The organism is Pectobacterium atrosepticum, from assembly GCA_019056595.1.
Lineage (GTDB): Bacteria > Pseudomonadota > Gammaproteobacteria > Enterobacterales > Enterobacteriaceae > Pectobacterium > Pectobacterium atrosepticum.
On the sequence record CP036163.1, the window covers coordinates 1,326,447 to 1,557,132 of the forward strand.

Here is a 230,686-nt window from a genome sequence, read left to right on the forward strand (position 1 = left end):
CTCATTGATAACGATTTCCTGAACTTCCGTTCAGAGCGTGCCGATGGTTGGGGCTACTGCGTATTCGCCGAAGTGACTGAAGGTATGGACGTTGTTGATAAAATCAAAGGCGTTGCAACCGGCCGCAGCGGCATGCACCAAGACGTACCGAAAGAAGACGTGGTGATCACCCACGTAACGGTCAGCGAATAATCCGGCCTGCATGGCAACGCTGTTTATTGCCGATCTGCATTTAAGTCTTCATGAACCGGCGATTACCGCCGGTTTTCTGCGTTTTTTACGCCATGAGGCGATTCATGCCGATGCGCTTTACATTCTTGGTGACCTCTTCGACGCCTGGATTGGTGATGACGATCCGCAACCACTGCATGCGACCATCGCTGCTGAATTGTATGCATTACATCAGCTCGGCATTCCCTGTTACTTCGTGCACGGTAACCGTGATTTTCTGATCGGCAAGCGTTTCGCCAGACAAAGTGGAATGACGCTGCTACCGACAGAAAATATCGTTGACCTCTACGGTCAAAAAATCCTCATTCTGCATGGTGATACCCTGTGTACTGACGATCCGGCCTATCAAAAATTTCGCCGCCGCGTACACAACCCGTTCATTCAGCAACTGTTCCTGCTGTTACCTTTATCGCTGCGTCTGAAGATAGCCGCTAAAATGCGTGCCAGCAGCCAACAGGCCAATCAGCAAAAGTCTCAGCAGATTATGGATGTGAATCCTGAGCAAGTGCTTGAACGCTTGCGGCACTATCAGGTGAAGACGATGATCCACGGCCACACACACCGTCCAGCCATCCATCAGGTTGATCTCGGCAAATCTTATGGCCGACGTGCCGTTCTCGGTGCCTGGCATGAGGAAGGTTCGATGATTAAGGTCACGCCACAAAATATCGAACTGATTTCCTTCCCATTTTAATGCGTTTTCTGCCATTGACTTAACAATCTCTCACCTAATCTCCCCAGTATTTCCGCATACGCAACCGTTTTCCTCGCCATAATGGCGTGATATGCTCTACGCCCTCAACGCCAGACCCTCTCGTCTGGCCGACGCAATATTGGTATACCCGCGTCACGAACACGTACAATCACAGGAGCGTCACAGGCATGTCATCCAACGTTGCCCCGGCTAAAATTGCCATCGTCATGGGTTCAAAGAGTGACTGGGCCACTATGCAGTTTGCTGCGGAAATCCTCACCACGCTGAACATTCCTTTTCATACCGAAGTCGTTTCCGCACACCGGACGCCGGATAAACTGTTCAGCTTCGCTGAGCAGGCGGCACAAAATGGTTTTGATGTGATTATCGCTGGCGCAGGCGGCGCAGCACACCTACCGGGTATGCTGGCAGCGAAAACGCTGGTTCCTGTGCTAGGCGTGCCAGTACAAAGCTCAACGCTGAGCGGTGTAGACAGCCTGTATTCCATCGTTCAAATGCCGCGTGGTATCCCGGTCGGCACGTTGGCAATCGGCAAGGCAGGCGCAGCGAATGCGGCTCTGCTGGCCGCACAAATTCTCGCCCTACATGATAATGGTATCGCCGCTCGTCTGGCAGACTGGCGTCAGGCGCAAACGGATGATGTGCTGTCTCATCCCGATCCGCGGGAGGAGGCATGAAACCGGTCTGCGTATTAGGCAATGGTCAGTTGGGCAGAATGCTCCGTCAAGCAGGCGAACCGTTAGGGATTGCCGTCTATCCCGTTGGGCTGGATGCGGAGCCGGAATCGGTTCCGTTTCATAACAGTGTGATTACCGCTGAGATCGAACGCTGGCCAGAAACCGCCCTCACCCGCGAACTGGCTGAACACACGGCGTTTGCGAACCGTGATATTTTCCCACGTCTGGCCGATCGCCTGACGCAAAAACAGCTGCTGGACTCGCTGAATCTGGCAACCGCGCCCTGGCAATTGCTGGCCAGCGCCGATGAATGGCAACACGTCTTTGCTTCATTAGGTGAGCTCGCTATCGTTAAACGCCGCGTCGGCGGTTATGACGGCCGTGGGCAGTGGCGCTTGCGTAACGGCGAGCAGCAGACGTTGCCCGCAGACTGCTACGGTGAATGTATTGTTGAGCAAGGGATTAATTTTTCTGGTGAAGTCTCACTGGTTGGCGCCCGCAATACGCACGGTAAATGCGTGTTCTACCCGCTAACCCATAACCTGCATCAGGATGGCATTCTGCGTACCAGCGTGGCTTTCCCTCAGCCTGATCCGCAATTGCAACAGCAGGCTGAGCAGATGCTGTCCGCGATTATGAATGCGCTAGGCTATGTTGGCGTGATGGCGATGGAATGCTTTATTGTCGGCGACCATCTGCTCATTAATGAGTTGGCTCCACGGGTACATAATAGTGGACACTGGACGCAAAATGGCGCGTCGATCAGCCAGTTTGAACTCCATCTGCGCGCCATTCTGGATCTGCCGCTGCCGGTACCGGTCGTCGAAACGCCGTCGGTGATGGTCAACCTGATCGGCACTGACGTGAATATCGACTGGCTGGCGCTGCCGCTGGTACATCTGCACTGGTATGAGAAAGAGGTTCGTCCTGGCCGCAAAGTTGGACACCTCAATCTACCGTCGTCGGACACCGCACAATTGCAACACACCCTGCAATCGCTGGCACCTCTATTACCAGAGGAATACCACAGCGGTCTGGCGTGGGCAGAAGAAAAACTCACCGCCTGACAGATCGGTGGCAGTTACCCGGCAGGTTATGATCTGCCGGGTAACTATCATTACCGATACGTCCCCTAACAGAGAAAAACCATCATTACGCGTGACATCAGCAAAATTGCGTTTATTATTTCAGCTACCTTTTATTTTATTTACTGTTCATTATTTATCACTCGGAAATTAAATAAAGTATCAATAACGAGCCGTTAGAAATACTTAAAATAAAGTATCAATATTGATATTTTAATTTGCACGAAAATTTATTAAAATATTCCCCGTCAATTCATTTCTGTGATCGCCTCAATATTATTCGCTGACCACCACGATATAGAATGCCGCCACAAAACAGTATTGACCTGTTGACATAATTAGCAGTATGTCTTTTTCGTTTTTTAAACTCTGTAACGGCAAGTTGCCGATACTGTAATTTTTATACCCCAGTATGATGGGTATTAATGTGTTCACCGAGGAGAAACCAGTAAATGAGCACAATTCAAGATAGCAGCCACGTGTTAGAACAGGCTTCAGGATGGCGTAAAAGCGACACCGTCTGGATGCTCGGCCTCTATGGCACGGCCATCGGTGCGGGCGTGTTATTCTTACCCATCAATGCTGGCATTGGTGGTTTAATTCCGTTAATTATCATGGCACTGATTGCCTTTCCGATGACGTATTATTCTCACCGTGCATTATGCCGCTTTGTATTATCCGGCAAGAAAGGTGGCGAAGATATTACCGAAGTCGTTGAAGAACATTTCGGCGTTGGTGCGGGTAAATTAATCACTTTGCTTTATTTTTTCGCTATTTATCCGATCCTATTAGTTTATAGCGTCGCTATCACCAATACGGTAGATAGCTTTATTACTCACCAATTGCATTTACCTTCTCCGCCGCGTGCTGCGCTGTCATTAATATTGATCCTCGGGTTGATGTTTATTGTCCGCTTCGGTGAAGCGATGATCGTTAAAGCAATGAGTGTTCTGGTTTACCCTTTTGTTGCCGTACTGATGTTGCTGGCGCTTTATTTAATTCCGAACTGGAATACCTCTGTTTTTGAAAACATTTCTCTGAGTTCCAGCGTAACGGGTAACGGTCTGTTGGCGACATTATGGCTGGCTATTCCGGTGATGGTTTTCTCCTTCAACCACTCGCCAATCATCTCCTCTTTCGCCGTTGCCAAACGCAAAGAATATGGTGATGATGCAGAGAAGAAATGCTCACGCATTCTGTCTTACAGCCACATTATGATGGTGTTGACGGTGATGTTCTTCGTTTTCAGCTGCGTACTGAGCCTTTCTCCAACCGAGCTGATGGAAGCAAAAACACAAAACATTTCTATTCTGTCCTATCTGGCGAACCATTTTAATAGCCCGGTAATCGGCTATCTGGCCCCAGTAATTGCGACCATCGCGATCTCTAAATCCTTTCTGGGCCACTATCTGGGTGCGGGTGAAGGCTTTAACGGCATGATCGTGAAATCCCTGCGCAGCAGAGGAAAAACCATCTCCAGCACCAAACTGAACCGTATCACTTCACTGTTCATGCTGATCACCACCTGGATTGTCGCGACGCTGAACCCAAGCATTCTGGGTATGATCGAAACTTTGGGCGGCCCAATTATCGCGTGCCTGCTGTTCCTGATGCCGATGTACGCCATCCAGAAAGTCCCAGCGATGAAAAAATACAGCGGCCACATTAGCAACGTCTTTGTCACCCTCATGGGACTGATCGCTATTTCCGCCATTGTTTACAGCCTGCGCGATCTGCTGTAACCCCCCCACCCTAATTTAACGCCGGAACGTTGTTCTCTAGCTATACCCTAGATAATTCGAGTTGCAGGCAGGCGGCAACGACACGAATCCCCAGGAGCTTACTCAAGTAAGTGACTGGGGTGAGTGAAGGAAGCCAACGCACATGCGGCTTGAAGTATGACGGGTATCCGGCGTTTTTTTTCAAGGAAATCGCTATGGTCAGCGTATTTGATATCTTCAAAATCGGTATCGGCCCGTCCAGTTCCCATACCGTCGGCCCGATGAAAGCGGGTAAAATGTTCACTGACGATCTGGTGAACCTCTCCTTTATCTCATCGGTGACGCGTATCGTCGTTGATATTTACGGTTCGCTCTCTCTAACGGGAAAAGGGCACCACACCGATATCGCCATCATTATGGGGCTCGCGGGTAACCTGCCAGATAGCGTAAACATCGATAGTATTCCGGCCTTTATTCAACAGGTGAAAGACACCCAACGGTTACCGATACTCAACGGCCAGTATGAGGTCAGCTTCCCGCTGGAATCTTCCCTGCGTTTCCAACCGGAAAACCTGCCGCTGCATGAAAACGGCATGACTATTCGCGCCTACAACCAACAAGAGCTGGTCTATAGCAAAACGTATTACTCCATCGGGGGCGGATTCGTCGTCGATCAGGAAAATTTCGGCAAACCCAATTTGGCAGACGAAAGCGCGCCCTACCCATTCTTTTCTGCCCAGAAGTTGCTGCAACATTGTCACGATCACTGCTTGTCTTTATCCGCCATCGTCCTGAAAAACGAGATCGCGATGCATGGACGAGAAGCGCTTGAGCTCTATTTTGCCGACGTGTGGAAGACCATGCAGGACTGCATGCATCGCGGCATGAATACTGAAGGGGTGTTGCCCGGCCCATTACGTGTTCCGCGCCGTGCGTCAGCGCTGCATCGCTTGCTGTTCATCAACGATCGTTTTTCTAATGACCCGATGGATGCCATGGACTGGATTAACATGTTCGCGATGGCCGTATCGGAAGAAAATGCAGCGGGCGGGCGTGTCGTCACAGCGCCGACTAACGGCGCGTGCGGCATTATTCCCGCCGTATTGGCCTATTACGATCGCTACGTTCAACCCGTTACCCCAGAAGCGTATCTGCGCTACTTTCTGGCATCCGGTGCTGTCGGCATACTTTACAAAATGAACGCCTCTATTTCCGGTGCCGAAGTTGGCTGCCAGGGGGAAGTCGGCGTTGCCTGTTCGATGGCCGCTGCTGGTCTAGCTGAGTTACTGGGTGCCAACCCTGAACAAGTGTGCATCGCCGCAGAAATTGGCATGGAGCATAATCTCGGGCTGACGTGCGATCCGGTAGCGGGTCAGGTTCAGGTGCCGTGTATTGAACGTAACGCTATCGCCTCCGTGAAGGCGATCAACGCAGCAAGAATGGCAATGCGCCGTACCAGCGAGCCACGCGTATCGCTGGATAAGGTCATTGAAACCATGTATGAAACCGGCAAAGACATGAATGCCAAGTACCGAGAAACGTCTCGCGGGGGGTTGGCCATCAAAGTGGTTCTGTGCGAATAATATCCCCGTCATACTTCAAGCTGCTTGTGCGTTGGCTGCCGTTACTCACCCCAGTCACTTACTTGTGTAAGCTCCTGGGGATTCGCGCGGTTGCCGCCTTCACGCAACTCGAATTATTTAGGGGATCAATGGCGGATGAAAAACTGATTCTGTCGCGTTAAATGTCTGGCTGATTAACGCGACAATCGGGGGTTAATGCGAGTGATTTAGCATTAGCCCTTTATTTTTTATCGCTTTCAGGCAGCGACCAGACAATATTGTTTTCAGCCGCCGCGATGTACCAGTCAACGGTACTGTTAGCCGGCTTCTTGATATTTTCATGTTTGGTGAGCGCTTGGGCAGGAAACGTTGCGGCTTTCTTTCTGATACGCAGCGGCGTCTGTTTTTTCTCACCGCTGATCTGCGCATGGAAGGACTCTACTTCAGCGTCGAAGAGCACACCCTCAATCTGATGCAGACGGTTCAACCCACGCAAAATAGAGAGCAGGCTACTGAGCGTAATGGATTCGCCCATTTCAGCACGCTTGATCGTCGCAATCCCCAGTCCCGCCAGTTCGGCAAGATCGACCTGCGATAAACGTTGCTGAATTCTGGAGTCTTTTATTCTCCGGCACAGCTCGGTAATAATGTCGCCTTCGTTCATGGTACTGAATTTCATCTTACCCGCCACTTGCCAGAGTCAAAAACTTGCGCGCATTTTATCATCAATTTTTCAAATGGTACGGATAATTGATGAACGGTATCCATAATTTTTTTAGGTCATTTAATACGATGGATTGATGAAAACTCACCCAAATCGCCCAGTGATATAGTCCTCTGTACGCCGCTGAGTCGGAGAGGTAAACAGATCGTCCGTGCGGTTGTACTCAATTAATTTACCTTGATTGATAAACGCGGTGTAATCCGACACACGAGCCGCCTGCTGCATATTGTGCGTCACCAACACCAGCGTAAAGTGCTGCTTTAGCGTTCCCATCAGTTCCTCAACAATCAGCGTCGAAATCGGATCGAGCGCAGAGGTCGGTTCGTCCAACAGTAGCACTTCTGGCTCAATGGCGATCGCCCGAGCGATCACCAAACGCTGCTGCTGTCCGCTAGATAGCGTGAGCGCATTGTCACTCAGCCGATCTTTTACCTCATGCCACAGCGCCGCCGCCCGCAGCGCACGCTCAACGGCATCATCCAGTAAGCGACGATCGCGCAGCCCCTGCAATCTCAGGCCATAAATCACATTTTCATAAATCGACTTGGGAAATGGATTCGGGCGTTGAAAAACCATACCAATCCGACGACGTAACACAGCAACATCCAACTGCGGGTCGTTAATGGGCATACCGTTCAGTCTGATATCGCCTTCAGTACGGCAGTCATCCACCAGATCGTTCATGCGGTTAAAGCAGCGTAACAGGGTGGATTTTCCACAGCCCGATGGGCCGATCAGCGCCGTGACCTGATTCTTCGGAATACGAATCGAAATATCGTTCAATGCCTGTTTATTACCATAGTACAGATTCAGATGTTCCACGGTTAACGTCGTCTGTTCATCACTCAGTTGATGAACATCAGGCAGCGGTGCCATCTCCTTTTGTGTCATAAATCCCATAACTTCATCCTACTTTCAGAGTGATAACGAACGATATTTCTCACGCAGAACATGGCGGATCCCAATCGCCGCAAGGTTTAACCCGACCACAATCAACACCAGTAGCAGCGCGGTGATGTACACCAACGGCCTTGCGGCTTCCACATCCGGGCTTTGGAACGCCAGATCGTAGATTTGGAATCCCAGATGCATAAATTTTCGCTCAAGATGCAGATAAGGAAAAATGTCATCAACCGGTAAGACTGGCACCGACTTCACCACACCGACCAACATTAGCGGCGCAGTTTCCCCTGCGGCACGCGCAACGGCGAGGATCAGGCCCGTCATCATCGCGGGAATTGCCATTGGTAACACGACATGCCACAGCGTTTCGGCTTTGGTGGCTCCCAGCGCCAGTGAACCCTGACGAACGGACATCGGGATGCGTGACAACCCTTCTTCCGTCGCCACAATCACCACCGGCAGCGTCAGCAATGCCAGCGTCAGTGACGCCCACAGCAGCCCCGGCGTACCAAACGTCGGGTTCGGCAACGCTTCAGAATAGAACAACTGATCCAGCGTGCCACCGATGAGATAAACAAAAAAGCCTAACCCAAACACGCCGTAAACAATCGATGGTACCCCAGCCAGGTTGACTACAGCAATTCGCACCCAACGCGTTAAACTGTTTTTCCCCGCGTATTCATGCAGATAAACCGCAGCGATCACTCCCAGCGGCATCACTACGATGGACATCAGCACCACCATCAGTACTGTGCCAAAAATGGCAGGAAAAAGATGACCCGCACTGTTGCTGTCCGGCGAATAGTGCACCAGCATGTATTTCGCCTGCTCGCCCCAGTGGCTGACTTTATCCCACAGGTTCATCGCATTCGGATACCAGGCCTGTTCAATGTCCCTGAGCGGGATAAGATGGACACTGCCGTTCGCATCCCGTAGCTGCACGGTATCGCGATTAATGTCCAGATTGAGTGCAGTTAACTGACGTAACAGCTCATCGAAACGGCGTTGCAGTTCAGTACGCTCAGCCTGAAGACGCGCCAGCGCCTGATTATCAAGCGTTTTGGTTTGCTGCCGCTTTTTTTCTTCCAACCGCAGCGTCTCAAACTGCTGGTTGATCTTCGCCATCTCACCCATGCGGATGGCCTGCGTCTTCGCCAGCAATCCCTGCACCTGCTCGACGCGGTGCTGTAAGGTTGCAGGTAGATCCGTCGCTACCAGCGGCTGCTCACCTTCCAGCATTCCAGCCAAATAGCCATAGGCCGTACCATTGTTCGTCCGCTTCAACACCAGAATGTCGGCGGGCTGATCAAAACGGGCTATATCGCGCGACAGCAGGGAGCGAAAGCTCTGCCCGTAGATTTCACGTTGGCCAATTTTGATCAAATAGCGTGTTTCAGACTCCCTAGACGGCGAGGTTAAACCGGCCTGTTCCAGTTGCTGAGGCGAAAGCGTCTGCTCTGCATAAATTTCTCCCACCAGTGCACGTTGCATACCCGGTTCAGTCTGTAGCGTCAGCAGCCAGACGGGCTGCGGCCAGAGATAGCGCATTCCCTGCCCAGCCAGCAGCACGATAATTGTCAGCATTGCCAGCAGGCTAATAGAAATTGACGATGCCGTCAGCCACACCCAGGGCCTTCCCGAACGGAACCAGCGCTTCACGCATTTTCTCCTTCATCACGGTAGCGTTGGCGTAAGCGCTGCCGGATAGTTTCAGCCAGCGTATTCACGATGAATGTGAAAACAAACAGCGTTAACGCCGTTAAAAACAGCACCCGATAGTGGCCGCTGTTCGTTACCGCTTCCGGCATTTCAATGGCGATATTCGCCGCCAGCGAACGCAAGCCCTGAAGCAGACCCTCATCCATAATCGGCGTATTACCCGTCGCCATGAGCACAATCATGGTTTCCCCCACGGCGCGGCCGAAACTCAGCATCAGCGCGGCGAAAATCCCGGCGCTAGCAGACGGCAGTACGACACGCCACAAGGTTTGCCACGCCGTCGCCCCCAGCGCCAGCGATCCCTGACTTAAGCGAGTTGGCACACTGAACAGAGCATCTTCCGCCAGCGAAAAAATCAGCGGAATCAGCGCAAAACCGAGAGCGACACCCGCCACCAGCGTATTGCGTTGCACGAAATCATCGCCCAACCACTGGTACAGCGGCTGGCCCAACACCGCTATTTCGATAAGCGGGGCAATCCAACAACCCGCCACGAATGTCAGCAAAATAGCAGGAATAAGGAATAGCGCATCCCAACCGACAGGGAAACTGACGCGCCAGCGCGTCGGCAGGCATTCAATCAGCCAGCCGCAGCCGATCACAGCCAGCATCCATAAAATCGGCATGACCAGAATAGCGGATAGATACGTCGCAAAATGCGGTGCCAGCCAGATGGCCGCAATCAGGCCGACAACGACAGTCGGCAGCGCGCCCATGATCTCCAACGTAGGTTTAATCCAGCGTCGCAGCGTCGGCGACATAAAGCAGGCGGTATAAATCGCGGCAGACAGCGCCAGCGGCGTGGCAAACAACATGGCGTAAATCGCGGCTTTCATCGTGCCCAGCATCAGCGGCATCATGCTGAATTTGGCCTGATAGCTGTCATCCGCCGACGTAGATTGCCAGATATAAGCAGGCTCTGGGTAGTTCTCATACCACAGCTTTTGCCACAACCCGCGCCAACCAATGTCGGGATAGGGGTTATCAACCTGATAACGATGCAAACCTTGCGCGGTTTCAACCAGCATGGCAGAACCACGCGGTGAAAATGCCAGCCCCAGCGCATGAGCGGGTAATGTTTGCGTCAGCAGCGCATGCGACTGCTTGCTAGCAAACAGCGACAGTTCACCCTGTGCGTTCAACGTGGCGAACACCCGCCGCTGCGCCTCCGTTGCCAGCAATACAGATTCCCCCGCGACGTGCGGAAACTGACGCGTTTCCGTCAGCCTGGCACCCTTTTCGCTCGGGACCTCAAACCATTGGCTAATACGCCCGTCAGCGGCCTGCACCAACAACGATCGCCCACCGGACAACAACGCCAGATGCAGAGGTTCTGCCAGTTGCAATTGCCGCTCTTCCCGCAGCGTCAAGGCGCTTGCGCCCACCTGCCACAACATTAAGGTATTGCCGCTGAGCAAATACACTTGCTGCCCGTCTGGGGTCAGCAGCAGTTGGTTAATCGTACCCGTCGGAAGCGTAATCACAGCCCGTTGCCGCACGCCGCTTTCATCAACATCGGCAACAATCAAAGCATTTTCTTGCCCAATCGCAGCCACAACGATACGTTTTTCGCTCACGGATGCTATCGCTAAATGGCGCAACGGCTGCGCAGGTAGCCCAAGCGAATACGCCTGCTCACCCAGCGGATAATCCCAGACAGGAGGACGGTTTTCCGTACGCGACAGCTTAGGCTGAACGAAAAGCAGGCGGCCGTCAGGCTGGCTCAAGGCATAAACCTGCCGCTCACCCTGACTTTGTGCCAGTAAACTCAGCGCGGGAACCAGTTGAATACGCGACATGGGCTGATTTTCCACAAACGGAATAAACTCACCATAGCCTTGGGCATCGATGCGAAACCCGATTTGCCCATTGTCGCTGAGGCCCAGCGCCAGCGACGGTTCTGCACTGTGGCGCTGAACCGTTTTTTGCCCGTTAACGGTAGGAGAAAGGAACAGTGGCGTCACGACATACAGCAGATAAAAGAAAATTAACAACAGCATAGCGAGTACCAGCAGCCCGCTGCCCGCAACAATGCGGTGAGTCAATCGATCGACCCACGCTCGTCGACGATCTCGATACTGTGATGTGTTGACTGTTTTTACCATTGTTCTCGCCGTTAAAGTGAAGCCGCCAGAGTCGTGTTGTTAACGTATTGCGGGTAGCATATGTTGCCTTTACGCCCATAATATGACAATGGTAAGTCTGTCTATGAATTAGATTTTATCGTCATCAACACGCCATAATGTTGTTGTACCCTATCTCAACAACGGAAGGGTATGAATATTGGATGAACCTTCAGTACATGAGTTGAGCGGAGTGACAATGGGTCAGGACAAACTCTACATAGAGAAAGAATTAAGTTGGTTATCCTTTAATGAACGAGTACTTCAGGAAGCAGCAGATAAAAGCAATCCGTTAATCGAACGCATGCGCTTTCTTGGGATTTACTCCAGCAACCTTGATGAATTTTATAAAGTCCGTTTTGCCGATTTGAAGAGACGCATTCTGATTAACGAAGAACAAGGTCTCGACGGCAATCTGCGACATCTTTTAGGCAGAATTCAGGCTCGCGTACTAAAAACCGATCAACTCTTTGACAGCTTGTACAACGAACTGCTGCTGGAGATGGCGCGTAACCAGATTTTTTTGGTCAATGAGCGTCAGGTTTCCCCTAATCAGCAAGAGTGGCTGAGGGAATACTTCCGGCAATATCTGCGCCCGCACATTACGCCAATACTCATCTTTAACGAGACCAATTTGGTGGAGTTCCTTAAGGATAACTACACCTATCTTGCCGTCGAAATTATTCGTGGCAATGAGATCAGTTACGCCTTGTTGGAAATTCCTTCGGATAAAATACCACGCTTCGTCAACTTGCCGGCAGAAGCGCCACGCCGTCGTAAGACCATGATCCTCATCGATAACATCCTGCGTTACTGTCTGGATGATATCTTCAAGGGCTTCTTTGATTATGATGCACTGAACGCGTATTCCATGAAGATGACACGCGATGCGGAATACGATCTGGTCACGGAAATGGAATCTAGCCTGTTGGAGCTGATGTCCTCTAGCCTTAAGCAGCGCCTAACCGCCGAGCCGGTAAGGTTCGTGTATCAGCGCGATATGCCAGACGCCATGGTCAAGATGCTACAAGAAAAACTGGGGATCTCTTCCTTTGACTCCGTCATCCCCGGCGGGCGTTACCATAATTTCAAAGACTTTATTTCTTTCCCGAACGTCGGACGCGCCAATCTGGTCAACAAATCCTTGCCCCGTCTGCGGCACACTGGGTTCAACCGGTTTCGCAATGGGTTTGATGCGATTCGTGAGCGCGACGTTCTACTCTATTACCCGTATCACACCTTCGAGCATGTATTGGAGTTGCTGCGACAAGCGTCTTTTGACCCCAATGTACTGTCCATCAAAATCAATATTTACCGCGTCGCCAAGGATTCCCGCATCATTACCTCAATGATTCATGCGGCGCACAATGGCAAGAAAGTCACGGTAGTCGTAGAGTTACAGGCGCGCTTTGACGAAGAAGCGAATATTCACTGGGCCAAGCGTCTAACCGAGGCTGGCGTGCACGTAATTTTCTCGGTGCCCGGATTGAAAATTCACGCCAAGCTGTTCCTAATCTCCCGCCGTGAGGGAGAAAACATCGTGCGTTACGCGCACATCGGCACCGGTAACTTCAACGAAAAAACGGCCCGTCTGTATACCGACTATTCGCTGCTGACCGCCGACGAACGCATTACCAACGAAGTCCGTCGCGTCTTCAACTTCATTGAAAACCCCTACCGTCCGGTCAGTTTCGAGCACCTGCTGGTGTCTCCGCAAAACTCCCGCGACAAGCTTTACCAACTGATCGATACCGAGATCGAAAACGCGCTGGCTAATCGTGATGCAGGCATTACGCTTAAGGTAAATAATCTGGTGGATAAAGGGCTGGCGGAAAAGCTGTATCAGGCTTCCTCGGCAGGCGTGAAAATTAATCTGCTGGTACGCGGTATGTGTTCACTGATCCCCAATCTGCCGGGGATCAGTGAAAATATTCAGGTCATCAGTATTCTTGACCGCTATCTGGAACACGATCGGGTGTATGTCTTCAACAACGGCGGGGACAAAAAAGTCTACCTCTCCTCCGCAGACTGGATGACACGTAACATTGATTATCGCATTGAAGTCGCAGTGGAAATCCTTGATCCCATTTTGAAAAACCGCGTACTGGAAACGCTGGATATTCTGTTCAGCGATACGGTGAAAGCCCGTGTCATTGATAAAGAGTCGAGCAACCGCTATGTATCACGCGGTAACAAGCGTAAAGTACGCGCGCAAAATGCCATTTACGACTACATCAAGGCGTTGGAGCAACCTGGAGATAAGCCTGAATAATGCCGTTAACGAACAATGAAGAAATCGAGATGAAACCGCAAGAATTCGCGGCTATCGACCTGGGCTCCAATAGTTTTCACATGGTGATCGCACGCGTGGTAAACGGTGCGCTTCAAGTGTTGGGGCGTTTAAAACAGCGAGTACATCTGGCCGACGGACTAGACAACAAAAGTATGCTTAGTGAAGAAGCCATTCAACGTGGCCTAAGCTGTCTGGCACTGTTTGCTGAACGTCTGCAGGGTTTCCCGGCAATGAACGTCTCCATCGTCGGAACACACGCGTTGCGTCAGGCTGCGAACGCGCAGGAATTTTTGCGTCGCGCGGCGGACATCATTCCCTATCCGATAGAGATCATTTCCGGCCATGAAGAAGCCCGCCTGATTTTTATGGGTGTGGAGCATACGCAGCCGGAAAAAGGCCGCAAGCTGGTCATCGATATCGGCGGTGGTTCTACGGAGCTGGTTATCGGTGAAGATTTCGAGCCGATGCTGGTAGAAAGCCGTCGTATGGGGTGCGTCAGCTTCGCACAACAGTTTTTCCCAAATGGTGAAATTAGCGAAGCCAACTTCAAGCGCGCCCGACTGGCTGCGGCACAAAAACTGGAGACGCTGTCCTGGGAATACCGTATCTATGGCTGGAAATTCGCCCTTGGTGCGTCAGGAACGATCAAAGCCACGCATGAAATTCTGGTAGAAATGGGGGAAAAAGACGGCCTGATTACCCCCGAGCGGCTGGAAATGTTACGCACGCAAATCTTGCAATTTAAGCACTTCAAGGCGCTGAGCCTGCCGGGGCTGTCCGAAGACCGTCAGTCGGTGTTAGTGCCAGGTCTGGCTATCCTTTGTGGCATTTTCGATGCGCTGGCGATCAAAGAGTTACGCCTGTCTGATGGTGCATTGCGCGAAGGCGTGCTGTACGAAATGGAAGGTCGTTTCCGCCATCAGGATATTCGTATCCGTACTGCGCAGAGCCTGGCGACCCATTATAATATCGACCGTGAGCAAGCGCGACGCGTACGAGAAACCACGCAACAGCTTTATGCTCAATGGGCAGAGCAAAATCCTAGTCTGGTACACCCACAGCTTGAGGCCATCTTAAACTGGGCTTCCATGCTGCATGAGGTCGGATTGGGCATTAATCATAGTGGCATGCATCGCCATTCCGCCTACATTCTGCAAAATACCAACCTGCCCGGCTTCAATCAGGAACAGCAGCTTGTGCTGTCGATGATCGTGCGGCTACACCGTAAAGCTATCAAGCTGGAAGAACTACCACGGCTAAATCTGTTCAAAAAGAAACAATATTTGCCACTAGTGCAACTCCTGCGCCTTGCCACGCTGTTGAACAACCAGCGTCAGGCAACAACAACGCCGGAATCGCTACAGCTACATACCGATGACAATTATTGGACGCTGACGTTCTCACACGACTTCTTTACCAACAACACGCTCGTACAGTTAGATTTGGAACGCGAACAGGAATATTGGCAGGACGTCACCGGCTGGAAGCTGGTGATTGAAGAAGAAAAAGCCTGATTGCTGAAAACGTTGCGTGGATAATCCGAGCCTACGCAGGACGGTCCAGCGGCGGAAAAACGTGCAATTGGGCCTGCCAGTTAGGGGCGATTAGCGTAAAGTTTACAGGGATGGTGCCGATACCAAAATGATGGTTGGCAAGAGTTTTTGCTAATATCATCATGCAACTTCGGCGGAAAGGTACGCTTCCTTTCCATGCCGGATATGGATCCAACTCAGTATTAAGGAGAGTAAAATGGATGTATCACAGATTGCATCATTCGCTGCCGACCTCAGTACGATGCGTACCAGCAGCGAGGCGAGTGCAATGATGGTGAAAAAATCAATCGATAATCAAGAAGCTGTCGTTTCCGGTATTTTGAAGGCATTACCACCTCTGCCAGCAAATCCGGCGATTGGGCGTAACGTCAATACCACGGCGTAATTCCCTTGCACCACACAACCCGCTTATTGGTTTTTGAGCGGGTTTTTGGTGCACCCTTGCCACCACCTCATACCCTTTCCTCTTCGCGCGAGTCCCTAATCCCACTCCCCTTGCACCGAACGTGCGAAAACCGGATCAACCATCATCTTTTTCACTTCGGCAGATTGACCTCGCCTACTGCTTGTGCCTAAATAAACAACAGCGAATGTTCGCTTTCACAGAGGATTAACTGGTAATGTCCACGCTTACCCACAAACGGCGATTATCGATACGCCCACGACGAAGTGGCTCTCGGATAGCTAGTGCCGTTTTGCTCATCAGCTTCATCATTCTTTTAGGCCGTTTTGCTTACTCCACCATCACCGCGTTTGGTCATCACCAAGACAAACAGCAGCAGCGTGCTGAACAATTACTGCTTCCTACCAGCGTACTCATCAAACAGAAAGAGTAGCACTTAACTAATCCGCCCTTGATATGCGTTTTTTCCTCATAAGGTTTATTACCTTCGTATTTTCGTGCCCGTTATTCACGCCTGCACCAACTGCCCATTCAGGATATATCGTACAAATAAAAAAACGGCAGTGCGAATCTTCGCAGCCACCGTTTTCATCGATCGGTAATACGCTTACTTCACGCCGGACTTAGACGACAGTCAGGGTCACGTCGATGTTGCCACGCGTTGCATTAGAATATGGGCAAACGATATGGGCTTTCTGCACCAGATCTTCAGCCACTGCGCGATCCAAGCCTGGCAGGGAAATTTTCAATTCAACTTCAATACCAAATCCTGTTGGGATGGCACCGATGCCTACGCTACCGTTTACCGTGGTATCAGCAGGTACAGCGATTTTGTCACGGGCACCGACAAACTTCATCGCACCGAGGAAACAGGCAGAATAGCCAGCGGCAAACAGCTGCTCTGGGTTAGTTCCCTCACCGCCTGCGCCGCCCAATTCACGTGGGGTTGTCAATTTAATATCAACCGCGTTATCGGAAGACACCGCACGACCATCACGACCACCGGTAGCCTGGGCATGAGCAACGTATAATACTTTTTCAATAGACATAATGTGACTCCAGATTGTTAGGAAATGGCCTAAGGCAATAGCGATACTGCTCAGGTTTTATTTACATAGCGAAAAATCAAATCGCACACTACTTAATTGATTGAAAATGAATCGATTAATCAAAAATAAACTGCTTAAAAGCAAGATGCTAACTAACATTCTTCTCGGTGCACAAGGCAACCACTAAAATCGTCAAAGATTCCCGATAAGGCTCTTACGCAGCGTCTCTAAATCTTTTTTGATCGTCTGTAACTGTTCAAGATGACATTCCGTCGCACAAAACACGCTTTCAGGAATCGCTCGCGCCTGTTGCTGAAGTGCCCGTCCAGCTTCGGTTAACCCGATCAGCACCTGACGTTCATCTTCTGTTCCCCGATTACGCACCACTAACCCTGCGCTTTGCAACCGCTTGAGCAATGGTGTTAGCGTGGCGGAATCCAGATACAGCCGCTCACCCAGTTCAGATACCGTCAACCCATCACGTTCCCACAGTATCAGCATGACCAAATATTGGGGATAAGTCAGATTCAACTCAGACAGCAAACGGCGATACAGCTTATTCATTGCCAGATTGGCTGAATACAGTGCAAAGCACAGCTGTCCATCCAGTTTGTAAGCGTTGTCGTTCATCGTCTCTGCCATGGGTGTCTGTTACGTTTCTGAGATTGACTCTATATCGCCAAATATTAAATAGCAAACGATTTAGTTTTGCGTTAGGTAAAAATCGCCATAAAAAACACGCAAGAACGACATCAATACTTTTTTCAGACTGCAATTCGCCGGTAATCCTATTCTTAATCTACTGATTTTGCGCTACGTTTAATCAAACACGGATAAAAAACAGATCGAGCACAAAACGTTATGTCGAGTGTAAAAAAACTTACCAACCTCCGGCGCCGTATCTCCCTTCTGCTGTTGGAAAACAAAGAACTGGTTGAAGACATTATCAACCGGCAACCGCGTATAACAGAACGCGACGACGCGAGGCTAAACGACGAGACAGCGTCTAGCAAAAAAACGACGCTACGCGACAAGAGTATTTTTCTCGACCAAACTGCAGAAATAAGTCAACTTATCATTGATTTACATGCTGCCGACCTGGCCGATTTGCTGGAATCGTTACCACAGGATGAGCGTCTGGCGCTCTGGCGGCTGATTCCGATAGCGAAACGTGGCCGCGTGTTGATTGAGGCCTCCGACAGCATTTCCGACGATCTGATCGGTGATATGCAGGATAAGGAAATTCTGAGGGCAGTTCGGGTACTGGATGTGGATGAACAGGCTCAACTTTCTCGCCTCGTCCCTCGTCATCTGCTAGGCCGAATACTGACCTCACTTGAGCCGAAGCAACGTGCGCAGCTACGTGCCGCCATTAATTATGATGAAGACTGCCTCGGCCACATGATGGATTTCAAACTCATCACCGTGCGCGCCGACGTCACGCTCGCGACAGTACAGCGCTATCTGCGCTACCGCAAAAAGATTCCCAACTCCACCGACAAACTGTTCGTAACCGATCGTAAAAACACGCTGATCGGTGAGCTGTCGCTGGCCAATATCTTGCTCCACTCGCCTCAGGCTTTAGTGACTGACGTTATGGATGCTCAGCCGTTGAGATTTCAGCCTGAAGATAAAGTCGAAGAAGCCGCCGGGGCTTTTGAACGTTACGATTTAATCTCCAGCGCCGTGGTAGACAGCAAAGGGAAACTCATGGGGCGTCTGACGATTGAAGATATCGTCGACGTTGTGAATCGGGCAAGCGACAGTAACCTGCGACGCTCAGGGGGATTAACGCCTTCTGAAGATGTCTACGCGCCCGTGTATAAATCGTTCCGCAATCGCTGGGCGTGGCTAGCCGTCAACCTTTGTACCGCGCTCATTGCCTCGCGGGTTATCGGCCTGTTTGAGCACACGTTATCCCATTTAGTAGCACTGGCGACGCTTATGCCAATTGTCGCGGGTATCGGTGGGAATACCGGCAACCAAACAATCACCATGATTGTACGCGCACTGGCACTGCATCAGCTTGAACACGGCAAAAAATCGTATCTGCTGCTCAAAGAATTAGGCGTTGCGCTGGTAAACGGGGTGATATGGGGCACGATTATGGGCGTGGTGACCTTCCTGCTCTATGGCAACCCCGCTATGGGTGGCGTGATGATGTTGGCTATTCTGCTGAATTTACTGCTCGCTGCGCTGATGGGGGTCGCCATCCCACTGGTCATGATGAAACTCGGCCGCGACCCAGCCATCGGTTCCAGCGTGATGATTACGGCAATCACCGACACTGGCGGCTTCTTTATCTTCCTTGGGCTGGCAACGGTGTTCCTGTTGCCTTAAGCCGGATCAATGTAAAAAGGGCTTTACGCATAAAGCCCTTTTCGCTTGCTATTATCGGCCGAGACTTAATTCAAGCGACCAGCACCGTCTGATGCGTGGCACAGGTAGATTGACGGCTGAAGCCCGGTACGCGCCGGATATTCACGCTCGATCACCTGTTTGACTTCGTCGGTTAACGCCGAAGGAATCAGGGCAACAATACAACCACCGAAACCACCGCCGGTCATGCGCACGCCGCCCCGTTCTCCAACATAATCCTGAATCAGATCCACTAACGTATCGATCGGCGGCACGGTAATTTCAAAATCATCACGCATGGAGACATGCGATTCCGCCATCAGCGTAAATAAGCGGTGAGCATCCTGACGAGCCAGCGCATCGGCTGCTTCCAGCGTGCGGCGATTCTCGGTAATAACATGTCGCGCACGGCGAACGGCTACCGGATCCAGCCCCTCGATTCCCGCCTCAAACTGCGACAGTGATACATCACGCAGCGCCTTGACGTTAAAGTGACGCGCAGCCGCTTCACACTGCTGGCGGCGCGTGTTGTATTCGCTATCCACCAATCCACGGCGCACATTGGAATTCACGATGAGGACGTCGACACCGTCAAGCATACGCACAGCACGTCCCTCCAGAGAGCGACAGTCGATCAACATCGCCTGACCCGCGCGTCCCTGAGCGGAAATAAACTGATCCATAATGCCGCAGCTACAGCCGACAAAATGGTTTTCCGCCTGCTGGCCGTTTAACGCCACGTCCAACTGGCTAATGTCCAAGTTATTCAGTTCTTTAAACGTTTGCCCGATCGACACTTCCAGCGAAGCCGATGAACTCAGTCCAGCGCCGGAAGGCACGTTACCGGAGACAACCATATCCATGCCGCTAAGGGGTAGACCGCGCGCCAGCAAAAACTTCACGGTTCCACGGATATAGTTTGCCCAGACGTATTCAGAATGAGGCACGATCGCTTTGGCAAGATCAAACTCATCCTGCTGGTTGTCATAATCCACTGCCACTACCCGCACGATGCCATCCTGACGCACCGCCGCACTGACGACCGTCTGGTAATCGATAGCACACGGCAACACAAAACCATCGTTATAATCGGTGTGCTCACCAATCAGATTGACCCGGCCGGGTGCCTGAATCGCAGCGTGCGGCGCATAGCCAAATAATCGGACAAAAACAGACTCGGTTAACTGACGTAGAGAATCAATACGGCTCATAAAATGACCTCAAATTTGCTCACGGAAATGGATATCACTCACGCTGCGTAAGCGTTCAGCGGCTTGCTCTGCCGTCAGGTCACGCTGTGCTTCGGCCAACATTTCATAGCCGACCATAAATTTGCGCACGCTGGCGGAACGTAATAACGGGGGATAAAAATGGGCATGCAACTGCCAGTGCGCGATGTCCCCGTCCTTAAACGGTGCACCATGCCATCCCATCGAATAAGGGAATGAACACTGGAACAGGTTGTCGTAACGGCTGGTCAGCTTTTTCAGAATCAGAGCCAGATCGTCACGCTGAACGTCATTTAGCTGTGGTAATCGCTGCACCGCGAATTTGGGCAGTACCAGCGTTTCAAACGGCCACGAGGCCCAGTAAGGAACAACCGCTAACCAGTGCTCGGTTTCCACTACGATGCGCGCACCGTCAGCCTGCTCTCGCTGCACGTAGTCCAGCAATAACGGCGAGCCATGGCGAGTAAAATAGTCCCGCTGCTGTTCATCTTCACGCAGCACTTCGTTCGGCAGAAAATCATTTGCCCAAACTTGCCCGTGTGGATGGGGATTAGAACACCCCATCATCGTCCCTTTATTCTCAAATACCTGCACCCATGGATAGCGCTTGCCCAGCTCCGCGGTTTGCTCGCTCCATGTATCGATCACAGCTTTCAGCGCTGACAGCGAAAGCTGTGGCAGGCTTTTACTGTGATCGGGAGAAAAACAGATCACACGACTGACACCACGGGCTTGCTGCACGCGGAACAGTTCATCATCACCCGACGGGGCATCCGGCGTGTCTTCCATCAGTGCCGAAAAATCATTCGTAAAAACAAACGTACTCTGATACTGCGGGTTGATATCGCCAGTAATACGTTTGTTGCCCGCGCATAGATAACAAGTCGGATCGTAAGGCGGTGGTGTGGCACGATCGGGTTCATCCTGCTGGCCTTGCCAGGGGCGCTTGGCCCGATGTGGAGAAACCAGAATCCACTCGCCTTTCAGCGGGTTAAAACGGCGATGCGGATGTTCAGTTGGCTCAAACTGCATAAGCTATTCCTCAATACAAAACACGAATTCGGTACAGCGATGGCGACAACCCCAATGGTGTGGCGCTAACAACCCGTCGGCGGGATGGAAGAGACGTTGGGTACACCTGTACATCTAGCCAGAAAAACCCATCAATGTAATCAGTTTCACTATATGCCATGGATAAAACAGCTGTAATAATGCTGAATAAAGATAGGAAGCTATCGTTTAGCTATCATATAAGTGTAATCGGTTACCCTAAATTTAAACCTCAGATTGATATTTTGGAAGAGAGAAATGGCCGATGATTGTTGATAGCGATCACATAAGTACGGTCTGGATCAAAAAGGAAAGGAGGTCGGATAGGTAACATCCGCAAAAAACCTGTACATTTATAAATATAAGTAATCGATTTTTTCTTTTAACTTGCGCGTTAGGCTGCGGTCCGCCTCACCACGCATTTGACCGTTCAGGAATGCCAATGGCCACAATAAAGGATGTTGCTCGTCTATCAGGGGTATCAGTCGCTACGGTTTCGCGAGTAATCAATAACTCACCCAAAGCCAGTACAGCCTCAAGGGAAGCCGTACACAAAGCCATGGAGGAGCTGCGATATCATCCAAACGCCAATGCCAGAGCGCTCGCACACCAAAGTGCAGAGACAATGGGGCTGGTCGTTGCGGATGTATCCGATCCATTTTTTGGGACGATGGTCAAATCTGTCGAACAAATTGCACAGGCAACCGGCAATTTCTTGCTGATTGGTAACGGCTACCACAATGCTGAGCAGGAAAAGAAAGCTATTGAGCAGTTGATTCGCCACCGCTGCGCGGGACTGATCGTTCACGCCAAAATGCTTTCAGATGAGGAATTGGCAGCGCTGATGAGCCATATTCCGGATATGGTGCTCATCAACCGCACCTTGCCCGGTTATGAAAACCGCTGCGTTGCGCTTGATGACCGCTATGGTTCCTGGCTGGCGACACGTCATTTAATTCAGGAAGGCCATCAGAAGATCGGTTTTCTCTGTTCTAATCACCAAATTTCCGACTCCGTCGACCGCCTGCAAGGCTATATGGATGCGCTGCAAGAGCACGGCATCGCACGAGATGAACGCCTCATTGCACGCGCATCACCAGATGAACTAGGCGGTGAAGCCGCCATGATGGAGCTCCTCAGTCGGGGCGGCAACATGACGGCAGTGGTGTGCTACAACGACTCTATGGCGGCGGGTGCACTTTCCGTCCTGAGTGATAACAGCATCAACGTACCGCAAGATATGTCGGTGATAGGATTTGATGACGTATTGATCGCTCGCTACCTCCGCCCTCGCCTGACCACCGTACACTACCCGGTGTCCGCCATGGCCATTCAGGCAGCAGAATTAGCTATCGCGTTATCCCACGGTAAACAACTCAACGAAACCACGAATATGTTTAGCCCGACGCTGGTACGCCGTCATTCGGTAAGCCCCCCTATCAGCAAGAAATAACGGCCTTTCATCAATGCTGCTTGCCTGATGCGATATTCCGCGTCAGAACAGGCAGCGGCGCCATTGCGTTCCTGAATTCACACACCTTGTTTCCTCTCTTCCTTCAGCAGACACGCTTTCCTTCTATTCCAGAAATATTTCCTATTCAGCATCGCATTACACCTTTTATGTAACGTTTCCGATTCTGGTATAAAAAAATTTTATGCTGCATTTGAGGCACACAAGCAAAATGTGTAACCAGTTACACACCATTAGATAGCGAATAACATCAGGTTAACGTTAATAAATAAACCGAAAGTGGCCTATAGCACCGTTAACTTAGTGTAATTTTTGGTGTAACTCTTTTGCATTTTGTGAGAGCAATCATGTCACGCCGCATTTTATTCCCCCATAATCCTTCGCCATGAGTGGAAACGTTTTACCTCCGTTCACGTCATGTTATTTGGAACATCCACATTCTTACCCGAATAAGCGAAAGGTATATTATGAAAAGAAAACTGCTGACGACATCCATTGCCCTGAGTTTGGCAATGCTGGCAACCCCTTCTTATTCTGTCGATTTTTCAGGATACTTCCGTTCTGGCGTGGGTGTTTCAAACCACGGAAAACAACAGACAGCCGATAAGAGTTATGTGGGAAGATTAGGTAACGAGGATGACACCTACGGCGAAATCCAGTTAGGGCAGCAGTTGTATAACGAAAATGGGAAAACGTTTTACTTCGACAGCATGATTTCCATGTTCTCTAACAGCTCGAACGATAATGAAACCACAAAAAATGACGATGCCGAGTTTGGGCTGCGCCAGTTAAATCTTCAGGCGAAGGGCTTTGTACCTGGCCTACCGGATGCCACCGTCTGGGCAGGGAAACGCTATTATCAGCGTCATGACTTGCACATCATCGATACCAAATACTGGAATATCTCCGGTGCGGGCGCTGGGATCGAAAACGTCAAAGCGGGCGAAGGTGCGTTCTCTTTTGCCTGGATCCGTGCCGATGCCGAAAACATGGACGTCGACTGTGGCAATAGCCTGAACAGTCAGGAGTGTTCTTCCAGAGAAGATACCTACAATGATCTGAATATCAACTATCTGGACGCACGCTATGCAGGCTGGAAACCGTGGGACGGCGCGTGGACAGAGTTCGGTATCTCCTACGCGATGCCAAATGAAGCAGATACGCAGAAGAACATTTTCCTCGCGGAAGGGCAAAAATTCGATCCTAAGAACTCGATGATGATCACCGGCGAACTCAGCCACTACTTTTCCGGCCTAAAGTCCAACCAAAAACTGGTGCTGCAATACGCCGACAAAGGTCTGGCGCACAACATGGTCGATCAGGGCGGTGGCTGGTATGACGTCTGGAGCATTAATGACAGCGCCAAAGGCTATCGCGTCATTCAGGCTGGTGACCTGCCAATCACCGATCATATCTCTCTCAGCCATGTTCTGACTTATGGTAAAGCAGATGAAATCAGCCGCTGGCGCGACAGCACCGAATTATTGTCTGCGGTAGGTCGCGGCCAATATGCCTGGACCAAGAACCAGAAAACCTATTTGGAAGCGGGCACATACCAGAAAAAAGACAGCTGGAAAGCCGGAACAGAAACCAAATACAGCGGCCAGAAATACACGCTGGCACACGCTTTCAGCGCCGATATTCCTATGCTGACACGCCCAGAACTGCGCTTCTTCGTTTCTTACCTCGACGGTGGGAATGAAAATAGAAACCGCTTCAACGACGACCGCAGCAATACTGTCAATTTCGGTATCCAAGCGGAAGCCTGGTGGTAATACAGCACTAACCCTCAGCTCGACGGGCTCATCATTCCCGTCGGGTATTTCCCAAAAGGCTTTCTGCGGAGAGCCTTTTTCCGTTATAGATTATTATACGAATGCTTACTTCTATGCTGGTGCTGCGTATCGGTTTCGTGCGTGTTAAACACCGTATTTCTCTGTGATATCGTCACACGCCCGACAAGGCGCGCTCAGTCGCCGCAGCGCCTTGACCACTGGCTTTTCGGCGTGATTCGCGCCGCTATGCGGTTCCTTCGGTGTCCATGTCCGCTGCTCGGACCGCCTGCGACGTGCTCCCAGCACGGCGCAGGCTTTCGCGGCGTCCATGCCGCTCATCCAACGGCCATGTACACCTCAGCGCGAATTTTTACGCTTGGAACACACAGAACAGCGGCATATGTCGCAATAGATGATTTTATCAGTGCGGGATCAGCGCCCGCTAAGGGCGCTGTTTAGTAGGGGGATTTTGCTATTTAAATTTAGCGATTCAGTCGCTTAACTAAGCGCTGATACGCAAACCATCGGCGTTGAATACCAGACAGTTAGTGGGGGAGAAGAAAACCTCGATGTGTTCATAGGGTTTGAAGGCGCTGTCGCCCGCCAGCAGAAGTTTGAAATTATCAATGCCGCAGCATTGGCCGAACAGGTAGGTGCTATTGCCTAAACGCTCGACGACTTCACAACCAAATGACAAACGAATCCCCTCACCTTCCGGTGAAACGTGTTCCGGTCGCAGCCCCAGCGTTATCGTACTGCCAACACTCAGTTCACTGGTACGAACCGGCAGCTCAAGCTGTAGCTGTTCGGCGACATTGACCGTCAGGCTATCCGGTGTCCAATTGATGACCTGCGCAGGCAGGAAGTTCATTTTTGGCGAGCCGATAAACCCCGCAACAAACTGGTTAACCGGATGATAGTAAAGCTCCATCGGTGATCCAACCTGCTCGACTTTACCGTAATTCATCACCACGATTTTATCGGCCAGCGTCATGGCCTCGACCTGATCGTGCGTTACATAAACCATGGTCGTTTTCAATTCCTGATGCAGCTTGGCAATGTGCAACCGCATATCCACACGCAGCTCCGCATCAAGGTTCGACAGCGGTTCATCAAACAGGAAAACTTTCGGGTTACGCACGATAGCGCGCCCTATCGCCACGCGCTGCCGCTGACCACCTGACAGCTCTTTAGGCTTGCGTTCCAACAGTTGAGAGAGTTGCAGCGTCTTCGCCACCATCTCGATTTGGTGCTTAATCTGGTCTTTCGGGACGCCGTTAACGCGCAGGCCGTAGCCCATATTCTCGGCGACGGTCATGTGCGGATACAACGCATAAGATTGGAACACCATGGCAACACCACGATGCGCAGGGGCAACATCATTCACTACCGCATCATCAATCATGATGTCACCGCCCGTGACATCTTCCAGTCCGGCAATCATTCTCAACAGCGTCGACTTACCACAGCCAGACGGCCCAACAAAAACAGCGAACTCTCCATCTGCAATTGTTAGATTCACATCGTGAAGCGTAATCGTTTTGCCAAAATGCTTACTCACTTTATCCAACTGGATCGACGCCATAACGGTAACCTCTTGATAATTTTGCTTTTAAGAATATAAGCGCTGAGTCACAACGGCCTGATGGTCATCGACTCAAAATGGCTCGGCAGCCCCTACAGACGTATCAGTATCCGGCCAGGCTTACCTGCACGCTGGTGCATAATCGCAATATAACAGCATGGTGTAACCGTTTGCACAAACAGGGGGTTACTTTTGTGCATAAGATCACAGCCTTTACATGTTTCGCTGGCAGACGTGGCGCACTCTGCTTAATGTAATCGCCACTGGTGTAACCGTTACCCTAGATTATGGGAAACGCGCAATAAAGCGTCACGTGCCACACAGCGACGATCACCAAACAACGCGTACGCTTAGATGCCTCATTCCCTGCTGTGTACTGCCGTGCGATGTAACGTTACACCAACATCGCACAAGGATGACAAAAACGGTGAGAGCGGCAAGTACGCAACGATTTCCTACCATGATGGGCCCACCAGGGCTTTGAGGACTAATGATGAAAATGAAAACACTGACCACCGTCATTATGATTTCACTGGGTATCACCGGCGTGCTCAGCAAATCAGCGCTGGCAGCCGACAAAGAACTTCTGGTATGGGAAGATATCAAGAAATCCGACGGTATCGCCGATGCGATCAAAGCCTTTGAAAAACAGAATAATGTCAAAATCAAAGTACTGGAAACGCCTTACGCTCAGCAGATTGAGAAACTCCGTCTGGATGGCCCAGCCGGTATCGGTCCGGATGTAATAGTGATGCCACACGATCAGGTTGGCACCGCCGTGGTTCAGGGGCTGATTAGCGAACTGAAGCTGGATCAGACTTTCCTGTCGAGTTTCACCAAACCCGCACTGGAAGCGCAAACCTATAACGGTAAGCTGTACGGCGTACCGAAAGCAGTTGAAACCACCGTACTGGTGTACAACAAAGACCTGATGCCACAACCGCCGGAAAAATTCGACGACCTGTTCGCCTTTTCCAAACAGCAGCGTGCCGAAGGTCGCTATGGTCTGCTGGCGAAATTTGACGAGATTTATTACGCCTATGGCGTCATCGCTGGGATGGGCGGCTACATTTTCGGCCAGAACAGCAACGGATCACCGAATGTAAAAGACATCGGTCTGGATAAACAAGCCACCATCGACGCCGTCAACTACATCAAGAAATTCTACGCCGATGGCCTGTTCCCGCCCGGCATCGTTGGTGAAACCGGTGCTAACGCCATCGACTCCCTGTTTACCGAGAAAAAAGCTGCTGCCGTGATTACCGGTCCGTGGGCATTCCAACCGTACAAAAACGCGGGCGTAAACTATGGCGTTGCCCCCCTGCCGCTGCTGCCAAACGGCGAACACCCGCGTTCACTGCTGGGCGTGAAAGGCTACAGCATCTCCACTTACTCCAAAAACAAAGAGCTGGCACAGAAATTCATTGAGTTCATCAATCAGCCGGAATACGCCAAAGTTCGCTTCCAGTTGACCGGTGAAATCCCGCCGATCGCCGCACTGGTTGACGATCCGCTGATTAAGAATGACGAAAAATCCCGTGCTGTCGCGATCCAATCTGGTTATGCCGTCCCGATGCCGAGCGTACCGGAAATGCAGGAAGTCTGGACGCCAGCCAACAGCGCGCTGCAACTGAGCGTGACGGGCAAGCAGGACACTAAAGCGGCGTTGGAATCTGCCGTGAAGGTAATAAAAATGCAGATCGAAGCTAACCACAGTAACCAGTAAACCACTGCACCACCGTGGGTCAACATGGGATCCCCTTGTTTATCCCCACTCGGTTTCGGGATGTGGGGATACCATGTTTTTAAGAAAATGGAGGTAGATGTGACCATCAACGCCAGCGGCCTTGTGCCACAAGAAAGAGGACATCGTCACGCCAGAACGGCTGTATTGCTGGCGCTCGTCCCCGGACTCGGACAGATTTATAATCGCCAGTTCGTCAAAGGCGCGCTTTTCTTTATCGTCATGATCTGCTTCATCGGCATATTCCATGATTTCCTGCGGAACGGTGCCTGGGGGCTTATCACGCTAGGCACCGAACTGCCGCGCGATCACTCTATTTTTCTGCTGGCAAAAGGCATTATCAGTGTGATCGTCGCCGCCTTTGGTGTCGGCGTCTACTATTACAGCCTGCGCGATGCCTACGTCTGCGGCACCAGACGTGATAAAGGCCTGCCGTTGAACAGCGTGAAGAAGCAATATCAGATGCTGTTGAGCGAAGGTTTCCCTTATCTGATGATCACGCCCGGCTTTATCCTGCTGGTGTTTGTCGTGGTTTTCCCGATTATTTTCGGCTTCTCCATTGCCTTTACCAATTACAACCTCTACCACACGCCGCCAGCCAAGCTGGTCGACTGGGTGGGGATGACGAATTTCATCAACATCTTCCGACTCGACCTTTGGCGATCCACGTTCTTTGACGTGCTGCAATGGACGGTAATTTGGACGCTGATTGCGACCACACTCCAGTGCGCCGTGGGTATCCTGCTGGCGATTTTGGTGAACCAGAAAGGCCTACGTTTCAAACCGCTGATCCGCACCATTCTAATCTTGCCGTGGGCGGTACCGGGCTTCGTCACCATTCTGGTATTCGCGGGCATGTTTAATGAAACGTTTGGCGTGATTAATAACGGTATTCTGGCCGCACTGGGGATTGAGCCTAAGGCGTGGATGACCGATCCGTTCTGGACCAAAACCGCGCTGATCCTAATGCAAACCTGGTTAGGCTTCCCGTTTGTGTTCGCCATGACCACCGGCGTATTGCAGGCTATTCCTGACGATTTGTACGAAGCGGCGACCATTGACGGTGCCAGCAGTTGGTACAAGCTGACCACCATCACGCTGCCGCTGGTGCTCTATTCCATTGCCCCCATCATCATCACGCAGTACACGTTCAACTTTAATAATTTCAACATCATTTATCTGTTCAACAACGGTGGTCCGGCGGTGATCGGCTCTAACGCGGGTGGGACGGATATTCTGGTGTCGTGGATTTATAAGCTGACGATGTCTTCATCCCAATATGCGATCGCGGCCAGCATCACGATTCTGCTGTCGATTTTTGTCGTGGGAATCGCGCTGTGGCAGTTCCGCGCAACCAACTCCTTCAAACAAGACAACATGGCATAGGAAAGCGCGCAGATGAAAAAACACAGCGTAAAACGCCAGAATTTTATCAAACTCGGTCTGACCTACCTGCTGTTGACGATAGTGGCCGTCATCATTATTTATCCGCTGATCTGGACGGTAGGCGCGTCGCTTAATCCGGGCAGCAGCCTGCTCAACACGTCGATCATTCCGGATAACTTCTCCTTTATTCACTATGAGGAGCTGTTTAACGGCCAGATCGACTATGCTGCCTGGTACTGGAATTCGATGAAAATCAGTTTCCTGACCATGATTTTGACGCTAGTCAGCGTCAGTTTCACCGCGTATTCATTCTCACGCTTCCGCTTTCGCGGCCGCCAGAACGGGCTAATGCTGTTTCTGCTGTTGCAGATGATTCCGCAGTTCTCCGCGCTAATCGCCATCTTCGTACTGGCACAGATGTTGGGGCTGGTGAACAGCCATATTGCGCTGGTGCTGGTTTACGTCGGCGGCATGATCCCGATGAACACCTATCTGATGAAAGGCTATCTGGATGCCATTCCGAAAGATCTGGATGAGTCTGCACGTATGGACGGTGCAGGCAACTTCCGCATCTTTATCGAGATCATTATGCCGCTGTCTAAACCAATCATCGCGGTGATTGCCCTGTTCTCGTTCACCGGTCCGCTGGGTGATTTTATTCTTTCCAGCACCATCCTGCGCACGCCAGATCAATACACGCTACCCATCGGGCTTTATAACCTGGTTGCACAGAAAATGGGCGCTAGCTACACCACCTACGCCGCCGGAGCCGTGCTGATCGCGGTGCCGGTCGCCATTCTTTATCTTTCATTGCAAAAGTACTTTGTCTCCGGCCTGACGTCAGGCGGAACCAAAGGGTAATTACTCAACATCTGTACCTATTCCAGGAACGTAAAATGAAAATGAAAAAACGCGTACTGATGGCCGCCATGTTGGCAACTGGCCTGTTGACCGTCTCCCTGCCGCAAACCCTGTATGCCGCAGAGAATGTGACGATCAACACGTTGACGAACGTCCCTGCCGACTTCATTAAAGGCGCGGATATCTCCATGCTAAATGAAGTAGAAAAGCACGGCGGAAAATTTTATGACGAGCATGGCAAACAGAAAGACGCCATGCTGATTCTGAAAGAGAACGGGATTAACTACATCCGTCTGCGCATCTGGAACGATCCGAAAGATACAGCAGGCAACGGCTATGGCGGCGGTAATAACGATTTAGCCACCACGTTAGCGCTAGCTAAACGTGCCAAAGCGAACGGCATGAAAGTGCTGCTGGATTTCCACTACAGCGATTTCTGGACCGATCCAGCCCACCAAAACAAACCCAAAGCGTGGTCTGGCCTAAATGTGGCACAGCTCACCACTGCCGTACATGACTACACCAAAGCCACCATTAGCGAATTCCAGAAAGCAGGCGTCATGCCGGATATGGTGCAGATTGGTAACGAACTGAACGGCGGGATGCTGTGGCCGGAAGGAAAAAGCTGGGGTCAGGGTGGCGGTGAGTTTGATCGCCTCGCCGGGTTACTGAAAGCCGGTATTCAGGGCGTGAAGGACGTACAAGGCGCGAATAACGTCAAAATCATGCTGCATCTGGCAGAAGGCACCAAAAACGACACCTTCATCTGGTGGTTTGATGAAATCGTCAAACGCAATGTCCCATTCGATGTGATCGGAGCCTCGTTTTACACCTACTGGAATGGCCCTATCAGCGCGTTGCAGTACAACATGAACGACGTCACCAAGCGCTACAATAAAGACATCATCGTGGTTGAAGCCGCCTATGCTTATACGCTGGAAAACTGCGATAACGCCGAAAACAGCTTCCAGCAAAAAGAGCTGGATGCAGGCGGCTATCCGGCTTCCGTACAGGGTCAAGCCAATTACCTGCACGATCTGATGCAAAGCGTCATCAACGTGCCCAATCAGCGCGGCAAAGGCATCTTCTATTGGGAGCCAATCTGGCTACCTACCCCCGGCGCAACCTGGGCGACGAAAGCAGGCATGAAATATAACAACGATGAGTGGAAGGAAGGCAACGCACGCGAAAACCAGGCGCTGTTCGACTGCAAAGGCAACGTACTGCCTTCCATCAAAGTGTTTAAGTAAGCCGCAAACCGTATTCAACACGTCGACAACCCGTTTAACTGAACAAGAGCGGCGATAATGGGATAGAAGAGTAAAGCGTTTGCGCCAGGGATGGCGCAACTCGAGCGTACAGGGATGTATTCACAGCGTCTTTACGATCTACCCATCATCGCCGTGTAAAGCACATTGTCGCTATCTCGAATACGCAAACCGAATTCAACACGTTGACAACCCGTTTAGGAGAGAACGATGTTCAAATTCCCCCCACTAAGCAGCAAGGTGCCCGTTCTGCTGCACGGTGCTGACTATAATCCTGACCAATGGCTAGACAACCCAGAGGTACTGGAAAAAGACATTGAGATGATGAAGCAGACCCAGTGCAACGTCATGTCCGTGGGCATTTTCAGTTGGTCTGGGATTGAACCGGAAGAAGGTCGCTACGAATTTGGCTGGTTGGACAGCATCCTCAACACGCTGTATGCCAATGGGATCTTCGTTTTTCTGGCAACACCCAGCGGTGCTCGTCCAGCCTGGCTATCGCAAAAATACTCGGACGTGCTGCGCGTGGGTAGCAACCGTGTACAGGCGCTGCACGGCGGTCGCCACAACCACTGCCTGAGTTCGCCGAATTATCGCGAAAAAGTAAAACAAATGAACACCCAGTTGGCAAAACGCTACTCGCATCATCCTGCGGTGATCGGCTGGCACATTTCCAACGAATACAGCGGCGAGTGCCACTGCGATACCTGTCGCAGCACCTTCCAAAGCTGGCTAAAAGCGCGCTACGGCACGATAGACGCGTTGAATAAAGCGTGGTGGAGCACCTTCTGGAGCCACACCTACACCGACTGGTCACAGTTAGAACCGCCGTCACCGATTGGTGAAGTCTCTATTCACGGCCTGAATCTGGACTGGAAACGTTTTAACACCTCACAGGTTAGTGATTTCTGTGCCGCAGAAATTGCACCACTAAAAGCCGAAAACCCATCTCTGCCAACGACGACGAACTTCATGGAATACTTCTATGATTACGACTACTGGCAGTTGGCGAAGGTGATCGACTTTATCTCCTGGGACAGCTACCCGCTGTGGCATAACGCGGAAGATGACTGCACGCTGGGTGCCTATACCGCGATGTATCACGATCTGATGCGCACGCTGAAAGGTGGAAAACCCTTCTACCTGATGGAATCAACGCCGAGCCTGACCAACTGGCAGCAGATCAGCAAGCTGAAAAAGCCAGGCATGCACATTCTGTCTTCGCTTCAGGCGGTCGCACACGGTTCAGACTCCGTGCAGTATTTCCAGTGGCGTAAGAGCCGCGGTTCCGTCGAGAAATTCCACGGTGCCGTCGTCGATCATGTCGGGCATATCAACACCCGCGTTGGGCGCGAAGTACAGGAGTTGGGTGACATACTCAATAAACTCGCCCCTGTTGCAGGCAGCCGGGTCGACGCGAAAGTCGCTATCATTTTCGACTGGGAAAGCCGCTGGGCGATGGATAATGCTCAAGGGCCGCGTAACGCGGGGCTGTTCTATGAAAAAACTGTCACCGACCATTATCGGACGTTCTGGGAACAGGGCGTGGCGGTGGATATCATCAACGCCGATGTCGACCTCAGCGGTTATCAGGTCGTGATTGCACCGATGCTCTACATGGTGCGCGATGGCTTTGCTGAACGCGTCGATGCTTTCGTCAAACAAGGTGGCCGCTTCGTCACTACATACTGGTCGGGTGTCGTTAACGAAACCGATCTGTGCTACCAAAACGGTTTCCCTGGTCCACTTCGTCCTATCATGGGGATCTGGGCGGAAGAAATCGACGGGCTGTACGATCATGAAAGCAACAGCATCAGCGGTCTGGATGGTAATGAGCAACGTCTGGTTGGCCCGTATCAGGTCACCCATCTGTGCGAGCTGATTCATCTGGAAGGCGCGCGGGCACTGGCGACCTATGACAGCGATTTCTATGCAGGACGTCCAGCCGTTACGGTCAATGATTATGGCAAGGGTCAGGCCTATTACATCGCGTCGCGCAACGATCTCGCCTTCCAACGTGATTTCTTCACCACGCTGATAAAGACGCAGGATCTACCGCGTGCGCTGCCGACCGATCTGCCTTACGGCATTGTCGCTCATCGTCGCGATGACGGGGAAAGTGAGTTTATCTTCGTACAGAATTACACGGCAACACCGCAGTACATTACGCTGCCTGCCGCCTACGAGGAAATGACCACGGGCAGCACGCTTTCAGGGGCGCTCGACCTGTCAGGCTACGGCTGTCGGATTCTCCGCCGCGCACTACAGTAAAGCTCATGCTTGTCAGTTAAGCATCGCAATATTAGGCGGCCACCGTGATGGATGTTTCGACGAAACCTCATCACCGTGTGTCGCCTAACAGTAATGTTAGGTGAGCGGCATTATCATACGCACGCTGATAAACAAACGAAGAGGTGACTACGATGGGCAAGATTCACAATTTTCGGAAATTGTTCGCATCAATGTTGGGTAAGCAAATTACCGAGATTGAAATCGCTTCACCGCTAGACAAAGAGAATTTGCAGCAGTTGGTGAACGCCTTTGGCGGCAAAGAAAATATCGTCAGTCTGGATGCCTGCATTACCCGACTGCGGGTCGAGGTTCACAGCCTGCGTCTAGTCAACAGCGACAGTCTGCAAAAGCTCGGTGCTATCGGCGTGATTATTGTCGGTCATCAGGTGCAGGCTATTTTCGGCACCCAGTCAGATAACCTGCGGCGCGAACTGGCTGCCTGGTTTGAAGACGACGGCGCAGAGGCACACTAACGACACGTTTTCGTCCCGATCGGTGACCCATTCTGACCTGTCACGCAGGACAGCCGACGGGCTAAAAACGGTGAAACGCATTAAGCCATCCCGCTAACGGACACAACACGCCCGTTAGCGGCATCAGCTATTTAATGGTTGGTATGGTGCTCTTCACAGCCGGTACAGCCCCAGTTTTTCAGCTTAGTGGTTTTGCCTATTCCTGGGTTCAGGCTATTGGTAGGATCGCTTTTCTGATAAAACGCTTTCAACTGTGGTTTGGCCTGATAGAGATGACCAACATTGTGCTCTGCCGGATATTCCGCCCCGCGCTGATCGAGTAAGGCCAGCATTCTCTCTTTCAGTTCATGAACATCCACGCCTTTCTTCACAATATAATCCTGATGAAAAACATGGCACATGAAGTGACCGTAATACAACCGATGTACCAGCATATCGCTAATATCCGCCGGTAAATGCTCGAACCATTCACGGTCGTTACGCCGCAGAGCGATGTCCAGAGCCAAGATATTTTCCACGTCATTGCTGTGTACTGCATGGTAACGGATCGCGGCTCCCGCTGCTGCGAAGCGATGCAGAAAGGCCTTCGCACCTTCTTCCGGCGTACAGACAAAAAACTCGCCGTCGGCATCATGAAAATATTCTTCCAGCCAACGATGTGCTTCATCAATGCCGTCGCCCGCCATTTTCACCATCAAATGGTGTTCGAAACGGTCACGATACGTTTTCATCCGCGCCGGTAGATGAGAAGGCAGCAGGCGGCCGAGAAACTGCATGGTACGATCAACAAGATGCGACGGAAGGAAAGGCACTTTGCTAAAGATCGTGTCCACCTGCCCTTTCAGGTTAAAAAATAAGGGCAATTTATCCGTACCCAGTTTATCGATCATCATAAACGTATCTTTGCCGTATGTTTCGGCGATATCGAATATATCGCGGTGCATATACTCACCCGCCACCGGCAGATTTTTAAAATCTGCGAGCATATGACGGCGTAATTCCGTCAATACCTGCGGCTGATTAGTCCCAATATAAAAAACCTGTTGGGATTTTTCCGCCGGAAACGTATCCAGACGCACGGCAAAAATCGACAGTTTTCCTGCACAGCCAGCGGCCTCAAACAAGCGGCGTTCATCGGCGTTAAAGCGCGACGGCGTGTCTGCATCCACATCCCGCACACGTTCAATATAGTCGTGGTCAGATGCCTGACGCTCGTCATAAATCACGTCCTTCACGTCATACTGTTGCGATTCCAAACGGGTCAGAATCGCTTCCGGCGTATCACCCAAATTGATCCCCAGATGGTTGATCAGCTCCACCTGACCTTGCTCGTTAACCCGGCCGTAAAGTGCCATTTCGGTATAGGCTGGGCCACGATGAACCAAAGAACCACCGGAGTTATTACAAATTCCCCCAATCACCGATGCGCCAATACACGAAGAGCCGATCACAGAATGCGGTTCACGCCCAAGCGGTTTCAATACGCGCTCAAGATGCCACAGAGTACTTCCCGGCAGCGCTACAACCTGTCGTCCTTCATCCAGCAGTTGAACGCTATCCAAGCGCAGGGTATTGATGATCACGATTTCCCGATCGTAATCATTACCGCTCGGGGTAGAACCCTCAGTTAATCCCGTATTAGCGGCCTGCATCAGCACAATACAACCCGCTTCAATACTGGCTTTAAATACCCGCCACTGCTCAAGTAGCGAAGCGGGAAAAACCACCGCCAGTGCCTCCCCGCTACCCGAGCGAAAGCCTTTGCGATAACGCTCTGTTTTATTTTTATCGGTTAAGATATGGGGCTTACCGACAATGCGGGTTAGCGTTCTGATAAGATCGTGAGAATCAATGGAAATGCGACTTTCTGAGGTTACATCGTCCTTCATAGCGGTCTGTCCTGTTAATTAATTTAACAAGTACGATAAAAAGACTCGTATTCAAAAAACGTTCTATTTATTAGTAACGACTCGCGCGGTTCAGTAGCTCAATATCTTCTACTGGCAACACCAGCCGCGTCGCGCTTGCCAGCTCAGCGACCTGCTCCAGCGACGTCGCACTGGCGATCGGGGCCGTAATGCCTGGACGTGCAATCAACCATGCCAGCGCGACCTGCGATGGCGTCGTCTGATGCGCATTCGCCACGCTATCCAGCGCTTCCAAAATAGTGCGACCGCGCTCGTTCAGGTATTTTTCCACTACCCCCTGCCCGCGTGCGCTTTTCGACGCATCCTTCGGCTGACGATACTTTCCTGACAGAAATCCGCTAGCCAGCGAATAATAGCTAATGACCCCGACGCCTTGCTCACGCACCAGCGGCTCTAACGCAGCCTCGTAGCCTTGCCGATCGTACAAGTTGTATTCCGGTTGCAGGGTTTCATAACGCGCCAGATGATTGGCTTTACTGACTTTGAGCGCTTCGTCCAGACGCGCCGCACTGTAGTTGGACGCCCCTATCGCGCGTACCTTACCCTCTTTAATTAACGCATCAAACGCAGCCAGCGTTTCTTCCAGCGGCGTATCTTTGTCGTCAGTATGTGCCTGATAGAGATCAATATAGTCAGTTTGCAAGCGTTGTAATGAGGCCTCGACCGCCTGCCGAATATAGCGAGGAGATAGCCCCTTCTTCCCATCGCCCAAATCTATGCCGACTTTGGTAGCGAGAATGACCTTGTCGCGCTGTCCGCTTTTTTTCAGCCAGTTGCCGATGATCGTTTCAGATTCACCGCCTTGATTGCCGGGTGCCCAGCGCGAATAAACATCAGCGGTATCAATGAAATTTAGCCGATGCGCTACCAGTGCATCCAGCAGGCTGAACGACGTCGCCTCATCGACCGTCCAGCCAAAAACATTACCGCCGAAAGAAAAGGGCGGAACCACAATTCCTGAACGTCCAAGCTCGCGTGTGGTATTTGATACTGACATAATCACTCTCCTTTTGAATCATGCAGAAAACATCATGAAAAAACCGCCAGTCTGCAATCCAAAGTATGGCGGCGTAACTTTCTGTGTGGAATAAGAATAATGAATGAACAGAAATGCGCAAATAACGAGACGTAGCATTTAGTTTAGATAAAATCCCAAGCTATAATTGTTTTTTTGCGTCCTTCCTCTCATTTTTAGTGCACGCGTTACATAAAATGACGTGGAAAATTTGGCCTGCCTCATATTTGGAGCACACATGTCCTTGTCCCATATTGCGCAATTTATTCTGGCGCTGGTTGTTGTTACGGCGCTGGCGCTGCTTGTCTGCCGCGATCGTAAAAGCATTCGTATTCGTTTCATTATTCAGCTACTCGTCATCGAAATTCTGCTCGCTTACTTCTTCCTGTACTCAAACGTTGGGTTAGGTGTCGTCAAAGGGTTCGCAGCAGTCTTCGACAAATTACTCGGATTTGCAGGCCAAGGGACAGACTTCGTATTCGGTGACATGGTGAATAGTGAGAAGAACCTGATTTCCTTCTTCTTCAAAGTGCTCTGCCCTATCGTCTTCATTTCCGCGCTAATCGGTATTCTGCAACACATCAAAGTGTTGCCGATCATCATCCGCGCGATTGGTACCGTCCTGTCCAAAGTGAACGGCATGGGCAAACTGGAATCATTTAACGCGGTCAGCTCATTGATTCTCGGCCAGTCCGAAAACTTCATTGCCTATAAAGATATTCTGGGCAAAATGTCCGAAAAACGCATGTACACCATGGCCGCTACCGCCATGTCCACCGTTTCGATGTCCATCGTCGGTGCGTATATGTCTATGCTGGATGCCAAATTCGTCGTTGCCGCGCTGATTCTAAACATGTTCAGTACCTTCATCGTGCTGTCGCTGATTAACCCCTACAAAGTCGGTGAAGAGCCGGAATTGCAGTTGGGTACTCTGCATGAAAACCAGAGCTTCTTTGAAATGCTGGGCGAATACATTCTGGCGGGCTTCAAAGTGGCCGTTATCGTCGCCGCCATGCTGATCGGCTTCATTGCCCTGATTGCCGCGGTCAACGCGATTTTCAGCGCCATTTTCGGCGTCAGCTTCCAGGAAATCCTTGGCTACGTGTTCTACCCGTTCGCTTGGATCATGGGTATCCCGTCTCACGAAGCCCTTCAGGTTGGTAGCATCATGGCGACCAAACTGGTTTCTAATGAATTTGTCGCGATGCTGGAACTGCAAAAAGTGGCAGGCGAACTGTCTCCGCGCAGCGTGGGCATTCTGTCTGTGTTCCTGGTGTCCTTCGCCAACTTCTCGTCTATCGGTATTATTGCCGGTGCGATTAAAGGCCTGAACGAGCAACAGGGCAACGTGGTTTCCCGTTTTGGCCTGAAGCTGGTTTACGGTTCCACGCTGGTGAGCATCCTTTCCGCGTCTATCGCCGGTCTGGTGCTGTAACCCTTCATCGCGTTATAAAATTCTTATCTCGGTCCGGCAGTCTTACACTGCCGGATTTTTTTTCCTACAAACCCTGACACATCTTCCATATTTCCTTCATTTTTGTCCGGCATCCACTGTTTAAACTAGTAAAATGCGACCACTGGTCTAATAACGTGCTGGGTATGACAGCCAACGCACATGCAGCGTGAAGTATGACGGGTAGATCGTACTTCCCGCGCAACCTGGAGAGAGTAATCCATCACTATGAATGCCAAACGTATCCGAGGCCTGCTGATACTTGCCGCCGTTATCGCTATTGCCGTCCTGATCTGGCGCCATTTTACCCAGACGACGCCTGCCGCCCCCGGCACGAGCGAACAGCACGCCGCCCGTACGTCACATTCGGAAAATAGTGGCAGTGGCGGCGGACGCCGTGCTGCCATGCGCACGCTGGCTCCGGTGCAGGCTGCACTGACGCAATCCGCTTCCGTACCTCATTACCTGTCCGGTTTAGGCACCGTGACGGCGGCCAATACCGTGACGCTACGCAGCCGGGTGAACGGGCAACTGATGGCGCTACACTTTCAGGAAGGGCAACAGGTTAAGGTTGGCGACCTGCTGGCGGAAATCGACCCGCGTCCTTTTCAGGTTGAGCTGACGCAGGCACAAGGGCAGTTGGCAAAAGATCAGGCCGCACTGCTTAACACCCGACAGGATTTAGCACGCTATCAACAACTGGTGAAAACCAATCTGATCTCCCGTCAGGAGTTGGATACGCAGACCGCCGCCGTTCGTCAGGCGGAAGGCGCGTTAAAAGCCGATGAAGGTGCCGTAGCCAGCGCACAGCTTCAGTTGGATTACAGCAAGATCACTGCCCCAATCAGCGGTCGGATAGGTTTAAAACAGGTCGATGTGGGCAATTACATCACTAGCGGCGATACCAATGGTATTGTCGTAATTACGCAGACGTATCCGATCGATGTGGTCTTTACCGTACCGGAAGCGGAAATCTCCACGATTCTGAATGCGCAAAAATCAGGTCAGCCGCCGGTGGTGGAAGCTTGGGATCGCGCCAATCAAAAGAAACTCTCGCAGGGCATCCTGCTGAGCATGGATAACCAGATCGATACCACCACCGGCACGATCAAGCTCAAGGCACGTTTTGATAATCTGGATGATGCCCTATTCCCGAACCAGTTCGTGAATATCCGCATGAAGGTCGATACGCTGAAAAATGCCGTCGTCGCGCCTTCTGCCGCCGTACAAATGGGGAATGACGGCCGCTTCGTCTGGATTCTGAATAATAAGAACGAAGTCAGTAAGCGTCAGGTGACCACCAGTATTCAGTACGGTCAGTTAGTTGTGGTTACCGCTGGGCTAGACGCCGATGTTCAGGTCGTGACTGACGGCATCGACCGCCTGACAGAAGGCGCGAAAGTGGAAATCGTGCCCTCAGCGTTGACGGAGAAAACGCCCGCAATCGCTGGGGAGAAATCCTGATGCAGGATAACGTTCCAGCCAGCGGCGGCGGACCGTCTCGCCTGTTTATTCTGCGACCGGTCGCCACCACGCTGCTGATGATCGCCATTCTATTGGCCGGTATTATCGGCTATCGGGCACTGCCGGTTTCAGCACTGCCCGAGGTTGATTATCCGACGATTCAGGTCATTACTCTGTATCCGGGGGCTAGCCCCGACGTGGTGACCTCAGCGATTACCGCACCGCTGGAGCGGCAATTCGGCCAGATGTCCGGGCTAAAACAGATGTCGACGCAGAGCGCAGGCGGCGCATCAGTCATCACGCTTCAGTTCCAACTTGAGCTATCGCTGGACGTCGCCGAACAGGATGTGCAGGCCGCTATCAACGCGGCAAGCAACCTGCTGCCGAACGATCTGCCCTACCCACCGACCTACAGCAAAGTGAATCCGGCGGATCCGCCGATTATGACGCTGGCCGTCACCTCCAGCGCCATGTCGATGACGCAGGTGCAGGACATGGTAGACAATCGCATCGCGCAGAAAATCTCGCAGGTGGCGGGTGTCGGGTTGGTGTCATTAGCCGGTGGACAACGCCCCGCCGTGCGGGTAAGGCTAAACGCGCCAGCGCTGGCGGCTTACGGCCTGACCAGCGAAACAATCCGCACTGCGATTACCGCTGCCAACGTGAATTCCGCCAAGGGTAGTCTGGATGGTCCGACACGTTCGGTAACGCTCTCCGCCAACGATCAGATGAAGTCCGTTGATGATTATCGCAAGCTGATTGTCGCGTGGAAGAATGGCGCACCGGTAAGGCTTCAGGATGTCGCCACTATTGAGCAGGCCGCCGAGAATATTTATCTTGGTGCCTGGGCGAACCGGCAGCAGGCGATCATTATCAACGTTCAGCGCCAGCCGGGTGCCAACGTCATTACGACCACGGACAGCATTAACAAGATGCTGCCTGCGTTAAAAGCCAGCCTGCCGAATTCCGTTGAGGTCGCCACGCTGACCGACCGCACCACCAGCATTCGCGCCTCGGTCAAAGACGTCCAGTTCGAGCTGCTGCTGGCTATTGCCCTCGTCGTAATGGTGATTTATCTGTTCTTGCGTAACGCCGTCGCCACGCTAATCCCAAGCATTGCCGTACCGCTGTCGCTGGTTGGCACCTTTGCCGCTATGTATTTTCTCGGTTTTTCCATCAATAACCTGACGCTGATGGCGCTCACCATCGCCACCGGTTTCGTGGTGGATGATGCCATCGTGGTGATTGAAAACATCGCCCGCTATATCGAAAAAGGGGAAAAACCGCTTAACGCGGCGCTAAAAGGCGCGGGAGAAATTGGCTTTACCATTATTTCCCTGACGTTCTCCCTCATTGCCGTCTTGATCCCACTGCTGTTTATGGGCGATATCGTCGGACGCCTGTTCCGCGAGTTTGCCGTCACGCTGGCGGTATCTATCCTGATTTCCGCCGTCGTGTCGCTCACGCTCACTCCGATGATGTGCGCCCGGATGCTAAGTCATCAGTCGCTGCGTAAACAGAACCGCTTTACCCGCGCCAGCGAGCGTTTCTTCACGCGCCTGATTGATACCTACGGCACGTGGCTGCGTAAAGTACTGAACCATCCGTGGCTAACGCTCAGCGTTGCACTCGGTACGCTGCTGCTGACCATCCTGCTCTATATCTGGATCCCGAAAGGCTTCTTCCCGATACAGGATAACGGCATTATACAGGGCACCGTGCAGGCACCGCAGACGGTCTCGTTCAGCAATATGGCCGACCGCCAACAGCGCGTTGCGTCCATTATCATGAAGGATCCGACGGTGGAGAGCGTGTCCTCGTTCATCGGCGTTGACGGCACCAACGCGGCGCTGAACAGTGGTCGATTGCAAATCAACCTGAAACCGCTCAGTGAACGTAGCGAACGCATTCCAGAGATTATCAGTCGCCTGCAACAGCAAACCGCACAGATTCCCGGTATTCAGCTGTATCTGCAACCGGTGCAGGATCTCACCATCGACACCCAGATTAGCCGCACGCAATACCAGTTTACGTTGCAGGCGATGTCGCTGGACGAACTCAGCGTCTGGGTGCCGAAGCTGATGACCGAATTGAAAAAGCTGCCGCAGCTAGAGGATGTCAGCAGCGACTGGCAAGACGGTGCCGCAGTCGCCTATGTCAACGTCGATCGTGACAGCGCCAGCCGTCTGGGTATCACGATGTCGCAGGTTGACAGCGCGCTGTACAACGCCTTTGGTCAGCGGTTGGTTTCCACCATCTATACGCAGGCAAGCCAGTACCGCGTGGTACTGGAACATGATACGACCAACAACACGGGGCTGGACGCGCTAAACGATGTGCGCCTCATCAGCAGCGACGGTGGTACGATTCCGCTCAGCAGCATTGCCACCATTGAAGAGCGTCAGGGGCCACTGGCGATCAACCATATCGACCAGTTCCCGTCGACGACGATCTCTTTCAACGTCGCCAGCGGCTATGCACTGGGCGAAGCGGTTGATGCCATCACTCAGGCCGAGCAGCAGATGAATCTACCTGCGGATATCACCACCCGTTTTCAGGGCAGCACGCTGGCGTTCCAGTCGGCGCTGAGCAGCACCGTGTGGCTCATCGTCGCGGCGATTGTCGCCATGTATATCGTGCTCGGCGTGCTGTACGAAAGCTTTATCCATCCGATCACGATCTTGTCTACGCTGCCAACGGCGGGGGTCGGCGCGCTACTGGCACTGATGATGGCGGGGAAAGATCTGGATGTGATCGCCATTATCGGGATCATCTTGCTCATCGGGATCGTGAAGAAGAACGCCATCATGATGATCGACTTCGCGCTGGCGGCAGAGCGAGAACAGGGTATGAAACCCTATGACGCCATTTATCAGGCTTGTCTGCTGCGTTTCCGGCCGATTTTGATGACCACGATGGCCGCACTGCTAAGTGCACTGCCGCTGATGCTCAGTACCGGCGTTGGCGCTGAGCTACGCCAGCCGCTAGGGGTCTGTATGGTCGGTGGCCTGATCATGAGCCAGATTCTGACGCTGTTTACCACACCGGTGATTTACCTGCTGTTTGACCGCTTAGCGACACGCTTCCGTCGTGTACCGCGTCAGGAGGAAGAAACCGAGTGAAGTTCTTCGCCCTGTTCATTCACCGCCCCGTCGCCACCCTGCTGCTGACGCTGGCCATCGCGCTCTGCGGGGTCTTGGGTTTCCGTCTTCTGCCAGTGTCTCCGCTGCCGCAGGTGGATTTCCCGGTGATTTCAGTCAGCGCCTCGCTGGCCGGTGCCTCGCCGGAAACCATGGCCTCTGCCGTCGCGACACCGCTGGAACGTGCGCTCGGCAGGATCGCAGGCGTTAGCGAAATGACGTCCACCAGCTCACTCGGCAGCACGCGCGTCATTCTGGTGTTTAACCTCGACAGGGATATCAACGGTGCGGCGCGCGATGTACAAGCGGCAATCAACGCAGCACAGAATCTGCTGCCATCCGGCATGTCGAGTCGCCCTACCTATCGCAAAGTCAATCCGTCCGATGCGCCCGTCATGATCCTGACGCTAACCTCGGACACCTACAGTCAGGGGCAGTTGTACGACTTTGCCTCGACCCAACTGTCGCAGAAAATTTCTCAGATGGAAGGCGTCGGCGATGTCTCTATCGGCGGGAGTTCGCTCCCCGCCGTGCGCGTTGCGCTAAATCCGGTGGCGCTGTTTAATCAGGGCATTTCTCTCGATGAGGTACGGCAGGCTATCGCACAGGCGAACGTGCGCCAGCCGCTGGGAAATGTGGAAAACAGTCAGAAACGCTGGCAGATACAAACCAACGATGAGCTCAAAACCGCCGATGCGTACGCGCCACTGATTATCCACTATAGCAATGGAGCCGCCGTCCGCCTGAGCGATGTGGCGACGGTGGAAGATTCGGTGCAAAACTCCCGCAACGCCGGGATGGCGAATTCGAAGCCCGCGATTCTGGTCATGATTCGCCGCGCGCCGGATGCCAACATTATTACCACAGTAGACAATATCCGTGCTGCCATGCCGGAGCTACGTGCCAGCCTGCCTGCCGAAATTCAGTTGGATGTCGCACAGGATCGTTCGCCCACTATTCGCGCCTCACTGGCGGAAGTGGAACAATCACTGATCATCGCCGTCGCGCTGGTGATTCTAGTCGTCTTCCTGTTCCTGCGTTCGTGGCGGGCAACGGCTATTCCGGCACTGGCCGTCCCCGTATCGCTTATTGGCACCTTCGCCGCGATGTATCTGTGTGGCTTCAGCCTGAACAACCTATCGCTAATGGCACTCACCATTGCCACCGGTTTCGTGGTGGATGACGCTATCGTGGTGCTGGAGAATATTTCCCGCCATATCGAGGCCGGAATGAAGCCGCTACAGGCGTCGCTGCAAGGTGTGCGAGAAGTCGGGTTCACCGTTTTATCCATGAGTCTATCGCTGGTTGCGGTATTCCTCCCGCTCCTGTTGATGGACGGCTTGCCGGGGCGGCTATTCCGCGAATTCGCCGTGACGCTGTCGGTAGCGATCATGATTTCCCTGCTGATCTCGCTCACGCTGACGCCAATGCTGTGCGCACGACTGCTGCGTGCCGTTCCCAAACGCAGCCAGCCGCGCACTCAAGGGTTTAATCGTGTATTGCTCGCCATGCAGCAAGGCTACGGGCGATCGCTGAAGTGGGTACTCAACCATGCGCGCTGGGTTTTACTGCTATTGCTGGGGACCATCGCGCTCAACGTTTGGCTGTATATCAGCATTCCGAAAACCTTCTTCCCTGAGCAGGACACGGGCAGGATGATGGGTTTCATTCAGGCAGATCAGAGTATTTCTTTTCAGGCCATGACGGTGAAACTCCAGAATTTCATGACCATTGTCAGCAGCGATCCGGCGGTGGATAACGTTAACGGTTTTACCGGCGGATCGCGCACCAACAGCGGTTCGATGTTTATCTCACTGAAGCCGCTTTCCGAGCGCGATGTTTCAGCCCAGCAGGTGATCAGCCGCCTGCGCATCAAGCTGGCAAAAGAGCCGGGTGCCAACCTGTTTTTAATGCCGGTGCAGGATATCCGAATCGGCGGGCGGGAAGCGAACGCGGGCTATCAGTACACACTGCTGTCTGACGATTTGAACGAGTTGCGTACCTGGGAACCCAAGATCCGTGCAGCTTTCAGCAAACTGCCTGAGCTGGCCGATGTGAACTCCGATCAACAGGATAAAGGCGCGGAAATGGCGTTAACCTACGATCGTGATGCGATGGCACAGCTAGGCATCAGCGTCTCTGCCGCCAATGCGCTACTTAACAACGCCTTCGGACAACGTCAGATTTCGACCATTTACCAACCGTTAAACCAGTACAAAGTGGTGATGGAAGTGGATGACGCCTATACGCAGGATGTCAGCTCGCTGGACAAGATGTTCGTGATAAATAGTGACAACAAACCGATCCCGCTGTCTTATTTCGCCAGTTGGAAGCCGATCAACGCACCGCTGTCAGTGAACCATCAGGGGCTGTCCGCTGCCTCAACCATCTCTTTTAACCTGCCGGAAGGCACCGATCTTTCCAGCGCGACGGCGGCGATAGAGAGAACCATGACGTCGCTGGGCGTGCCGTCATCGGTTCGCGGCCAGTTCTCCGGCACGGCACAGGCGTTCCAGCAATCGCAGTCTTCCCAGCTGTTGCTGATTCTGGCGGCGATTATCACCGTGTATATCGTGCTGGGCATACTGTATGAGAGCTATGTACATCCGTTGACCATTCTGTCCACCCTGCCCTCGGCGGGCGTGGGGGCACTGCTGGCGTTGGAGTGGTTCGGCGCGCCGTTTAGTCTGGTGGCACTGATTGGTATCATGCTGTTGATTGGGATCGTGAAGAAGAACGCGATCATGATGGTGGATTTCGCGCTGGTGGCACAGCGTAGCGGTAAACTGAGCGCGCAGGATGCTATTTTTCAGGCCTGCCTGTTGCGTTTCCGCCCGATTATGATGACCACCTTAGCCGCGCTGTTTGGCGCACTGCCGCTAGTACTGACCAGCGGCGACGGCGCAGAGCTGCGTCAACCGCTCGGCATCACGATTGTCGGCGGGCTATTGATGAGCCAAGTCCTCACGCTGTATACCACTCCGGTGGTGTATCTGTTTTTCGACAAACTGAGGACGATTCGGCGCAAAGCACCGGAGAAGGATTTGTCACTGTCGTGATAACAATCAATATGTCATTTCTGGAGAGGTTTCGTGCGCTTAACGTTCGCTGTTTTTCTAGTAGCGCCCCGAACGCGCCCGACCAAGGGCGGCTCAATCGCCGTCGCCCTTGGAACCCTGGCTTTTTGGCGGGAAATTATGCCGCTATGCGGTGCCTTCGGGAAAAGCATCCTCTTTACGGACCGCCGTTGACGCGTTCCCGACGCGACATCGGCTTGCGCGGCATCCATGCCGCTTATCCGAGAGTCTGCCTTTCCCTCAGCATAATTTACGCCAAGGGAAATGCTCAGCGCACGAAACCTCCCCTAAATAGCAGTATTCGTGATTTAAAAACACCATGCGCAATGTGAGGACACCACCGACTATGCCCAATGTATTCAACAATCCAGAGGGTCATGGAATATGACCCAACCGGCCTCTGTCCGCTGGCAGCTCTGGATTGTTGCCTTTGGCTTTTTTATGCAGACGCTGGATACCACCATCGTGAATACCGCGCTGCCTTCTATGGCCGCGAGTCTGAATGAAAGCCCGCTGCATATGCATTCGGTGATCGTTTCCTATGTGTTGACCGTGGCGGTGATGCTGCCCGCCAGCGGCTGGCTAGCCGATCGCATCGGCGTGAAGAACATCTTTTTCGCCGCGATTCTGCTGTTTACGCTAGGGTCGCTGCTGTGTGCCCGTTCGGAAACGCTGGATGAACTGCTGATTTCACGCGTGATTCAAGGCATTGGCGGCGCGATGATGGTGCCGGTAGGACGTCTGACGGTGATGAAGATCGTCCCACGCGATCAGTATATGGCGGCGATGACGTTCGTGACGCTGCCCGGCCAGATTGGCCCATTACTGGGGCCCGCGCTCGGCGGCTTTCTTGTGGAATATGCCAGTTGGCACTGGATTTTCCTTATCAATCTACCGGTTGGTATTATCGGCGCGCTGGCAACCTGGTTCCTGATGCCCAATTACACCATGCAAACTCAGCGCTTCGATATCAGCGGTTTCGTTTGGCTGGCTGTCGGCATGGCGACGCTGACGCTTGCGCTCGACGGTAACCGTAGTCTCGGCATTCCGCCGATTGCCATTTTCGCGCTGATTGCCATCGGGCTCATCGCGCTGTTGAGCTACTGGCTACACGCCCGTCGTAACGAACGAGCGCTGTTCAATCTACGTCTGTTCGACACCCATACCTTTTCTATCGGCCTGACCGGCGGGCTTTTGGCGCGTATCGGCAGCGGTATGCTACCGTTTATGACACCGCTGTTTTTGCAGTTAGGAATGGGGTTTTCCCCGTTCCATGCTGGGCTAATGATGGTGCCAATGGTACTTGGCAGCATGGGAATAAAACGCGTCGTGGTGCAGATCGTCAATCGGTTCGGCTACCGCCGTGTGCTGGTCGCGTCTACATTATTGCTGGCACTGGTCACCGCGCTATTCGCACTGGTCGCACTTATGCAATGGATTTGGATGATCCCAGTGGTTCTGTTCTTCCTCGGCACAGTGAACGCCATTCGCTTCTCCACCATGAACACGCTGACGCTGAAAGATCTGCCGGATCCCCTCGCCAGCGGCGGCAATAGTCTGCTGTCGATGACCATGCAGCTCTCCACCAGCCTGGGGGTTAGCATCGCGGGTATTCTGCTGGGCATATTTTCTCAACCGCATATCGCGGCAGAAAGTGGAGCAACCCATACGGTATTTCTCTACACCTATCTCAGTATGGTCGTCATCATCGCTCTGCCTGCGTTGATTTTTAATCGTGTTCCGCCGGACACCCTAAAACAGTCAACGCTAGCGCGTAAATCGTGAGGTCGTTATGAAATTCGGAATCACCGCCAAGCTGTTTCTCGCCATTTTCGCGACCTGCATGTTGGTACTGGTCACCATGCACTGGGGCGTACGCGTCAGCTTCGAGCGCGGCTTTATCGACTACATTAAGCGCGGTAACGAACAGCGGGTTACGCAACTGCGTGATGCACTGGCGGAGCAATATCAGCTGCACGGCGATTGGTCATTTCTGCGTAACAATGAGCGTCTGGTATTCAAAATGCTGCACTCCATGGATCAGAACAACGACACCGATAACAGCATGCAAGGGTGGCGAGTGCGTCTCTGGGTGCTAGATGCAAACAAACGCAAATTGTTCGGATCGCCGGCACCGATACCCAATGAAGGCACCTCGCAGCCCATTCAGGTACAGAATCAGACCGTCGGCTGGATTGTCGCTTCGCCCGTTGAACGCCTGACCCGCAATGCCGACATCAGTTTCGATCAACAGCAACAGCGCACCAGTTGGCTGATTGTCGCCCTCTCAATGCTGCTCGCTATCATTGCCACCTGGCTGACCGCTCGCGGCCTGCTCGCGCCCGTCAAACGGCTGGTCAGCGGCATGCACAGCTTGGCGTCGGGAGATTTCAGCACGCGGGTGACGGCAAGCTCGCACGACGAACTGGGCAGGCTGGCACAGGATTTCAACCAGCTTGCCAAGACGTTGGAAAAAAACGAGCAGTCCCGCCGCGCGTTTATGGCCGATGTATCCCACGAGCTTCGCACGCCGCTGGCGGTGCTGCGCGGCGAACTGGAAGCCTTGCAGGATGGCGTGCGCAAGCCCGACGCACATTCTCTGCACTCGCTCCAGTCGGAGGTCGCCACGCTCACCAAGCTGGTGGACGATCTGCATCAGCTCACGCTGTCCGATCGCGGCGCGCTGGCCTACCGCAAAACGTCTGTAGACGTCGTGCAAATCCTACACATTGCTATCGCCGCGTTTCATGAACGCTTCCAGAAAAAACAGATTATGCTCACCACCGATTTTCCGGCTCAGGCTGGCGTTTTTGGCGATCCAGACAGGCTAAGTCAGTTATTTAATAATTTGCTGGAAAATAGCCTGCGTTACACCGATGAACAGGGCCAGTTGGCTATTACCGTGGTTCAGCAGCATAAACGCTGGGCCATTATCTGGCAGGATAGCGCCCCCGGCGTCACCGACGAGCAGCTTACGCTGATTTTCGAGCGCTTTTACCGTGCAGAAAGTTCGCGCAACCGCGCCAGCGGCGGTTCCGGTCTGGGGCTGGCTATCTGCAATAATATCGTTGAGGCGCATAGCGGACGTCTGTATGCTGAACATTCGCCATTAGGGGGAGTGATGATTACCATTGAGCTTCCGTCGCACGTACCTGATTAAGCGCCACTCCTGAAACCGAAACTAAGCAGAGCTATGACAACCGCATCCGATTTCGCTATGGCGTCACCTATTCTGATCGTCGAAGATGAGCCCAAATTGGGGCAACTGCTGGTGGATTATCTTCAGGCCGCAGACTACGCCACACAATGGCTGCCTAACGGCAACGATGTCGTCGAGTGGGTACGGCAGCACTCCCCTTCACTCATTTTGCTGGATTTGATGTTGCCGGGCTGCGACGGTCTGACGCTCTGCCGCACCATCCGCCAGTTCTCCAACGTGCCCATTATCATGGTCACCGCCCGCATCGAAGAGATCGATCGCCTGCTGGGGCTGGAAATTGGTGCTGACGATTATATTTGTAAACCCTTCAGCCCGCGCGAAGTCGTCGTGCGTGTCAGAACGCTGCTACGCCGCTGTGGCTGGCAGAACGACGGCGTGAAAGCCGCAGAGAAAAGCGAAACGGCCCTGTTGATTGATAAAAGCGGCTTTCAGGCCAGCTATCTGGGGCAGAACCTCGACCTGACGCCAGCGGAGTTTCGTCTGCTCAAGACGCTCTCCACCGAACCGGGTAAGGTATTTTCCCGCGAAGCGCTGCTGGATAAGCTCTACGACGATTATCGCGTCGTGACCGATCGCACCATCGACAGCCACATCAAAAACCTGCGCCGCAAGCTGGAGCAGTTAGATGAAGAAACCTCATTTATCCGCACGGTGTATGGCATCGGCTATCGCTGGGAAGCCGCGCCCTGCAATGAGGTATAAAGCCCACCGTCTTATGATGTTATGGAGCCCATTTTGAACGGACCCGATCCTGATAACCGCTACCCCATGGCCGGTTTCCCCCAAGTGTGTTTTATCAAGAATATTGTCACCAACCCGAATATTGAGATTGGCGACTACACCTATTATGACGATCCCGATGGCGCGGAAAATTTCGAGCAAAATGTGCTCTATCACTATCCGTTTATCGGCGATAAATTAATCATCGGTAAGTTTTGTGCTATCGCTCGTGGCGCAAAATTTATCATGAACGGCGCTAATCATCGGCTTTCCGGCCTGTCGACTTACCCCTTTCAGATTTTTGGCAACGGCTGGGAGAAAGTGACACCTAAGCCAGAAGATTTACCTTATAAAGGCGACACCGTGATCGGCAATGATGTCTGGATTGGCTATGACGCGCTGATCATGCCCGGTGTCCACATCGGAAATGGTGCCATTATTGCTTCACGCGCCGTGGTCACTGCCGATGTGCCCGCGTATACGGTCGTCGGTGGCAATCCGGCAAAAATCCTGAAGCCGCGTTTTGCACCGGACGTCATCGAGGCTCTGGAAACACTGTGCTGGTGGAACTGGCCGATAGAAAAAATCACACGTCATCTGGAAACCATCGCTGCGGGTGATATTGCCGCACTGCAAGCCAGTCATCTGTCAAAGTAACCGTCTTTCATTGCACACCAATCCATTTCCCACGAAGAAGAGGCTTTCACGATAATGACTGCGCTATTTTCCGAAACCACCAAAATCCAGACGCCTCGCCTGCTGCTACGCCCGCTCTATCGTGATGATGCACCTGCGCTGTTCGTTTTTATGTCCGATCCGGTTGTCATGCGTTTCTGGAATCACCCACCTTGGCAACAGATCGAACAGGCCAATGACGCGATTGACGAATACTGGAGCGCGCTGTGTGCCGGGCTGTATATGAAACTGGGTCTGGAAGTCAAAGAGAGCGGCGAATTGATCGGCACCTGCGTGCTGTTCAACCTTGAGATTGAGTCTAAACGCGCAGAGATCGGCTACTGTCTGGCGGAGAGTGCGCAAGGGAAAGGCTATATGGCGGAGGCACTCTCTGCGCTGCGGGATTTTGCCTTTGAAACGGCGGGCCTCAGCCGGTTGGAAGCCGAAATCGATCCCCGCAACGTGGCCTCAGCCAAATCGCTGGAACGACTGGGGTTCACGCAGGAAGGGTTGTTAAAGCAGCGTTGGATCGTAGACGGCGAAGTGTCTGATTCTGCGCTCTACGGCCTGCTGGCGGCAGATCGCTAACCGCTACCTTCCCGTGCCAGTCAAAAATACTGTCCGACTTAATGAAAATTTTGTCATGTTCTCTTTTCCCACGGCTGTTACCATTTTAGACCTACAATAATGACAGGTATCCATCCGCACTCGATGCGGATCATAGGTCACCTGCAAAAAACAGGTAAGGGAAAAGCATATGTCAGGCTTAGTGAATGGCAAGTGGGTTAACGGCGATGTCGCGGCGGAAGAGATCAAAAACGGCGCGTTCCACCGCGAAGAAACCAAATTTCGGCAAACCGAGCTGGTACCAGAGGCCGGTCGTTACCAGCTTTTTGTTTCCTATCTCTGCCCGTGGGCATCACGCACGCTGATATTTCGCAAGCTGAAAGGACTGGAGAACATTATTTCGCTCTCGATTGCTAATCCGCGTATCGCAGATAACGGCTGGGAATTTGCAACGCCGCAGGATGCCGGTGAACATGCAGGCGAGATTCACTATCTGCACCAGTTGTACACCGCCAGCGTACCCGACTATACCGGAAAGGTGTCCGTGCCCGTGCTGTGGGACCGGGTGGAAGGCCGTATCGTGAACAACGAATCGGCGGATATCATCCGCATGCTGAACAGTGAATTTAACGACCTGACTGGCAACCACCTCGATTTCTACCCGTCGGAACTGCACAGCGAGATCGACCGCTGGAACGAAACCGTCTATCACAACGTCAATAACGGCGTGTATAAGACCGGGTTCGCCAAAACGCAGGAACACTATAACGATGCGGTCACCACACTCTTCACCACACTGGACGAACTAGACGATCATTTGGGCAGCCATCGTTACATACTGGGCGACACGCTGACCGAAGCCGACTGGCGCTTGTTTGTCACGCTGATACGTTTTGACGTGGCCTACCACGGCGCGTTCAAATGTAATCTTAAACGTATTGCCGACTACCCCAATCTGTCGAATTACCTGCGCGAACTGTATCAGTGGCCAGGCATTGCAGAGACGGTCAATATCGACCATATCAAAGCCGGTTATTACAGCATTGCGTGGCTGAATCCGACACAGATTGTGCCGGTTGGCCCACAGGTTGATTTATACCAGCCACACAACCGAGAAATCCTCGGTACATCGCGTATCGCCACGCGTTAATACGATGAGATCTGGCCTGATCCGTTTATGGCAGGCCATTCTTTATTTAGGTCAAAAAAATTGATTTACGTCAAACAATAGGCCCACTTTTCGTGTGTCGTCTACTGCAATTCCCCCCTATTAGCGCTAGAATCCTCCGCCTTTACTGTTCCCACCGTGGAGCAGCCTGACTTGTGATCAGAATCGAGAGATACCATGTTTAAACCGGAACTGCTTTCTCCGGCCGGTACGCTGAAAAATATGCGCTACGCCTTTGCCTATGGCGCGGACGCTATTTATGCCGGTCAACCTCGCTACAGCCTGCGCGTGCGCAATAACGAATTCAACCATCAGACGCTGGCGCAAGCCATTAACGAAGCGCACGAACTGGGCAAGAAATTCTATGTGGTCGTTAACATCGCACCACACAACGCCAAGCTAAAAACCTTCCTGCGTGACCTGCAACCCGTCATCGAAATGGGGCCGGATGCGCTGATCATGTCCGATCCGGGTTTGATCATGCTGGTGCGGGAAAACTTCCCACAGATAGATGTTCACCTTTCCGTTCAGGCCAACGCGGTCAACTGGGCGACAGTGAAATTCTGGCAGCAGATGGGGCTAACGCGTGTGATTCTGTCGCGCGAACTGTCGCTGGAAGAAATTGCGGAAATCCGCCAGAACGTCCCAGAGATGGAACTGGAGATTTTCGTTCACGGTGCGCTGTGCATGGCCTATTCTGGCCGCTGCCTGCTGTCCGGCTACATCAACAAACGCGATCCAAACCAAGGCACCTGCACCAATGCCTGCCGCTGGGAATATAAGGTTCAGGAAGGTAAAGTGGATGAGGTCGGGAACATCGTCCATCAGCACGAACCTATCGCGGTAAAAAATGTTGAACCTGCGTTGGGCATCGGCCAACCGACCGACAAAGTCTTTATGCTGGAAGAAAGTATGCGCCCCGGCGAGTACATGAGCGCATTTGAAGACGAACACGGCACCTACATCATGAACTCCCGCGATCTGCGTGCGATCCAACACGTTGAGCGCCTGACGCAAATGCAGGTCCATTCGCTGAAAATCGAAGGCCGCACCAAGTCATTCTATTATTGCGCTCGTACTGCACAGGTGTATCGCCGCGCCATCGACGATGCTGTCGCGGGTAAACCATTCGACCCGACATTGCTGGAAACGCTGGAAGGTCTGGCGCACCGTGGTTATACCGAAGGCTTCCTGCGTCGCCATGTGCATGAAGATTACCAGAACTACGACTACGGCTATTCCGTTTCCGATCGTCAGCAGTTTGTCGGTGAATTCACCGGCGTTCGTCGCGACGGGCTGGCAGAAGTCGAGGTGAAGAACAAGTTTTCCTGCGGCGACAGCGTGGAAATGATGACGCCAAACGGCAATATTCAATTCACCATCGAATCGATGCAGAATGTCAAAGGACAGCCGACCGAGGTTGCCCCAGGTAACGGCCATATCGTTTATCTGCCGGTGCCGGACGATGTCTCGCTGGACTATGCACTATTGCTGCGCAATCTACCGGGCGCCACCACCACGCGCAATCCTAACGCGGAATAAATTAGTCATACTGCCGGATGCACAACCATCCGGCGGTACACTTAGCAAAACGCCGCTTCCTTACGGTATGCCCCCCCACCATCGCCTTTTCTCTGTCACATATAAGCGCGCTAACAGCCAGCGGGTATCGTTACAAAGCTCAGGGTTTTTTAACGAATATTAGAAACAGATCACATCAATTCGCTAGCCTTGTGGTTAATATTGCGTCGCTGAGAAAACATAGAACAAAAAATAAGCGTAGTGATACTACTAGGAACCACCTCCTTGGCCAGCTCAATCTCCCTTGAGCTGGCTTTTCTTTTTCTGTCGATCACGTATTTCCCCACCGCAAACATACCCTAAATAATTCGAGCTTCAGGAAGGCGGCAAAAGAGGGAATCCCGATGAGCTTACTCAGGTAAGTGATTCGGGTGACGGAGCGCAGCCAACGCACATGCAACTTGAAGTATGACGGGTATATTCACCGATTCTTCTGATGTCTACATGCCGATTTAATGACTATGATTAACTGCAACGTTTCCGTATTAACAACATCGTAGCCAGAGAAAGACGACATGGAAAAAAATCCAATCACACTGCTGATTTTGAATGGGAAAAGTGCGGGTAATGACGAACTTCGCGAAGCCATCGGCGAGCTACGCAAGGATGGCTATACGCTACATGTCCGCGTAACCTGGGAATACGGCGATGCCAAACGCTATGTGGAAGAGGCTATCCAGCTCAAAGCCGATAACGTGATCGCGGCGGGTGGCGACGGCACCGTCAATGAAGTTGCCGCAGCGTTAGCCGTGCAGCCGGAAGCGGTTCGCCCATGTCTGGGAATTGTGCCGCTGGGCACAGCCAACGATTTCGCCACCAGCTGTCAGATTCCGATGGAGATGCACAATGCGTTGACGCTGGCGATCAAAGGCCGCGCCACGGCGATTGATATCGCTAAAGTGAACGACAGCCACTATTTCATCAATATGGCGACGGGCGGATTTGCCACGCGCATTACCACTGAAACACCCGCCAAGATGAAAGCCGCGCTGGGGAGTGCCTCTTACGTGCTACACGCGCTCTTTCGCATGGATATGCTGCAAGCCGAGCGCTGTGAGATTCACGGGCCGGATTTTCACTGGTCGGGCGATACACTGGTTATCGCGGTAGGGAATGGCCGTCAGGCAGGCGGCGGACAGCAGCTTTGCCCTGAGGCGCTGATCAACGATGGGCTGCTGGAACTGAGCGTGCTGTCGGCAACGGAGTTGCTGCCTAATATGCTTCAGGCCTGGTTTACCGGCAGCGAAAACCAGAACATGATTTCCGCGACCCTGCCTTGGCTGGAGATCACCGCCCCGGACGATATGACATTTAATTTGGACGGCGAGCCGCTCACCGCCAAACGCTTCCGCATTGAGGTGCTTCCCGCAGCGATTCACTGTCGGTTACCGCCCCAGTGTTCGCTGCTGGAATAGCGGCGCGTTTAGATTACTCTCGCTTCAGGCGATTACTGTTTGCCAGATACAGCGTCACTACCAGCAACAGGATCGCCGCGGAATACACCAGCGTATCCGACGGGCTTTTGTGATCGACAATAATCAGGCGAATGATGGCCGTAATGCCGATGTAGATAAAATAGCGCAGCGGGAAATGATAGCCAGACTGGAAATACTTCACGATCAGCGCAATAAACTCAAAATAAAGGAAATAGATCACGATGCCTTCTATCAGCTGATAGGAGGAATCTTTCTCGCTGGAGATCAACAACACCTTCGCCAGATGAAACGTTTCCTTAACTAAAAAAATCACCAGAATGGTTGCCAGCGCCAACAGGCCGATATTGAGTATCGTCTGAAGCGCCTTGGCAGCCATCGCACTGCGAGCAGAACCTGCCATATGTTATCCCCACACCCTATTTCATATTAACGCCAAGATTTCAGAGCAAAATAACCGGACACACTCGCACTGTCACGCCGAAATACGCTTAATTTAGTTTGAAATTACTGACAAAGATGTCGCGCAAAGTACAAGTCGATTTACTTATACCCGTCATACGTCAAACGATAGGAAAGCCGCAGCTCGAATTATTTAGGGCTCACCACCAGTGATGGAAGTGATGAACAGGGCCGATTCCGTGCCCGACCTCCAGCGTGTCGGCCTGCTGTAACGCCTGCTGTAAATACGCCTTCGCCACCTTAACCGTCTCGCCCCAGCTATCGTGACGTGGCCGCAGTGCCGCCAGCGCGGCAGAAAGCGTGCAGCCAGTGCCGTGCGTATGACGCGTATTCACGCGCGGGGAGCTAAAGCGCTGCGGTTCATCCTGTCGACTGAACAGCCAGTCCGGACTTTCCGCTTCACTAAGGTGACCGCCTTTCATCAACACCGCCTGACAACCCATCGCCAGCAGCGCTTCCCCCTGCTCACGCATTTCCCGCTCGTTAGCGGCGGGTGACGTATTCAGCAGCGCTGCGGCTTCCGGCAGGTTGGGCGTAATCAGAGAAACCAGCGGCAGCAGCTCACGACGGATCGATTCTACCGCCTCCGGCGCGAGTAGCGGATCGCCACTTTTCGCCAACATAACGGTGTCCAGCACCACGAAAGGCACGGCGTAATGGCGCAGGCGTTCAGCAACAGTTTCGACAATATCAGTCTGCGCCAGCATCCCAATCTTGGCGCTATCGATACGCACATCACTCAGCACGGAATCTAACTGCGCTGCGACAAAATCCGGTTCAATCCGGTAGACGGACTGCACGCCACGCGTATTTTGTGCCACCAGTGCGGTAATGACCGACGTGCCATAAGCGCCCAACGCGGAAAACGCTTTTAAATCCGCCTGAATACCCGCCCCACCGCTCGGATCGGTACCCGCAATCGTCAACGCATTGATACGCTTCATGCCAGCTCCTCCGCGCGTAGGGTATAGAGTCGATCGAGGAAATTAGGGATAAAACTTCCTGTGCCTTGTGACACTGAAGCCGCCTGCTGCCCCGCTAATGCCATGACATAGCATGCTGCCGCCACGTGGGATAAGCGGTCACCTTCCAGAGAAGAAAACCCCGCGACCACCGCCGACAGTGCGCAGCCCGTACCGACCACGCGCGTCATCATGCTATCGCCGCCGGTTACCGCGATATCACGCTCACCGTCCGTGACATAATCCACCGCGCCGGTCACCGCAACAATCGTCCCCACCTGCCGAGCTAACTCTCGCGCTGCAGGGAGTGCTACCAGTGAATCATCAGCACTATCCACGCCCCGTCCTTGTGCAGCTAACCCAGCAAGCACCATGATTTCAGACGCATTACCGCGAATCGCCGCTGGTTTCCATGTCAGCAATTCTCGGCAAAATTCAGTACGAAAGGTTAAACCGCCTACGGCAACCGGATCGAGCACCCACGGCGTACCCGCCTGATGTGCGCTGTTTACGGCCGCACGCATCGCTTCAGCGCGCGTACGCTCTAGCGTCCCGACATTAATCAGCAGCGCATCCGCCACCGCGCTGAACTGCGCAGCTTCTTCAGGATCGACTACCATTGCAGGCGACGCATTCAGTGCCAACAGCACATTAGCAGTAAAAGATTGCACCACATCGTTGGTCAAGCAGTGCACCAGCGGAGCAGCAGAACGAAATTGGGTAAGTGATGTTGCTGCCTGAGCGGCAGAAAAGTCGGCGGGTTGCGTGTTCATAGGTCTCCCAACCGGCGTGGAAGAAGGCGGCAACCGGTGGGATACCGTGACTTCCCTACGCTGGCATTATCCAGATCAGGTGGTACGGGTATTTCTCAGCCTTCACAAAGAAGGGCACCCCGAGTCATGTACTTAGAGCCATCCCAGTAGGCGTTATTGGTGCAGCCAGTTTGGACGCGGACAGCGCGCAGAAACCGGAGCGTACACGTAGTACGTGAGGATTATTCGCTACACTCACCCTTCGGGCCGCCCCAAGGGGCGTTCAAACGCAATTGCGTTTGTGCGAGCACTGCCCAGGTTCAAAATGGCAAACGAAATAGCCCTAATGGGATAGGATCTTACGCTTTGCAGCATAAGTAAGTGCCCCCCGTAAAGCAAGCGCTAGCCCGCTCTACTCCGGCGTTGACACAAAATGAAAAACCACAGGCACGTTGTGACATAGAGAAAAACGTCATAACCCTTTAGACTGGTTAATCAAACCCATACTGAGGAAATTGTGATGACGATAATCAAGAGTTATGCCGCACCGGAAGCAGGCGCAGCGCTGGAGTTGTATGAGTTTGATGCGGGTGAACTGCAGGCGGAAGATGTCGAAGTCGTGGTTGATTACTGCGGCGTGTGCCATTCCGATCTCTCGATGATCGATAACGAATGGGGAATGTCGAGCTATCCGCTGGTTGCCGGGCATGAAGTAATTGGTCGTGTGCACGCGTTGGGTGACGCGGCGAAGAACAAAGGATTAAAGATTGGTCAGCGCGTCGGCATTGGCTGGACGGCACGCAGCTGTGGGCACTGCGATGCCTGTATCAGCGGCAGCCAAACCAACTGTCAGCAAGGCAGCGTGCCAACGATTCTGAACAAAGGCGGTTTTGCCGATAAGATCCGAGCGAACTGGCAATGGGCTATCCCGCTTCCTGATTCCATTGATATCGAATCGGCGGGTCCGCTACTGTGCGGCGGCATCACCGTCTTCAAACCGCTGTTAATGCACCATGTCACTGCGACCAGCCGCGTCGGCGTGATCGGTATCGGCGGTCTGGGGCATATTGCGATTAAGCTCCTGCATGCGATGGGCTGTGAGGTCACGGCGTTCAGCTCAAACCCGTCCAAAGAGCAGGAAGTGTTGGCGATGGGTGCCGATAAAGTCGTCAACAGTCGCGATCCGCAGGCGCTGACCGCACTGGCAGGCCAGTTCGATCTGATCATCAACACCGTGAGCGTCGATCTGGAATGGCAACCCTACTTCAACGCGCTCGCCTACAACGGGAAGTTCCATACCGTCGGCGCAGTAATGAAGCCATTTAGCGTTCCAGCCTTTACGCTCATCGCGGGCGACCGCAGCGTTTCTGGTTCTTCTACTGGCTCACCGCATGAGCTGCGTTCTCTGATGAAGCTCTCCGCACGTGCCAACGTGAAGCCACAGACGGAACTGTTCCCAATGTCGAAAATCAACGATGCTATCCAGCACGTACGTGACGGCAAAGCCCGTTATCGCGTTGTACTGAAAGCTGATTTTTAATCGGTAAAGACGCCTGAGCGATCGGGCGTCTGCTTTTTGCACATGAGTCAGATTAACGTCATTCTCTTGGCAACACCGCTCGGCACCACGCTACTGAATGTATTCAACAGGTTTCATGATAGGATTGAAAGGTGATACAAGAGGAGATCCGCAATGCCTTTTAAAGAGTATGACCATGATTTTATCGATAAAAATAAGAAGGCGTCCTCGTCAGTAAGGCTTGCCCTTTTATTGTCTGTGTTAATCATTATATTTAATCTCCTGTTCTTCAAGCACCGCGACTTTCAGGAGCAGTTGCACAATAATCCAGGGTCTTATACCGATTTGATTGCACTGGTTTTTCTTTTTTTTATTTTGTCGTGTACCAGTAAAATATCACTTAACCATACCTCAGCTTTATCTATTCGACTCGGACTACATGTCTGGATATGCTCAGCCACGTTTGACTTCATGGATGAGTTTATCTATCAGCCCAAACTAGTTGGGTATTATGTTGAGGATATGCTGAGAATTATTGGTATGTTTGGCGTCGGATTCGGTGTCTATACCCTGATACAGCAAATCAATAATAAGTATGTTGAAGCCAGAATACAGTCATTCAGCGATGAACTCACGCAGCTCCCTAACCGCCGGTTTTTTATTAATGAATTAAAAAAACCCGAAGCGAAAACGCCCTATTTATTTATTATCGACATCGATAATTTCAAAGTCATCAATGACAAATATGGGCATACGAAAGGTGATGAAATATTAAGTAAGTTCGGCCATATCCTTTCCCGTTTTGATAACAGTGAAGTGGTCGCAACCCGAATAGGTGGCGAAGAATTCGCGATTATTTTGTATGCCGGGACACAGGATCGGGCAGAGAAGCTGGCAAGAGAAGTATTAAAAAATGCGAACAAAATCATTATTAAAAATATGCATCATCTTTCTGTCAGCATTGGGGCGGGTAAAAAGCAACCTCAGGAACCCACAGAACACTTTATGAAACGCGTGGATGTTGCACTTTACCAAGCCAAAAATACCGGTAAAGGCAAAGTGGAATGGGCTCTGGAGCCGAAAGAAAAAACGCAGTAACTCAACGCAACCTCATCCGATAACACGGCCGCACGGACGCGCCCCCTCCCTTAATCATCATAAAAACTACTGAAATCGGCATTCCCGCCACAGAAAACCATCTTTCTAGCCACCTATCATTCTGTAACAAAATTAAACACTTCCTGATCAACCAACTCACTGACCAGCGTGTACTCTTTTATAAAGCGGTGAAAGTCTCGCAAATCAAGCTGGGGCAGTGGATCGCCATTTATGGCCTGGGCGGATTGGGCTTCAGAGAGGACGTCGACCCTGATTCGTTCGGGCCGTTCCAACAACGGTCAGGAATCTGAGAAAAACCATCAGTCTGGCCGCATGACTTCCTACCTATCAACGGAGAAAGTACTGAAAAATTTAGGCTTAATGCCTATCTATTTAAAGGAGTAAGTAGGAATGAAAAGCACTAAATATGAACGTTGGATGCATTTACACGTTTTCACTCAGGCAAGTGAGAGCCGCGTGACCCGTCATTACTAACCTCAGCCGTTATCCACTCTGTCATCTGCCTAATGGCTCCAGGTGCATAGGCCTTCCTGCCCAGAATCATGAAAGCCACCTTCTTCCACTGTGGCCATTCCGCCGTCAGTTGGTCATTGAACAGCGGCGCGCGCAGTAATCCATGCGTCGCGTCTGGCACAATCACCGCTTGCTGATGAAGACGGACAGTCAAGAGTTGCTGATACCTCGCTGCATTCTGCTGTGGATCGACATTGAGATCGTCGCTCCCCCATAGTGCTAACACCGGGCCGGGCATTGCGTTAACGTCCTCCGTCGCATCCGCCAGATAGTTACGGGCAATGAAGGCAAATCGGCGCGGTTCGATATCCGGCCGTCGGGCCGGGTCAGCGATCTCAGGCTGGCCAAAAACGGCGTCATTGGCTGTTAACTCGGCGCTGACCTGCCGCTCAATTTCCGCTTCCGCCATTCCGGCGCGCGTCAGTTTCTGACGAGTATAATAGACCCCCTGCTCTCTCCAGTTGAGCGCACTACCCACCATCACCGAGAACGCAGGATGAAACTGGCTGGCAGCAGATGGGATGACCCAGCCTGCCTGAGAAAACCCGAGAAATCCGATCTTGCGCCGATCCATTTCAGGAAGTGCTCTGACTGCATTCAGCGCTGCACCCGCTTCATCAGCACGATCCTGCATGGATTGATTCAGCCAATCACCTGAGCTTTCCCCGACGCCGGGTTTATCCCAGGTAAAAACACCAATCCCAGCGTCGATAAACTGGTCAATTAAAGGAAGATAGCCAGACTCGGAGAATCGATCTTGCGCCCCATCACCATGAACAATCAGCACAATAGGCGGAGACATCACGCCTTTTGGCACAATCAGAGAACCAGCCAAAACATTCTGCCCAGACGGAAAGCGAAACGGTGACACAGTGGCATTATCCAACTCGAAGTCAGATAGCCCGGAAAGCGTAAACAGCGCGGCCATAACGGCAATCGACAGTACTACAATCCACACTTTCCATTTTTTCATCTATCTGGTTCTCATTTCGCTGCAAAAGCGCATTGCTTTAGCGGTTATTTCAGCACCAGCATAGCGATTCCCACGCCGATCAGCATCAGACAAAACGCGCCGCGTAGATAAGCCACCGGCAGTTTATGGGCAACGGCGACGCCCCAGGACACGCTGACAATTCCCCCCAGCGCCAGTGGTAAGCCGATACTCCAGTCAACATTACCCGCCTGCGAATAGGATAGCAGCGCCGCCAGTGCGCCCGGCACTACAAGAATCAGCGCCATACCCTGCGCTTGCGTTTGTGCAAAAGCAAACAGCGTAACCAGTACTGGCACCACCACCAGACCGCCGCCGACGGTAAAAATACCGGACATAAACCCGCTCGCTACACCGAGTAGCGGCAGATATTTGGTCGACAGGACAATCTCCGACCTTTGGCTGCGCTTTTTGTTATACCACTGCCACATATAGTACGCCGCCAACACCAGCAGAAAAGTGGCAAAGGCGCGCTGAAGGTGGTGAACATCAATCGATGAAGCGATGTGAGCAGCAAGGTAGGCAGAGCCCGTCGCAAAAGCACACATCGTCAGCGCCACCCGCGTATCAATACGGTTACGCTGGCGATAGCGCAGAAAACCAATCAGTACGTTAGGCGTAATCATCACCAGCGCGGTTCCCTGTGCCATATGCTGATCCATCCCGAAGAGCACTCCCAAAATCGGAATCGCGATAAGCCCACCGCCAATCCCCAGCATTCCTCCGCAAAATCCCAGTCCGATACCCAAAAGCAAACACAACAAAATATCGCTGAACATCATTAAGCTAAACATAACGTAACCAAATAACCCATAAGGCAAAAATAGAGAGAGAACGACACCATCCTAGGTGCAGAGACGCATTTTGATAATCCCTGAATAGTCAATGACCCTTTCCTGTCAGGAAAACCTCCGAATGTGTTAACTTACAGCCTGACATAAGATATGCGACGACATGCTGCGCGGAATCAAACTGCCAGCTATTGCGCAGTTTTCCAGCCCTGCAGAGGACTCTCGATAAACCATGATTAATCCTGCGCATTTTGACCTTCAGTCGCTCCGTATCTTTTTGCAGGTTGCCCAGTCGGGTAGCCTGACCAAAGCCGCAGAAAAGTTTCACATCACGCTTTCGGCTTTGAGCAAGCGTATCGCCGAGCTGGAACGTACCGTGGACTGTGCGCTGTTTATCAGAATGCCGCGCGGCCTGACGCTAACGCCCGCAGGTAAGGAATTGGTCAATCTCGCAGGCAATGTGTTGAGCAACGTGGAACGCATGGCGAGCGAAATGAATGACTACGCCGTTGGCGTGCGTGGTCACGTACACATGTGGGCGAATACCTCGGCGATTATTCAGTTCCTTCCGCAGGATCTCGCGTCATTCCTTCCGACACGACCGCTCATTCGTATTAACCTAGAGGAAAAGCTCAGCAAAACCGTAGTGACGGCTCTGGCGATGGGTGAAGCCGATATTGGCATCTTCGTGGATAATGTCGGCTCGCAAGGGGTCGAGAAGATTCCTTACCGTAAGGACAAACTTGTCGTACTCGTTCCGCCCCAGCACCCACTTTCCGCACTGTCAGACGTGAGTTTTAACGACACATTGGGCTACGATTACGTCGGCCTCAATAGCGGTAGCTCTTTGCTGAAACAGCTGAAAGACGCCTCGGATGAACTGGGAAGAGTGCTGCGCTTGCGCGTGCAAGTCAGCAGTTTTGACGGTATTTGCCGCATGATAGAAGCGGGGCTGGGCATCAGCGTCTTACCGGAAGGAGCAATTCGTCCGGAAGTACTTGGCACCGGGTTACGTGCCATCAACCTCACCGACGAGTGGGCTTCACGCCAGCTCTGGCTGGGCGTGAAATCCGGCGCAATTCTGCAACCCGAAGTGACCAATCTGCTGACGCATCTGCGGCAATGCGGAGCGTAAGGCGGAAATCTACTTTCAGCCTTCTTTGCTACCCGTTTTTTCATAGCCGAGGCGACCAATAAAAGGTAAACGCAGCGCGGGCGGATTTATATCGACACCCATGCTCAGCCCCAGAATATTGGCTTCAATGCCCTCTTCGACGCCCATCGTAATACCTAGTACGCCCAATAGTGAAATCTGCACGCCACTCCCTGATGGCGACAGCCCAACCGGTCGCGTTATCGGGCGGTAATCTTTACCAATCGCATTGGCTGGCATATCCAGCTTGAGCGCAGGTACTTCACGGCCAATGTGTGCCAGAAACGTATTGCTATTCGGCCCAGGCCAGGCGTGGTAGGTATTCGGCCACGGATAGCTTTTAATGGCGGCCTCAATCTGCGGGATCATGGCTTCCGCCCTGTCGCCACGGTGCGCCACCAACAGCTTCGGCATAGCCCCGTACCAGTAAGCATCTGCCGCCGAACGATTCAGACGAACAACGTTATCACTTCCCCAGCTTACAACCTCGTAGCGGCGATATTGGGTTTCCCCTGCTTTCTTGAAGATGATCCACGGATGCACCGCCACCAGCCCGCGCCAGCCGTAAGTCGGCGCAGCATAGACCTGCACGATAGCAGTCTGGCGAAATTGCACAGGGTTCGGCGCTAGCCCAGAAGAATCACGTTTGGCAGACCACCAGGTTTGCCCACTAAACGTCTCGCCGTTACGCGTCGACTGCGCCCAGCTTTGCCAAAAAGACAGCAACAACACACAAATAAACCCAATCCCCAAGAATTTGAGGTACGTCATAGGCCAAATAGCTCACTGAAAAGAGATGGAACGGAATCGATGCACATGCAGGCGAGCGCCCACAGTGAAAATCGGTCAAAAAATCATTCCACCAGTTTACTGCCAGTTGGCAGTAAGGTTAAAGCATTGGGTGAAACCTTGACCTACTTTTACGTTGTATTGAAACAGGCAGAAGATTTGCGAGCATCCATGCCCGAATGAGTACTAATTCCCATCGGCACCATCGATTCCATTTTTTCCATCGGCACCATTTTTACCCGCAATCCCCCCTTTTCCGCCCGATCCACCTTTCCCTCCGTTACCACCATTTCCTCCATTTCCGCCGTTACCACCCCGCCCACCCGGTGCATTCTCGAGACTCCCTCCGTCACCGCCGTTACCCCCATTCGCACCATGGCTTCGCCCTGCTTCAGGGTAATGATGATGTGAATGCTTTTTTTTAGGGTGGTAACCTGTTCCCTCTTCCTGATACGGCAAAACAGTCGGCGTTGCTGCCAGAATATAAACGGGGAACAAAACAGATAAAATAAACAGTGCTGATATGTCTTTCATCACAATTCACCTTTATTAAACCAACAGGGATAACGTATGGAACGGTGACAAGTCACACAGTGGCCACCGCTTTCCAGTCTTGATTTATTGTCATGAGAAAGAAACCGCTTTCAGAAAAAATTTTCATTCAAACTTCACTTTACTGTGAAATTTCATTGCAAAAATAATGGCGACAATGAAAATCCATTGCAGTGAATACATTTCATTAAAAATAATTAATTAAGGATAAATAAACACCACTCTATTTACCAAGAAGAATTAAAGGCAATAAAAAAACCACCATCTATAATAAAAAAATCTCTTATTACTCACCTTTAAAAACAGTAAAATTGGAGAAATTAAATGATAAAAAATAATAAGCGTATTAAGTCTACGGTATGTGCATTATCATTAGTGGCATTAACGTTAGGCTCCGCGGTTTCACTCGCCTGTACGCGGTTCGTTTATCTGGATCCACATAACCCTGATTACCCCATTACCGCCCGTTCAATGGACTGGGCCGATGATACCGAGACCAATCTCTGGATTTTCCCTCAAGAACTAAAGCGCTCTGGCGGAGCCGGTCAATATTCTCTGGAGTGGACATCAAAATACGGCAGTGTCATTGCCTCCGCTTTCGATGGTAGAAAAGGAATGGCTTCCACAACCGATGGGGTTAATGAAAAAGGGTTGGCAGCCAATGTGCTTTGGCTGGCGGAGTCTGAATATCCCAAAACCAAGCCGACAGCGAAAAAACCGGGATTAAGTGTCGCCGCATGGGCACAATACGTGTTGGATAATTTCGCTACCGTCGATGAAGCGGTGAAATCGCTACAACAGGAAAAATTTATACTGGTTACCAAGCAAGTGGAAGGGCAGAAGAGGCTAGCAACGCTGCATCTTTCGTTATCTGATTCGTCTGGCGACAGTGCGATTATTGAATATATCGACGGTAAGCAGGTCATTCACCATAGTAAGAATTATCAGGTAATGACCAATTCACCAACTTTCGATCAGCAGTTGACGCTTAATGCCTATTGGGATCAGATCGGTGGCAATGTGATGCTGCCAGGAACGAACCGCGCTGCCGACCGATTTGTTCGCGCCTCATTTTATGTGAAAAATGTTAACCCCAATAAACTCATTCCTGGTGTAGCAGAAAAAGGAAAAATAGAAAAAGATAAAGCAGACTTAGCCACCGCATTCAGTATCATACGTAATGCTTCAGTCCCTTATGGTTATTCCTTACCAGATATGCCGAATATTGCCTCAACTCGCTGGCGTACCGTTGTCGACCATAAATCACTGCAATATTTCTTTGAGTCTGCCGTTTCGCCCAACATCTTTTGGGTCGATTTGAAGAAGATCAATTTTGCGCCACGCGGTGGTAGCGCCGCTAAACTGGATTTGGGGCCAAACCAAAGCACGATCTATTCCGGTCAGGCTTCAGGACACTTTAAACCTGCCCAACCGTTTGAATTCGCGGGGCTCTAGATGGGGAAATGATTTTCCCGTCCCTATTTATCCTAAGATAATTTTAAAGCGCCATGATCCCGTGGCGCTTTCTCGTTTATATCCCCTACTCCCTGCCTTCACTTCACGCCTGAATAACGCGACGGCCAAATCTCTTCCGCCCTTTTCCCCATAGCGTCTGCAATCAGGCGCTCTCCTTTCGGCCAGTGTCTGGTGAGCGCATTCGCCAGCGTAGATGATGCCAGCCCCGCCGCTCTGGAAACCGCCGCCAGCGTCGTCCCTTTTTTCCGTAATCCCGCGATGATATCCGCCGGGTGCCAGTCAGTGTGATTCATTCCATTTTCCTCCACCTATCAAAAATTATTTTTGATTTCCGAGTGGATAGAATCGCTTCTTCTGATGAGTAAGACCACGGACGATGAGTCACATCTTTAACGGGTTATTTTATGACTAGCTAAACAGCTGTTGCAGCTTTGGCGGAGCACGGGGATAAGGTTCCCGTGATCCGTCTCACGGTAGACCCGTGTATCTCTGGAATTAAAACAACATAGAAAACTGGCGTCTGGTGACTTTCAGGAATTCAGTTTTCACTGAATCCCTGAAAGCGCCATCAACGACTGATGTCGTTCCAACCATTATTCATCGTCGCGTTCTTTTTTTGCCCGCTGACGTTCGTAGAACTCATCTTCAGCTGCAATGATTTCATCAATCAGTGAACCCATATCCACTTCATGCACCGCTTCGACGAAGAGACCGGTTAGCGCGGTTTCTGGTGTTAATTTTCCGTCTTCATATAACATCCAGATTTCTTGCGCATACCGTGTTTGCAATAATTGTGGCGCGAACTGACCGTAGTAAGCGGTGATGTTATTAACATCACGTGCAAACATTGATTCAGCATGGTTGTTGGCGGCGGCGTCCACAGCTTGTGGCAAGTCGATAATTACCGGTCCTTGCGCATCGATCAGCACGTTAAACTCCGATAAATCACCATGTACAATACCTACACACAACATGCGCACGATATTGCGGATCATCGTATCGAAATCAGCAATTGCGCTTTCTTCCGTCAGAATCACATCGCTAAGGCGTGGGGCAACAGCGCCGTCAACATCAGTGACCAGCTCCATCAATAACACACCGTCAATGCAAATATAGGGTTGTGGTACGCGAACACCGGCATTAGCAAGACGGAACAATGCTTCAACTTCCGCCGTTTGCCAGGATTCTTCTTGTTGCTTGCGTCCGAATTTTGAGCTTTTTTGCATTGCACGGGCGTTACGCGTATTACGGACTTTGCGTCCTTCCTGGTACTGCACTGCCTGTTTAAAGCTACGTTGCATTGCTTCTTTGTAAACTTTGGCACACTGGATTTTGTCACCACATAAAACAGTGTAAACGTCCGCCTCCTTGCCGCTTTTCAAGCGTTGGAGCACATCGTCTATGAGGCCATCATCGACCAGAGGTTGGAGTCTTTTTGGGATTTTCATGCGGCTTTATACCTTATTTCAGCCGCTTTTCGTATCAATAACAAAGACTGTGATACTGGAAAAAATGGCAGAGTCTGAAGAAAGATTTTAATTTTACCAATAATTACCCAATTTTGCCGACATGTTCCCCATTTATCAACATGACTTCCCCGCTTAGATCATCTTCTTTGCTTCATTCAGCCGTTCACATGCCTCTGAAAGCGTCATTCCACCAACATCATATCGACCAAAAGTGATAGTTTCTTATCTGCGGTGGATCGAGTCGTTGTAGCGAAGTGCCAGACCTAAAAAGCCGAAAGCCCGCGATTACGCGGGCTTCAGGGGATTTCTTGCTAGAGGGGGCCGATCAGTTTTGGACGCCCAATCATTCCCACTCAATCATATATACATATATAAAATTATTATAAAACAATGAATTGAAAATAAATCACATTACAATGCCATGCAAAATACCATGAAATGAATATGCGCATGGGAGCAAGGCTGAATCGTAACGCACCATGGCCCACCTTATGGTCGGCAAATAATCTCATAATTCCGCCAACAGCGCGGCGCGCATCAAGGTACGAAGTCCAGACTAGGCGGGGAGTAGAAGTTCGTTACCAGCGACAGGAATGGCAGACCTGGAGGAGCGGTCGTTCCGGTCCGGACGTCCGGTTGCAAGCCAGAAGCGACTACTCACGTTTTGGGTGAACGACCGAGTCCAGCCCGAAGCTGAAATCGAGGGTTTAGAGAAGCAGACGGCTATCGTTTGAATTAATCCGCCTGCTTAAGCAGATCGGCTTGAATGAAATGTATGCCCTCCCATTAGGGGACATCGAAGAGTATGCGCCAATCGTCATCGGGGTTAAAAGCATTAGGAGTTTCCTCCTCTGGGCACCATGAGCCAAAAAAGTCTTCCACATGCCCTTCTGACATTATGTGAAGAATGTTTGTTGGTGCTGGATGCTTTCTAGCTAAATACCCAATCCGATACCAATCCTCCTTGTCATGGAAGTGAATTCCATCGATCTCAATGTCGTATACATGTTGAGTAAAGTCTTGTTCAAGTGCGAATGAGTTAGTTACATGCTTTCCGATGGATGCTTCAAGTAGCTCAGACTGAAGCTGTGCCACCTCAAGAAAAAGTCGGCAGAATCTGTACACATCAAAGTCTGGTTTTTCGAAGTTGTCACCACTCGATGGTGCGCGGTAAGAAATAAGCTCTCTGAAGGCTTTTAGATGAATCGTTGAACTCTTTACCTGACTCGCAAGCTCCTTATTGAAATGTGCTAATGCATCGCAAGCGATATTGATCGTTTTTGTGTGGGTCGTTTGGAGAATTTCTCCGTTGTTCCATTTAACTTGCGGGCTTGTCAAAAGAATAGCGCGCAATGCATGCATGACCGTGTAATAACTCAGATATGAGACCACAGGGCGCAGGTTATTTTCCTCAGCGTACTTCAAAGTCTGTGCCATAACGGAAGAGGCCAAAACCATCTTTGCTGCAAAAAATATTCTTACCGTCCATTCCGAATTTAGTTCTGAACTCCATTTCTTCGTTATGGTTGAAAACTGCTGCAATAGCTCGCTTGAACGTACCTGAACATCTGACTCTTCAGCGAAGCCAGGTATCTCCTGAAACTCGTACCACCAGTTGCGATTGGCATACCTATTTTGGCTGCCAATCATCTTTCTTACTGCAATATGTGTCATAGAAGTCTACTCAAGGGGCATAACATTTAATATAACGACCCGTCGGTCAGTCATATCATTATGTAGTGGCCAACTACAACTGGCCACCGCTATAGAGTTTTTCCTGTATCGTTTTTCCGATTCGTTTAGTGGTAATCCACCGTTATACTCATGCGGTCTGAGCGAGCTGAAATACCCAGCTATTTAGTCTGTGATCCCACGAGCTGCTACGCCAAAGTATATATATCCTAGACACAAGGTGACCGCTTGTAACTGTTAGACACCTTTTGGGATCGGCTCCAATCGGCCATCATCAGCCGTTCGAACAAGGACCTTTAGCGCTGGCAACTCACGCTTAATAGTTATTTAAGCTGACAGGTATGAACATTGACAAGGGTCCAACAATTGAGCCGTCTCGCAACATGCTTATTCCGCTGTAAATCTCCCTAATGGGCTCGACCTCCGGTAGGCCATCCAACAGACGAGCATCACCCCGCGCAACCTTTACCAGATGCTCGAAGACCGAAAGCTCAACACCCACGAACGTCCCCGAGTGCACACCTAACCTGAAGGGATCACGGCTGCGGTGTGTGGCCTGCCCATTTTCTAAGTCAATTAACGGCTCGTTGGTATCATTTGCGTAATAGCCCCCAACGAAGTGTCGCTGTTGGTCATCAAATGCGAACTTCCACAGGGTTACTGGAATTCTGCTTTGCGACTCCAAACGCCTTGATCTTCTAATGGCGAGAGCCAAAAGAGGTTGGTCGATTTTCATCAGCGCATTACTGTAATGGCTGCAGATTATTTGTCCGGAGAGGCTGCGTGCAGTTTCTCCTGATAAAGGCTCCCGGCCCTCTGTGATTGGGTCTTCTGCAAACAACTTGGTCTGAACCTTGGGTGTGGATTCGGTTGCAAAGCGAGTGGCCACGATATGGCCTTTTATCCAAACAGCCTCGCCCTTGCTGTCCAACACCCGAACCCGCGTGAACTGTTTCCGCCAATTTCCAAACTCTTTCGTGTTGAACCCCACCGAAGTATAGCGTCCCTTAGCCTCTGCAAGTACGACGGAGCCTGCCCCGTCACTGCACAGGTAGTCAGGCATATCGCCTGGTGCGGTACGCTCTAAAGTAAATCCATGCAAATTCTCGCCTGTGTCATCGATCAAACGATCCAAATGTGCGAAGTATTTAATCCCCAAATGCTCATGCAGGAACCAGCGACAGAACGCCTGCCCCATCTCGCTGGATTTGGCTCGCTTGGCATTGGTTGAAGCGCCCACCCCCTCACCTTGAAATCGAAGCTCATCGTCAGGCACTAGGAATCTCATGTGCTCAAACTGGGCAGGATCCGGATTAGGGGGCTGAGTGCCGTAGGTGTCCAAGTAAAAGTGGTGATAGAGAGCGGCAAGGTCAAGATCAATAATCGTTTTCGGACTCTCTTCGCTATCCCCTTGAAGCTTAGGAGGGATCGGCTTGTACTTGTTGAGTGCCAATTGCAGCTTTTTCTTCATGAAATTCTTTTGACTCCTTTTATGATTTGGCCGCATTTGATAGGAAGATGGCGGCCAACTGCCCATCCAACCCTCGCGTTTTCAAAAAAAACGACTGTCTCGCCAAGATGATCTCTGAATTTTGACTATATCGAAATTTTTTATAACAGTAAGTGTCGGCATGGTTCGAGTAATCAGATGACAACGACGGACTATGAAAATCAATATTATCAACGGCTCAGAAGTGTCTAAATTATCCGTGGCGATTCACCGTTGCAGTCTAACGCTTGGACTTGAGCTGCCACTGACTGCGCTCCAAGGCCGTCCTCTTGTAGCCAAAACTCTCGAAGAGAGCCGCTACAGCCTCCCCCGCCTCAAGCAGCAGCTCTGCGGAAGGGTTTTCGGTGGGCGTGTACAAAACGGCCCCATCACCAATATCGTGGCGAGTGAGAGGCGTAATGTTATCGAATGTCGCGACCGCTTCATCCATCCGTGCCTCGTCTGCGCAATTGATCTCAACAAATACGTCGCGGTCGTCATCATAGATGTACAAACTGGCGTCATAGATAAAAGAACTAAGCGACCTACCAGACGGGTCCGAGAATTTCACGGCGAACAACGTGTCACTATAGCGACCAGGATAGCCACCATGAGTGCTGAACTTGAATTTTTCGGCAGCAAGATCCACCGCCGGTTCGATCGACAGCAGGCTCATATAGCCGGTTTCCAGCGGCATATCGCCCTGGCCCAAACTTTCTGTCACGAGTGCAAGCGCAACACCGGACTGATCAAGCGCCACACCTCCGCTAAACCCGCCCCGGGCCATGGATGAAGCGATGAAATGCAGGGCTGGAGAATGATGTACACGTACTACAGCATTGATCTGTCCTAAAGTGACAACTTGGTTGGGTACCGTAGTAAACGGGATCGGGGGATAGCCGACCACGAGGATGTCTGATAGGACCAAGTCATTCTCTCCAAACGAGTAGTCCGTGTGCTGGCTGACAGTGATCGCCGGCAACGGCGTCGTGCCAAGCTCAACTCTGAAGACAGCAACATCGAGTCCATTTGGACCAAAGTAGGGACCATCGACAATCTGTAGCCGACGCGGAGGAACCATCTTACCTCCAGCCTCTTCGATGAGGTGCGCCGATTTGGTGGTAGCGATCTCCTTGATTGTCACCCCTTCAACCACGTGCCGGGCCGTAACGAAAATCCCATCACCGATATGGAACGCGGTACCAATCCCTTCATCTCCATTAGTATCGACTACGGCTACGAACGCCACGGCTCCGGCCGCACGAACGTAGGTCTCATGGAAAGCGCTCTTTTGAAGCGTCAAAAGACACCTCTAAACTCAACGTCGTCGACGTAGTTCTTGCTGCACGTGACCAATACTCCATCCATATCAAGCGAAATTTCTTTATTCAAAATTCTTCCTCTACACTAGTTCGGCGTCACATGACACCCTCATATCGATGATTTCACTCTATCAGCCCAGTCCTAATATGCTTAGTAACAAAGGCTCAAGCACTATGCAAATATCAAAAACCCACCCAGCAAGCAACGTTATACGTCCTTCTTCAATGTGATTTTACTGTAATCTACATGCGGCTTTTACGAGGCTTCTTTCGCCAAGAGCTGCATGTTGAGCGAACTTGTTGTCAAACCTGCTCTGTCGAATCGGTAGCGCATATAGGCCGAGATATCGTCCTCGTGGGAGGAGACAATCAACTGGCAATGTTTGAGTTCGCAACGGAGTAGATCGGTCAAGGAAGCAACGTTTACTTCATCCAGGGATTGCGACGGATCATCAATTAAAATGAGAGGCACCCGAGCATAGACCTTGTTGAGCGAGAGGAAAAAGGCAAGACTGAGGGCCGACACCTGACCAGAACTCATGGACATGACTGCGTCGTGCTCAGACTTCTCGGCAGTCAGGAACCTCAACTGGGTACCTTCGCGGCTCTCGATAAACAGGCCCAAGCCACGCTGGTAGTTTTGAATCAGCCGGCCACTGTAGATGTGGAATATGAATTCAATAGCCGAAATTGTCTGGTCGGTATAACTCTGCTCTGTTTTCTTCAATGTGCTGCGGAGCTTTTCGATTTTACCTTGTGCTTTTTGGGCTGCCAGGGTTTCATTTTCGATAAGCTTAAGATCGCTCATACAGGTTTGGAGCCTGGAGTTTTGAGCTTCGTTAGCTTTAATCGATATGTACTGCTCTTTGTCCTTCAGGTCTTCAGCAGTGACTATGTAGAAGTCCTGTAGGTCTTTGAAGGCGCTGTTAGTGATTTCTCGCCAGTCTTCCGGCAGCGCTAAGGCATCAGCTTCAACCTGTTTTTTATTTCTTAGAATTTCCTTGAGCTTTTCAAGTCGCTCATCTACTACGTCATCAATTTCCGTAAATGAGTCAGTAAATTGAATTTTTTCGCTTTGCAGCTTCTCCAGTAGCTGGGTTATTGCAGGTAGCCGAAGCATAATTTTGGTCAGCGCTGCATGAAGATTTAGCTCAAATGTAGGTGTGAGAAGTTTGAGCCTGTCTTGTATATAGGTGTCGATGAGTTTCAACTCAGCGTCCATAGCTGCGATGATTTTAACTAAGTCCTTACCGTCCTGACCTAGCGTTTCAGAGATCTGCTTAGTTCTTGCTTCAATGGCATTCACCATTGATTTGTGATCTTCCCAGTCGGTGCCACAGAGAGGGCACAACTGTTCGTCGGGATAAGACTTATTATGTTCCTCAAGTAGCTGTCTTTTTAGGCGTTCCAATTCAGCTACGACGTTCGCGTTGGCGCTGCTTTTTTCTTGTAGGCTGTTTCGGGATTTAATTTGTGACTCAAACCACTCAAGACGCCCATCCGCCCAGTGAGGTAATGAGCGTGTTTCTTCGAGCTTAATCACAGTGGCACCGCGTTTGATGATGCTTGCTGAACGCTCTAATTCATCAATCCCCTTCTTGATAGCTTCAAGCCCATCAAGCTTGCCTAGGTCTTTACCAAACTGCGCCAAAATTCTCAGAGATTCCTCGTTACGATCAATGTCGGCATCAATTCTCTCATTGTGAACCCTAGTTTTTATCGTGGCTTTGAGTGGCAGAAGGGCAATAATCTTGCGAACGGATTCCTGGTAGGAAGCATGGTCTACTGCTGAATACGTTGAGAACAGTATCTCCTTGTCCCATCCGGGTTGGATATCAGTCGTCGAGAGATTTTTGTATTCAGTGATCCCAGTCTCTGCCTGCAATGTGTCCCTTAGGGTGGCTATCTCTTCTTTAAGTGATACAGCCTTTGCCGTGCGTTCGGGATTGTTGATATACCTTGTGAGTTTACTGTATATAGTGTTGCAGCTTTCGATCTCGGCTTCGATATCGCTGATGTTAAATAGGTTTCCTAGTTTCTCCTTACGTTCGTCTACCCGAGTGTGTAACAGACGGTTTTGCCCTTGCTCCAGATAGTTAAGGAAGGAAAAGTTTTCCCTGAAATTTTTTCCGAAAATTTCGCCAAGGAAGTTGTTGTCGCGCAGATTGATCTTAGAGAAGTCAGATGATTCGAATTTTGGCAGCTCGTAAAGCTTGAAGTTTTCGTATTTGTCTGCACGATTGTTTACTGGTTTTTTGAATATCGCAGCTTGGCAATGTCTGGCTAAAATAAGTTTTCGACCATCATTAGAAAATTCAATCTTAATGCAGAGGTCGTATTCGCCGGAGCGATTGTTCCAGAAAAGATTGTCCGCGTAGTCTCTCTTGTTCCTAGTTAATAATGTATTGAATAGATTTTGTATTCGGCTTATCTGGCCGGTAAGCAGTAGTTCGATTGCGTCGAAGATGCTTGTTTTGCCATAACCGTTAGGGCCGTCCAGTGTTAGCAAAGACGATTCGCCAAGATCCAAGTTGATATGCTTGAATGCTTTGAAGCTTGAGACTTCAATCTTGGATATTTTCCAGTTCATTGTTAATCATTTCCTTGATAATTTCGTCGGCGTTTTTGGCTGTGACGTTCTGGATAGTCAAATACGTATTATTCAGGCCGGCTTCTGCAACGGCCTCTGCTGCCTGTAACCTCAAGGACACAAGATTTTCTTGATGGCTAGGTAACTCTAAGAATGGAAGCTTGATAAAGGTCTTCGCCGCGAAGCTGTATTGTGTAGCGACAAGAGGGTTTTCTTTGTATTTAAGAAATTCCTTTTTATCAGCAATCACAGATACCAGTTTGTCGTAGGTGAAATTAGTGAGCGCGCTTTCTTCAGCAATACTGTAATAGAGGACATATTTTTTATAAAAGTGCGGGTCTTCCTCAATTGCGAAAATTTCTTCTTCGTGATCCTTGAATTTGGCCAGAACGTCAAGGCGATGAATACAAATCAAGTCGCAGTTTTTCTTAAAACTTGGGTTTCTGAGAAATTCCTCAGGAGCAAGATAATTGATTCTATTATTCAATTCGGCCGGGTCAGGGAAGTCGTCAAGATTGTGTAGGACTACGAACCTGATAGCAGATCCAGACTCGCGAATATAAAAGTTTGTGTTGTCCAAGTCGCGTTTACTAACAAAGCCATGGGCAACAAGTGCTTCATTAATGAGTTGCTTTATCATTCAGTAGTTCCTCCGCGTCGTCTTTTGTTATCACGCTAATGCATAGTGACTTGGTGATGTTGCTTTCAAGCTTTTCAGTGGTCTGCTTGTTGTCGAGGTCATCCGAGTTTGTGAATTTTGTATTAATGGTGAATGAGGTTTCTGCTTTGCTGGCGATTAGATGGTTGTACTCAAAAAGTAGCCTCAGCAGATCCCCGTTGTTTTTCATTTCACGGATCATATCAGACTCACACTCTTCACTTTCATCCACATCAAGAGCAGTAGGCACGTAGAACCGATTTTGGCTGTCGAGGTAGTGCGGGAGATGGTTGAATATGGGTTCCACCGAAATAGCTTGGATGAGCTTGGTGTATCGCCTGATATCGCTAGTCTGAACGTCTTGAAATCGCTCGGAAGGCTTCATCATCTGGCATAGGGTTTTCAATTCGTTGATATGGGTTTCGCGAATGTGCTCACACAGACGCCTAGCTCTCTCATATGTTGCGTCACTCATTGTTGGAAGCACCTGATCCAGTCTTTCTTCTAGATGCGTTTGGAGCCTGGCCTTTAATTCAACTGCATAGTAGTCTCTATTCTGATAGGGGTTTTCGGTCAGCAGGTCTTCTAAAATATTTCTGGCCTTAATACGTCCTTCGTATGCGGCTTTGTCTTCTGAGATTCCGTCAACTTGATTTAATTTATGGTTATTTATTGCCGTGGTGCTGATTTTTTCTGACAGTAAGCAGTAGTTGAAATTTATAAGGTTATCACTGACGGTGATGGACTGTTTATCACATATTTTTTTTATGAGTTCTTTAGTTAGTCCTTCAATTTCACCCAAGCCGCAATGAAAGTTGTCTCCGTAGCGATAGAATTTTACTGTTTCTCCGCTAATGCCTCTGTGATCATCTGTATTGTTTAGCCGGACGGATACATGGAAGTAACGCGTTGTCCCCTTGATTTTGTCGTATTCGATTAAAGAAGATTGTTCCAGCGCCGTGGCGTAACCACTTCGATATTTACTTATCTTAGCTTTGACTTGATGGGCGGTTTGTAGTTTTCCATTTTTATAAATAGCGAAGTCATCACTACTGTCTAGCTGAAGCTCGAAGTCTAAGTCGCCATCGTGAATCATCTTGAGGGAGTGATATAGTGCAATTTTCCCTTGATAAACGAAGCCGCTCCACGAGGATACTGCGCTGGCTGGGTACTTCTCATCATCTTCTTGGCTCACATGAACTCCTTTCACCGTTAGCTAGCTGCCAGTGTGGCAGAATGATCCTACTGCGTTTCTAAGCGTTTGCGTACTCGCTTCGTTGATTTTGCGGACATACTTTGCATTTTTTCCAGCCTTTATTGAGAATTTTGCTCCGGGAAATGACTTTGAACAATTATCCTAACTTTCATGCCCCTTGAGGAGCTGCTAGCACGATGTAATACGAGGTGGACACAGATTAATTACTTACTTCGTTGTTCCTTTCGGTCTTGCAACGCCTGAAGGTTGATCCAGAAGTCCTCATCTGTACCAAACATTCCTGCAAGAATGCGCCCCTCATCAGTCATAAGACGGCGCCGGCCGCAAATAATATCTTCAATATCCTGCTTGCAAATACCCATAGATTCCGCCAGTTCATCATGGGACATGCTCAGCGGCTTTAGAAATTCCTCTACCAGCATTTCCCCCACTGCCGCAGGCCCAGAAGTATCTGCTTTTGTGTAGTATGCAAGAATCTCTGAACGTCCCTGCTCATACGTCAGCTCACCTGAAATAATACATGCCTTAATGGACTCATAGAGCGGCGTACCACTGGGGTCCATTCCTTCAAGTCTCAGGGAATCCTCTGCTTTGCGGAAGCCCTCGATGCGTAACCGTGAATAGGTAGTCCTGGACATGGTTTTTCCTTTGGGTTGCAGGAGTAAAGTTCGCTCAGTGAAAGCGTCAGTTCACGCTACCTCGTTAACTGACGCGCGTGATTCAAGATTCATTATTGCCGGATAAGCTATCTCCGGCAAAATCATCATGTTCGCGTTTATCCCGACGAGTAGCTGTTTGTTTACGTATCTGAGTCGCCACCTCCCCTCCAATAGTCTGTTGGACACGAGAAGAATTGCTACTTCGCTTCATTGCCTGGTACTCAGCAGCTCCATTAGCCATACTGCTTCCCATATGGCTTGCCATGCGGCCAGCACGCGAGAAGGAAGCAGCAAAACCTTCGCTTCCCCCACTGGAGCTACCTTTACCGGATGGTTGCTCTCCCGACGTGTCTACAGAACCTGTATCTTCACCACCACCAATTACGCCACCGGAGCCCGACTCTTCGGCCATTGCAGCTTGTGCAGATTCGAACGCTGCCTTTAATGCAGAGGCTCCGCCGCTGACTTGAGCTGATGCCCCCATTGCCATTGCTCCAGCACCGCTGATGGCAGTGGCGGCAGCGCCGGTAATCATACCCGCCCCAAACCCACCAATCCCTTGTAAAGACGCCCCTCCTACAACACCTGATAACAACAGTGGCAGCTTATTCGTTAATACTAACAGGATAATTGACGCCAGAAGCAAAACAATAAGGCTATTAAGATCAGGAACATCATCTTTAATAATAGAAAAATATTGATCTATAAATGACTGTCCAATGCCAATAATTAATGTCATTGTGAACAGCTGAATACCAATTGATAAAACAGTGCGCAAATAATTAATTGTTATATCAGAAGTCCATTTCGATCCACCAAAACCAAGCAATATAACTCCGGCGTAACATAGCACCCACGCAGAAACCAACATTATTAGCATATTTATCGCGATAAGGGACATTACAACCAAAACGATTATCGCGACAGTGATCATAATAGTGGAGATCATTGGTGACCAGATCGATGCGGCAGAACTTATTTTCGTTAATATCACAAAGGCCATATCAACTATACTTGAAGGTGAAATGCCAGCACTGGTTCCTAAAGCATTTGCGGCAAGCTCTCTCATAGAATCAATTATAGATTTAGATATCGCGGGACCATTGCTTAAAAGATAATAGAAAAAACCATTCACGGTGAAAAACCTTACTATTTCAGCAAGTAAATCTTGTAAGCCGCCCCCTTTCATAGCGATTATACCAAACGTCCATACCATACTTATTAATACCAGCCCCCAAAATAGCCAATTTGCATAATTACCAATTACTGTCGTCCATGTACTGGCAACTTGCTGATACTTATCTAATAAAGTATCAAGTAAGCCACTGCTATCCAGTTGTCCTGCGTAGGCATTCATAGAAAAGAAAAAAACCACACCTAAAAATGTAAGTTTGCTTGCAATTTTCATAATTACCAATCTCTCTTAGGACTTGGGGTATTATTGCTACGAAGCGCACAGTTATCGTATTTATGTCCATCAGTAGTATTTCCTGGCGGAAATAAACACTCCTTATCTTTTCTTTCACAAGAACATAGAATCAACGAGATGATTACAACAAATGACATCAAGAATTTATTCATTCTGCCTCCTCACCAAACTCGCTTAGGGCTTGGTTTATTACCCCCAGCTAATACTTTCTCATCAGCTACTGTCTGTTGAGCTTCTTTATCTGCCTGTACTTGAGCCAATGTCATTGCGGCATTCTGTTGGGCTACCAGGAGTGAGCGTATCTGCAGCAGTTGGTTGGCCTGAGCACTGGCAAGTTGGTTTCCGGCCTGAATTGCCTTCATCTGACCTGTTGCCCCGCTCGCCTGGCTTTGCAGGTCTACAAGGTTGTCAGCGTCAGATTGCAATGATTCTTGTTGCTGGTCGAGAGCTTTAAAGACCGCATCATTAGCCTTTTTACGTGCCTCCGAACTGTCCTTATCAGCATTCTGCAGCGCTTTTATATCATCGGCAGTACATGAAATATTGCTGTTGAAGCAAGCTGATGAACGATAGTAATTAATATCCTGATAGCGCTTGAGGTACGAATCAAGACTACCTGTCTGGTTCTTGTAATAGTTCAGTGTATCCTGCGCCTGTAGTAATTTATTGATCGTAGAATTGGCCTGATCCCAGATATATGCTGCAGGCGCAGCAGTATTTCGCAGCATATTTTCATACTGCTGAAGCTGCGTCTGATACTGCTGAATTTGTTTTGCTACGGCCTGAACGTTATTGACTGCGCTGATTGTCGTTTGAACCATGTTAGTACCATCAATAACCGGAATCCCGGCTTTAGCCGCCAGAGCTATCAACGATACTGAAAGGAAAATGGGCACCGTTTTTTTAGCGGCTAAAATCCCTCTCAATGATGTAAACATCTGTACCAATAACTTCATATTCCACCTCAATATTAACTGGTTATTTATATTGACCACTCTCACTATTAACAGTCACTGACGTATGGAAAACTGCGTCTGAGCAACAGTCATGTGACTCTCCGTATCGGCGGTAGCCGATCAGCCTCGCAGAGCAGGATTCCCTTTGAGCGTCGAAGATGCGAGTGGGGAAAAGTAAAGTTCGATAACCAGCTTGCTGGTTAGCTAACTTTACATGTCCTGCCCTCCAGTTGCCGTAGCATATCTGTGCACATCAATGTGTATTTCAGTGTACAGGATGTGTTTTCTTAGCGTATTAATGCAGGATTACTCGGGTAAAACTCTTCGATATATAGTGAGTCTCAGCCCAGTCTCACTGGTTATAAACTCAGCCATAACTGATTTCATCGCACCTAAATCCCAGGGAAATTTATCGGATTTTAGCGGCTAAAATTTTTACCCCCCAACAACGGCTAAACAATTATTTTATATACTAAAAAAAACAACCTACCTCATGTGTCAACAATAAAAATACAAGCTATGAATGCTTACAGAACAAATCGTTTTCAAAAGAAACAGATAACATTTAGAAAAATGTATTTTTTAGCTAAACAAATCTAAATAAAAATTAACATTAAAAAACCCGATAGTGATAATCAGGAATGTAATTTTTCCCCATCGAGCTTATCCACAATATCTATCATTTAACTATAGGTTAATTTTTATATAGGTTAAACCTACAGGAAAACACTACAGGGTGATCTATAACCCTCTGTTATAAATTGCTTTTACAGCCATCCAAGAGACAGAACATGCGCATACCGAGACAAAACATGCGTAAACTGAGACAGAACATGCGCAGAATACTTTCCTTAAAGCGTGACAGAATATGCGTGGATAACTTTCTTCATCCCCAAGCTTACACCCCCTGGTAAAGGGTCAGTTGATAGAGGTTCATCACGCTTTAATATCCCTCGTTTCTGTATTTTTTCCTTCGAGGTACTTGAGGAGCACTTGGTTTTATAAGAAGTCCTTTGTCGGTTGATGTAGCGTCTAGCCCTGGCCATGCCCGCTGTACCTTTTCAAGACCATCGTTAAACCGTCGTCTAAAGTCTTTGACATCGGCATAATTTGATCCCATTTGCTCCATCAAACCTAGCCAAGGGATAATTGTGACTCGCTTTAAATAACTCACACGATACGTCGCCCAGCAATATATATCTAAGGCCATCGGAGAGCGCTTTATCAAACGCAATACTCTCATATCCAATGGAACAGGTTTATCTGTTATCAGTTGAAAAAATTTAGGTGACAACTCAACCCAAGACTCCCATAAAAAATCTTGTTCTGGTTGTTTTGCACTCCACAAAATATGGGAAACATCAGCTACTCTGGCTCCCACTTCATCCTCACAAATATATCTACTTTCCTCATTTAACTCTGAAAACGTAACACTGATCGTAGTTTTAAATAATCGCCGCATCTGTTCTCGAAATGGGTTTATAGAACCATTTTTCCCACCGGTTGAGCGAAGACCTAAGTCTTCCATGAAACGCCGTTGGGAGCGACCCAATTCAAGCTTTCGCGCTTCCTGTTCAGTAATAAAGCCTTTATCCAGTTTTGACTTATTTCTAACTGCTTGAGAACTAACCCAAACCAATAGTAATCGAGCATAGCAACCGAAAGGCAAACCTACTGCTGATGGTGCCATCATATGCATGGTTAAATTACCATTTTTACGGCACCACTCATTTAACCTTGGTTTGCTGTGTGGTAGGGTTGCTTGAATTAAGAACCGAGCAATAAAACCTATTTCATTAGCCTCCAGAGCACTACACTCCTGGATTGCCAAAAGTTTATCTATATATCTCGTAATTCTCTTAACTTTCACTGACTCTTTTTTATTTTGAGTCGGTTCCCTAGAGGGAGCATCCATTATATATTTAATCGTCATGATGACTCGCACTTACCAAAAAAAACCGGGTCTTGCTGCCTTTAAAGCAGACCTGCGCTTTTCTTCAATCCAGTTTTCAACCTCAGCTAAATCCCAAGCAACACTTCGACTAGTCAAGACAATACGTTTAGGAAACTCACCACGCTGCTCCAAGTTATAGATTGTTCGATCAGACAAAGGAATCATCTTGAGTAATGTCCTGCGATTAATCAGCATTTTATTATTCATTGATGAATTCATACCATATCTCCTTATCAACACTGTTTAGTAGATATTGCCTGAAGCTTCTTGTATCTTAGCGGTATCAATTGGACAAATAGGTTGGACATGACAATATTTGAAACGGAAGAAAATGCGCAAAAACGACTAGGGCTTTATTACATACCTGTTTGGGAACATACTGATGAAACGGTAGCACATGCCATCCGCATTTTTAGGGGGAAATGGCATTCATACTCTGATAAATCTAAACGGTATAACATCATAAAATTGATCAAAGAGTTGATTGATCCATCTGTAGCAGAATATTTAAGCAAACTTCCAAATCATTACTTATCTTTTTGCCCTGCCTCAATAAAAAATTGTAACTATAGTGAACTTGTTAAACTCAGAGGATTTTCTTATACGGCCAATCAAATTCATTTTCATCTGCGAAATTTTGTTAACCATAGCTCCCACACAGAGCAAGATATATTTTTTATATCCACTCAGGACATGCTAAAATCATTTTTTATGTATTGTGAAGGAAACAGCCCAAAAAATTCAAAGCTAGCTCCCGATCTATATGTAAATACGGAAAGAAAAACGCGAACCTGTGCCTTATGTGGAAACCAGACTGAATTTTCATTATTTATTAACTCATGGAAAGAGAGTGGAATTATTGAAGGTGAAGAAAGCGAAGATAATGAGAAATTTGGAAAAAAAAAGAGACCAGACTTCAGTCAAACGTACTGTCAAAATCACCGATCGAAACTGCACGATGGTTCTTGGAGCGCAACCTATAAACGGGCCAAACGTTCAACAAAGCAATTTGAGCAAGAAGTCTTGAGGCTACGGAGACAAATTTCCCATCCAGATCGCTACAATGCAAAATCTGGAGATAATTTAGTTGATGAGTACTTTTATCATTACCTCTGTGATTCTTCACTAGATCCAACTAATGTGCCTGAACTGCGCAACTTAGCACGCAGAATGGTAGATTCGCGACTGACTGACAACAAAAAGCGAATACTGGTTCTTCATAAGCAAGGGCTTTCCAATCGCGAAATTGGTATAAAACTAGGGGAATTAATAGGTAGCGCACTAACAAATCAAGCTATTTCTAAAGCCTTGGGAACGATTCGTGATGAGTTCATCTTATAAAATTCCATTTCTGGAAAATTTTAGCGGCTAAAATCTTCCACGATTAAACGGTATTAAGATGATGGCTCATGGTGTTGTGATTTATCATTTGCAGCGCAGCTGTAAGCGATTATACAAAATGGATCTCTTTGATATTACCTCACCAGTAAACCACAGAAGCCGGTCTGTAATGGCATAGGGCTGATCAATTCTATGGTTATGCAATGGCTAATCACCTTACTTGCCTCTGGTCATTTAAGGCGTTAGTTTTCCTGCGAGTAAGTCTAAGCCAAAGTGTCGTTTACAGTTGCCCGGCCCTCTGCTCAATAGGTACTAACTTACTTGCTGAATCATAGCGGTGGCATTTAGAGACATAGATGACCACATATTTAGCGGCTAAAACCTTCCTTCTGTTGCTAGAAAAAGATTGATTATAATTTATTATCAATTACTTACCCATTCATTAATCATATTCGCCCAATCTTGCAGCATCTCTGATCTCTGCTCGCGGTACTCGGCTTTATTATAAACAGCCCGTACCCCTTTCTGTTCATGCGCAAGGCACTTCTCAATCCAGTCAGTATTGTACCCGGCCTCATGTAACAAGGTGCTGGCTGTACGCCGTAAGTCATGGGGACCAAACTTGGGTAATGACTGCCCTTCTTTCTGTGCCAGGCGATACGTCAGTGTCAAAACCCGGTTTAAAGTAGCGCTACTCATTGGCGCATCGGAATCGTACCGCGAAGGAAGGATAAAATCAGAGCTACCGGCAAAGGTTTTGAGAGCAATCAAAATATCCATTGCCTGTCGGGGAAGAAAAACCAAATGTGGATTACGTCGTTTCATCCTCTCCTTTGGTATCGTCCATACAGCTTCACTAAAATTGATCTCGTTCCAGGTCGCGTTAGTAAGCTCACTTTTACGTACCATCGTTAACAGCAAAAGTTTAACAGCTGCTCTGATTGATGGCGTCGTTCCTACCCGTTCCATATACCGATACATCAGACCAATTTCAACTGGCGTCAATGCCCTATCACGAGGCTCAAATTTCGCTATGCTTGCAGGCCGTACCAGATCAGCTGGATTCTCCACCTTCTGACCCCGCTCAATAGCCCAGCGATAGACTTGCAATACAATCTCTCTGGCGTGAACAGCTGTCGCCGGTGCCCCTCTCTCGACAATGCTATCGGTTAATGCGCGTAAGTCTTCATGTGTAATCTCACTCAGTTTCTGCTGGGCAAATTTTGACTTCAACTCCCTTTGATATACCGAACGCCGCATATCACGCGTCGATTCAGCCATTTGATAACCGCGTAACCATTTCTCGGCCCACGCACCAAAAGTCTCCGCATCTTTGATACGCGCTTTATCTCTGGCTTTTTCCCTCGCAGGCGATCTTCCACTGGTAACCATTTTTTTGGCTTCATTGAGCCGTTCACGCGCTTCTGCAAGCGTGATCCCTCCAACACCATAGCGGCCAAAAGTAACGGTCTCCTGTCTTCCGTTTATTGAATAGTTATAACGAAATGAGATCGTTCCCGCAGGAGTGACCGCAACATACAGCCCATCACGGTCATTAACTTTATAGAGTTTTTCCTTCGGCTTAAGGTGACGCAGCCTGGTGTCAGTCAACATGGTTTATTGTTTTCCTTTATCAAAAAATACCATGTTGTAAAAAATTCAGAAAAGTTATTTAACTATCTGTTTTTAATTGATTTATAAAAAACAAATACCATAACTAAACCTAAATCTATCACATGGTACTTTTTCAAACCTGAATTCAAAACCAGAGAGTACCATCAAAAATTCCATTGAAAAAACCGTGCTTCCCGTTGCTAACAGCTGCCAGAAAATGCCAGACACAAAAACAAAAAAGCCCGCAGTTACGCGGGCTTAGAGGTACTTTACTGCTTTTACGTGCAGGCGGTTGCCAGACGCGAAATCATTCCCACTCAATCGTTGCCGGCGGCTTGCCCGATACGTCGTAAACGACGCGGGAGATGCCGTCGACTTCGTTGATGATGCGGTTGGATACACGGCCGAGGAAATCGTATGGCAAGTGTGCCCAGTGCGCAGTCATAAAGTCGATGGTTTCTACTGCGCGCAGCGCGACAACCCAATCGTATTTACGGCCATCACCCATTACGCCTACGGACCGGACCGGCAGGAAGACGGTGAATGCTTGGCTAACCTTGTTATACAGGTCAGCTTTGTGCAGTTCTTCGATGAAGATCGCATCCGCACGACGCAGCAGGTCACAGTATTCTTTCTTCACTTCACCCAGTACACGCACGCCCAGGCCTGGGCCAGGGAACGGATGGCGGTACAGCATGTTGTACGGCAGACCCAGTTCCAGACCAATCTTGCGCACTTCATCTTTGAACAGCTCTTTCAACGGCTCGACCAGACCCAGCTTCATCTCTTTCGGCAGGCCACCCACGTTGTGGTGTGACTTGATCACGTGCGCTTTGCCCGTCGCAGACGCCGCAGATTCGATCACGTCCGGGTAGATGGTGCCTTGAGCCAGCCATTTCACTTCGGCTTGCTTGTTGGCTTCTTCATCGAACACTTCAACAAACACGCGGCCAATGATTTTACGCTTGGCTTCTGGCTCATCTTCACCCGCCAGCTCGTTCAGGAAGCGATCTTCTGCCGCCACATGAACAATGTTCAGACCAAAATTATCGCCGAACATTTCCAGAACCTGATCGGCTTCGTTCAGGCGAAGCAGGCCGTTGTCGACAAACACGCAGGTCAGGCGGTCACCAATCGCACGGTGCAGCAGCATCGCGGTAACGGAAGAATCCACGCCGCCAGACAGACCCAAAATCACGCTGTCGTTACCCACCTGCTCGCGAATACGGTTCACCGCATCGTCGATAATCTTGGCTGGTGTCCACAGAGCTTCACACTGGCAGATATCAAGGACAAAACGCTCTAACATGCGCTGGCCCTGACGCGTGTGCGTCACTTCCGGGTGGAACTGCACGCCGTAAAAACGTTTCTCTTCGTTAGCCATGATAGCGAACGGACAGGTATCCGTACTGGCAACGGTCTCGAACCCTTCTGGGATCGCCGTTACTTTGTCGCCGTGGCTCATCCAGACATCCAGCAGCGGCGCGCCCGTGGCGCTCAACGCATCCTGAATATCACGCACCAGCGCGCTATTAGTTTTAACTTCTACCTGCGCATAACCAAACTCACGCTCGTTGGAACCTTCAACGTGGCCACCCAGCTGCATCGCCATCGTCTGCATGCCATAGCACACGCCTAATACCGGTACGCCAGCGTTGAAAACGTATTCTGGCGCACGCGGGCTGCCAAACTCGGTGGTGCTTTCCGGGCCACCAGACAGGATGATCCCGTTCGGATTAAAGCCGCGAATCTGCGCTTCCGTGACATCCCATGCCCACAGTTCACAGTAAACGCCCAGCTCACGCACGCGACGTGCAACCAGCTGCGTGTACTGCGAGCCGAAATCCAGAATAAGAATGCGGTGTTGATGAATGTTTTGAGTCATGAGGAGCGTGTTCCAAAAAGCTAAAAAATAAGTAAACCCGGCGAATAGCCCTAAAAAGATAGGAATAGTACCGGGTTTATCGGGTTAAATCAGCCCGCAAATTACCTTATGAACCCATACGGTAGTTTGGTGACTCTTTAGTGATGGTAACGTCGTGAACATGGCTTTCCTGAATGCCGGCGCCACTGATGCGCACAAACTCAGCCTGCGTACGCAGCGCGTCGATGGTGGCACAACCCGTCAAACCCATGCAGGAGCGCAAGCCGCCCATCTGCTGGTGAACGATCTCTTTCAGGCGGCCTTTATAGGCTACGCGGCCTTCGATACCTTCCGGCACCAGTTTGTCGGCAGCGTTATCGGTCTGGAAGTAACGGTCTGATGAGCCTTTGGACATCGCGCCCAGTGAACCCATACCGCGATAAGATTTAAATGAACGTCCTTGATACAGTTCGATTTCGCCCGGGGATTCTTCCGTACCCGCCAGCATAGAACCGACCATGACACACGCTGCGCCTGCTGCGATGGCTTTAGCGATGTCGCCGGAGAAGCGGATACCGCCGTCGGCGATGACCGGAATACCCGTGCCTTCCAACGCTTCAACCGCATCGGAGATCGCAGTAATCTGCGGTACGCCCACGCCAGTAACAATACGGGTAGTACAGATAGAGCCAGGGCCGATACCGACTTTCACTGCGCTAACACCGGCTTCAACCAGCGCTTTCGCACCAGAGCCCGTCGCAACGTTGCCGCCGATGATTTCGAGGTTCGGGTATTTGGCGCGTGTTTCACGAATACGCTGCAATACGCCTTCGGAATGACCGTGTGAGGAGTCGATCAGCAGTACGTCAACGCCTGCGGCAACCAGCGCATCAACACGCTCTTCGTTACCTGCACCAGCGCCAACCGCCGCGCCTACGCGCAGACGACCGTGTTCGTCTTTACAGGCGTTCGGTTTACGTTCTGCTTTCTGGAAATCTTTTACCGTGATCATGCCGATCAGGTGGAATTTGTCGTCAACAACCAGCGCTTTTTCAACGCGTTTTTCGTGCATTTTTTGCAGCACAACATCACGCGCTTCGCCTTCGTTGACAGTAACCAGACGCTCTTTCGGCGTCATGAACGCGCTGACGGGTTTTTCCAGATCGGTAACAAAGCGCACGTCACGGCCAGTGATGATACCGACCAATTCGTTGTCTTTTGCCACAACAGGATAACCAGCAAAGCCGTTACGCTCGGTCAGCTCTCTCATTTCACGCAGCGTCGTTTCTGGCGCCACAGTCTGTGGATCGACCACAACGCCGCTTTCATATTTCTTCACGCGGCTAACTTCTTCAGCCTGACGCTCAATCGACATATTTTTGTGGATAAAGCCCAAACCGCCTTCCTGCGCCAGCGCAATGGCCAGGCCGGATTCGGTAACGGTATCCATCGCTGCGGACAGCATAGGAATATTCAGGCGAATGTTTTTCGTCAACTGCGTGGACAGATCGGCAGTATTAGGCAGAACAGTAGAATGAGCGGGAACCAGGAGGACGTCGTCAAACGTCAGTGCTTCTTTAGCGATACGTAGCATGGGCAATATCTCACCAAGGTGGATGTTAGGAATAGATAAAATATTGCCGTGGCATTATACAGAGCGTAATCGATTGCCTCCAGCATTATTTTACTAAAATGCTTGATTACCTGTTTCAGGTAGGTAGTATCAATCGATTAAGTGACTGTTTTAAAATTTGATCTGGCTCACAATGTCTCAATTTCCCTCCTCTGCAATTTTTACCGTTAGCCGCCTGAATCAGACGGTTAGACAACTGTTGGAAATGGAAATGGGCCAAATTTGGCTCTCCGGCGAAATTTCCAACCTTTCTCAGCCCTCATCCGGCCATTGGTATTTCACGCTGAAAGACGAGCGTGCGCAGGTGCGCTGCGCGATGTTCCGCACCAGTAACCGCAGAGTGACGTTCCGCCCGCAAAACGGCCAGCAGATCATTATTCGCGCAACCATCACACTGTATGAACCCCGTGGCGACTATCAGTTGCTGGCGGAAAGCATGCAGCCCGCTGGCGACGGCCTGTTACAGCAACAGTTTGAACAGCTCAAGCAGCGTCTCGCCGCCGAAGGGCTATTCGACCAGCAGTTTAAGCAAGTGCTCCCCTCTCCCGCCAAACAGGTCGGTGTGATTACGTCAGTCAGCGGTGCTGCCCTGCACGATATCTTGCAGGTGTTACAGCGCCGCGATCCGTCACTGCCGGTTATCGTGTATCCCACATCGGTGCAAGGGGCGGAAGCGCCGCTACAGATTGTTCGCGCCATCGAACTGGCTAACCAGAGAGATGAGTGTGATGTGTTAATTGTCGGGCGCGGTGGCGGTTCGCTGGAAGATCTCTGGAGTTTTAACGATGAACGCGTAGCCCGCGCTATCTTCGCCAGCCGCATTCCTATCGTCAGCGCCGTCGGCCATGAAACCGATGTCACTATCGCTGATTTCGTGGGTGACCTGCGCGCGCCCACGCCGTCCGCCGCGGCCGAATTAGTCAGCCGTAACCAACTTGAGCTGTTGCGCCAGATCCAGTCCCAGCGCCAGCGTCTGGAAATGGCGATGGACTACTACCTTGCCCAGCGCAATCGAGAATTTACTCGTCTGCACCATCGCTTACAGCAGCAGCATCCGCAACTGCGGCTGGCACGTCAGCAGGCTCAATTGGTCAAACTGCGCCAGCGGCTGGATGATGCCATGCAGCAGCAGCTTCGGCAGACCTCGCGCCGAAGTGAACGCTTACAACAGCGCCTGATGCAACAGCAGCCGCAGACTCGTATACATCGTGCACAACAGCGTTTACAGCAACTTAGCTATCAGATGCAGAGCGCAGTGGATCGTCAGTTAAATCAAAATAAGCAGAAGTTGGGCGTCGCCTGTTCGCGACTGGAAGGCGTTAGCCCGCTGGCAACGCTGGCACGCGGCTATAATGTCACCACGGCATCGGACGGTAAGGTGCTGAAAAATGTCGCGCAAATCACCCCCGGTGAAACACTGAAAACCCGCTTGCAGGACGGTTGGGTGGAAAGTCAGGTCACAACGCTGGCTCCAAACCTAAGTTCCGTGAAAAAGCGGCGAAAATCCTCATCTCAGTCATAAAAATCGCACGATCATCACAAAACTCATGGGATGGGGATTTGTCCTAAAACGACGGCGATCCCCCATTCTTGCCCCTGATATCTGAACTATACTCATTTCCAGTTCACTAAAATTATATTCATCGTTTTCACCGCACAGGTTCCAGCCTCTGCACGGTGAAGCGGATCGGATAACAATACAGTGAGCTTTATTGATCGTCTGTGTTACCCCTGATGAACGTTTTCAAGGAGATGAGGTATGAAGTCCAGACCGATTTGTAGCGTGATACCCCCTTATATTTTGCATCGTATTATCGCAAACGGTACCGACGAGCAGCGCCACTGTGCGCAACAAACGCTGATGCACGTTCAGTCATTGATGGTCAGCCACAATCCGCGCCCAGAACCTCATGAGAAATTGCCCGCCGGGCAGGCAAATCGCAGTATCCATGATGCAGAACAGTTGCAACAGTTACCCGGCAAGTTGGTACGCGCTGAAGGCCAATCCAGCAACGGTGATGTCGCCGTAGATGAGGCCTACGACTATCTAGGCGTAACCTATGACTTCTTCTGGAAGGTTTTCCAACGTAATTCGCTGGACGCTGAAGGGCTGACGCTGGCTGGCACAGTGCATTACGGTCAGGATTATCAGAATGCCTTCTGGACTGGGCAGCAGATGGTATTCGGGGATGGCGACGGCAAAATATTCAATCGTTTCACGATTGCACTTGATGTGATTGCACATGAACTCGCTCATGGCATCACCGAACATGAAGCGGGGCTGATTTATTTCCGCCAGTCCGGCGCACTCAATGAATCACTGTCCGACGTCTTTGGTTCCATGGTCAAACAGTATCATTTAGGGCAAACCGCTGAGCAGGCCGACTGGTTTATCGGCGCTGAACTTCTGGCAGACGGCATCCATGGTATGGGGCTACGTTCTATGTCCCATCCGGGTACTGCGTATGATGATGAGCTATTGGGTATCGATCCCCAGCCCTCTCACATGAATGAATACGTAAACACGCGTGAAGACAACGGCGGCGTACATTTGAATTCGGGCATTCCCAACCGAGCGTTCTATCTGACGGCCATCGCTCTAGGAGGCCACTCTTGGGAAAAAGCGGGCCGAATCTGGTACGACACGCTGTGTGATAAAACGCTACCACAAAATGCGGATTTCGAGATTTTCGCGCGCCATACTATTCAACATGCAGCCCAACGCTTTAACCAAACCGTTGCTGACATCGTCCAGCAATCGTGGGAAACCGTGGGCGTGGAGGTACGGAAGGAGTTCTTATGAAAACGTTGCCGGATCTCAACGACGACGCCACTATTGAGCTGGCACGTGAAGGAGGATTCGCCTGGATTCCCAAGCTGGCGGGGACGCGACGTTTCGCGCTCGCCAGTGTGCCGTCATCCGAACGGGAGCGCATTTGTAGTGCGATCCGTAATGCCTTCCCTCAGGCTCGCGAGCCCGGCAAACCGGACGGTCCGGGCCGTGGCGACCAATTTTATTACCGTATCAGTATTAGCTACAGCCACCCGCAGCAGAATCAGTATGCCGATATCATATTGCTGATCCCGGAAGACAGCGCGCCACCGGAGCTGGCTGATCTGTGGCGCAACGGCCTACCTCAGTGACAACGGATGAGCAGTAACGACGAATTTAATCGGTGTGCGTGTAGTTAATCGGTAAATATGGAGTGTGACGCTCTGTGGAGCGAAAACTCGCGTTAATACCATCAATTTATTGCTCTAACTGATAATTTACAGGGTAATGCTCTCTTTCATTCCTGAGAGGCACTCGATCTGATCAGACGAATATCACGTCCTGGTGGAATATTAAACATTCGGGCATATTCACGGGTGAACTGCGATACACTGGCGTAGCCGACAGCAGAAGCCGCATGAGTAATACCCACTCCATTTGTCAACATCAGATTTCTGGCATTAATCAGACGGAGCTGCTTCTGAAACTGCAAGGGGGTGAGTGTGGTGAGTGACCGGAAATATTGATGAAATACCGACACACTCATACCAGCCGCACTGGCAAGTTCTTGGATTCTAATCGAGCGCATAAAATCTTTACGCAGTATGGCTATTGCGCGGCTGACTCGTCCGGCATGACTGTCAACAGCGCCAAGGGCCCGGATTGCTGATCCATGCTTACTTCTGAGCAGCCAGTAATGTAGCTCGCGTATTAGTCCCTTACCGAGGATATTGAGCGCTTCATGCTGTCCGAACAACTTTACCAGACGGTATGCGGTGTCTGCCAAGTCGTCACAAATCGATTCGATATGAATATTGCCCGAAGCATTACTTATTTTAGTCGGCATAACCACCTGGAGTTCACGGAGGATCTCAATATCCAACTCAAGTACAAGTGAATAATAGGGGGCACCTTTACTGGCCTGAGTTATCTGACTGACTGTCGGGATGTCGGCGGATATAACCATCGCTTCTCCGGGACCATACTCAAAGCTGTCAGGGCCTGTTGTAACGCGTTTTCGGCCCTGTAACAGCATGGCTATCAGCGGCTTTGACACTGCAGCCTGTAACTCTCCAGGATGAAGGGAACGTACGATAGTCAGCCCCGGAACCGGAGTGACAGTAACGCCGTTATGGTCAGCACAGGCATCGGCATAGCGGCGGCAAAGATTCAGCAGAGTGTCATTCATCGAACGTTTTCAGACAAGAATAAGTGTTTATATTATGCTGGCAACCAGCACAAACAACTCAATAAAAATATTATTAGGCAAAAAATAACAAAGATCAGGCAATGCAGCCCAGATGAATTGTCATATTGTAGATGCACCAACAGAACAGTAAGGACATATCATGAGCAAAATTACTCTCGTAACGGGGGCTAATAGGGGCCTAGGTCGTAACACCGCACTCTCCATCGCAGAGCGTGGAGGTGATGTCATTGTTACCTACAGAGGAAACACTGAGCAGGCAAAAGAGGTCGTAGATGAAATCCAGTCTCTGGGACGCAAGGCTGTGGCGGTTCAGCTTGACGTGGGTAATAGCGCTAGCTTCCCGACATTTACCAAATCCCTACGTCCTCTACTTTCTGAAATCTGGGACCGTGACACATTCGACCATCTGGTCAATAACGCGGGCCATGGAGAATTCTCCATGATAACAGACACAACTGAAGCGCAGTTTGACGGGCTATTTGATGTTCATGTTAAAGGAATGTTTTTCCTCGTGCAGACACTTCTGCCTTTGCTGGCTGATGGCGGACGTATCATCAACTTTTCGTCTGGCCTGACCCGCGTATCATATCCAGGTTTTTCGGCCTATTCTGCGGCAAAGGCCGCTGTTGAAATGCTCAGTGTCTACATGGCCCGTGAACTGGGCCCACGTGGTATCACCGTAAATACCGTTGCACCCGGTGCGATCGAAACCGATTTCGGTGGCGGGCTTGTTCGGGACAATGCTGATGTTAACGCACAATTTGCAACGATGACTGCTCTCGGACGAGTCGGTGTTCCCGATGATATAGGCCCGATGATTGCCAGTCTGTTACGCGAAGATAATCGCTGGGTTACCGCACAGCGAATCGAAGTGTCAGGCGGGCAGACAATCTAATACTGGCGAATATGCTTCCATAAAAAAGGAATACACCATTCCATAGTGGCGTATTCCTATTAACAGTAAGGAATATCGATAGCTAACTAACGGTTATCAGACACTAAATAACACTGAGCGAACGCAGCACATATAGCCCAATGGCGATCATGAAAAACGCCCCCACCGTCGTCAGCCCAATAATATTCGCCGCCAGCGTAGCGTTCCCCCCCATCGCACGCGTCATCACGTAGCTTCCCGATGCTGTCGGCGTTGAGGAAAACAGGAAGATAATACCCAGTTCAACGCCTCGGAAACCAGCCAGCCATCCCCCAAACGTCAACAGTCCCGGAACGACCAATAGCTTAGCTACGGAAGAGAGCATGGCGACGTTGGACGAACGAAACATACTGCGCCATTCCAGACTCGCTCCGGCACAGAGTAACGCCAGCGGTAGCGCCATTGAGGAAATAAAGCTGCCAGTTTGCTTAATCACGGCAGGTATCGGTAAATGGCTCTGCGCATATGCGGCACCACAGAGTAAACCGATAATCAGCGGGTTGGTGAAAATACCGCGCAGCAGCGTACGCACCGGAATACGCTGCTCGGGAGACTGCCGCTGCAAACTGCGCGTTAACGTGATAACGGATAGCGCATTGAACATAATCACCGTCACCATCAGATACATGGATCCGACAGCCACGCCCTCTTCACCATAAGCACTCATCGCAAACGCCATGCCCATAATGCCCGTGTTGGAACGGAAACCACCCTGAACGAAGATACCCCTCTCCGTGGGTTCCTTGACCAGACGAATCGCCACTATCTCCAATAGCAGGAAAGTTGCCAACGTCCCCACGGTGCCATACACCACCAGCGGCCACTGCTCTGAGAATGCCTGATGAGTGGTCGCGACACTGAAAAACAACAGGCAAGGCAGAGAAAGGTTGAACACTAACCGCATCGCGGTATCGCAAAAAGCATCGTTCAACAAATTCAGCTTACGCAATGCCACACCGATTAATAGCATAAGTAGATTAGGCATCGTGACGTTGAACGCAAAACTCCAGGTTTCCCAGGACATGACTTTCCTTGAGTATTATTTGTTTTGTTAACTACAGTTCGTTTCGTCTCTGACAAAACGGGGCGAATATTGCTATTCGCCCCGTTAATAAATCACTTACTTTTTTTAAGATGCGACATCAACCGTTTGCGCTTGCGTAGCTGAGTTGGCGTCAGCTTGTTGCGCTTCTCTGCAAAGGGGTTTTCCCCTTCTTTAAACTGAATACGAATCGGCGTGCCCATCACTTCCAGCGAACGGCGATAGTAATTCATCAGGTAGCGCTTGTAGGAATCCGGCAGGTCTTTCACCTGATTACCGTGGATCACCACAATCGGTGGGTTATAACCCCCAGCGTGTGCATATTTCAGCTTCACACGACGACCGCGCACCAGCGGCGGTTGGTGATCGTCTGACGCCATTTGCATAATACGAGTCAACATCGCCGTACTCACACGACGCGTTGCACAAGAATAGGCTTCGGTAACCGACTCAAACAGGTTACCGACACCGCTACCGTGTAGCGCAGAAATGAAGTGAATGCGGGCAAAATCGATAAAGCCGAGACGCAGATCCAGCGTATCTTTCACCTGATCGCGCACTTCCTGCGACAGGCCATCCCACTTATTCATCACAATTACCAGTGAGCGCCCACTATTGAGGATAAAGCCCAGCAGCGAGAGATCCTGATCGGAAATGCCTTCACGCGCATCGATAACCAACAGTACCACATTGGCATCTTCAATCGCCTGCAACGTCTTGATGACGGAGAATTTTTCTACCGTTTCCGTGACTTTGCCGCGCTTACGCACCCCAGCGGTATCAATCAGAATATATTCACGTTCGTCACGCACCATCGGGATATAGATACTGTCACGCGTCGTGCCTGGCATGTCGTACACTACCACACGCTCTTCACCCAGAATTCGGTTAGTCAGCGTGGATTTACCGACATTCGGACGCCCTACGATAGCCAGCTTGATCGGCAAATCTTCAGGATTGAAATCGTCTTCCGCTTCTTCTTCGCTGGCCTGCTCTTCTGCTTCTAACGCAGCCCAGTAAGCCGCGTTCTCTTCTTCTTCGGTTAACTCGACCGGCTCTTCTATTTCATCTTGTACAAACGGCAGCAGAACGGTTTCCAGCAGCGACGTCACACCACGGCCATGAGATGCCGCGATCGCGTAGACTTCTCCCATACCGAGCGAGTAAAAATCTGCCGTGACCATATCTGGGTCAAGGCCATCGGTTTTGTTAGCGACCAGCACCGTCATCTTTTCGCGGCTACGCAAATGCTTGGCAATGCCTTCATCCGCAGGCATCAACCCCGCGCGAGCATCCACCATGAACAGCACGATGTCCGCCTCTTCAATCGCCACCAGCGATTGACCCGCCATGCGCGTTTCCACACCGTCTTCCGTACCATCGATACCACCGGTATCGACGATAATAAATTCATGCCCTTCCACTTCTGCACGACCATACTTGCGGTCACGAGTCAGCCCAGGGAAATCCGCCACCAATGCATCACGAGTGCGCGTTAAGCGGTTAAATAGCGTGGATTTCCCCACATTCGGGCGCCCGACCAGCGCGACGACAGGTATCATTGTTACAACCTCATTACTTATATTTCAATACGTTACAGCGAAACACTCGCTGACGATAAAAAGACGAAACGGCCCCTGATAGTGTCAGGAGCCGTTATGGGAACGCATCCAAAAACGCTGCGCTCCAAATCAATAAGGTGTTACCTAGCGGGTGAACGCGTAGATGTCACCATTTTTCGCCTGAATCAGCAGCTTATCGCTGGCAACTACAGGCTTGCTCAGGAAACCAGAGCTATCTACTTTTTGTTGTGCGACAAAGCGGCCATCTGCTGTATTCAGCCAGTGCAGATACCCTTCGGTATCGCCCACAACCAGATAGCCGTTATACAGCGCCGGAGCCGTTAGGTTACGGTGCAACAGATCGCTTTGGCGCCACAGGCTCACGCCGCCATTGGTGTTCAACGCAACAACGCGATCGTCCTGATCGACCAGATAGATCCGGTCACCGTCAATGATGAAATCATGCACTGAACCCAGCTCGCGCTTCCACAGAACCTGACCAGAACGCAGATCCAGCGCGGTCATGTTGCCATTGTACCCTAGCGCGTAAACCACTTCGCCCGCGACAACTGGCGTCGTGTCGACATCGTTCAGCCGATCGATTTCGGTTGCGCCACTCGGCTGTGAAATACGCTGTTGCCAGATGAGCTGACCCTGATTGATCATCACGGCGTTCACACGACCGTTGTCACCGCCGACAATCGCCGCACCAAATGCGGTTGTCGGTGCAGATTCACCGCGCAGAGACAGCGTCGGCATATCTAGGTTAACGCTCCACTTGATTGCGCCATCCGCCTCATTCAAGGCCTGCAACATACCGTTGCTGGTGTGAATCAGCACGACGCCATCGCTAACGACAGGACGAGACAGCGCTTCACCTGCTACTTTCGTTTGCCATACTGGCGTACCATCTTCGGCATTCAGCGCATAGACCTGCGCCCTTTCGCTGCCGACATAGACATTGTTACCAGAAACCGTTACCCCGCCAGACAGCAGCGCCGGATTATTACGGGAGAAGAAATTGGTCTTCTCTGACAGGTCGGCACGCCAAATCTCTTTGCCGTCACTCAGATCCATCGCTTTCACGGTGCCACGACGATCGGCGGCAAAAACGTGGTTATCCTGCCATGCTGGGTGAAGGTTGGAATAAAACTCACCAATCCCACTCCCAACCGAACTGTTCCATACCTTAGTTGGTGTGAACTGGTTTTCCACCTGCGGCAGTGGAGACATAGTGACAACATCTTCTTCGCTGTTAAACAGCGAGCATCCGCTCAGCAGGGCAACAGAAACCAGTCCTACCAAAAGTGTTTTACGCAATTGCATGGAATTCCTCTTAGCTGGACAGGTTATTCAGTTTCATACGCAGTAACGCTTGCTGTGCCTGCGATGGGTTGGAAGACAACCCTTTGTTGTAGGCATCACGCGCAGCCTGATTATCCCCTTTGCTAGCCAGGATATCACCACGAACTTCAGCAGCCTGTGACGCCCAACCTTCCAGTTTGATGGCATCCAACGTTTTCAGCGCATCATCCGCTTTGTTTTCCTGTAGCTGAACCCGCGCCAAACGCAGATTCACGACGGCTAGCAGGTCAGCGTCTTTAGTTTGTGACTGCGCTTGCACCAGCTGTTGTACTGCTTTAGCAAAATTTTTCTGATCAACGTAATGACGAGCCAGTTCCAGAGAAGCCAGCGCACCATAGGTATTCTTATTCTCGGCCGTAAATTTCTCTGTTGAAGCAATCGCTTCAGCTTTACCTTCGGCCAATTGCTCCGTCACCTGCTGATAAGACGCAGATGCAGCCTGCACGCTATCATTTTGATGGCTTTGCCAGAAACGCCAGCCAACCAATGCGCCAACGCCCAACACAACACCGACAACTAACGCCTTTCCGTTCTCCGCGAGGAAACGACGTAGTACATCAACCTGTTCATTCTCTGTGGTATAGACTTCCACGGTGTCTCTCTCCTCAATCCAGTAACGTTGCCAGCCGCGATGCGACGTCGGCCTGTGCCAATGTATCCTGCTCGCCGTTGCTCAGATTTTTAACCACAACCTGACCGGCCGCCACTTCATTTTCGCCTAATACCAATGCGACGCGTGCGCCCCATTTATCAGCACGAGCGAATTGTTTCTTAAAGTTGCCACCGCCGTAATTGGTCATCAATTTCAACTGCGGCAACGCATCACGTAATTTCTCCGCCAGTTGCATTGCGGCAATCTGCGTTCCTGCACCGGAAGAAATAAGATAAGCATCTACGCCTGGCTGTGCTTTGAAATCCGGATTCACAGACTGCACCAGCAGAACCAGACGTTCCAGACCAATCGCAAAACCGACCGCTGGCGTCGCGTGTCCACCTAGTTGCTCCACCATACCATCATAACGCCCACCGGCACAGACCGTGCCCTGAGCGCCCAGACTGGTGGTCACCCACTCAAATACGGTGCGGTTATAGTAATCCAAACCACGGACCAGACGCGGATTAACGGTATATGGGATACCGGACTGCGTTAAAAGTTCACCCAGTGTTTCAAAGTGTGCTCGCGATTCATCATCCAGATAGTCCGTCAGCACCGGCGCATCATTCAGCAGAACTTGAATCTGTGGATTTTTCGTATCCAGAACGCGCAACGGGTTGGTGTACATCCGGCGCAGGCAGTCTTCATCCAGTTGATCTTTATGCTGTTCGAGAAACGCCACCAGCGCTTCACGATAGCGGGCACGTGCGTCTAACGAACCAATCGAGTTCAGTTCCAGCTTCACATGATCGGCGATGCCCAGTATCCGCCACCAGCGGGCCGTCATCAGGATCAGTTCGGCATCAATATCCGGCCCTTGCAGACCAAAAACTTCACAACCCAACTGATGGAACTGGCGATAGCGCCCTTTCTGCGGACGCTCGTAGCGGAACATCGGGCCGACATACCACAGCCGCTGTTCCTGATTGTAGAGAATACCGTGCTCAATACCGGCGCGGACGCAGCCTGCCGTCCCTTCCGGACGTAGAGTCAAACTATCGCCATTGCGATCGTCAAAGGTATACATCTCTTTTTCGACGACATCGGTCACTTCCCCGATAGCGCGCTTAAACAGCGGCGTTTGCTCGACAATCGGCAAACGAATTTCATTATAGCCGTAGCCGCTGAGCACCTGTTTCAGGCTGTTTTCAATACGCTGCCACAATGCCGTTTCGGCTGGCAGGTAATCGTTCATGCCGCGAATGGCTTGAATATTTTTTGCCACGTCAGTTCTCTATGCGTTTTTCAAAAAATAAACCCGATTATAGAGGGATTGTCGTCGCATCTTCAATGCGGAGCATCCCCATCGGGTTAAGGAATCGTGAATTATGCGGGTGACGGCATACCGTCACGCCGTCAGGGTTACTTATCCACCAGATTGACGGTAATACGCTGACTTTCGTCCATCATGGAGGCTTTCGCGCGAATTTTGGCTTCTAACTGATCGATCATCTGTTCGTTATCGAATCGCTCTCTCTGCCGCACGCCGTCTTCATAAAAGCCGCTCTTGTTGTGTCCACCCGTTACGCCAATAGTAGACACCAGCGCTTCACCGGGGCCATTAACCACGCAACCGATAATCGAGACGTCCATCGGCGTGATGAGATCCTCCAGTCGTTGTTCCAATGCGTTCACCGTACCGATCACATCAAATTCCTGGCGAGAGCAAGTCGGGCAAGCAATAAAGTTGATTCCGCGTGCGCGAATGCGTAGTGATTTCAAGATATCGAAGCCGACTTTAACTTCTTCAACCGGATCGGCTGCCAATGAGATACGCAGCGTGTCACCAATACCTTCAGACAGCAGCAGGCCGAGGCCAATAGCCGATTTCACCGCACCACTACGTGCGCCACCGGCTTCGGTGATACCAAGATGCAGAGGCTGATCGATACGTGCTGCCAGCAGGCGATAAGATTGCACCGCAAGGAAAACATCCGAGGCTTTAACGCTGACTTTAAACTGATCGAAGTTCAGACGATCAAGAATATCAACATGGCGCATCGCCGATTCCAGCAATGCTTCCGGCGTGGGTTCACCGTATTTTTCCTGTATATCCTTTTCCAGCGAACCGCCGTTAACACCAATGCGGATCGGGATATTGTAGTAACGTGCACAGTCGACAACCGAGCGAATGCGCTCTTCGTTACCAATATTACCGGGATTGATGCGCAGACAGTCTACGCCATATTCCGCGACTTTAAGCGCGATGCGGTAGTCAAAGTGAATGTCGGCGACGAGCGGGACATTCACCTGCTGTTTGATAAGCTTAAAGGCTTCCGCCGCATCCATTGTCGGCACGGAAACGCGGACGATATCGACGCCAACACGCTCCAGCGCTTTGATTTGATTGACGGTTGCTTCAACGTCGGTGGTTCGGGTGTTGGTCATGGATTGCACCGCAATCGGCGCACCATCACCAACAGGCACCTTGCCGACGTAAATCCGTGTTGATTTTCGACGGGTTATGGGTGCAGCGTTATGCATTACTTCATCTCCAGCATTGCAGTCTTACCTAAACAACACGTTATTCTGCGGTCAACGTCAGGCGTGCAACCTGACTGCTGCGCACGAATCGACTTAAATCAACCAGCTTACCTTGAAATTTAATCTGTACCGCAGCAGGTGCACCAATTTTAAGTTGATAGGGTGACTGACCATCCAGATTCAACGTGCTGCCATTACGCTGCATGCCGCTGAACAGTTTCTTACCGCTGACATCCGTGACTTCCAACCAGCAATCGGCCGTAAAGGTCATCACCAATGCATGAGCTGCAGAGACCGGATTGCTATCCGCTACCGTAGCCGCAGGTGCGACTGCCCCAGCGCCTAACAATGCGTTACCCGCAGCCTGCGACTGTGTGGCATTCGCCTGTGAAGGTGATTGGCTGGACGGTACAGCAGATGATGAGGTTGTGGAAGAAGGAGGCGTTGACGGTGTCGCCGCGATAGTGGCGGAGAGATCGACTGGCGTTGAAGGAGGTGTCGCTGCAGAACCCGCCGTCGACGTTTCCTGCTGAGCACTGTTATCCATCAGCGGAACGGACTGCCCCTCCGTTTGCGACTGCATAGAACTGGCGTGATCGACCATGCTGTTGATCTCTGCCTGCTGAGCCTGATGGTTTTGCCACCACCACGCGCCCGTTAGCCCCAGAACAACCAGCACGACCAGCCAGGTGATTATCATCAGCCAGCCATCACGCTTTTTGCGGCTTTTTTTCAGCGAAAAACTCTGCATCGGCGAGACCGAGATCGTTTTAGGCACGGCCTGTTTATCCATTATGGGAAGCAGGTTATCTTCAGGTAAATGAACCAACTTGGCATAAGAACGGATATAGCCGCGCAAAAAGGTCGGCGCTAAATCGGCAGGGGTTGTACCGTCCTCAATATCTCGAACGGTGGTGATTTTAAGGCACAAACGCTCGGCAATAGTTTGCTGAGTCAGCCCAAGGCGTTCACGCGCCTCACGCAGACGTTCGCCGGGTAGTTTTGCTTCTGTTGTATCTTGGGTGGTTTCAGTATTCATTAGCTAAGAAATGCTGGTACTGTTTAGATTGTGGAAAACTTCGCGCCAGCACGTTGCCATAACGTTCTTTATCGCCATCATGGCCCGCTAACGCGGCGAAACGAATCTGTAACCATAAGCTTTCGGCACTGGCCGGAAGAATATGCTGATAAACATCAAGCAGCAGCCGCGTTTGCTCATTTTTCCCGGCAGAAAACTGTTTGTTTGCTTCTGCCAGCAAAGCACTGCCTTTCGTCGGGTCATATTTCAGCGCCCGACTTAATAAATTGCGCGCGTCTTCAGTCTGTCCAGCATTGAAAAAGCAGTATCCTGCATTTTCCAACGCATCAGCAACCTGACTGTAATCAGGAAGTTGTGCAGCCGCACTAAACTGTCGCTGTGCCGCTACATACTGCCCTAAACTACACAGAAACGCACCGTAATTATTCATGACGCTGCCATTTTCCGGCGCCCTGTTCAACACATGCTGATAACGCTGTTCAGCCAGACGGTTTTCACCTATTCGCTGCTCGTAAAGCGCCATCCCCAATTGCGTTCGATAATCCTGCGGAGCAATCGCTACCGCCTTCTCAAGATTTTGCCGAGCCGAATCCAGATTATTGTGCGCGAGGTACGCCAACCCAAGCTGCAAACGGGTTTGGGCGACCGCTGGATTTGTCGTCTGCTGAGGCGAAGGTACACACCCTACCAGCAGCAACATCGCAAACAGGCTACTCAGCCAATACATTCCCTGTGATAACGCTATTCCATGTAATAAAGACAGTCTCTGTGCTAGAGGCTTCGCCATCCCTGTTCTCCCTCGCTTGTCGTCCTTGGCAAAGAGGTTACCTGAATATGAACAGAGTGGCAGTCGTACCTGACAACAACGCGGCGCGCTTCGCAGTTTGCCCGCATTTGCCCTGCAAATTACGTTGGTAAAACGACATAGGCGGCAAGACGTCGGGTTAGCGCTTTCGCGTTAACCCACGCCATTCGTTATCAGACCGCTTTCACCGCGATAGGTTCACCCGCCATTTTCTTCTTCAGCGTACGCTTGGTTCTATCCACGACTTCGCCGGCCAACTGACCGCAGGCAGCATCGATGTCATCCCCACGGGTTTTACGTACGATCGTCGTGAAACCATACTCCATTAGCACTTTGGAGAAACGGTCAACGCGGCTGTTTGAGCTGCGGCCATACGGCGCGCCGGGGAACGGGTTCCACGGAATCAGGTTAATCTTGCACGGCGTATCTTTCAGGCATTCAGCCAACTGATGCGCATGTTCAGTGCCGTCATTGATATGATCCAGCATCACATACTCAACGGTCACGCGGCCCTGATTCGCATTGGATTTTTCCAGATAGCGACGCACGGCACTCAGGAACATTTCGATGTTGTACTTTTTGTTGATCGGCATGATTTCGTTGCGAATGTCGTCGGTCGGCGCATGCAGTGAAATCGCCAGTGCAACATCGATCATATCGCCCAGTTTATCCAATGCAGGCACGACGCCTGACGTGGACAGCGTCACGCGACGCTTGGACAAACCAAAGCCGAAATCATCCAGCATGATTTCCATTGCTGGCACCACGTTAGTCAGGTTCAGCAGCGGTTCGCCCATTCCCATCATCACTACGTTGGTGATCGGGCGCTGACCGGTAACTTTAAAAGCACCGATGATCTTCGCTGCACGCCACACCTGACCAATGATTTCCGATACGCGCAGGTTACGGTTAAAGCCCTGCTGAGCCGTTGAACAGAATTTGCACTCCAGCGCACAGCCAACCTGAGACGATACGCACAGCGTGGCGCGCTCTTCTTCTGGAATATAAACCGTTTCGACCCGTTGGCCACCCACCAGAATCGCCCACTTGATAGTGCCATCGGAAGAACGCTGTTCGTCCACCACTTCGGGTGCGCGAATTTCAGCGATTTCCTGCAATTTAGTGCGGAAGACTTTATTGATATCCGTCATCTGGTTGAAGTCATCACAGCAGTAGTGATACATCCACTTCATGACCTGATCGGCACGGAATGGTTTCTCTCCCATCGACATGAAGAGGTCACGCATTTGCTGACGATTAAGATCCAGCAGGTTAATTTTCCCCACACTGGCTTTGACGGATTGAGAGGCATCAGCAGACGCCGGAGAGAATTCAGACACGGTTTGCTCAGATACGATAGTTTCAGACACGATGATTTCAGACGCGATTTGCTTAGACATTGTAGATCCTGGCCTCGTTGTTACACGTTATGGCGCTAAAAAAAGAGGGTTGAGTTCGATGGTAATGACCAAAGAAACGCCCCGGGCAAGTGCAGGCTCATCCGGGGCGCAGCATTGTACAAAGTTTAAAACAGGTAAGCTACCATCACCGCTTTTTTTTCTGTGTCATCGCTTCAGTGCCGCGCACTGGCTCGGTGAAAAAGGGCAACATCACAAGTGCTCATCTGTTATTACACACAAAACCAATCATGCGTAACATGACACACACGCAGAATTACGCGCGCGGGCAGATTTCGTCGTCGCTGAAGAAATAAGCGATTTCACGTTGAGCAGATTCGATAGAATCTGAACCGTGTACTGCGTTCGCCGTGAAGCTGTCCGCGTAATCAGCACGCAACGTTCCTGCCAGCGCGTTGGCTGGGTTCGTGGCACCCATGATGTCACGGTTACGTTGAACGGCGTTTTCACCTTCCAGCGCCTGTACCATGATCGGGCCAGACATCATAAATTCAACCAGGCCATCAAAGAACGGCTTGCCTTTATGCTCAGCGTAGAAACCTTCCGCTTGCTCACGGCTCAGGCGCAGCATTTTAGACGCAACGATGGTAAAACCTGCGCTTTCAAAACGTGCATAAATCGCACCGATAGCATTCTTGGCAACCGCATTAGGTTTTACGATGGAGAAGGTACGTTCTATCGTCATATTGACCTCATTAACTAAACTGTCAGATTGCAGTCGGATTATAATAATTGTTATCCGACCGGTGAAAGTGGCGCAAATTATAGGGGCAGAGACCTTTGTTGCCTACCAAGGAGATAACATTTTATTAAAAAAATATTACCTCTCATTTTCTCTTCATTAACGATTGTGCATCGCGCTTTTTCGTTCCCCACCGCACCTGTACTGAATGTAACAAATCATCGGCGATCACAGTTCTGAAGGTTACTTGTAACGTTATAGGTTATTTGTTTTTAAAACAATAAGATAACTGGAATCCCTTTGGCATTCACTGCTAGCCTTGCTGCTGTACCCACCATAATGGCCAGTAAGAGGGCTGATAATGAAAAGAGCGGTCAACGCATTGCAAAATTTCGGCAAGTCCCTGTATGGGCCGGTGCTGATACTTCCGATTGTCGGGCTATTCATCGCATTTGGGAACGTATTCGGTAACGGCAACTTAGCAGGCTATGTCCCTTTACTTAATCACCCCTTAATTCAGGATTTTGGTCAACTGGTTTCCAAATCTGCCGTGGCGATTCTGGCTAACCTGGCGTTAGTGTTCGCCGTTGGGATTCCTATCGGGTTGGCAAAGCGCGACAAGGGTTATGCCGCACTGATCGGTCTGGTGATGTTCATCATCTTCATTAATGCCATGAATATCACGCTGCAGTTACAGGGTAAACTCGTGTCAGCCGCCGAGATGCGTCCCGCAGGGCAAGGTATGGTACTGGGCGTTCAGGTGCTGGAAATGGGCGTTTTCGCCGGTATTCTGATCGGCGGATTCGCTGGCTATTTGTATAACCGCTATTCCAGTAAACAGTTTAACGGCGTCATGGCGATCTATTCTGGCCACTGCTTCGTCGCCATTCTGGTTATTCCGTTAGCGATTGCGCTGGGCTTTGCAATGAGCACCCTGTGGCCATTTGCTCAGCACGGCATCACCTGGCTGGCCTTCGCCATCAAAGGTGCAGGTCCTGTTGGCATCGCGATTTATGGCTTTCTGGAACGCATTCTGATCCCCACCGGGCTGCATCATTTGGTCTATACCCCGTTCTTGTACACCGAACTGGGTGGAACGGCCGAGGTATGCGGCAAGCTGTATCAGGGCGCACGCAACATCTACTTTGCTGAAATGGCCTGTCAGGACGTCAAACAGCTGAGCTCGACCGTGGTTTGGGATGCGCGCGGCATCAGTAAAATGTTTGGTCTCACTGCCGCAGCGTTGGCGATGTACGTCACGGCGAAGCCAGAAAAACGTCTGGCGGCGAAAGCCATTTTGATTCCAGCCGCTTTTACCTCTTTCTTACTGGGCGTCACCGAGCCGCTGGAGTTCTCCTTCCTGTTCGTCGCTCCTATGCTGTTTGCCGTCCACGCGGTGCTCACCGGCATAGGCATGATGCTGTTCTCCATCATGGGCGTGCACGCAATTGGTGCCAATGGCGTTATCGACTTCCTGCTCTATAACCTGCCGCTAGGCGTCGAGAAATCTAACTGGCCGATGTACATCGCGGTCGGGCTGACCATGTCAGTGATTTACTTCTTCGTCTTCCGCTTCCTTATTCTGTATTTCGACATGCCAACACCAGGGCGTGAAACCGATGAGGAAGAGACGCGTCTCTATTCTAAAAACGAATATCAGACCAAATCCGAGCATCAGGTAAAAGCGCAGGACGCAGTGAAAGGTGATGCCCAGCTTGTCGGAGCCACCATTATCGCGGGACTGGGCGGCAAACCCAATATCGAGGTGGTGGATAACTGCTACACCCGACTGCGGGTCACGCTCATCGACCCAGCTTTGGTAGACGAACAACAGCTTAAGAACACCGGTGCGAAAGCCGTTATCCGACAGGGTAACAACGTACAGGTGGTTTACGGACTTCACGTCAAAACTATACGCGAAGCAGTTGAAAACGCGCTTTAACAGGAGACTGACCATGACGAAACCCCCATTTATTCTGACGATTGCCGGTGGCGGCAGCACCTATACCCCGGGCATCGTAAAAAGTCTGATGGTACGTCTTGCGGATTTCCCGCTGGCAGAGATTCGTTTGTATGACATCGACGGCCAGCGGCAGGACATCATCGCACCGGTGGTGGAAAAGGTGATTCGCGACCACAGTGACAGTATCGTCTTTACCGTCACGACCGATGCGGAAACCGCGTTTACCGGCGCTCACTTTGTTTTTGCACAGATGCGCGTCGGCCAGTACAAAATGCGCGAACAGGACGAGAAAATACCACTACGCCACGGCGTCGTCGGGCAGGAAACCTGTGGCCCCGGCGGTCTGGCTTACGGCCTGCGCACAATTCTGCCGATGGCCGAGCTGATCGATCTAGTTGAGCGCTATGCGCACAAAGACGCGTGGATCGTCAATTACTCTAACCCTGCCGCGATTGTTGCTGAAGGCGTTCGTCGCCTGCGTCCTAACGCCCGTGTGCTGAATATTTGTGATATGCCGGTTGCCGCGATGCGTAACATCGCGGCCGTGCTGGGCGTCGATCGCCACGACATCACGGTGGACTATTTCGGGCTGAATCACTTTGGCTGGTTTACCCGTGTACTGGTCGACGGCGTCGATCGTATGCCGGAACTGCGCGAACACATCGCCCGCTACGGCCTGTTGACCGCCGATGCAGCCGACACCGATCCGCAACACGCCGATCCGTCATGGGTGAAAACATGGCGTAACATCAAACCGATCATGGATCATTTCCCAGAGTTCGTGCCGAATCCGTATTTGCAGTATTACCTGATGCCTAACCAGATCGTTGAACATCAGGATCCGGACTACACACGCGCCAACGAAGTGATGGACGGACGTGAGAAGAAACTGTTTGCGGCCGCCGCCAGCTACAAGGAAACCGGTATTCTGCCGGATGCGTTCCACGTTGGCGTGCATGGTTCGTTCATTGTTGACGTCGCCTGCTCGCTGGCGTTCGATCTCCGTCAGCGTCATCTGGTCATCGTCGAAAATAAAGGCGCCATCGCCAATCTGCCTTACGACGCGATGGTGGAAGTCCCCGCTTATATCACCGCCCAAGGGCCGGAACCCGTGCGCATGGGGAATGTACCGCAGTTTCATCGTGCCTTGCTGGAACAGCAGTTGGCGTCCGAACAATTACTGGTGGAAGCCACGTTGGAAGGCAGCTACGAGAAGGCGTTGCAGGCATTTACTCTGAACCGTACCGTGCCGACCATGCAGCACGCTAAAGCAATTCTGGACGATATGATTGAGGCCAATCAGGATTACTGGCCGCAATTAAAACAAGCATATAGAGACGGTATCGCCCAATAATCTGCGACTTGTAGGATTAAGGAAAATCGCTGACAATGAATCTATCATTGCACATCAATGATAGATTCGGGGCCGAATTCATCGGCCCCAACGTGGAGGATCTATGTCAGCATCGTCTTCTGATTTGCCCGTTTCTCATGAGCGGTTTGTCTCCGCTGATTGGCTCGCCAGCCACCTGAATGACAGCAGCATCACGCTCATTGACGCCCGAATGTTGCCACCGGGTAACGACACCCGTGATATTCATGCCGAATACCGCGCCGCTCATCTGCCCGGCGCGGTTTTTTTTGATATTGAAAACCTATCCGATCACAGCACCGACCTGCCGCATATGATGCCAACTTGCGAAAACTTCGCACGCGCGATGGGTGAACTGGGGATCGATAACCAGCAGCATCTGGTGATTTACGATGAAGGTAACCTCTTCTCCGCCCCCCGCGCATGGTGGATGCTGCACACCTTCGGCGCGACATCCATTTCAATTCTGAGTGGTGGTCTGGCAGGCTGGAAAGCGCAGAATCTGCCGCTGGAACAGGGCGATGTGGCGAGTAAGCCCGTCACGTTTCACTCCACGTTGGATGAAAACGCCATTCGCTCACGCGACGACGTGCTCTCAATCAGTCGGAATAAATCAGAGCAGATTGTCGATGCCCGCCCCGCCCCGCGCTTTAATGCCGAAGTAGACGAGCCGCGTCCCGGCCTGCACCGTGGTCATATCCCCGGTAGCCTGAATGTACCGTGGACTGATTTGGTGAATAACGGTGCGCTGAAGCCTAATGCCGAACTGGCGACCATTCTGCATAAGCACGGCGTGGATTTCACTCGCCCTATCGTCGCCAGTTGTGGTTCCGGCGTAACGGCATCTGTCGTGGTGTTGGCGCTGACGCAGTTAAATGTCCCCAATGTGACGCTGTACGACGGATCGTGGAGCGACTGGGGTAGCCGCGATGATGTCCCGATTGCGCGCGATTAACCCCGCACGGTATTTTGTTGTCAGTCTATTTATTCCTTGTCTATCAGGAATCGCTCAGGAGTAGCAGGTGGATAATCGGCTGGCATCGTTAATGCAGCACGGTCAGGCGCTGACGCGCGCGGAATATCGCGTGCTGGCTTTTATTGCCGAACATTCATCGCTGATCGGCAAGATAACAGTGCGGGAATTGGCGCAGAAAACCTATGTATCCACGGCGACTATCATGCGGCTGTGCCAGAAAATCGGTTTTAGCGGCTACAGTGAATTCATTTATCACTGCAAAACGTTGCTCACGGACAATCCGCGTCTCGCTCCCTCACCTGTCGTCACGCCCGATGATGCGTCACTGCCTGATGCTTTCCAGCATTTTATCGACAATTATCAGCGCACATTTGCCTACATTAGCCATCAGGATAGAGCAGCCTTCGGCGCTATTCTGCGGCAAGAAAGTCACTTTTTTCTGTACGGCGCAGGGTTTTCCCATTTGTTTGCCGAATATTTGGCGAAGAAGCTTCAGGTGCTGGGGAAAGATGCGTTCTCTTCTGGGTTAGGCGACAGCAGAGGTATTTTTCTCAATAACGCGCCAAAGTATCAGGTGTTTATCGCGATCTCTCGCAGTGGGGAAACCGAGCAAGTGCTGGATAAGGCGCGTATCGCCAAAAACATTGGTATGAAGGTGATTGCCTTTACCCGCGCGTCGTTGAACTCATTAGGCGAGTTAGCCGATTTGCACTTCCGGCTCTACGATGATGCGGTTCACTATGCGGCGGAAGCGGGCGAGATTAGCTCATTTGAATCGAATCTTGTGATGCTGATCGATTTACTGTTGTTACAGGCAACAGCGGAAAAATCGTAATCCGCTGTCGCCTGTATCAAATTTATATACCCTAAATAATTCGAGTTGCGTGACAATACGTTAGCGTTTTGAACGCCGCTATGCGTTGCCGCTTCCCTTAAACTCTCTCAGGAAACTCCCCCACTTGCGCTCGTAGAACGGCGTGGTGTGCTTAATCATGTAATGGCTGATGCCCGGCTCGCCTTCCTTCACCAGGCACAGATCGACAGGACGATCGTCCGATAAGGTATCGCTGGCGACGCTGCCCGCTTCACGAATGATGGTTTCCTCATCCTGATCGACATCAATACCAATCAGCAGATGCGGCTGTTCTTCACCCGGTTCCTGAATCTGTGCCAGAAACGCCCGTTTTACATGGCGATGCTTGGTAAAAAGCTGTGTCAGAGAGTCAATCATCTGTGCTGGCATCTCAGCTGGCTGGCTCAGCATGACCTGCATATCGTCTTCAACAACGCGCTGTTGAACAAAGCCGTTACCTTCACCAGACAGAATATGTTCAATCTCCTGTGGCAGAAATTCTTTTCCATACGGCAGCTTAGGATTGAGGAACAGCGTAACACCCTGAGTTATTTCAAACAGCGAGCGCACTGGCAGTGCCAGAAAAGACGCTTCTTCCGTAATCACGCTCTGTAACGCTTCCAGAGAAGAGAAGAAAGGAATGGCGGATGAACCATCGTCTTTTTCCCAGTGCTGAATGTTCACATTACTGCCCGCATGCAACACCGCCTCACCGGATTCATCCCCGTCATCAGTACTGCCCAGCACGAACACCGTGGCTTTCATCAGTTCGCTGAAAAACTCAGGGCGATGCGCGGGCTCCATTGCGGCCAGAATCAGTACTTCTTCCAGTTTATTACGTGGCGAAAACTCCATACTTTCCTCAACATGATTACGTTAAAAACCGGCGCGTTGAGGCCCGGTTTTATTTCTCAACACATTCTGTAAATGGCAGACAAACCTGAACCGACTACTTGGCGTTGCTCAGCAGGAGATTCGCCAGCGTGCGCACGCCGAGTCCCGTCGCGCCCGTCGCCCACTGATCAACCGCACCTTTGCGGTACGTTGCGGAACAGTCGATGTGCAGCCAACCCTGCTGATAATTTTTCACAAAGTGCGACAGGAAAGCGGCTGCCGTGCTGGCGCCGGCGGTGTGTGCACCACTGGCAATATTGTTCAGATCGGCAAAGCTGGACGGCAGATGGCTGCGGTGGAACTCTTCCAGCGGCAGGCGCCAGAACGGCTCATTTTCTTCTTTCGCACTTTCCTGCAATGCCGCAACCAGCTCATCATCAAAGCTGAACAGCGCGTGATAATCGTTGCCCAGTGCCATTTTCGCTGCGCCCGTCAACGTTGCACAGTCAATGATCCACTGCGGATTCTGCTCGGAAGCATCAATCAGACCATCCGCCAGCACCAGACGCCCTTCCGCGTCGGTGTTCATCACCTCAACCGTTTTACCGTTGCGATAGCGAATGATGTCGCCCAGTCGGAATGCATTGCCGCTCACCATGTTGTCTGCGCAGCACAGATACAGTTTCACTCGCTGTTGCAAACCGCGTGACGCTGCCAGCGCCAGTGCCCCCGTCAGAGTAGCCGCACCGCCCATATCTGACTTCATGGAATCCATTGATCCACTCGGCTTCAGGCTATAGCCGCCGGTATCAAACGTAATACCTTTGCCCACCAAACAGGCGAACACCGGTGCATCTGGATTACCCGTCGGGTTATAGTCCAGTGCCAACAGCACCGGCTGACGTTCAGAACCGCGACCGACCGTGTACAGACCGGCATAATTCTGTTCACGCAGATCTTCACCTTTGGTGATGCGGTAGCTGACGGCATCACATGCCACGTCACACAGCAAATCGACCGCGCGTGTCGCCAGCTGTTCTGGCCCCAAATCTTCAGCAGGCAGGTTGATGGTGTCACGAACCCAGTCAACAATCTTCAAGCGGTCATTCAGCTCTTTCTTGTCGGCATCGTTCAGCTCCGCCCATTCAACCGTTCTTTGCCCTTTCGGCCCACGATAGCCCTGCCAGAATGCCCAGCTGTTTGCCAGATCCCAGCCTTCACCCGCCAACGTAACGTGTTTAATCCCCTGCCCGTCGATTTTGCGGGCGGCACGCTGGATCGTTGCCAGTGCAGCTTTGCCATTCAGTGACGTCGTGCCAACATGAATGGTAAAACCCTGCTCATTCACACTCAGCGTTGCTTTTTCTCCCCAGCGCGCGTCAGCTGGTTGAGTCGAGAGTGAAATCAGCATGGTATTGTTCGTCATAGTGCTTCTCCGATAATGGATATTCCTGCCACTTTTCATGTTTGCAGGTGCTTTTCATGTTTGCAGATACATAAACCGTGCATCATGACATGAAAATGTTACGAATTTTGGCACGGAAATAAAATAGGCCACCAGCCTAATACTGGTCACGTAAGTCTCATACCAGGAGAAACACGGGATGAGGTTCCCGCAGGGATACCTCGCCCCGTGGTCACTCCATGAATCTCGGTTCTCAAACGCTCGGCATTAACCTAGTAGCCCCGTCATATTACTTAGTCGGCTTCATCTAACCAGACCAGTAAGATCGCTTCCAGAATTTTTTCGTTGGAGGCGTCCGGCAGATCGTCAAATTCATCCAGCTCGCAGACCCACTGGTGCATATCCGTGAAACGCACGGTTTTCGGATCGAGATCGGGAAACTGGTCGTAAAGTGCTTCGCCAATAGCCCGGCTGTCTGTCCATTTTAATCCCATAGCGGTTCCTCCCTATTCAGATCAATGCTCGCGCGCGTGGTTGATCGTATAGCGAGGGATCTCGACGATGAGATCGTCTCCGGCGACACGCGCCTGACAGCCCAGACGGCTTTCCGGCTCCAGCCCCCAGGCCTTATCCAACATATCGTCTTCTTCTTCTGTGCTTTCTACCAGCGAGTCAAAGCCTTCACGCACGATACAGTGGCAGGTGGTACAGGCACAGGATTTCTCGCAGGCATGCTCAACGTCAATACCGTTACGCAGGGCGACTTCCAGTATACTTTCACCGCGTTCAGCTTCCAAAACCGCACCTTCAGGACACAAATCCTGATGCGGTAAAAAGACTATCTTAGGCATGTTACACCTCATCCACAGAATGGCCTGCCAGCGCACGACGGATAGAGGCATCCATACGACGGGCGGCGAATTCCTGGGTTTGTTGATCGACTGTTTTAATCGCGGCTTCAATTGCCACGGGATCGCTTCCCTGCATCATCGTATGCAGGTGTTCGGATGCCGCGACAATGATACCTTTTTCGTCATTACTCAATAACGCTGCGTCGGCCACCAGTGCGCTTTGCAAGCTTTCCAGCACGCGTGCCGCCTCCACTTTTTGCTCTGCCAGACGACGCGCCCCGACATCTTCCTTCGCATTCAACATCGAGTCGGTGATCATCGTGGCAATTTCCGTATCGCTTAAACCGTACGACGGTTTAACCTGAATAGAAGCCTCGACGCCCGTCGATTTCTCCATCGCTGTAACGCTCAGCAGGCCATCCGCATCGACCTGAAAAGTCACGCGAATATGAGCCCCACCCGCAGGTAACGGCGGTAGGCCACGCAGTGAGAAGCGGGCAAGCGAACGGCAATCCGCCACCATTTCGCGCTCTCCCTGCAAGACGTGGATCATCATGCCGCTCTGGCCGTCTTTAAAGGTCGTAAATTCCTGTGCGCGGGCAACCGGGATCGTGGTATTGCGCGGAATAATTTTTTCCACCAGCCCGCCCATAGTCTCAAGCCCCAGCGACAAGGGGATCACGTCCAGCAGCAGCATTTCACTGTCCGGCTTGTTGCCGACCAGAATATCAGCCTGAATCGCCGCGCCGATCGCCACAACCTTGTCAGGATCGATAGACGTCAGCGGTGTACGACCAAAAAATGTCCCCACCTGCTCACGCACCAATGGAACACGCGTCGATCCGCCGACCATCACCACTTCCTGCACGTCTTCTGCCATCAGCCCCGCATCTTTCAGCGTACGACGACAGGACAGCAGCGTCCGTTTCACCAACGGAGCAATCAATGCATCAAGCTGTTCACGGGTGATAGTCCCCAGCCAGCCAGCGACATCCACATCGATCGCATCAGCGCTGCTGAGCGCAATTTTGGCTTTCACCGCCGCGTCACGAAACGCATGATCCAACTGGCGATCGTCACGATTGTGAATACCTGCCTGTTCGCGCAGCCACTCGGCCAGCAGATGATCGAAATCATCACCGCCCAGCGCAGAATCACCGCCGGTCGCCAGCACTTCAAAGACACCACGGCTTAAGCGCAGAACGGAAATATCAAAAGTACCGCCGCCCAGATCGTAAATGGCGATCACGCCTTCTTTACCGGAATCTAGCCCGTAGGCAATCGCCGCTGCGGTTGGCTCGTTGAGCAGACGTAATACGTGCAGCCCAGCCAGACGCGCCGCATCTTTGGTACCCTGACGCTGTGCGTCATCGAAATATGCGGGAACGGTAATTACTACACCATCCGGCACGCCGCCTAGCGCAGATTCCGCACGCGCAGCCAGCGCAGACAAAATATCCGCAGACACCTGCACGGGATTCAGGTTACCAGCCGACGTCTGAATCAGCGGCAAGCCGTTATCGCTGGCGTGAAAACGGTAGGGTAAATGAGGGTAACGCTGCTGAATGTCGGCCAGAGAACGCCCCATCAGACGCTTTACTGAACTGACGGTGTTTTCCAGATCGTGGACAGCATTGTCGCGCGCGTGCCAGCCGACGCGGTGACCATCGTGACGATAGTGGACAACCGACGGTAGCAGATCGCGTCCGTCGCTGTCCGTCAGCGTTTGAGCTTCGCCGCTGCGCACGGTGGCAACGAGAGAATGGGTGGTGCCTAAATCAATACCGACGGCCAGACGTCGCTGGTGCGGTGCCGCACTAAGACCTGGCTCACTAATTTGTAATAAGGCCATATTGAGCTTCCATCAATTGGCTGGCGAAAGCCCTGTATGGCAATCACCATCGGGTTTCTCGCCGGGTTAACGAGTTATCTGTCCAGCAATTGTTCTTCGAGTTCTTCAACCTGTTGCTGGAGTTTGTCTAAAAAGCGTAGCTTGCGCACGGTGTCCGCAGCGTCTGTCCACGTCTCATTATCCAGTTCATGACGCATATGAGAACGACGAGTGCCAATCATGACCTGCAACCGCTCGGCGAAGGTCGTCAGTGCCTCATCGGCATCCGATCGCTGAGAGATCGTATCCAACTCTTCGCGCAGTTCAAGCTGTTCCATCAGGAATGCCGTGTCCCGCATCGTGTGCTGCTCGTTGTTCACATCAAAACCGCGCAACGACAGCATGTACTCCGCGCGTTTCAGCGGATGTCTTAGCGCCTGATAGGCGTTATTGATCGTCGCAGCCTGCTGTACAGCCAGCATACGCTCGCGCTCTGGGCTGGTAGCATAACGGTCAGGATGAAACTGACGCTGCAAATCCTGAAAACGGGATGCAAGCAGGCCACCATCCACATCATAGCGAATAGGCAGCCCGAATAACGTAAAGTAATCCATAGTGGTACTCTGGGAGTGTTGGGTAGCAGCGCGTGTCATTAATCGATAGTACGCTCACTACCCAAGAGGGGTCAGACGTTGAAACTTTCGCCGCAACCACATTCGCCGGAAATGTTAGGATTATTGAACTTAAAGCCTTCGTTCAGCCCTTCTTTAACGAAATCCAACTCCGTTCCGTCAAGATAGACCAAGCTTTTGCCGTCTACGATGACTTTGACGCCTTTGTCTTCAAAGACAGTGTCACCGTCGTTCAAATCATCAACAAACTCCAGCACATACGCCATACCGGAACAGCCGGATGTCCGTACGCCAAGACGCAGCCCAAGGCCTTTGCCCCGGTTTGCGATGAAAGCGCTCACGCGTTGCGCCGCACTTTCGCTCAGAGAAATCGACATACTGTTACCTCGATCGTTCGCCAACTCGACGGAATCAGGCACCGATAACCACGGTGCCCCGACGAGTTCAGCCGCAGAGATTACTGCGCGTCGCGTTTACTTTTGTAATCCGCAATCGCTGCCTTGATAGCGTCTTCCGCCAGAATGGAACAGTGAATCTTCACTGGCGGTAGCTCAAGCTCTTCGGCAATCTGCGTGTTCTTAATCGCTTCAGCTTCATTCAGCGATTTGCCCTTTACCCACTCTGTGACCAGCGAGCTGGAGGCAATGGCAGAACCACAACCGTATGTCTTGAAGCGGGCATCTTCGATGATGCCTTCGTTGTTGACCTTTATCTGCAACTTCATCACATCGCCGCACGCTGGCGCGCCGACCATGCCGCTGCCGATAGAAGGATCGGCGTTGTCAAACGAACCCACGTTGCGTGGATTTTCATAGTGATCAATTACTTTTTCGCTGTAAGCCATGTAGTCGTCCCCGCTCTGGTGAATTAATGATGCGCCCATTCGATGCTGCTGATATCTACGCCCTGTTTGAACATTTCCCACAGCGGAGAAAGATCGCGCAGACGACCGATAGATTTACGCACCAGCTCGATGGTGTAGTCGATCTCTTCTTCGGTAGTAAAACGCCCCAGCGAGAAACGGATCGAACTATGTGCCAGCTCATCATTCATGCCCAGCGCGCGTAACACGTAGGAGGGCTCCAGACTGGCCGACGTACAGGCAGAACCGGACGATACCGCCAGATCCTTGAGTGCCATAATCAACGATTCACCTTCAACATAGTTGAAACTGACGTTCAGGATATTGGGCACGCCCTGCTCAATATCACCATTCAGGTAGACTTCTTCAATATCATTAATACCGTTCCACAGACGATCGCGCAGCGTACTCAGGCGATCCATTTCTGCGGTCATCTCTTCTTTCGCGATGCGGTAGGCTTCGCCCATACCGACAATCTGGTGCACAGGCAGGGTGCCAGAACGCATGCCGCGCTCATGACCACCGCCGTGCATCTGCGCTTCGAGGCGGATACGGGGTTTACGACGAACATACAGTGCTCCGATCCCTTTCGGCCCATAGATTTTATGGCCGGAGAAAGACATCAGATCCACTTTTAACTGGCTGAGATCGATAGGCAGTTTGCCTACGCTCTGCGTGGCATCAACATGGAACACGATACCGCGACTGCGGCACATTTCGCCGATGGCTGCGATATCCTGCACTACGCCGATTTCATTATTGACGTGCATGATGGAAACCAGAATGGTGTCTTCGCGCATCGCAGCTTCAAGTTCAACCAGATCAATAATGCCGTTGCGCTGCGGTGCCAGATAAGTGACATCGAAGCCTTCACGTTCGAGTTGACGACAGGTATCCAGCACGGCTTTGTGCTCGGTCTTACTGGTGATGATGTGTTTGCCCTTCTTCTGGTAGAAGTTGGCAGCACCTTTAATCGCGAGGTTATCGGCTTCGGTCGCGCCTGACGTGAAGACAATCTCACGTGGGTCGGCACCGACCAGTTCAGCAATTTGGTTACGGGCGATATCAACCGCCTCTTCCGCCTGCCAGCCAAAACGGTGTGAACGGGAAGCCGGATTACCGAACGTACCGTCCAACGTCAAACACTGCATCATTTTCTCAGCGACGCGCGGGTCAACCGGCGTGGTAGCTGAATAATCGAGATAGATAGGTAACTTCATTGCTCATAAACTCCGTACATCACTTCAAAACGTACAATGCGTTTTGTTTTATTGACAGGTTGTTTATACCCGCAACCTTTCGGGCCAGTGCAAAGTTTTACTATTTTATAGTCGGAACAATTTATCGTCGGAATAATTTATAGCCAGATCAACACTGTGACAGTCGCCATAGCACCCGATCCACATTGGGCAACGTGGTCATTGATTAGGCGGCGATCAGAAAGGCAAAACGTGACGAGTAAAGGTACTCGTCACAAGGAACCTGTCACGTTGAAGGTGTATCAGGCGCGCAGGTTAACGTTGATCGTTTCCTGGATGCGCCCATTCGCGGTGCGACGCGTATCAGTATCCTGACGATCCGCAACGTTCAGTACTTCCTTATTATTCACCAGCTCATCCAGCGTGATGTTATTCAGGAAGTCAGTAATACGGTCGCTCAGATCGCGCCACAGCGTGTGCGTCAGGCAGCGATCGCCACCCTGACAGCTTTCGCGGCCTTGGCAACGCGTTGCGTCAACAGACTCATCGACAGCAGAAATAACCATACCAACAGCGATTTCATTCGCGTTTTTACCCAGCAGGTAACCGCCGCCTGGGCCACGAACGCTGGCAACCAGTCCGTTCTTACGCAAGCGCGAAAATAGCTGCTCCAGATAAGACAGTGAAATACCTTGGCGTTCGGAAATATCCGCCAATGGAACTGGTCCTTCCTGGGAATGCAGAGCCACATCGAGCATGGCGGTAACGGCGTAACGGCCTTTGGATGTCAGTCTCATGATAGTGGTACCTGTAGGTAAAACATGTATTATGAAAACATGTATTGGCAGAACATACCGCGAGTCTGACATTCCCGAGTGTTTTAGTCAACTATTTAACCGAGTAAAACACTCAAGTATTATTCGTCGTGTGTTTTTTGTACCGAGCTGAGTATTCCACGCAGGATGTTAAGTTCCTGAGCTTCAGGTCTGGCGCGGGTAAACAAGCGACGCAGCTTGTTCATCACCTGCCCTTGATGTGCTGGTCGGATAAATCCGGTTTGCAGTAACGTCTGTTCAAGATGCTGATAAAAGCGTTCCAGATCGTCGACCAGCGGGTACGGCGATTCTTCATGCTCCGGCTGCCCAGCCTGTAACCGATCCAAATGCGCGATACGGACTTCATAAGCAATAATCTGCACCGCCATCGCCAAATTTAGCGAGCTGTATTCTGGGTTAGCGGGAATCGCCACGTGGTAATGACATTTCTGAAGTTCATCATTCGTCAGTCCCACACGCTCACGCCCAAACACCAGCGCCACCGGCGCGTGCTCCGCTTCCTGCGCACTGCGAACGCCACACTCACGCGGTTCCAGCATCGGCCAAGGCAAAGTGCGGGAACGTGCACTAGTGCCGACCACCAGATTGCACCCTTCGAGCGCCTGATCGAGCGAATCAACAAGGGTGGCATTACCGATAACATCGCTGGCGCCTGCGGCCAACGCAATCGCCTGCGAATCAGGCTTAACCAATGGATTGACTAAATAAAGTTTGCTTAAGCCCATGGTTTTCATCGCCCTGGCCACTGATCCCATATTGCCAGTGTGCGACGTTTCAACCAGAACAATGCGAATATTGTCTAACATTATGTACTCTGTTGTGCGAAAGGAAGTCATGCGAAAAGGAAACCGCCATACCTTAACACAAACTTAGCTATTTTACTTTTCTACTGCTATACTCTGCGCCGCTTTCCGTTCTTTAACATTCCAGTGGACCGATACCATGCATCCGATGCTCAACATCGCTATACGCGCTGCGCGTAAAGCCGGCAATTTGATTGCCAAAAACTATGAAACGCCAGACGCCGTCGAAGCTAGCCAGAAAGGCAGCAACGATTTTGTGACCAACGTCGATCGGGATGCAGAACGTCTGATCATTGAAGTCATCCGCAAGTCTTACCCACAGCACACCATTATTGGTGAAGAATGTGGTGAGCTGGCAGGTGAAGATCCGGCAGTACAATGGGTTATCGATCCTCTGGATGGCACCACCAACTTCATCAAGCGTTTACCCCACTTCGCCGTTTCTATCGCGGTCCGCATTAAAGGCCGTACCGAAGTTGCCGTTGTTTATGATCCTATGCGTAATGAGCTGTTTAGTGCTACCCGCGGTCAGGGCGCACAGTTGAACGGTTATCGTCTGCGCAGCAGTACTGCCCGCGATCTTGAAGGCACCGTACTGGCAACAGGTTTCCCCTTCAAATTAAAACAACACAGCAAAAGTTATATCAACGTTGTTAGCGCACTGTTCACCCAATGTGCGGATTTCCGTCGCACGGGTTCTGCCGCACTGGATCTGGCCTATGTGGCCGCGGGTCGCGTTGATGGTTTCTTTGAGATCGGTCTGAAGCCGTGGGATTTTGCCGGTGGCGAACTGTTGGTACGTGAAGCTGGCGGGATCGTGACGGACTTCGTTGGCGGCCATAACTATCTGGCATCCGGCAATCTGGTTGCAGGCAACCCGCGTGTGGTGAAATCTATTCTGGGCACCATCCGTGAAGAACTGAGCGACGCGCTGAAACGCTAATCTCGACCCACTCCGACCCACTCTCATAAAAATGAACTCGGGTCGGAGTTGTTATTTTTCTTTACATATGAATCCTGTATACGCATTGTTTATCAATATACGATAATAATTATCAAACTCATTACACTGATAACTTCATCACATTGATAAATTGTGAATTAGGATCGCCACCATGTTAAGAAAATCAGCAAGATCGTTCTTCCTGACCGCATTACTCTCCGCCCCACTCTTCAGCTACGCTACCCAATATCCTCTCACCGTTACCGATTTCGACGGCAGAAGTGTCACCATTAAACAAGAGCCGCAGCGCATCATTCTGCAAGACGGCCGCGATATTATGACGATGGCATTACTTGACCGCGATAATCCCTTTCAGCGTCTTGTCGCCTGGAACAATCTGGCGAAAAAACAGGACACGGCAACCTGGGACATGCTGAAAGGAAAATGGCCTGAGTCCGTCGGCATTTTGGATATGGGTTTCAGTGATAAAGGCAACGTCGATTTGGAAAGCGTGCTGTCAAAACAGCCAGACCTGATGATTGCCCAGTTGCGTGCCAAGGCGGCGCTGAAGGAAAGTGGTGTGATTGACAAGCTCAGCGCACTGAATATTCCCGTACTGTTTGTCGATTATGAAGTGAATCCGGCTAAAGATACCGCCTCTAGTGTCGATCTGTTGGGTAAGGTTCTGAATCGTGAAGCCAACGCCAAAGCGTATACCGATTTCTACCGCAAACACCTCGATGCCATTCAGCAGAAAACCGCCGCGATAACCCCAAAACCCAGCGTCTTTATTGAACCGATTGCCGGAAATTCGGATTCCTGCTGCTTCACGCACAGCAACAGCGGCTGGGGCGGATTGATTGAAGCCGTCGGCGCGACAAATATTGGTTCGGGTTTGCTACCGGGTGCATCCGGCTTTGTCTCGCTGGAAAAAATCATCAGCATGGAGCCTGATGCCTACATCATGACGGGCTCTAAACGTGGTAACAGTCAGGTATTACCGTTAGGCTATGGCGCGACTGTCGAAGACGTTCGCACTCAGGCTAATGTGCTGCTAAGCCGCACCGGTATTAGCCAGATCCCAGCGGTTCAGGCTAAGCACGTCTATGGTATTTACCACCATTTCTACAACCATCCTTACAACATTGTTGGTATGGAATATCTGGCAAAAGATATTTATCCTCAAGCGTTTGCCAGCTTGAACCCTGATGACACGTATCACCATATCATTCAAAATTTCACCTCGCTGCCTGACAGCGACTTTATCTTTGCCTGGAAACAAGGTGAGTAATTTTTCATGAGTACAACCACTGAACCGGGTATCCACAATACTGCCGTGGATGCCAACACCATTATGGACAACTATCGCGCCATCATTCGACGCCGTGTGAGTGTTATGGCGATACTGCTGTTGATCATCATCGGCTCGTTGTTGCTGGATTTCACGATGGGACCTTCGGGACTCACGCTTGATGTGCTCTGGAACACGCTGACCGACCCGGCCAGCGCCGATGCAGGCACTCGCGTGATCGTCTGGGATATTCGTCTGCCTTATGCGTTGATGGCCATTATCGTCGGGCTAGCGCTCGGCCTGGCTGGCGCAGAGATGCAAACTATCCTGAACAACCCGCTGGCCAGCCCGTTTACGCTTGGCGTTTCCTCCGCCGCTGCATTCGGCGCTGCACTGGCGATCGTCCTTGGAATCGGCATCCCCGGCATTCCGGCTCAGTGGTTTATTTCTGCAAACGCCTTTATCTTTGCTCTGCTGGCAGCATTGCTGCTTGATGGCATTACGCGCTGGACGCAGGTCGCCACCTCCGGCGTCGTGCTGTTCGGTATCGCGCTGGTGTTCACCTTCAATGCGCTGGTTTCTATGCTCCAGTTCATCGCCAACGAAGACACGCTGCAAGGTCTGGTGTTCTGGACGATGGGCAGTCTGGCCCGTGCCTCGTGGGAAAAACTGGGCGTCCTGCTGCTGGTGCTGGTCATCGTTATGCCTATTTCACTGATGAGCTCATGGAAACTGACCGCACTGCGGTTGGGTGAAGATCGCGCCGTTAGTTTTGGCATTAACGTTCGCCGTCTGCGTCTGGCGACGCTGCTGCGCATCAGTATCTTGTCTGCCATTTCGGTCGCGTTTGTCGGCCCAATCGGCTTTATCGGTCTGGTTGCTCCGCATATCGCACGTATGATTTTCGGTGAAGATCACCGTTTCTATCTGCCTGCCAGTGCACTAACGGGTGCGCTGGTGCTATCGATGGCGTCTGTTGCCTCGAAAAATCTCATTCCCGGCGTCATTATCCCGGTGGGTATCGTCACCTCACTGGTTGGTGTGCCATTCTTCCTGAGTATCATCCTGCGCCACAGAGGGAACGTATGAGCCAGCAAACCGCTTCTGGATTACGACTTTCCCACTTTCGCGCAGGCTACCCTAAGCGTCAGGTGATCCGCGATCTGTCCGTGCCGCAGTTGCCGCGTGGAAAGATCACGGTGCTGCTCGGCCCCAACGGCAGTGGAAAATCAACCCTATTGCGCGCGATGGCGGGTCTGAACGCTTCCGAAGGTGAACTGTGGTTGGATGACACTAACCTGATGACACTCCCGTTCGCTCAGCGAGCGGAAAAAGTCGTTTATCTGCCGCAGTCGTTGCCCGCCGGCGTGCACTTGCACGTACTGGAATCCATTATCGTCGCACAGCGCGCGTCCGGCGGCATGCACAACGCCGAAAAGCAGGATGAAGTCATGACCCTGCTGCGTCAGTTAGGCATCGAGCATCTGGCGTTGAGCTATCTTGATCAGCTCTCAGGCGGACAGAAACAGCTGGTTGGGCTGGCGCAGTCGCTGATCCGTCAACCCTCGTTGCTTTTGCTGGACGAACCGCTCAGTGCGTTGGATCTGAATTATCAATTCCACGTGATGGATTTGGTACGAAAGGAAACGCGTAAGCGCAACATCATCACCGTTGTGGTGGTGCATGACATCAATATTGCCTTGCGTCATGGCGACCACGTACTGATGCTACAAAACGGTAATCTGATTGCAGATGGCGCGCCGGCCGAAGTCATTAGCCCAGAAAGCCTGTCAGCGGTCTATGGCGTACGTGGACGCATCGAACGCTGTTCACAGGGCGTACCGCAGGTGATTATTGACGGATTAGTCAGCGAACCTACCATCTAGGCAATTGGCCGCTCAAATAGCCTCCGGTAAGCAAGTGCCCCGGAGGCATAATACTGCTAGTGTAAACGCTCAGTTCCCAACATATCGCGCATGTTCGTCAGCATGTTCTCAAACAAGCGTAATGCCAACCCTACACTGTTTACGTTGTAGTACAGCGCCGCGTCATGATGCTTTAAATAATCCTCAAACTCTGGTTTACCGATCAATTTATAAATAGCTGTAAATCGCAAAATCAGATGGCTGCAATTATTGAGATACAGATCAAGCGTGCGGTAATCGCTGTTCATTAATTGAGTCAGTAGCGTAGTCATATGCTCGAACTCCGTCAGTAACGACGCATAATTCCCCAGATTTTCCGCACTATGTTCGGTCAATTCCATACCGTCATCTCCCTTGGTCTTCTCTTTTCTCCATCCGTCATCGACTCCTTTGGCCACGCGCCGTTTGGCACGTGGCTCTATAGATTAAAAACGCTGCCAGCCCGCTTCATCCTGAGCAAGCGCATTTTTGTTCTTCGCGGAGGCAAGACGAGGTGCAGATAGGCCGGACGGTACAGAAGCAAGAGCGGGGATCAGCGACGATGAAGCGATTTGTCCCACAATAAATTGCCCCACCAGTTGGCTCAATGTGCTCGCCTGTTCCTGTAACGACTGCGAGGCCGCAGAGGCCTCTTCGACCAATGAGGCGTTTTGCTGAGTCACATCATCCATCTGGTTAACGGCCTGATGTACCTGGCTGATACCCTGACTTTGTTCTTCCGTCGCCGCAGCGATTTCATTAACTAAATCCGTCACCTGCTGGATCGCATCTTTCATCGCCGACATGTTTTTCCCTACATCGCTGGCTTGTTCAACCCCCGAAGACACCAGCGAATTTGAAGCATCAATCAAGTCCTTGATTTCACGCGCCGCTGTAGACGAACGCTGCGCCAGCGTGCGCACTTCACCCGCTACCACCGCAAAACCGCGCCCCTGCTCACCCGCACGCGCAGCTTCCACCGCCGCATTCAGAGCAAGGATATTGGTTTGAAACGCAATCCCTTCGATAAGCGCAATGATGTCGGTGATCTTGCCTGAGCTATTGCGAATATGTTCCATCGTATTCAGCATGGTGCTGACTGAATCGGCGCTATCGATGGAAATTTTGCTGGCATTCCCTGCCAGCAGGCTGGCCTGTTGCGTGTTTTCTGCGTTCTGGCGCACCGTTTCACTAATTTCCGTCATACTGGCCGCAGTTTGTTCCAGCGAAGCCGCCTGTTCCTCAGTGCGGGATGACAAATCCTCATTACCTGCCGCAATCTGCGTTGCCGCACTGCTCACCGACTGCGATGAAGCACTCACCGAGGCCAGCGCTGAAGATACCCGTTGCATCAGGCTATTAAAGGCGCGGGCAGTATTCCCAACTTCATCCTTGCGTCGATCGTCAGCTTGAATCGTCAAATTGAGATGCGTGCTGACGTTTTCCATCGTTTGACTCATATTATTCAAACTTTTCCTGATGCCCAGAATAGTCCTCACAGCAAAAAAGCCAATTAGCAACACGATCAGTAACGCACCAGACAACAAACCAAACCACGTTTGATCATAGATTCGTTTATTAACCTGACGCAGATCGTCGCCCATTTTGACATTAAGATCGAATTGCTTACGATAATTGGCGATCAGATCACGAACGACCTTTCCCGGACCTTCCATTCCCTGAAGCAGGCCGAGAGCGATGTCATTCTGGTTCGCTCTTGACGCATTCAGAAAAACGGGCAAAGACGCCTGTAATTTCTTGGTCAATTCAATCGCCGTATTGGTCAGTTGGCGATCCCCCTCGCTGGAAGCATTATTTTTCAGGTAATACTCATTGAGTACCTTCATCTCTTCGATATTTTTAGTAATGTCTTGCTCAATTGCCGGTAACTTACTGTCGTCATCCGTGGTCTGATGACGATACAAAAAAAGCACCAGTGAATTGCTTTTATCCACCAAATTATTTAGATCTTTGATACTTGGAATCGCATTATCCTGAACATATTCAAAACGAGACTGGAACCCTGATAATAATGATAAAGTAACAATAACCAATGAGATAAGTGCTAGCGACATTAACGAAAACGTCAACAGCAGGCGTTGCGTGATATTCATAACCGCTCCATTTTTGAGTTTTTATACCGCATCTTTCTTCCTGATTCCGGTATGTCAAAATAAACACCATCGTCCTCCAGACATGGCATTTTGAGTAAAAATCAGACATACCTTTACCACGCTCAATTATCGACACAGAAGCGAACAGCTTGATAGTAATGATCGCTTAAACCATTCAATAATCTCAAATAAATAGCCAAAAACTATCAAATAAAGATAATCGATCGTCAGAAACATCCATTCATCGGTAATGAAATAAAGTGAAAGAAAAACGTTTGCGTTGCTACCTCGGTGGGCGAACGATCTGATGGCACAGAACACCAGTTATGTTGTGATGAGCGGCTGATATCTCTTTGCGTCGAGCATGAAGCGGAACGATCGATAAAATGCATAAAAAAAGCACTGACCAATGAGGTTCAGTGCTTTTTTATTATCTGATTGACTGTCTGGCGGCGTTATTTCTTCGCAGGCAGCGTAACCCAATAACCTGGCTGATACGGCAACGGCAGGAACTTCTCATGGAAGGTACGGAATGTGGCATCAGGATCGAGATCTTTAAACAGTTCAGGATGCATCCATTTCGCTAATACCTGAATCGCCACAAACTGATACGGGCTGTCATAGAACTGATGCCAAATAGCATGGGCATTGCCATCGGTTGCTACCGGTAGCGTTTTGAATGCTGAGCGTTCCATCAGTTTTTGCAGGCGTTGCAGCGCTTCTTTCTGATCGGCTCCCGGTCCAACGCCAACCCAGCCATTCGCCGTGTTGTAGTTTTTCCAGTTAGCGCCAGTCACCACCACCACATCTGGGCGAGAGCTGATAATCTGCTCAGGGTTCAGCGTACCAAACGTACCAGGGATGATGTTCTTGGCAATGTTGTCACCGCCAGCAGCCTCAACCATGCGGCCAAAGTTCTCATCACCGAATGACATGCAGCACTCTTCATCATAGCCACCCGCGCGATCGATCATCACTTTCGGGCGCGGCCCTTGATAGTTTTTCAACCGATCGGTGACAATTTCAATCTGCTCACGGCGGAATTTAATAAGCGCTTCTGCACGCTCTGGTTTGCCCACCAGTTGCCCCATGATGTGAATACTTTTCTCTGCATTCTCAAACGGCTTCTCGCGGAAATCGATAAACACGACAGGAATACCCAGCGAACTGAGTTTTTCAATCAATTTTCCTTCGTCCGTCGCGGCCTTGGACTCCAGATTCATCAACACTAAATCGGGTTTCAGCGTCAACGCCTGCTCGACGTTAAACGTGCCGTCTTTCGCACCACCAAAGGTCGGCAGTTTTTTGATTTCTGGGTATTTCTTTTCATAGGCCATATAGCCGTCGTAATCGGCTTTTGGCAAATCGTCACGCCAGCCAACCACGCGCTGGAACGGTGCTTCGGTATCAAAGGCAGCCAGCAGATAAATCTGTCGACCTTCCCCTAAAATAATCCGCTTCACTTCGGATTTGATTTCTACCTTCCTGCCACTGACGTCTTCAATAACAATCGGGTTAGCGCTGACAGCAACGCTCGCACTCAACCCCAACAGAACAACGACTGAGAACAGCCATTTTTTCATTATTATTCCCTTCTGCGATTATGGTTATAGATGATAATAGTTATCATTATTGAAATGATATCCCGCCGTGATTATCGGAGGCAACGGGTTTTTAACGTGAGGTTAATAAAAAGTGAAATCAGCCAGAGAATGGTCGAATACCGCCCATCATTGCGGGCTGTGCGCTGAGGTAAAGCAGAATGCCGGAGCCAACCAAAATCATCCCGCCAGCAAAAGACAGAAGAGAAAAAGTAGCACGCTGCCACACGGGTGATGCGCGATTTGCACCTAACCGTTCAATGACGCGACGGCAGTAAAAGACCAGCACGGCCAGTGCCGAGATAGTAATCGCGGTTCCGGCAGCCATCACCAGCGCAGAAGCTACGCCCCACAGATAGACGCCGATCACTTTAGAGAAAAGCAACACCATGATGGCACCTGAGCACGGGCGCATCCCCATCGCCAAGACAATCATCAGGCGTGTGCGCCAACTGCTACCACGTTCAAGTTCTTCATTGCTAGGGAGATGGCGGTGCCCGCAACCGCAGTCGGCATCATGCTGATGAAGGGAGTGAGACGGCGCATAAATCGGGCTAAGCGTCATACGTCCATGAGCTGCCACGTTAAGCGGGGTTACAGGCAAAGGAATAACGCGCAAAATAGTCGCGGGCTTGGGTTGTCGAACTAGCACGATATACAGCTGTTTTAGCGCACGGAAACAGAGCAGCAGCCCCAGCCCCGCCACCAGCACAAAGCTTCCTTTCTCCATCCAGAAACTGCTGTTATGCAGCGTTCGACTCGACAGTTGCAAGATCCCGAGAACGACTGTCACCAGCGCTATCGCCATCAGCCCCTGAACTAACGAGGCAGCAAGCGTTAACTTCAGGCTGCTTTTCAGCTTCGACGGATGCGTCGCCAAATAGGTCATGATGACGACTTTGCCGTGCCCCGGCCCGACAGCATGGAGCACACCATAGACCAGACTGAACATCATCAAACTCAGCCCAGCCTGATGCGGCTGCTGTTCTACCATCTGCAACAAATTCGACATTTGCTGGTGTAGTGACTTCTGCCAGATCGCGCTTTGCAGCACGATTTGCGGCCAGTATCTCACGATGTAATGCAGCGCCGAGGCAAGCAGCGCCAAAAATATCCACAGCGGCCATAGATCGCGCAGTCGGCTCAACAACGAACGTTGACGCGGCAACGATCCAAGATTTACTGACATTGCAACGTCACCCGCTGTGCAAACTGTTTCCCCAGATCCATGTCTTCATCCGGCGCATCATTCTTATCTAGCGACAGCGCATAAGATTGCAATTCAGTGTTAGGTTTCGGCGTGACGAGCGTGGTTTTACAACGTGACGTTAGCGCGGGTGCCAGCTTAACAGCCTTGTCGCTCTGATAGGACATATCGACAAAGTAGGTAGGATCGTAAGTAGAAATTAGCAACGGCTTTCCGGCCAGCGGCTGTGGATGTGCCAGCGGCAGCACAAACTCCAGTATCGCCTGATTGCCTTTGCGGGAAAGATGATATTCGGTTGGCATCGGCGCATATTTCACGGGCTGACTATCACGATAAATATCGGTGAAATAGTGCTGTCCTAACACATTAGCCATGACTTCTGCCGCCAGCTTTTTCCAGACTTCAGAATCCTTTTTCGCCTTTCCAGCGTCATACAGCAGGTCGGCAGACGTGATGGGATCCATCGTCCACTGCATACGTAAACCGGTGATATTGTCGTTCTGGCTCTCAACTGTGGTCTGCATATCAATAAAACTGTGTGGGTGGGCGAACACGGGCTGACAAAGTGCCAGACCTAACACCAGCAACGTTATCCGACCGTACTCTCGCTTCAAAGCGTTATAATGTAACATTATTTTTACCACGATACGTTATATTGACAGTACATACCATTTGCTTACGCTTTTTCGACAGCAGTATGGTGGCTGACAGAGGGCCGGATAAACAGTGCCGGAACCGCCAACAGCGCCATCACCCAAAACGTGCCGCCCTGCAAATGCTCAAACAGGAAGCCGGACACCATTGTCATCACCGCAATACTCCCGCCCATCGCTAACGCGGAATACACCGCCTGTAGCCGCAGTACGTCACCGCCGCTACGTGCCGCAATAAAGCGCATTGCAGCCAGATGGCAAACGGTGAACGTACCGCAGTGCAATATCTGTATCACAATCAGCCACGGCAGAGCCACCGTCGCGCCCATTAAGCTCCAGCGCACCACGCCGCATACGGCAGAGAGCAATAAAAGCTGTCTGGCGCTCCAGCGTCGGAACAGACGCTGGCTGAAGGTAAAGATGACGATCTCCGCAACGACGCCCAACGACCAGAGATAGCCGATAATCGAGGCGGAATAGCCTGAATCCTGCCAATAAATCACGCTGAAACCATAGTAAGCCGCGTGCGCGCCCTGCAACAGAGATACGCAAAGCAGGAAACGCCATACAGCCGGCTCACTCAGCAATCTTTTCCACGGCGTGACGCTGGCCGACTGCGCTGTCGAGGCTGCCGCCTGCGGCATCACGCTAGGTCGGAGCAACATGCCTAACAGCATGACAGCCAGTCCCACGTTGAAGATCGCCAGAATCGCGGGATGCCCCCAGATAGCAACCAGTTCGCCCGTCGCCGCAGAGGCGATAACAAACGCTATCGATCCCCAAACCCGCACCTTGCCATAATCCATCACCACCTGCCGCTGCCAGGTCGCGGCCAACGCATCGGTCAGCGGCACCAGCGGCGCAAAAAACAGGTTAAACCCGATCATCACTATCATCAGCCACAGCCAGGCATTACCCAGCCAAAAACCGACGACCAACGCCAATGACAACAATGCCAGCCCACGTAACACCGCAATCAATTTGGATGGATCTTTCACACTGGGCGTAATGACCAGACTGCCGACGAAGCGCGCCACCAGCCCCGCTCCCAGCAGCATACCAATCGACTCTGCCGAGAGCCCTTCTCCTTTCAGCCATCCGCCCCAAAACGGCAGGAAAACGCCATAACAAAAAAAGTATGTGAAATAGCTCAGCGCCAGCCAGCGCGTCGATTGCAAAACCATGATTTCTCCCTTTCGACGGCGAACACGCCCGTTCACCACCCAACGAACCGTCGCAAACACGACGTTTATAATTTTCCGCTGAAAATGCGCCAACGCTTTTTACTGGCGATTCTTTTTGCCAGTGATTTTTTTGCTGGTTACTTTTTTTTGCTGGTTACTGTGTCAGAGTGCATGCGGCGGCGCAACGCGTTATTCGTCATTAAACGCGAACGAAGGTATCAGCTTGATCAACTGACATAAAAAATTTCCGGGAGAAATTTTTAACGTTGCGTCAGCAACGGCCCGTAAGGGTGGCGGCTAGGGGTGGCATGCCATAAAAAAACGTGGGGAACGTTTTTCAACGTCGCTTGCGACGGCCCGCAGGGTGGCGGCCAAGGATGGCGCGCCATAAAAAACGCCAGCACACAGGCTGGCGTTTGAGACATGTTCCGACAGTGATGTCAGAGAAAAATGCCGAATTATGCGTAAACCGGGAAGCGGGCGCAGATATCCAGAACTTTTTGCTTCACGCGTTCAATGGTCGCTTCGTCGCTGATGTTATCTAACACATCACAGATCCAGCCAGCCAGTTCACGTACTTCCGCTTCTTTAAAGCCACGACGCGTTGCCGCTGGCGTACCGATACGGATACCGGAAGTCACGAACGGGCTCTTCGGATCGTTAGGCACGCTGTTTTTGTTCACGGTAATGTTCGCACGACCCAGTGCTGCATCGGCTTCTTTACCCGTCAGGTTTTTGCTGACCAGATCCAGCAGGAACAGATGGTTGCTGGTCGCACCAGAAACCACGTTGAAGCCACGTGACAGGAAGACTTCTACCATTGCTTTGGCGTTTTTCGCAACCTGCTGCTGATAGACTTTGAACTCAGGTTCCATCGCTTCTTTCAGTGCAACCGCTTTACCCGCGATAACGTGCATCAACGGGCCACCCTGACCGCCAGGGAAAACAGCGGAGTTCAGCTTTTTATACAGATCTTCGTCGCCGCCTTTCGCCAGAATCAGGCCACCGCGTGGGCCAGCAAGCGTTTTGTGCGTAGTCGTGGTCACGATATGAGCATGAGGAACCGGGTTAGGGTAAACATCTGCGGCAATCAGACCCGCAACGTGCGCCATATCGACAAACAGATAAGCACCGATGCTGTCAGCGATTTCACGCATTTTCGCCCAGTCAACCACGCCAGAGTAGGCAGAGAAACCGCCGACAATCATTTTTGGCTGGTGCGTACGCGCCAGTTCAGCCATTTCGTCGTAGTCGATTTTACCGCTTTCGTCGATGCCGTAAGGGATGACTTTATACAGTTTACCGGACAGGTTAACCGGAGAACCATGCGTCAGGTGACCACCGTGTGCCAGGTTCATACCCAGAATGGTGTCGCCCGGCTGCAGCAGCGCGGTGTAAACAGCGAAGTTAGCCTGAGAGCCGGAGTGCGGCTGCACGTTGGCGTAATCTGCACCGAACAGCGCTTTCGCACGATCGATCGCCAGTTGCTCAACGATGTCAACATACTCACAGCCGCCGTAGTAACGTTTGCCCGGATAGCCTTCAGCATACTTGTTCGTCAGCTGAGAACCTTGAGCCTGCATCACGCGTGGGCTGGTATAGTTTTCTGACGCAATCAGTTCAATATGCTCTTCCTGACGCACCACTTCTTGCTCCATTGCTTGCCACAGGTCGGCATCATAATCGGCAATGTTCATTTCACGCTTTAACATCCGGATCTCCTGACTCAGCTAACATAAATATACTGGGAATTAATGGCCCATTTGGGAATTGGGCTACCCTTTTGGGGAATAGCGTATAGTGTAAACCGTTTCTCCCTAATGAAGATAGGTCTTGACAGAGGTTTTTACGCAAACGATTAGCTATAGGCAGCGCAAGGCTTCAGCAAATATAAACCGCGTGGCGGCAAGCAGATTTTTCTTCATTCTCAACCTGCTATTTCTTCATGTTATTCCCTCAGGCTCACTCTACAAACCCCCACCACCAAAAAGGTAATTTACAGCGACGGACAAACCCAATAAGATGCATATAAAATACAACTTATAAAATATGCCAATAAATAAGGAGTCACCATGCTGGATAACCACACTATCGCCATCGTTAAATCGACCATTCCTCTGCTGGCGGAAACCGGCCCGAAACTAACCGCACATTTTTACGATCGCATGTTTACACATAACCCTGAGCTCAAAGATATCTTTAACATGAGCAACCAGCGCAATGGCGATCAGCGGGAAGCACTGTTCAATGCCATTTGTGCTTATGCGACGAATATTGAAAACCTGGCTGCGCTGCTGCCTGCGGTTGAGCGCATAGCCCAGAAACATACCAGTTTTAACATTCAGGCAGATCAGTATCAGATCGTGGGTAATCACTTATTGGCCACGCTGGACGAAATGTTTAGCCCAGGGCAAGAAGTGCTGGATGCCTGGGGTAAAGCCTATGGCGTGCTGGCGAACGTTTTCATCCAGCGCGAGGACGATATCTATCGCAGCACCGAAACGAAAAACGGCGGCTGGAGTGGCGTGCGGCCTTTCCGTATTGTGAACAAGCAGCTACAAAGTTCCGTGATTACCAGCTTCACTCTGGAACCCACCGATGGCCAACCTATTGCAGATTTTCAGCCGGGCCAGTATCTGGCGATTTATATCAAGCATGACAGTTTTGCCAATCAGGAAATTCGCCAATACTCGCTGACTCATGCGCCGAATGGGAAATCCTACCGGATTGCGGTTAAACGTGAAGCACAAGGCACCGTTTCCGGCTATCTGCATGATACCGCTCGCGAAGGCGATATTGTTCATCTGGCGGCTCCGCACGGCGACTTCTTCCTTGATATTCCAACCGACACACCGGTTGCCTTGATTTCAGGCGGCGTGGGGCAGACCCCCATGCTCGGCATGCTGCATACGCTAAAACAACAGGCTCATCAGGCGAAGGTGCTATGGCTGCACGCGGCAGAAAACGGCACAGCACACGCGTTTGCTGATGAAATTGAACAAACGGGGCAGGCGCTGCGGCATTTCGATCACCACATCTGGTATCGGGAACCGCAACAAGCCGACCGTCTGGGTGAAGATTATCATCACAGCGGACTGATGCAGTTGGCCTCGCTAAAAGGCGAATTAACCACGCCCGATATGCACTATTACCTGTGTGGCCCCGTGGTTTTCATGCAGTTTGTCGCACAGCAACTGCTGGCAATGGGCATTCCCGCAGAGCAGCTACATTACGAATGTTTTGGTCCACATAAAGTCGTCTAACCCTCATTGGTGACGGATGAAACCCAAAGGTCGCTTATGCGGCCTTTTTTCATCTTTCAGAAAACCACCAACATATACCCTAAATAATTCAAGTTGCGTGACAAAACGTTAGCGTTTTGAACAACGCTCTGCGTTGACCCTTTAGGGCAAGGCCCATTTATGGCCTTGTAACGCGGCAACTGCGCTGGCCCGAAGGGTGAGTCTCATTTATGAGGCTCATTAATCCCCAGGAGCTTACTCAGGTAAGTGACTGGGGTGAGTAAAGGCAGCCAACGCACAAGCAGCTTGAAATATGACGGGTATAAAACACCTTATTGATCACAAATCTATATGCCAATACGGCAGTGCTCCGCTAAAAAAGAGCTGGGTCACAAAAAATCACGCATTATTAAAATAACATTTCACTTTTAATGAATTGTCATTTCACCACAAGAACCTGCGTTTAGGCATCGCCCTTGAATCGGCTTGGGTGCACAATGAAAGCCCCAGACGTTTTCTCTAAAGGTCGTGACAAGAACGATAAAAAACAGCGATCTTCCTTTGATAACGCTTGGGTTCATTAACCGTTTTCGATTAACCAACAAGGGATATGTCTAACCATGGCAAAACGTTTTTCAGAAAGTGTAGCTTTAGCTCTGATACTTTCCGCCCCTTTCACACTGGTACACGCTAAAACTCCCGCCGCTGCGCACCAGACCGCCGCGCCAGAGAGCGTTAAATTACTGTCAGGTACAACGCTAGGTGAGAAAACCGGGTTATCCGGTAGTGTCACCGCACGGGATATTCATCTGCCCGCCACCATCATTATTAGAGATCAACAGGGCCAGAAACGGCAGACACAGACCGATGAGCAAGGAAAGTATCATCTTGATATCTCTGGCCTCACGCCACCGTTACGTCTTTTAGCCATCGAATCCGGTGGTAATAACTGCCTGCTGAATAATATTTCTCGGGCAATTTGTCTGTCCGCTGTCGCTCCTTCACTGCATGACGGCAAAGAAAATATCGCTAATATCAATCCGCTGACCGACCGCATTACTTCAGATATCGCGGTGGCATCAGGCTACATTGGTCCACAGCAGTTAACGGACGACACAACATCACCAAAACTGAACACCACAGCATGGAAAAAAGCCTACGCTGATTTTCATGCTGGCTTTAATGGCGCGTTGAAGCAGGTAGGCATCAACGCCCCCACGCGCTTCGACCCTCTGACCTACCCCGCCACTCAGCAGGAAGCTGTCACCAAAATCGTCAGCGTTATTAACCATAACCGCAATTATCACAACAATACGGGCTACTCCGGCCACGCGGTGCTGACTGATAGCGCATTTCACCCGATTGTTGGCCTGAACGATAAAGGCGACTATGAACCATTGGATTATCGGTCTGCCCGCCAGAATCTGGATGCGATTCAGAAAGCGCAAACCCGCATTTTCATCGTCGGCGACTCAACCGCAGCCACCTATGAAAAGGGGCGCTTCCCACGCATGGGATGGGGACAGGTTTTTGAACAACAGTTCAGTAAAAACAGCGGCGTAAAAGTCGTCAATGGCGCACGTTCAGGCCGTAGCTCACGCGACTACTTTTACGAAGGCTGGTTCCGCCAGATGCAGCCCCTGATGAAAGAAGGTGACTTCCTGTTTATTCAGATGGGACACAACGATCAAAACTGCAACGGGGCGAAAGCGGTACGCGGCCCTGCTGATGTCGCTAACCTCTGCACTTATCCAAACGATGCCGCAGGGAAAAAACAGGCACCGCAGGGGAAAGCCGATATGTCATTCCAGACATCGCTGGAACGCTATGTCGCCTTTGCCCGTCAGCACAAACTCACGCCGGTTCTGCTGACCCCAACCACCCGAGTCAAAACGGCTGAAGGCAAAGAGGGTACACCGGCCGTACATAGCCACTTCACCAAGCAAAATTCAGAAAAGGGTTATGCCTTCATCGGTGATTACAGCCAGACGATCAAAAACACAGCAACGGATAACAAGGTGATTTTACTGGACGTTGAGCCTGCCACTATCGCGCTGGCGAATCAGGGCAACAGCGATCATTGGAAACAATACTGGCTGGCGATCGATCCCAAACAATACCCTTTTTATCACGATCAACTAGGTAGCCTGAGCAAGCCGGATACCACTCATTTTCAGAAAAAAGGCGCGATTGCCGTGGCCGGAATTGTCGCTGACGCCATTCGGCAGGAACCCGCTTTAGCGTCGCTGGCGGAAAAAACGGCCAGCAAGCACAAGTAGTCATCTGTCAGGCAAAAACAATAAGACAGAACCACGCGCGGCGTAACGTAGCCGCGCGTTATAGACCTTCCTCTTTCCCTTACCGATTACAGGACTCTGGACATGATAAATGCTTCACATCTCGGCAAGACGCTGACCTTAGCCATGTTAATTTCCTCACCCTGGGCGTTAGCGCAGGCAGCCGACTACAATGCGCTGGTTTCCGCTAATGTAACGGACGCCAAAGCCTACAAAACCATTACTGAAGCTATCGCCAGTGCCCCGGCAGACAGTTCTCCGTTTGTTATCTATGTGAAAAATGGCGTATACCACGAACGTCTCACCGTTACGCGTCCCAACATTCATCTCCAGGGCGAAAGCCGTGACGGCACCGTGATCACCGCAACCACCGCCGCTGGGATGCTCAAACCAGATGGCAGCAAATGGGGAACCTATGGCAGCAACACGGTGAAAGTCGATGCCCCCGATTTCAGCGCCCGTTCACTGACCATTAGCAACGATTTCGATTACCCGGCCAATCAGGCAAAAGCTGATGAGGATCCAACCAAATTAAAAGACTCGCAGGCCGTTGCATTATTAGTTGCCGAAAATAGCGATCGTGCGTGGTTCCATGATGTCAGCCTGACAGGCTATCAGGATACGTTATATGTGAAAGGTGGACGCAGCTTCTTCTCAAAATGCCGTATCAGCGGCACCGTTGATTTCATCTTTGGCAACGGTACTGCGCTGTTTGACGATTGCGATATCGTCGCGCGTAACCGTACCGATGTGAAAGATCAGCCGCTTGGCTATCTCACCGCCCCCAGCACCGACATTAAACAAAAATATGGTTTGGTCATTATCAATAGCAGGGTGATTAAAGAGAAAGACGTTCCGGCGAAAAGCTACGGCCTGGGCCGCCCTTGGCACCCAACGACCACCTTTGAAGATGGTCGCTATGCCGATCCTAATGCTATCGGCCAGACTGTCTTCCTGAACACCAGCATGGATGACCACATCTATGGCTGGGACAAAATGTCAGGCAAAGATAAACAAGGTGAGAAAATCTGGTTCCATCCGCAGGACTCGCGCTTTTTCGAGTATAAATCCAGTGGCACAGGCACAGAGAAAAACGATCAGCGCCGTCAGTTGAGCGAGGCGGAAGCGGCTGAATATACCGCAGATAAGGTATTGGCGGGTTGGGTTCCGACAGCGCCTAAAGGGAAGTAAATGTATAGAAGCCAGCCTGATGAGGGCTGGCTTCCTGAAACTCGAATTATTTAGAGTATGCAGCGGTATTGACAGAGTGGGCGAAACGATTAAATCGCTTCCTCGTCCTCTTCACCGGTACGAATACGGACAACGCGTGCCACATCAAAGACAAAGATTTTGCCGTCGCCGATTTTACCCGTCTGCGCGGTCTGCGTGATGGTTTCAACACAGGTATCGACGATATCATCTGATACAACAATTTCGATTTTTACTTTCGGCAGAAAATCGACCATGTATTCTGCGCCACGATACAGCTCTGTGTGGCCTTTCTGACGACCAAAGCCTTTCACTTCCGTTACCGTCATCCCTGTGATGCCCACTTCAGCTAACGCTTCACGCACATCGTCCAGTTTGAACGGCTTAATAATCGCATCAATTTTCTTCATGGAGGAACCTTTGTGTTATCTATGTTGCGGCCAAAGCCGAGCATCAGCGAGTAAACAGCATGTCAGAACTCAGGCAGACAATCTATATCCGTCATACTTTACGCTGTTTGTGAGTTGAGCTCTTACCCACCTCGCATCACACTGCCTGTTCTCTCAGCGCTAGTCTTTAAAATCGTTGGCATCCAACTCGTGGCGGCCCAGCAGTTTATAAAACTCCGTTCGATTACGCCCAGCCATTCGTGCAGCCTGCGTCACGTTACCTTTTGCGATCTGTAATAATTTTCGCAAATAGTTAAGCTCAAACTGATGACGCGCTTCAACAAACGTCGGCAACGCGGTATTTTCACCTTCTAGCGCCTGTTCAACTAACGCGCCACTGATCACTGGTGCGCTGGTCAGCGCCACACATTGTTCGATGACATTCACCAGTTGGCGCACGTTACCCGGCCAGCTCGCCGTCATCAAACGCTTCATCGCATCGGTTGAAAAGGTGCGCACAAAAGGCTTGTGACGATTGGCTGATTCGCGCAGCAGATGGTTTGCCAGCATCGGGATATCTTCAGCGCGTTCATGCAGCGCTGGCAGCTTCATATTCACCACGTTGAGCCGATAATACAAATCCTCGCGGAATTCGTTTTTTTCCATCGCCTTCGGTAAATCACGGTGCGTGGCGGAAATAATCCGCACATCAATGTCCAGATCGCGGTTACTCCCCAGCGGACGGACTTTTCGCTCCTGCAAAACGCGCAACAGCTTAACCTGCAAAGACAGCGGCATATCGCCGATTTCATCTAAAAACAGCGTACCGCCTTCCGCTGCTTGAAAAAGCCCTTCACGGCTGCTGACAGCACCAGTAAAAGCCCCTTTCGCATGACCGAACAGCTCCGACTCCAACAGTGGCTCTGGCAGCGCACCGCAGTTAATCGCGATAAAGGCTTTTTTCGCTCGCGGGCTTGCCGCATGAATAGCCTGAGCCAGCACCTCTTTCCCGGTTCCGCTCTGGCCATTAATCAGTACACTGACGTCCGACTGTGCGACCATTCTGGCCTGCTCCAGCAGGCGCAGCATGATTGGGCTGCGCGTTACGATCGTTTCACGCCAGCTTTCATCACCCGCTGGCGCAGACAGCGCCATCGCGTCATCTATCGCTTTGTAGAGCGCATCGCGATCAACGGGCTTCGTGAGGAAACTGAATACCCCTTGCTGCGTCGCCGCAACCGCATCGGGAATAGAGCCGTGAGCGGTCAAAATGATCACCGGCATACCTGGCTGATAACGCTGGATTTCGGAAAACAGCGCCATGCCATCCATCTCGTCCATACGAAGATCGCTGATAACCAGATCGAATGTCTCACGCGTTAACAGACGCAGTGCCTCTTGGCCACTCTCCGCCGTCATCACGCTAAATCCCTCGCTGGTCAGACGCATTCCCAGTAGTTTTAGCAGGCTAGGGTCATCATCCACGAGCAATAAACTCGCCGTTTTTCTGGCTGTCATTGTCTTGTTGACTCCTTCTTGGTCGGCGGCGTGTAGGTGTCATCCGCATCCACGGATTCATTTCTAGATTTCGTTGCCGAATTACGCGAGCCGTCTCTATTCGTACCCGCACCACTGCGACGCTCAGCATCATTATCTGGCATCTCTCCCGACAATTGCTTACGGGACGACAGTTGACGCTCAATATCCGTCAGATTTTCCAGTTTCTGTGTGGTTGTTTCTAACTGGTATTGCAGGTGACTTTGTTGCACTCGTAACGCATCTAGCTGCTTGTCGCTGGATTCCTGTAAACGCTTATAGCGCAGACGTTCATCCGATAGCGCCAGAAACAGCGTTTGCCTGTCACGCCAGGTTTGCATCAGTGGACGCAGTGCCGCAGGGAAAGCCAGACGATATAAATTGATCTGTGCCAACACCTGACGCCGCTCAGCCTGGGTAATACCGGCGTTATCCAACAAAATGCCCTGCTTAAACACGCTCTCCCATCCGTCACCCGCAATCTGTCCGGCTTCCTCACGGGCCTGAAATTGTGTCAAACGCCCAGCACAGTCCATCGCCCGTAGCCAGTACAGCGCGTTGTTCATGGATTCACGATCGTCTATCTGCCAGAGATGCTCGCATTGTGCGATACGGAAATCGGCAACCTGCTCTTTCGGCGGTATTGCTTCTGCTTCTAGCAACGCAGTGCCGCTGTTCACATGGCTATTACACGCAGCCAAAACGAGCGGCGACGACGTCACCACCGTTTTCAACAGACGGTAAAACCCTCTATTTGCAAACCATCCCTTCATAAATCCTATATTCATTATCTATTCATTCTCGGAATTTATTTATTCTCGGACTATTCGTTATCAGGCAATAAGGGCAACTCGATGCGGAAACACACATCAGCATAATCCACGGTAATTAGGCTAAGCTCACCACGCATACGACGAATGCAATCACGTGCAATACTCAGCCCCAACCCACTTCCTTTTACTGCGCCACGGCGCTGATGGCTTCCCTGATAAAAGGGCTCGAAAATCATGCCTCGTTCTGCATCAGGAATGGGCGTACCACTGTTTGCGACATCAATCTGAACGCGATTGCCAACCTGACGGCTATAAACCCAAATGTTACCGGATTCCTTACCGTAGTGCACCGCATTGGAATAGAGATTATCAATCACTCGCATTAACAACGTCGTCTCCGCCCAACAGTGTTCGACGGCCAGCGTCACATCGGTGTGAATCATTTTGGCACGGGCAGGCAGACTGTGGGATGAAACAACAATATCGACGATCTCTTCGATTTCAACCCGCTCCAGTTCGGTCGGTGTATCCGCCAGCTTGCGGTTATAGTCGAGCAGTTGATCGATCAGTTGCAGCAGGTGGCGGCTGCTACTATCGAGGATATCAACCACCTCTTTCTGATCGGCAGTCAGCGGGCCGACGACCTCATCCGCCAACAGTTCGGTCCCTTCCCGCAGGCTAGCCAGCGGTGTCTTGAGTTCGTGGGAAATATGGCGCAAGAATTCATGCCGCTGCGACTCCAGCCACGACAGGCGCTCGCTCAGCCAAATAATGCGCTGCGCCAGCGTCCGAATCTCACGCGGCCCTTTGAAGGTACTGGTGTTACCCAACGAGCGCCCTTCCCCAAGGCGATTAATCATCCTCTCTACGCCATTAACTGGGCCGATAATCATCCGCGTAAAGAGAACCACCAGCAGTACGCTGACCAGGAATAACAGTAGCGCCTGCCAGCCAAAGAACTGGCCGCGTTCAGAAATAGCCTGCTGGAGCTGTTGCCCACGGGAGAAAACGACGTCACGCGTCACCTGCACCATCTGCCCGTTGGCACGGGAGAACCCTTCTAGCAGGCTGGATGCCGTTTGTTCCGGGCCGCTGTTATGGCAGCGTATTTCGCTGAGTTGAGTAAGGAGTTGACGTAGCGTCTGGTAATAACGGGGATCGGGCAGCACCTGCGCGTGAGAGTCCAGCATTTGCGAATACTGTTTACGCTGGTTCTGATAGAGCGTCGCCAGCGTCTGATCGTCCAATACGCAGTATTGCCGATAGCTACGCTCCATCGCCAACGCGACGCTGGTCATCGCCTCACTGCGGCGGGCATCCGTCAGCGTTGTCCGGTTAATATCTGCAGCCTGTTCGCTCAGCATGTTCAGGCTTTGATAAGCCTGATAAGCCAGCACCAACAGCGGCAGCAACACCAGCAAGAACGCCATAATTACTAATTGCCGCAGGGAACGCGGGAATAAACGCCATCGTTTCAAAGAAATCATCTCGTTACCTATCGAATCCGCTTTGATGCTAACTGAGTCTTATAAAAGTTCAACGTTTTCCCTTACGGCATGCGCAATACTTCGCAATACGGAATGAATACCGATGTAACACTGTAGAAAGTAACGCTGTAGAAAGTGACACTGTAGAAAACAATCAGGGGGATTCACTGGAGAGGATGTGACGGGTAAGAAAGCATCACGCGGCCAGAAGAATCGCTCCCTCTGGCCGCGTAACTGAATAGGCGGTGCCTCACTCAACGTGTCGTCCGATGCTTGATAAAGTTCGTTTTCACGCCCTGTTATCGGTCTGGTGGACGATAGGCACCCTTTCTTTTGGCATCATTCCAGATGTTATGAGCGAAAATATTTGCCAGTTAGCAACGCAATCATAACCAGTTGAATGAGCAACACTGATTAAAATGCACGTATCATGCCAACATCAAAAAATAAAAAATAACACACTAATTAATAATGATTTTTACTTTAAAAATCACCAGAAAACACATTAACCAGAATCCAAATAACGAAAATACGCGTAAAAGAGACGATTTATGTCGCTAAAAACAGACAGCTTTATGACATCATTACGCTATCTATATAAATCAATCATTTAAATGTCACTAATTAGAGACAGCGAAAAACCAGTCCGTCGCAAAAAAACGACAAACCGAGAAAACAGACGTAAAAAAGGGGCCGAAGCCCCTAATGCCGATCGTTTAAAAACCGAGATACACGGAGCGACCACGGGGCGAGGTGTCCCTACGGGAACCTCATCCCCGTGTTTCTCCTAAAATGAGGCTTAAGTGATCAGTATTAGGCCGAAGCCCCTTTCCCTAACTGACGTTAGCTCAGCCCAGCTGTCTGCGTGCGTTGCGGAACATACGCATCCACGGGCCATCCTCGCCCCATTCTTCTGGGTGCCAGGAGTTACTGACGGTGCGGAACACGCGCTCAGGGTGTGGCATCATAACGGTTGCACGGCCGCTGGTGCTGGTTACCGCCGTAATACCGTTTGACGAGCCATTTGGGTTAGCCGGATAGTTTTCGGTTACCTGTCCGTAGTGGTTGATATAACGCAACGCGACCAGACCGTGCTCTTCAATCGCCGCTAAATGCGCATCGTCGCGGACTTCAACTTGCCCTTCGCCGTGTGAAACAGCAATCGGCATACGTGACCCTGCCATGTCGTTCATGAACAGCGACGGGCTTTTATCCACTTCGACCAGACTGAAGCGCGCTTCAAAGCGATCGGATTTATTGCGGACAAAACGCGGCCAGAGATCGGCTCCCGGAATCAGCTCACGCAAGTTCGACATCATCTGGCAGCCGTTACATACGCCCAGCGCCAGCGTCTGTGGACGCAGGAAGAATTCAGCAAATTCATCACGCACGCGAGCGTTGAACAGAATGGATTTAGCCCAGCCCTCACCCGCGCCCAGCACGTCACCATAAGAGAAACCACCACAGGCAACCAGCGCTTGGAAATCCTGCAAGTTACGGCGATTTGCCAGCAGGTCGCTCATATGGATGTCGATGGCATCAAAGCCTGCACGGTGGAACGCCGCCGCCATTTCTACGTGGGAGTTCACACCCTGCTCACGCAGGACAGCCACTTTAGGCCGGACGTTCTTAGCAATGTAAGGTGCGGCAATATCTTCCTTCGGATCGAAGGTCAGCGATACATTCAGACCGGGATCGTTATCATCCTGTCTGGCGATGTGTTCCTGATCGGCACACTGTGGATTATCGCGCAGGCGCTGCATCTGCCAGCTGGTTTCAGCCCACCAGCGGCGCAACGTCGAACGGCTTTCCTGATAAACCGCTTCTGCACCCTGATTGATGGTGAAACGCGTTCCTTCCTCAGCCTGACCGAGATAATGCACACAATCTGCCAAGCCATGCAGCGCCAGAATAGCGTCCACTTCGGCACGACGCGCGGCCGGAATCTGAATAACGGCACCCAACTCTTCGTTAAACAGCGTCGCCAGCGTATCCTCGCCCTGAGACGCGATATCAACAGTGACGCCGCAGTGGCCAGCAAATGCCATCTCCGCCAGCGTCACAATCAAGCCACCGTCTGAACGATCGTGGTAGGCCAAGAGCGCCTTAGCTGCGACCAACTCTTGGATAGCATTAAAGAAACCTGCCAACTGCTCTGGACTATGAACATCTGCCGTTTTACGGCCCAACTGGCGATAAACCTGTGCCAGCGCCGTTGCGCCCAGCGCTTTATTGCCTGCACCCAGATCGATCAGCAGTAGCGCATTATCCTGCCCGGTGCGCAGTTGTGGCGTTACCGTGTTACGCACGTCTTCCACACGAGCAAACGCAGAAATCACCAGCGACATCGGCGAGGTGACCGCGCGATCTTCGCCTTCTTCCTGCCAGCGGGTTTTCATCGACATGGAGTCTTTACCCACCGGGATCGTCAGACCCAACGCCGGACACAGCTCCTCACCCACGGCTTTAACCGCATCGTACAGTCCAGCATCTTCGCCGGGATGCCCTGCTGCGGCCATCCAGTTCGCAGACAGCTTCACGCGGGTCAGCGGGCCAATGTGCGTAGCAGCAATGTTAGTCAGCGCTTCACCCACGGCCAAACGCGCGGAGGCTGCGAAGTTACGCAGCGCGACAGGCGCACGTTCGCCGATAGACATCGCTTCGCCGTAATAGCTGTCGAGGCTGGCGGTGGTCACAGCACAGTCAGCCACCGGCACCTGCCATGGCCCGACCATCTGATCGCGCGCCACCATACCGGTGACAGAACGGTCACCAATAGTGATCAGGAAGGTTTTTTCCGCAACGACTGGCAAGTGCAGCACGCGCTCGACCGCTTCAGCCAGATAGATGTCGTCACGCTGTAGCGGCGTACCCTCTACCTGTTTGCGCTCAACGTCACGCAGCATCTTCGGCGTTTTACCCAGCAGCACATCCAGCGGTAAATCGATAGGTTGGTTGTTGAAGTGACGATCGTTCATCGTCAGATGCAGCTCTTCCGTCGCTTCACCAATCACCGCATAAGGTGCGCGCTCACGGCGGCAAATCTCATCAAACTGTGCCAGTTGTTCAGGGGCAACCGCCAGAACGTAGCGTTCCTGCGATTCGTTACACCAGACTTCCAGCGGGCTCATGCCCGGTTCGTCGTTCAGAATATCGCGCAGTTCAAAGCGACCACCGCGACCACCGTCACTCACCAGTTCCGGCATAGCGTTAGACAAACCGCCCGCCCCAACATCGTGGATGAACAGGATCGGGTTGGCTTCGCCTAATTGCCAGCAGCGGTCGATCACTTCCTGACAGCGACGCTCCATTTCTGGGTTATCGCGCTGCACAGAAGCAAAATCCAGATCCGCATCGGACTGACCCGATGCCATGGAAGAGGCCGCGCCGCCGCCCAGACCGATATTCATGGACGGTCCGCCCAGCACAATCAGTTTGGCCCCGACGATAATTTCGCCTTTTTTGACATGATCGCCACGGATGTTACCAATGCCGCCTGCCAGCATGATCGGTTTATGATAACCGCGCAGCTCTTCGCCATTGTGGCTATCGACACGCTCTTCATAAGTACGGAAATAGCCAGTCAGTGCAGGACGGCCGAATTCGTTGTTGAATGCCGCGCCGCCCAATGGGCCTTCGGTCATGATATCCAGCGCGCTGACAATGCGATCTGGCTTGCCGAACTCCTCTTCCCACGGTTGGATAAAGCCAGGAATACGCAGGTTCGATACGGAAAAGCCCACCAGACCCGCTTTCGGTTTGGAGCCACGGCCTGTCGCGCCTTCGTCACGGATTTCACCGCCAGACCCTGTTGCTGCGCCCGGCCACGGTGAAATCGCGGTTGGGTGGTTATGCGTTTCAACCTTCATCAGGATATGTGCGTCTTCCTGATGGTAATCATATTGTCCGTTGGCATCGGTATAGAAACGGCCGACAGCGGAGCCTTCCATAACGGCGGCGTTGTCTTTATAGGCAGAGAGAACGTGATCGGGTGTGTGTTCAAAGGTGTTTTTGATCATTTTGAACAGTGATTTCGGCTGAGTTACGCCGTCGATCACCCAATCCGCGTTAAAAATCTTGTGGCGGCAGTGCTCAGAGTTCGCCTGTGCGAACATATACAGTTCGATATCGGTTGGGTTACGGCCCAGATTGTTGAAGGCTTCCAGCAGATAATCGATTTCATCTTCCGCCAATGCCAGCCCCAGACGGACGTTCGCTTCTTCCAATGCCTGACGCCCTTGCAGCAGAATTTCGATGCGCTTGAAAGGTGCTGGCTGATGATGAGAGAACAGGGCTGCAGCCTGTTTCAGGTCGCTAAATACGCTTTCCATCATCCGGTCATGCAGCAGTGCCCCCAGTTGCTGCCACTGCTCATCGTTCAGCGTTGGCGCATGAATATAGAAAGCCAGACCGCGTTCCAGACGCAGTACTTTGCTTAATCCACAGTTATGGGCGATATCCGTCGCTTTGGAAGACCACGGTGAAATGGTGCCGGGACGTGGCGTCACCAGTAACAGATGACCTTGCGGCTCGTGCTCCGCGAGAGAAGGACCATACTTCAGCAAACGTGTCAGTTTGGCCTGTTCATCATTGTTCAGCGGAGTGCTGACATCGGCGAAATGTACGTATTCAGCATAGATATCGCTGACCGGCAAAAGGTGCTCTTTGCAGCGGACCAGCAATTTATTAATACGAAAAGCCGATAAAGCAGGTGAACCACGCAGTATTTCCATAATCTAAAGTTCTCTCGTCTTCGATGCACTGGCTGCAATACAGCCATTGGGCACAACAGGGGGGAAACGCGCATATTATAGAGAATCCTTCCCTCGGACGAAACCGTTTGCGTGGCGATAATTTCACTTCGCATCCACCGAATGATTAATCGGTGACCAAATCAATAAAAGTTGCACACTGGCGGTTTGTTAAGCAAAATGCCCCCACTCTGGGAAATGACGTATAAAAAAACTGCCGTTACAGACAGCCTGGCCACACGGCCGCCGAGAGATAACTATTTGAAGCCTTTAAAATTAAATTATTTTTTCATCGGGATTATCACGTTACTTCTGGCATTAGCGCTATGGCCTAGTATTCCTTGGCGCAGTAGTCAGGATGTGCAGCTCAGGCAGATCCTCTCACGCGGTGAGTTGCGTATCAGCACCGTTAACTCACCGCTGACTTATGCAATGAGCAACGGATCCCCGACAGGTCTGGACTATGAACTGGCAAAACGTTTCGCCGATTACCTCGGCGTCAAGCTGGTGGTCTCGTCACGTAAGAATCTTGACGAACTGTTCGACGATCTGGACGGTGACGATGCCGACCTGCTGGCTGCCGGGCTGATTTACAATCACGAGCGTTTGGAACGTTTCCGTGCTGGCCCGACCTACTACTCCATTTCACAACAGATGGTCTACCGCCTCGGATCGCCCCGCCCAAAAACATTGGATAAGCTGCAAGGCCGTCTTGTTGTTACGTCGGGCTCCGCCCATGCGGCTACTCTGCGCGATTTAAAAGCAGAGAAGTACCCGCAATTGAGCTGGGAATCTGCCTCGGATCAGAGCACGCAGGAATTACTGAAACAGGTTGCCGACGGCAAACTGGATTATACGCTGGGTGATTCGGTCACCATCGGCTTGATGCAGCGTATTCATCCGCAGCTCGCCGTCGCCTTCGATCTCAGCGACGAAGAGCCTGTCATCTGGTATATGCGCCGTTCGCACGATGACAGCCTGTCCGCTGCACTGTTGGATTTCTTCAGCCAGCTTGTCGAAGACGGTACGCTCGCACGTCTGGAGGAGAAATATCTCGGCCACGTTGGTGAATTCGATTATGTCGATACCACTACGTTCCTGAGTGCGATTGATGAAACGCTGCCGGATCTGCGCCCGCTGTTTGAAAAATATGCCACCGATATCGACTGGAAGCTGCTGGCGGCTATCTCCTATCAGGAATCACACTGGAACCCGCTGGCAACCTCCCCTACTGGCGTGCGTGGGCTGATGATGCTCACGCGTAACACCGCAGAAAGCCTGAACGTGACTGACCGAGTCGACCCTGAGCAAAGTATTCGCGGCGGCGCACAATATATGTCGCATATGATGCAGAAAATGCCGGATACCATCCCGGAAGATGAAAAAATCTGGTTTGCGCTGGCGTCCTACAACATGGGATACGCCCACCTGCTTGATGCGCGTAAATTGACTGAAAAACAGAAAGGTAACCCCGACAGCTGGGTCGATGTAAAAATGCGCCTGCCGATGCTGAGCCAAAAGCGCTATTACACCCAAACCACCTACGGCTACGCACGTGGACATGAAGCCTATAACTACGTAGAAAACATTCGGCGATATATGGTGAGTCTGGAAGGCTATCTGATAGAGAAAGAAGCTAAAGTGCAGCAGCAGACACAGATTGCACTGGGCTATCCAGCCGTTCCTCTCACCAAAGTGCCGGAATAAAAAATACTAGAATGGACCTATACCCTAAATAATTCGAGTTGCGTGAAGGCGGCAACTGAACGAATCCCCAGGAGCTTACACAAGTAAGTGACTGGGGTGAGTAAGGGCAGCCAACGCACAAGCAGCTTGAAGTATGACGGGTATACGCTACTCCTGCGCGGCGTTTTTCTCGGCTGCACGACGGGCTTTATGCTGCTCACGGCGCATACGGAAGAACGCGCTGAGCGTCGCTGAGCATTCATCAGCCAGAACACCGGATTCAATCACGATCTGATGATTCATGCCGGGATGGCGCAGAATGTCCACCAACGACCCCGCAGCCCCCGTTTTCTCATCTGACGCACCGTAAACCAGACGACCGATACGACTGTGTATCATCGCACCCGCACACATAATGCACGGCTCCAGCGTGACATACAGCGTGGTCTCCAGCAGGCGATAGTTCTGCAACACCAGCCCTCCCTGCCGCAACGCCATAATCTCGGCGTGCGCGGTAGGATCATGATGTCCTATCGGCCGGTTCCACCCTTCGCCAATCGCTTCATTATCCAGCACCAGCACTGCGCCAACTGGCACTTCGCCTTCATCCTGAGCACGCTGAGCCAGCGTCAATGCATAGCGCATCCAGTATTCATTATCACGCAGGCTACTCACGTTTCCTCTCTCAATCATTCACATTTTGGCGGCGCATTATACCTATATGGATGGCGTATTGAAGGCGTTACTCCAACTGTTGCAGACTACCTTCCGGCGTCACTCGCCAGCGGTGTTCGCAAAAATAGAGCAGCGGATTGTCCTGTTTGCTGTCGCTGTAACCGCTGTAGAGCTTGAGCGGTGCGCCAAGACGCTGCTCCATCTGCGTCACTTTTTCATGCCCGAGACAGCGCAGCGTTAATACCCAACCACCGTAGCGGCGTGTAATTTGGCTCCCCATCAGACGAACACCGGGCAGAAAAGGCGAATCGTGATAGACCCGCTCAACCAGCCGCTGTGGCGATCCGGTCACCAGCCAGACCTGCGCATCGCTGTCTTCAAGATAGGTTTTCAGCCGCTGCTGAACCTGAGGAAACGGTATAACATCGCGACGAAACACGCCGACAAACTGCTTTTCAAGCTGAACGAGGTCGTCTTCGTCACGCCCAAACGTAATCGCCCACAGCAGCCAGCTCATCGGCCAGCGAGCCGCACGACCACGAATCAATAATCCCAGTCCAATAACGGGCAATAGCGGAATAACCAGGACGAGGTTTAACGGCAACCGACGAAGCAAAAAACGCAAAAAGCTGCCAAACATGTCCTGCTGATGCAACGTGCCATCCAGATCAAAAAAAACAATGCGTTGCTCTCGCTTATCACTCAAAACGTTTCCCCCGATTTACCTCAAGATAGACCGACACCAAAGTAGTCTTACCCGCCAAGTAACGCCTCACGCAGATAGCCGTTGTGCTGCTTCAAACGTTCACGTGCCGCTTCAACGCCAATATTAGCCAGAAGCATCAGAATCGCAGGCTTAACGTCGTTATCCGACTGCTCCAGCGCCTGTCGGGCGCTGTCCAGATCGGCCCCCGTCGCTTCCACCACGATGCGACAAGCCCGATCCAACAGCTTCACGTTGGTTGCCTTCACATCAACCATCAAATTCTGGTACACCTTGCCCAGCTTAACCATTACGCCGGTAGAAATCATATTCAGGACTAATTTTTGCGCCGTACCCGATTTCAGCCGCGTCGAGCCCGTTAATGCTTCCGGACCGACGACCGGAGATATCGCGACTTGTGCTTCCTGTGCAATAGGCGAATGCGGGTTACAGGAAATCGCCGCCGTCCGGCAGCCAACGTCACGCGCATAGCGCAATGCGCCAATCACATACGGCGTTCGGCCTGATGCCGCAAGGCCGATCACCATATCGGTAGCCGTTAAACTCAGCGCTTTCAAATCAGCTTCACCGAGCGCAGGATCGTCTTCTGCACCTTCTACTGCCTTGAGTAACGCTCCTGGCCCGCCAGCAATCAGGCCGATAACCAGCCCGTGCGGCACGCCAAACGTCGGCGGACACTCAGAGGCATCCAATACGCCCAAACGGCCGCTGGTTCCCGCACCCAGATAGATCAAACGTCCACCCGCCTGCAACGACGCCGTTGCCAGATCGACAGCCTCAGCAATCGCGGGTAAAACCTGCGCAATCGCTTCGGGCACTTTCCGGTCTTCCTGGTTAAACACCTGCATCATCTCCAGCGTAGAGAGCTGATCCAGCGTCATCGTTGCCGGGTTCCGGGTTTCAGAAACCAGCGTCCCTAAATTAAGGTTCTCTCCATTCACTACCCCTGAACTCATTCTGATACCTCATGCTTTATGTCAGCGTTCTTCACACGCCTATGACAAACCACTATTTTCACCACTATACCCCAAATAGTTCGAGTTGCAGGAAGGCGGCAAGAGAAGGAATCCCGATGAGCTTACTCAGGTAAGTGATTCGGGTGAGTGAACGTAGCCAACGCACATGCAGCTTGAAGTATTACAGGTATATACTGCTTTTGAGACCTATGAAAGTACGCTATTCTGCATCGAATTCACTCTCCACATTCATCTCGCAAGGTAAGCAGAAACCTCAGTGCGACTCTCCGGGTTCAGAATCTCCAGTTACACGCTCTTCTTTATTAGCTGTCTGCTGTTTCTGCTGGCGGGTTCCCTGCGTGCGGACTGGGATTTTATTACCATTAATCAGCGGACCGAGCAGCTTTATGGCCCAGCAACGCCCGATGCTCGCCGCCGGATAGATGAATGGCAGACGCTGTTGGTGAATTCCCGTAATAAAGAGGAAAAGGCTCTACTGAGTAGCGTGAACCAATTTTTCAATGACCGAATGCTGTTTCGCGATGATATTGTCATCTGGAATCAGGAAGATTACTGGGCAACCCCGATTGAAGCACTGCGTAAAGGCGCCGGGGACTGCGAAGATTATGCGCTTGCCAAGTATTTTACGCTGCGTCATTTAGGCGTCTCTGCGGACAAATTACGCATCACCTATGTTAAAGCCCTGCGTCTGAATAAAGCGCATATGGTCGTGACCTATTATCCCACACCGACCTCGATTCCGCTGGTGCTGGATAATCTGACCGACAAGATCCAACCTGCAACAGAGCGCAACGATTTACTTCCGGTGTACGCCTTTAATGGCGATGGTCTCTGGCTACCGGGAGCCAGTGGCAGCAACAAACGTGTCGGTGACAGTAAACGACTTTCACGCTGGCAGGATGTCTTAACCAAAATGCGTGCCGAAGGGTTTTCAATTGAGGAGTAAGGGTAGGCTATGTCTCTATACAAACAACTACTGATAGCCATCTGCCTGTTTGTGCTAATTATTTTCAGCGGAAGTTTTTTCGTCAGCCTGGAAAATTCGCGTGAACAGTACAATAACCAGCTTCACTCTCACGCACAGGATGCCGCTACCGCACTCGGGCTTTCCCTGACGCCAAATATTGATGACCCGGCGATGGTGGAGCTGATGGTCAGCTCAATTTTCGACAGCGGCTATTTTTCCAGTATTCGCGTGCGAGATTTAAAAACCGGTAACGTCACGTTGGAACGCACCGCATCGCCGGATATCCCTGACGTGCCGCTCTGGTTTGTCCAGTTAGTAGATCTTCAGCCCGGCGCTGGCGAAGCCATCGTCATGCGCGGTTGGGAACAGGCAGCCAAAGTCGAAGTGGTCAGCCACCCAATGTTCGCAGTAACCCGACTGTGGCGCAGCAGTACAGCGACCTTCCTGTGGCTGCTTGGCTGCGGCACGTTGGGCGTACTCATCGGCGCGTTGTTCCTACGTCGCCAGCTACGCCCGCTCGACTATATCGTCGACCAATCGCTGGCGATTACCCGTCGTGAATTTCTTAGCCAACCGGATTTACCCAATACGCCCGAGTTCCGCCGCGTCGCGCAGGCGATGAACCTGATGGTCAGCAAACTCAAGACGCTGTTTGAAGAGGAGGCGGAGCGGAGCGAGCGCTTACGTCAGGAAGCCTATCAGGATCCACAAACCGGATTGAATAACCGCCGTGCGTTTGACATGCAGTTCAACGACAAACTGGCCGATGAAGAAACCGCCCCCGGCTTTCTTATCATGATTCGCGTGCAGGATTTGGCCGGGATGAACCAGCGGCTGGGTGGTCAGCGTACCGATGCACTGTTAGCCTCCGTCGGGCATATCCTGCGCAAAACGCAAAAGCAGCACACGAATACGGAGAGTCTTCTGGCACGTATCCGCGGAGGGGAATTTGCGCTGTTCTGCCCGGGCCTGGTCGATAAAGAAGTCTATGCGCTGATTGGCGAACTGACGCGTAACATTGAAACCTTACATCTGACAGGCGAAACCGACGTTTCGCCTGTCGCCCAATTCGGCATGGTACCTTTCCGACCCGGCGACACCGCGCAATCCTTATTTATTCAGGGCGATCAGGCGCTCACGCGGGCCGAAAGCGATACCGATACCACTGCCCCTTACGAGATTCCTTTGGCCGGTGCCGAACAGGTCGAAACCGATCGCCACATGTGGTTTAACCTGCTCGATCCTATCCTTGAACAGGAGCGTTTACAGCTTTTCCTGCAACCCGTCGTAGCGTGTGACGACCCCAGTCAGGTCCTGCACCACAAAGTACTGGCTCGCATTCAGGATGAGCAAGGGAACAGCATCGCAGCAGGTCGATTCCTGCCGTGGATTCAACGCTTTGGCTGGGATACCCGTCTGGATCAGACCATGCTGCGCGAAGTATTGGATTATCTCCGCCAGCACGACGGCAACCTCGCGCTAAGTTTGTCCGGCACCACAGTTCTAAATCTTCATCTGCTCGCCGATCTGCTCGCCCCATTGAAGCATCAGCCAGAGGTCGCCAGACGACTCATTCTGGAACTGGATGAGAATCAACTGCCAGACAGTGCCCAATTGGAAACCTTAATCAAGCTGTTGAATGAACATGGCTGTGCACTGGGGTTACAGCATTTTGGTGGGCGGTTTAATATGATTGGCAATCTGTCCCAGTGGGGGCTGGCTTACCTGAAAGTCGATGGCAGCTACATCCGCAATATAGACCAAGAAGGCGATAAGCAAATGTTTATCGAAGCGCTGTATCGCGCCACCAACAGTATTGCCCTGCCGCTTATCGCCGAACGTGTTGAAACCGCAGGTGAGTTGAAAGTGCTTCAGGAAATGGGATTACAGGGCGCAATGGGACGGCTGCTGGGTGAACCGATGCCCGCGGTCAGGGCCTGACACAACATCGTTTGAGTTAACTGTGTTTAACGACCCCAGCTTCTCCCTACTCATTGAGAAGCTGGGATCGACGTTAAAATATCATCTATTTACAACATCATGTCTTCAAAAGATTATCGCTTCAGAACATCGTTTCTTCATCGTCGCCAATCAGCTTGTTCAATCCGCCATTCAGCGCTTCACGCGCCTGCGCACGGTTGATCAGCTTCAACTGCGCTGCCTGAGGGAAATCGGTAATGCTGACCACGCCTTTCTGAATCAAAACCTGAATTAAATCCTCCAGCACGCGCACCATTTCCAGATCGCTTTGCCGGAGTTGCTGCAAGCTGGACATCGCCGCCTGATGGCTACGGAACCAAGCCTGCGCCTCGCGTGAATCATCGGATAACTCGCCATTCATTTCAGGAAAAGGACTCTCTTCTACCTTCATCAGGTGGCCATCACTATCGCGCTGGATATAAAACATTTTCGGAGCCCCTTTAATTTTTTGATAAAGAAAGGAGCCAAATAGGCTCCTTTTTCCCTTTTCTATCAGCTAGATGGTTCAGGTTTGCTGACCAGACTCTCCAGCGACGGTAATGCACCGTTATAATGTTCCAACGTAATCGACACCGCAACCGTTCCGCCTTTATCCGCCGTAAAGTTCCCCGCAGTGCTAACTTCAATCGTCGGCGAGCCATGACTATCCGTGATGCGAATATAGCGGCTGATATCAGTTCCTTGTTCCAGTTCGCCAACCAGATCGCTTAAATCAATCCGGTCACCCTCTTTGGCATTAAAGTCTTTGATCACATCATTGCCGATATCACCAGCCTGCCACTTAAAGGTATCCGCGCCGGCCCCGCCGATGAGCGTATCGCTCCCTGCGCCGCCAATCAGGATGTCGTCTCCGCTACCGCCGTAGAGCAGGTCATTCCCCGCACCACCGTAGAGGGTATCATTTCCACCCTGGCCGAAAAGGATGTCATCCCCATCGCCGCCGTTGAGGATGTCATTTCCCCCTTTGGCTGACGAGAGATCAAACTCAGCACTATGCGACTCGATATAGTTATGCATGTCCTTCGTGGTCGGTACGCCCGTTTGCATAGCTAGCTGCTTACCGATGTAGTTTTGTAAGGCAGCGATGCCGCTACCATCGGTATTAGGGAACGACACGACATCGCCGAACAGAACATCATCGTTATACGTGCCGGATATAGTGTCATTACCCGCCGCACCGACACTCAATCCATACTGCTCAGCGCCTTCCGTCGAATAACCTGTTGCCGTATCGTGGTTGCCTATTTCTGTCGATGTTGCCTGCGCCACGACATTCAATTTACCCGCATCGGCTGGCACCTCAAGCGTAATCTTCCCGGCCAGCGTCTGAGCATTGTGCGCATTTTGAATCAGATACGAACCATCGGCGCCGACGGTATACTTCACATTGTTGATCTGGTCAGTCAGCACCGTTCCCGTCGGGATCCCCGTCAACCTAATCCCCGACAGCGTTTCGCTACCGTCACGGTCGGTCAGTGCGGCTGAAACATCGAGCGTATAGGTCTGTTTTCCCGCCTGACCGGGTACTTTTTCCACCGTCGCGCTATTGGTTCCGGGGGTATACGTCGAACCATCGCTGTAAATCACGCCTTCAATATTGTTGCTAACCTGATTCGTAAACGAGCCTGATTTACCACTGCTATCGGTATAATTAACCTTCAACCCATCCAGAGTGTTGACCGACGTGTTCGCATTGTTGTTCGTACTGTTGGTCGCGTTATAGGTGTAGCCCGTTTCCTTGATGACGAAAATGTAGTCAGAATGCGCGTTGCTGCCGTTACTGGTCCGGTTGCCGTTGAATGAATCCAAATCGCGGTGATCCTTGCGATCGGCCGCCCAGTCGCTCTGCCGATAAAAATAGCCGCTGTTAGAGTGCACAACGAAGATATCGCTGTAACTACCGTCGCCGCTGGTATTGCCCTGACTGTAATACGCCACCTTTCCGGTGCCGACCGCGACGATTTTTCCGTTCTGCACGTCAAAACCACCGTTAGCGCTTCCCCCATTCACCTTAATAACTTCCGCAGAGGCTGGCGTCGTGGTACCGCTACTGGTGTTCAGGCTCACGACTGGCGCATCGGCAACTGGCGTAATACCAATATGCAACGCGGCTTTATCGCCCGTATTCCCTGCACTATCGACAGGTCTGTAAGCAATGTCACCCAGCGATGCACCAGAGACATTACTCACTGGCGTAAAGCGTAGATCGGTGTTACCCGCCGTAAAGGTTTGGCCTGCGGCGACCGCTTTCCAACTCCCACTATCGTTAAAATAGAGCGTACCAACGCTGGCTGGCGGCAGAGACGAAATCACGATGCTTGTGGTATCACTCGATACGCCCAGATCGCTCCAACCAATATGTAGCGGTGTATCTTCCGCACCCGACACCGTATTGTTATGTGCAACTGGCGGCGTAATATCCATGATCGCTTGGCTGTTATCATGGGCTTGATTACCTGCCGCATCGGTCGCCGTTGCCCCTGCGGTAATCTTGCCTTCCGCTAACGTGCTTAGATCGACATTCGTCTGCCACTTGCCGTTTGTCACTGACACGTCATGCAGCGTAACCGACTTACCATTCACATCAGTAAAGACCAGATCAACCGTATTCTCGTTGCTGGTGCCACTGACTAGGGTATTTTTCGACTCACTCTGGCTGACATATCCATCGTTACCGGCAAAATTCGTAATATCAATTTCTGGAGCGATGGTATCCACAGCGTATGCATGATGGGTGTTCGCCGTGGTAGCGTTCCCCGCTGCATCGCGCGTGGTCACGCTGGCGCTAATATCACTATTACTCACCAGCACAGAACCCGGAACATTCACGCTCCAGGTTTTTCCGTCAGTATTGACGGTGGTCTGGTAAGTCTCGGTGCCAACGGTGACCGTCACCGCATCACCGGCTTTGACCTCGTTGCCGACCTTTCCAGTAACAGGGATCGTCTGTTTGGATTCGTTCGCGTTAATGACGTTATCGCTGGTCACATTATCGATAGAGATCGACGCCACTGGCGCCACAGTATCCACACCGTAAGCATGGTGCGAGTTAGCGGTCGTGACGTTGCCTGCGGTATCACGGGTGGTGACCGTCGCACTGACATCACTGTTCGCAGCCAGAACCGAACCTGGAACGTTGACGCTCCAGGTTTTGCCATCCGTATTCACCGTCGTCTGGTAGGTCTCGGTCCCCACGGTAACCGTCACCGCATCACCGGCTTTGACGTCGTTATCGACCTTACCGGTCACGGCGATGGTTTGCCCTGACTCGCTGGCGTTGATCACGTTGTCGCTGGTCACATTATCAATAACGATAGAAGCCACCGGAGCAACCGTATCCACACCGTAAGTGTGAGTAGCGTTTGCTGTAGTGACATTACCTGCGGTATCACGGGTCGTGATCGTTGCAATGACATCACCATTGGCGGCCAGCACCGTTCCCGGCACATTCACACTCCAGGTTTTACCATCCGTATTCACCGTGGTCTGGTAGGTCTCGGTGCCCACAGTGACCGTCACCGCATCGCCCGCTTTCACGTCGTTATCGACCTTACCGGTCACCGCAATCGTCTGGCCGGATTCAGCAGCGTTAATCACATTGTCGCTGGTGACATTATCGATAGAGATCGCCGCCGTTGGTGCCACGGTATCGACGCCGTAGGCATGACTGGTATTGGCGGTGGTCACGTTGCCGGCAGTATCGCGCGTGGTGACAGTGGCACTGACATCACCATTCGCTGCCAGCACCGATCCCGGCACGTTGACGCTCCAGGTCTTGCCATCCACATTGACGGTGGTCTGGTAGGTCTCGGTACCGACTTTTACCGTAATTGCATCACCGGCTTTGACGTCGTTATCGACCTTCCCCGTCACCGCAATCGTCTGACCAGACTCGCTGGCGTTGATCACGTTATCCGACGTGACATTATCGATTGAGATTGACGCCGTTGGCGCCACCGTATCCACGCCGTATGCGTGACTGGTGTTAGCAGTGGTCACGTTGCTGGCAGGATCGCGTGTCGTCACGGTCGCAGAAACATCACCGTTCACCGCTAATACGGAACCCGGCACATTCACACTCCAGGTCTTACCGTCGGTATTCACCGTCGTCTGGTAGGTCTCAGTGCCCACGGTGACCGTCACCGCATCACCGGCTTTGACGTCGTTATCGACCTTACCCGTCACCGCGATGGTCTGGCCGGATTCAGCAGCGTTAATCACATTGTCGCTGGTGACATTATCGATAGAGATCGCCGCCGTTGGTGCCACGGTATCGACGCCGTAGGCATGACTGGTATTGGCGGTGGTCACGTTGCCGGCAGTATCGCGCGTGGTAACGGTCGCACTCACATCACTGTTCGTTGCCAGCACCGATCCCGGCACATTCACACTCCAGGTTTTGCCATCCACATTCACCGTGGTCTGGTAGGTCTCGGTACCGACTTTTACGGTGACCGCATCGCCCGCTTTAACGTCGTTATCGACTTTACCGGTCACCGCGATGGTCTGGCCGGATTCGGCTGCGTTAATCACGTTATCGGACGTGACGTTATCAATAGTAATGGACGCGGTTGGCGCAACGGTGTCGACGCCGTAAGCGTGATTGGTATTGGCGGTCGTGACATTGCCAGCAGGATCGCGCGTGGTGACAGTGGCACTCACATCACTATTCGCTGCCAGAACAGCTCCCGGAACATTGACGCTCCAGGTCTTGCCGTCGGTATTCACCGTTGTCTGGTAGGTCTCGGTACCGACTTTCACCATCACCGCATCGCCCGCTTTGACGTCGTTATCAACCTTACCGGTCACCGCAATGGTCTGGCCGGATTCACTGGCGTTAATCACATTATCTGACGTCACATCGTCGATAGAGATGGACGCCGTTGGCGCAACCGTATCGACGCCATAAGCGTGGCTGGTATTGGCGGTGGTCACGTTACCCGCAGGATCGCGGGTGGTGACCGTCGCAGAAACATCACCATTGGCGGCCAGCACTGAACCGGGAACATTGACGCTCCAGGTCTTGCCATCAGGATTGACGGTAGTCTGATAGGTCTCGGTTCCGACTTTTACGGTGACTGCATCGCCCGCTTTAACGTCGTTATCGACGTTACCCGTCACCGCGATGGTCTGGCCGGATTCACTGGCATTAATCACGTTATCGGAGGTGACGTTGTCGATAGAGATTGACGCCGTTGGCGCAACCGTATCCACAGAGTAAGTGTGATTCGTGTTGGCGGTGGTCACGTTGCCTGCCGTATCGCGGGTGGTAACCGTCGCGCTCACATCACTGTTCGCAGCCAGCACCGAGCCCGGAACATTCACGCTCCAGGTTTTACCATCCACATTCACCGTGGTCTGGTAGGTCTCGGTACCGACTTTCACCGTCACCGCATCACCGGCTTTGACGTCGTTATCGACCTTCCCCGTCACCGCAATCGTCTGACCGGACTCTGTCGCGTTAATGACGTTATCGCTGGTCACATTATCGATTGAGATTGACGCCGTTGGCGCCACCGTATCTACGCCGTAAGCGTGAGTAGAATTGGCGGTGGTGACATTGCCTGCGGTATCACGGGTCGTGACCGTGGCACTGACATCGCCATTGGCGGCCAGCACCGAACCCGGCACATTCACACTCCAGGTTTTGCCATCCACATTCACCGTGGTCTGGTAGCTCTCAGTACCGACGGTAACCGTCACCGCATCACCGGCTTTGACGTCGTGATCAACCTTACCGGTAACGGCGATGGTCTGACCGGATTCACTGGCATTAATCACGTTATCCGACGTGACGTTATCAATAGTAATCGACGCGGTGGGTGCCACCGTATCGACGCCGTAAGCGTGAGTAGCGTTTGCTGTGGTGACATTGCCTGCGGTATCGCGCGTGGTGACCGTCGCACTCACATCACCGTTCGCCGCCAGCACCGCACCCGGCACATTCACGCTCCAGGTTTTACCGTCGGTATTCACCGTAGTCTGGTAGGTCTCGGTACCGACAGTAACAGTGATCGCATCGCCGGCTTTGACGTCGTTGTCAACGTTACCGGTCACCGCAATCGTCCGGCCCGATTCGCTGGCGTTAATCACGTTATCCGACGTCACATTATCAATGGTAATCGACGCCGTTGGCGCAACGGTATCGACACCGTAAGCGTGAGTGGTGTTCGCCGTGGTGGCGTTGCCTGCCGCATCGCGGGTCGTCACGGTCGCACTCACATCACCATTGGCGGCCAGCACCGATCCCGGCACATTCACGCTCCAGGTTTTACCGTCGGTATTCACCGTGGTCTGGTAGATCTCGGTGCCGACAGTAACGGTCACCGCATCACCGGCTTTCACTTCATTGCCGACGTTACCCGTCACCGCAATCGTCTGCCCGGACTCACTGGCGTTAATCACGTTATCCGAGGTGACATCATCGATAGCAATCGACGCGGTGGGCGCCACCGTATCGACACCGTAAGCGTGAGTAGAATTGGCCGTGGTGACGTTGCCTGCGGTATCGCGCGTGGTGACAGTGGCACTCACATCACTGTTCGCGGCTAATACCGCACCCGGCACATTCACGCTCCAGGTTTTGCCGTCGGTATTCACCGTCGTCTGGTACGTCTCGGTGCCAACAGTAACGGTCACCGCATCGCCCGCTTTGACCTCGTTGCCGACATTACCCGTCACCTCGATGGTCTGACCGGATTCAGCAGCGTTAATCACGTTATCGGACGTAACGTTATCGATTGAGATTGACGCGGTTGGCGCAACGGTATCGACACCGTAAGCGTGAGTAGAATTGGCCGTGGTGACATTGCCCGCCGCATCGCGCGTGGTGACCGTTGCACTGACATCACCATTCGTTGCCAGCACCGAACCCGGCACATTGACGCTCCAGGTCTTGCCGTCGGTATTCACCGTCGTCTGGTAGGTCTCGGTCCCCACGGTAACCGTCACCGCATCACCGGCTTTCACGTCGTTATCAACGTTACCGCTGACGGCGATGGTCTGGCCGGACTCAGCAGCATTAATCACGTTATCGGACGTGACGTTGTCGATAGTAATCGACGCGGTTGGCGCAACGGTATCGACACCGTAAGCGTGAGTAGAATTGGCCGTGGTGACGTTGCCCGCCGCATCGCGCGTGGTCACCGTGGCACTCACATCACTATTGGTAGCCAGCACCGATCCCGGCACGTTAACGCTCCAGGTCTTGCCGTCCACATTCACCGTAGTCTGGTACGTCTCGGTACCGACGGTGACCGTCACCGCATCACCCGCTTTCACGTCGTTATCGACCTTACCGGTGACGGCAATGGTCTGACCCGACTCGCTGGTGTTAATCACATTATCGCTGGTGACATTGTCGATAGAGATTGAGGCCGTTGGCGCCACCGTATCGACGCCGTAAGCGTGAGTAGCGTTTGCTGTGGTGACATTGCCTGCGGTATCGCGCGTGGTGACCGTCGCGGAGATATCCCCGTTCGTGGCCAGCACCGAACCCGGCACGTTCACGCTCCAGGTTTTGCCATCCACACTCACCGTGGTCTGGTAGGTCTCGCTACCGACGGTGACCGTCACCGCATCGCCGGCTTTCACATCGTTATCGACCTTACCGGTGACCGCAATCGTCTGACCCGACTCGCTGGCGTTAATCACGTTATCGGACGTGACGTTATCGATTGAGATTGACGCGGTTGGCGCAACGGTATCAACACTGTATGTATGACTGGCATTGGCCGTCGTCACATTGCCAGCGGTATCACGGGTCGTCACCGTGGCACTCACATCACCATTCGCAGCCAGTGCCGATCCCGGCACATTCACGCTCCAGGTTTTTCCATCGGTATTCACCGTGGTCTGGTAGGTCTCGGTACCCACGGTGACCGTCACCGCATCACCGGCTTTGACGTCGTTATCAACCTTACCGGTCACCACAATGGTCTGGCCCGACTCGCTGGCATTAATCACGTTATCCGACGTGACATTATCGATAGTAATCGACGCGGTGGGCGCCACCGTATCGACACCGTACGCGTGGCTGGTATTGGCCGTCGTCACGTTGCCCGCCGTATCGCGGGTGGTGACCGTGGCACTGACATCACTATTGGTAGCCAGCACCGTTCCCGGAACATCCACGATCCAGGTTTTGCCATCCACATTCACCGTGGTCTGGTAGGTCTCGGTACCGACGGTAACCGTTACCGCATCGCCGGCTTTCACGTCATTGTCGACGCTACCGGTCACCGCGATGGTCTGGCCCGACTCGCTGGCGTTAATCACGTTATCGGACGTGACATCGTCGATAGTAATCGACGCGGTGGGCGCCACCGTATCGACACCGTAAGTGTGAGTAGAATTGGCGGTGGTGATATTGCCTGCAGTATCACGCGTCGTGACCGTGGCCGAGATATCCCCGTTCGCAGCCAGCACCGTTCCCGGCACATTCACGCTCCAGGTTTTGCCATCCACATTCACCGTGGTCTGGTAGGTCTCGGTGCCCACGGTGACCGTCACCGCATCACCGGCTTTCACGTCGTTGTCAACGTTACCGCTGACGGCGATGGTCTGACCCGACTCGCTGGCGTTAATCACGTTATCCGACGTGACATTATCGATAGTAATCGACGCGGTGGGCGCCACCGTATCTACGTCGTATGCGTGAGTAGCGTTTGCTATGGTGACATTACCTGCGGCATCGCGCGTGGTGACCGTCGCACTGACATCACCGTTCGTCGCCAATACTGATCCCGGCACGTTCACACTCCAGGTTTTGCCATCCGTATTGACGGTGGTCTGGTAGGTCTCGGTACCCACGGTGACCGTCACCGCATCACCGGCCTTCACGTCGTTATCGACCTTACCGGTCACCGCAATGGTCTGACCCGACTCGCTGGCGTTAATCACGTTATCCGACGTGACATTATCGATAGTAATCGACGCGGTGGGCGCAACGATATCCACGCCATAAGCGTGGCTGGTATTGGCGGTAGTGATATTGCCGGCGGTATCGCGCGTAGTGACCGTCGCACTGACATCACCATTCGCCGCTAATACCGATCCCGGCACATTGACGCTCCAGGTCTTGCCGTCAGTATTCACTGTCGTCTGGTAGGTCTCGGTACCGACTTTCACGGTGACTGCATCGCCCGCTTTGACATCGTTATCGACATTACCCGTCACCGCGATGGTCTGACCCGACTCGCTGGCATTAATGACGTTATCGGAGGTGACGTTATCAATAGTAATCGACGCCGTGGGTGCCACCGTATCCACACCGTAAGCATGACTGGTATCGGCGGTAGTCACGTTGCCTGCCGTATCACGGGTAGTGACCGTCGCGGAGATATCCGCGTTCGCCGCTAATACGGTGCCCGGCACATTGACGCTCCAGGTCTTGCCATCGGTATTGACGGTGGTCTGGTAGGTCTCGGTGCCAACAGTAACGGTCACCGCATCGCCCGCTTTCACGTCGTTATCGACCTTACCGGTGACGGCGATGGTCTGGCCCGACTCGCTGGCATTAATCACGTTATCCGACGTGACATCGTCGATAGAAATTGAGGCAACGGGGGGCAAGGTATCAACTGTTACCGCTTCACTTCCCCCTGTGCCAGGAATGCCCGCAGCATCGGTGTAACTGCCGTCAGGGATGCTGACACGGACTTCTCCCTCAAAATTGGCGGCTGGCGTCAATGTCGCCGTCCAGCGGGTAGGATCGCTAGGGTCTTGTACCAGATTCGTTATGGAGCCATTTGTTACACTGACATCACTGAGGTCAAAACCGACGGGGGGTCTTGTGAAAACAAAACTGATTGTGCCGTCACTATTGATGATAATGGTGACAGAAGACGGTGTGGTATCGGTAATATCCGTTGCGGCAGTAAGCAACGTAGATGAATCTGCGCCATCCAGAACAGATGAAGCTCTGTCAGTAAACGATATACCTGCCGTATCATAACCAATCGGGGCCGTCACGACATCACCCGTTAGGTCCAGTACCACCGTTGAATTGAAATGCCCGCCACCGCCGTCACCTGCTTCGCCAGTGTTATCATTACCAGCGGCAGTCGCCTCTAGCACTTGCGTTGGGTCGGCACCCTGAGCGATAGCATCTTGTATAGCAGCGACATCATTGGCGACATCCGCATTTTTCTGAGAAGACGCACTGCTTACATCGCTCCAGCGGCTATCGCGTCCCAGATCCAGTGTCTTGCCATCTGGCAACGTGATTGAAACCGCGCCGTTAGCCCCGGTTACCACTTCTTCACCGCTGTAAACCCGATCGCCAGCAACCAACAGTCTCTGGCTCCCATCAAGCGCGACGATAAAAACCTGTCCAATAACGAATTTAATGACGCCAATCACACTATTCAAAATTCTTTCCCCTTGATATCTATAATTATTTTTGTGATATTGAGATATTGCAGCTATAGATTTTGGCTATCATCCTGATAAAGTTGATTTGCTGTGTGTCGTCCTGACATTTAAAAAAAAACGCTACGATAGTGCTGCCGTTATGCGTCAAACGCTTGACTCAATGAGCGATATAATAAAAAATTCAGAATATTCTTTCCAGAACTTTACTCACTTAGAGTAGCCCTTATTTTTCTTGTATTAGGGCCCTTCAGGAATTGAAGTTAACACATTGATATAAAACGAATAAAATCAAATCAATTCGTTAAGCGCTTATATAACACCCAAGCACCCTAATAGGAATAATCACAAATAAAGTTTTTTGTGAAGGAAAACTGCTGATGATTCGTAGATACCGTTTTATTTTATTACCTTTTATTACTTTTTTTTCCACAGCGACGTATGCCGATACGATCCAAGAAGCAATAAAAAGTACGCTCTACACACATCCCGAAGTGAGCGCATCCATTAATAGCCGTTTTTCTGCCGAACACGATTTGCGCGCAGCAAAAGGTGGATATCTTCCTTCCATCACGCTGAGTGCAGGTGCTGGCCGCGAAGAGACAGACAGCCCCTCAACACGCTCCAGTATCAATAAACGTGTTGAGCTAAGCAGACAGGAATCAAGCATCAATCTGAGCCAGACGGTATTTGATGGCTTTGCCACTTCCAGCGAAGTGGGCAGACAGCGTGCGACTGTTAATTCACGTGCCTATAAAGTATTAAATACCAGTGAAGCAACGGCGTTAGATGCTGTTCAGGTGTACCTCAATGTGCTGCAACGCCAGGAATTCGTGCGTTTAGCAGAAGCCAACCTTACAAGCCATGAGCGTATTTACGATCAAATAAAGCTGCGCAGCGAGCAAGGCGTTGGGAGATTGGCCGATCTGGATCAGGCTGAAGCGCGTTTAGCACAAGCGCGCAACAACATGCTGACAGAAAAAACCAATCTGGATGATGCCAAAATCAACTACATGAGCGTTGTAGGGAAAGTACCTGAGAGTTTGGTCGTGCCCGATGCGTCTGCGATAAAACTCCCCGCCTCATTGGAGGAAGCACAGCGCATCATGCTGGCGAACAGCCCGGCGCTGAAATCTGCAGAGTCAGATATTGAAGCCACTCAGCAACAGTATGAAACTTCAAAATCAACGTTTTATCCACGTCTCAATGTTGAACTCTCTCGCACAATGGATAACAACGTTGACGGGACACGCGGCCAAAACAATGAGTGGCAGGCGATGCTACGGATGCGCTACAACCTGTATGAAGGCGGTAGCAGCAAGGCCAACATGGAATCCAAAGCTTATCAGGTAAAAGAAGCACAGGATGTCCGAAATAATGCTCTGCGCCTGCTGAATGAAGAACTCAAGCTAGCCTGGTCAGCGTTAAACAACTCCCGTCAGCAGGTTCCGATTGCCGCTGAATACGCGGACCGCAGTATGAAAGTACGTACCGCCTATCAGAAGCAATTTGGTCTGGGGGAAAGGACGCTATTGGACTTGCTAGACAGCGAAAACGAGCTATTCACCGCGCAACGCCGTCTGGTCGAGGTTCGCTTCATCGCCCTCTATACCGAATACCGGATCACATCACGCATGGGAGAGCTATTAAACCGTTTATCGATCCCAGCTCCTGATGCGGGTACCAGCTTGACAAACATGACAACCCACGCAGAGTTGCCAAGCCTCAATTAATATATTTCATTAGTCAGACGGCGATAAATTATGGTTTATATGCGAGTGAATTACGTTGCGTAAGGGACGTTCAGTTAAATGAAGTTGCATTCAGTAGAAGAGACGAAGGGTTCTGATGAATCAGTCGCCCATGAGCCTATCGTTCATGAACCCATCGTCTATGAAAATAGCGACCCTCGCAGCCGTCACGATGATCCTTTATTGGATAGTTTGCTGATCCTCTGTACTTTACAGGGGAAATCCGTCAGCCGTACTACACTCACCGCCGGGCTACCGTTAGCCAACCAGAGGTTGTCCGTAAAATTGCTCCCAAGAGCCGCTGCACGTGCGGGATTACAAGGACGCGTTCTCAAGCGTTCTCTGAATAAAATTTCTGAGATGTCGCTCCCTGCAATGCTGTTATTACGGGAAGGAAGAGCGGCGATTCTGTTAGGTTGGAACCCTGACGGTAGTGCACGCCTGATGCCCAGTGAGACAGAAGGCGGAGAAATTTCCGTTGAGCACAATACACTGCAACAAAATTACCTTGGTTTGGTGATGTTCGCCCAGCCTCGCCATCAGTTCGATCTACAGAACCCGTCTCTGATTCCTCGCACCAAATCCTGGTTCAAGGATACGCTTAAGCTTTCACGTTCGCTCTATCTCGATGCCATTCTCGCCAGTTTACTGGTGAACATTATCGCGCTTGCCACACCGTTGTTCGTGATGAATGTCTATGACAGGGTCGTGCCTAATCAGTCAACAGCGACATTGTGGGTGCTGGCTATCGGCGTTACCGGTGCTTTTGTTTTCGATTTGATACTCAAAACACTGCGCGGCATTTGTCTCGATATGGCGGGCAAAAAAACCGATCTGATTATTTCAGCCACGTTATTTGAACGTATTACCGGTATGTCGATGAAGGCTCGGCCAGCACGGGTCGGTAGCTTTGCACAAAATATCCATGAATTTCAGTCGCTCAGAGATTTCCTTTCTTCACTGACGCTGACGACGCTGATCGATTTTCCTTTTACGCTGCTTCTGCTGTTGGTTATCGGCATCATCGGCGGCCCACTGGTCTGGGTTTCCATACTGGCCTACCCGATTGCCCTATTGGCGAGTTGGGCGATGCAAAAACCGCTGTCCGCTACGATCGAGAAAACGATGCACCTTGCCAGTGAACGGCAGGCTACGTTGATCGAAACGTTGAGCTGTCTGGATGCGATCAAGGTCAACAATGCGGAAAGCGAACGGCAGCACCAGTGGGAACAGACGATTGGCAGCCTGAGCAAGCTGGAAATGCGGGTGAAAGCGTTATCCTCACTGGCGGTGAATCTGACGCAGTGGTTCCAGCAATTTGCTGGCGTTGCCATGATTGTCGTCGGTGTCTATATGCTGATTAACGGCAAACTCAGCATGGGTGGACTTATTGCCTGTTACATGTTGAACGGCAGAGCGCTCATGCCGTTAGGCCAACTGTCTGGCTTGGTCAGCCGTTACCAGCAGGCACGTTTAACGATGCAAACGACTGAACAGATGATGCAACTGCCGCAAGAACGTAGCGATAACGAACGCCCACTAAAGCGCGAAAGCATCCGAGGTGGCATCGAATTTCGCGATGTGACGTTCAATTATCCAGAACAAAAAACCAGTTCGCTGCAAAGCATCAGCCTGACTATCGCTCCCGGCGAGAAAGTGGGCGTCATTGGCCGCAGCGGCTCCGGTAAAAGTTCGCTACAAAAGCTGATCGTGAATCTCTATCAGCCGGATGCGGGCAATATTCTGATCGATGGTGTCGATGCCCGTCAGTTGGATGTCAGCGATTTGCGCCACAATATTGGCTATGTTCCTCAGGATATTCAGTTATTCAGCGGATCGCTGCGCAATAATCTCATTAGCGGCGCACGCTATGTCGAAGACGAAGCTATGTTGCGAGCCGCCGAAATTTCTGGGGTGAACGAGTTTGCACGTCTGCACCCCGATGGTTACAACCTTCAGGTTGGCGAACGTGGTCAACAACTCTCCGGCGGGCAGCGTCAGGCTGTCGCAATAGCCAGGGCGCTGTTGCTCGATCCGCCGATTCTGGTGCTCGATGAACCCACCAGTTCGATGGATAACACCAGCGAAGATCGACTAAAGCAGGCTCTGGCCCCCGTGATTGCCGAGAAAACGCTCTTGCTGGTCACCCATCGGGTTTCCATGCTAGCGCTGGTCGATCGTTTAGTGATTGTCGACAGAGGTAAAATTATTGCTGATGGGCCGAAAGCGATCGTGATGGACGCGTTGAAGAAGGGGCAGATCAATGCGTCTCGGTAAATATATCAAACGAATCAAACGATATTTTGTCGGCGGAGACGAAGAAAGCCTGCAAACGATGCCAGAAGTGAGTCGGGCAATGGCTGAGGATTCGCCACGCTCTATTCGCTTCACGCTATGGGCTATCGGTGCTTTTTTCCTGTTTTTCATCCTGTGGGCCGGGCTTGCGAATATTGATGAAGTCACTCGGGGCGATGGGAAAGCGATCCCTTCTTCTCGGCTACAAAAAATCCAAAATCTGGAAGGTGGCATTGTCACAGAAGTGTTCATCCGTGAGGGTCAGGTGGTTAATGCAGGCGACCCTTTACTGCGCCTTGATGATACGCGTTTTGCTTCTAACGTCGGTGAAACCGAAGCCGATCGGCTTGCGCTACTGTCACGAATTGAGCGCCTGACTGCCGAAATCAGCGGTCAGGAGTTAGTGCTTTCAGAAGAAATTACGACGCAAGCACCTAAAGTCGCGGCAGGAGAAAAAGAGCTTTATAACAGCCGCCGTCAGCAGCTTCATAATGAGATATCCGGCTTGGAAGAGCAGTTGATTCAGCGCCGTCAGGAACTGAGGGATTTCTCTGCCAAGGAGATTCAGTTCCGCAATAGTCTAGGCCTGCTTCAGCAAGAAATTAAAATGTCAGAACCGCTGATCGCAGAAGGCGCCATTTCTAAAGTAGAAGTTTTACGCCTGCGCCGTGCTGAAGTCGAAACCCGTGGTCAGCTTGATTCTATCAAACTCTCCATACCACGGGCGGAGTCCGCGACTAAAGAGAGCGAGAATAAAATAGAGGAAACGCGCAGCCGCTATAGAAGCGAAGCGTTATCTCAGCTCAGCGAAGCACAAACTAACCTAAACAAAATTGAAGCCACGGGTAAAGCACTCGAAGATCGCGTAAACCGAACGCTGGTTGTGTCTCCTGTTCGCGGTATCGTGCAGCAGGTTTTGGTGAATACCATCGGTGGAGTGATTCAACCGGGTAGTGATCTGGTGGAAATTGTTCCGCTGGATGACAAATTGTTAGTCGAAGCTAAAATTCGCCCTCAGGATATTGCCTTTTTGCACCCAGGTCAGGATGCCATAATAAAATTGACAGCCTATGACTACACCATCTACGGCGGTTTAAAAGGTCAGTTGGAACAAATTAGCCCAGACACCGTAACGGATAAAGAAGGGAATAGTTTTTATATTATTCGGCTACGGACTGATAAGAATTATTTAGGTTCAGCCGATAAACCCCTTCTTATCATTCCTGGCATGGTGGCCTCTGTTGATATAATAACGGGAAAGAAAACCATCCTCAGTTATTTGTTAAAGCCGATTATTCGCGCAAAAGCAGAAGCACTACGCGAAAGATAATAAAAAGGCGCTCAATTGAGCGCCTTTTTTCTATTCTATTTGTTAGTGATCGTTCATGCTGTGATAAATCTGAGTTTGGCTTCGCCCCATAGCTTTAGCCTGATACATGGCAGAATCGGCATTAATTGCCAACGTCAGAGAGTCGGAACCGTGCTCTGGGTACAGAGCAATACCGATACTGCATGATATATCAAGCATTTTACCATTGATCTCAAAAGGTTTATTCAACGCGTTATGAATTTTATCTGCAACATAAAGTGTATTATCAATTTCTTTAATGCCCTGAAGCAGAATAATGAATTCATCACCGCTACGGCGATATACCGTATCTGAATCCCTAACCGCACCACGCATACGTGCAGCGGCTTCTTTTAATAGCAAATCTCCGACAGCATGTCCGAATGAATCATTTATCTGTTTAAATTTATCGAGATCCAAGAACATCAGCGCGATTTTCCTGCCTGTTTGTTTAGATAACAAAATCGCCTGTTCCATTTGCTCGGCGAACGTCAGGCCGTTAGCCAATGATGTTAATGAGTCATAGTGCGCCAGTTGCCGATAGTGTTCCTCGCTGCGCCGCAGCATATCGATGGCATGATAGCGCTCAATAGCGATCGCAATCAGCTGTGCCGATTTCTCTATAGAGAAAATTTCGTCTTCGGTCGGCACATACACTTTGCGGTGGTAAACACTTAAAACACCTAATATTTCTTTGTTCTGACCGATGATAGGTTCAGACCAACAGGAACGCAGCCCAGCATATAATGCGAGCCCTTTGTACAGCGACCAATGTGGATGAACTGAGATATCATCAGCGACTACGCGTTTACCGGTATAAGCCGCTGTCCCAAAAGAAGCGACACCGTCGGCAATTTTCACGTTGTGAATGGCATTTTTATAAAAACCCGGCAGGCTCGGCGCAGATCCAAGCGTCAGACATTTCTTGTCTTTATCAACTAGCAGTACAGAACAGACAATACGGCCAGGGTTTTTTTCCTCAACGCTGAAAATGATCGCATCCAGGATATCCTTCAGCGGCGCACCGCTTGATAACAGCTCTAGCGCACGATTGTATGAATTATCATGATGCTCCTGTGATTTTCGCTCCGTAATATCTAATTTAATGCCGACATACTGGGTCGTGTTACTCGCCTTATTATATATTTTAACGATATTGGCCTTTTCCCAATACAACTGCCCATCTTTACGTCGGTTAACGAACTCACCACTCCAAACATTACCTTTATTTATGGTAGCCCACAGATCTTCATAGACGCTGGCATTGGTCATACCGGAGTTTAATATATTTGTTTTTTTGCCAATAACCTCATCCGGCATATAGCCAGACATGGTAATAAACTGACGATTTACATAAATAATTTCACAATTTTCATCTGCGATCATAATTGAGGCAGGACTATATTCCATTGCAAAGAAAGTCATGTTGAGAAAATCTTGTTTTTTCTGCTCAGTTTTAAACTTTTGTTTAATTTTTCTATTTTTTACAGAAGAAAACAATAACAGTAGCAATAGTAGGGTTATTATAATTTCATACACAATAACACTCTCCTCAGGCCCGGGTGGTCCTGATCGTACAAATCACAACGCTGATGACGAAAAATCTCGGTAACAAACCCCCACCCCGTAGATTTTCAGGGTTGGTGCATTTCCGGAGAGCAGAAAGGATGAAAGAAAAAACGCTCCATGAAGCAGGAGTATTTAGAAACATAGCAACGTCAGCATAAAGCCCTCGCATATCACTGTGCGCAAATAAAAACAGCAAATTCAAAAGAGTATCTTAATTTAATAGTAGTAATTGTTCGGGTTATAAGCTTCTCTAATGGAATAAAAGAATATTCCTAAAGGTACATAGCAATATATTCTGAACGTCAATTTTTTGTAAGCAAATCAATTATACCAATAAGTATCATTGTTTTAATCAACAAAATCTATCACAAAATGATTTTTGATCGTTAACAGTAAACATTATATTTTTTTACCATTAAAAATCAAATAATTAAAAGAAAAAAATAAAATCATTAACGCAAACCTCCGATTATATATGTCATAATTTGATGCAAAATCTGCAGCCCTCCTTTCTTTAGCCTCTTTAAAATTAAACACCGTCATAACAAATAAAATAAGAATCAAATAACAAAAATAAAACAAAAAACAGCATTTTACTTTGTCACCTAGAGGAAAAATCAAAATACTTTAGTTGAGTGTTTTTTATACAAAAATGAAACGTTAGGGAATATAATGAATTGATATGGCGAAGGGCGAGCGGGGAACCGATAGCAGTACGTTAATAAGTAAAGTGATAGCCTAAACAACAGGTTATCACCTAAAGTTCAGGCTTCAATGCTTCAAAATTCTCAAATGGCTGGGGACGCGAGAGGTAGTAACCTTGGGCAGCATAAGCATGTGATGCCTGAACAATCGCCCATTCCTCCTGTGTTTCAATTCCCTCAATCACCACATAATTGCAAAAGCGCGATAGTAAAGCGATCAGAGCAGGAAAAACGGTCCGACCCTCACTACTTTGTTGTAGGAGAATAAAAAGCTCACGCGCCACTTTGATACAGTCATACTGAGCCAGCATAAGTGATGAAAAATTCGCCATACCGCAGCCAAAATCATCCAGCCACAAGGTTTGTGCTTCAGGGAGCTTGGTTAATATTTCTTTCGGCAGCCCTCCCTGATTTTCGACCATTTCAAAACGAATCCAGGGCATCGCTGCGATCAGGCGCTTGGCTTCCAAATTATTCTGTAACGCCAGTAACGTCATGCCATCAATGTTGACAGAGGCAAAAAGATCGTCGCGAATAAATCGAAAATTCCACTGAGATAAAAGTTGCAGTTGTTCTACAATAATTAGAAGGCGGGTTTCAACATCAATATTTGCGAAGTATTTTTCAGGAGAGATAAATTTTTGCGGCAGGGTAGGAGAAAAAACGGAAGTCAGTAACTCAATAGCCATTAATTTACCTGATGTTCGGTAAATGGGCTGAAAAGTATACCGCCGTTGGCATTGGTGCCAGTAATCAGCGCCTAATGCTTCAGCGCTTCCCTGTTGGAAAAATCCTGCCCCAACCAGATTAAGATGACCTTCCTGCTGCACTATGAGTTCCGCCATTAAACTGACACTATTAGTTATAAAATTATATCATATGGACATGCACCGTCATTGACTCTCCAGATGCAAACGTCATCGGTAATACCAATTAAATCGATGTCCATCGATATTACAAAAATAAGTGGTTCAATATCACAACTAAATTTATTTAAATTGTAAATCAATAAATTAAAACCCAATAAACACAGTCGCACTGGCTGATTGATACAGTCTAAAGCATACGTATAAAACCAATTTAACGAACAGATGGTAATTTTACCCTGTAACCTCACTATTTATGCAGCCAATAGGTTGCATGCTGAAGATCTCCGAAAACACAAAAAACTCACAGTAAGATGCTTCGAAAGAGAGGTGCGTTGAAGACAACAGGGGGGCAGTCGACAATATATTATCGATCAATAACTGTTACGCGTGTCTAAACGGGCATCAGCGGGTATAATCTGCGCCCTGTTTGTAAGGTAGAAGAACATCATGGCGTTACTCATCACCCATAAATGCATCAACTGTGACATGTGCGAGCCTGAGTGCCCTAATCAGGCCATCTCCATGGGCATGGACATTTATGAAATAGATACCACTCTCTGTACTGAGTGCGTTGGCCACTACGATACGCCTACATGTCAGAAAGTTTGTCCCATCGACAATACGATCGTCAAAGATCCAAACCATGTTGAAGGGAATGAGCAGCTGTGGGAAAAATATGTGCTAATGCACCACGCCGACAGGATTTGAGAATCCATTGACGAACGGTCAGCTTTCGATAATCACCGTCGCACAGGCATAGCGTCTTTCATCAGCCAGTGTCACATGTACATGTCTGACACCCATCTGTTCAGCCAACTCTGCCGCTTTAGCAAAAAACCGCAGACAGGGTTTACCCAGTTCATCATTAAAGACTTCAAACTGGTTGAACGCGAGCCCGTTGCGAATCCCCGTACCGAACGCTTTTGCTGCCGCTTCTTTCACGGCAAAACGCTTGGCGAGGAAACGGACAGGCTGCTGGTGCTGCTGATAATGCGCCCATTCAGCATCCGTCAGAATACGGCGAGCCAATCGCTCGCCTGAACGTTCAATCACAACCTCGATACGGGCGATTTCGACAATATCCGTTCCTAGCCCAAGAATCGCCATCAGCGGCGTGCTTCCCGCATCAGACTCTTCATTTCGGCAACCGCATCCTTCAGCCCGCTTATCACCGCACGCCCGATTATCGCATGCCCGATGTTTAATTCGTGCATTTCCGGCAGCGCCGCAATAGGCAGGACATTATGGTACGTCAAACCGTGACCGGCATTAACTTTGAGCCCTTTCGCCGCTGCGTAAGTCGCAGCATCACGAATGCGCTCGAACTCATGCTGACGAGTTTCATCATCTGGCGCATCAGCATACGCCCCAGTATGGATTTCGATATAGGGCGCACCGCTGGCAACGGCGGCATCAATTTGCCGTTTATCCGCATCAATAAAGAGCGAAACCAGTATGTTAGCCTGGCTAAGTCTGGCTACTGCGTTACCAATTTTGTCCTGCTGCCCTGCCACATCTAACCCGCCTTCTGTTGTCACTTCCTGGCGTTTTTCCGGTACCAGACAGCAAAAATGCGGCTTCACTTCACAGGCGATGTTCAGCATTTCTTCCGTGACGGCCATTTCCAGATTCATACGGGTTTGGAGTGTCTCTCTCAGGATCCGCACATCACGATCCGTAATATGGCGACGATCTTCACGCAAATGCACAGTGATACCATCCGCTCCCGCCTGCTCGGCGACAAAAGCCGCCTGAACGGGGTCGGGATACGGTGTTCCACGTGCATTACGCAGTGTCGCAATGTGATCGATATTAACGCCAAGCAACAGTTCAGCCATGATAAATCCTCGGTAAAGTCATGCACGGTACGTGGCAGTTTACACCGATGTCACAGCGTCAGGGTACTGACGAAAGGGGATTATTTATCAGAAGAAGTGGGTTTGGACAAATTAGCAGCAGGAACGAACTGTCGGAACAGTTCACGACTTTTCAGCGGTTTTCCACCCAGATACGGCTTTAACGCGATGCGGGTGAAACGCTTTGCTGCCTTCAGTGTGCCAACATCAGGAAATTCACGCGACGCCAGTGAATGTAACTCATGCCCGGTAAAACTTTTATTATCGACAACCAAACTGGCAGTAAACCCTCTTTCCTCTCGATACTGATAGGTCATGGTATCTGCCACGGGTTCACCGCTGCCAGCACAATGCAAGAAATCAACGCCGTATCCCAAATAGCCCAATAACGCTAACTCAAAGCGCCTTAATGCCGGTTCTGGAGAAGCATCCTGTGCAGCAAGATGTTGTAAACAGTGGAGATAATCGAAGAAAAGAGCGGAATAATTGGTTTCATGTTCCAGCACGCGAGCCAGCAGTTCGTTAACGTATAAACCGCTATACAGCATCGAGCCAGTCAGTGGCAGCGCCAGCGAGACGGGCTCCGCACTGCGTAACGTTTTCACTTCACCCCGCCCGCTCCAACGCACCAGCAACGGAGTGAAAGGCTGTAAACAACCTTTCAGGCTAGAACGGCGAGCTCGTGCGCCTTTGGCAAGCACACGAACACGACCATCGCTTTCACTAAACAGATCCAGCAATAAACTAGTTTCACTATAAGGTCGCCCATGTAAGACAAATGCGCGTTGCCAGCCTTCCATCGGCGTGAACCTTACAAGTCTTCGCTATAACCCAAGCTACGCAGGGCACGTTCGTCATCTGCCCAGCCGGATTTCACTTTGACCCACAGCTCAAGGTGCACTTTGGCCTCGAACATCTCTTCCATATCCTGACGAGATTCGATACCAATAGTTTTAATCTTGGAACCTTTGTTGCCAATGACCATCTTCTTCTGGCCTTCACGTTCAACCAGAATCAGGCCATTGATGTCATAACCGCCGCGTTCGTTAGTCACAAAACGTTCGATTTCGACCGTTACGGAATATGGTAATTCTTCACCCAGAAAACGCATCAGCTTTTCACGGATAATTTCCGATGCCATAAAACGCTGTGAACGATCGGTGATGTAGTCTTCTGGGAAGTGATGCGTTGCTTGTGGTAAGTGCTTACGCACAATGCTGGCAATCGTATCAACATTCGAGCCCTTCTCCGCAGAGATCGGGACGACATCAAGGAAGTCCATCTGTTGGCTGAGGAACTGGATGTGCGGCAGTAACTTGGTTTTATCCGTGACGTTATCGACTTTATTGATCGCCAACAGCACAGGAAGTTTCTGATCGCGCAGTTTATTCAACACCATGTCATCGTCGTCGTTCCAGTGTGTACCTTCAACAACGAAAATGATCAGCTCAACGTCCCCCATCGAACTGCTAGCTGCACGATTCATCAGGCGGTTAATCGCCCGTTTTTCTTCAATATGCAGCCCCGGCGTATCCACATAGATAGCCTGATAAGGCCCTTCAGTGTGAATACCCATAATGCGGTGCCGCGTCGTCTGGGGCTTACGTGACGTAATAGAGATCTTCTGCCCCAGTAATTGATTCAATAACGTCGATTTTCCGACATTGGGTCGACCAACAATCGCGACAAAACCGCAGTGTGTCTGTACTTCGCTCATTCAAGCTCCAGTTTTTTCAACGCTTGTTCAGCCGCAGCCTGTTCGGCTTTACGACGACTCGATCCAGTGCCAATGACCGACTCACTAAAGCCGCTCACCTGACAGTGGATAGTAAATTCCTGATCGTGTGCTTCCCCACGAACCTGCACCACCAGATAGGTTGGCAAAGGTAAGTGGCGCCCTTGCAGAAATTCCTGCAACCGCGTTTTTGGATCTTTTTGCTTATCGCCAGGACTGATTTCATCCAGACGCGTTTGATACCAATTCAGGATCAAACGTTCGATATTCAGGATGTCACTGTCGAGGAAAATACCACCAATCAGCGCTTCGACCGTATCAGCCAAGATCGATTCACGACGGAAACCACCGCTTTTTAATTCGCCGGGACCGAGGCGCAAGCACTCTCCCAGTTCGAATTCACGCGCGATTTCGGCCAGGGTATTTCCCCGCACCAGCGTCGCCCGCATCCGGCTCATATCCCCTTCATCAACTTTGGGGAAACGGTCATACAGCGCATTGGCGATCACAAAACTCAGGATGGAGTCACCCAGGAATTCAAGCCTTTCATTATGTTTGCTGCTGGCGCTACGATGCGTCAACGCCTGTAACAAAAGCTCGTACTGCTGAAAAGTATAGCCCAGCTTTCTTTGTAAACGATTTATCAGGATGGGATTCATGTGTTACCAATAGATCAACGATGCGTCAAAAACAGCAGCATACGGAACAGCCCTGCTTACCAACTCGGTCAAAACTGTTTCGTTTGCATTGGCTCCCATAAGGGAGCCTGCCTTTCTGCCCGTCATACTTCGCGTTGCATGTTCGTTAGCGTGGTTCAAACGATAACGTTTTATCCTGCAATTTGTATTATTTAGGGCACGTTCTTTCAAAAAGAACATTTCAGAAAATATTCTACAACGGACAGCATCAGAATGCTGCCTGTATCTTATTTTGATCAATGCTTACTTTTGATTAATGAATACCACCGATGCGACTCAAACGTACACCGGTAGGCCATTCACCTTCCTGTTTCTCAAAACTCATCCAGATAGCGGTGGCTTTACCGACCAGATTTCTCTCCGGTACAAAGCCCCAATAGCGACTATCCAGACTGTTGTCTCGGTTATCACCCATCATGAAGTAGTGCCCTGCCGGGACAACCCATGTCGCAAGCTGCTGCTGCGATTGCTGATAATAACCACCAAGCTGATCCTGCTGGCCCGGTACTAACAAAATATTATGTGTGACATTGCCTAATGACTCTTTGCGCGCACCCATGCGAGTGCCATCTACACTGTTGTCATTGGCAGGCACCTGATAGAAACCGCCACGCGATTCCCCCCCAGGCTGATTGAAGGTCTGAACAAAGTCGCTAGGTTGCACATTACTATATGTGACCGCCAATGCCGTATCACATGCCTGCAGCCCCTGACAGGATGGACGAATCGTGACCTGCTTGGTAATCGGGTTATAGCTAACGCGATCGCCCGGTACACCAACCACGCGCTTGATAAAGTCCACTTTAGGATCGGACGGATATTTAAACACCACCACGTCTCCACGCTTCGGATGCCCCGTTTCGATCAGCGTCTTTTGCGTGAAGGGTTCTTTAATGCCATAGGCAAATTTTTCCACCAGAATAAAATCACCGATCAACAGCGTCGGCATCATCGAACCGGATGGAATTTGAAACGGCTCATAAATAAAAGAGCGCACAACCAATACCAGAGCAACGACAGGGAATACGGATGCTATCGTCTCAATCCAGCCTGGTTGTTCAATGGCTTTCGATGAAATCGCTCCATCGGCCAGATCGGCACCGCTCATAGCGGCAAATTTTTTCCGACGAGCGGGTTCCCAAACGAAGCGCTCTAAACACCAGACAATCCCCGTGACCAGCGTCACTAATGCCAGAATTACGGCAAACATATTGGCCATGCCAACTCCTCAGAATTTATTTACTGTCTTTGCCGACGTGCAGAATTGCCAGAAACGCTTCTTGCGGCAGCTCGACGTTACCGACCTGCTTCATACGCTTCTTACCGTCTTTCTGTTTCTGCAACAGTTTCTTCTTACGGCTGACGTCGCCACCATAACACTTGGCCAGTACGTTTTTACGCAATTGCTTAACCGTCGCACGCGCAATAATGTGGTTACCAATCGCAGCCTGAATCGCAATATCAAACTGCTGACGTGGAATGAGTTCTTTCATTTTTTCGACAAACTCACGGCCACGATATTGTGAGTTATCACGGTGAGTAATCAGGGCCAATGCATCGACGCGCTCGTTGTTGATTAATACATCAACGCGCACCATGTCCGATGTCTGGAAACGTTTGAAGCCGTAATCCAGCGATGCATAACCACGAGAGGTTGATTTCAGACGGTCAAAGAAATCGAGCACCACCTCGGCCATCGGGATCTCATAGGTCAATGCAACCTGATTACCGTGATACACCATATTCGTCTGCACGCCGCGCTTCTCAATACAGAGCGTAATCACGTTACCCAGATATTCCTGAGGCATCAGCATGTGACACTCGGCAATCGGTTCGCGCAGTTCCTGAATATTATTCAGCGGCGGCAGTTTAGACGGGCTATCGACATAAATGGTTTCTTTAGCCGTCGTTTCTACTTCATACACTACCGTCGGTGCCGTGGTGATCAGTTCCAGATCGTACTCACGCTCCAGACGTTCCTGAATGATCTCCATGTGCAGCAGACCTAGGAAACCACAGCGGAAACCAAAGCCCAGCGCGGTAGAACTTTCCGGTTCATAGAACAGAGAGGCATCATTAAGACTCAGCTTGCCTAACGCGTCACGGAATGCTTCATAATCGTCGGAACTGATCGGGAACAAACCGGCATAGACCTGAGGTTTGACTTTTTTGAAGCCTGGCAGCGCTTTTTCAGCTGGCTGACGTGCCAGTGTCAGGGTATCCCCGACTGGCGCACCCAAAATATCTTTGATGGCGCACACCAGCCAGCCTACTTCACCGCAATTCAATACATCGCGGTCAATCTGCTTCGGTGTAAAAATACCGAGACGGTCGGCGTTATACACCTGACCCGTACTCATCACCTTAATTTTGTCGCCTTTGCGCATCGTGCCGTTTTTGATACGAACCAGCGACACAACGCCAAGGTAGTTATCAAACCAGGAGTCGATAATCAGCGCTTGCAACGGCGCATCAGGGCTGCCTTCCGGCGGCGGAATATCACGCACCAAACGATCCAGAATATCTGGCACGCCAACCCCTGTTTTCGCGGAGCAGCGCACAGCATCAGTGGCATCGATACCAACGATATCTTCAATTTCTTGAGCAACACGATCCGGGTCAGCTGCAGGCAGGTCAATCTTGTTTAGGACCGGCACCACTTCCAGATTCATATCCAACGCGGTATAACAGTTAGCCAACGTTTGAGCTTCAACACCCTGCCCGGCATCAACAACAAGCAGCGCACCTTCACAGGCGGCAAGCGAGCGGGAAACCTCATAAGAGAAGTCTACGTGCCCAGGCGTATCAATGAAGTTTAACTGGTAGGTTTGGCCGTCCTGCGATTTATAATCCAGCGTCACGCTTTGCGCTTTAATCGTTATTCCGCGTTCACGTTCCAGATCCATGGAATCCAGAACCTGCGCAGCCATTTCACGTTCGGTTAATCCGCCGCAGATCTGGATAATACGGTCAGATAACGTCGATTTACCGTGGTCGATATGGGCAATAATGGAGAAATTTCGTATATGCTTCATTATAAAAATTTTTCTACCTTGATATTCCTGAAATTCTTGCCCATGGGCATGCGCATAGGTGAAAACAGCAGCGATGTTATTCCACCTGAATCGCAGCATTCTACATGCGAGAAGCGTGAAAACCTAGTCATGTCCGGTGCATTCCCCTTGATTATGACGGTTTTATTTGGAATAGCAGAACAACAAGAGGAAAGCAGGAAGTAAAGTGTCATTACGTGGCAAACATCATGTTGAAAGATAACAAAATAGCGAACAGTGTCTCCACATTGCGCGCCATTGATGCTCAGGCACACAGATCAATTTTGTAAGAGAGTGCCAGGCAACGCAATTTGCAGGATAACAGGCTCATAACGCTTATTCTTACCTAACCGCTTTGCCCACAGCTTCACGCCGATAAACGCTAATCCGCCGCCCAACAACGCACCAATAACAGCAGCCAAATCGGTACCGAATAGCGTTTGGAATATCGCAGCCCCAAACAGCAACCCAACCAGCGGAACGAAATAAACCAGAGCGGCAGAAAGCAATAGCCGCCCTTCGGAAATACCCAATTCCACCTTTTGTCCGATCTCTAAAGGTCGATCGTAAGGGACATACAGCGTATTTTCAGCGGAAAGCCCGAGCTGGCTTAACAAGCCCGTTCCACACGACGAGCGGGATTTACAACTGCCACATCCCGCACTCGGCTCACACCGCAGCTCTGCGATTCCATCCTGCCATGATACAACCGTTGCCCACTCTTTGATCATGGCTCAGCCTTCAAGACGATACTGTCAGCCACGCGCTTAGCGGTAGAGGGAGGAATATCACCGACAACGGTAATCTCGCGATTTCCCCGCATGACGGTATGAATAGAGCGTCGCCCCGTGAGCAGAGACTGTTCCTCACTCACATCAGAAGACGGGCTAATATTAATCGAGAAACTGAACAAACCGTCGCTGTACAGACGTGTTTCAATCGGAATAGACGAACCGGGCAATACTTTTTTATTGTACGAAAGTGCTTTCATCCCCGCAGGCAACCATTCTGGCTCCCAGGTAAAATCACCTTTTTCAGCGGCAGGCGTGGGTAACACGGGAGGCAGTTTGATCCCTTCCAGCGGACGCATCACGCTAACGACATCATCGTCAACAATCAGCGATGTCGTTAAGAATTGCTCCAACCGTTTGTCGCCATTACGATCCTGTAAATCAATGCGCAAGGGAAGTTTCGATTCCGCATCAATCCACACCATGTAACTGTAGCGCGTGCCATCACGAGAAATGACCCGAATCCCTGATGCCAGACGATCGGCAATGCGCACCCTTCCGTCGGCGGGAATAAAGTCATAATAAGGCGATAATTTCTGGAAATCAGCGAAAACCAGAGAAGGGAAAGAATCGACAATATGATCGCTGGCGAGAGTAAATGGCTCAAAACCGGGATCGAAATAGCTGACCTCATTACCACGCTGCACGATCTCGCGTCGCGGCCCGTCCATAAACAGCAGCTGCGCCAAGGAACGATTGTTGACTACGGCATGACGATACCGTACCGACTCAAATCCTTGCAGGGTGATGTTGATAAATGAAACTTCGTAATTCAGAGAACGAACTGCGCTATTCATCTGCTGCAGCAACGCGCCCGGCTCAACATTCTGAGCCGGGGCGAACGTAGAATAAAACAGACTGCCAATCAGAAAACAGGCGGCGGACCAAACACGCTTCATTACCGTGACTGTGTTCCTAATGATTGAGTGCCGGGAACCTGAATTGCCGCTTGCTGGTCGTCCTGCGGCAGAGCGTGTTCGGCATGTAGCCGACGCTGTAATTCGTAGTCCTGCAAAATGGCGTTAAGCCGGTTACGCTGAATATCAGATTTCTGTTGGCCGCTGTGAGGGGCAATATTTTCTGACGGCACGCCCAAGCTCACAGGAGAAGCGGTACCCATGGCAGGTAAGGTACTGAACACGCCGGATTCAACAACATGCTCAGGTGCATTACCCTGTTGGTAATTTTGTACGCCGACGATTACCGCTAAAGATACGCAGGCTGCGACACCGACTTGCGTCAGTTGGCTACCCCACGGACGGATTTTGTGCCAGAAAGGCATTTTCGTCCACTCGACAGGTTGTGGCTGAGATTCAGGCTGCGTTTGTGGAACCAGACGAACAGGTTCTTTTTCGATTGCAGCGGCAACACGAGAAGCGATGTCCAGGTGAATCACGTTTTCACTGATATCGCCACGCAACGTATCACGAATTAGATGATAACTTTGCCAACTTTGCTGCAACGCGTCATCACGTGACAATGCGCCTAACAGTTCGGAATCTACTGCTTCGCCATCCATTAAAGCGGAAAGTTTCTCTTTCTGCATACCGACACCCTTACCTTGTCAAATCCATCATTAGTCATGCGGATAGCTGGAAACGCTAGCTAGCGCTGAATAAGCGGTTGTACTTTATTATCAATAGCTTCCCGCGCTCGGAAAATACGAGAACGAACAGTGCCGACGGGACAATCCATAATCACGGCAATCTCTTCGTAGCTTAAACCGTCCAACTCACGCAGCGTAATCGCTAAACGTAAATCTTCCGGTAAAGACTCGATAGTTCGGAAAACTATGCTTCGTAATTCCTCTGACAACATTAAATTCTCAGGGTTCGATATTTCTTTCAGTGCGCCCGCATTTTCATAGTTTTCTGCGTCATTGGCATCAATGTCGCTGGAAGGCGGGCGGCGGCCCTGAGCTACCAGATAATTCTTGGCCGTATTCACTGCAATACGATACAGCCACGTATAGAACGCACTATCGCCACGGAATGATTCTAACGCGCGATACGCTTTAATAAACGATTCCTGTACCACATCCGGCACGTCCCCTTGTGGAACATACCGCGATACCAGGCTCGCTACCTTATGCTGATAACGAACGACCAACAAGTTAAACGATTTTTGATCGCCTTTTTGGACTCGCTCGACCAGAACCTGATCTGCCAGTTGCTCGCTCATCCGAGGTAATCTCTACTCAAACCGTTCTCCACACATGAAATAGTACTGCCAGCTATATAAGTCATATTTAGAGCAAGCTCCTCATTAGAACCAAGACATTCAATAAAGTTCCGAGTCATCATTTTTCTTTTACTTAGCGCCGTTACTCGTCTTTACGATGCATACCGTGACGCACCGTCTCATCACATATGGTCTTCATCTGAGGCTTCTACGCTCTTGCGAAGATGATACGATAAATCCGGGGTATTCGCACGATTCACCATGCTCCATCATCCGCTTATTCTTTATAGCGTAGATAAGGGGCTAAAAACCAATACGGCAATCAACCGTTGGGTGCTACCATCGGAATTCCTCTTCTTTTCGCACCCACGACACGACCATGCAAACGACTACTGAACACGTCTGTGATGTTTTAATCATTGGCAGCGGTGCTGCCGGGCTTTCACTAGCGCTGCGTCTGGCTTCACAGGCCAACGTGACAGTACTAAGCAAAGGCCCGCTCAATGAAGGCGCGACGTTTTATGCTCAAGGCGGCATCGCAGCCGTTTTCGATGAAACCGACACGATTGACTCCCATATCGACGATACCCTGATCGCCGGCGATGGCCTGTGTGAACGCGAAGCCGTTGAATTCATCGCCAGTAATGCCAAACACTGCGTGCAATGGCTGATCGAACAAGGCGTGCTATTCGATACCGAAACCAGCACCAGCGGCGAAGAACGCTATCATCTGACGCGCGAAGGTGGACATAGCCACCGTCGGATTCTGCACGCAGCGGATGCAACCGGAAAAGAAGTGGAAAATACGCTGGTACAGAAAGCGTTATCCCATCCGAATATTCGGATTATGGAACGCTGCAACGCCGTCGATTTAATTACCTCCAATAAGCTGGGTTTGCCCGGTACTCGCCGTATTATTGGTGCTTATATATGGAACCGTGAACAGGAACGCGTAGAGTCCTGCCGGGCGAAAACGGTAGTTTTAGCGACCGGTGGCGCATCCAAAGTTTATCAATACACCACGAACCCCGATATTTCGTCTGGCGACGGTATCGCGATGGCGTGGCGTGCGGGTTGTCGCGTAGCAAATCTGGAATTCAATCAATTTCACCCGACCTGCCTGTTCCATCCGCAGGCGCGAAACTTCCTGCTAACGGAAGCGCTACGCGGTGAAGGCGCGTACCTCAAACGCCCTGACGGCTCACGCTTTATGCCCGATTTCGATGCCAGAGGCGAACTGGCACCGCGCGATGTAGTCGCCAGAGCGATTGACCATGAGATGAAACGGCTTGGTGCAGACTGTATGTATCTGGATATCAGCCACAAGCCCGAAGCGTTCATCAAACAGCACTTCCCTACCATCCATGAAAAGCTACAGTCTCTCGGCATTGATCTGACGCGCGAAGCGATACCGATCGTCCCAGCAGCGCACTATACCTGTGGCGGCGTGATGGTCGACCAGCATGGGCGTACCGACCTTGACGGACTGTATGCGATTGGCGAAGTCAGCTATACCGGATTACATGGTGCAAACCGTATGGCGTCCAATTCACTGCTGGAATGTCTGGTTTACGGCTGGTCAGCCGCAGAAGATATTTTGCAGCGCTTACCGCAAATCAAAGCAGTGAAAAAGTTGCCGGATTGGGATGAAAGTCAGGTCGATAATTCCGACGAACAGGTGGTGATCCAGCATAACTGGCACGAACTACGTCTGTTTATGTGGGATTACGTTGGGATCGTGCGGACCACCAAGCGGCTGGAACGAGCGCAACGCCGTATCCATCTGCTTCAGCAGGAAATCGATGAGTACTACGCCCACTTCCGTATTTCCAACAACTTGCTAGAACTGCGTAATCTGGTGCAGGTCGCCGAGCTCATCGTCCGCTGTGCGCTAGAAAGAAAAGAAAGCCGTGGACTGCATTATAACTTGGATTATCCCGAACAATTCGAGGCACCGACACCAACTATTCTGGTGCCATAGTTCACAAAAATCATAATTCGCAAAAACCGCAGTTCACGAACAATAGTTCACTCAGGAAAGGCAGACGCGGCTACAAAGCGTCTGCCACCTACATGAAAAGATAAAAATCTTTTGTCAGTTGCTGAAAATCCGTCGAATAACATCTTTCTGCATCACGGATTGCCAATAAGAAATTCACACACTCCTTTTCTTGGCGAGACAGCGCCAGCAAAACGCGGTGCGCAGGTTTATCTTCCTGTTCAGATACGCGGAGCTGCTGCTGGACGTGCCAATTGTGTTGCTGCGCCAGAGGAATAAAGTGCTCAGCAACCTGAACGGGCAACACCACGCAAAAAAGTCCTTCAGGCATCAGCAACTGATGAGCACAACGCAATAGCACTTCATGGGTTAACAAGGTCGTGTAACGCGCCTGCTCACGCTGAGCTGAACCACACGCGATCCCAGGTGGGAAATAAGGCGGATTGCTTATAATTAGCGAATAATCGGCAGTTCGCATCGCGGAAAAACTCACGATATCCTCAGCATAAACCGTTATTCTGTCAGCCCATGGAGAGGCAGCACTGTTTTCTTTCGCCTGCTGACTGGCGGCGCTATCCAGCTCAACGGCATCAATCCGAACATGTGGCTCGGAACGCTGCGCTAGCATCAACGCGAGAAGGCCAGAACCACTGCCGATATCCAGAACCCGCGTGGCTGAAGACACCGGAGCCCAGGCTCCCAGAAGAATACCATCGGTTCCAACCTTCATTGCACAGCGATCGTGCGCCACAAAGAATTGCTTGAAGGTAAATCCATCCCGACGCAATGTCAGTTTATAATCAGCCTGATGACTCATGAAAATAAGATTCCAAACGCAAACCGCAGTAGCATAGGCGAAACATCAATGCAGGAAAAGTGCCGATGTCTGCTTAAACAGGTGAAGAAACCGGCCAATCCGTCTATAATCGGCGCCCCAAATAGAGGTAGACCATGACTGTAACCAATTTTTCCGAGCTCGATCTTGATGAAAGCCTGTTAGACGCCCTGCGTGATATGGGTTATGAACGTCCGACTGCGATTCAAGCCGAGGCAATCCCTCCGGCGATGGAAGGCCGTGACGTACTGGGCTCCGCGCCAACAGGAACAGGTAAAACCGCCGCTTATCTGCTGCCGGTTTTGCAGCATCTTATCGATTTTCCTCGTAAAAAATCAGGTCCACCTCGTGTTCTGATCCTCACGCCGACCCGTGAACTCGCCATGCAGGTGGCGGATCAAGCGCGAGCATTCGCGGCGCATACGCATCTGGATATCGCGACAATCACTGGCGGCGTGGCCTACATGAATCATGCGGAAGTGTTCAGTGAAAATCAGGATGTCGTCGTCGCGACGACGGGCCGTCTGATGCAATACATCAAAGAAGAAAACTTCGATTGCCGCGCGGTAGAAACGCTGATTCTGGACGAAGCGGACAGAATGCTGGATATGGGCTTCGCCCAGGATATTGAACACATCGCCGGAGAAACCCGCTGGCGCAAGCAAACGCTGCTGTTTTCTGCGACGTTGGAAGGAAACGCGATCAAGGATTTCGCCGAGCGTCTGCTCAACGAACCCGTTGAAATCGAGTCCGATCCATCACGTCGGGAACGTAAAAAAATTCTGCAATGGTATTACCGTGCCGACGATCTCAAACACAAAACGACCCTGCTCTGCCATCAGTTAAAACAGCCAGATGTTACGCGTTCTATCATCTTTGTGCGCAAGCGTGAGCGGGTGCATGAGCTCGTATCCTGGCTGCATGAAGCTGGCATTAACTCATGCTATCTCGAAGGCGAAATGGTGCAAGCCAAGCGCAACGAGGCAATCAAACGCATGAGCGACGGTCGGGTTAACGTGCTGGTGGCAACAGATATCGCCGCGCGTGGCATCGATATTGACGATGTCAGCCACGTATTTAACTTCGACTTGCCGCGCACAGCAGATACTTACCTTCACCGTATCGGCCGCACTGGCCGCGCGGGTCGTAAAGGCTGTGCCATCTCTTTCGTTGAAGCACACGATCACCTGCTGCTGGGAAAAATCAGCCGCTACTTGAATGAGCCGCTAAAACCGCGCGTCATTGAGGAACTTCGCCCAGAGACCAAAGCGCCAAGCGCCAAAACCACGGGCAAACCGTCGAAAAAAGTGCTCGCGAAGCGGAAAGAGAAAAAAGAGAAGGAAAAAGAAAAAGTTAAAGTGAAGGTTCGCGATCGCGACAGTAAAAATGTTGGTAAGCGTCGTCAAGCAACGCAGAAAACTGACGAACCGTCCGCTGAATAAAATTCCTTTAAAGCATAGATATAAAAAAGGGAGCTTCGGCTCCCTTTCTATTAAGGCTTAAGTAACAACTTACAGGCTTGCGGTAAAAGTACGAGCGATAACGTCGCGCTGTTGTTCCGGCGTCAGTGAGTTGAAACGAACAGCGTAGCCAGATACGCGGATAGTCAGCTGCGGATAGTTTTCCGGGTGCTTAACGGCATCTTCCAGCGTCTCACGGCGCAGAACGTTTACGTTCAGGTGTTGACCACCTTCCACACGCACTTCAGGTTTGATTTCCAGTGGGATTTCACGATACTCGATCTGACCCAGATCGCTCATCGGAACGATTTGATCTTCGCTATAACCAGATTTAGCACATACGCAACGCGCCTGTGATTTTTCTTCATCCAGCAACCAGAAGGAATTGATCAGCGCGCTGTCGTTAGCCTTGGTGATTTGAATACCAGTAACCATAATTGCCTCCGTAAACGGTGTGTTATCGTCTTAATTGAAAATTGACGTAGTTAAAAACTGATGTAGTTAAAAACTGATTTAGTTAAAATCGCTATCGGCAAAAAACTACCAAACGTCGTAACGATCGTATAAAACTCTGCGTCTCTACTCTCTTATATACCAGTCTGATAACCAGATATCTTTGACTTAAATCAATTTTAAACCCCCACAACTTAGCAGCGCTAGGGCAATATATTGTTTTATATCAATTTTACCAACACGCTAAATTGCAAATATTTTTGTAAATTTTCAATTTTTTTTCGAAAAAAAGCCTCTTTCATCCCGACAACAACGGTTACGGTTTTACCTCAACACGATAGATCGGTAAGCTACCCACAACACCATTCAACCTGTAAAAAAAGAGTGCATGATGGCGACCTCTCTCACCTGGCATGACGTACTGGCACAAGAAAAGCAGCAGTCTTACTTCATCAATACCCTTGAATTCGTTGGGAAGGAACGGTCTGCGGGTAAGACGATCTATCCTCCGCAGAAAGATGTTTTTAATGCGTTCCGCTTCACTGAGCTGCATCAGGTCAAAGTCGTCATTCTGGGGCAAGACCCTTATCACGGCCCGAATCAAGCACACGGGCTGTCATTTTCTGTACGTCCGGGCGTCCCCGCTCCGCCTTCTCTGGGCAATATTTATAAAGAACTGGCGAGCGACATCCCTGGATTTGAAATTCCACGACACGGTTTTCTGCAAAGCTGGGCGGAGCAAGGGGTTTTACTGCTAAACACGGTATTGACCGTTGAAGCCGGGCAAGCGCACTCGCATGCCAATCTGGGCTGGGAAACCTTTACTGACCGCGTTATTGCGGCATTGAATGAACAACGGGAAGGTCTAGTCTTTCTCTTGTGGGGATCGCATGCACAGAAAAAAGGCAACATCATTGACCCACAGCGTCACCATGTTCTGAAATCGCCGCACCCTTCCCCACTGTCTGCACATCGTGGTTTCTTGGGCTGCAAGCATTTTTCACAAGCTAACCAGCTTCTGGAACAGCAAGGTTTGTCGGCAATAGACTGGACGCCAAGGCTCCCAGAAGAGGCCTAAGCGGTAACGGTTTGGTTGCCTTCAAAGCGCGGGGCAGCCAACTATCGTTTATAGAAAATCGTTTACAAGAGTATTAAGCAAATGAACAAGGTTGATTGAATACGTATTCATCGAGAAAAAGAGATAACTAAGGAGTAGTGCGGTGATTTGGTGGAGCTAAGCGGGATCGAACCGCTGACCTCTTGCATGCCATGCAAGCGCTCTCCCAGCTGAGCTATAGCCCCACAACGTGTGGAATGTTCGTGATAATTAACCAAACAGAGGGAGTGTTTGGTGGAGCTAAGCGGGATCGAACCGCTGACCTCTTGCATGCCATGCAAGCGCTCTCCCAGCTGAGCTATAGCCCCGTATCTTACAGCATCACCGCGAAGGCAAGTACCGTACGAACGCGTCGCATAATATGAAACCCGATTAACAGTGTCAACGGCTAAATCCGGTTATCCGATCAACCGCTGAAAAAGACGCCAAAGGTAAGAAAAAACAGGCGGCAAATTTCGGTGTAATATCATCACAAGCACAAAAAAAGCTGCCAACGATAACGCGATTTATTATCATCGATTCACGTTACACTTCTGTCTTCTATTAAGCACCCAGCACATGCGCTATTTTCCTATGATTGTATTTTCTCTGATGATATCTGCCTCTGGCATGTTGCCCGTTCGGGCACAGCCAACCATTCCTGATATTACCGAACAAGCAAAAGCTCAATTTGAGATCAGGCACGTTGAGGTGCAAAGCGATGCAAAACATGCCTATCGGCTTTTCATCGCGCTTCCCCGCCAACCCGCACCAGAAGGCGGCTATCCGGTTCTGTATATGCTGGACGGCAATGCTCAGTTTCCTGTTGCCATAAACAGCTATAACGAGAAAAATGGCGCGGCTCCGCTGATTGTCGCTATCGGTTATCCGATCGATAAGCCATACGATGTTCCCGCCAGAACACGCGACTACACACCGCCAACAACGCTCACCGACCCAGATTTTGCCACAGGCGGTGAAGCCGAGACGTTTTATCAATTCCTGCAATCCACGGTAAAACCCTGGGTTGAAGCGAACTACGCCGTCAATAAACAAAAACAAACATTTGCCGGGCACTCTTTCGGCGGTCTGTTCACGCTCTATACGCTTTTTAACCACACCGAGTCTTTCCAGCGTTATGTTGCTGCAAGTCCGTCTATCTGGTGGGGAAATGGCGTTGTTATTCCGGCAAGAACACCGTTGCTCGCTACACCGCCGCTGTCCATTACCATCACAGTAGGGGCAAATGAAGATGAACCTGTCAAAACGCAGGCGGGTAAACCCGTTGATGAAAAACGGGCAGAAAGGCTCAGTCAAAGAAAAATGGTGGAAAGAGCAACAACTCTGGCCGCACAGCTCAATGAACAAGGTACAAAAGCGGACTTTATTCTGTTCCCAGGAAAGGGCCATGGTGACGTGATTCCCGATGCCATCGGTAAAGCCGTTGCCATCGCTGGTCAATAATGCTCATACCATATAATAAAAAACCCCGGCATTCCGGCCGGGGTTCGTTTTGTATACATTCACACGATAGCAATTACTGTTGGGTTTCACGCTCAGCAATGAACGCCAGCGCTTTATCAATCCGCGCCAACGAACGCTGTTGACCAATCGCGTGTACGGTAACGTCAACGCCCGGAGACTGGCCAGCGCCCGTTACTGCAACGCGTAGCGGCATACCAACCTTGCCCATACCCTGACCCAGCTCGTCCGCCGTACCCTGAATGGCGTGGTGGATGTTCTCTGCCGTCCAGCTAGTAATCGCTGCAAGTTTTTCACGTACCAGCTCAAGCGGCTGACGCGCAACCGGACGCAGATGTTTCTTCGCGGCATCCGCATCAAACTCAGCAAAATCTTCATAGAAATAACGGCAAGAGTCCGCCATTTCTTTCAGCGTCTTACAACGTTCGCCCAACAGGCCGACCAGTTCGCTCAATTGCGGGCCGGTGCGTGTATCAAGCCCAGCCTGCTCAATATGCCATGACAGATGCGTTGCCACGTATTCTGCTGGCAGATGGTTAATATAGTGATGGTTCAACCATTGCAGTTTCTCAGTATTGAAAGCGCTCGCGGATTTATTGACGGCATCCAGTGAGAACAGAGACTTCATCTCATCGATAGAGAAGATTTCCTGATCGCCAGATGACCAGCCTAAACGCACCAGATAGTTCAGCAGTGCTTCCGGCAGATAGCCATCATCGCGGTATTGCATCACACCGACAGCACCGTGACGCTTGGACAATTTCTTACCGTCATCGCCCAGAATCATCGACACATGCGCATATTCCGGTACCGGTGCACCCAGCGCTTTCAGGATGTTGATCTGACGCGGCGTGTTGTTGATATGGTCTTCACCACGAATAACGTGCGTAATTTCCATATCCCAATCATCGATAACGACACAGAAGTTGTAGGTCGGTGAACCGTCAGTACGGCGGATGATCAGGTCGTCGAGTTCCTGATTGCTGAATTCGATTGGCCCGCGAATGCGGTCATTGAAGATGACAGAGCCTTCCTGCGGGTTAAGGAAACGGACAACGTGCGGTTCATTATCAGCATGATGCTCGTGAGAACCACGGCAATGCCCGTCGTAGCGGGGCTTATCACCCTTTTCCATCTGCTGCTCGCGCAACGCTTCCAGACGTTCTTTCGAACAGTAGCACTTATATGCGGTACCATTTTCCAACATCTGATCGATGACGGCGTTGTAACGGTCAAAACGTTTAGTCTGGTAGTACGGGCCTTCATCCCAGTTCAGGCTCAGCCAGTTCATACCATCCATAATGGCATCAATCGCGTCCTGAGTTGAACGCTCCAGATCGGTATCTTCAATACGCAGCACGAACTCGCCATCCTGATGACGAGCAAACAGCCAAGAGTACAGTGCGGTACGAGCGCCGCCGACGTGAAGATAGCCAGTAGGACTAGGGGCGAAACGGGTTTTGATTTTCATTTGGGATTACAGCCTTATTACGCAACGGCTGTCGACATAGGCCGACATAAGCTCAGAGAACAAAAGTGAGTAACATTCTATCACTCTGCTTCGATTCCTCAACGCCGTAACATGACGCACGTGCTTTTATTCTGGCGGAAATGACAAGGTAGCTGACTGAATTGTGCAAGGATAACGCGCCAACGACGATAAATACGACGCCTTGCCTAATTTTGCAACGAACAATCATTTTAGTTTTAAAAAGCGTTGACTCATATTCAAGGATCCCTATAATGCGACTCCACACAGCGGGGGTGATTAGCTCAGCTGGGAGAGCACCTCCCTTACAAGGAGGGGGTCGGCGGTTCGATCCCGTCATCACCCACCACTCTTTACTGATTTTAATTAAGAGTATCTCGCTGTGTAGAGTAAGAAGATTTGAGATTGGGTGATTAGCTCAGCTGGGAGAGCACCTCCCTTACAAGGAGGGGGTCGGCGGTTCGATCCCGTCATCACCCACCAATCTCACACCAGCTGGTCTTCTTACTAGAAGTTGAAGTAAACCAAGAAGTAAACGTAGTACAGAAGTGGGTGATTAGCTCAGCTGGGAGAGCACCTCCCTTACAAGGAGGGGGTCGGCGGTTCGATCCCGTCATCACCCACCACTTCTGCGGGTCGTTAGCTCAGTCGGTAGAGCAGTTGACTTTTAATCAATTGGTCGCAGGTTCGAATCCTGCACGACCCACCACTTCCGCAAAGTAATTCCTACCTGAAGTAACTACACCCAAAATTACTTGTTGCACGTGTCGTGTAGGCGAATAACCTGCATTCAGTTGCTCCGCATTAACCTTTCCAATACACAATTGAAGTACCGCGACCTCATCGGCCACGGCACCCAAACGTCACGCCAGCACGGCTAAATCCGCTGCATCAAAACCGCGTAATTTATCAGTCTGTCCAGTACGCACTTTTTGCACCCATTGCGCATCAGAGAGCAATACTCGGCCGACAGCGATCAAATCAAACTCTTCCCGCTCCATCCGCGCATACAGATTGTCCAGCGCCGCCGTACCAGAACCTTCGCCACCAAACGCAGCAAAGAAATCCGAGGTCAACCCCACCGAGCCAACGCTGATTGTCGCCGCACCTGTTAGCTTCTTCGCCCAACCAGCGAAGTTCAGTCCTTCAGCCCCATCAACCTCAGGGAACTCCGGATCCCAGAAACGGCGCTGGGAACAGTGGAGAATATCCACACCAGCCTCAACCAGCGGTGCCAGCCAGTCCGTCATCTCCTGTGGGGAGGTGGCAAGCCGTGCGCTGTAATCTTGCTGTTTCCACTGACTCACGCGCAGGATCAGCGGGAAATCTTCACCAACAGCGGCGCGGACCGCGCGGATAACCTCTGCGGCAAAGTGGGAACGCTCACGGATCGTTGCTCCACCGAAGGCATCTGAACGCTTATTCGTACCCGGCCAGAAGAATTGATCGATCAGGTAGCCATGTGCACCATGCAGCTCCAGCGTGTCAAAACCCAGCCGTTTGGCATCAGCTGCTGCACGGGCGAAAGCCGCCACAGTATCGGCAATATCTTCTTCCGTCATCACCACACCACGAGGCTCATCCGGCCCAACCAGCCCAGAAGGGCTCTCAACGGGGGCATCAGGTTCCCAGCCGCGACCGTGCGTTGATCCCGTATGCCAAATTTGTGGGCCAATACGACCACCAGCGGCATGAACCGCTTTAGCCACCGCATCCCAACCTGCCAGCGCTGCCTCACCATGGAAAAATGGAATCCCTGGCATGTTGCGCGAAGCGGGACGATCGACCACCGTCCCCTCTGTCAGAATCAGTCCTACGCCCCCTTCAGCACGGCGCCGGTAATATTCCGCATTCGCCGGGCCGGGAATCCCCTCTTCCGCCATACTTCGCGTCATGGGTGCCATAACGATGCGATTGGGAAGGGTTAACCCTTTCACCGTGAAGGGACTAAACAGAATATCGTCAGACATGGATATTTCCTTTTAAGGTTTAACGCCATAGCGACGTTGAACATTGATTAAAAACGCAATTCATGCAGTTAAGCAACTGCTATTAGCATGACCTCTCGTAAAGAGAACGCCATCCTTCTTGCACTTATAGATGATGTATGACATATATAATAAATGTCAATCAACATTTAAATGTAAGGTAAACGGTATGAAATACACAACTTTTGGACGTAATACGGGCTTACGCGTCTCTGAACTGGCTCTCGGAACAGGAAATTTTGGCACTGGTTGGGGCTACGGTTCTGAAAAAGAACAGGCTAAACAGGTATTTGATCGTTATGCCAATGCTGGCGGCAACTTTATCGATACGGCAGATGCTTATCAATTCGGCCAATCTGAGCAGATGGTCGGAGAATTCATTGCCGCAGACCGCGATCATTTTGTCGTAGCGACGAAATACACCTTAAGCGCCATGCCGGATGCCGGAATTTCACGAACCGGCAATAGCCGTAAAAATATGATCTCATCGGTAGAAAACAGCCTTAAGCGACTACAAACCGATCGTATTGATGTGCTGTGGGCGCACTTTGATGACCAATTAACCCCGCTTGAAGAGGTTGTTCGCGCATTTGACGATCTCATTCGAGCAGGGAAAATCCAGTACGCAGGCTTCTCTAATTTCCCAGCCTGGCGTATTGCCCGAGCGGACACCATGGCGGAACTGCGCGGCTGGTCGCGAATTGCCGGTATTCAGGTGGAATACAGTCTGGTGCAGCGCACAGCAGAACGAGAACTGCTGCCGATGGCAGAAGCAATGGGGTTAGCAGCAACGCTTTGGTCTCCTCTGGGTGGCGGCCTGCTAACGGGAAAATACCGTCAAAGTAAAGAAGGTCGTCTGATCGGTTTTGGCGGAAGATTAGTGCACACCGAGCAAGACACGACCTTGCTGGATGAGGTATTTCGCATTGCAAACGACGTAAACGTCATGCCAATACAGATTGCAATCGCTTGGTTAAGATATAAATCCGCACGCTCCAGCACCAGCCTGATCCCCATTCTGGGTTCCCGCACTCTGGCGCAGTTGGATGATACGCTACTCGCATTAGATGTGACGTTAAGCGAAGATCAGGTCGCGCGACTGGATGAAGTCAGTGCTATTTCGCTGGGAACGCCGCACGATCAGATCGCGGGGACATTGCCACGGGCTCTGGGAGGCGACAGCGCTCATATCATTACGCCGTGGCCACCACGAGCCTGATCTGACTATTGATGAAAGGCATCATCTATTGAGTCTGGTTTTTTCATACTCTAAGATGATGCCTGACAGAGAAAGGAGAACAAAATGGCCCGTGTATCAAAACAGCAGATGGAGCGTAACCGAGAGGAAATTATCCAAGTTTCTTCACAGCTCTTTCGTGAACGAGGCCTGAACGGCGTCAGCGTGAACGACTTGATGGCCGCGGCTGGATTAACCCACGGAGGCTTTTATGGTCATTTTGCTTCTAAAGATGAACTTGCCGCTATCGCCAGCCGTAAAGCGTTTGAAGATTCGGGTTCCCGCTGGCAAGAAATAAGCCGTCAGCCAAATCATCATGACCTGCAAACGCTGGTAGAACATTATCTCTCCCCCAACCACCGTGATGGCGCCAAAGATGGCTGCGCGATCACCGCGTTAGCCAGCGACATCGCTAGGGAAAGTGAAGGCAAGCCAGTACGTGAGGTTTATCTCAGCGGCGTCAGAGCCATGCTCGACAGGCTGGAGTCCCTCTCAGCGATAGAAGATAAAGAACAGCGTAGGCTACATGCTCTGGCGCAATTCGCACTGCTGTCCGGCGCACTAACCTTAGCGCGCGCAACAGCTGGCGATCCCTTATCGGACGACTTTCTTAAGGCCGCTAAAAAAGCACTGCTTGGCGAAGCATAAACCGGTTATGAAAAGGGGCCTACCGCATCCGTGGTAAGCCCCAAACCGCGTTCCCTGACCTTCAGCCGTTCAGGTTGTAGACGCTTTTCATAACATATTGTTATTGCGTTATTCTCATCCATCATTAGACCGCCACAATTGCGGTGCTATGCTTATCCGCGTTGACACGCTTCACCTAATTTTTTGACAGAAAATATCAAATTTATTTGTTTTCTATTCAGGCGCTAAATCGACGACACTGCCGCCTTATATCCAATAGCACTTTTCGCTTACTCATGAGGTTGTTTAGTATGATTTCTCAGTTGAATCAGTGGTTCACGCGTTTAACCGATCACCCCGATGCAGGTAAACTTTTACTGCGTTTAACCGTGGGTATTCTGCTGCTGTTTCACGGCGTAGCAAAAGTTGAGCACGGCGTAGGCTGGATCGTACAGATGCTGCAAGGCGCAGGCCTGCCAAGTTTCATCGCTTATGGCGTTTATGTAGGTGAAGTGGTTGCGCCGATTCTGATTATTCTGGGCGTGTTTACCCGTATTTCTGGCCTGATCGCCGCGCTGACGCTGGTTGTCGCTACGCTAATGGTGGGCACCGGTAAATTCTTCACGCTGACCAATGTCGGCGCATGGGCACTGGAAGTAGAAGCACTCTATTTCTTTGCTGGCATTATCATCATGTTGGTTGGCAGCGGCCGTTACTCTGTTGCCTCTAACCCCGCTTATCGTTAATCCTCGCTATCCGGCAAGTATTGATGACAAAAGCAAAAACCCGCGAATTTCGCGGGTTTTTTATTTCGATGCTCTACCGATCAGATTTCCCAATCGTGATTATAGCGCTTAGGCTTGAACTGAATAACGTCACCTTTCTGCAACCCTTCCAGACTCACATCGTCTTTTGCAACTTCGGCTTCAATTAGCTCTGACTGCTCACCCAATTTCAACGACAGGCGCGTCAAAGCTCCTAGCGGGCGAATATCGCGAACCGTCACCGCCTGATAGCCATCCTGAGCTTGAACAGACAACGACACTTCATGCGGACGGAACAGAATGGTTTCTTCCGTTTGCGCTACTTTCAGCCGGTTACTATCGCCAAGGAAATGATAAACAAATTCGCTGGCAGGATGGTTATACACTTCCGCAGGCGTACCAATTTGCTCAATTACGCCTTTATTCATCAGCACGATACGGTCGGCCACTTCCATCGCCTCTTCCTGATCGTGTGTCACAAATACCGATGTCAGATCGATATCTTCATGCAACTGAGATAACCAGCGACGCAGCTCTTTACGTACCTTGGCATCCAGTGCCCCAAAAGGTTCATCCAACAGCAGAATGCTCGGTTCAACAATCAACGCACGTGCCAGCGCAATACGCTGACGCTGGCCGCCGGAAAGCTGTTCAGGATAGCGATCCCCTAGCCAGTCCAATTGCACCAGATTCAGCAATTCATGCACTTTCTTTTCGATATCACTCTTTGACGGGCGGATATTTTTCGGCTTCATTCGCAACCCAAACGCGACGTTATCGAACACCGTCATGTGGCGGAACAGCGCATAGTGCTGGAATACAAATCCCACATTGCGTTTACGCACATCGTGGACGGACACATCCTGACCGTGAAAGATAATACTGCCGCTATCCGGTTGCTCCAGCCCGGCGATAATACGTAGCAACGTCGTCTTACCACAGCCCGATGGCCCCAGCAGCGCCACCAGCTCGCCGCTGTGGATCGACAAATTAATCTCGTTCAGCGCCCGAAACTGGCCAAATTGTTTATTAATATTGCGAATCTCAATGCTCATTTTTGGCCAACTCCTGTTGTTTCTGTATTTGCTTCGTCAATCGCTCTTCGCTCCACTGGCGCAATAACAGTACCACCAGCGACATCATCAGCAGCAGAATCGCCACGCTGAAGGCAGCAACGATGTTGTACTCGTTATAAAGAATTTCGATATGCAGCGGCAGTGTGTTAGTCAGGCCGCGAATATGGCCAGAAATGACGGAAACTGCGCCAAATTCCCCCATCGCGCGCGCGGTACACAGCACCACGCCGTAAATCAGTGCCCACTTCACATTCGGCAGCGTAATGTGCCAGAACATTTGCCAGCCGTTCGCCCCCAGCAACCGTGCAGCTTCCTCTTCCTGCGAGCCCTGCTCTTCCATCAGCGGAATCAGCTCACGGGCAACGTAAGGCAATGTCACGAAAATCGTCGCCAGAACAATACCCGGCACGGCGTAAACAATTTGCAGATCGTGTTCGAGCAGGAAGGGATGAATTTTGCTTTGCGCCCCAAACAGCAGCACATACACCAGCCCCGCAACAACGGGTGATACTGAAAATGGCAAATCGATCAGCGCCAGCAGAAAACTCTTGCCACGAAATTCGAATTTCGTCACACACCACGCCGTCGCCAGTCCGAACACGACGTTTAACGGCACGGAAATGACAGTCGCGAGTAACGTCAGCTTAAGCGCAGAGATCGCATCCGGTTCGCTAATCGCGTCCCAAAATGCGCCAACACCTTTATCCAGACCCTGAGTCACTACCATCATCAGCGGCAGCACCAGAATCAGGAAAAAGACGACCCACGCCAGTGAAACTAGAATGTAATAGGCTGCGGGCTGTTTTTTTCTTTTAGCCGCACTGGCCTGAGCGGAAATAACCTGTTCCATAACGACCAGCCCTTACAGTTTCGGTTGAATGCGACGCTGCAACACGTTAATCAGCAGCAGCATAATGAAAGAAACCAGCAGCATGAACACGCCGATCCCGGTTGCCCCCTTGTAGTCATACTGATCGAGCTTGGAGACAATCAGCAGCGGCAGGATTTCCGTTTTAAAGGGGATATTTCCCGCGATAAACACCACAGAACCGTATTCCCCTACGCCGCGGGCAAAGGCCAAAGCAAAACCAGTTAGCCATGCGGGTAACAGCGCGGGAAGTAATACATGGCGGAAAACCTGAAGCGGACGTGCGCCAAGGCAGGCGGCCGCCTCTTCCACTTCTTTGGGAATATCAGCTAACACCGGTTGCACCGTTCTGACCACGAAAGGCAGCGTGACGAAGATCAGCGCCAGCGTGATACCAATGCTGGTATAGGCAATTTTGAACGGAAACAGCGAACCAATCAGGCCATTCGGCGCATACAACGCTGTCAGAGCAATCCCCGCCACGGCGGTTGGCAGCGCAAAGGGCATGTCGATCATGGCGTCGATCACTTTACGGCCGGGGAAAGTATAGCGAACGAGCACCCACGCCAGCAGCGTCCCAAGAATGCCGTTAATAAAAGCGGCTGCCAGTGCCGTACCAAACGAAAGCCGAAGAGAAAAAAGCACCTGACGGCTGGTGATCAGATCCCAAAACTGGCCGAACGTTAATTGGCTTGCATACAAAAACATTCCTGCCAATGGAATGAGGACAACTAATCCTAAATAGCTCAGGCTAAACCCTAACGTTAGCCCGAAACCGGGAATCACTGAGGGAGAACGCTGTGACATACCGTGCCTTTAATTTTCATACTCACTATCCAGCCAACAACTGCTTGCCGACGCGCGCTACCTGACAGTACGTTTCAGGTGGCAGTTCCTCTGCCTTTTTAACCTGAAAAAAGCCGCTAGGGTAATAGCGGCCTTAATCCGTCAGACGTTATAAATTTACTTATTGATCTCTTTAAAGATTTTGTCGAACACGCCGCCATCGTTAAAGAATTTGTCCTGTGCCGCTTTCCAGCCGCCGAAATCCTTATCGATCGTAACCAGGTTCACCGGTGCAAACTGATCTTTAAACTCTTCGGCAATCTTAGCGTTACGTGGACGGTAGAAGTTTTTACCGATAATACGTTGTGCTTCGTCGCTATAGAGGTATTGCAGATAAGCTTCAGCCTGTTTCTGCGTCCCTTTGCGCTCGACCACTTTGTCGACAACAGCGACTGGCGGTTCGGCCAAAATCGACAAGGACGGCGTGACGATCTCAAGCTGATCGCCGCCCTGCTCTTTCAGAGACAGGTAAGCTTCGTTTTCCCATGCCAGCAGCACATCGCCCAGCTGACGTTGTACAAAGCTAATGGTCGCGCCACGCGCACCGGTATCCAGTACTGGAGCGTGACGATACAATTCGGTGACAAATTTCAGTGCGGTTTCTTCATTGCCGCCCGGTTGCGCTTTGGCATAAGCCCATGCAGCGAGGAAGTTCCAACGTGCTCCACCGGACGTTTTCGGGTTTGGCGTGATCACTTCAACGCCCGGTTTCACCAGATCGTTCCAGTCTTTGATTTGCTTCGGATTACCTTTACGCACCAGAAAAACGATGGTGGAAGTGTAAGGGGTGCTGTTATCAGGCAAACGCGCCTGCCACTTAGGATCGATCAGTGGTTGGTTCAGGTTTAATGCGTCAATGTCACCCGCCAGCGCCAGCGTAACCACATCAGCCTGCAAGCCATCAATGACCGAACGCGCCTGCTTTCCAGAACCACCGTGCGAGTTTTTGATAGTGATATCTTCACCCGTGGTCGCTTTCCAATGCTTAATAAACGCTGAATTGTATTGCTGATACAGCTCACGCGTCGGATCGTAAGACACGTTTAATAATTCGGTAGCCGCCGAGGCCACACCAGAGAACAACAGCGCTGCCGTAGCAACAGATAACCCCAGACGACGTATTGACATTCTCACTCCCTAACCTTAATGCTTGAAAGTATTTAGATGAAATAATGATGAATGCGATCGATTGACGCCGTTGATGCGGCTATCAGGCTGACAACATGGGAGTGACAATAGTGGATATAAGGAAGGGGCAAAAATATTGTTTCGCGATAATTTATGCTATAGCGTTATATTGTTAATGGTTATGTCATAGTTTTCAGTCTAAGTAATGTTGTTACGACTGAAGACCTAGAGGGGTAGCCCTGATGCCAACCAGCATCAGGGGAACACGGTAGAAATTCAGATGGAGTAACGGTGGACGTAAAGCCGTTTTTCTTCTGCCCTACTCTTCTTCATCCAGTTGCAAGGCTACATACAGCAGCAGACGATCGTCAAAATTCCCCAAATCCAAGCCCGTCAGTTCAGAGATACGATTAAGGCGATACTCTAGCGTATTGCGGTGAATAAACAGCGCTTTTGCCGTCGCACCGGGTTGCACGTTATTACGGAACCAGGCACCTAGCGTCCGGCGCAACAGACCATTGCCATCCATTGCCTTGAGCTTCGAGAGCGGACGCACCAGTTCGTTTGCCTGCCATCCACCACGCAGGCTGTCCAACAGCACAGGCAACATCAGATCCTGATAGTAATAACAACGCTGTGCGGGCATTCGCTGCTTGCCTACGCTCATTGTCGTGCGCGCCGTACGGTAAGAACGCGCGATACTGCCGGGGCCAGCAAAATAGTTCCCCAGCGCCAGCCGCACCCGCAGCCGACTGCTTTCCGCCATCCGCGACATTAGCGTATCCACGCGTCTGCGATGTTCTTCCGCATCCCAACGCCCATGGCTATTCAGCGCCGGTTTTAGTACCACCATTTCCGTCAGGGAAACGATAGCGATCAGGTTGTCACGCTCTGGCGTAGTCAGCAGCGTCTGCAACTGCTGTAGCTCTGCCATTGCCGAATCTACGCCAAGCTGCCCGCTGTCCACTTCGATCACCGCTGCAACACGGGGTTTATTCATATCGATACCTAAACGCTGCGCCCACTCCATGAGAGCAGGGGACAGATCGTCGGTACGGACCAGGTTCAACACGAGCTCTTCCCGCAGACGGCTGTCCTGTGCCAGCATATGCAACAGCCTCGCCTGCTCCAGCATCATTTCCGCTGTCATACAGACAAGCTCGCCGTATTGGCGTAACTGGCTAGGATTCCCCGTAAGACCGATAACACCGACGATTTCACCGTCGATGCGCAGGGGTAAATTAATGCCCGGACGCACGCCATGCAGGTGGCGCGCCACAGCGTCATCAATATCGACAACCCGCCCCTGCGAGAGTGCCAGCAGCGCCCCTTCGTGCAGTTCCCCCAATCGTTCCTGATCGCCACTGCCGATAATCTTACCGCGAGCATCCATCACGTTGATATTGCTATCAATGATCTGCATAGTCCGCGAGACAATATCCTGTGCCATCTTGGCATTGAGATGATACGACGCCATTTTTACCTCTGAGAGGAACATTGACAATTGCACCAGCATACCGCCACATGGCGCGCCACACATTGTGCAAATTAACAAAGAAATGGGAATTAGGTTAAATCTGTGGAAGAACTCACAAAAGCACTTTCATGGAGAAGCGAGAAATAGCCGGGCAACTGAGTACCCGGCCAGAAAATCAACGTAATAGTTTGTCTTAAAAGGTAATTATTAACTTACACGCTGAACATTTCGATTACTGAGCCAGCAGATAAATCGTGCTGTCACCTCGACGAACGTTCAACGCCAAGACTGCCGGTTTGCTGTCCAGAATTTTACGCAATTCGCCGATATTCTGAACCACCTGTTGGTTAACGCCGAGAATAATATCGTCCTTCTTCAGCCCCACTTTAGCCGCCGCGGAACCGGGTTTAACGTTATCCACCTTAACGCCTTTTTTATCGTCAATCTGAGTATTACTCAGTTCAGCACCTTCAATGCCGGAGTAGAGATTACCGGAAGCCACCTGAGCCTGATTGCTCTGTTGCAGCGTCACATCAACCGTCAGCGGTTTGCCATCACGCAGCAGCCCCAGAGCGACTTTGCTGCCCACCGGCAGCGAACCGACCTGCGCACGCAGCGCGGAGAAACTGCTAACCGCCTTGCCATTCAGCGTGACGATCACATCGCCCGCCTTTATGCCCGCCGCATCTGCTGCCGATTTCGGCCGCACCTGACTCACAAACGCGCCGCGCTGTGCATCAACCTTCATCGCCTGCGCCAGTTCGGAATTCAACTCCGTACCCGTGATGCCCAGTTCGCCGCGCTTCACTTCGCCAAATTCGATAATCTGTGCAACGACACTTTTCACCATATTGCTGGGGATAGCGAAACCGATCCCGATATTGCCGCCGTCTGGCGCAAGAATCGCGGTATTCAGCCCAATCAATTCCCCATTCAGGTTCACCAGCGCCCCGCCGGAATTACCCCGATTAATCGCCGCATCGGTCTGAATAAAGTTCTCGTAGTTTTCAATATTCAAGCCGCTGCGTCCCAGCGCGGACACAATGCCCGATGTCGCGGTTTCCCCCAGGCCATACGGGTTACCAATCGCTACGGTGTAATCACCGACCCGCAGTTGGTCGGAATCCGCAACCTTAATGGCCGTCAGATTTTTAAAGTCCTTCAACTGCACCAGCGCGATATCTGAACGCGGGTCTTTGCCTAGCACTTTACCGTCATACTTGCGGCCATCACTGAGTCGAATCTGAATTTTATCGGCGTTATCCACCACGTGACTATTGGTCACCACGTAGCCTTTTTCCGCATTAATCACTACGCCCGCGCCCAGCGCCTGGAAGTTTTCCTGTTTTGGTTGCGGTTGGCCGCTGTCATCGTCGTCACTATCGCCCTGACACATCGGCGACGACTGGAACGGCGATCCCTCTTGGCAGAACGGCGAGTTTTCACCAAAAAACGGCTGAAGCTGCGGCGGTATACCTTCTTTGCCTGCATTGCTTTCTTTACCCGCATTGGTGGTATGCCCTTCCACATAGATGCTCACCACGGAAGGCATAACATTTTCCAGCATAGGGGCCAGACTAGGTAATTGACCTGATGACGCAGCAGACGCCGCTGACTCAGCCGCATTTGCCGTAGTGGAGCCCATCGCCATCGCCAGACTTAACGCCAGCGCACTCAGAACCAGTGATTTTCTTTTCATAGGAGTATGTCTCATAGTAATCAACACGCGAGTCTTACGGCCCGTGTACCCGACACCGGGTACACTCAGTGGTCGTGCTGTATGAGATAAATATGAACCAACAATGTTCCCGAGGGGAAGAGCGTGAAGCGTAAGGAAATATTGAACGGCTTTACAAAACTCGCGATTTCCGTTGCAGCCTGTTCATCACTAATCCGCCGCCATCAGCTTGCGGTATTCGTCGTAGGCGTACAAATCTGTCATACCGCTGATGTAATCCTGAATCAGACGCGCCCGATAATAATATTCACGGATGATGCGCTCGGGTTCAGCGACGCCGTCCAACTCAGTGACCGCTTCACGATAGGCCAGGCAATGCTTGCTGGATAACTTGTGATAAAGCCGCGTTTCAATCGGATAACGCTTATGCGTATCAGCGCTGACAAGCTGGCTGAAATCCTGATAAGGCATGTCGAGCAGCGGGCTATAAATATCCAGCAGGCCGCGAATCACACGGTCGCCCTGTAGCTCCAGTTGCTCAACTTCATGGTGATTAAAAACGTGCTTTAAGGCGACATGCTTGAAAATGCCTAACAGGCGATTCTGCGGGCTGTCGTCCTCAAGCAACGCCTGATTGAACGATCCGGTATAGATTTCCGGCAGGTTGTCGATAAAACGCAGCGCGGCATGTGGCACCATCTGCCCCACGGTATAAACACGGAGATTCATGAAGAATTGGTCATCGTGGCTGCGCCATTGAAAGCGTTCACGCTCTTTGTAGGCACGTTCGATCGTTTTGGCGAAGATGTCTTTCTCTGCGCCTGCGCCCCAATTTTCACGCAGACGATCGTAAAGTTCTTCGATTGTAAGGATATCTTTCTCAACGGCATCTTCTAAATCCGCGATACAGTACGAGACATCATCGGCCGCTTCCATAATGTAGCTCAGCGGGTGGCGATGAAATTCGCCCATATCCAGTTCTTCACGCAGCCTGGCGACAAACGCTTCCTCTGACAGATAATAACCCGGCTTCTTCATCAAATAGTTGTAATCTGCCGGAAGCTCGCCGTGCCAATACGCGGGGCGGGTATATTTCAGGATACAGGCCACCTGACCGTAGGTCAGATTAAGCTTCAGCAACGTATGCACCAGTCGGATCGCCTGCGCATTGCCTTCAAAATGACTCAGATCCTGCCGGATCTGCCCGCGTAGATCGTCCAGCCCATCCTGCTGCATACGCAGCGTAGGGACTTTACAATCATCAACGCGTTCCGGAGATTCATTGTCCAGATAATGGCTATCCAGTAATTTCCTGAACCATTGATTAATCGCGGATTCGCCAAAATGGCCAAACGGCGGATTGCCGATGTCGTGCATCAGGCAAGCCATTTCAACCAGACTTTCAAACGGCGTTTCTCTGTCGGCCAGCCCGAGCGATGCCAATCGCTCATCGGCTTGCAGGCGGTACAAAATCTCTTTTGCGATGTAGCGGCCAACCTGCTGAACTTCCATCGAGTGAGTCAGGCGGGAACGGACAGCCGCATTACGTTCCAGCGGAAAGACCTGGGTTTTTTGCTGTAAGCGACGAATGGCGGCGGAGTTAATGATACGACCGCGATCGCTCTCAAACTGACGCACAATCGCATATTCACTCTCGGCCGTTTTAGGTCGGCTAAAATGCCGCTGAAAGCTCATTTTTTTGGCGAAATCGATATCAGACATACGGTTCTCCCTGTCATCCCGCTACAGCACAATAATGCACACTCCATCTCATCCCGCTAGCCATGATAGACTAGCTCCCGCGATATACACCTAATACTGGTCATTTAACGATCGACATGCACGGTGCGACCACTGGGAGAGGCATCCCTGTGTTTCCGCTAAAATGGAACTTCAGTGGCCAGCATTAGGTATACATCTTCCATTTATAACAGAATTTACGGGGAACCTTATGAAAGTCGGTATTATCGGCGCGATGGAACAAGAAGTAACGCTGTTACGCGATCGGATTGAAAACCGTCAGACCTTTCAGCGTGCAGGTTGCGAAATCTACACCGGACAAATCAACGGCGTAGAAGTCGCTTTGCTGAAATCCGGTATCGGTAAAGTCTCCGCCGCACTGGGTACCACGCTGCTGCTGGAACATAGCAAGCCGGACGTAGTGATTAACACGGGTTCCGCGGGCGGACTGGCATCCACATTGAACGTCGGTGATATCGTGATTTCTGATGAAGTACGCTACCACGATGCCGACGTCACAGCCTTTGGCTATGAACCCGGCCAGATGGCGGGTTGCCCTGCCGCTTTCCCTGCCGATGAAAAGCTCATCGCGCTGGCGCAGGAAGCCATTGCCGATTTACAACTGAACGCCGTGCGCGGACTGGTTGTTAGCGGCGACGCCTTCATTAACGGCGCAGAGCCGTTAGCACGCATTCGTGCCACCTTCCCGAAGGCAATTGCCGTGGAAATGGAAGCTACCGCGATCGCACATGTCTGCCATCAATTTGGCACACCGTTTGTAGTGGTGCGCGCAATTTCTGATGTGGCCGATAAAGCCTCACACCTGAGTTTTGATGAGTTCCTAAGCGTTGCTGCACAGCAATCAACGCGGATGGTAGAAGCCATTCTGGCCAAGCTGGCTGCTCGCTAATCGATGACCTTCAGGTTCCTCTGCTGGCTGACCGGGCTGCTGCTCTGCACCGCCGCTTATGCCATTCCGCAGCGTGTTATCAGCCTCGCACCACACGCGACGGAAATGGCCTATGCTGCTGGCATGGGCGAACAACTGATTGCGGTCAGCGCCTGGTCAGATTACCCGCCGGAAGCGAAAAAGCTGGAACAGGTTGCCTCCTGGCAGGGAATCAACCTTGAGCGGATCCTCGCCCTCAAGCCCGATCTTATTCTGGCCTGGCGCGAGGGTAACCCGCAGCGACCGCTGGAACAGCTCGCTAATTTCTCGATTCCCATCGTCTATCTGGATGCAAAAACATTAGACGATATTCCAGCGTCATTGCGACAGTTGGCGACATATAGCCGCCATCCTGAGCAAGCCGAACGGGCCGCGACAGATTTTCAGCAACAAATAGGCGAACTACAGCACGCGGATGAGAAGCATAAGGCGGCACATACAGCGCCATTGCGGGTATTCATTCAATTCGGCACTCAGCCTCTGTTTACCTCTTCAAAAGCGACGCTACAGAGCCAGATCGTTTCACTGTGCGGCGCAGAAAATATCTTTAGTGACAGCACTGTGCCCTGGCCACAGGTAAGCCGTGAACAGGTGTTAAGACGACAGCCGCAGGCCATTATTATTGGCGGTGCGTCAGATAAAATTACCAATACGCAGGCGTTTTGGCAGCCGCAATTAACGGTTCCGGTTATTACCGTCAATGAGGACTGGTTTAGCCGCAGCGGCCCCCGTTTGCTCTTGGCAGCACAGCAAATTTGTTCTCAATTAGCAGAATTAAAACTCGCGCCTTCATCAGCAAAATGATTGTTAATTAACACCACAGAACCATTTCGATAACAATAGCTTTATTAGTATACAAGTTGTAACACTAGCAGACTTTTATTTCGCCATAATTTGCCGATAATCTGAACATAACGATGGAATCATAGACATCAATAAAGATGTTGATTACCACTCGTAATAAATGAAATTAGAAAATTTTGAACCGGTATCGGTTCCTTTAACACCAGGTAGCTTTAAACATGAAAAATGCGTTGCTTTATGCGGGCTTGCTAATGGCGGCCTGTAGCACGGCATATGCAGGGAGTCAGGGTGGGCAAATTAACGCTCAACTGACGATATTACCGTCGTGTGGCGTAACGCCGCAATCCGGTCAATATCAAATGAACTGTAACGTAGCCTCTGTACCTCAACCTAAAATTACTGAGTCACGTATTCAGGTCGATCAGGCAAAATTTTCATCCTCCGCGACAAAAACGACGCAAGGTATGGAAACACGTTTGATTACGGTCGAATGGTAACCACAGTAAAACACAAGGCGCATTATTCTAATTAACGCTTCTTATGACAGGTTGCTTGTTACTATGCCCTAAATAATTCGAGTTGCATGAAGGCGGCAACCGAGCGAATCCCCAGGAGCTTACACAGGTAAGTGACTGGGGTGAGTAAGGGCAGCCAACGCACAAGCAGCTTGAAGTATGACGGGCATATAAAAAAACCGTGTCTTGGTAATAAGACACGGTTTTTATTTTTTAGTCGGTGAATAACCGCAATACGAGATCAGACGCTGAAAGAGGAACCGCAGCCGCAGGTAGATTTCGCATTCGGATTCGTCACGATGAAGCGGGAACCTTCCAGCCCTTCGGTATAATCTACCGCACCGCCAACCAGATATTGCAAGCTCATCGGATCAACCACCAACGCCACGCCTTGTTTCTCAATGGTCATGTCGCCGTCGTTGATTTGATCGTCAAAGGTAAAACCATACTGGAAACCGCTACAGCCGCCGCCCGTGATGTACACGCGCAGTTTCAGCTCTGGGTTCTCTTCATCAGCAATCAGGTTTTTCACCTTGCTTGCCGCCGCATCGGTAAATTGCAGAGGCAGTGCTGCTATATCGTCGCTCATATTTTTACTCCCAACTCAGGGCTTATCAGGTGATAGACCCATATTCATACGCTTATTATCCGGCAGGATTAGAAAACGTTCAAGATTTGACAGCCATACCCTAAATAATCGCCGCATTATGCCGCTTCATATTCCCCCCAGCCAGTACTCTCAGTGGGTATGATGTCGTAAGTTTTCAAGTGAAAACCTGCACAGCGATTTCATAACGGCGGTCAGTTCATTAGAATACCTCTACATTTTACGATCAAGACCAGTCAGGACCGCGTAATGAACAAATCTGAAAGCCTGTATGCTGCGGCACAGCAACTTATTCCCGGCGGGGTGAATTCACCTGTCCGCGCCTTTAACGGCGTCGGCGGCACGCCGTTGTTCATCGAACGGGCAGACGGAGCCTATCTCTACGACGTCGACGAACAGGCGTACATTGATTACGTGGGATCGTGGGGTCCGATGGTACTGGGTCACAATCACCCGTCGATTCGTGATGCAGTCATTGCTGCCGCAGAACGCGGTCTGAGTTTTGGCGCGCCCACCGAAATGGAAGTGCAGATGGCGCGTCTGGTCACCTCGCTGGTGCCTAGCATGGATATGGTGCGGATGGTCAACTCCGGTACAGAAGCCACCATGAGCGCGATCCGTCTGGCGCGTGGCTATACGGGCCGCGATAAAATCATCAAATTTGAAGGCTGCTATCATGGTCACGCCGACTGTCTGCTGGTAAAAGCCGGCTCCGGTGCGCTAACGTTGGGCCAGCCTAACTCTCCCGGCGTTCCGGCCGATTTCGCTCGCCATACACTGACCTGCGTCTATAACGATCTGTCATCAGTACGCACCACGTTTGAACAATACCCTGACGAGATCGCCGCGATTATCGTCGAACCCGTCGCGGGCAACATGAACTGCGTTCCACCGCTGCCAGATTTCCTGCCCGGCCTGCGTGCCCTGTGTGACGAGTTTGGCGCTCTGTTCATCATCGATGAAGTCATGACCGGCTTTCGTGTCGCGCTAGCAGGAGCACAGTCACACTACGGCGTAGTACCGGATCTAACCTGTCTGGGGAAAATCATCGGCGGCGGCATGCCAGTCGGCGCATTCGGCGGTAAGCGTGAAGTTATGCAAGCGCTGGCACCGACCGGACCGGTTTATCAGGCGGGAACGCTGTCTGGCAACCCCATCGCCATGGCCGCAGGCTTTGCCTGTTTGACTGAAGTGGCGAAACCCGGCGTACATGAAAAACTCACCGCGTTGACCAATCAGTTGGCCGATGGCCTGCTGGCTGCCGCGAAAGCCGAAAACATTCCGCTAGTGGTTAATCAGGCGGGCGGCATGTTCGGCCTGTTCTTTACCGATGCCGAGAGCGTCACCTGCTATCAGGATGTGATGAAGTGCGACGTCGAGCGCTTTAAGCGTTTCTTCCACATGATGCTGGAAGAAGGGATTTATCTCGCACCGTCTGCTTTTGAAGCAGGCTTCATGTCGCTGGCGCATACGCCACAAGACATTGAACGCACCATCGAAGCCGCACAGATCTGCTTCTCGCGTCTGTAAACGCGAATTTACTATACGACGGCGTCACTCACTGACGCCGTCGTCTGCACATAAACCAGATTCAGTAGACCCTACAGTTAGCCTTCATTCCCCGGCCCGATACCGCTCATTTCACACGCCAGTGCACCCGCGCGCTTAAGCGCATACGTGTAGCGTTCATCAAACGGGTAGCAGCAAGACAGACGAAGCGCGTGCTTACAGCGGCCGCTCAGCGTGTAGAGTTCGCCGGGCGTGACGCAAATTTTCTCTTGCAGCAGACGATGGAATAACTCAACCCCATCTACACCGCCCGGTAATTCCAGCCAGAAGACGAACCCGCCCTGCGGCTGCGTCGCACGTGTACCCTGTGGAAAATGTCGGGCAATCAGCCCACGCGCCTCATCCATCTGCGCGGCATAGCGGCGACGCAGCGTGCGCAGATGGTGATCGTAACCGCCGGACTCCAGAAACTGCGCCAGCGTTTCCGATAGCAGCGCCGATTCCGCCATTGACGATACTGCTTTCAGCCGTGCCACCTGTGCCCGAAAACGCCCCGACGCCATCCAGCCAATACGAAAATCAGGTGCCAGCGTTTTCGTGAAGCTAGAGCAGTAAATGACCCACCCCTCGCGGTCGAAGGCTTTGACAGTAGGCGACAGCGGCCAGGTAAACTGAAGCTCGCTGTATAGCCCATCCTCAATAAGCGGCACCTGATAGTCGTTCACCAGCTTTGCCAGCCGCTTTTTATCCGCCAGCGTCATGCTACACCCTAACGGATTCTGTGCGTTTGGCATGGCGATAATCGCCTGTAACCGATTTTCTGATAGCAGCAGTTCCAGCGCATCCAGCGAGAGACCACGCTGCGGATCGGTAGGAATCTCCACCGTTTTCAAGCCCAGACTGGCTAGCAGAGGGAAGAGATAAAAATAGGTTGGCGTTTCCAACCCCACACAGTCGCCCGGCTGCGTAACCGTGCGTAGCGCCAGCTGCAGCGCTTCCATGCAGCCGTGAGTGATCGTGATGTCCTCGCGGGTCAATGTCATACCCAAATCCATTGCTCGCCGCGCCACTTCGCGCCGCAGCCGTTCACTGCCCGGCGGCAGCGCATAGCGACCAATCAGTTCAGGCTGTCGCCGCAGCAAGGACGCGGCAATACGGCTGATCTTTTCGGTAGGATAGAAATCGGTATGCTGCGGGCACGCCAGAGATATGTTGGTGTAGTCGGGGTGAGTCTGGGCAGCAAATACGGTATCAATCAGATCCAGTTTTTCACTGCCCGGCACAATCACCTGCGCACGGTGAGGCTTGCTTTCCGTTAGCGACGGCAGACGCCCCCGGACAAAATAGCCGGACTGCGGTCGTGCTTCGATCAAACCGCGATCTTCGAGAATACGCCAGGCATTCAGCACCGTATTCACACTCACCTGATGCGATCCGGCGACACGGCGAATCGACGGCAAGCGGCTTCCCGGCGCTAACGTCCCTTGATGAATGGCCGTTGCGAAGGTTTCCGCGAGCTGTTGATAGAGCGTACTTTCTTGTGAGTCGATGATGGACACAGTTCCCCCGCCAGCCAATGAGTACAGTTAACGATTAATGCATTTTGTACCCATTACAATAATCATTTTGTGTATCTGTAACCATTTATTTTTTCTGCCTACTATAGTGTTCTTCCCCATCATCAGGATAACACCATGCTCGATCCTTCTTTTTTCAGCTACGTCACCGTCATGTCGATCACACCGGGACCGAATAATCTGCTGCTGGCGACGTCAGGCGTCAATTTTGGCCTGCGTCGTACGCTACCGATGCTGATGGGTATTTTAATTGGCTGTGCGCTCCAAACGGCGCTGATGGGCGTGGCATTGGAGCTTTTGCTGAGTTGGATGAGCATGATCCGCCTCCCTCTTACCGTGTTGGGATGCGCCTATCTACTGTGGCTATCGTGGAAAATCGTGCGATCGTCGGCACCAGAATTACAAGGGCGAGTACAGCCGATGACTGTACTGCAAGGAACATTATTTCAGGCGGTGAACCCGAAAGCCTGGCTGATGTCCAGCAACATCGCGCTGCTTTATACCGCCAGCAACGGCATTTTCACCATTATGATCGCCTTTATGGCGCTCAATCTGCCCTGCATTTTAGTCTGGGCGCTACTCGGCGATCGCATCGGCAAACATCTTCAGGAGCCGTGGAAACTGAAAGCCTTCAACGGCATCATGGCGCTTTCTCTGGTGCTCACCACGTTCTGGATGCTGGTCGAAGCCATCAACGTCTCCGGCTAATCACACGGCGTCGGCGAGCTTCCCGCCGACGCTCGCGTTATTTCACCTGCTTGCGCAACAGATAAACAAAGTAAGGCGCACCGATAAACGTCGCGAGCAACCCTGCCGGAATCTGCGCCGGAAAGAGGATCATTCGACCAAACCAATCCGCAATTACCATCAGTGCTCCACCAATCAACGCAGAGCTGGCGATTTGTGGCAACACACGACTAAAGCCCAGCATCCGCGCCATATGTGGTGCCATGAGACCCACAAAACTCATCGGCCCAACCATCATAGTTGCCATTGCGGTCAGCACCGAGGCCAGCAGCAAAACCAGCAGGCGAACCGGCGTGACGGCCACACCAAGCGATCTGGCGGTTGTCGTACCAAGCGGCAGAATACGCAGCCAACGCTGACAGAACGGGACGATCAACAGCAACAGAACGGCGATCGCCGCCGTACGTATCGCGTCTACAGGTTCGACCGCATAGGTTGATCCCGACAGCCAGGTCAGCACCGTGCTCATACGTGGATCGCCACTGGCTAACAGCAGCGCGATCACCGTGGAAAACGCCATACTCAGCGCGATCCCCGCCAGCAGCATGCGCTGCGTGGAGAAACCGCCTCGTCCGGCGATAATCACCATGACCAACAACGTCAATGCCGCGCCCGCGCTACCGGCTGGAAGCAACCATACAAAAGCATTGCCGGGAATGAAGAACAGCAAAATAATGACGCCAAACGATGCGCCAGAGCTAATCCCCAGAACCTCCGGGCTTCCCATCGGGTTACCCGTCAATTTTTGGATTAGCGTTCCCGCCACCGCCAGTATCACCCCAGCAGTTAGCGCCGCCAGAACCCGAGGCCAGCGCCATGAAAGCAATTGCGCTAATACATCACCACCGCCCCACTGCCAGCCTTCCGCATCTTTTCCCAACATCAGTGCCATGAGAACGACCATTCCCAGCAGCATGATGCCGAGCACCAGCCACCTTCCCCACAGGCTACGTTCGAGCGTCGGCGTGCTATTACTGTCGACCAGCGCGTGTTGACCGCTATTACGCAGGCGCGGCAGCAGCCAGAGTAGCAGCGGCGCGCCAATCAACGCCGTCGCCGCGCCCGTTGGTACGTCAAGCCACACCCGACTCAGCCAGATAACCCCCTGATCGGTGACGCCTAGCAGCAGCGCCCCCAATAACGGTGCTAATAAGAGGCGGTGGAATAAGCGCCGCGCACCCAGCATTTTCGCCAGCAGCGGCGCAAACAGGCCGATAAAACCGATAATGCCCGCCGCGTTCACCAATTGCGCACACAGGAAAATACCCAAGCCAAGCGCGCTCAGACGCGCCAGCGACAGCCCAAGTCCCAGATTACGCGCAACGCCGTCATCCAGTCCCAACAGCGTTAACGGACGAATCAGAAGCAGCGCCAGACAGAAACACACCAAAAGGCGCGGGAGAACAAACTGCACATTGCTCCAGTCCTGCTGGTTCAGCACGCCGCTGCTCCACAGGAACAACCCCTGAAGCTGTTCATGATGGAAGAGCACCAGCAGTTGATTGACCGCGCTACAGTAGAAACTCAGCACCAGCCCCGCAAGTATCAGCGTCACTGGTGATAATCGCTTGCCCCAGGCAACGCCAAACACCAGTGCGCCAACCACTAGCGCACCGATCATCGCAGCGGCCTGCTGGATCCATTCGCCGCCGGGCAGCGCCCACAGCGTTACCACTGTGATGCCTAGCTGTGCGCCTGTGGCGATCCCCAGCGTTGACGGCTCAGCCAGCGGATTACGCAAGACCTGCTGGAACAGCACGCCACACAACCCCAGCCCTGCACCAATCAGCGGTGCCAGCGCCATGCGCGGTAACAGGCTGTAGTGGAACAGAAGCTGCTGCATATTATTCAAGGCGGGTTGTGTCAGCGCCTCAAACCACTGTGACACAGGCAATTGCTGCTGCAAATTGTAGCTACCCATCCCCAGAATCACGAACAGCAGAAAACCAATTAAAACAATGGGAAGTACCAACGGGTGCACGGCACGCTTGTGCGCGATAGACAAAGAATTAGGCATGATTTCTCGCCTCCAATGCCTGATTCAATATGCGGCAAAAGCGCATCGCCGAGAGCGTTCCACCATACAGCCAAACGGCAGGCACACGCTGTAAACGCTGTTGACGCACAAATGGCATGGCCTGCCAGAGCGGATTATTATCAAGCTGCGCGCTGATGGCGCTATCGCCATGTTCGAAGCAGAGCACATTGGCATCACCGATTTCCACCAGACGTTCAATGCCCACAATCGTACTGCCCCAGAAGCTGGTTTCACCCTGCCAGGCATTCTCTATCCCGACATGATCCATCACTTCCTGAAAAAGACTGTTCTTGGCGATGATCAGTACATGACGGCTATCGATCAGCGTGATGAGCAACAGCGGCCGCTCCGTGTAAGGCTGAAGCGTGATCTTTTCCTGCTGGAGAAACTGCGCCAACTCCGTCAGATGCCGTTCTCCGGCCGCCTTCATATTTAGCGCATCAGCCAGTTTCATCACTGAGGTCTGTGCCGATGTGAGCGGTTTTCCCTGTTCGCTGCTGAAGCCAAAGCCCAGCAACGGAGAGATACGTGACATTTTCGCGACCGAAGGACCGTAACCTTCAGAATAAAGAATCATGGACGGGCGAATCTGCGTCAGCAATTCAAGATTAGGCTCGGTACGCAGTCCCACATCAATCACCGAGTCTGGCAGCGCGGGCTCTTTCACCCACAGGTTGTAATTGTGCTTATCGGCAATCGCGAAGGGCGTGATGCCCAGCGCCAGAAGCAGTTCAACAGGCAACCATTCCAGCGCCACAATACGGTTTAGATCAGGAAAAGCGCTTGTCCCTCCCCTGCTCGCCGCCGAATAAACCAGCGGTGACAGCAGTAGCGCCGTCAGTAAACGACGTCGTAGCGGATCGGGAGAACGCGGGGAAGAAAAAAATTCAGGCATCATTAGCAGGTAAACCGAGTTAACAAACGAAGCTGACCGGTGCGCCACCAGCCGGATGAGGCAGAATGCCCATGGGAATGCCGTAGATATTTTCCAGCACGTCCCCTTGCATCAGCGCAACAGGCTCACCCTGCGCAATCATTTTACCGCCGCGCAATGCCACCAGATGATCGCAGTAGCGGGCAGCCATATTGATATCATGCAACACCGCAATCACGGTGATGCCACGCTCGTGGCTCATGCGCTGAATCAGCGCCAGAACCTCAACCTGATGCGCAATATCCAGCGCGGAAGTCGGTTCATCCAGCAACAGGCAGCGGCTATCCTGCGCCACGGTCATCGCCAGCCAGGCTCGCTGCCGTTCACCGCCGGACAGGCTATCCACCAAACGATTAGCAAACGGCTTTAATCCCACCAGCGTGATGGCTTCTTCGACCTTTTCCCGATCGGCGCTACCGAAACGGCCTAATGCACCATGCCACGGATAGCGCCCCACGGCGACTAGCTCGCGCACGGTCATCCCTTCGGCGGCAGGAAGCTGCTGCGGTAAATAGGCAACCTGACGGGCGAACAATTTGCTGTCCCAGCTTCCTGTCGACTGTTCTCCCAACAGCGCGGTACCGCTGCTGGCAGGCTGATGACGACCCAGAATTTTCAGCAATGTCGATTTTCCTGAGCCGTTGTGGCCAATCAGACCACACACTTTCCCCACAGGAAACGTGATAGATAGCGGATGTAGCAGCGTGCGCCCGGCGACGGAAAAGCTGACGTCATCCAGTCTGAAGGTGGTATCAGGCAGTACAGTTTGATTTTGCATAGTGCTTTTGATTTTTAATGTCACGGACGGAAAGGGGTATTAGCGGCGATCGCTATTCCCGTAACTATCGAACCAGACCCATAACGATCAAGCTAAAAGAGAACGATAATGATTACGATAAAGGCAGCATGATAGGCGCAACGGAATGCCAATCGCAAGACTTTTACCTGTCAACGCTGGAATGGTATAGCAAGAAAAACGACATCTGAAAGGGTGTGACGGTTATCTAAAAATGACAGAGCCTAAAAATGGCAATCACCCACAAATAACCGTCACAAAAGACACCCCCCGGATTAACCGGGGGCTGTGAGAGATTATTGACCAAACATTTCTTTGATCCAGCCAGCGACACCTTCACCGTTTTGCTGGTCCTGCTGCGCTGAAGGCTGCGGCTGGCTAGCCTGACACAATGCCTGAGGGTTATCCGTCCAGACTGGCAATACGCGTCCGGCGCTGCTGCCGTTGCAGACAAAGTTGCCGCTAGCATCCACCGTCATGGTCGTTATGCCTTCCGGCGGCGTCAGCATCAACGGCAGTGGCGTTTGGTTTTCCAGATAGCGGCGATAAATCGTCAGTGCACCGTTCGCCCCGGTCAGTTTAGCCGGGCCGTTGTTATCACGTCCTACCCAGCTAATCGCCACTTCTTTACCATCAATCCCAGCAAACCAGCTATCACGCAGGTCATTGGTGGTACCGGTTTTGGCTGCCAGATGATAATTCGGGAATTTCACCGCCAGTGACCGTGACGTACCACGTTCGACCACCTGCTGCATACCGTATAGCGTCAGATAGGCCGCCTGTGCCGGAACCGCTCGTTCAGCCTGCGGGAAGCTCTGATACAGCATAGTGCCATCTTCCGCAATCACCGAACGCAGTGAGGAAAGTGGAGCACGATTGCCGCCGCTGGCGATCGTCTGGTATTCCTGCGCCACTTCCATCGGCGTTAGACTGATCGCCCCCAACAGCATCGCCGGTACAGTCTGAATCACGTTTTCGGGGATACCTAAACGCTTCAACGTTGCCGTGACCTGATCCAGCCCCACGGCCATCCCCAGATTGACGGTCGGGACGTTCAGCGAGTTTGCCAACGCATCGACTAACATGACGCGGCCACGGAATTCACGATCGTAGTTCTTCGGCTGCCACACTTGTCCGTTAGGTTGCTTGAGCGACAGTGGCTCATCCGCCAGCAAAGTATTCAGACGATAGGTATCCGGCTGGCTCAACGCCGTCAGGTAGGTCGGCGGCTTCGCCAGCGATCCGACAGGACGACGCGCCTGTAGCGCACGGTTAAACCCAGCGTACTGTGTTTGAGCACCGCCAACCATCGCGCGGACTTCGCCACTGAAACGATCGACAATCACCATTGCCGCTTCAAGATCGCTGACGTTACGGCCTGCACGCAGTGCCGGTATACCGACCTCCACCGCTCTTTCCGCTGCATCCTGCGAGACGGGATCGAGCGTGGTAAAGACCTTCACGCCGGAGAGATCGTTAACCTTGTCGCCAAGCCGCTGTTGCAGTTCTTGACGCACCATCTGCATAAATGCCGGTTGAGGGCTGATTACGCCGCCTTTCGGCTGCACGCCCAGCGGACGCGCACTCAGCATGTTGTACAGATCGGCATCAATCACCTGTTGATTCTGCAACAAGCGCAGCACCAGATTGCGTCGCTCTAACGTAATATCTGGGTTACGCCACGGGTTATACAGCGATGCACCTTTCACCATCCCCACCAGCAGCGCCTGCTGATCGAGACTCAGTTCATTCACCGGACGACCAAAGTAATACAGGCTGGCAAGCGGGAAACCACGGATCTGATCGTTACCGCTCTGACCGAGGTACACCTCATTCAGATACAGTTCAAGGATACGATCCTTGCTGTAGCGATAATCCATGATCAGCGCCATATAGGCTTCGTTGGCTTTACGCCACAGCGAACGTTCGTTAGTCAGGAATAGGTTCTTCACCAGCTGCTGCGTCAGCGTACTGCCGCCCTGTACTGCACGTCCCGCCGTAATGTTCGCTAAAAACGCACGACCAATGGAGTACAGGCTGATGCCATCGTGTTCATAGAAATGGCGGTCTTCGGTCGCCACTAAGGTATCCACTAACAGATCGGGGAAACCGGCACGTGGCACGAACAAACGCTGTTCGCCATTCGGCGACTGCATCATGGTGATCAGTTTCGGATCGAGACGGAAAAAGCCGAAGTTACGCTGATTGTCCAGATTCTGGATCTGCGACAGGCGATCGTTGGCAAAGGTCAGGCGCGCCTGAATTTGCCCTTCTTTCCCATCAGGGAAATCAAACGGACGGCGCAGCATATCGATGCTGTTACCACGCACGCTGAATTCACCCGGACGGGTAATACGGCTCACCTGACGGTATTGCATACCTTCCAACAGGCTAATCATCTCTTTCTGGCTATAGGCCATGCCAGGCTCGAGGTTGACCATGCGGCCATAGACGGCGGCAGGCAACTGCCAGACTTTACCTTCGATACGGCTGCGGATCTGGCTGTCGAGATAGACGCCATAGATCGCCATCGCCACAGCAAAGATCAGGAACAGCTTGATCGCCAGCCCCAGCCAGCGCCGTCTTCTCTGCGATTTCCGCGTCATGGTGTCATCGCCGTCATCATCATCGTCGTCATAGTCGTCCTGATAATCGTCATAGTCATCATCATAGTCGTCATCCCTGCGACGTCGTATGGCCTGTTTGCGTTCAGGCTTACGTTTTGGCGCTTTCCCTTTACGTCCGATAGGTTCGCGGTCATCCTGAGACATTACAATAACTTCTCCATCAGGTTGTTCACGGCTATCTGCTCTGCGCTCAAGCCGCCTACTCTGTTTCCAGCTCCTTTTTTGGGAAAGCGGAAACGTCTGAAATTAGTGATTCTGATATTTTTTGGTACGTCTCGTTGGAGCCGTATTTGCCGGATCGTCCGGCCAGATATGCTTGGGGTAACGCCCCTTCATCTCTTTTTGCACCTCACGGTACGTGCCTTGCCAAAACGCCGCTAAATCTCGCGTAATCTGTAGTGGACGCTGTGCTGGCGATAAAAGTTCCAACACCAGCGCCACACGGCCTTCCGCCAGAAGCGGACTCTTCTGCTCGCCGAACATCTCCTGCATCCGTACCGACAGCACCGGTGGCTTATCGTCATAATAAGCGATAGGCAAGCGACTGCCGCCAGGTGCCGTATAATGCGTAGGCAATGCGCTATCCAGCCGCTGGCGCAGCGACCAGTCCAACCGTCGCAGCAGCGCATCGCTCAAATTAATCTGGTGCAGCGCACGTAAATCCCGCACGCCGGACAGCGACGGCTGTAACCAGATATCCAGCGTCGCCAGCAGTGTGTCGTCATCCACTCGCGGCCAGTCAACCTCATTCAACCACTGGTGAGCACACTGTAGGCGAGCGCGTAACTGTAACGCTGCAGCGTCCCAGTTTAATGCCTTGAGCCCCTGCTCCCGAATCCAGGATAACATCGCCTGCTGCAATACCTCATCGGAAGGCTTGTTCAACGGGCGCCTCCGCAGAATCAGGCAACCTATCTGGTCGCGCTGGCTGGCGCGCAGAGTACCCTTTTCTTCGTCCCAGTGCACCACGTTACGCTCATTTATTAATCCAGGCAGTCGCCGTTCCAGCCGCTCAATATCCAGCGGCAACGCCAGCAGGATTCGCGCATCTGCGCTCTGCTTGTTTTGCATTAATCGATCGTTTTGTAATAGCGCGGGTGCCAGCAGCCACTCGTTACCTGACAACGCTTCATCAGCCGACATCATCGCGCCGCTACCGTTAGCGAGCTGGTAACGTCCATCCTGACTGCGCCGCCGGGCGATACGATCAGGGAAAGCCTGTGCCAGCAGCCAATCGGCTTCGCCGCTATCAATATGACCAAAATCAGCAATATGTCCCGAAGCCGTCGATAAACGGCGCGTCAGCTGTTTCGCTCGCCGCAGCCAGTGCGGTAATGGACGATGCAGCCAGTCAGCCAGATTGATCGATCCGCTACGCGGCGGCTCTTCGAGTATCGCCGCCAGACATCCAGCGGTCGCCAACGCCTCTGCACTCTGCTGTGACGCGGCATACAGCATCGTCGCCAGTCGGGCATCGCAGCCGAGTGCTGCGATTTTCCGACCCTCGGCGGTCAACCGACCTTGGTCATCGGTAATACCAAGCTGGCATAGTAGTTGTCGTGCGGCATAAAGCGCGGGGGCGGGGGGCGTATCCAGCCAGGTTAACTGCGCCACATCGGTACAGCCCCACTGTAATAAATCCAGCCAGACGCTGCTTAAATCGCTATTCAGTATCTCGGCTTCGCTTTGAGCCGCCGCACGTTCTGCCTGTTCGCGAGAGCACAAGTGCCAGCAAATACCGGGGCTTAAACGCCCCGCACGCCCCGCACGCTGCACCATTGAGGCCTGACTGATTCGTTGCGTCACCAGCCGAGTTACGCCGCTTTTCACATCGAAGCTCGCTACGCGTTCAAGGCCGCTGTCCATCACCAGTCGAATCCCTTCAATTGTCAGACTGGTTTCAGCTATGTTGGTGGCTAACACCACCTTGCGACGGCCCCGCTCCGCAGGCAGAATGGCCTTTTGCTGTTCCGCCAGCGTCAGTGCGCCATATAAAGGACAAAGGTCGGTCTCGCTCGACACGCTATTTTCCAGCAGTGCCTGCACGCGGCGAATTTCAGCCACACCGGGCAAAAACAACAGCAGCGAACCAGCCTCTTCATTGAGCAAACGTCGCACCTGTCGCGCAACGCCTTCTTCAAAGCGATCCTGGCTATTTAGCGGTGCATAACACCGTTCTACTGGATAGCTGCGACCTTCGGAAACCACGCAGATGGCTTCCGGCAATAGCGCTGATAGCCGCGCATTGTCGAGCGTCGCAGACATAATCAGCAGCGTTAAATCGTCACGCAGCCCCTGTTGCACATCCAGCAGCAGCGCCAATGCCAAATCGGCCTGCACGCTGCGTTCATGAAATTCATCAAGGATGATCAGCCCTACGCCTTGCAGTTCCGCATCCTGTTGCAGTAAACGGGTCAACATCCCTTCGGTGACGACTTCCAGCTTCGTTGCTGCACTCACGCGGCTTTCCGACCGCATGCGATAACCTATCGTTTGACCTAGCTCTTCACCCAACTGTTGCGCCAAACGCCAGGCAACACTCTTCGCCGCCAAACGGCGTGGCTCCAGCATGATGATGCGCCCATTCACGTTGCCCTGTTGCAGCAATTGCAACGGTAGCCAGGTTGATTTCCCCGCCCCCGTTGGGGCATTGAGCAGCACCTGAGGCGCGGTATGTAGCGCCGTTATCACATCATCCAACACGGCGCTAACGGGCGGTAAAATCACAGACATCTCCGTATAAGGTTAACTTTCAGCGGCGAGCATTGTAGCATCTGGATGAATGTAGCATCGGATGGAATCAGAACAGAGAGATCGCCATGTCAGCCACCCGCCGCCTGTTTTTTGCCTTATCACTGCCGGAAACCACACAGCAAGAGATTATCCGCTGGCGTGCCGAACATTTCCCACTGGAAGCAGGCCGTCCAGTGGCTGCGGCCAACCTTCATCTGACGCTGGCTTTTTTAGGCGATGTGAGTGAGCAAAAGGCGCAAGTCTTACAGACCTTAGCAAGCCGCATTCGTCAGCCCGCGTTTACCCTCACGCTGAATGACGCAGGACACTGGCCGCGGCCCGGTGTTGTCTGGCTGGGCTGCCGCCGTGCACCGCGTGGATTGCTACAGCTCGCGGAACTATTGCGCTCTCAGGCGGCGCGCAACGGCTGCTATCAAACAGCATTACCTTTTCACCCACATATTACGTTATTGCGCGGCGCGACTCGTCCCGTGGCGATTCCCCCCGCTACGTTCAGTTGGCAGGCCGACATGACACACTTTTCCCTTTATCAGTCACTTTTCGACAACGGTAAAACCCGCTATCAAAAGCTGGAAAGTTGGTCATTTATTAAATAGACGGTTAGAACAGGATACTTATGGACTATACCCCACGTTTACAGCCCGCCCGGTTGATTAAACGTTACAAACGCTTTTTGGCCGATGTCGTAACGCCGGAAGGCGAGACGCTCACGCTGCACTGTGCCAATACGGGTGCAATGACGGGCTGTGCTACGCCCGGTGATACCGTCTGGTATTCAACGTCCGATAACCCTAAACGCAAGTATCCACAAAGTTGGGAACTGACTGAAACGCAACAAAATCACTGGATTTGTGTCAATACTCTGCGTGCCAACACATTATTGTACGAAGCCTTATTGGAAAATCGCATAGAAGAGCTGGCGGGCTATTCGGACATAAAAACAGAAGTGAAATACGGTACGGAAAACAGCCGAATAGACCTGCTTTTACAGGCGCCGGACAGGATTGACTGCTATATTGAGGTGAAATCCGTCACATTATTGCAACATGAATGTGGTTACTTTCCCGATGCGGTTACACTCAGAGGGCAAAAGCATCTGCGTGAGCTGCAACAAATGGTTTCCAATGGAAAACGCGCGGTTCTTTTTTTCGCCGTTCTCCATTCAGGGATCCAGCAGGTTTCTCCCGCTCGGCATATTGACTCACGCTATGCGGAATTATTTATCGAAGCGCAACAGGCAGGGGTTGAAATTTTATGTTACGGCTCCACATTATGCCCTGACGGTATTAAATTGACGAATAAGCTACCGTTGTTGGGATGAAGCACAAGCATTACATAACACGCCGAACGTACCACCAAAGGCGTAACACATTGTTTATTATTTAATGTATGCAGGTTGTTCGTGACACTTTATCAGGCCGGTGTCAGGAAGCATTGCCAACCCCATCTTCATCTGCTATTTATAGCGGCCTGTTTTTTCCCCCCTTTGGGGGCCGATATACCCAGATAGCTGAAGTTCTGGCCAACAACGCCGCAACTTCACTGCATAAAAGGGTATTATGCGTGTCGTGTTATGTAGGAGAAGCAACATGCAAGAAGGGCAAAATCGTAAGACATCTTCTCTGAGCATTCTCGCAATTGCCGGAGTAGAGCCGTACCAAGAGAAGCCGGGCGAAGAGTATATGAACGACGCTCAGCTGGCTCATTTCAAGCGTATTCTTGAAGCATGGCGCAACCAACTCATGGATGAAGTGGACCGGACTGTATCGCACATGCGCGATGAAGCCGCTAATTTTCCCGATCCCGTGGATCGCGCAGCGCAGGAAGAAGAGTTCAGTCTCGAACTGCGTAACCGTGACCGTGAGCGCAAGTTGATCAAGAAAATCGCCAAAACCCTGGTGAAAATCGAAGATGAGGATTTCGGATTCTGTGAATCCTGTGGCGTCGAGATTGGCATCCGCCGTCTGGAAGCTCGTCCGACTGCCGATCTGTGTATCGACTGCAAAACGCTGGCAGAGATACGCGAAAAGCAAATGGCGGGATAATTCTCCTGTCCAGAATCGGCTCCTGCCACTCGCAGGGGCCGTCTTCGGATAATTTACCGCTGATGAATGACATTCATCACTCTATCTTCTGTCTGGATAAATGCTGACGAGATAGCACCAACCTATTATGTCTGTGACCGATTGTTTTACCCAAATTAATAGTTTTACCCAAATTAATCATTTTACCGAAACTCATCGTTATGTCGGGCGTTTTGCTCCCTCTCCCTCTGGTGACCTGCATTTTGGCTCACTGATCGCTGCACTAGGTAGTTATCTTCAGGCTCGTTCCCAACAAGGGCGCTGGCTGGTACGCATTGAAGACATCGATCCTCCACGGGAAATTCCCGGGGCTGCTTCCCGCATACTCGCACAGTTAGAACACTACGGCCTGTACTGGGACGGCGATGTGGTTTATCAGTCACAGCACCATGCGCGTTACCGCGAAATTCTTCAGCAGCTTCAACAACAGGGAATGAGCTATTACTGCACCTGTACGCGTAGCCGTATTCAGCAGTTGGGTGGGCGCTATGACGGCTATTGCCGAACGCGCAACCTGTCAGCCGACAACGCCGCGCAACGCCTGCGACAGACGACACCAGTATTTCACTTTCACGATAAATTGCGAGGCAACCTGTATGCCGACAAGACCCTCGCTCAGGAGGATTTTATTATCCACCGTCGCGACGGGCTGTTTGCCTATAATCTGGCCGTCGTCATCGACGATAACGATCAGGGTATTACGGAGATCGTGCGCGGCGCCGATCTTATCGAACCGACAGTTCGGCAAATTTCGCTCTATCAACAGTTGGATTATGCAATTCCCACTTATGTCCACCTGCCGCTGGTTCTGAACACCGAGGGAAATAAGCTTTCCAAACAGAATCACGCACCCGCACTGCCGGACAGCGATCCACGTCCCGTGCTGCTTGCTGCGCTGCAATTTTTAAATCAACCACTGCCGGAAAATGGCCAAGAGATGACGCTTTCAGCGCTTCTGGCATGGTCCGTCGCACATTGGTCCCTTAATATCGTCCCGTTACAGGCGGCAATAAACACATCCACGTTCACATCGGCATTCTCAAAGGGGCCTTGGTGAGCTATGATTAGCCGCTATTTTTAGTGACGCGCATCCTTAACCGTCACTTTTGCAGGCCGCCGCCGGGGCGATATCAAAGACGCCTTCCGGAAGTTTTTTACTGTGCCGTTGATTTATCCATCACTATCGAGGTGTATTATCTTTTCCCGAGTTGCTAATTTTTGTCGTAAAGTACTGAATCGTGAGAACGAAATGGTCCAATCAGAGGAACCGCGTCAGCATCTGACGGTAATCCCGCGTGACCAACATACTATTTCACGCAGTGACATCAGCGATAATGCGCTGAAAGTACTTTATCGCCTGAACAAAGCGGGCTACGAAGCTTATCTGGTTGGCGGCGGCGTACGCGATCTGCTGCTGGGTAAAAAGCCGAAGGATTTTGATATCACCACTAACGCCACGCCCGATCAGGTGCGCAAGTTATTCCGCAACTGTCGTTTGGTAGGGCGTCGTTTCCGTCTCGCACATATTATGTTCGGGCCCGAGGTGATTGAAGTTGCTACATTCCGCGGTCACCATGAACAGCATCAGGAACAGCAAGAAGCCAAAAACTCTTCTCAGCAGGCTCAGAGCGGCATGCTGCTGCGCGACAACATTTTCGGATCGGTTGAAGAAGACGCCCAACGCCGCGATTTTTCTATCAATAGCCTCTATTACAGTATTTCTGATTTCAGCGTACGCGATTATACCAATGGCCTGAACGATCTCCGCCAGGGTGTCATTCGCATGATTGGCGATCCTGAAACGCGCTACCGTGAAGATCCGGTGCGTATGCTGCGTGCCGTCCGTTTCGCTGCCAAGTTGAACATGACCGTCAGCCCGGAAACCGCCGAACCGATTCCTCGTCTGGCCGCGCTGCTGCATGATATTCCTGCGGCGCGGATGTTTGAGGAATCGCTGAAGCTGCTTCAGTCAGGCTATGGCTACCCAACGTATAAAATGCTGTGTGAATACCAGCTGTTCCAGCCGCTTTTCCCACTGCTGAGCCGCCATTTCACACCAAACAGCGATTCCACGCTGGAACGCATGGTTGCACAAGTGCTGAAAAACACCGATCAGCGTCTGCAAAACGATATGCGGGTGAATCCGGCATTTTTGTTCTCCGCCATGCTGTGGTATCCGCTGATTGAACATGCGCAAAAGCTGGCACAGGAAAGTGGTCTGGCCTACTTAGATGCGTTCGCGCTGGCAATGAACGATGTGCTGGACGAACAATGCCGTTCTCTGGCGATCCCTAAGCGTATTACCTCTTTAGTCCGCGATATCTGGCAACTGCAAATGCGCCTGTCTCGTCGTCAGGGTAAACGCGCTTATAAACTGATGGAGCATCCTAAATTCCGCGCCGCGTATGACCTTCTTTGCCTGCGCGCCGAGATTGAAAACCATCAGGAGCTGCTGCGTCTGGCTCAGTGGTGGGGAGAATTCCAAGTTGCGGCCCCGCCGCGTCAGCAAAATATGCTTAAATCGCTGGATGATGGCCCGACACCACATCGTCGCTCCCGCCCTCGTCGACCGCGTAAACCTACGACAGCACGCAGGGATCAACCCTGATGACACGCGTGTATCTGGCGCTGGGCAGCAATCTTGCCCAGCCTTTGCAACAGGTACGCGCCGCACTGGCTGCGCTGGATGCGATTCTACAGACTCGCGTCATTCGCTGTTCCTCGTTTTATCGTAGTCGCCCGCTCGGCCCGCAGGATCAACCGGATTATCTTAATGCCGTCGTTGAGTTGGAAACTACATTAGCCGCCGAGTCGTTGCTCGATTGCACACAGGCTATCGAGCTGGAACAAGGTCGCGAACGTAAGGCGCACCGCTGGGGTCCGCGCACGTTGGATTTGGACATTCTGCTGTTCGGTGATGCCATCATCCAGACAGAACGCCTGACGGTGCCGCATTACGACATGAAAAATCGTGAGTTCATGCTCTATCCGCTCGTAGAAATCGCCCCTGAACTGACGTTCCCCGACGGCGAAACACTCACTCAACGGTTAACCGATGTCGACCGCAATGGTCTGACATTGTGGGACAACAGCAATCCCGCCTAAGCCATATTAAAGCCTGCCTACAAGCAGATTGAAGCATGGCGGGTATATCGCTACACGTCGGCTTACATTAGAATGTTCCCCTTGATTCTTCGCCCTATTGACATAGGAAGACCGTCATGAAACCGACGACTATCTCCCACTTGCGCCAATGGAAACAAGAGCAGCGAAAATTCGCTACGATAACGGCTTACGATGCCAGCTTCTCTCGTTTGTTTTTTGAACAAGGCATTCGCGTGATGCTGGTGGGTGACTCTCTGGGAATGACCGTGCAAGGTCACGACTCCACACTGCCCGTGACCACACACGACATCGTTTACCATACACAGTGTGTCCGCCGTGGCGCACCGCTGGCACTGGTTCTCTCCGATATGCCTTTTATGACCTACGCCACGCCGGAACAAACATTCAGCCAGGCAGCAGAACTGATGCGCGCTGGGGCGAATATGGTGAAGCTGGAAGGCGGAAGCTGGCTTGCCCCAACGGTAAAAATGCTGACTGAACGTGCCGTGCCGGTTTGCGGTCATCTGGGTCTGACTCCGCAGTCCGTTAACATCTTCGGTGGCTATAAAATTCAGGGCCGCAGCGAAAGCGATGCCAATCAGCTGCTGGCCGATGCTCTTGCGCTTGAAGAAGCAGGTGCTCAGTTGCTCGTGCTGGAATGCGTGCCTGTCGCGCTGGCCAAACGTGTAACAGAAGCGCTGTCTATTCCCGTGATCGGCATTGGCGCAGGCAACGTCACCGACGGGCAGATTCTGGTCATGCATGATGCTTTAGGCATTACCGGCGACAGCACGCCTAAGTTTGCCAAGAATTTTCTGGCGCAAAGCGGTGATATTCGCACGGCGGTACGCCTGTATTCACAAGAAGTCGAACAGGGTATCTACCCAGCCGAAGAACATTCATTTCATTAATCTAATGCTGGTTACTGAAACGTGAATTTAGGGGGAAACACGGTAATGAGGTTCCTGCAGGGATGCCTCACACAGTGGTAGCCCCCGAGATCTCGGGCCTAAACGATCGGCATTCATTCCACTAGTCAGGCTATTGTTGTTAAGGAGTATCGGTGTGTTGATTATCGAAACCCCTCTGCTGCTGCGCCGCGAAGTCCGTCGCTGGCGTCAGGAAGGGAAACGTATTGCTTTGGTTCCCACCATGGGTAATTTGCATGATGGGCACATGACGCTGGTCGATGAAGCCAGAGCGCGCGCCGACATCGTTATTGCCAGCGTTTTTGTCAATCCCATGCAGTTTGAGCGGCCAGATGATTTAGCCCGCTACCCCCGAACGTTGCAGGAAGACTGCGAGAAACTGAACCGCCGTGGTGCCGATCTGGTTTTCGCACCGAGCCCAGATGTGATATACCCAAATGGACTGGAGTCGCAAACGTTTGTCGATGTCCCCGGCCTGTCTTCTATGTTGGAAGGTGCCAGCCGTCCCGGTCATTTCCGAGGCGTAGCCACCATCGTTAGCAAGCTGTTCAATCTGGTACAGCCGGATTTAGCCTGCTTCGGTGAGAAAGATTACCAGCAGTTAGCGCTGATTCGGCAGCTTGCCCGCGATATGGGCTATGACATTGATATCGTTGGCGTCCCTATCGTGCGAGCAAAAGACGGTTTGGCATTAAGTTCACGTAATGGCTATCTCAGTGCTGAAGAGCGCCAACTGGCACCACAACTTTATCAGTTGATGATGGCGCTTTCGGCGCAGTTGGACAACGGCGATCGCCAGATAGATATATTGCTGGAGCAGGTAGCTGAGAAGCTGCGCGAAGCAGGCTTTACGCCTGATGAACTGTTTATCTGTGATGCTGATACGCTGCAACCGCTAAGCGCTGCCAGCACGCGTGCTGTGATTTTGATGGCTGCCTGGTTAGGCAAGGCTAGATTGATTGATAACCACCAGGTCGATTTGACTGTATGAACCGAGGTAACAAAGCGATGATACGTACCATGCTGCAAGGCAAGCTGCACCGGGTGAAAGTAACTCAGGCTGACTTGCATTATGAAGGCTCTTGCGCCATCGATCAGGATTTTATGGATGCCGCAGGCATTCTGGAATACGAAGCGATTGATATCTACAACGTTGATAACGGTCAGCGTTTCTCTACCTACGCCATTGCAGGCGAAAGAGGCTCACGCATTATCTCCGTGAACGGCGCCGCCGCTCGCTGCGCCTGCGTAGGCGACAAGCTGATTATCTGTTCCTACGTGCAGATGTCGGACGAACAAGCCAGAAGCCACAGCCCTAAGGTTGCCTATTTCTCTGGCGAGAATGAGCTACAACGTCAGGCCAAAGCCATTCCGGTCCAGGTCGCCTGATCGCTTTATCGATAAGCAAAAGGCGGTGTCACCACCGCCTTCTCATTTACAGAATTGACACACTACGTCCGCAACCCACGTCCGCGTTCAATCAGCCACCAGACTAGTAAATAAAACACTACGATAAAGGCAATCAGCACCGACATCGTGAACAGTAGCGGCACATCCTGAATCCCGAGGAAGCCATAGCGGAAACCACTAATCATGTACACCACCGGGTTCAGTTTGGAAACAGCCTGCCAGACAGGCGGCAGCAGCGTTAACGAGTAGAACACGCCGCCCAGATAGGTCAGCGGCGTCAACACAAACGTCGGAATCAGGCTGATATCATCAAAGGTTTTCGCAAACACCGCATTCAGTAATCCCGCCAGCGAGAATAGCGTTGCCGTCAGTAACAGCGTCAGAACAATGACCCACCAGGCATGAACATGCAAAGGAACGAAGAACAGCGACACGGCGGTAACCAATACCCCGACGCACACGCCACGCGCGATCCCCCCGCCAATATAACCCGCAATAATCACATGAGTCGGCACCGGCGCGACCAGCAGTTCTTCAATATTGCGTTGAAACTTGGCGCTGAAAAAGGAGGAAGCTACGTTGGCATACGCGTTGGTAATCACCGCCATCATGATCAGGCCCGGCACGATAAACTGCATGTAAGTGAAACCGTGCATTTCACCAATACGTGAGCCGATCAGGTTGCCGAAAATAATAAAGTACAGCGTCATGGTGATCACTGGCGGCACCAGAGTTTGAATCCAGATCCGCCCAAATCGGGTCACTTCTTTAACCCAGATACTCTGTAGCGCTACCCAATACAAATGCATCATGCCTTTTCTCCCTTACCGTTCACCCCGTCCCCATTAACCAACGAGACAAACAGCTCTTCCAGCCGGTTAGCTTTATTGCGCATACTCAATATTGTTATCCCTTGCGCGCTTAGCTGACTGAATAACGCGTTCAGTCCTTGCTCGCGCATCACATCCACTTCCAGCGTTGACGTATCCGTCAGGCGGAACGCATAACCCTCAATCTGTGGTAGCGGGCTTTTCGCCGCCAGATCGAAAATAAACGTTTCTGATTTCAGTTGAGCAAGCAACTGCTTCATCGAGGTATTCTCCACCAGCTCTCCCCGCTGGATGATCCCGATGTTGCGGCACAGCATTTCCGCTTCTTCCAGATAGTGCGTCGTCAGGATAATCGTGGTGCCCTGCGCATTCAGCTCCTTCAAAAAGCCCCACATGGAGCGGCGTAGTTCGATATCCACGCCCGCAGTGGGTTCATCAAGAATCAGCAGTTTAGGCTCATGCATTAACGCACGCGCAATCATCAGGCGACGCTTCATACCACCGGACAACATCATCGCTTTTTCGTCGCGTTTTCCCCACAAATCCAGCTGTTTAAGGTATTTTTCCGCACGCGGCAACGCATCCTGACGTTTCACGCCATAGTAACCCGCCTGATTAACTACAATCTGCAATACCGTCTCGAAAGGATTGAAGTTAAATTCCTGGGGGACCAACCCCAGCTGGCGCTTCGCATTCACTTTATCCAGCTCAAGATCGTAGCCAAAGACGCGAACTTTACCGGCGGTTTTGTTCACCAACGAGCTGATAATCCCAATCGTAGTGGACTTTCCTGCGCCATTCGGCCCCAGTAGCGCATAGAAATCCCCCGCCTCCACGTTCAGGTCGATCCCCCGTAACGCCTTGACGCCTCCCGCATAAGTTTTGGTTAGTTGCGCCAGTTCCAGTGCATATGTCATAAGAAATGGATTGCCTTATTATCAGTGAGTTCTACAGATTCGAAGTGTGACAAATAAATACTCTAAATAATTCAAGTTTCAGGAAGGCGGCAAGAGAAGGAATCCCGATGAGCTTACTCAAGTAAGTGATTCGGGTGAGTGAACGCAGCCAACGCACATGCAACTTGAAGTATGACGAGTATAAACTATCGTTTTTCAAACGACGTATGTTGCCTTATATTACTCCCCACTGCCCCTTGTTTGTCACAGGTCATTTACTTTCATGAAAGAAATTGAAACGCTCATCGCGAACAACCAGCTTTGGTCTAAAACGATGGTGGAAGAGGATCCTGGCTATTTTGAACGACTGGCGCAGGCACAACGACCCCGTTTTCTATGGATTGGATGCTCGGACAGTCGCGTACCTGCGGAAAGTCTGACCAGCCTTGAGCCTGGTGAACTGTTTGTTCACCGTAACGTCGCAAATCTGGTCATTCACACCGATCTCAATTGCCTGTCAGTTGTACAGTATGCTGTCGAAGTTCTCGAAGTCGAACACATCATCATCTGCGGCCACTACGGCTGCGGCGGTGTTCAGGCGGCGGTGGAAAACCCAGAGTTGGGTTTGATTAACAACTGGCTGCTGCATATCCGTGATTTGTGGTACAAGCATAGTTCGCTGCTGGGGGAATTGCCTCCCGAACAGCGCCTGAATACACTCTGCGAAATCAACGTTGTCGAGCAGGTTTATAACCTCGGCCACTCCACGATCATGCAGTCCGCATGGAAGCGTGGGCAGAAAGTCACGATCCACGGTTGGGTTTACGGTATTCAGGATGGCCGTCTGCGCGATCTGGAAGTGACTGCGACCAATCGGGAGACGCTAGAACAGCGTTATCGCCGCGCGATTTCCACCCTGTCTTGATTCGCTGCCCGACGCCCACTCGCTGGGCGTCGCTCACCGCATCGGCCTTATCTTGACCATTATTCTTGCGGAACAACCTTACCGACGTAAGGTAAATGGCGGTAGTGCTGAGCATAGTCGATGCCGTAACCCACGACGAACTCATCAGGGATCGAGAACCCAACCCATTCCACTTTAACCGCAACTTCACGGCGCTCTGGTTTGTCCAGCAGCGTACAGATAGCCAATGATTTCGGCTCACGCAGTTGCAGAATTTCCCGCACTCGGCTCAGCGTATTGCCCGAGTCGATGATATCTTCAACGATCAATACGTCTTTACCGCGAATATCTTCATC

The 230,686-nt window shown here is 51.4% G+C and carries 188 protein-coding genes, 6 tRNA genes, 2 pseudogenes and 1 riboswitch (2 of these 197 only partly in view); of the genes and pseudogenes, 85 read left to right on the forward strand and 111 right to left on the reverse strand.

Going from position 1 to position 230,686, the window contains the following annotated elements; translation table 11 throughout:
- The 6 genes from DCX48_06665 to DCX48_06690 all read left to right on the forward strand — a co-directional run.
- On the forward strand, positions 1 to 192 hold the end of the coding sequence (locus DCX48_06665; GenBank protein QXE14221.1) for a peptidylprolyl isomerase B. It extends 303 nt beyond the left edge of the window; 192 of the gene's 495 nt are visible here — the last part of the coding sequence; its start codon lies beyond the left edge, outside the window; it ends in the stop codon at positions 190 to 192.
- Between the two features lie 10 nt (positions 193 to 202).
- The gene (gene lpxH / locus DCX48_06670) at positions 203 to 925 is read left to right on the forward strand and encodes a UDP-2,3-diacylglucosamine diphosphatase (GenBank protein ID QXE14222.1); all 723 of its coding nucleotides are present in this window, start codon (positions 203 to 205) and stop codon (positions 923 to 925) included.
- A 188-nt stretch (positions 926 to 1,113) separates the two neighbouring features.
- Positions 1,114 to 1,623: a 5-(carboxyamino)imidazole ribonucleotide mutase gene (purE, locus tag DCX48_06675; protein QXE14223.1), complete on the forward strand. Its 510-nt coding sequence runs from the start codon at positions 1,114 to 1,116 to the stop codon at positions 1,621 to 1,623.
- On the forward strand, positions 1,620 to 2,690 hold the full coding sequence (locus DCX48_06680) for a 5-(carboxyamino)imidazole ribonucleotide synthase (protein QXE14224.1): 1,071 nt from the start codon (positions 1,620 to 1,622) through the stop codon (positions 2,688 to 2,690). The genes purE and DCX48_06680 overlap by 4 nt, the downstream gene beginning before the upstream one ends.
- A gap of 470 nt (positions 2,691 to 3,160) precedes the next feature.
- A complete protein-coding gene (locus DCX48_06685) occupies positions 3,161 to 4,450 on the forward strand; it encodes an HAAAP family serine/threonine permease (protein QXE14225.1) in 1,290 nt (429 codons plus the stop codon).
- A gap of 194 nt (positions 4,451 to 4,644) precedes the next feature.
- The gene (locus DCX48_06690; GenBank protein ID QXE14226.1) at positions 4,645 to 6,012 is read left to right on the forward strand and encodes an L-serine ammonia-lyase; all 1,368 of its coding nucleotides are present in this window, start codon (positions 4,645 to 4,647) and stop codon (positions 6,010 to 6,012) included.
- Between the two features lie 220 nt (positions 6,013 to 6,232).
- Here DCX48_06690 and DCX48_06695 read toward each other — a convergent pair whose 3' ends face one another.
- From DCX48_06695 to DCX48_06710, 4 genes are all read right to left on the reverse strand, one after another.
- Positions 6,233 to 6,670: a helix-turn-helix domain-containing protein gene (locus DCX48_06695; protein QXE14227.1), complete on the reverse strand. Its 438-nt coding sequence runs from the start codon at positions 6,668 to 6,670 to the stop codon at positions 6,233 to 6,235.
- A gap of 129 nt (positions 6,671 to 6,799) precedes the next feature.
- Positions 6,800 to 7,615, reverse strand: a complete 816-nt coding sequence (pstB, locus tag DCX48_06700) for a phosphate ABC transporter ATP-binding protein (protein QXE14228.1) — start codon at positions 7,613 to 7,615, stop codon at positions 6,800 to 6,802.
- 15 nt (positions 7,616 to 7,630) lie between these two features.
- Positions 7,631 to 9,277 (reverse strand): phosphate ABC transporter permease PstA, encoded by a 1,647-nt coding sequence (pstA, locus tag DCX48_06705; protein ID QXE14229.1) that lies wholly within the window; start codon positions 9,275 to 9,277, stop codon positions 7,631 to 7,633.
- On the reverse strand, positions 9,274 to 11,442 hold the full coding sequence (locus DCX48_06710) for an ABC transporter permease subunit (protein QXE14230.1): 2,169 nt from the start codon (positions 11,440 to 11,442) through the stop codon (positions 9,274 to 9,276). The genes pstA and DCX48_06710 overlap by 4 nt, the downstream gene beginning before the upstream one ends.
- A gap of 217 nt (positions 11,443 to 11,659) precedes the next feature.
- Here DCX48_06710 and ppk1 point away from each other — a divergent pair, with 217 nt between their 5' ends.
- The 4 genes from ppk1 (at position 11,660) to DCX48_06730 (ending at position 16,142) form a co-directional block, all read left to right on the forward strand.
- On the forward strand, positions 11,660 to 13,732 hold the full coding sequence (gene ppk1, locus DCX48_06715) for a polyphosphate kinase 1 (protein ID QXE14231.1): 2,073 nt from the start codon (positions 11,660 to 11,662) through the stop codon (positions 13,730 to 13,732).
- Positions 13,732 to 15,267, forward strand: coding sequence for an exopolyphosphatase (gene ppx, locus DCX48_06720; GenBank protein ID QXE14232.1), 1,536 nt, complete (start codon positions 13,732 to 13,734; stop codon positions 15,265 to 15,267). Before ppk1 ends, ppx begins: the two co-directional genes overlap by 1 nt.
- A gap of 235 nt (positions 15,268 to 15,502) precedes the next feature.
- Positions 15,503 to 15,691: a putative motility protein gene (locus DCX48_06725; GenBank protein QXE14233.1), complete on the forward strand. Its 189-nt coding sequence runs from the start codon at positions 15,503 to 15,505 to the stop codon at positions 15,689 to 15,691.
- Positions 15,692 to 15,926: 235 nt separating this feature from the next.
- On the forward strand, positions 15,927 to 16,142 hold the full coding sequence (locus DCX48_06730) for a DUF2633 family protein (protein QXE14234.1): 216 nt from the start codon (positions 15,927 to 15,929) through the stop codon (positions 16,140 to 16,142).
- Positions 16,143 to 16,332: 190 nt separating this feature from the next.
- On the opposite strand, the gene DCX48_06735 is transcribed toward DCX48_06730, so the two are convergent.
- Positions 16,333 to 16,758 (reverse strand): organic hydroperoxide resistance protein, encoded by a 426-nt coding sequence (locus DCX48_06735; GenBank protein ID QXE14235.1) that lies wholly within the window; start codon positions 16,756 to 16,758, stop codon positions 16,333 to 16,335.
- A 192-nt stretch (positions 16,759 to 16,950) separates the two neighbouring features.
- Positions 16,951 to 17,400, reverse strand: a complete 450-nt coding sequence (locus DCX48_06740) for a MarR family transcriptional regulator (GenBank protein ID QXE14236.1) — start codon at positions 17,398 to 17,400, stop codon at positions 16,951 to 16,953.
- A 219-nt stretch (positions 17,401 to 17,619) separates the two neighbouring features.
- Here DCX48_06740 and mgtE point away from each other — a divergent pair, with 219 nt between their 5' ends.
- The gene (mgtE, locus tag DCX48_06745; protein QXE14237.1) at positions 17,620 to 19,098 is read left to right on the forward strand and encodes a magnesium transporter; all 1,479 of its coding nucleotides are present in this window, start codon (positions 17,620 to 17,622) and stop codon (positions 19,096 to 19,098) included.
- A gap of 65 nt (positions 19,099 to 19,163) precedes the next feature.
- On the opposite strand, the gene DCX48_06750 is transcribed toward mgtE, so the two are convergent.
- Together DCX48_06750 and galT are read right to left on the reverse strand one after the other, a co-directional pair.
- The gene (locus DCX48_06750; GenBank protein QXE14238.1) at positions 19,164 to 20,327 is read right to left on the reverse strand and encodes a galactokinase; all 1,164 of its coding nucleotides are present in this window, start codon (positions 20,325 to 20,327) and stop codon (positions 19,164 to 19,166) included.
- Positions 20,328 to 20,336: 9 nt separating this feature from the next.
- The gene (galT, locus tag DCX48_06755; protein ID QXE14239.1) at positions 20,337 to 21,377 is read right to left on the reverse strand and encodes a galactose-1-phosphate uridylyltransferase; all 1,041 of its coding nucleotides are present in this window, start codon (positions 21,375 to 21,377) and stop codon (positions 20,337 to 20,339) included.
- Between the two features lie 460 nt (positions 21,378 to 21,837).
- Here galT and galR point away from each other — a divergent pair, with 460 nt between their 5' ends.
- Both galR and DCX48_06765 read left to right on the forward strand, forming a co-directional pair.
- On the forward strand, positions 21,838 to 22,848 hold the full coding sequence (gene galR / locus DCX48_06760) for an HTH-type transcriptional regulator GalR (protein QXE14240.1): 1,011 nt from the start codon (positions 21,838 to 21,840) through the stop codon (positions 22,846 to 22,848).
- A 485-nt stretch (positions 22,849 to 23,333) separates the two neighbouring features.
- Entirely contained in the window at positions 23,334 to 24,641 is a 1,308-nt protein-coding gene (locus DCX48_06765) for a maltoporin (protein ID QXE14241.1), read from the forward strand.
- Positions 24,642 to 25,143: 502 nt separating this feature from the next.
- Here DCX48_06765 and ugpC read toward each other — a convergent pair.
- Complete coding sequence (ugpC, locus tag DCX48_06770; GenBank protein QXE14242.1) at positions 25,144 to 26,226, reverse strand: sn-glycerol-3-phosphate ABC transporter ATP-binding protein UgpC; 1,083 nt, start codon at positions 26,224 to 26,226, stop codon at positions 25,144 to 25,146.
- Positions 26,227 to 26,719: 493 nt separating this feature from the next.
- Between ugpC and DCX48_06775 the strand changes: the two genes are divergently transcribed.
- The 6 genes from DCX48_06775 (at position 26,720) to DCX48_06800 (ending at position 34,250) form a co-directional block, all read left to right on the forward strand.
- Positions 26,720 to 27,952 (forward strand): extracellular solute-binding protein, encoded by a 1,233-nt coding sequence (locus DCX48_06775; GenBank protein ID QXE17169.1) that lies wholly within the window; start codon positions 26,720 to 26,722, stop codon positions 27,950 to 27,952.
- Between the two features lie 87 nt (positions 27,953 to 28,039).
- Positions 28,040 to 29,356, forward strand: coding sequence for a sugar ABC transporter permease (locus tag DCX48_06780; protein QXE17170.1), 1,317 nt, complete (start codon positions 28,040 to 28,042; stop codon positions 29,354 to 29,356).
- Between the two features lie 12 nt (positions 29,357 to 29,368).
- Entirely contained in the window at positions 29,369 to 30,217 is an 849-nt protein-coding gene (locus tag DCX48_06785; protein ID QXE14243.1) for a sugar ABC transporter permease, read from the forward strand.
- A gap of 35 nt (positions 30,218 to 30,252) precedes the next feature.
- Positions 30,253 to 31,467 (forward strand): galactosidase, encoded by a 1,215-nt coding sequence (locus DCX48_06790; GenBank protein QXE14244.1) that lies wholly within the window; start codon positions 30,253 to 30,255, stop codon positions 31,465 to 31,467.
- Positions 31,468 to 31,695: 228 nt separating this feature from the next.
- On the forward strand, positions 31,696 to 33,756 hold the full coding sequence (locus DCX48_06795) for a beta-galactosidase (GenBank protein ID QXE14245.1): 2,061 nt from the start codon (positions 31,696 to 31,698) through the stop codon (positions 33,754 to 33,756).
- Positions 33,757 to 33,908: 152 nt separating this feature from the next.
- Positions 33,909 to 34,250 carry a PTS glucose transporter subunit IIBC gene (locus DCX48_06800; GenBank protein QXE14246.1) on the forward strand — a complete coding sequence of 114 codons (342 nt, stop codon included), beginning with the start codon at positions 33,909 to 33,911 and terminating at the stop codon, positions 34,248 to 34,250.
- A 131-nt stretch (positions 34,251 to 34,381) separates the two neighbouring features.
- Here the strand turns inward: DCX48_06800 and DCX48_06805 are convergent, their stop codons facing one another.
- Positions 34,382 to 36,139, reverse strand: coding sequence for a D-lactate dehydrogenase (locus DCX48_06805; protein QXE14247.1), 1,758 nt, complete (start codon positions 36,137 to 36,139; stop codon positions 34,382 to 34,384).
- 70 nt (positions 36,140 to 36,209) lie between these two features.
- The gene (locus DCX48_06810) at positions 36,210 to 37,175 is read right to left on the reverse strand and encodes an aldo/keto reductase (GenBank protein ID QXE14248.1); all 966 of its coding nucleotides are present in this window, start codon (positions 37,173 to 37,175) and stop codon (positions 36,210 to 36,212) included.
- Positions 37,176 to 37,437: 262 nt separating this feature from the next.
- On the opposite strand from DCX48_06810, the gene DCX48_06815 reads away from it, so the two are divergent.
- The 4 genes from DCX48_06815 (at position 37,438) to mdtC (ending at position 46,309) form a co-directional block, all read left to right on the forward strand.
- The gene (locus DCX48_06815; protein ID QXE17171.1) at positions 37,438 to 38,628 is read left to right on the forward strand and encodes a NupC/NupG family nucleoside CNT transporter; all 1,191 of its coding nucleotides are present in this window, start codon (positions 37,438 to 37,440) and stop codon (positions 38,626 to 38,628) included.
- 246 nt (positions 38,629 to 38,874) lie between these two features.
- Positions 38,875 to 40,110 carry a multidrug transporter subunit MdtA gene (locus DCX48_06820; protein ID QXE14249.1) on the forward strand — a complete coding sequence of 412 codons (1,236 nt, stop codon included), beginning with the start codon at positions 38,875 to 38,877 and terminating at the stop codon, positions 40,108 to 40,110.
- Complete coding sequence (locus DCX48_06825) at positions 40,110 to 43,232, forward strand: multidrug transporter subunit MdtB (GenBank protein ID QXE14250.1); 3,123 nt, start codon at positions 40,110 to 40,112, stop codon at positions 43,230 to 43,232. The genes DCX48_06820 and DCX48_06825 overlap by 1 nt, the downstream gene beginning before the upstream one ends.
- A complete protein-coding gene (gene mdtC, locus DCX48_06830) occupies positions 43,229 to 46,309 on the forward strand; it encodes a multidrug transporter subunit MdtC (protein QXE14251.1) in 3,081 nt (1,026 codons plus the stop codon). Before DCX48_06825 ends, mdtC begins: the two co-directional genes overlap by 4 nt.
- A 14-nt stretch (positions 46,310 to 46,323) precedes the next feature.
- Here mdtC and DCX48_06835 read toward each other — a convergent pair whose 3' ends face one another.
- Positions 46,324 to 46,539 (reverse strand): hypothetical protein, encoded by a 216-nt coding sequence (locus DCX48_06835; protein QXE14252.1) that lies wholly within the window; start codon positions 46,537 to 46,539, stop codon positions 46,324 to 46,326.
- 172 nt (positions 46,540 to 46,711) lie between these two features.
- Here DCX48_06835 and DCX48_06840 point away from each other — a divergent pair, with 172 nt between their 5' ends.
- From DCX48_06840 to yegS, 8 genes are all read left to right on the forward strand, one after another.
- Positions 46,712 to 48,112, forward strand: a complete 1,401-nt coding sequence (locus DCX48_06840) for an MFS transporter (GenBank protein ID QXE14253.1) — start codon at positions 46,712 to 46,714, stop codon at positions 48,110 to 48,112.
- A 7-nt stretch (positions 48,113 to 48,119) separates the two neighbouring features.
- A complete protein-coding gene (baeS, locus tag DCX48_06845; protein QXE14254.1) occupies positions 48,120 to 49,487 on the forward strand; it encodes a two-component system sensor histidine kinase BaeS in 1,368 nt (455 codons plus the stop codon).
- Between the two features lie 33 nt (positions 49,488 to 49,520).
- The gene (gene baeR / locus DCX48_06850; GenBank protein ID QXE14255.1) at positions 49,521 to 50,249 is read left to right on the forward strand and encodes a two-component system response regulator BaeR; all 729 of its coding nucleotides are present in this window, start codon (positions 49,521 to 49,523) and stop codon (positions 50,247 to 50,249) included.
- 21 nt (positions 50,250 to 50,270) lie between these two features.
- Positions 50,271 to 50,924, forward strand: coding sequence for a Vat family streptogramin A O-acetyltransferase (vat, locus tag DCX48_06855; GenBank protein ID QXE14256.1), 654 nt, complete (start codon positions 50,271 to 50,273; stop codon positions 50,922 to 50,924).
- A 54-nt stretch (positions 50,925 to 50,978) separates the two neighbouring features.
- Entirely contained in the window at positions 50,979 to 51,530 is a 552-nt protein-coding gene (locus tag DCX48_06860; protein QXE14257.1) for an N-acetyltransferase, read from the forward strand.
- A 169-nt stretch (positions 51,531 to 51,699) separates the two neighbouring features.
- Positions 51,700 to 52,659, forward strand: coding sequence for a glutathione S-transferase family protein (locus DCX48_06865; protein QXE14258.1), 960 nt, complete (start codon positions 51,700 to 51,702; stop codon positions 52,657 to 52,659).
- 195 nt (positions 52,660 to 52,854) lie between these two features.
- Complete coding sequence (locus DCX48_06870; protein ID QXE14259.1) at positions 52,855 to 54,219, forward strand: U32 family peptidase; 1,365 nt, start codon at positions 52,855 to 52,857, stop codon at positions 54,217 to 54,219.
- A 554-nt stretch (positions 54,220 to 54,773) separates the two neighbouring features.
- Positions 54,774 to 55,673 (forward strand): lipid kinase YegS, encoded by a 900-nt coding sequence (yegS, locus tag DCX48_06875; GenBank protein QXE14260.1) that lies wholly within the window; start codon positions 54,774 to 54,776, stop codon positions 55,671 to 55,673.
- 13 nt (positions 55,674 to 55,686) lie between these two features.
- Here the strand turns inward: yegS and psiE are convergent, their stop codons facing one another.
- The 3 genes from psiE to DCX48_06890 all read right to left on the reverse strand — a co-directional run bounded on the left by psiE (position 55,687) and on the right by DCX48_06890 (position 57,888).
- Positions 55,687 to 56,094, reverse strand: a complete 408-nt coding sequence (gene psiE / locus DCX48_06880) for a phosphate-starvation-inducible protein PsiE (protein QXE14261.1) — start codon at positions 56,092 to 56,094, stop codon at positions 55,687 to 55,689.
- A 199-nt stretch (positions 56,095 to 56,293) separates the two neighbouring features.
- Positions 56,294 to 57,097 carry a bifunctional hydroxymethylpyrimidine kinase/phosphomethylpyrimidine kinase gene (gene thiD, locus DCX48_06885; protein ID QXE14262.1) on the reverse strand — a complete coding sequence of 268 codons (804 nt, stop codon included), beginning with the start codon at positions 57,095 to 57,097 and terminating at the stop codon, positions 56,294 to 56,296.
- Entirely contained in the window at positions 57,094 to 57,888 is a 795-nt protein-coding gene (locus tag DCX48_06890; GenBank protein QXE14263.1) for a hydroxyethylthiazole kinase, read from the reverse strand. Before DCX48_06890 ends, thiD begins: the two co-directional genes overlap by 4 nt.
- A 35-nt stretch (positions 57,889 to 57,923) precedes the next feature.
- Positions 57,924 to 58,020, reverse strand: a riboswitch (TPP riboswitch).
- Between the two features lie 367 nt (positions 58,021 to 58,387).
- Here DCX48_06890 and DCX48_06895 point away from each other — a divergent pair.
- Both DCX48_06895 and DCX48_06900 read left to right on the forward strand, forming a co-directional pair.
- The gene (locus DCX48_06895) at positions 58,388 to 59,407 is read left to right on the forward strand and encodes an NAD(P)-dependent alcohol dehydrogenase (protein ID QXE14264.1); all 1,020 of its coding nucleotides are present in this window, start codon (positions 58,388 to 58,390) and stop codon (positions 59,405 to 59,407) included.
- Positions 59,408 to 59,560: 153 nt separating this feature from the next.
- Positions 59,561 to 60,484 carry a GGDEF domain-containing protein gene (locus tag DCX48_06900; protein QXE14265.1) on the forward strand — a complete coding sequence of 308 codons (924 nt, stop codon included), beginning with the start codon at positions 59,561 to 59,563 and terminating at the stop codon, positions 60,482 to 60,484.
- Between the two features lie 454 nt (positions 60,485 to 60,938).
- Here DCX48_06900 and DCX48_06905 read toward each other — a convergent pair whose 3' ends face one another.
- Positions 60,939 to 61,991 (reverse strand): alpha/beta fold hydrolase, encoded by a 1,053-nt coding sequence (locus DCX48_06905; GenBank protein QXE14266.1) that lies wholly within the window; start codon positions 61,989 to 61,991, stop codon positions 60,939 to 60,941.
- A 44-nt stretch (positions 61,992 to 62,035) separates the two neighbouring features.
- Positions 62,036 to 62,788, reverse strand: coding sequence for a sulfite exporter TauE/SafE family protein (locus tag DCX48_06910; GenBank protein QXE17172.1), 753 nt, complete (start codon positions 62,786 to 62,788; stop codon positions 62,036 to 62,038).
- Positions 62,789 to 63,032: 244 nt separating this feature from the next.
- On the opposite strand from DCX48_06910, the gene DCX48_06915 reads away from it, so the two are divergent.
- Entirely contained in the window at positions 63,033 to 63,935 is a 903-nt protein-coding gene (locus DCX48_06915; protein ID QXE14267.1) for a LysR family transcriptional regulator, read from the forward strand.
- Between the two features lie 15 nt (positions 63,936 to 63,950).
- Here DCX48_06915 and DCX48_06920 read toward each other — a convergent pair whose 3' ends face one another.
- Together DCX48_06920 and DCX48_06925 are read right to left on the reverse strand one after the other, a co-directional pair.
- Positions 63,951 to 64,724: a DUF3750 domain-containing protein gene (locus tag DCX48_06920; protein ID QXE14268.1), complete on the reverse strand. Its 774-nt coding sequence runs from the start codon at positions 64,722 to 64,724 to the stop codon at positions 63,951 to 63,953.
- Between the two features lie 204 nt (positions 64,725 to 64,928).
- Positions 64,929 to 65,276: a hypothetical protein gene (locus DCX48_06925; GenBank protein QXE14269.1), complete on the reverse strand. Its 348-nt coding sequence runs from the start codon at positions 65,274 to 65,276 to the stop codon at positions 64,929 to 64,931.
- A 342-nt stretch (positions 65,277 to 65,618) separates the two neighbouring features.
- On the opposite strand from DCX48_06925, the gene DCX48_06930 reads away from it, so the two are divergent.
- Positions 65,619 to 66,749 (forward strand): linear amide C-N hydrolase, encoded by a 1,131-nt coding sequence (locus DCX48_06930; GenBank protein QXE14270.1) that lies wholly within the window; start codon positions 65,619 to 65,621, stop codon positions 66,747 to 66,749.
- Between the two features lie 98 nt (positions 66,750 to 66,847).
- Here DCX48_06930 and DCX48_06935 read toward each other — a convergent pair whose 3' ends face one another.
- The 14 genes and pseudogenes from DCX48_06935 to DCX48_07000 all read right to left on the reverse strand — a co-directional run bounded on the left by DCX48_06935 (position 66,848) and on the right by DCX48_07000 (position 82,423).
- Positions 66,848 to 67,063 carry a transcriptional regulator gene (locus tag DCX48_06935; GenBank protein ID QXE14271.1) on the reverse strand — a complete coding sequence of 72 codons (216 nt, stop codon included), beginning with the start codon at positions 67,061 to 67,063 and terminating at the stop codon, positions 66,848 to 66,850.
- A 300-nt stretch (positions 67,064 to 67,363) separates the two neighbouring features.
- Positions 67,364 to 68,218, reverse strand: a complete 855-nt coding sequence (locus DCX48_06940; protein ID QXE14272.1) for a serine protein kinase RIO — start codon at positions 68,216 to 68,218, stop codon at positions 67,364 to 67,366.
- An 807-nt stretch (positions 68,219 to 69,025) separates the two neighbouring features.
- On the reverse strand, positions 69,026 to 69,913 hold the full coding sequence (locus tag DCX48_06945; protein ID QXE14273.1) for a hypothetical protein: 888 nt from the start codon (positions 69,911 to 69,913) through the stop codon (positions 69,026 to 69,028).
- Positions 69,914 to 69,988: 75 nt separating this feature from the next.
- Positions 69,989 to 70,141: pseudogene (locus tag DCX48_06950) on the reverse strand (IS3 family transposase).
- Positions 70,142 to 70,247: 106 nt separating this feature from the next.
- The gene (locus DCX48_06955) at positions 70,248 to 71,402 is read right to left on the reverse strand and encodes a hypothetical protein (GenBank protein ID QXE14274.1); all 1,155 of its coding nucleotides are present in this window, start codon (positions 71,400 to 71,402) and stop codon (positions 70,248 to 70,250) included.
- Between the two features lie 259 nt (positions 71,403 to 71,661).
- Complete coding sequence (locus DCX48_06960) at positions 71,662 to 72,723, reverse strand: serine protease (protein ID QXE14275.1); 1,062 nt, start codon at positions 72,721 to 72,723, stop codon at positions 71,662 to 71,664.
- Between the two features lie 275 nt (positions 72,724 to 72,998).
- Positions 72,999 to 75,332, reverse strand: a complete 2,334-nt coding sequence (locus DCX48_06965) for a recombinase RecF (protein ID QXE14276.1) — start codon at positions 75,330 to 75,332, stop codon at positions 72,999 to 73,001.
- On the reverse strand, positions 75,307 to 75,972 hold the full coding sequence (locus tag DCX48_06970) for a hypothetical protein (GenBank protein QXE14277.1): 666 nt from the start codon (positions 75,970 to 75,972) through the stop codon (positions 75,307 to 75,309). The genes DCX48_06965 and DCX48_06970 overlap by 26 nt, the downstream gene beginning before the upstream one ends.
- Positions 75,953 to 77,185, reverse strand: a complete 1,233-nt coding sequence (locus DCX48_06975; GenBank protein QXE14278.1) for a hypothetical protein — start codon at positions 77,183 to 77,185, stop codon at positions 75,953 to 75,955. Before DCX48_06975 ends, DCX48_06970 begins: the two co-directional genes overlap by 20 nt.
- A gap of 224 nt (positions 77,186 to 77,409) precedes the next feature.
- On the reverse strand, positions 77,410 to 77,844 hold the full coding sequence (gene higA / locus DCX48_06980; protein ID QXE14279.1) for an addiction module antidote protein, HigA family: 435 nt from the start codon (positions 77,842 to 77,844) through the stop codon (positions 77,410 to 77,412).
- 82 nt (positions 77,845 to 77,926) lie between these two features.
- A complete protein-coding gene (gene trbL, locus DCX48_06985) occupies positions 77,927 to 79,273 on the reverse strand; it encodes a P-type conjugative transfer protein TrbL (protein ID QXE14280.1) in 1,347 nt (448 codons plus the stop codon).
- A gap of 182 nt (positions 79,274 to 79,455) precedes the next feature.
- Positions 79,456 to 80,250, reverse strand: coding sequence for a P-type conjugative transfer protein TrbJ (trbJ, locus tag DCX48_06990; GenBank protein QXE14281.1), 795 nt, complete (start codon positions 80,248 to 80,250; stop codon positions 79,456 to 79,458).
- 943 nt (positions 80,251 to 81,193) lie between these two features.
- The gene (locus DCX48_06995; GenBank protein QXE14282.1) at positions 81,194 to 82,183 is read right to left on the reverse strand and encodes a pirin; all 990 of its coding nucleotides are present in this window, start codon (positions 82,181 to 82,183) and stop codon (positions 81,194 to 81,196) included.
- Between the two features lie 12 nt (positions 82,184 to 82,195).
- A complete protein-coding gene (locus tag DCX48_07000; GenBank protein ID QXE14283.1) occupies positions 82,196 to 82,423 on the reverse strand; it encodes an AlpA family phage regulatory protein in 228 nt (75 codons plus the stop codon).
- An 87-nt stretch (positions 82,424 to 82,510) separates the two neighbouring features.
- On the opposite strand from DCX48_07000, the gene DCX48_07005 reads away from it, so the two are divergent.
- Positions 82,511 to 83,545 carry a transcriptional regulator gene (locus DCX48_07005; protein QXE14284.1) on the forward strand — a complete coding sequence of 345 codons (1,035 nt, stop codon included), beginning with the start codon at positions 82,511 to 82,513 and terminating at the stop codon, positions 83,543 to 83,545.
- Between the two features lie 423 nt (positions 83,546 to 83,968).
- Here DCX48_07005 and DCX48_07010 read toward each other — a convergent pair whose 3' ends face one another.
- The 3 genes and pseudogenes from DCX48_07010 to guaB form a co-directional block, all read right to left on the reverse strand.
- Entirely contained in the window at positions 83,969 to 85,159 is a 1,191-nt protein-coding gene (locus tag DCX48_07010; GenBank protein ID QXE14285.1) for a site-specific integrase, read from the reverse strand.
- Between the two features lie 307 nt (positions 85,160 to 85,466).
- Positions 85,467 to 87,044: a glutamine-hydrolyzing GMP synthase gene (gene guaA, locus DCX48_07015; GenBank protein QXE14286.1), complete on the reverse strand. Its 1,578-nt coding sequence runs from the start codon at positions 87,042 to 87,044 to the stop codon at positions 85,467 to 85,469.
- Between the two features lie 106 nt (positions 87,045 to 87,150).
- A pseudogene (gene guaB / locus DCX48_07020) lies at positions 87,151 to 88,703 on the reverse strand (IMP dehydrogenase).
- Positions 88,704 to 88,789: 86 nt separating this feature from the next.
- Here guaB and xseA point away from each other — a divergent pair.
- From xseA to DCX48_07035, 3 genes are all read left to right on the forward strand, one after another.
- On the forward strand, positions 88,790 to 90,178 hold the full coding sequence (gene xseA, locus DCX48_07025; GenBank protein ID QXE14287.1) for an exodeoxyribonuclease VII large subunit: 1,389 nt from the start codon (positions 88,790 to 88,792) through the stop codon (positions 90,176 to 90,178).
- Between the two features lie 237 nt (positions 90,179 to 90,415).
- Complete coding sequence (locus DCX48_07030; protein QXE14288.1) at positions 90,416 to 91,459, forward strand: peptidase M4 family protein; 1,044 nt, start codon at positions 90,416 to 90,418, stop codon at positions 91,457 to 91,459.
- A complete protein-coding gene (locus tag DCX48_07035; GenBank protein QXE14289.1) occupies positions 91,456 to 91,800 on the forward strand; it encodes a hypothetical protein in 345 nt (114 codons plus the stop codon). The genes DCX48_07030 and DCX48_07035 overlap by 4 nt, the downstream gene beginning before the upstream one ends.
- A 146-nt stretch (positions 91,801 to 91,946) precedes the next feature.
- Here the strand turns inward: DCX48_07035 and DCX48_07040 are convergent, their stop codons facing one another.
- Entirely contained in the window at positions 91,947 to 92,837 is an 891-nt protein-coding gene (locus DCX48_07040; protein ID QXE14290.1) for an AraC family transcriptional regulator, read from the reverse strand.
- Positions 92,838 to 92,997: 160 nt separating this feature from the next.
- Between DCX48_07040 and DCX48_07045 the strand changes: the two genes are divergently transcribed.
- Positions 92,998 to 93,753, forward strand: a complete 756-nt coding sequence (locus DCX48_07045) for an SDR family oxidoreductase (protein ID QXE14291.1) — start codon at positions 92,998 to 93,000, stop codon at positions 93,751 to 93,753.
- 103 nt (positions 93,754 to 93,856) lie between these two features.
- Here DCX48_07045 and DCX48_07050 read toward each other — a convergent pair whose 3' ends face one another.
- The 10 genes from DCX48_07050 to DCX48_07095 all read right to left on the reverse strand — a co-directional run bounded on the left by DCX48_07050 (position 93,857) and on the right by DCX48_07095 (position 104,847).
- Positions 93,857 to 94,816: an AEC family transporter gene (locus tag DCX48_07050; protein QXE14292.1), complete on the reverse strand. Its 960-nt coding sequence runs from the start codon at positions 94,814 to 94,816 to the stop codon at positions 93,857 to 93,859.
- 92 nt (positions 94,817 to 94,908) lie between these two features.
- The gene (gene der, locus DCX48_07055; GenBank protein QXE14293.1) at positions 94,909 to 96,396 is read right to left on the reverse strand and encodes a ribosome biogenesis GTPase Der; all 1,488 of its coding nucleotides are present in this window, start codon (positions 96,394 to 96,396) and stop codon (positions 94,909 to 94,911) included.
- Positions 96,397 to 96,540: 144 nt separating this feature from the next.
- Complete coding sequence (gene bamB / locus DCX48_07060) at positions 96,541 to 97,722, reverse strand: outer membrane protein assembly factor BamB (protein QXE14294.1); 1,182 nt, start codon at positions 97,720 to 97,722, stop codon at positions 96,541 to 96,543.
- Positions 97,723 to 97,732: 10 nt separating this feature from the next.
- Positions 97,733 to 98,353 (reverse strand): tetratricopeptide repeat protein, encoded by a 621-nt coding sequence (locus DCX48_07065; protein ID QXE14295.1) that lies wholly within the window; start codon positions 98,351 to 98,353, stop codon positions 97,733 to 97,735.
- 13 nt (positions 98,354 to 98,366) lie between these two features.
- Complete coding sequence (locus DCX48_07070; protein ID QXE14296.1) at positions 98,367 to 99,641, reverse strand: histidine--tRNA ligase; 1,275 nt, start codon at positions 99,639 to 99,641, stop codon at positions 98,367 to 98,369.
- Positions 99,642 to 99,778: 137 nt separating this feature from the next.
- A complete protein-coding gene (locus tag DCX48_07075) occupies positions 99,779 to 100,900 on the reverse strand; it encodes a flavodoxin-dependent (E)-4-hydroxy-3-methylbut-2-enyl-diphosphate synthase (protein QXE14297.1) in 1,122 nt (373 codons plus the stop codon).
- Between the two features lie 40 nt (positions 100,901 to 100,940).
- On the reverse strand, positions 100,941 to 101,939 hold the full coding sequence (rodZ, locus tag DCX48_07080) for a cytoskeleton protein RodZ (GenBank protein ID QXE14298.1): 999 nt from the start codon (positions 101,937 to 101,939) through the stop codon (positions 100,941 to 100,943).
- The gene (gene pilW, locus DCX48_07085; protein ID QXE17173.1) at positions 101,929 to 102,684 is read right to left on the reverse strand and encodes a type IV pilus biogenesis/stability protein PilW; all 756 of its coding nucleotides are present in this window, start codon (positions 102,682 to 102,684) and stop codon (positions 101,929 to 101,931) included. The genes rodZ and pilW overlap by 11 nt, the downstream gene beginning before the upstream one ends.
- A 233-nt stretch (positions 102,685 to 102,917) precedes the next feature.
- A complete protein-coding gene (gene rlmN, locus DCX48_07090; protein QXE17174.1) occupies positions 102,918 to 104,084 on the reverse strand; it encodes a bifunctional tRNA (adenosine(37)-C2)-methyltransferase TrmG/ribosomal RNA large subunit methyltransferase RlmN in 1,167 nt (388 codons plus the stop codon).
- A gap of 334 nt (positions 104,085 to 104,418) precedes the next feature.
- Positions 104,419 to 104,847 (reverse strand): nucleoside-diphosphate kinase, encoded by a 429-nt coding sequence (locus DCX48_07095; protein QXE14299.1) that lies wholly within the window; start codon positions 104,845 to 104,847, stop codon positions 104,419 to 104,421.
- Between the two features lie 358 nt (positions 104,848 to 105,205).
- On the opposite strand from DCX48_07095, the gene DCX48_07100 reads away from it, so the two are divergent.
- The 4 genes from DCX48_07100 (at position 105,206) to DCX48_07115 (ending at position 109,990) form a co-directional block, all read left to right on the forward strand.
- Entirely contained in the window at positions 105,206 to 106,786 is a 1,581-nt protein-coding gene (locus DCX48_07100; GenBank protein QXE14300.1) for a PTS glucose transporter subunit IIBC, read from the forward strand.
- 13 nt (positions 106,787 to 106,799) lie between these two features.
- Complete coding sequence (locus tag DCX48_07105) at positions 106,800 to 108,161, forward strand: 6-phospho-alpha-glucosidase (protein QXE14301.1); 1,362 nt, start codon at positions 106,800 to 106,802, stop codon at positions 108,159 to 108,161.
- A 103-nt stretch (positions 108,162 to 108,264) separates the two neighbouring features.
- Positions 108,265 to 109,134, forward strand: coding sequence for a 3-mercaptopyruvate sulfurtransferase (gene sseA / locus DCX48_07110; protein QXE14302.1), 870 nt, complete (start codon positions 108,265 to 108,267; stop codon positions 109,132 to 109,134).
- A gap of 67 nt (positions 109,135 to 109,201) precedes the next feature.
- On the forward strand, positions 109,202 to 109,990 hold the full coding sequence (locus DCX48_07115; protein QXE14303.1) for a MurR/RpiR family transcriptional regulator: 789 nt from the start codon (positions 109,202 to 109,204) through the stop codon (positions 109,988 to 109,990).
- A gap of 78 nt (positions 109,991 to 110,068) precedes the next feature.
- Here DCX48_07115 and sseB read toward each other — a convergent pair whose 3' ends face one another.
- The 11 genes from sseB to trmJ form a co-directional block, all read right to left on the reverse strand.
- Positions 110,069 to 110,863 carry an enhanced serine sensitivity protein SseB gene (gene sseB / locus DCX48_07120; GenBank protein QXE14304.1) on the reverse strand — a complete coding sequence of 265 codons (795 nt, stop codon included), beginning with the start codon at positions 110,861 to 110,863 and terminating at the stop codon, positions 110,069 to 110,071.
- A gap of 94 nt (positions 110,864 to 110,957) precedes the next feature.
- Positions 110,958 to 112,268: an aminopeptidase PepB gene (pepB, locus tag DCX48_07125; GenBank protein ID QXE14305.1), complete on the reverse strand. Its 1,311-nt coding sequence runs from the start codon at positions 112,266 to 112,268 to the stop codon at positions 110,958 to 110,960.
- Positions 112,269 to 112,540: 272 nt separating this feature from the next.
- Positions 112,541 to 112,741, reverse strand: coding sequence for a Fe-S cluster assembly protein IscX (gene iscX / locus DCX48_07130; protein ID QXE14306.1), 201 nt, complete (start codon positions 112,739 to 112,741; stop codon positions 112,541 to 112,543).
- 21 nt (positions 112,742 to 112,762) lie between these two features.
- Entirely contained in the window at positions 112,763 to 113,098 is a 336-nt protein-coding gene (fdx, locus tag DCX48_07135; GenBank protein ID QXE14307.1) for an ISC system 2Fe-2S type ferredoxin, read from the reverse strand.
- 1 nt (position 113,099) lies between these two features.
- Positions 113,100 to 114,950, reverse strand: coding sequence for a Fe-S protein assembly chaperone HscA (gene hscA, locus DCX48_07140; GenBank protein ID QXE14308.1), 1,851 nt, complete (start codon positions 114,948 to 114,950; stop codon positions 113,100 to 113,102).
- Positions 114,951 to 115,024: 74 nt separating this feature from the next.
- The gene (gene hscB, locus DCX48_07145; protein ID QXE14309.1) at positions 115,025 to 115,543 is read right to left on the reverse strand and encodes a co-chaperone HscB; all 519 of its coding nucleotides are present in this window, start codon (positions 115,541 to 115,543) and stop codon (positions 115,025 to 115,027) included.
- A gap of 71 nt (positions 115,544 to 115,614) precedes the next feature.
- Entirely contained in the window at positions 115,615 to 115,938 is a 324-nt protein-coding gene (iscA, locus tag DCX48_07150; GenBank protein QXE14310.1) for an iron-sulfur cluster assembly protein IscA, read from the reverse strand.
- An 80-nt stretch (positions 115,939 to 116,018) separates the two neighbouring features.
- Positions 116,019 to 116,405, reverse strand: coding sequence for a Fe-S cluster assembly scaffold IscU (gene iscU, locus DCX48_07155; GenBank protein ID QXE17175.1), 387 nt, complete (start codon positions 116,403 to 116,405; stop codon positions 116,019 to 116,021).
- 23 nt (positions 116,406 to 116,428) lie between these two features.
- Positions 116,429 to 117,643, reverse strand: a complete 1,215-nt coding sequence (locus tag DCX48_07160) for an IscS subfamily cysteine desulfurase (protein ID QXE14311.1) — start codon at positions 117,641 to 117,643, stop codon at positions 116,429 to 116,431.
- Between the two features lie 281 nt (positions 117,644 to 117,924).
- Positions 117,925 to 118,419, reverse strand: coding sequence for a Fe-S cluster assembly transcriptional regulator IscR (iscR, locus tag DCX48_07165; protein QXE14312.1), 495 nt, complete (start codon positions 118,417 to 118,419; stop codon positions 117,925 to 117,927).
- 119 nt (positions 118,420 to 118,538) lie between these two features.
- On the reverse strand, positions 118,539 to 119,264 hold the full coding sequence (gene trmJ / locus DCX48_07170; protein QXE14313.1) for a tRNA (cytosine(32)/uridine(32)-2'-O)-methyltransferase TrmJ: 726 nt from the start codon (positions 119,262 to 119,264) through the stop codon (positions 118,539 to 118,541).
- A gap of 136 nt (positions 119,265 to 119,400) precedes the next feature.
- Here trmJ and suhB point away from each other — a divergent pair, with 136 nt between their 5' ends.
- From suhB to DCX48_07190, 4 genes are all read left to right on the forward strand, one after another.
- Positions 119,401 to 120,204 (forward strand): inositol-1-monophosphatase, encoded by an 804-nt coding sequence (suhB, locus tag DCX48_07175; protein ID QXE14314.1) that lies wholly within the window; start codon positions 119,401 to 119,403, stop codon positions 120,202 to 120,204.
- Positions 120,205 to 120,376: 172 nt separating this feature from the next.
- Entirely contained in the window at positions 120,377 to 121,495 is a 1,119-nt protein-coding gene (locus tag DCX48_07180) for an ABC transporter substrate-binding protein (GenBank protein ID QXE14315.1), read from the forward strand.
- 6 nt (positions 121,496 to 121,501) lie between these two features.
- Entirely contained in the window at positions 121,502 to 122,584 is a 1,083-nt protein-coding gene (locus DCX48_07185) for an iron ABC transporter permease (GenBank protein QXE14316.1), read from the forward strand.
- A complete protein-coding gene (locus DCX48_07190; protein QXE14317.1) occupies positions 122,581 to 123,381 on the forward strand; it encodes an ABC transporter ATP-binding protein in 801 nt (266 codons plus the stop codon). The genes DCX48_07185 and DCX48_07190 overlap by 4 nt, the downstream gene beginning before the upstream one ends.
- 56 nt (positions 123,382 to 123,437) lie before the next feature.
- On the opposite strand, the gene DCX48_07195 is transcribed toward DCX48_07190, so the two are convergent.
- From DCX48_07195 to DCX48_07225, 7 genes are all read right to left on the reverse strand, one after another.
- A complete protein-coding gene (locus DCX48_07195) occupies positions 123,438 to 123,761 on the reverse strand; it encodes a hypothetical protein (GenBank protein QXE14318.1) in 324 nt (107 codons plus the stop codon).
- 84 nt (positions 123,762 to 123,845) lie between these two features.
- Positions 123,846 to 125,513 (reverse strand): HAMP domain-containing protein, encoded by a 1,668-nt coding sequence (locus DCX48_07200; protein ID QXE14319.1) that lies wholly within the window; start codon positions 125,511 to 125,513, stop codon positions 123,846 to 123,848.
- 455 nt (positions 125,514 to 125,968) lie between these two features.
- Positions 125,969 to 127,096, reverse strand: a complete 1,128-nt coding sequence (locus tag DCX48_07205) for an ABC transporter substrate-binding protein (protein ID QXE14320.1) — start codon at positions 127,094 to 127,096, stop codon at positions 125,969 to 125,971.
- Between the two features lie 118 nt (positions 127,097 to 127,214).
- Entirely contained in the window at positions 127,215 to 128,303 is a 1,089-nt protein-coding gene (locus tag DCX48_07210) for a nickel/cobalt transporter (protein QXE14321.1), read from the reverse strand.
- Positions 128,294 to 128,953 carry a DUF1007 family protein gene (locus DCX48_07215; GenBank protein ID QXE14322.1) on the reverse strand — a complete coding sequence of 220 codons (660 nt, stop codon included), beginning with the start codon at positions 128,951 to 128,953 and terminating at the stop codon, positions 128,294 to 128,296. Before DCX48_07215 ends, DCX48_07210 begins: the two co-directional genes overlap by 10 nt.
- A gap of 44 nt (positions 128,954 to 128,997) precedes the next feature.
- Positions 128,998 to 130,158: a 3-phenylpropionate MFS transporter gene (locus DCX48_07220; GenBank protein ID QXE14323.1), complete on the reverse strand. Its 1,161-nt coding sequence runs from the start codon at positions 130,156 to 130,158 to the stop codon at positions 128,998 to 129,000.
- Between the two features lie 458 nt (positions 130,159 to 130,616).
- Positions 130,617 to 131,870, reverse strand: a complete 1,254-nt coding sequence (locus DCX48_07225; protein ID QXE14324.1) for a serine hydroxymethyltransferase — start codon at positions 131,868 to 131,870, stop codon at positions 130,617 to 130,619.
- A gap of 360 nt (positions 131,871 to 132,230) precedes the next feature.
- Here DCX48_07225 and hmpA point away from each other — a divergent pair, with 360 nt between their 5' ends.
- From hmpA to DCX48_07240, 3 genes are all read left to right on the forward strand, one after another.
- The gene (gene hmpA, locus DCX48_07230) at positions 132,231 to 133,421 is read left to right on the forward strand and encodes an NO-inducible flavohemoprotein (protein ID QXE14325.1); all 1,191 of its coding nucleotides are present in this window, start codon (positions 132,231 to 132,233) and stop codon (positions 133,419 to 133,421) included.
- A gap of 599 nt (positions 133,422 to 134,020) precedes the next feature.
- Positions 134,021 to 135,679, forward strand: coding sequence for a rhamnogalacturonan acetylesterase (locus DCX48_07235; GenBank protein QXE14326.1), 1,659 nt, complete (start codon positions 134,021 to 134,023; stop codon positions 135,677 to 135,679).
- A gap of 102 nt (positions 135,680 to 135,781) precedes the next feature.
- The gene (locus tag DCX48_07240) at positions 135,782 to 136,888 is read left to right on the forward strand and encodes a pectinesterase A (GenBank protein QXE14327.1); all 1,107 of its coding nucleotides are present in this window, start codon (positions 135,782 to 135,784) and stop codon (positions 136,886 to 136,888) included.
- A gap of 89 nt (positions 136,889 to 136,977) precedes the next feature.
- Here the strand turns inward: DCX48_07240 and glnB are convergent, their stop codons facing one another.
- From glnB to DCX48_07265, 5 genes are all read right to left on the reverse strand, one after another.
- Positions 136,978 to 137,316: a nitrogen regulatory protein P-II gene (glnB, locus tag DCX48_07245; GenBank protein ID QXE14328.1), complete on the reverse strand. Its 339-nt coding sequence runs from the start codon at positions 137,314 to 137,316 to the stop codon at positions 136,978 to 136,980.
- Between the two features lie 159 nt (positions 137,317 to 137,475).
- On the reverse strand, positions 137,476 to 138,813 hold the full coding sequence (gene glrR / locus DCX48_07250; GenBank protein QXE14329.1) for a two-component system response regulator GlrR: 1,338 nt from the start codon (positions 138,811 to 138,813) through the stop codon (positions 137,476 to 137,478).
- A complete protein-coding gene (gene qseG / locus DCX48_07255) occupies positions 138,810 to 139,619 on the reverse strand; it encodes a two-component system QseEF-associated lipoprotein QseG (protein QXE14330.1) in 810 nt (269 codons plus the stop codon). Before qseG ends, glrR begins: the two co-directional genes overlap by 4 nt.
- Before the next feature lie 35 nt (positions 139,620 to 139,654).
- Positions 139,655 to 141,091 carry a HAMP domain-containing histidine kinase gene (locus DCX48_07260; GenBank protein QXE14331.1) on the reverse strand — a complete coding sequence of 479 codons (1,437 nt, stop codon included), beginning with the start codon at positions 141,089 to 141,091 and terminating at the stop codon, positions 139,655 to 139,657.
- A gap of 848 nt (positions 141,092 to 141,939) precedes the next feature.
- Positions 141,940 to 145,824: a phosphoribosylformylglycinamidine synthase gene (locus DCX48_07265; protein QXE14332.1), complete on the reverse strand. Its 3,885-nt coding sequence runs from the start codon at positions 145,822 to 145,824 to the stop codon at positions 141,940 to 141,942.
- Positions 145,825 to 146,040: 216 nt separating this feature from the next.
- On the opposite strand from DCX48_07265, the gene mltF reads away from it, so the two are divergent.
- A complete protein-coding gene (gene mltF / locus DCX48_07270) occupies positions 146,041 to 147,549 on the forward strand; it encodes a membrane-bound lytic murein transglycosylase MltF (GenBank protein QXE14333.1) in 1,509 nt (502 codons plus the stop codon).
- 147 nt (positions 147,550 to 147,696) lie between these two features.
- Here mltF and tadA read toward each other — a convergent pair whose 3' ends face one another.
- From tadA to murQ, 3 genes are read right to left on the reverse strand one after another with little or no spacing between them, the layout of a single operon-like run.
- A complete protein-coding gene (gene tadA, locus DCX48_07275; GenBank protein ID QXE14334.1) occupies positions 147,697 to 148,221 on the reverse strand; it encodes a tRNA adenosine(34) deaminase TadA in 525 nt (174 codons plus the stop codon).
- Positions 148,222 to 148,270: 49 nt separating this feature from the next.
- A complete protein-coding gene (gene aphA, locus DCX48_07280) occupies positions 148,271 to 148,909 on the reverse strand; it encodes an acid phosphatase AphA (protein QXE14335.1) in 639 nt (212 codons plus the stop codon).
- Between the two features lie 47 nt (positions 148,910 to 148,956).
- Positions 148,957 to 149,883, reverse strand: coding sequence for an N-acetylmuramic acid 6-phosphate etherase (gene murQ, locus DCX48_07285; protein ID QXE14336.1), 927 nt, complete (start codon positions 149,881 to 149,883; stop codon positions 148,957 to 148,959).
- Positions 149,884 to 150,160: 277 nt separating this feature from the next.
- Here murQ and DCX48_07290 point away from each other — a divergent pair, with 277 nt between their 5' ends.
- The gene (locus tag DCX48_07290; GenBank protein ID QXE14337.1) at positions 150,161 to 150,850 is read left to right on the forward strand and encodes a hypothetical protein; all 690 of its coding nucleotides are present in this window, start codon (positions 150,161 to 150,163) and stop codon (positions 150,848 to 150,850) included.
- Between the two features lie 9 nt (positions 150,851 to 150,859).
- Entirely contained in the window at positions 150,860 to 152,812 is a 1,953-nt protein-coding gene (locus DCX48_07295; protein QXE14338.1) for an EAL domain-containing protein, read from the forward strand.
- 121 nt (positions 152,813 to 152,933) lie between these two features.
- Here the strand turns inward: DCX48_07295 and DCX48_07300 are convergent, their stop codons facing one another.
- Positions 152,934 to 153,278, reverse strand: a complete 345-nt coding sequence (locus DCX48_07300; GenBank protein ID QXE14339.1) for a tryptophan synthase subunit beta — start codon at positions 153,276 to 153,278, stop codon at positions 152,934 to 152,936.
- A gap of 65 nt (positions 153,279 to 153,343) precedes the next feature.
- Positions 153,344 to 163,222: an Ig-like domain-containing protein gene (locus tag DCX48_07305; GenBank protein QXE14340.1), complete on the reverse strand. Its 9,879-nt coding sequence runs from the start codon at positions 163,220 to 163,222 to the stop codon at positions 153,344 to 153,346.
- 380 nt (positions 163,223 to 163,602) lie between these two features.
- Between DCX48_07305 and DCX48_07310 the strand changes: the two genes are divergently transcribed.
- From DCX48_07310 to DCX48_07320, 3 genes are all read left to right on the forward strand, one after another.
- Positions 163,603 to 164,955, forward strand: a complete 1,353-nt coding sequence (locus tag DCX48_07310; protein ID QXE14341.1) for a channel protein TolC — start codon at positions 163,603 to 163,605, stop codon at positions 164,953 to 164,955.
- A 78-nt stretch (positions 164,956 to 165,033) separates the two neighbouring features.
- Complete coding sequence (locus tag DCX48_07315; protein QXE14342.1) at positions 165,034 to 167,250, forward strand: type I secretion system permease/ATPase; 2,217 nt, start codon at positions 165,034 to 165,036, stop codon at positions 167,248 to 167,250.
- Positions 167,237 to 168,598 (forward strand): HlyD family type I secretion periplasmic adaptor subunit, encoded by a 1,362-nt coding sequence (locus DCX48_07320; GenBank protein QXE14343.1) that lies wholly within the window; start codon positions 167,237 to 167,239, stop codon positions 168,596 to 168,598. The genes DCX48_07315 and DCX48_07320 overlap by 14 nt, the downstream gene beginning before the upstream one ends.
- Before the next feature lie 42 nt (positions 168,599 to 168,640).
- Here DCX48_07320 and DCX48_07325 read toward each other — a convergent pair whose 3' ends face one another.
- Together DCX48_07325 and pdeH are read right to left on the reverse strand one after the other, a co-directional pair.
- A complete protein-coding gene (locus tag DCX48_07325; protein QXE14344.1) occupies positions 168,641 to 170,155 on the reverse strand; it encodes a sensor domain-containing diguanylate cyclase in 1,515 nt (504 codons plus the stop codon).
- Between the two features lie 787 nt (positions 170,156 to 170,942).
- Positions 170,943 to 171,695 carry a cyclic-guanylate-specific phosphodiesterase gene (gene pdeH / locus DCX48_07330; GenBank protein QXE17176.1) on the reverse strand — a complete coding sequence of 251 codons (753 nt, stop codon included), beginning with the start codon at positions 171,693 to 171,695 and terminating at the stop codon, positions 170,943 to 170,945.
- A gap of 510 nt (positions 171,696 to 172,205) precedes the next feature.
- Between pdeH and DCX48_07335 the strand changes: the two genes are divergently transcribed.
- Positions 172,206 to 172,466: a YfhL family 4Fe-4S dicluster ferredoxin gene (locus DCX48_07335; protein QXE14345.1), complete on the forward strand. Its 261-nt coding sequence runs from the start codon at positions 172,206 to 172,208 to the stop codon at positions 172,464 to 172,466.
- Positions 172,467 to 172,484: 18 nt separating this feature from the next.
- Here DCX48_07335 and DCX48_07340 read toward each other — a convergent pair whose 3' ends face one another.
- From DCX48_07340 to DCX48_07370, 7 genes are all read right to left on the reverse strand, one after another.
- A complete protein-coding gene (locus tag DCX48_07340) occupies positions 172,485 to 172,865 on the reverse strand; it encodes a holo-ACP synthase (GenBank protein QXE14346.1) in 381 nt (126 codons plus the stop codon).
- Positions 172,865 to 173,596: a pyridoxine 5'-phosphate synthase gene (locus tag DCX48_07345; protein QXE14347.1), complete on the reverse strand. Its 732-nt coding sequence runs from the start codon at positions 173,594 to 173,596 to the stop codon at positions 172,865 to 172,867. The genes DCX48_07340 and DCX48_07345 overlap by 1 nt, the downstream gene beginning before the upstream one ends.
- An 80-nt stretch (positions 173,597 to 173,676) precedes the next feature.
- A complete protein-coding gene (gene recO, locus DCX48_07350) occupies positions 173,677 to 174,414 on the reverse strand; it encodes a DNA repair protein RecO (GenBank protein QXE14348.1) in 738 nt (245 codons plus the stop codon).
- 11 nt (positions 174,415 to 174,425) lie between these two features.
- The gene (locus DCX48_07355) at positions 174,426 to 175,331 is read right to left on the reverse strand and encodes a GTPase Era (GenBank protein ID QXE14349.1); all 906 of its coding nucleotides are present in this window, start codon (positions 175,329 to 175,331) and stop codon (positions 174,426 to 174,428) included.
- On the reverse strand, positions 175,328 to 176,008 hold the full coding sequence (locus DCX48_07360) for a ribonuclease III (protein ID QXE14350.1): 681 nt from the start codon (positions 176,006 to 176,008) through the stop codon (positions 175,328 to 175,330). The genes DCX48_07355 and DCX48_07360 overlap by 4 nt, the downstream gene beginning before the upstream one ends.
- A gap of 292 nt (positions 176,009 to 176,300) precedes the next feature.
- Positions 176,301 to 177,266: a signal peptidase I gene (locus DCX48_07365; protein QXE14351.1), complete on the reverse strand. Its 966-nt coding sequence runs from the start codon at positions 177,264 to 177,266 to the stop codon at positions 176,301 to 176,303.
- 16 nt (positions 177,267 to 177,282) lie between these two features.
- Positions 177,283 to 179,082, reverse strand: coding sequence for an elongation factor 4 (locus DCX48_07370; GenBank protein ID QXE14352.1), 1,800 nt, complete (start codon positions 179,080 to 179,082; stop codon positions 177,283 to 177,285).
- Between DCX48_07370 and DCX48_07375 the strand changes: the two genes are divergently transcribed.
- The gene (locus DCX48_07375) at positions 179,074 to 179,286 is read left to right on the forward strand and encodes a hypothetical protein (protein ID QXE14353.1); all 213 of its coding nucleotides are present in this window, start codon (positions 179,074 to 179,076) and stop codon (positions 179,284 to 179,286) included. The genes DCX48_07370 and DCX48_07375 overlap by 9 nt on opposite strands.
- Before the next feature lie 92 nt (positions 179,287 to 179,378).
- On the opposite strand, the gene rseC is transcribed toward DCX48_07375, so the two are convergent.
- Genes rseC through rpoE form a run of 4 tightly spaced genes read right to left on the reverse strand, consistent with a single transcriptional unit; the run spans position 179,379 to position 182,072 of the window.
- A complete protein-coding gene (rseC, locus tag DCX48_07380; protein QXE14354.1) occupies positions 179,379 to 179,831 on the reverse strand; it encodes a SoxR-reducing system protein RseC in 453 nt (150 codons plus the stop codon).
- Positions 179,828 to 180,790: a sigma-E factor regulatory protein RseB gene (rseB, locus tag DCX48_07385; GenBank protein ID QXE14355.1), complete on the reverse strand. Its 963-nt coding sequence runs from the start codon at positions 180,788 to 180,790 to the stop codon at positions 179,828 to 179,830. Before rseB ends, rseC begins: the two co-directional genes overlap by 4 nt.
- Positions 180,790 to 181,437: an anti-sigma-E factor RseA gene (gene rseA, locus DCX48_07390; protein QXE14356.1), complete on the reverse strand. Its 648-nt coding sequence runs from the start codon at positions 181,435 to 181,437 to the stop codon at positions 180,790 to 180,792. The genes rseB and rseA overlap by 1 nt, the downstream gene beginning before the upstream one ends.
- A 59-nt stretch (positions 181,438 to 181,496) precedes the next feature.
- Positions 181,497 to 182,072 (reverse strand): RNA polymerase sigma factor RpoE, encoded by a 576-nt coding sequence (rpoE, locus tag DCX48_07395; GenBank protein QXE14357.1) that lies wholly within the window; start codon positions 182,070 to 182,072, stop codon positions 181,497 to 181,499.
- Positions 182,073 to 182,451: 379 nt separating this feature from the next.
- On the opposite strand from rpoE, the gene DCX48_07400 reads away from it, so the two are divergent.
- The gene (locus DCX48_07400) at positions 182,452 to 184,053 is read left to right on the forward strand and encodes an L-aspartate oxidase (protein QXE14358.1); all 1,602 of its coding nucleotides are present in this window, start codon (positions 182,452 to 182,454) and stop codon (positions 184,051 to 184,053) included.
- 88 nt (positions 184,054 to 184,141) lie between these two features.
- On the opposite strand, the gene DCX48_07405 is transcribed toward DCX48_07400, so the two are convergent.
- Positions 184,142 to 184,888 (reverse strand): tRNA1(Val) (adenine(37)-N6)-methyltransferase, encoded by a 747-nt coding sequence (locus DCX48_07405; GenBank protein ID QXE14359.1) that lies wholly within the window; start codon positions 184,886 to 184,888, stop codon positions 184,142 to 184,144.
- A gap of 134 nt (positions 184,889 to 185,022) precedes the next feature.
- Between DCX48_07405 and srmB the strand changes: the two genes are divergently transcribed.
- Positions 185,023 to 186,348 (forward strand): ATP-dependent RNA helicase SrmB, encoded by a 1,326-nt coding sequence (gene srmB, locus DCX48_07410; protein QXE14360.1) that lies wholly within the window; start codon positions 185,023 to 185,025, stop codon positions 186,346 to 186,348.
- Between the two features lie 69 nt (positions 186,349 to 186,417).
- Here the strand turns inward: srmB and grcA are convergent, their stop codons facing one another.
- A complete protein-coding gene (gene grcA / locus DCX48_07415) occupies positions 186,418 to 186,801 on the reverse strand; it encodes an autonomous glycyl radical cofactor GrcA (protein QXE14361.1) in 384 nt (127 codons plus the stop codon).
- Between the two features lie 409 nt (positions 186,802 to 187,210).
- Here grcA and DCX48_07420 point away from each other — a divergent pair, with 409 nt between their 5' ends.
- On the forward strand, positions 187,211 to 187,897 hold the full coding sequence (locus DCX48_07420; GenBank protein ID QXE17177.1) for a uracil-DNA glycosylase: 687 nt from the start codon (positions 187,211 to 187,213) through the stop codon (positions 187,895 to 187,897).
- A gap of 148 nt (positions 187,898 to 188,045) precedes the next feature.
- On the opposite strand, the gene DCX48_07425 is transcribed toward DCX48_07420, so the two are convergent.
- Both DCX48_07425 and DCX48_07430 read right to left on the reverse strand, forming a co-directional pair.
- A tRNA-Ala gene (locus DCX48_07425) sits at positions 188,046 to 188,121 on the reverse strand.
- A 47-nt stretch (positions 188,122 to 188,168) separates the two neighbouring features.
- Positions 188,169 to 188,244, reverse strand: a tRNA-Ala gene (locus DCX48_07430).
- A 250-nt stretch (positions 188,245 to 188,494) separates the two neighbouring features.
- On the opposite strand from DCX48_07430, the gene DCX48_07435 reads away from it, so the two are divergent.
- Complete coding sequence (locus tag DCX48_07435) at positions 188,495 to 189,379, forward strand: alpha/beta hydrolase (protein QXE14362.1); 885 nt, start codon at positions 188,495 to 188,497, stop codon at positions 189,377 to 189,379.
- A gap of 73 nt (positions 189,380 to 189,452) precedes the next feature.
- Here DCX48_07435 and DCX48_07440 read toward each other — a convergent pair whose 3' ends face one another.
- The gene (locus DCX48_07440) at positions 189,453 to 190,868 is read right to left on the reverse strand and encodes a glutamate--tRNA ligase (GenBank protein ID QXE14363.1); all 1,416 of its coding nucleotides are present in this window, start codon (positions 190,866 to 190,868) and stop codon (positions 189,453 to 189,455) included.
- A gap of 291 nt (positions 190,869 to 191,159) precedes the next feature.
- Between DCX48_07440 and DCX48_07445 the strand changes: the two genes are divergently transcribed.
- The 4 genes from DCX48_07445 (at position 191,160) to DCX48_07460 (ending at position 191,595) form a co-directional block, all read left to right on the forward strand.
- Positions 191,160 to 191,235: transfer RNA gene (locus tag DCX48_07445), tRNA-Val, on the forward strand.
- Positions 191,236 to 191,293: 58 nt separating this feature from the next.
- Positions 191,294 to 191,369, forward strand: a tRNA-Val gene (locus DCX48_07450).
- A 67-nt stretch (positions 191,370 to 191,436) separates the two neighbouring features.
- Positions 191,437 to 191,512: transfer RNA gene (locus DCX48_07455), tRNA-Val, on the forward strand.
- Positions 191,513 to 191,519: 7 nt separating this feature from the next.
- A tRNA-Lys gene (locus tag DCX48_07460) sits at positions 191,520 to 191,595 on the forward strand.
- 154 nt (positions 191,596 to 191,749) lie between these two features.
- Here the strand turns inward: DCX48_07460 and DCX48_07465 are convergent.
- Positions 191,750 to 192,856 (reverse strand): NADH:flavin oxidoreductase, encoded by a 1,107-nt coding sequence (locus DCX48_07465; GenBank protein ID QXE14364.1) that lies wholly within the window; start codon positions 192,854 to 192,856, stop codon positions 191,750 to 191,752.
- 187 nt (positions 192,857 to 193,043) lie between these two features.
- Between DCX48_07465 and DCX48_07470 the strand changes: the two genes are divergently transcribed.
- From DCX48_07470 to DCX48_07480, 3 genes are all read left to right on the forward strand, one after another.
- Positions 193,044 to 194,093 carry an aldo/keto reductase gene (locus DCX48_07470; protein ID QXE14365.1) on the forward strand — a complete coding sequence of 350 codons (1,050 nt, stop codon included), beginning with the start codon at positions 193,044 to 193,046 and terminating at the stop codon, positions 194,091 to 194,093.
- An 84-nt stretch (positions 194,094 to 194,177) separates the two neighbouring features.
- A complete protein-coding gene (locus DCX48_07475; GenBank protein QXE14366.1) occupies positions 194,178 to 194,759 on the forward strand; it encodes a TetR family transcriptional regulator in 582 nt (193 codons plus the stop codon).
- A 290-nt stretch (positions 194,760 to 195,049) separates the two neighbouring features.
- Complete coding sequence (locus DCX48_07480) at positions 195,050 to 195,484, forward strand: DoxX family protein (GenBank protein ID QXE14367.1); 435 nt, start codon at positions 195,050 to 195,052, stop codon at positions 195,482 to 195,484.
- Between the two features lie 80 nt (positions 195,485 to 195,564).
- Here the strand turns inward: DCX48_07480 and DCX48_07485 are convergent, their stop codons facing one another.
- The 7 genes from DCX48_07485 to DCX48_07515 all read right to left on the reverse strand — a co-directional run bounded on the left by DCX48_07485 (position 195,565) and on the right by DCX48_07515 (position 204,297).
- The gene (locus DCX48_07485) at positions 195,565 to 196,557 is read right to left on the reverse strand and encodes a sulfate ABC transporter ATP-binding protein (GenBank protein QXE14368.1); all 993 of its coding nucleotides are present in this window, start codon (positions 196,555 to 196,557) and stop codon (positions 195,565 to 195,567) included.
- Positions 196,547 to 197,428: a sulfate ABC transporter permease subunit CysW gene (gene cysW, locus DCX48_07490; GenBank protein ID QXE14369.1), complete on the reverse strand. Its 882-nt coding sequence runs from the start codon at positions 197,426 to 197,428 to the stop codon at positions 196,547 to 196,549. The genes DCX48_07485 and cysW overlap by 11 nt, the downstream gene beginning before the upstream one ends.
- A gap of 12 nt (positions 197,429 to 197,440) precedes the next feature.
- Complete coding sequence (gene cysT / locus DCX48_07495) at positions 197,441 to 198,253, reverse strand: sulfate ABC transporter permease subunit CysT (GenBank protein ID QXE14370.1); 813 nt, start codon at positions 198,251 to 198,253, stop codon at positions 197,441 to 197,443.
- A 156-nt stretch (positions 198,254 to 198,409) separates the two neighbouring features.
- Complete coding sequence (locus tag DCX48_07500; GenBank protein ID QXE14371.1) at positions 198,410 to 199,420, reverse strand: sulfate ABC transporter substrate-binding protein; 1,011 nt, start codon at positions 199,418 to 199,420, stop codon at positions 198,410 to 198,412.
- 319 nt (positions 199,421 to 199,739) lie between these two features.
- Positions 199,740 to 200,897, reverse strand: coding sequence for a CdaR family transcriptional regulator (locus DCX48_07505; protein ID QXE14372.1), 1,158 nt, complete (start codon positions 200,895 to 200,897; stop codon positions 199,740 to 199,742).
- A 232-nt stretch (positions 200,898 to 201,129) separates the two neighbouring features.
- Complete coding sequence (gene degP / locus DCX48_07510) at positions 201,130 to 202,596, reverse strand: serine endoprotease DegP (protein QXE14373.1); 1,467 nt, start codon at positions 202,594 to 202,596, stop codon at positions 201,130 to 201,132.
- Between the two features lie 189 nt (positions 202,597 to 202,785).
- Entirely contained in the window at positions 202,786 to 204,297 is a 1,512-nt protein-coding gene (locus DCX48_07515; protein QXE14374.1) for a dGTPase, read from the reverse strand.
- Between the two features lie 229 nt (positions 204,298 to 204,526).
- On the opposite strand from DCX48_07515, the gene mtnN reads away from it, so the two are divergent.
- The 3 genes from mtnN (at position 204,527) to DCX48_07530 (ending at position 206,565) form a co-directional block, all read left to right on the forward strand.
- Positions 204,527 to 205,225 (forward strand): 5'-methylthioadenosine/S-adenosylhomocysteine nucleosidase, encoded by a 699-nt coding sequence (mtnN, locus tag DCX48_07520; GenBank protein ID QXE14375.1) that lies wholly within the window; start codon positions 204,527 to 204,529, stop codon positions 205,223 to 205,225.
- A 3-nt stretch (positions 205,226 to 205,228) separates the two neighbouring features.
- The gene (btuF, locus tag DCX48_07525; protein QXE14376.1) at positions 205,229 to 206,068 is read left to right on the forward strand and encodes a vitamin B12 ABC transporter substrate-binding protein BtuF; all 840 of its coding nucleotides are present in this window, start codon (positions 205,229 to 205,231) and stop codon (positions 206,066 to 206,068) included.
- Between the two features lie 218 nt (positions 206,069 to 206,286).
- Entirely contained in the window at positions 206,287 to 206,565 is a 279-nt protein-coding gene (locus DCX48_07530; GenBank protein QXE14377.1) for a hypothetical protein, read from the forward strand.
- Between the two features lie 259 nt (positions 206,566 to 206,824).
- Here DCX48_07530 and erpA read toward each other — a convergent pair whose 3' ends face one another.
- Complete coding sequence (gene erpA, locus DCX48_07535) at positions 206,825 to 207,172, reverse strand: iron-sulfur cluster insertion protein ErpA (GenBank protein ID QXE14378.1); 348 nt, start codon at positions 207,170 to 207,172, stop codon at positions 206,825 to 206,827.
- A 267-nt stretch (positions 207,173 to 207,439) separates the two neighbouring features.
- Here erpA and DCX48_07540 point away from each other — a divergent pair, with 267 nt between their 5' ends.
- A complete protein-coding gene (locus tag DCX48_07540) occupies positions 207,440 to 208,720 on the forward strand; it encodes a glutamate-1-semialdehyde 2,1-aminomutase (protein QXE14379.1) in 1,281 nt (426 codons plus the stop codon).
- A 77-nt stretch (positions 208,721 to 208,797) separates the two neighbouring features.
- Here DCX48_07540 and DCX48_07545 read toward each other — a convergent pair whose 3' ends face one another.
- The gene (locus DCX48_07545; protein ID QXE14380.1) at positions 208,798 to 210,258 is read right to left on the reverse strand and encodes a PLP-dependent aminotransferase family protein; all 1,461 of its coding nucleotides are present in this window, start codon (positions 210,256 to 210,258) and stop codon (positions 208,798 to 208,800) included.
- A 135-nt stretch (positions 210,259 to 210,393) separates the two neighbouring features.
- Between DCX48_07545 and DCX48_07550 the strand changes: the two genes are divergently transcribed.
- A complete protein-coding gene (locus DCX48_07550) occupies positions 210,394 to 210,984 on the forward strand; it encodes a LysE family translocator (protein QXE14381.1) in 591 nt (196 codons plus the stop codon).
- Between the two features lie 37 nt (positions 210,985 to 211,021).
- Here DCX48_07550 and fhuB read toward each other — a convergent pair whose 3' ends face one another.
- The 5 genes from fhuB to hrpB form a co-directional block, all read right to left on the reverse strand.
- Entirely contained in the window at positions 211,022 to 213,040 is a 2,019-nt protein-coding gene (gene fhuB / locus DCX48_07555; protein QXE14382.1) for a Fe(3+)-hydroxamate ABC transporter permease FhuB, read from the reverse strand.
- Positions 213,033 to 213,959 carry a Fe(3+)-hydroxamate ABC transporter substrate-binding protein FhuD gene (fhuD, locus tag DCX48_07560; GenBank protein ID QXE14383.1) on the reverse strand — a complete coding sequence of 309 codons (927 nt, stop codon included), beginning with the start codon at positions 213,957 to 213,959 and terminating at the stop codon, positions 213,033 to 213,035. The genes fhuB and fhuD overlap by 8 nt, the downstream gene beginning before the upstream one ends.
- A gap of 16 nt (positions 213,960 to 213,975) precedes the next feature.
- Positions 213,976 to 214,773: a Fe3+-hydroxamate ABC transporter ATP-binding protein FhuC gene (fhuC, locus tag DCX48_07565; protein QXE14384.1), complete on the reverse strand. Its 798-nt coding sequence runs from the start codon at positions 214,771 to 214,773 to the stop codon at positions 213,976 to 213,978.
- 314 nt (positions 214,774 to 215,087) lie between these two features.
- Positions 215,088 to 217,562 carry a bifunctional glycosyl transferase/transpeptidase gene (locus DCX48_07570; GenBank protein ID QXE14385.1) on the reverse strand — a complete coding sequence of 825 codons (2,475 nt, stop codon included), beginning with the start codon at positions 217,560 to 217,562 and terminating at the stop codon, positions 215,088 to 215,090.
- Positions 217,563 to 217,664: 102 nt separating this feature from the next.
- Entirely contained in the window at positions 217,665 to 220,145 is a 2,481-nt protein-coding gene (gene hrpB, locus DCX48_07575; protein ID QXE14386.1) for an ATP-dependent helicase HrpB, read from the reverse strand.
- A gap of 92 nt (positions 220,146 to 220,237) precedes the next feature.
- On the opposite strand from hrpB, the gene DCX48_07580 reads away from it, so the two are divergent.
- The 9 genes from DCX48_07580 to panD all read left to right on the forward strand — a co-directional run bounded on the left by DCX48_07580 (position 220,238) and on the right by panD (position 227,679).
- Positions 220,238 to 220,768: an RNA 2',3'-cyclic phosphodiesterase gene (locus DCX48_07580; protein QXE14387.1), complete on the forward strand. Its 531-nt coding sequence runs from the start codon at positions 220,238 to 220,240 to the stop codon at positions 220,766 to 220,768.
- A 20-nt stretch (positions 220,769 to 220,788) separates the two neighbouring features.
- Positions 220,789 to 221,493, forward strand: coding sequence for a DNA/RNA nuclease SfsA (gene sfsA / locus DCX48_07585; GenBank protein QXE14388.1), 705 nt, complete (start codon positions 220,789 to 220,791; stop codon positions 221,491 to 221,493).
- A 268-nt stretch (positions 221,494 to 221,761) separates the two neighbouring features.
- Positions 221,762 to 222,217 carry an RNA polymerase-binding protein DksA gene (dksA, locus tag DCX48_07590; protein ID QXE14389.1) on the forward strand — a complete coding sequence of 152 codons (456 nt, stop codon included), beginning with the start codon at positions 221,762 to 221,764 and terminating at the stop codon, positions 222,215 to 222,217.
- Positions 222,218 to 222,344: 127 nt separating this feature from the next.
- On the forward strand, positions 222,345 to 223,313 hold the full coding sequence (gluQRS, locus tag DCX48_07595) for a tRNA glutamyl-Q(34) synthetase GluQRS (protein QXE14390.1): 969 nt from the start codon (positions 222,345 to 222,347) through the stop codon (positions 223,311 to 223,313).
- Positions 223,314 to 223,451: 138 nt separating this feature from the next.
- On the forward strand, positions 223,452 to 224,864 hold the full coding sequence (locus DCX48_07600) for a polynucleotide adenylyltransferase (GenBank protein QXE17178.1): 1,413 nt from the start codon (positions 223,452 to 223,454) through the stop codon (positions 224,862 to 224,864).
- Entirely contained in the window at positions 224,864 to 225,361 is a 498-nt protein-coding gene (gene folK / locus DCX48_07605) for a 2-amino-4-hydroxy-6-hydroxymethyldihydropteridine diphosphokinase (GenBank protein QXE14391.1), read from the forward strand. The genes DCX48_07600 and folK overlap by 1 nt, the downstream gene beginning before the upstream one ends.
- Before the next feature lie 116 nt (positions 225,362 to 225,477).
- Positions 225,478 to 226,272, forward strand: a complete 795-nt coding sequence (gene panB / locus DCX48_07610; GenBank protein ID QXE14392.1) for a 3-methyl-2-oxobutanoate hydroxymethyltransferase — start codon at positions 225,478 to 225,480, stop codon at positions 226,270 to 226,272.
- A 154-nt stretch (positions 226,273 to 226,426) separates the two neighbouring features.
- Positions 226,427 to 227,281, forward strand: coding sequence for a pantoate--beta-alanine ligase (locus DCX48_07615; GenBank protein ID QXE14393.1), 855 nt, complete (start codon positions 226,427 to 226,429; stop codon positions 227,279 to 227,281).
- Positions 227,282 to 227,298: 17 nt separating this feature from the next.
- Positions 227,299 to 227,679 carry an aspartate 1-decarboxylase gene (gene panD / locus DCX48_07620; protein QXE17179.1) on the forward strand — a complete coding sequence of 127 codons (381 nt, stop codon included), beginning with the start codon at positions 227,299 to 227,301 and terminating at the stop codon, positions 227,677 to 227,679.
- A gap of 62 nt (positions 227,680 to 227,741) precedes the next feature.
- Here panD and DCX48_07625 read toward each other — a convergent pair whose 3' ends face one another.
- Positions 227,742 to 228,512 carry an ABC transporter permease gene (locus tag DCX48_07625; GenBank protein ID QXE14394.1) on the reverse strand — a complete coding sequence of 257 codons (771 nt, stop codon included), beginning with the start codon at positions 228,510 to 228,512 and terminating at the stop codon, positions 227,742 to 227,744.
- On the reverse strand, positions 228,509 to 229,447 hold the full coding sequence (locus DCX48_07630) for an ABC transporter ATP-binding protein (protein QXE14395.1): 939 nt from the start codon (positions 229,445 to 229,447) through the stop codon (positions 228,509 to 228,511). Before DCX48_07630 ends, DCX48_07625 begins: the two co-directional genes overlap by 4 nt.
- Positions 229,448 to 229,709: 262 nt before the next feature.
- Between DCX48_07630 and DCX48_07635 the strand changes: the two genes are divergently transcribed.
- The gene (locus DCX48_07635; GenBank protein ID QXE14396.1) at positions 229,710 to 230,351 is read left to right on the forward strand and encodes a carbonate dehydratase; all 642 of its coding nucleotides are present in this window, start codon (positions 229,710 to 229,712) and stop codon (positions 230,349 to 230,351) included.
- Positions 230,352 to 230,410: 59 nt separating this feature from the next.
- Here DCX48_07635 and DCX48_07640 read toward each other — a convergent pair whose 3' ends face one another.
- Positions 230,411 to 230,686, reverse strand: the 3' portion of a protein-coding gene (locus tag DCX48_07640; protein ID QXE14397.1) for a hypoxanthine phosphoribosyltransferase. Its footprint extends 261 nt past the window's final position; only the last 276 of its 537 coding nucleotides appear in the window; its start codon lies beyond the right edge, outside the window; it ends in the stop codon at positions 230,411 to 230,413.

What these genes read in the sequence shown, in the direction of transcription:
- lpxH (QXE14222.1), top strand. Translation starts at nt 203, where the DNA reads ATGGCAACGCTGTTTATTGCCGATCTGCATTTAAGTCTTCATGAACCG.
- purE (QXE14223.1), top strand. Translation starts at nt 1,114, where the DNA reads ATGTCATCCAACGTTGCCCCGGCTAAAATTGCCATCGTCATGGGTTCA.
- DCX48_06680 (QXE14224.1), top strand. Translation starts at nt 1,620, where the DNA reads ATGAAACCGGTCTGCGTATTAGGCAATGGTCAGTTGGGCAGAATGCTC.
- DCX48_06685 (QXE14225.1), top strand. Translation starts at nt 3,161, where the DNA reads ATGAGCACAATTCAAGATAGCAGCCACGTGTTAGAACAGGCTTCAGGA.
- DCX48_06690 (QXE14226.1), top strand. Translation starts at nt 4,645, where the DNA reads ATGGTCAGCGTATTTGATATCTTCAAAATCGGTATCGGCCCGTCCAGT.
- DCX48_06695 (QXE14227.1), bottom strand. Translation starts at nt 6,670, where the DNA reads ATGAAATTCAGTACCATGAACGAAGGCGACATTATTACCGAGCTGTGC.
- pstB (QXE14228.1), bottom strand. Translation starts at nt 7,615, where the DNA reads ATGGGATTTATGACACAAAAGGAGATGGCACCGCTGCCTGATGTTCAT.
- DCX48_06710 (QXE14230.1), bottom strand. Translation starts at nt 11,442, where the DNA reads ATGGTAAAAACAGTCAACACATCACAGTATCGAGATCGTCGACGAGCG.
- ppk1 (QXE14231.1), top strand. Translation starts at nt 11,660, where the DNA reads ATGGGTCAGGACAAACTCTACATAGAGAAAGAATTAAGTTGGTTATCC.
- ppx (QXE14232.1), top strand. Translation starts at nt 13,732, where the DNA reads ATGCCGTTAACGAACAATGAAGAAATCGAGATGAAACCGCAAGAATTC.
- DCX48_06725 (QXE14233.1), top strand. Translation starts at nt 15,503, where the DNA reads ATGGATGTATCACAGATTGCATCATTCGCTGCCGACCTCAGTACGATG.
- DCX48_06730 (QXE14234.1), top strand. Translation starts at nt 15,927, where the DNA reads ATGTCCACGCTTACCCACAAACGGCGATTATCGATACGCCCACGACGA.
- DCX48_06735 (QXE14235.1), bottom strand. Translation starts at nt 16,758, where the DNA reads ATGTCTATTGAAAAAGTATTATACGTTGCTCATGCCCAGGCTACCGGT.
- DCX48_06740 (QXE14236.1), bottom strand. Translation starts at nt 17,400, where the DNA reads ATGGCAGAGACGATGAACGACAACGCTTACAAACTGGATGGACAGCTG.
- mgtE (QXE14237.1), top strand. Translation starts at nt 17,620, where the DNA reads ATGTCGAGTGTAAAAAAACTTACCAACCTCCGGCGCCGTATCTCCCTT.
- DCX48_06750 (QXE14238.1), bottom strand. Translation starts at nt 20,327, where the DNA reads ATGAGCCGTATTGATTCTCTACGTCAGTTAACCGAGTCTGTTTTTGTC.
- galT (QXE14239.1), bottom strand. Translation starts at nt 21,377, where the DNA reads ATGCAGTTTGAGCCAACTGAACATCCGCATCGCCGTTTTAACCCGCTG.
- galR (QXE14240.1), top strand. Translation starts at nt 21,838, where the DNA reads ATGGCCACAATAAAGGATGTTGCTCGTCTATCAGGGGTATCAGTCGCT.
- DCX48_06765 (QXE14241.1), top strand. Translation starts at nt 23,334, where the DNA reads ATGAAAAGAAAACTGCTGACGACATCCATTGCCCTGAGTTTGGCAATG.
- ugpC (QXE14242.1), bottom strand. Translation starts at nt 26,226, where the DNA reads ATGGCGTCGATCCAGTTGGATAAAGTGAGTAAGCATTTTGGCAAAACG.
- DCX48_06775 (QXE17169.1), top strand. Translation starts at nt 26,720, where the DNA reads ATGAAAATGAAAACACTGACCACCGTCATTATGATTTCACTGGGTATC.
- DCX48_06780 (QXE17170.1), top strand. Translation starts at nt 28,040, where the DNA reads ATGGAGGTAGATGTGACCATCAACGCCAGCGGCCTTGTGCCACAAGAA.
- DCX48_06785 (QXE14243.1), top strand. Translation starts at nt 29,369, where the DNA reads ATGAAAAAACACAGCGTAAAACGCCAGAATTTTATCAAACTCGGTCTG.
- DCX48_06790 (QXE14244.1), top strand. Translation starts at nt 30,253, where the DNA reads ATGAAAATGAAAAAACGCGTACTGATGGCCGCCATGTTGGCAACTGGC.
- DCX48_06795 (QXE14245.1), top strand. Translation starts at nt 31,696, where the DNA reads ATGTTCAAATTCCCCCCACTAAGCAGCAAGGTGCCCGTTCTGCTGCAC.
- DCX48_06800 (QXE14246.1), top strand. Translation starts at nt 33,909, where the DNA reads ATGGGCAAGATTCACAATTTTCGGAAATTGTTCGCATCAATGTTGGGT.
- DCX48_06805 (QXE14247.1), bottom strand. Translation starts at nt 36,139, where the DNA reads ATGAAGGACGATGTAACCTCAGAAAGTCGCATTTCCATTGATTCTCAC.
- DCX48_06810 (QXE14248.1), bottom strand. Translation starts at nt 37,175, where the DNA reads ATGTCAGTATCAAATACCACACGCGAGCTTGGACGTTCAGGAATTGTG.
- DCX48_06820 (QXE14249.1), top strand. Translation starts at nt 38,875, where the DNA reads ATGAATGCCAAACGTATCCGAGGCCTGCTGATACTTGCCGCCGTTATC.
- DCX48_06825 (QXE14250.1), top strand. Translation starts at nt 40,110, where the DNA reads ATGCAGGATAACGTTCCAGCCAGCGGCGGCGGACCGTCTCGCCTGTTT.
- DCX48_06835 (QXE14252.1), bottom strand. Translation starts at nt 46,539, where the DNA reads ATGGATGCCGCGCAAGCCGATGTCGCGTCGGGAACGCGTCAACGGCGG.
- DCX48_06840 (QXE14253.1), top strand. Translation starts at nt 46,712, where the DNA reads ATGACCCAACCGGCCTCTGTCCGCTGGCAGCTCTGGATTGTTGCCTTT.
- baeS (QXE14254.1), top strand. Translation starts at nt 48,120, where the DNA reads ATGAAATTCGGAATCACCGCCAAGCTGTTTCTCGCCATTTTCGCGACC.
- baeR (QXE14255.1), top strand. Translation starts at nt 49,521, where the DNA reads ATGACAACCGCATCCGATTTCGCTATGGCGTCACCTATTCTGATCGTC.
- vat (QXE14256.1), top strand. Translation starts at nt 50,271, where the DNA reads ATGGAGCCCATTTTGAACGGACCCGATCCTGATAACCGCTACCCCATG.
- DCX48_06860 (QXE14257.1), top strand. Translation starts at nt 50,979, where the DNA reads ATGACTGCGCTATTTTCCGAAACCACCAAAATCCAGACGCCTCGCCTG.
- DCX48_06865 (QXE14258.1), top strand. Translation starts at nt 51,700, where the DNA reads ATGTCAGGCTTAGTGAATGGCAAGTGGGTTAACGGCGATGTCGCGGCG.
- DCX48_06870 (QXE14259.1), top strand. Translation starts at nt 52,855, where the DNA reads ATGTTTAAACCGGAACTGCTTTCTCCGGCCGGTACGCTGAAAAATATG.
- yegS (QXE14260.1), top strand. Translation starts at nt 54,774, where the DNA reads ATGGAAAAAAATCCAATCACACTGCTGATTTTGAATGGGAAAAGTGCG.
- psiE (QXE14261.1), bottom strand. Translation starts at nt 56,094, where the DNA reads ATGGCAGGTTCTGCTCGCAGTGCGATGGCTGCCAAGGCGCTTCAGACG.
- thiD (QXE14262.1), bottom strand. Translation starts at nt 57,097, where the DNA reads ATGAAGCGTATCAATGCGTTGACGATTGCGGGTACCGATCCGAGCGGT.
- DCX48_06890 (QXE14263.1), bottom strand. Translation starts at nt 57,888, where the DNA reads ATGAACACGCAACCCGCCGACTTTTCTGCCGCTCAGGCAGCAACATCA.
- DCX48_06895 (QXE14264.1), top strand. Translation starts at nt 58,388, where the DNA reads ATGACGATAATCAAGAGTTATGCCGCACCGGAAGCAGGCGCAGCGCTG.
- DCX48_06900 (QXE14265.1), top strand. Translation starts at nt 59,561, where the DNA reads ATGCCTTTTAAAGAGTATGACCATGATTTTATCGATAAAAATAAGAAG.
- DCX48_06905 (QXE14266.1), bottom strand. Translation starts at nt 61,991, where the DNA reads ATGAAAAAATGGAAAGTGTGGATTGTAGTACTGTCGATTGCCGTTATG.
- DCX48_06910 (QXE17172.1), bottom strand. Translation starts at nt 62,788, where the DNA reads ATGTTCAGCGATATTTTGTTGTGTTTGCTTTTGGGTATCGGACTGGGA.
- DCX48_06915 (QXE14267.1), top strand. Translation starts at nt 63,033, where the DNA reads ATGATTAATCCTGCGCATTTTGACCTTCAGTCGCTCCGTATCTTTTTG.
- DCX48_06920 (QXE14268.1), bottom strand. Translation starts at nt 64,724, where the DNA reads ATGACGTACCTCAAATTCTTGGGGATTGGGTTTATTTGTGTGTTGTTG.
- DCX48_06925 (QXE14269.1), bottom strand. Translation starts at nt 65,276, where the DNA reads ATGAAAGACATATCAGCACTGTTTATTTTATCTGTTTTGTTCCCCGTT.
- DCX48_06930 (QXE14270.1), top strand. Translation starts at nt 65,619, where the DNA reads ATGATAAAAAATAATAAGCGTATTAAGTCTACGGTATGTGCATTATCA.
- DCX48_06935 (QXE14271.1), bottom strand. Translation starts at nt 67,063, where the DNA reads ATGAATCACACTGACTGGCACCCGGCGGATATCATCGCGGGATTACGG.
- DCX48_06940 (QXE14272.1), bottom strand. Translation starts at nt 68,218, where the DNA reads ATGAAAATCCCAAAAAGACTCCAACCTCTGGTCGATGATGGCCTCATA.
- DCX48_06945 (QXE14273.1), bottom strand. Translation starts at nt 69,913, where the DNA reads ATGACACATATTGCAGTAAGAAAGATGATTGGCAGCCAAAATAGGTAT.
- DCX48_06955 (QXE14274.1), bottom strand. Translation starts at nt 71,402, where the DNA reads ATGAAGAAAAAGCTGCAATTGGCACTCAACAAGTACAAGCCGATCCCT.
- DCX48_06965 (QXE14276.1), bottom strand. Translation starts at nt 75,332, where the DNA reads ATGAACTGGAAAATATCCAAGATTGAAGTCTCAAGCTTCAAAGCATTC.
- DCX48_06970 (QXE14277.1), bottom strand. Translation starts at nt 75,972, where the DNA reads ATGATAAAGCAACTCATTAATGAAGCACTTGTTGCCCATGGCTTTGTT.
- higA (QXE14279.1), bottom strand. Translation starts at nt 77,844, where the DNA reads ATGTCCAGGACTACCTATTCACGGTTACGCATCGAGGGCTTCCGCAAA.
- trbL (QXE14280.1), bottom strand. Translation starts at nt 79,273, where the DNA reads ATGAAAATTGCAAGCAAACTTACATTTTTAGGTGTGGTTTTTTTCTTT.
- trbJ (QXE14281.1), bottom strand. Translation starts at nt 80,250, where the DNA reads ATGAAGTTATTGGTACAGATGTTTACATCATTGAGAGGGATTTTAGCC.
- DCX48_06995 (QXE14282.1), bottom strand. Translation starts at nt 82,183, where the DNA reads ATGACGATTAAATATATAATGGATGCTCCCTCTAGGGAACCGACTCAA.
- DCX48_07000 (QXE14283.1), bottom strand. Translation starts at nt 82,423, where the DNA reads ATGAATTCATCAATGAATAATAAAATGCTGATTAATCGCAGGACATTA.
- DCX48_07005 (QXE14284.1), top strand. Translation starts at nt 82,511, where the DNA reads ATGACAATATTTGAAACGGAAGAAAATGCGCAAAAACGACTAGGGCTT.
- DCX48_07010 (QXE14285.1), bottom strand. Translation starts at nt 85,159, where the DNA reads ATGTTGACTGACACCAGGCTGCGTCACCTTAAGCCGAAGGAAAAACTC.
- guaA (QXE14286.1), bottom strand. Translation starts at nt 87,044, where the DNA reads ATGACTCAAAACATTCATCAACACCGCATTCTTATTCTGGATTTCGGC.
- xseA (QXE14287.1), top strand. Translation starts at nt 88,790, where the DNA reads ATGTCTCAATTTCCCTCCTCTGCAATTTTTACCGTTAGCCGCCTGAAT.
- DCX48_07030 (QXE14288.1), top strand. Translation starts at nt 90,416, where the DNA reads ATGAAGTCCAGACCGATTTGTAGCGTGATACCCCCTTATATTTTGCAT.
- DCX48_07035 (QXE14289.1), top strand. Translation starts at nt 91,456, where the DNA reads ATGAAAACGTTGCCGGATCTCAACGACGACGCCACTATTGAGCTGGCA.
- DCX48_07040 (QXE14290.1), bottom strand. Translation starts at nt 92,837, where the DNA reads ATGAATGACACTCTGCTGAATCTTTGCCGCCGCTATGCCGATGCCTGT.
- DCX48_07045 (QXE14291.1), top strand. Translation starts at nt 92,998, where the DNA reads ATGAGCAAAATTACTCTCGTAACGGGGGCTAATAGGGGCCTAGGTCGT.
- DCX48_07050 (QXE14292.1), bottom strand. Translation starts at nt 94,816, where the DNA reads ATGTCCTGGGAAACCTGGAGTTTTGCGTTCAACGTCACGATGCCTAAT.
- der (QXE14293.1), bottom strand. Translation starts at nt 96,396, where the DNA reads ATGATACCTGTCGTCGCGCTGGTCGGGCGCCCGAATGTGGGGAAATCC.
- bamB (QXE14294.1), bottom strand. Translation starts at nt 97,722, where the DNA reads ATGCAATTGCGTAAAACACTTTTGGTAGGACTGGTTTCTGTTGCCCTG.
- DCX48_07075 (QXE14297.1), bottom strand. Translation starts at nt 100,900, where the DNA reads ATGCATAACGCTGCACCCATAACCCGTCGAAAATCAACACGGATTTAC.
- rodZ (QXE14298.1), bottom strand. Translation starts at nt 101,939, where the DNA reads ATGAATACTGAAACCACCCAAGATACAACAGAAGCAAAACTACCCGGC.
- DCX48_07095 (QXE14299.1), bottom strand. Translation starts at nt 104,847, where the DNA reads ATGACGATAGAACGTACCTTCTCCATCGTAAAACCTAATGCGGTTGCC.
- DCX48_07100 (QXE14300.1), top strand. Translation starts at nt 105,206, where the DNA reads ATGAAAAGAGCGGTCAACGCATTGCAAAATTTCGGCAAGTCCCTGTAT.
- DCX48_07105 (QXE14301.1), top strand. Translation starts at nt 106,800, where the DNA reads ATGACGAAACCCCCATTTATTCTGACGATTGCCGGTGGCGGCAGCACC.
- sseA (QXE14302.1), top strand. Translation starts at nt 108,265, where the DNA reads ATGTCAGCATCGTCTTCTGATTTGCCCGTTTCTCATGAGCGGTTTGTC.
- sseB (QXE14304.1), bottom strand. Translation starts at nt 110,863, where the DNA reads ATGGAGTTTTCGCCACGTAATAAACTGGAAGAAGTACTGATTCTGGCC.
- pepB (QXE14305.1), bottom strand. Translation starts at nt 112,268, where the DNA reads ATGACGAACAATACCATGCTGATTTCACTCTCGACTCAACCAGCTGAC.
- iscX (QXE14306.1), bottom strand. Translation starts at nt 112,741, where the DNA reads ATGGGATTAAAATGGACAGACAGCCGGGCTATTGGCGAAGCACTTTAC.
- fdx (QXE14307.1), bottom strand. Translation starts at nt 113,098, where the DNA reads ATGCCTAAGATAGTCTTTTTACCGCATCAGGATTTGTGTCCTGAAGGT.
- hscA (QXE14308.1), bottom strand. Translation starts at nt 114,950, where the DNA reads ATGGCCTTATTACAAATTAGTGAGCCAGGTCTTAGTGCGGCACCGCAC.
- hscB (QXE14309.1), bottom strand. Translation starts at nt 115,543, where the DNA reads ATGGATTACTTTACGTTATTCGGGCTGCCTATTCGCTATGATGTGGAT.
- iscA (QXE14310.1), bottom strand. Translation starts at nt 115,938, where the DNA reads ATGTCGATTTCTCTGAGCGAAAGTGCGGCGCAACGCGTGAGCGCTTTC.
- iscU (QXE17175.1), bottom strand. Translation starts at nt 116,405, where the DNA reads ATGGCTTACAGCGAAAAAGTAATTGATCACTATGAAAATCCACGCAAC.
- DCX48_07160 (QXE14311.1), bottom strand. Translation starts at nt 117,643, where the DNA reads ATGAAGTTACCTATCTATCTCGATTATTCAGCTACCACGCCGGTTGAC.
- iscR (QXE14312.1), bottom strand. Translation starts at nt 118,419, where the DNA reads ATGAGACTGACATCCAAAGGCCGTTACGCCGTTACCGCCATGCTCGAT.
- trmJ (QXE14313.1), bottom strand. Translation starts at nt 119,264, where the DNA reads ATGTTAGACAATATTCGCATTGTTCTGGTTGAAACGTCGCACACTGGC.
- suhB (QXE14314.1), top strand. Translation starts at nt 119,401, where the DNA reads ATGCATCCGATGCTCAACATCGCTATACGCGCTGCGCGTAAAGCCGGC.
- DCX48_07180 (QXE14315.1), top strand. Translation starts at nt 120,377, where the DNA reads ATGTTAAGAAAATCAGCAAGATCGTTCTTCCTGACCGCATTACTCTCC.
- DCX48_07185 (QXE14316.1), top strand. Translation starts at nt 121,502, where the DNA reads ATGAGTACAACCACTGAACCGGGTATCCACAATACTGCCGTGGATGCC.
- DCX48_07190 (QXE14317.1), top strand. Translation starts at nt 122,581, where the DNA reads ATGAGCCAGCAAACCGCTTCTGGATTACGACTTTCCCACTTTCGCGCA.
- DCX48_07195 (QXE14318.1), bottom strand. Translation starts at nt 123,761, where the DNA reads ATGGAATTGACCGAACATAGTGCGGAAAATCTGGGGAATTATGCGTCG.
- DCX48_07200 (QXE14319.1), bottom strand. Translation starts at nt 125,513, where the DNA reads ATGAATATCACGCAACGCCTGCTGTTGACGTTTTCGTTAATGTCGCTA.
- DCX48_07205 (QXE14320.1), bottom strand. Translation starts at nt 127,096, where the DNA reads ATGAAAAAATGGCTGTTCTCAGTCGTTGTTCTGTTGGGGTTGAGTGCG.
- DCX48_07210 (QXE14321.1), bottom strand. Translation starts at nt 128,303, where the DNA reads ATGTCAGTAAATCTTGGATCGTTGCCGCGTCAACGTTCGTTGTTGAGC.
- DCX48_07215 (QXE14322.1), bottom strand. Translation starts at nt 128,953, where the DNA reads ATGTTACATTATAACGCTTTGAAGCGAGAGTACGGTCGGATAACGTTG.
- DCX48_07220 (QXE14323.1), bottom strand. Translation starts at nt 130,158, where the DNA reads ATGGTTTTGCAATCGACGCGCTGGCTGGCGCTGAGCTATTTCACATAC.
- DCX48_07225 (QXE14324.1), bottom strand. Translation starts at nt 131,870, where the DNA reads ATGTTAAAGCGTGAAATGAACATTGCCGATTATGATGCCGACCTGTGG.
- hmpA (QXE14325.1), top strand. Translation starts at nt 132,231, where the DNA reads ATGCTGGATAACCACACTATCGCCATCGTTAAATCGACCATTCCTCTG.
- DCX48_07235 (QXE14326.1), top strand. Translation starts at nt 134,021, where the DNA reads ATGGCAAAACGTTTTTCAGAAAGTGTAGCTTTAGCTCTGATACTTTCC.
- DCX48_07240 (QXE14327.1), top strand. Translation starts at nt 135,782, where the DNA reads ATGATAAATGCTTCACATCTCGGCAAGACGCTGACCTTAGCCATGTTA.
- glnB (QXE14328.1), bottom strand. Translation starts at nt 137,316, where the DNA reads ATGAAGAAAATTGATGCGATTATTAAGCCGTTCAAACTGGACGATGTG.
- glrR (QXE14329.1), bottom strand. Translation starts at nt 138,813, where the DNA reads ATGACAGCCAGAAAAACGGCGAGTTTATTGCTCGTGGATGATGACCCT.
- qseG (QXE14330.1), bottom strand. Translation starts at nt 139,619, where the DNA reads ATGAATATAGGATTTATGAAGGGATGGTTTGCAAATAGAGGGTTTTAC.
- DCX48_07260 (QXE14331.1), bottom strand. Translation starts at nt 141,091, where the DNA reads ATGATTTCTTTGAAACGATGGCGTTTATTCCCGCGTTCCCTGCGGCAA.
- DCX48_07265 (QXE14332.1), bottom strand. Translation starts at nt 145,824, where the DNA reads ATGGAAATACTGCGTGGTTCACCTGCTTTATCGGCTTTTCGTATTAAT.
- mltF (QXE14333.1), top strand. Translation starts at nt 146,041, where the DNA reads ATGACGTATAAAAAAACTGCCGTTACAGACAGCCTGGCCACACGGCCG.
- tadA (QXE14334.1), bottom strand. Translation starts at nt 148,221, where the DNA reads ATGATTGAGAGAGGAAACGTGAGTAGCCTGCGTGATAATGAATACTGG.
- murQ (QXE14336.1), bottom strand. Translation starts at nt 149,883, where the DNA reads ATGAGTTCAGGGGTAGTGAATGGAGAGAACCTTAATTTAGGGACGCTG.
- DCX48_07295 (QXE14338.1), top strand. Translation starts at nt 150,860, where the DNA reads ATGTCTCTATACAAACAACTACTGATAGCCATCTGCCTGTTTGTGCTA.
- DCX48_07300 (QXE14339.1), bottom strand. Translation starts at nt 153,278, where the DNA reads ATGTTTTATATCCAGCGCGATAGTGATGGCCACCTGATGAAGGTAGAA.
- DCX48_07310 (QXE14341.1), top strand. Translation starts at nt 163,603, where the DNA reads ATGATTCGTAGATACCGTTTTATTTTATTACCTTTTATTACTTTTTTT.
- DCX48_07315 (QXE14342.1), top strand. Translation starts at nt 165,034, where the DNA reads ATGAAGTTGCATTCAGTAGAAGAGACGAAGGGTTCTGATGAATCAGTC.
- DCX48_07320 (QXE14343.1), top strand. Translation starts at nt 167,237, where the DNA reads ATGCGTCTCGGTAAATATATCAAACGAATCAAACGATATTTTGTCGGC.
- DCX48_07335 (QXE14345.1), top strand. Translation starts at nt 172,206, where the DNA reads ATGGCGTTACTCATCACCCATAAATGCATCAACTGTGACATGTGCGAG.
- DCX48_07340 (QXE14346.1), bottom strand. Translation starts at nt 172,865, where the DNA reads ATGGCGATTCTTGGGCTAGGAACGGATATTGTCGAAATCGCCCGTATC.
- DCX48_07345 (QXE14347.1), bottom strand. Translation starts at nt 173,596, where the DNA reads ATGGCTGAACTGTTGCTTGGCGTTAATATCGATCACATTGCGACACTG.
- recO (QXE14348.1), bottom strand. Translation starts at nt 174,414, where the DNA reads ATGGAAGGCTGGCAACGCGCATTTGTCTTACATGGGCGACCTTATAGT.
- DCX48_07355 (QXE14349.1), bottom strand. Translation starts at nt 175,331, where the DNA reads ATGAGCGAAGTACAGACACACTGCGGTTTTGTCGCGATTGTTGGTCGA.
- DCX48_07360 (QXE14350.1), bottom strand. Translation starts at nt 176,008, where the DNA reads ATGAATCCCATCCTGATAAATCGTTTACAAAGAAAGCTGGGCTATACT.
- DCX48_07365 (QXE14351.1), bottom strand. Translation starts at nt 177,266, where the DNA reads ATGGCCAATATGTTTGCCGTAATTCTGGCATTAGTGACGCTGGTCACG.
- DCX48_07375 (QXE14353.1), top strand. Translation starts at nt 179,074, where the DNA reads ATGCTTCATTATAAAAATTTTTCTACCTTGATATTCCTGAAATTCTTG.
- DCX48_07370 (QXE14352.1), bottom strand. Translation starts at nt 179,082, where the DNA reads ATGAAGCATATACGAAATTTCTCCATTATTGCCCATATCGACCACGGT.
- rseC (QXE14354.1), bottom strand. Translation starts at nt 179,831, where the DNA reads ATGATCAAAGAGTGGGCAACGGTTGTATCATGGCAGGATGGAATCGCA.
- rseB (QXE14355.1), bottom strand. Translation starts at nt 180,790, where the DNA reads ATGAAGCGTGTTTGGTCCGCCGCCTGTTTTCTGATTGGCAGTCTGTTT.
- rseA (QXE14356.1), bottom strand. Translation starts at nt 181,437, where the DNA reads ATGCAGAAAGAGAAACTTTCCGCTTTAATGGATGGCGAAGCAGTAGAT.
- rpoE (QXE14357.1), bottom strand. Translation starts at nt 182,072, where the DNA reads ATGAGCGAGCAACTGGCAGATCAGGTTCTGGTCGAGCGAGTCCAAAAA.
- DCX48_07400 (QXE14358.1), top strand. Translation starts at nt 182,452, where the DNA reads ATGCAAACGACTACTGAACACGTCTGTGATGTTTTAATCATTGGCAGC.
- DCX48_07405 (QXE14359.1), bottom strand. Translation starts at nt 184,888, where the DNA reads ATGAGTCATCAGGCTGATTATAAACTGACATTGCGTCGGGATGGATTT.
- srmB (QXE14360.1), top strand. Translation starts at nt 185,023, where the DNA reads ATGACTGTAACCAATTTTTCCGAGCTCGATCTTGATGAAAGCCTGTTA.
- grcA (QXE14361.1), bottom strand. Translation starts at nt 186,801, where the DNA reads ATGGTTACTGGTATTCAAATCACCAAGGCTAACGACAGCGCGCTGATC.
- DCX48_07420 (QXE17177.1), top strand. Translation starts at nt 187,211, where the DNA reads ATGGCGACCTCTCTCACCTGGCATGACGTACTGGCACAAGAAAAGCAG.
- DCX48_07435 (QXE14362.1), top strand. Translation starts at nt 188,495, where the DNA reads ATGCGCTATTTTCCTATGATTGTATTTTCTCTGATGATATCTGCCTCT.
- DCX48_07440 (QXE14363.1), bottom strand. Translation starts at nt 190,868, where the DNA reads ATGAAAATCAAAACCCGTTTCGCCCCTAGTCCTACTGGCTATCTTCAC.
- DCX48_07465 (QXE14364.1), bottom strand. Translation starts at nt 192,856, where the DNA reads ATGTCTGACGATATTCTGTTTAGTCCCTTCACGGTGAAAGGGTTAACC.
- DCX48_07470 (QXE14365.1), top strand. Translation starts at nt 193,044, where the DNA reads ATGAAATACACAACTTTTGGACGTAATACGGGCTTACGCGTCTCTGAA.
- DCX48_07475 (QXE14366.1), top strand. Translation starts at nt 194,178, where the DNA reads ATGGCCCGTGTATCAAAACAGCAGATGGAGCGTAACCGAGAGGAAATT.
- DCX48_07480 (QXE14367.1), top strand. Translation starts at nt 195,050, where the DNA reads ATGATTTCTCAGTTGAATCAGTGGTTCACGCGTTTAACCGATCACCCC.
- DCX48_07485 (QXE14368.1), bottom strand. Translation starts at nt 196,557, where the DNA reads ATGAGCATTGAGATTCGCAATATTAATAAACAATTTGGCCAGTTTCGG.
- cysW (QXE14369.1), bottom strand. Translation starts at nt 197,428, where the DNA reads ATGGAACAGGTTATTTCCGCTCAGGCCAGTGCGGCTAAAAGAAAAAAA.
- cysT (QXE14370.1), bottom strand. Translation starts at nt 198,253, where the DNA reads ATGTCACAGCGTTCTCCCTCAGTGATTCCCGGTTTCGGGCTAACGTTA.
- DCX48_07500 (QXE14371.1), bottom strand. Translation starts at nt 199,420, where the DNA reads ATGTCAATACGTCGTCTGGGGTTATCTGTTGCTACGGCAGCGCTGTTG.
- DCX48_07505 (QXE14372.1), bottom strand. Translation starts at nt 200,897, where the DNA reads ATGGCGTCGTATCATCTCAATGCCAAGATGGCACAGGATATTGTCTCG.
- degP (QXE14373.1), bottom strand. Translation starts at nt 202,596, where the DNA reads ATGAAAAGAAAATCACTGGTTCTGAGTGCGCTGGCGTTAAGTCTGGCG.
- DCX48_07515 (QXE14374.1), bottom strand. Translation starts at nt 204,297, where the DNA reads ATGTCTGATATCGATTTCGCCAAAAAAATGAGCTTTCAGCGGCATTTT.
- mtnN (QXE14375.1), top strand. Translation starts at nt 204,527, where the DNA reads ATGAAAGTCGGTATTATCGGCGCGATGGAACAAGAAGTAACGCTGTTA.
- btuF (QXE14376.1), top strand. Translation starts at nt 205,229, where the DNA reads ATGACCTTCAGGTTCCTCTGCTGGCTGACCGGGCTGCTGCTCTGCACC.
- DCX48_07530 (QXE14377.1), top strand. Translation starts at nt 206,287, where the DNA reads ATGAAAAATGCGTTGCTTTATGCGGGCTTGCTAATGGCGGCCTGTAGC.
- erpA (QXE14378.1), bottom strand. Translation starts at nt 207,172, where the DNA reads ATGAGCGACGATATAGCAGCACTGCCTCTGCAATTTACCGATGCGGCG.
- DCX48_07540 (QXE14379.1), top strand. Translation starts at nt 207,440, where the DNA reads ATGAACAAATCTGAAAGCCTGTATGCTGCGGCACAGCAACTTATTCCC.
- DCX48_07550 (QXE14381.1), top strand. Translation starts at nt 210,394, where the DNA reads ATGCTCGATCCTTCTTTTTTCAGCTACGTCACCGTCATGTCGATCACA.
- fhuB (QXE14382.1), bottom strand. Translation starts at nt 213,040, where the DNA reads ATGCCTAATTCTTTGTCTATCGCGCACAAGCGTGCCGTGCACCCGTTG.
- fhuD (QXE14383.1), bottom strand. Translation starts at nt 213,959, where the DNA reads ATGATGCCTGAATTTTTTTCTTCCCCGCGTTCTCCCGATCCGCTACGA.
- fhuC (QXE14384.1), bottom strand. Translation starts at nt 214,773, where the DNA reads ATGCAAAATCAAACTGTACTGCCTGATACCACCTTCAGACTGGATGAC.
- DCX48_07570 (QXE14385.1), bottom strand. Translation starts at nt 217,562, where the DNA reads ATGTCTCAGGATGACCGCGAACCTATCGGACGTAAAGGGAAAGCGCCA.
- DCX48_07580 (QXE14387.1), top strand. Translation starts at nt 220,238, where the DNA reads ATGTCAGCCACCCGCCGCCTGTTTTTTGCCTTATCACTGCCGGAAACC.
- sfsA (QXE14388.1), top strand. Translation starts at nt 220,789, where the DNA reads ATGGACTATACCCCACGTTTACAGCCCGCCCGGTTGATTAAACGTTAC.
- dksA (QXE14389.1), top strand. Translation starts at nt 221,762, where the DNA reads ATGCAAGAAGGGCAAAATCGTAAGACATCTTCTCTGAGCATTCTCGCA.
- gluQRS (QXE14390.1), top strand. Translation starts at nt 222,345, where the DNA reads ATGTCTGTGACCGATTGTTTTACCCAAATTAATAGTTTTACCCAAATT.
- folK (QXE14391.1), top strand. Translation starts at nt 224,864, where the DNA reads ATGACACGCGTGTATCTGGCGCTGGGCAGCAATCTTGCCCAGCCTTTG.
- panB (QXE14392.1), top strand. Translation starts at nt 225,478, where the DNA reads ATGAAACCGACGACTATCTCCCACTTGCGCCAATGGAAACAAGAGCAG.
- panD (QXE17179.1), top strand. Translation starts at nt 227,299, where the DNA reads ATGATACGTACCATGCTGCAAGGCAAGCTGCACCGGGTGAAAGTAACT.
- DCX48_07625 (QXE14394.1), bottom strand. Translation starts at nt 228,512, where the DNA reads ATGATGCATTTGTATTGGGTAGCGCTACAGAGTATCTGGGTTAAAGAA.
- DCX48_07630 (QXE14395.1), bottom strand. Translation starts at nt 229,447, where the DNA reads ATGACATATGCACTGGAACTGGCGCAACTAACCAAAACTTATGCGGGA.
- DCX48_07635 (QXE14396.1), top strand. Translation starts at nt 229,710, where the DNA reads ATGAAAGAAATTGAAACGCTCATCGCGAACAACCAGCTTTGGTCTAAA.